Origin of the sequence: Winogradskyella pelagia (genome assembly GCF_017581965.1) — a bacterium.
In the GTDB taxonomy this organism is placed as follows: domain Bacteria; phylum Bacteroidota; class Bacteroidia; order Flavobacteriales; family Flavobacteriaceae; genus Winogradskyella; species Winogradskyella pelagia.
Map to the genome: position 1 here is coordinate 115344 of NZ_JAGEVF010000001.1, position 230686 is coordinate 346029.

The following is a 230686-nucleotide window of genomic DNA, read 5'->3' on the forward strand; positions in this document are numbered from 1 at the left end:
GTTAATGATTGGAATTCGGTTCCTGTTTTAAGAAAGAAGGATTTACAGCAACCACTAGAAAATAGATTATCAGAAGGTTTTACAAAGAACAACATTTATATAAATAAGACCTCTGGTAGCTCTGGACATCCTTTTGTTTTCGCAAAAGATAAATGGTGCCACGCTTTGACATGGGCTGAGATAATGAATCGTTTTTCTTGGTATGGCATTGATTTTAATACGTCTACCCAAGCACGTTTTTATGGAATTCCTCTCGATAAAAAAGGATATTACAAAGAACGATTCAAGGATTTTTTAAGTAACCGTTATCGTTTCTCAATTTTTGATCTTACGGATAAGACTTTAAGCGGTGCATTAAATAAATTCAAATCTACGCCTTTTGACTACATTAATGGTTACACCAGTGCAATCGTTCAATTTGCAAAGTTTCTTAAATCTAAAGATTTGATTTTAAAATCTATTTGCCCTAGTTTGTCCGTTTGTATTGTAACTGCAGAGATGCTTTTTAAAGACGATAAAGATTTATTAGAACACCATCTAGGAGTCCCGGTAATAAATGAATATGGTGCTTCTGAATTGGGTTTGATTGCTTTTCAAAATCTAAATAATGAGTGGCAATTAAATACCGAAACCTTATATGTTGAGGTTTTGGATGATAATGATTCAGCTATTACTAATGGTAGTGCGGGACGACTAGTGGTAACGTCTTTGTACAACAAGGCGCATCCTTTTATTCGTTATGATTTAGGAGATGTTGGACAAATTTCCACTAAAAGTTCCAATATCACTCCTAAGCTTGAAAGCCTAATTGGCCGCACCAATGATATAGCCCTATTGCCTAGTGGAAAAAAGGCAGCAGGACTAACCTTTTATTATATTACAAAAAGCGTTATTGAGGATGATGGCAACGTCTCTGAATTTATTATTGAGCAGCATAGACCGAATTCCCTTAAGGTGGTTTATTGCTCAAAATTTGCGCTGACGGAAGCCAAAAAGAAATTAATAGCTCAGGAAATGGAGACCTATCTAGAACCAGGTCTCACTGTTAATTTTAATAGAGTAAAACAAATAGTAAGGTCTAAATCGGGTAAGTTGAAGCAGTTTAATAGGTTATTTTAACTATGATTGATAAGAAAAAAGAAAGCCTCATGATTATAACAAATTACTATCCTCCGGAGATAGGAGCTGCTTCTAATAGAATTTTTCATTTGGCTGAAGGTTTAAGTTCAGATTATACAGTTAAAGTTGTTACACCTTTACCAAATTATCCTACTGGCAGAATATTTAAAGACTATAGAAATAAGTTTACTTCCAAATCTATCGAGAACGGTATTCAAATACATAGATTGTGGATTTTTGCTTCAGTTTCAAAAAATAAAATATCGCGGTTATTAGCAATGCTTTCCTACAGTTTTAGTTTGATATTATACTTTTTAAGGCAACGCACACCTAATAAGGTGATAATCCAATCCCCTCCTCTAATCGTTGCTTTTATAAGTATCTTTCTACTTAAATCTAAGAAAAGAAAAATAATTCTTAACGTAAGTGATTTATGGCCACGCGCTGGCCTAGAATTAGGTGCACTAAAAAAAAATTGGTTTTATTCCGTTCTAAGGCAGATGGAAAGGTTCAATTATTTAAATTCTAATATCATATTAGGGCAAAGCAATGAAATCTTAAAACATGTTAGTGAAATAAATCCAAAGGCCAAAACTCATCTTTATAGAAACTATCCTATTATTGAATTAAAAGAAATTCCAACTATAGAAAAATCTAATAAATCCTTAACTATAGTATATGCTGGTCTTTTAGGTGTGGCACAAGGCATTCTTAAATTATGCCAAAACTTAGACTTTACAGATATTGAGTTACATATTTATGGCTCTGGTGCTGAAGAAAAAGAGATTTTGGACTTTATGCAAAAGCATCCCACTTTACCTATTTTCATGCATGGTAAATTAGATAGAAACCAACTTCATAACGAACTAATGAATTACGATTTGGCTATAGTTCCGCTAATAAAACGTATATACGGTTCTGTACCATCAAAAATTTTTGAGTTTTCAAAATTAGGCTTGCCCTTGCTGTACTTCGGTGGGGGTGAAGGTGAAAAAATTATCCACAATTATAAATTAGGTTGGGTAGCTGATGTCGGAAATTACGAAAACTTAAACTCTATTATTGAAACAATTAAATCTAATGGTTTAGAGATACAGCAAAAAAAAGACATACAGGTTAGGGCTAATAAGGCATTTAGTTTTGAGGGGCAATTATTAGACCTAAAGAAGACTATTTAGTAGGCTTTATCCTCTCCCTTAACTGCATTCATAAAGGTTTGAAAAATGATTTTAAGGTCCAGCAAAAGTGACCAATTTTCAATATAAAAAATATCATATTTAACTCTTCCAATAATATCCTTATCACTTTCAACTTCGCCACGATAACCGCTTATTTGTGCGAGACCTGTAATTCCAGGTTTTACAAAATGGCGCACCATAAATTTATCTATTCGTTTTGCATACATATTTGTATGACTTACCATATGAGGCCTAGGACCAACAACCGACATATCACCAAAAAGAACATTGAAAAACTGTGGTAATTCATCAATGCTTGTTTTTCTAATAAACCTTCCTACTTTAGTAACACGCTGATCATCTCTAGTCGCCTGATAGAGATGTGCATTTTTATTTGGTGTCATTGATCTAAACTTATAACAATCAAATTCTTTATAATTAAACCCGTTACGAGATTGTTTAAAGAACACAGGGCCTTTAGACTCAAGCTTAATAAGAATAGCAATGATTGGTGTAAGCCAAGACAGAATAAAGACTATTACTAGTCCAGAGAAGAAAATATCAAAGCTTCTTTTAACTATAGTATTAACAGAATCTTCGAGAGGTATTGTTCTAAGGGTTAGGATGGGGATATAATCGTAATAGTCGTATCTCAATTTTTTGGAGTAAATCTCCTTACTGTCTGGGATAAACTTTACAATTTTAAGATTGTTGTCTGCAAAGTCTACAACTTCGGCAATTTGAGAATTGGATAATTCAGAAATAGAACAGTAAATCTCATCAATTCCTTTTTCAAGAACGTATTCAAAACACCTTGTAAGGTTAAAGTCGTCCTGTTTAAAATTAAATGTTTTTTTATGAAGATAACCATATTCTGGGTTTTTATTAAAAAATTGCTCTAGAGCTACAGTCTTTTTGTTGTAACCAAAGATGACCGTATTCCTGTAATTTCCGCCAAATGACGCGCGATAATTTTGAAGCAGGTAATATACAGTAAATTTTGCTGCAGATATTAAAATTACACTTAGAAGTACGTATTGGATAACGGGCTTGGGATAAATCTTTAATTCGTAATAAATCCCAAAAAAAGCAAATACAATAATTAAGAAAAAAACAGATTGCTTTATTATTAGCGCTAGGATATTTACTGGTCTAGTATAACGATATACTTGATAAAAATTAGAGTATACTGAAAGTAGTACCCAACTAAGAGATATATAAAGAATAAACGCTATTGGATCTTTGTCCATAAGAAGAAACAGTATAGCAACACCATTAATTATACTTAAATCTATGAAATAAGAAATGGGTCTTAAATAGCCTGAATATCTTCCGTGTTTGAATAAGCTCAAATCTTTTTAAACTTGATTAGAATTAAAGTAAAATAGTCTTGGTTTAAAGTTTTGTTGCAAAAGTCAAATTAACAAACCTGCTGTAAAATACAATCTTTTTTTTTATTAAGAATGAACAGTTAAAATCTAAGTATTTTTGAACCTATCATAGCTATCAGTTACAAAATTTAAAATTTCCTTTTCAAATCGCTTTTTTGAAAAACGTTCCGCATTTGTTCTAATGTCTTGTGGGTCTAATTCCAGCTTTTCAAATTGGCCAATTGCATCAATTAAAGACTCAATATTTTGTTGCTTAAATAAAACTCCTGTTTTTTTGTCAATTACCGTTTCCTCAAGACCTCCCTTTCCAAGGCCAATAACAGGTGTGCCAGAAGCTTGTGCTTCAACAGGTATAATTCCAAAATCCTCTTCAGCCGCAAAAACAAAAGCTCTAGCCTTAGCCAAATAGCTTTTTAGCTCTTCTTCGGTTAAAAACCCAACGAGTTCAATATTAGTTTTGGCCATAGCTTTTATGTTTTTATATTCCGGCCCGTCCCCAGCAACTACTAGTTTTTTTTCTGGCAAATTATTGAAAGCCTTTACAATAAGCTCAATTTTCTTATATGGCACCAATCTTGATGCGGTAAAGTAATAATTATCCTTTGTTTCTTCTACCCTAAACATGTCTACATCAACTGGAGGATATATTACATGAGCCTCTCGATTGTACACTTTTTTAATACGGCCCTTTATGTAATTAGAATTAGCGACAAAAGCATCAACTCGGTTTGAATTTATGACATCCCAAAGCCTTATTTTATGAAGAACTCTCTTCGCGTAAATACCCTTAATTCTATTAAATCTAGAATCTCTAAGGTATTGGTGATATAAATCCCAAGCATAGCGCATGGGGGAATGACAATAACAAATATGTAGCTGGTTTTGATTGGTCAAAACCCCTTTACTAATTGACGCTGAAGAACTTAATACTAAATCATAACTACTTAAATCAAATTGCTCTATTGCATACGGGAACAATTGCAAAAACTTTCTGTGATTTGATTTGGCTGTTGGTAAGCTCTGGATAAAACTAGTATTAACAGATTCTCCTTTGAGAATATAGTCCCTGTCTGTCTCCGATAAGAAATCTACCAAGGCAAAGTGGTCAAAATCATCCCAAACATTGTTCAGGGAGTGTATAACCTTTTCCGCTCCACCATTAACATAATACCAATCATGAACTAGTGCTTTTTTCATAAATCAACTTTGACAAAAACCGATACGAGACAATAGCAATAAATATTCCTACAATAGGATAAATACCCGCCCCTTTCATATAATTAAATATTGGTAAAAATAAATTAAATATTGCGAGATAAATAAGTAATGGAGCATAAATAGTGTTGACTTTTGAATTGTTATAAATATGCCTCTGAAATGAACCTAATAGAAAAAAAACTAGAGTGGCGAACCACCTAAAATCTATATAAAAACTTCCAAAAGTAGTAAGATAAACTATTTTTCTTGGTGATGGGTTGGTATATTCAATTCCCTTGGCAAGTCCCATTCTTTGTGCAAATTTAAAAAAAGGATTAAACACATACATTCCATAGGATACGGGTAATTCGGACTTATTGTATATATGATTAAACTCAAAAAAACCGTGATTTATGTATTGCCCTGTTTGAAGGGTTATAAAAGTTACGGCCCTCATAAAAGAATTAGAGTCTTCATTCTGTATATAGGCTATTGTTTTATCCTTTGGTCTTAGTAAATCATTATATCTACCTTCAAGAACATGCTTATATACGTTTTGATTTTCTGCTCGTGGAGATTCTCTTCCAATCAAAACAAAATATGAAATAGCCATTAGAGTCAATGCTGCAGCAAAAAACAAACCTAAACTCTTAACACCAACTTTAACCCTTCTGGAAACCAACACCGAAATAATAATAATTAAAGTAAGGTCAAAAAATGGTTTTCTCGTGCCAAATAATATAGCTTCTGGCACTACGAACCCTAAAAGTAAGATAGCGCAAATAAGATAAATTCTCAGAGTGTTTCTTTCATGGAGCGTTAATACAAATGGGAAAAAATAAAGCGACTTTAAAACAGCAGCCATTAAAAGCAGTACATTACTATTGGTGTTATTAATAAAACTCAGTCGTCTATTTTCAATAGGTGTATTGAAAAAGGACAGTTCACGGACATAAAATAAATCAATCCAACGTAGGACAAAACTAATGGTTATAACCATTATTAAATACTTTATAAATAAAGGGTTGTTTATTCTAATTTCATTTTTTTCTATCCTATTTGGTATAGCAATAAATCCAAAAACCATTGCTATATAACAGAGACAAATAAAACCCACGGTATATATGTTCACGTCTTCAACTACTTCTACTGGGATAAGACTAAAAGATAGCAGCCATAGCAAAATACCTAGAACTAGACTTCCATAGAATAAACGATATGTCAAAACATGTCGCATCCTTAAAAAACAATAAAATAATAAGCGCTTTCGATTAAAAAAACCAAGGCTAACGAAAGGGATGACTTTGAGAATTTAATATCTTTTTTTCTTAGGGTATAGTATTGGATTTGGGCCGCAAAAAAAATGCAAGTAAAATGGGCATAAACAAGATTTGCGAAACTTATATAGTTTGAAAAGAATAGGAGCGGTAGAGTAAAGCATACAATTAATACCAAAAAAAGGCCATTATTCTTTCTGGCTAAATTCTCGCGGTCTATTACATTCGAGTTTAATGCAGTTGCAATCCACATTACCATCTGACACGACAAGAGAAAATATACCCCTTTATAGGTATTATAGGTGTCCTTAAAAAATTGGGAGAGCGTATCCACAATAAAAGGGGCAACAAAATAAATTAAAAGAGATAATATTGAAATCCCAACAAAAAACAAATGAAAGTATTTATCCAACACCTTAGGTTGTGATGTATATATTTTCTTAAAAAAGGCAATATTTATAACTTGATGAATCATCACCACGATAGCAGCAAGTCTAAAATAAAAAGCATAAATCCCAACTTCATTGAATGTAAAAAAATACTCTACAATTATCCTACCCGACGTTGTTATAAGAAAAATAAGAAAAGTAGACAGTAATATATGAATACTAAACCTTAGAATCTTCCGATACGCACTAATAAAGCCTTTATTATTAGAGTTTAAAAACCTGACTACTGCTAAAAACACATAAGTTAAAGCATAGCAAATTATAAAGTAATTGATTGTTTCAATGTTTTCTGGCATATAGCCCATCCAAAAACTAGCAATAAAGCCAAATAGAACCAAATATATCCCAGAATCTAAAACAACAGCTAAACTCGATTTTTCATGGGACTTTAACTGGGTGGAATAGAACATTTGATTTGATATAATATAGGACACATTAAAGGACATATAGAGCACCATATCCAATCCCCAAAACCAATAGGCCAACTGATTTACTATAAATGGTATCGTCAAAACAATAGGGTGAAACAAAAATCCTGCCTGCACACTTTTGTCTTCTTTTTTAATGATAAAATATGGGTACGCCCCAGGAACACCAAGATTAAGAAGTGTATTAATCAACATTCCCAATCCGGCCAATGCATACTCCAAAATTCCATAATCTGTTGTATTAAGTACATCTGCTAAAAGTAACGGTACAAAATAAACGGCTGCTTTTGCAACAACAAAAACAGCCCCAAACCAAATATGCCTTTTAACCGTCCGAATAATCACAATTATTCAATCTTGGATTTATTGGTTTTCCATAATTTCAACAATTACACCATTTGACTCTTCCTCTAATATACTGATTTTAGCATTGTCGTTTTTCACAATCATTTTTTCAATTATAACAGGTCTCTGTTTATCTCCAGCATCAAAATGAGCGGTATATTTACCTTTAGAATTTTCCTCATTTATTGTTATAGATTCAATAAAAGTATTATAACATTTATTAATCCAGAGAGCCTTAAATTCTTTTTCTTCTCCAATCTTAGCATCTTGCATAGGGTCCATCCCATCAGAAGAACCCATACCAAACTTATCAATTAAAACTTTACCAATTACATGGTCGCTTCCTGTTAAATAAATACCGTGTCTGTCTGAAGACTTTATATGAATCTCACCAATATCTACATTAATTGGATTGTTATTCCAGCCATCCACGGCGAGAGCAGCATGAGTATACTTATCCTTGGCTGTATCAGAGCCCAAATCATCTACCTCCAAATACCCAATTTTAATGTCCTTACTGCCATAGTAAATCTGACAGCCTCTAGGTCTTGACTTTCGAAGGTTTAAAGTATTTGCTCTTATAAGAATTGAATCAATAGCGATATCTTCACTAGCCGTAATGCTTACTTTATCGTTAGAAATCAATGTTCCCTTGAGATTAATATTTTTAGATTCTGAAAGACTGTCTTTATTTTTTATTATCTGAATCAAGTCAAATTCAGAATTATTAAATCGAAGATTTAAATTCTTTCTTGAATCAATGATAAGATTCATTTTATAGTAACCTGAAGGTATTTGCATTTCAATCCCTTGATTCTCTGCTAAATCCATAATAGTTTCTAGTCTTGTATCTCCAGTGTGTGGATGTTTTAATCTAGCCGTTTCGGCCGTAACCCCATAACGTCTTGCATCTCCAACAGGATAATTGTCGTCCAAAACATAAGCAGAGTCGTCAAAAACTTCTTCGATTTCTTTAGGGGTCTCCTGTTTTGCAGATTTATCGTCTTTACAGGCCGTTACAATAAGAGCTAACAATAAAATAAATCTAATATTTTTCATAGTTTGTATTTTTGTGATTTAAAAAAAGTGGTATAACAAAAGTAAAAATAATAACGCCATGTTGTCTAAATAGATAAGACTCAAGTCCACATGCTATTGCAAAAAACAAAACAGTTATTAATCCAAGTTGATTAGATGTAAAGGCGCTTTTTATAAGAAGTGCCATTAAAACCAAAAATACGAGACCGCCTAGTATGCCAGATTTTAAAAATTCTGACAGGTATTGGTTGTGGTTGTTGTATTGGTTAAGCATACCTGCCTTAAAATTAATAATCTCGTATTGTTTGTTTAAAACATCTTGTCTGTCACCAATTCCCACTCCAAAGGGTAAAGCAGCGGCAATCTCCTTTGAAGCTAGATAATTGATTAAAAGCCGGTGCTCTAACGTGTTTTTGGTAACTGTAAACCTGTTCTTTGTAATAATGGTGTTTAAATCAAAGTCTAACGTGTTCCCAAAGGTTTGTATTCTCTGGTGAACAACAGGAATTTGAAATGCCAAGATGCCTAATAATATACCTAGCAATGCCGTTGCAAGCATTTTTTTTAAGTTATCTCGTTTCTTTATAATTAAAAACAGCCATAAAGCTATTAACAGTAAAACAGAGAGTTTATTTCCTAATATAACAATAATTCCAAGGGTTGATAACAAGATGATTGCATTTAAAAGGATGTTATTCTTAAGGGAAATCTCTCTTGAGCTTACAATTAACGGAATTAGTAAAATAAAAATCAAATAGAATTGACTTACTCCTAATTTTTCTTCTAAGGTAAAATGAACAAATGTGCTTACAACTCGATTATCTATAAAAATATGAATAAATAGAAGGGCTAAAAACAAAATGGGAATAGTAAACTTTAAATACAGAAGTAATTTTTGAAACAGATTATTATTTTTAGGCTCTGCATAAATTACCAATGGCAGAAAAAGCAAAGGTAGCAAAACCTCAACACGTCTTAATCCTTCTGTGGTATTGGTTGAATACAACAAACTAAATACTTGTATAAGGAATAACAGTATAAAGCCAAGAACTATTTTATTAGCATAAAGTGTTTTGAATTTGGTTTTTAAATTGCTAGGGAGGTCAAACAAGAAGAGAGCAAGAAGCAAATAAGCTACAATATTGGAAACTGCATAGGACACAACAAATGATACAAGCATAAGGTAGCAGAGGATATAAAAAACATATTGTTTTTTAGTTACCATGTTCCAATTCATTTTTAACGAGCACATTGGTAAGAACATTGTCATATATCGGCATATCCTTTGCAAGACTGTTAAATTCAATATTTTCTATAATGCACGGTTCCGGATAAAAGCCCAAATCAAATCTTGCACTATAGGTTCTAGAGCGGTCATTGGCATAAATCTGCAAGGTATCTATGGTGCAGTCATTGCATTTATTAAACCACGCTCCTACAAAATCGCGCTCTGAGCCTAGCTCGGCATCCTCCAAACCAAACATGTTTTTATTTGTGCCCAATCCAAAGTTTTCAATCTTAATTCTCTTTATGCTATGGTTTTTTCCTGTAAGATACAATGCGGTCCTATCGGTATTTTTAATTAAAAGATTATCTATTGTAATACCTTCAGGATTATTATTCCAACCATGAACCTGAAATGCTGCTGCACTATACTTAAAAAAATCGTCTTCTGTTCCTCCTGTTTGTTCAATTTCTAATGTTCTTATTTCAATGTTTTTAGTGCCTAGGTAAATGCTCATCCCTCTGTTCTTTTTTTTATAAAGGCTTTTAGCTTTATTAGATTTTATGAGTAATGTATCAAACTTTATATCGTTTGAATTACGCATAAAAACCTTATCAAGAACTGTCAATTTTCCTTCAAAAACTAGCCTTTGGGATTTTTCATTGTCCTTATCAATAATTTGAAATGTTCCTGCTATAATAGCATCATCAAAAACTAATTTAACATCACTTAGCCCTTGAAGCAATAGATTGAGATAATAGGTGCCCTTAACAAACTTTAATGGGATTCCGTGGTCTGCTAACTCCATTAAAGATAAGAGATCCTTATCAGCATAATAATTGTCAGGATATATACCATAGCGTCGCACATCGCCTTTAGGAAAGCTGTCATTTAAAACATATGCCTTATCGTCAAAAGCATTGTTGAGTATTGGAGCTTCTAGCAAAATAATGGAATCATTGTTTTTACAGGTTAAAAACAATAAGAACAAAATAATGGTTGTAATCCTAAATCTCATCTTTTCTAACTACCAATTTATTGGGCCAATATCTAATTAAAATTACGGTTAAAATAATCGCCGTTAAGAAATACAAATTCCCACCCATGGCAAAGTTAACAAAGAAAGACGCCAGTACTACGACACCTAAAAAGGCATAAACCAAGATGTTAACTTCAGAACCCTGTTTGGCTTTTAAATAAGTTCTTTGGGTAAATCTTCCTAACAAAAAGCTGAACACGAAACCAAAAACTCCAAAATCGATAAAAAACGGTCCCCAAAACGTCGTATAAACTGCTGGTTTATAAGAAACCTCGTTCAAATCTGCAAATGAGGGAATATTAATGCCAATAATTTTTAAGAATTTAAAATAGGTATAGAACTCAAACATGCCATAATAATATCCCCAAGATTTATCCAGGTGACTGATAAGTCTAATATATTCAGCCACACTGTGGGCAAAATAATGCTTAAGGCTATAGGCACTCATCAATTTATTCTTTTCTAAAGTGTTTTTTGAATTTCTAACATTATACTTAAAATCACTATCCATTTTAGAATCGTGATAGAACTCCCAGATTCTTATTGTGTCATAATAATTAAACGCAGCAAGTCTATTATTCACTACTTTCTGACTAAAAATAATGAAGCCAATGAGTAAAACAACTGTCGGTATCCAAACTTTCTTTTTAAGTAGGATACTAGGTAATTTAAAAAGATGGTGTGAGTATATCTTAATGCTAGTATGCGATTTAAAAAAGCTAATGCCAGAGGCCAAAAATGTTATTAAAAGCATTACACCAACAAAAACAATGAGAAGCCTACTCTCCGTTAAAATGGAATCTGCGATAGGAAATAAACCAAATAGAGCCACAAGAACAAAAAAAGCCTTATTCATGTTCTTATACCATAATATTGCCAACATAAGTGCGATGGTTGCAAAAGGGTAGGTTACTGCAGAAAACACCCCCAACAGGCCAGAACCACCTTCTTGTGCCAACAATTCCATCCGCGTTTTTACAAGGTTGTCAGCAAAATATATACCCTGAATTATGAGTCGTTGATATATTCTAACCAAAACTCCAGAAACCCCAACAGCAAAAAGTAAGACAACCAACAGCTGTTTTTTCTGGTTGGAGATGTATTGTGGTCTAACCTTAACAGATTTAATAGATTTTAATCCCAGGACAAATAAGATATTGAAGACTACAAGCGTAAATACTGCAAACCATACCGAATCGCCTAAATTGATATAGGTTGCCGGTATTGTAAGAAATGCTAGAAGCCATATTACAAATGAAATTAACAATAGATTTATTGGTTTTACTAATGCCATCTCAATGTGTTAAGGGGTTTTTAAAAAGAAACTTTAAGAGTTTAAATCTCTTGGTGATTTCGATTAAGACCAACGGGGCAATCAAGCCTACAGATAGACCAAAAACAAGGTGTATCCCTAAGTTGGAGACTCCAAAAAACTTATCTAACACTATTCTTGTACCAGAGGCAAATAAAATATGTGCTAAATAGATTTCTAGTGAGTATTTACCCAAATAGGAAAAGCTCTTAAGCGTTAACAAAACAACTATAAATATAACAGCTAAAACACCGAGAATCGCTGGAATAATCTGGTTGTCATAATTAAGTCTTTGATTGTTTATATTGAATAAAACCACCGCACTAAAGGCGAAAAGTGAAACTACCATAAGAGCTAAGGACCATTTTATAGTTAGCTTTTGTAACATTTGTTTACCGTGTAGAGCGTATAAAATACCTAATTGAAAGAACAAAAAATTATAGCCGAACTTTTGAGCTACATACCAAAAATCTATATCATAAACTCGAAGGAAGATACCAACAATAATTAATGAAGCAAGAAGGTAATTATGCCATTTTGGTTGTACATAGTGATATAGAAACGCTGAAATTGAAAATATTAGGAGTAAAACATACAGGAACCACATTTGGCCTTTTGGTAGCACAAAGACATCCAAAATATCAGCAATATTAGTGTTGCCATTGGTATACCGATCTAAACTTAGTTGTACAATAAATTGTATAACAGACCATAGCATATAGAGATAAAACAAAAGAGAGAACTTATCCTTAAGAAACACTCTTAACCCTCTCTTCTGTAAACTCTTCAGGAAGAAAATACCCGAAAGAAAAAAGAACAAAGGCATATGGAAGGTGTAAATGATATAATCCGTATTGATAAATATGGCCCCATTAAAAAGTTCTGCATTGTTTAAGCCTCTAATAACATGACCAAGAACTACAAGAATAATTCCCAATCCTTTGGCACGATCTATCCATTCTATTTTTCTTGTATTTGCCATATATGACCTTTGTCCTACTTTTGAGGCTTCTCGTAGACCTCCTCTACCAAATCGTGTCCTTCAATGCGGTTTAATTTTGATTTTACAGTGTCAAGATTATTGTCAATGTAGCGCAAAGGTTGGTTTACATGCATACCTGGCTCGGTCAAGTCCTTAGAAACCACACTGCCCGCACCCAGATGTATGGCATTGCCAATGGTTACACCAGGATTAAAAATACAGCCAGAACCTATATAAACATTATCGCCTATTTTAATGTCGCCATCTATACGCGCTCGGCTTATACCTGTATCTGCGTGATAGTAGCCATGAGTCCAGAGTTGTGAATTGATGCCTGCTAAAATTGAATTATTGCCAAAATAAACACCTTTAGTCAAATCAATAAAATGATTAGAAACTATAAAGGTATTCTTTCCGAGATATAATGAAGCATCCCCGACTGAAACTCTATTATCTCCCCTTCTGAACTTATTGTTATTTGATATACCAGATTTAATTCCAAGAAAAATGTCGAATGGCCCTTTAAAATAATTTAGATTTTTAATGAAGGCATTTTCTTCTAACACAATTTTTTTGTTTTTTATGAAATTAAAAAAACCTATCCTACTCTTTGGTTTAAGAATAATCTCTTCAGCTAAAAGAATATTAATGCCCAGTTTGGAACTATAAGAAATTTTATGCCCTATTAGATTTAATAAGATTTTTCTTAAAATCCCTAATGGAACTAAACCTAATAATAGTGTTAATATTTTATTCATTAGTTTAAATTGCCTGAAAAATTAGTGACATTTGGGCCTGATAACAGTTGAAAATCTTCTCCAGAATTATTTGTAATCCTCACCTCGATATTCTTAGGACTACTGATATAAACATTGGTAGAAAATACAATAGTAGAATACCCGGCTGTTGTCGAGGTATAAAATTGTGAATTTAGTGGAATGAAAGCCCCACTTTCTTCATAACCAAAGTCTATTTTAATAGTCTTTCCTATAGATAAATTATTAATTCCTAAAGTTAAATTAAATGAATAGTAACCAATTGATGTTGTCAAATAGTGGTCGTTAATTAAATCAAATGAATTATTGGTGTCAAAAATAACGTTAGTCCAATTTAGCTTTATTCGATTACTCCCATTTGGAACTACTAAATCAGTACCTGACATATCTCGGTTATCAACAATAAAGAATGGAGAATTATTATTATCTATTAGTGTCGAACCGTTATGAATTACTAAATTATTACCATTTGAAAAACCCGGTTTGATTTGATAAAAATTCGAATTATTAACTCCGTTTAAGACGTTATTCGTGTCTAGGGTGTTTTCTCTAAAAACGGAGTAAGCGATATAGTTATTTAATTCAATCACATTTTGATAATTAGATAAAACGTGAGACGAATAACGGAAAAAGTTATTGTTAATTCTTATTCCCGAAACAAAACCATTATCGTTATAAAAACCTCCAATTTTACAACTGCTTTTTATGCTTTGATTATTAACAAATCTATTATAACTGATTTCAGAATTTGTTGAGGGTTTTATCCAAATATGATGATTGTTGTTGCCGTCAAACTCAACGTTATTAATTGTAAAACCGTTCGAATTTACTCCTCTTCTATTAAGAATTATACCTGCTGATGTATTAGTCCCATCGAATCCACAACCTGTAATTAAGCCGCCCTCTACTTTAGCCAAATGGCCCTCAAAATAAATTCCACCTTTTTGACATGCATAAATTTTTAGATTATTTGAATTAAAATTGAATCCTACGCCATTCTCGCCTTTAATCCCGTAACCTTTACACCTGTCTATTTCAACATTACTTAAAATTGTAGATGTTGAGGCATAATAATCTGGATTTCCATAAATTTCATTCACATTGATATCTACATAACCACCCGGAACGTTTGAATTATGAGTGACATAATTTCCAAAATTGGCTAGATAATTAACTTCAAAAGGGTAATTTATTGAGTCGGGAGATAGCAAAGGTATGTATATGCCATTTTCTGAGAAAAGGTTATTTTCAAAACCAGCGACACCAAAATTATTAAAACTAAAGGCTTTGCATCCAAACATTAATACACCTCCTTTTGGTGGTTCTGACAGCACATTACAATTAGCATTGATTCCATTTTCGCCTGGTAAACTTGGGCTATAAATTGAGAAGTCACTAAAAAATCCATTTGTTTGAAATTTATTAACCACGATGTCGTTATTCTCATTCGTTACTCCTAATAAAAGAAATGCATAATCACTCGTTCGATTAATAAAAATTGTACTATTTAACCCATCGCCTTGTATTTTTAAACCTGGTGGATTCAATATATTTGAACTGTTCGTATTTGAAACCATGTTCATTTTTGGTCTAAAAACAATGGGGCAATCCAAGTAGTAAGTGCCTGCATCTATAACCAAAGTCGCTCCATCCAATTCATCTACCGCCTGCTGAAGACTTTCAGATATTTCTGAGTTGGGCTGTATCGAATATTCTTGATTAAAAAAAACAAACTTTTCATATTGCGAATCATCTTCTAATGGATAGCCTTCAATAAAATTATATTCTTTTACACAGCTAGTGAAAATTATTGCAACCGCAATAGCAGATGGTATTTTTACTTTCATATCATATATTATTTGGTATTTAATAGTTGATTTACTCTTCTATAAAATCTGCTGGTTTTTTCATCATATGCATTGTTTTTTATGGTACTATGAACATCATTTATGTCAATTTTTTGAAGTCTTAAATCATTGTAATAGAATAAAAATTTCTCTTCTAAAATCATATCTATAATATACTTTGGTCTTGATATTTCTAAATCCTCATTCTTATACCTCACAGTACTATAAACAATATTAGGTGTGGCAAAAGGCATGATTGTTTCCATTTTCTCCTGTTTAGAACTGTTCACTACTACTTGATTATCTGAACCCTGACAAAAAGATAATATTTTAACATACATCTCTTTGGAATAAAAGCTCTTTAGGTGGGCAGTCTTTCTTTGTAAATAATCCGAGATGTAGTCCATGTAAGAATCAGTCATTTTATCATCAAGCACTCTAGAGTACTTAAATTCGTCAAAAAGTGCAATTAATTTTTGAGTGTCAGACTTTGGAAGTATGAATTTCCTTTTAGTCTTAATATTTAGAAGGAATAGTCCAATTATAGACCTAAACGAATTGGGTCTATATAAAATAAGCCTTCTAAAATAGCTCATCAATGAGTTTTCTGATGGGCCAAATGACAATATACTGTCTGAACTCTGGCCATTTATGATAATATAATCTTTACCATACTTCTCTCTAACCATACTTGTTCCAATGTAATGTAGTATTGAAAAATGCCTGTCAAATAATTGCTTATTGACAATCTCATCAATTTTATTTTGAGGTACTTCCCCTAAATCAATTTGTAATTCTTCAAGTGGAATTTTCAGAGATTGAGAAATAGCTCTAACGCGAGCAACATCTTTTGCTCCAATTTTACTAATTGGATTGAGTTTAAAATAAATTGCTTTATAAGGTATATTATATTTAATAATGTAATTGAGTAATAAGCAAGAATCCTTTCCTCCACTGAAGAACAATAGAACAGGTCTGTTTTTTTCTTTTATACATTTAAATGTATCATCTAAATCTTCCTCAACGGCTGTTTTGTGATTAATAATTGAGGGGGTTCGTTCTAAATCATTAAAGTAAGAAAGCTCAGTAATACTGTTGTCTTTAATTTCTAAAATACTTGCAGGACTTAACTTTTTAATTTCATTAATAAAAGTAGATTGACCTGTTGTATAGCGGTGTTTTTGCCAGTAGATATATTCATTTTCATTTTTGGAAATATTTCGTTCTAATTTTTCCAAAATAAAATTGTAGTCATCGCTGACAAGGATTTTACCTTCTATTTTCGACCAATAAACCCTGTAGCCACCAAGAATATCGCTAGTAAGAGTAATGGAGTTTTGAGCAATGTCAATTCTAACCCAGTAGCCTTTTAATGAATTTGCAAAACTTGAGAGACTTGTCTTATCAGCACATTCAATATTAATAACACTCCCGAAAAGAAAAAAATCCTTATCTGCGTGATATGGCTCTTCACTAATTTTTATTTCAACAATAGTTTTTCCGACCTTTAAAGATTTAGAATACATCAATATTTTTACCTATAAATTACTGTTCAAACATACCCAACTTTTCTAAAAAAGTAGCGGTAACATAAAGATTATTATTGTAATTATTTTTGATTTTTATTTCACCGTTGTCCATGACAACCACATTAAACTTGTCAGATTTATAAAGTGAATTTAAAGTCTTTTCCGAAATCGAGGCTTTTGCAGTAAATACGTGTACACGGTCGGATTTAAAAACAACTATAGCCTTCGGATTATTAACTGCACGATAAAATAATATACAGCCAACTTGTCCTGGATCATTTGAAGATAGAACCAAGGTACCGGTATTAATCTTCATCCTGTTCTCCGCAGTTAGGTTAGGAACCCTCACGGTCCGGCTATTATTCTCACGGTTTAAATCAAATTTTAAAACAAAGTTTTTATGTATTCCGTTAACAGATTTATTTAAATGCAAATCATTGGCCTCATGAATTTTATACTCAGAAATGCACTCTAGTCCACTTAATTTTAGATAGCTGCCCTCGTTGTTATAAATGGTTTCATTTGCTCTATTAATCTCCCTTATATAGAAATACTCATCTCCCAACAATTTATAATTTCCTGAATTATCAAAAAAACAGTTGTTATTAATTTTGGAATATACACCCCACTTTGATAGCCTAATTACTGATGCATTGGGCTCTATTTTAGACTCACCTTTTGTTCTAAAAAAACTAATACTGTTGTTATTTACAGACGTATTTATAGCGAATTCCTTCGTAGACTGATTTCTGCCTTTTGAAACATAATGGATCGTCTCATCACCACCAATATGCAATAATCCCTTCTCCGAAAATTTAAAATTTTTAATCCATTGATCGGTTTGTTGGATTGCACAATTTTGAATAATTGCACCTACTGATGATTTCAACGTTACCGCACTGGGATAATTACCATCTAATTCAGTGGTCTCTATAATAATACCCTTTGACCTGTAAGGTTCAAAGAACCCATCGTGGTTGTCTTGGTTCGCATTGTAAAACCCTCCTAATGGGTTGTATGTTGTTGTGTCTGCCTCTGGATTTCGTTCAATAGCCTTGCCATTAAAAGAAATAGCGCTCATTTTAGAGTGAAAATAAGAAGAGTTCCAAACAACCCCAGCTCTTAAATTATTTATTACTCTAGAGCTTTGAAGCGTAAATATTGGAGAAATATTATTTATTTTACTAAAAATGCCTACGGCATTATCTCTTATAAAGCAATACTTTACCTCGGTATAAAACGAAGCTGTTAAGTCAGGATTAAGGTTGGGATTACCGTCAAACAAAATACCTGCATTTTTAAAAAACCGTATTTCAACGTCTTCAATATCATTGTTTTTGCAGGCATAAAAAACAAAACCATTATTTGCGCCTTCACTCTTTAATTTGTGTTGTCCGTTAAGGCCAAAACCCTTTAAGATATTTCCAAAAATGGGTTTATGGCCATCACTACCATTTTTTCCACTAACCTCTAAAAAATTTATACCTGCCTTCATTATTCTAAATTCTGTGGATGTCATCCCCTTTCCTATAAGTTTAACACCATGAAAATTAGTTGAATTATCAGCTCTTTCTTTGCGTAATGTGTGCTCTATTCTGTAAATCCCCTCCGACAATTTTATCTCCCCATTGGAACAATTAATTGCCATTTGTATGGCATAAGCATCATCATCCTCAACATCGCTTAGTAGGGTCTCTATTGCTGAAGCACCAAACCATTCTGGATAAACCATGTCATTATTCAACAATCCTGAAATTCGGGATATTTTTTCATTATAGTCTGAATCGTCGTTAAATGATGAAAAATCAAAAATTTTGTGTCGCCCTGCCTCTAGTGTGGCGTTGCTGAATATAAGACTACCATTATTGGATTTATCAAACTCCAACAAGGCACCATTAAAAAATTTTAGGGTCTTATCGCTTGGTACAACAAGATTTGGGGTCTTGATTTTAATCTTTGATTTTATGGTAATTGTTTTTACTGCATAATTATTTAAAGCCGTTTTGAAATCTGTCTCAGTTGAACCTGCATTCAATACAACCTCTACCTCTTGAGCTTCCGCTAAAAAAGTGAAGGCAGTAAAAAGTAGTAAACAAATGTGCTTCCTCATAATAATGACCAAATGATAGTATTAATTAACTATTTAAATTTACTGTTTATTTAATACTTTATGAAAGGCCTCATACATAAAGTCTATATTTGATTTCGAAATACAGTTTAAATCCGAAAATGGGTCGGAAATAATTCCTTTGTAACTAGAACTATTAAGTTTATTAATAAAAGTGGCTTGTTCCGTTTTGGTTAATTTAGGGAATGTTCCATTCTTTACCCTCACTATAAGCTCATTAAGATCAGGCTCTAAATTCTTTAAGTAGTAGCAATTTTCTGCTGTATTGTTAATCGTATTAACGAGTGTACCAATAGGCTTGTTGCTTAAAATACACTCTATGGCTATGGTACCTGTTACGGTTACAACTAAATGCGCATGGGGCAAAACGTCGTCCATTAAAACGCTATGGTGAAGCGCCTCTATATTATCATTCTCTTGTACTACACGGATGAGATCGGTTGATAATTCATATTTAGATTTTGGATTGGGCTTAACAAATAGAACAGCATTTTCTGGTAATGCTCTAGCCAATTTGTATACAAGTTTTGTTTGGTCCCGGTAAGCCCTACCCCAAACGTCAATGTTGGCTTCAGGTTGCATTTGCAAGGGGTAAAGCACCTTAAAACACTCATCGGATGGTACGTTTAATTTCGCAATTGCATCCCAGGTACTAATATTTTTTACCCTTTGTTTTTCAATGGCACGTTTAATAAATGGGCTTGGTGTATTGAAGGATTCTCCTGAAACATGAGCATATACCTTTTTAATCTTATCCTTGAGTAATTTTGATTTTGAAGCTGGTTGAGGCTTCATATAATCAGGCAGTGCAGCCCTGTTGACTATTTGATCTACAACATCTTCAGCCTCCTCAAGGGGCAGCTGCTCTCCACTTCCTTTATAGGGGTTTAGCGTATCATATTCATAAAATGAAAAGCGTCCCACAGGATACCTACAGGATGAAGGGTTAAGATAGCGTATGCTTCTTTTTTTACATTGTGCAATGGTAAGTAATTCATGAAATGCTGTTGACTCACCGAAAACTATATCGGGTTTTACCTGGTCTAAAATAGTACCTATTTCATTATAGTAATAATAGAAGTAAGACTTGTCTTTCTGCCCAAAGTGATTGTGCTGCCTATCACTGTAGATAACATCTTCTACCTCAGGGATCATGTTGTCTACTTCTATATTCCTCTTGGGGTAATTTATAATATGAAATTTACCACCACTCTTTGGTGTAAAGAGTTTGTTTTGAATAATCCAATTAATATCGTAGCCATCTGCTTTCAATCTCTCTACGATGGGGTCGAAAAAAAACGTTTTATATCTGTTTTCTATAAAAACTAGGGTCATTTTATCAACTTTCTATCATTTCCAAAGCCAAGGGTTGGCCTCTTTCAATATTCTTAACAAAACGCTTACCTAGAAGTGTTTTATAATGCTTAGGGTGCAACCCATAACCAGGCCTAATGGACCTAATATTATCCTCAGTTACAATGTCTCCTGATTTAACATTCTTAACAACAAATAATGACCTTGCGAATTTCCTATTCTTCTCTACCTTCTTGGACACTTCATATGAAACAGTTCCTAGAAGCTTCTCCGTATCTCGGACCTTGCCCACCATTTCCTTGAATTCATCAAAATCAAGAGAAAAATCAGCATCAGGTCCACCAATTGATTTATCCAAAATAAAATGCTTTTCAATGATTTTAGCACCAAGTGTTGTGGCAACCACTGGAGCCAAAAAACCATAAGTATGATCACTAAAGCCAACCTCAACATTAAACCGTGATTTAATATCTGGTATGGTGTTTAAATTAGCAAGCTCAAGAGGAGCAGGATAAGACGATGTGCACTTTAGCAAAGCAATATCATTATTTCCTGCAGCGCGGCAGGTCTCTACTGCAAGTTCAATATCTTTTTGTTCTGCTATCCCAGTAGAAATTATAATAGGCTTGCCTTTTTGGGCTGTATACTCGATAAGTGGTATATCCTGTATTTCGAATGATGCAATTTTATAGGCCGGAGGATTAAATTGTTCTAAAAAATCAACTGCAGTCTTATCAAAAGGCGAAGAAAAACACAATAAGCCTTCTTCTTGTGCAACACGGAATAAAGTTTCGTGCCACTCCCATGGCGTATATGCTTCACCATATAGCTGATACAAGCTTTTGCCATCCCATAAAGTACCTTCTTCTATTCTAAAAAATTCATTATCACAATCGATTGTAAGTGTGTCTGGCGTATAAGTTTGAAGTTTGATGGCGTCAGCACCTGTTTTTTTTGCGGCCTTAATGGTTTCAATCGCAACATTGATGTCACCGTTGTGGTTTGCTGACAATTCTGCAATTATAAAACACGGATGGTTGTCCCCAATTGGCCTATTCCCTATATTCATTTCCTAAAATATTTCCTATTTCAAATGTAATATTTTCTGTGCGGATAACATCTAAGGTTATATACGCATCAGGTGTTTTCACTGTTATAACTGGTGTTGTTGCAACTACCTCTCCGTTGTTAACCCCGACCTGTTCTATTGATTTAACTATACCTACCTTGTCAATAACTACTTTTTGTCCATTCATAAACGTAAATGCGCCAGGGTAAGGAAATGCCTGTGCTCTTACCCAATTCCTAATAGCTTCGCTATTCCAACTCCAATCTATTTCCCCATCCTCTGGTGTTCTTTTACCAAAATATGAGGCCAATCCTTCGTCTTGTGGGGTAAATTTAACACCATCTTCAGACACCTCTTGTAAAATACTCAAGATTAATGGATAATAGGATTGTTTATATTTTTTAAGGATGTCTGCACCTGTTTCTTCATCACCTATTGGAATTCTAACTTGTTTTATAACATCTCCTGTATCACATCCAGAATCTATTCTATGAGCTGTTATTCCAGCTTCCTTCTCCCCGTTAATAATTGACCATACATGAGGGGTGCGGCCTCTATATTTTGGGAGTAGCGAACCATGGAGATTAAAGGTTAATTGCTCGGCGTGGTTAATAATATCTTCTTCAATAAGAAAAATATAGTTTATAGAGATAATAACATCTGCAACAAATTGCTTTATGAAATTATACCCTTTTCCTCCCCTAGGATTACCTGCATAAACAGGAATATTGTTTTGTTCAGAAAACCTAATGATTCCCTTAGAATTTCTGTCGGTTAAAACAAACTGAACTGTGTAGGTTTTAGTGAGCTGCCCTAATGTAATTAGCCCTAAATCTCCACTACAAAGAATACCAAGGTTTAACATAATTCCTTAACTAAGTCTTTAATTCGGTTAGTAATATTAGAGTCAAATAATCTTGACTGCGATAAGATAAATTCACTATAATCCTTCATTTCTAAAAGTGCTGTAATGCTCTTCTTTAGCTCCTGGTCTGTCCGTAATTTTAAATCCCCTACTCCACAAATTGCTCCTTCATTTAGGAATCCATTATATATATTTTCTTGATTGTCTACATAATATCCGCTGAGTATCGGCATTTTAACACAGCAGAGCTCGTAGAGAATGGTACTTGCTGGAGCAATTCCAAAATCGCATTGTTTCATAACACTGAGTAAACTGCTTTCGGAAAGATTAGAGTACGACGAAATTCTGTTTTCATTTTCTTTAATTAAATCTTTCAAGGATTCATGCTTATAAGCTCCTCCCAAAACTATGTGAATTCTTTCTATTTGATTTAATTCTAATAAAAGTTGTGCAAACCTTTGTGTAAAATTAAAAGGGTCTGAGCCACCAAAACATAGAAAGACCTCTTTTATAGGCCTTATAGCACGTATCTTTTTTGCTGCCTCAATAAATTTGGGGCGCAGCATTGCGTATTCTGTCCCAAGAGCAAACTTGGTATATGGCTCTGAAAAATAGTCTTGAGATTTAAGTCCTGGAGAATGATTTATAACGATGTCTGCAAACATCCTTTCTTTCCCAAGATCGTCAATGTAAACTAAACTGAATCCCTTAGATTTAACTTCTTTTTGGTAGTTTGTATTAAACTGATAGCCATCTGCAATGAGGATGTGGTTTTTAGACTCAAATCTAGAGGATAACCATCTTATCTCTTCTTCTGTTGAAAACTCTAAAGGTATAGTCGCCAAAGGATATTGCTCAGGAATTACAGAACTTGTAGAATCAGCTTTTGTGAGAAAAATGAATTTGTATTTGCTTTTAAGCATTTCTACAAGACTAAATAGTCGAAACAAATGGCCTAACCCAATTTGAACGTTTCCATCTGCTCTAAAAAGTATTGTCTTGTCTATCATCCATCATCAATTTATATTTGATTTCGGCCATTGTCCAATCCGAATGTGTATCAATGTCCTGCGCCTCTAGTTCGTCAACTATAATACAACCTGTATTTGGCACCCAAAGTTTTTTGTGCTTTAAAAGCGCTTGTGTTTTAATCCAATAAAACTGTCCAGCATCATGATATGTAGGTTCTAAATCCTGAGATCTAGAATTAATGTGGTCCGGCTCTAGAAGTCTCATACGGTAAGATTTTTCCAAGCGTACAGCCCGCTGTATTGGAAAACTGTATTCTAAAACAGGAAAAACTGCTTCAAAATTATTTTTGAGCATTAAACTTAGTCCTTGATTTAATTTCTCTGGTGTCACGAATGGCGCTGTAGGATAAATGCAACAAATAGAATCAAAAGACCCTCCTTGCTGCTTTACGTTTTCGATTACTTCTAATAAGACATCGACAGTCGTTGCGAAATCATCTGAATTTTTTGAACTCCTTAAAAACGGTACTTCAGCACCTAATCTCTTGGATAGTTCGGCAATTTCCTCATCGTCTGTTGACACAATGACCCTGTCAAAGAGCTGACAGTTCCTTGCTGTATTTATTGGATATGAAATAATCGGTTTTTCTAAAAAGTTCTTGATGTTCTTTCTCGGAATTCTTTTGCTTCCTCCTCTAGCTGGTATTATCGCAAGATTACGCATATGTAAACTCTAAAACCTTTGAAATCACAAATTCTTGTTCCTCTGCGGTTAGGGTAGGATACATTGGCAAGCTGATACATTTAGAATAATAAGTTTCAGAGTTTTTTAAATCTGCATCGCTATATCCAATAGTTTTGTAATAAGGAAGTGTATGGACTGGGATGTAATGTATCTGAGCAAAAATATTCTGATTTCTCAAATGGTTATAGAGCTCTTTTCTGTCCTCAACCTCAACAACGAACAAATGGTGTGCATTATACATGCCCTCTGGCAAACTTTGAAATTTTAATTTTCCTTCAAAAGACGCCTTATAACGTTGGGCTATTTCATTTCTTTTAATAACCCCATGACTATTTTTCCTTAATTGCGTAATGCCCAATGCACTTTGAATATCAGTTAGTCTATAATTATAACCCAGTTCTTGCATTTCATAATACCATCCGCCATGATTTTCGGCCATATTATCCTTTGTAATTCCATGGGTTCTCAGTTTAGAGAGTGACTTGTATAAGGTTTGGGAATTGGTTGTCACCATTCCACCTTCGCCGCAGGCAATGTGTTTAACTGGATGAAATGAAAAAACACTCATATCTGAATAAACGGCATTACCACTATTTTGTTTTACCCCTTTTGAGTCCGTAAAATAAGCTCCAGGAGCATGGCAAGCATCTTCAATAATCCAAAGGTTGTGCTCATTTGCAAGTTCTCTGAACTTCTCGAGATTTACCGGTAGGCCAGCAAAATCAACAGGAATTATACCCTTGAAAAACCCTTTCGGCATACTTTCTATTAAAGCCTTTGTGCTCTCTAAAGAGAGAGTATACGTATCCCTATCTATGTCGGCAAACCATACTTCTCCTCCACAAAATCTAACGCAATTTGCAGAAGCAGCAAAAGTTATTGGAGAAGTTATAACACGCTCGCCTTTCTTTAAATTTAATGCCATTACGGCCAAGTGGAGTCCTGCAGTAGCGTTTGAAACAGCTACCGCATATCTGCTCCCAATGTAGTCGGCAAATGCTTTCTCAAATTCTTCAACTTTTGGACCTTGGGTCAAGAAATCTGCTTTGAGCGTATTTACTACGGCATCAATATCTTCTTGATCTATAGCTTGCCTGCCATAAGGAATAATAGTTTTTCCCATAGTAGTTATACTTCAAAAGTGGAATCGACATGCTCCTTTATTAATGTCCTTAGCGAATCAACGGTCTCCCAATCGTCATTTTCTCCTGAATTATAACTGAACCCGGAAGATACTTTTTTAGCATCAAATTCTTTTATAAAGTCCTCTAAATTCCATTGGTGCGTTGCTGGAAGTATAGTATAATATTTTCCCAAGTCATATGTATAAAATGAGTCAGAAGCGGTAATCATTTCTTCGTGCACTTTTTCTCCTGGTCTTATTCCAACTACCGGTTTATCACAATTAGGTCCAATGGCCTCTGCAACATCAGTAATCTTATAGGATGGAATTTTTGGAACAAACAGTTCTCCACCCCAGGCATGCTCTAGGGCATGCATAACCATATCTACACCACCTTGCAAAGAAATATTAAATCTCGTCATATTAGGGTCTGTTATGGGTAAACGATTATCTTCTCTTTTCCTTTTAATAAAAAAAGGAATAACCGATCCGTTTGAGCCCATGACGTTTCCGTAACGCACAACAGAGAAACGAATAGGGTTTGTCCCTTTGATATTATTTGCTGCAATGAATAATTTATCTGAAGTTAGTTTTGTAGCACCGTAAAGATTAATTGGCGCACAGGCTTTATCCGTAGACAATGCCACGACACGCTGAACATTAGTCCTTAGACAGGCATCAACAACATTCTCCGCGCCATTTATATTGGTCTTTATACATTCATCAGGGTTGTATTCCGCAATATGAACGTGTTTCATTGCAGCGGCATGGATGACATAATCTACGTGTTGGAATGCTCTAATTAAACGGTCCCTATCCCTTACGTCCCCAATGAAAAATCGCAACTGAGGATACTTATTGGAAGGGAATTCCTGGGCCATTTGAAACTGTTTCTGCTCATCTCTTGAGAAAATAATCAGCTTTTTTATTTCAGAGTGGTGTTTTAAAACATATTTGGTAAGGGCCTTGCCTAAGGACCCAGTCCCTCCAGTAATAAGAATTGTTTTATCTTTTAGTGTAAACATTAGTAGTAATTTAAAAAGCAAAAATAACATTATACATCATAAAATTAAGCCATTTATTTTTTAATAAAATTCAAATAGTTTAGGCTCAATTTTATCAGTACTGTTATTCATCATAATTTTTAATAAATCTATACACTTTGGAGGTGTAGAAAATAATTGCCATAAGTATAAGTGCTGCAACAGGGAAAAGAAGTGTTTGGCGACTTAATAATCTTACCTCCAATCTTCCTACTTCCTCAAATCCAGATAAGATATCATAGTAATCACTTTCTTCAATTAAAGTTTCTTCAATCGCTCTCAATTTTTCTCTTACATTTACCTCTTCTCGAAATAAATCGAACTCTCTAGTTTCGGTTTTTTCTTGAACAATAGGGAATATGCTCTTAGAACTGATAGTGCCACCAGAATTCTTGGATTCAAATACTTTGATTTCTAAATAGGTTCTTTGAAGACTGTCTATTCGCTCAAGCTGCTTCTTGTATGTTGCCTTTTTAATTAGGAGAGAGGAATCTCTTATTCTTTTAAGTTTTTTTGAATATTCATTCTCAAAAGTTTTCACAAAACCTCTTTCCAAAAACTGAAATATTCCATTTTCAACAGCTTTAGCCTCAATAGAAAAAACACTTCCCGAGAGTATATCCCTGTTTTCTATGAAGTCCTCATAACTAATGTCATTAGCCAAAGTGCTATCAATAGATTTTCTATAGTCATTATATTCCTTAAGCAAATCGTTTTGTGTTTCTGGACCTATCTTGATGGAAAAACCTCTTAATTGATTGGCCTGAATGGTGTCAATTTCAAAAATATCTGCCAACTCGTTTATATTATTTGAATTAATAAGTGCGTTAAAATAATTCACGTTGTTGGCCAATTGATATTTTGAATCGAAGTAAGGCCTAACCAACATATCCGAAATGTATTGCTTTTCTTTGAACTTGTCAGCTACAAAACCCAATATCGTAGCTAACATAATAACTATACCTACTAGTTTAATATTATTTATAACGGGTTTTAAGCTATAAATTATGGTTTTGAATAGCGCCTTAAAAACACTTACAATAAACCCAAATACCTTCTCAAATAAACGGCCGATAGCATTAAACAATTGACCCAAGTCTACTTCTTCAGTTTGAGTTTTTTCTGGTAAATTATCACTCATATCTTATGAATTAAATATTTGTTCTAAGATTTTTTTAGTTATTACATATGTCGGTTTAACACCAGCAGTACCAAGACCTCCAGAAGCTAAAGTGCTTCCGGTTTCTAATGGGTTGTCACTGGCATAGTACGCATATCTTACTTTCACATCTTCATTGATGCTCCCTCTAACTTTAGAGGCAGCCTGTATGGCTTTTTGATAATGGGCGCCTTCCATCTCTAGTCCAATGACATTCCATGTCGATTTTTTAAAGAACTTTAATATTTCTTTATTTTGGAGTGAAGTGCCTAAAACCGTTACCATAGTACCTTCATATACATCAACGCCGCAATCTACTAAATCGTTTTTATTTAGTTCGTTTTTAAAGGGATAATTATCTGCAGTTCCTTCAAATATATGTGCCGATGGTATCATAACATCTCCCTTTCCACCCTGAAGAATCCCCGCCTTACCCATTATAGAAATAGATTTGACATCTAAATGTACATTGGAGCCATTAACCTTAACTGGTTTTAGCAATTCGTCCATGGTTTCATAGGCTTGCTCTCCAAAGGCATAGTCCATAACAATAATCACAGGCGCCTCTTTCTTAGGCTGTTCTTTATGATTAAAATAGGTCTTTGTAAAATCTATTTTTTGGGTATCAAAAATCTGAACATCTATATTAGTGCCCGAAGTGTCCCTTACATATATCATTCCGTTTGAGTAAGCGAGTTTTTCCACTTTATTTCGCAGAAGCTTATTTTCTGTATTGCTTAAGGCCTCATAAACCTCAAAAACACGCTTGGCATTTTTAGCGGGTGTGATGGCGGTTTTGGCAAAAAGTGAATTCATAACGCTATGCATATTGGCGCTTATAATATGCACTGGGCGCTCTAACAAATCGTTTTTGTGCAGTACAGCCTTTATTTCGTCAGACCATATTTCTCCATGGATATGATGACCTAACCTCTCCCTTAAAACAGGGCTGAAGGTTACCGCTCTTTTATTATTATCCATAGCCTCCTCAATAGCGAGTTTTCCAATCCAATAAATAATGTGCAGTAATCGCTCTGGTTGGTCTTCTGTTGCAAATTTTGAATAGGCTTCTGTTAATTCATTAAATGTTCTGCCCAAGATATTAGCCGTGTGGGTTATGGCGACTTCTCTTTCTTTTTGTGTAAGCTTTTTTATAGTGTTTACAGCTATTTTCAGCTTTTCCCAATCTCTTATGGTTTTACCCTCATCATTTATTAAAACACGCTTGCGAATTTTATGGGACTCTACAAATAGAAAAGTGAGATGGGTAAGAATATCATAGATTTCAGAACGGCCTCTGGTAATCTCAATATTCATCTGTTCGCTATCAATACGATAGCAATTACGTCGACGTTTTGGGGGGATTATGGGTTTAAAATGTGAATTGGCATAGCCTTCATCACTTGTTAAATTAATAAACCTGCACTCTTCTATACCTTGTGGTAATCGGTCAATTACATATTGCAACCCCTCGAGCTCGGCTTTTTCTTCCCCAATCGAACCGTAAATTTCAGGCCGTAATAGCAATAGGGCTTCAATTAGAGTTTCACCCGAAACACCCATAGGCTTGTAAAAACCTCGATTGAAAAGGTGGCGCATTGTAATATACATGCGCTCAATAGCATTAGAACTCTCTTGCGCCCTTGTTCTACCTTGTCTCTTCTTTATAGTGCTCATCTTTAAATAACCTGTAAATATAGCCTTATTTTGTTAACTCCAATTGGTACATTTTATCTGCTATTTTTCGGTCATTAGAAAGCCTCGGAATCTTATTTTGACCCCCTAATTTTCCGATGGATTTCATATAATCTTGGAACCCGTTTTTTTTCACCTTTGTTAATTTTAGAGGCTGCAATATTTTACCTTCAATCAAATCAAAATAATAGCTGTTTTGCTCTTGTAAAGCCTTGTCTAAGATCTGAACAAATTTAGATTCCTCCTCAGGCTCTTTTTCAAACTCAATAAACCATTCGTGATAAGGCAGGCCTTCAACTGGATTGATTTGAGGTGCAACCGTAAATTCGTTTATGGAGGCAGAACTTTCTGCAACTGCATTTTGCACGGCCTGCTCAACTTCTTTTCCTATAACGTGTTCACCAAAGGCTGATATAAAATGCTTTATTCTGCCACTAACAATAACGCGATAAGGATGGAGCGAAGTAAACTCAACAGTATCTCCGATATTATAGGCCCAAAGCCCAGCTGTTGAAGAAATAATAATAACATAATTAACCCCAAGTTCAACATCGCCTATGGTTAATCTTTGAGGGCTATCATCAAAAAACTTATCTGCCTCTATAAACTCATAAAAAATACCCGAATTGAGCTGCAACAGCATTCCTTGTTCCTCCTGTTTATCTTGAAAGGCAAAAAAGCCTTCACTTGCAGGATATAGTTCTATACTATCTACTCTACGCCCAATTAAGCTTTCAAATTTTGCTCGATAGGGCTCGTAATTTACACCTCCGAAAATAAACAGATTAAACCCTTTAAAAATGTCACCGACCTTCTTTCCTGTTTTTAAGGTTAACTTTTCAAAATACATCTGTACCCATGACGGAATACCAGATATAACGGTCATGTCTTCATCTATTGTTTCTTGTACGATAGCATCAACCTTGGTTTCCCAATCTTCAATACAATTGGTCTTGTAGGTAGGCATTCTATTTTTTTGAAGGTATTTTGGCACATAATGCGCCACAATACCTGAAAGTCTACCAAGCCGAATTCCGTTTTTCTCTTCTAAAACTGGGCTACCTTGTAAAAAAATCATTTTCCCATTAACAAAATCAGCATTGCCAGTTTCGTGGATGTACATTAAAATAGCATTTCTCGCTGCATTTATGTGAGTTGGCATACTCTCTTTGGTAATAGGGATATATTTTGCACCAGAAGTTGTGCCTGAAGTCTTAGCAAAATACAGGGGCTTACCAATCCAAAGGACATCGCTTTCCCCGTTTACGGTACGCTCAACATAAGGCTTTAATTCCTCATAATCTCGTATCGGTACATTTTGCCTGAATTCCTCATAGGTTGTTATGTTCTTGAAATCGTGATCAACACCAAAAGCCGTATTCTTGGCTTTTGAGATAAGCTGTTTAAAAACCCTTTGTTGTGTTTCTGTTGGCTTGGAGGCCCATTTGTTTAGTTTAAACGCAACATACTTTGCAAATAGCTTTGAAAGTTGAGATTTTAATGAGGTCATTACTGAAATTCAATAAAATTAGTTGGGTTAACGGGGTAGCCTTTGTTCCAAAGTTCAAAATGAAGATGTGGACCAGTGCTTAATTCACCTGTATTGCCAGACATTGCAATGACTTCCCCAGACTTAACCAAATCACCTTGGGCCTTAGTTATTGAGTTATTGTGCTTGTACACTGAAATCAGCTCTTGACTGTGCTCAATAATGATAACGTAGCCCGTTTCAATAGTCCACTCTGCAAAAATTACCGTACCGTCTGCAGTAGACTTTACTGGTGTATTTTCAGGTACAACCACATCAACAGCAAAGTGCTTTTCTTCTAGATTGTAGCCCTCTGATATAGTACCATTAACCGGAGGAAATAGCACAAAATTAGATGGGTCTATGCTAGATTCAAAGACATTGAATTTGTCTTCTTTTTCTACTTTAGCCCTGAGCAACGAATCCTCTCTGTTCTTATTTATGTTTAAAAGCACCTCCTCATTGGCTGCTTCCTCAATTAAGGAGTCCCTGTTAATTTCTAAAGTCTCTACTTCTCCTGTAAGCACTTTTCTTATTGAAGCAAAATATCTTTTATTTATTTCAAGTTCGTTAACTAACGAATCTGTTTTGTAATTAAGCAGCGAAGCTCTTTTTTTCAATGACGCAGACGAATAGCCTGGTATATATTCTTTAAGCGGTGTAAAGGCAATAAGCAAAATCGTAAAAAAAACAAGGAAAATTGCTGAAATGGACGTAAGAACAAAAACATTTAGTCGCGTTAGCTTAATAGCAAAACGCTCTTCAAAAGTATCTTCGTTTAGTATAACCAAGCGATACTTGTGGAGTAATTTTTTAGCTATTTTTTTTTCTTTTTTTTTCTTTTGCTCCATTAAAACAAAATTAGTTAAAATAGTGGTAAAGGTGACTTATAAGCTTTATAAGATCTTTAAATAACGTAAATATTAAAGGATAATTATTAACTTTGTGCCATTAAACTAAAGATTATGATTTCAAGTAGTATCTTATTAGGGACACCAGGTGTATGGCAAATTGTGCTGATTGTAGTGATAGTCCTATTACTGTTTGGTGGAAAGAAGATTCCAGAATTAATGCGAGGCCTAGGTAGCGGATTAAAAGAGTTTAAGGACGCTAGTAAAGAGGAGTCGCCCGATAAAGACAAAGAATAATATTTTCTGAAACTAAAAGCCAACTCAATGAGTTGGCTTTTTTTATTTAATTTTTATAGATTTTATAATTGATTCTAGCTCAAAAATATACTCTCGCTTTTTAAGTGAGGGCGCATAAACATAGCCATCAGCAATGAGATATCTTTGATTCACCTCATCCTTTATAGCATAAGTTATAAATGGCCCAGCCATGTATTGTCCTTTAACCTCCCAAACACCCCTTACCTCATAGGCCTCTTTATTATCAATGATGGTTTTATATAATGAAGGCGCATAGGCGTCTTCAACAGTCATATAAATATCATCTTCTCCTGGTATCTGGGTTTTTGTGATTTCGTCTCGCACTTGAGTAATCGCCACTATTGTGCTGTCATTTTCGGTAATAGCTTCTAACGGTACTTCATAGAACATAAGGTCCATGGTTTTAGTATTACTTAAACTTTTCCTTATCCAAAAAAAGTCATTAGTTGCCTTACCTATTTTATATGCTGAAGGTATGTTTACAGAAAAGCTTAAAGCATCTTCCATTTGTTTATCGTCCAATAAGGACAAGTTGATGCGCCTTTGCTTTTCTTTGACTTCTTCTTTTATAAAGGCATCGACAATTTTCCTTCTATTATCGGTTAGTTGAGTAATGATTTCGGCATTCGTTTTTCCACCTACAACAATGACGGTTTGTGGTTTGGCAAAAGCTTCATTAACCACTTTAGTGGTTGGTTCTAATTCCCCTTTTTCAATCTTTAATATAATTCGGCTTCTCCTAGCAAAACCATCAAAAACCTGAGGCGGAATTTGTCGCATTGCAAAAATTGGTTCGTCTTGCGGCAAGCCTTCTAGAGGTGCTGCAAAATTTTTTCTAACAGCCTCACCTACGGCTCCGTCCCAGAGTTGATTATCTACAACTACAGAAATATTATTAAGGTTTCCGTTAGAAGCAGGCAAATAAATAGTTTTATCCTTTTTTTTGTCTGAACAGCTTAAAATAAAAATACTGATTACTAGTGCCAAAAACACTCTCATAAATTCTGTTTTTTGTTGGTTATTTATTTAGACACAATTAGTGTCGTCCCTATTTTAAGTTTATTACCACTAATATCGTTCCAATCTTTAATATTTTGAACGGAAACTCCAGAAAATTTTTGAGCGATGCTCCAAAGAGAATCGCCTTCCTTTACCTTGTAAGTTGTTTTTCCCTTAGTATTTTTAGTTGTTTCTTTAGGCTTTGGTTTAGTTGCGGGTGAAGGATTCCTAGGGTAAATTGTTAACCGCTGGCCAATTCTTAAATTATTACTTCGAAGGCCATTCCACCGTTTTATTTGACTTACCCTAACCCCATACTTTCTTGCAATTTTACCTAAATAATCACCACTTTTAACCCGATATCTTATTTTTGAATCTACCTTAAGAAGTTCAGGTAGTGGTTTCTCACGTTTATTGAAATCTTCTTTGGCATAGGCATAAATCTCTTTTTCATTACTTGTAAAAATCCCTATGGCTTCACGAGGTAATCTCAATGCATATGTTTTACCCTCAATCTTAGGGATAATATCTAGTTTATATGAAGGATTTAAAAATTGGAGCTCTTCTATATCCACGCCTGTAGTCTCTGAAACTTGATCTAAACTTATCATTTCTTTAACGTGAATTGTGTCTGTCTGCATATATTGAAATGATGGTCGCTCTGGTTTAAATCCGTGTTCCTCAGCATATTCAAATATGTACATCGTTGCCAAAAAAGCAGGTAGATAACCCGCCGTTTCTCGTGGTAAAAACGGTCTTATATTCCAGTAATTCTTATAACCACCCGAACGCCTTATTGCTTTGTTTACATTGCCAGGCCCAGAATTATATGCCGCTAAGGCTAAATCCCAATCACCAAAAATTTCGTACAGTTTAGAAAGGTATTGCGCTGCGGCTGTTGTGGATTCTATAGGATCACTTCGTTCATCAACATAACTGCTAACATCCAAATTATACATTCTACCCGTAGTAAACATGAATTGCCACAGTCCTGTAGCACCAACTCTAGACCGAGCTCTTGGTTTTAGGGCCGACTCAACAATAGCTAAATACTTGATTTCTAAAGGAATATTGTAGTTGTCTAACTCTTGCTCAAACATTGGAAAATAGAAATGACTAAGCCCCATTAAACGCTCTAAAGAAGACCGTCGCTGTTTTAGGTATCTCTTAATAACACTCTCTAAAGATGGATTATATTCAATATTAAATGGTGTTCTGGCGTTGAGTCTTTCCAGCCTCGCCTTGAGCGTATCTGTTGAAAGCTCCGGATAATCCATGGGCTCATAAGTAAGCTCAGAAACTGATTTATAGATGGTGTCATATAGCGAATTGCTGTAGAGCTCATCAAGCCACTTTTTGTCTAATTTTACTGCTTCAGGATTGTCTTCTAGATTTTTTATGTCAATTGAATCTAATTCTGCAAGAATGGGTTCTTTTAGGGTTAGTATTTTCCCGTCTACTATAGAATCTCCAACCTTGATAGGGCCGTTGCTTTTAACAACGATGGTGTCTTGTTTTTTCTGGGCAAAACCTAGAAGCGCAAACACGCTCAAAAGTATTATCAGGTTTCTTTTAAACCTCATTTTCTAAATATTTAATGAAATACCACAACGGCTTTACTTCGCTTTAAGTGCGTTATTACTCTTTTTAACTCAGAATTGCAGCTATTCCTGGCAATGTTTTACCTTCAAGACTTTCTAGCATGGCACCTCCACCAGTACTTACATAACTTACTTTTTTCTCAAAACCAAATTGCTTAACCGCGGCAACAGAATCTCCTCCTCCTACAAGCGAAAATGCACCGTTTGCTGTTGACTCAGCAATGGAGTCGCCTAATGCTATTGTTCCCTTTGCGAATTTTTCTAATTCAAAAACTCCTAAGGGTCCGTTCCATAATATGGTTTTACAGGCTTGAACCACGACATCAAAATTTTCTAAAGATTTTGGACCTGCGTCTAAACCTTGCCAACCCTCTGGTATTTTACTCACATCAACTATTTGCGTGTCTGCATCATTACTAAAAGCGTTGGCAGCGACGACATCTACAGGCAAGTGCACCTGTACATTTTTAGCTTTGGCCTGCTTTAAAATATCGTGTGCCAATTCCATTTTATCATCTTCACAAATCGAGTCACCTATTTGACCGCCTTGAGCCTTTATAAATGTAAAGGTCATGCCTCCACCTATAATAAGATGATTCACTTTATCTAAAATATTTTCAATAACTGTAATTTTTGAAGAAACTTTAGCCCCGCCTAAGATTGCTAAAACCGGTTTTTCTCCGTCCTCCATTACTTTTTTAATACTCTCTATTTCCTTAGCTAATAAGTACCCAAAGCATTTTGTTTCTTTAAAGTACTGAGCTACTATTGTTGTTGAGGCATGTGCCCTATGTGCGGTACCGAATGCGTCATTAACATAGATATCGCCCAATTTTGATAGTTGTTTTGAAAAACTTTCATCCCCCTTTTTTTCTTCATCGTGAAATCGCAAATTTTCAAGTAGTAAAATTTCACCCGGTTGCAAGTTGTTGGCCATAGACTCTGCTTCTTCACCTACACAATCGCCAGAAAATTTAACCTCTACACCGAGAATATCTTCAATTTTAGGCACAATATGCCTTAGCGAAAATTCGTCTTGAATACCTTTAGGCCTACCCAAATGCGACATAAGCACACAGCTTCCGCCATCTTCTAAAACCTTTATAATGGTTGGTTTCGCTGAAATAATTCTAGTATCATCTGTTACCTCAAAATTATCATTAAGTGGCACATTAAAATCTACACGAATTAAGGCGCGTTTATTTTCAAAGTTAAAGTCGTCTATAGTCTTCATTTTACATATTTTGTTGAACAAATATAAAGATTAGAAAGCATAAAAAAATTACATAGTTTTGCTTTATGTTATTTTCCGAAATTCTAGGCCAACAACATATTAAAAGTCATCTCACCACAAGCGTAGATAATGGCAGAATTGCGCATGCGCAATTATTTGTGGGGCCTGAAGGCTCTGGCACTCTTCCCATGGCATTAGCATATGCGCAATATATACTGTGCGGAAATAAAAACGGTGAAAATACAAGTGGTTTAGACACTTGCAATATAAAATTTAACTCCTTTTCCCATCCAGACCTTCATTTTGCTTTTCCAGTTACCATTAGTGGTAAAGTAAAAAGTAAGCCTATTTCTAATTATTATTTAGAAGAATGGCGACAACTCTTAGAACAGCAGCCTTATGGTAATTTATTTGACTGGTATAAACTTTTAGGTGTTGACAACAAACAAGGGCAAATTGGCGTAGACGAAGCCGCAGAAATCGTTAAATCTCTGTCTCTTAAGTCTTATGAGGGTGGTTATAAAGTAATGATTATTTGGATGGCCGAAAAAATGAATACCCAATGTGCTAATAAGCTTTTAAAACTCATTGAAGAACCTCCGCAGAAAACCATTTTCATTTTAATTGCCGAGAATGAGGAGCAAATAATCAATACCATCAAATCTAGATGTCAAATCCTAAATTTCCCACCTCTACCGGAAGAGGCTATTTCAGATGGTTTGGTGAAACAATATCATCTAGAACATGGTGTTGCCAAAAAAATTGCACATCAAGCCAACGGCAATTACAATAAAGCTTGCGATTTAGTATATCAAGATAGTGAAGATATTCAATTTGAAAAGTGGTTTGTCATATGGGTGCGCTCTGCCTTTAAAGCCAAAGGAAACAAAGCTGCTATACACGATTTGATTAGCTGGTCAGAAGAAATCGCAAAAACAGGGAGGGAAACCCAAAAAAAGTTTCTAAGCTTTTGTTTAAACTACTTTAGGCAAGCACTTCTATTGAATTACAAGGCTAACGAATTAGTTTATGTTGAACCCAAAACCAATAATTTTGAGCTCTCAAAATTTGCTCCATTTGTTCACGACACTAACATTATGGACATATCAAAAGAATTAGAGACAGCTATATACCATATAGAACGAAATGGCAACTCTAAGATTATTCTTACAGATTTATCCATTAAACTTACACGATTACTGCACAAAAAAAGCGAGTCGGACGTTTAGTTAAATCTAAACTTGACTTCAGTTATTATTCTTTTTCAGTTTCTGCTTTGCCATTAAGTTGTTCTAAAACAGCCTCGGTTATATCATTTGCTTCAGCACCATACATTACGCTACCGGCTTCATTGGCTCCAAAAATAAACGTATATCCATTAGATTTACCATAGTCTTTAACAAAGGCCTTAACCTCTTTAACAATAGTATCAAGGTTTTGCTGCCCTTCTTTCTGCAATTCTTTTTCTTCATTACTCAACTGAAAATCTTGCATTTGTTTTTTTTGGACTAAGGCTTGATATTCTTCCTCAGCTTTACTTTGATTCATTTTAGTGGCTCTTGATTGCCACAACTGGGCCTCTACCTGAATAGCTTGTTGAAGACTGTCTGCTTTTTTGTTAAATCCATCGATTTTTGCCTGAAATTTAAGTTCGAAATTTTTTTTCTTGTAATATTCATTAACAACTTTGCCATTATCTATAAATGCAATCTTTTCTTGTTGCTGGCAAGATGAAACCATTAAAAAAATACTAAGTGCAAAAATTAATCTATTCATTTTTTTTAATCTAAAATTCAATTGCAAATGTAAACAAGTATAGTTGTGTGGTACAAAAATTTTATGGTATTGACAAAATCTATTAAAAATTGAATAATCAATAAATCAACTCTATATATTTCGAATCGATTTTAAGCGTTTTTAAGCGCGTTTTATAAATCTACAGCACATGCTTTGGTTGCGTTTTCATACCGCCCTAAAAAAGTACTTAAATTAAGAATTAGTCTTTTTAAAGATATAAATTATAGAAGAATATTCTTTAGTTCTTCTAGACTTAAGATTTGACATGAAACCAATCCATAATGCTTTTATTGGATTCATCCTTCCGGTTTTATATTTTTCCGAAAGCAAACTCACATAAAACGCATCGAAGAGCATTGGTTGTTCTTTCTGTAATTTAAAACCATATGGCTTAAATATTTCTTTAATTGAAGATCTCGAAAAATGCCAAAGATGCCTTGGAACGTCATAAGCGGCCCAAAAATCTTTATAATGTTTAGCGTCATAACTATTAAAATTAGGCACCGCAATAATTAAATGACCATTTAGCGACAGGGCATTTTTAAAAATCTGCAAATGCTTTTGAAGATCTGGCAGATGTTCCAAAACGTGCCATAAGGTAATAGCATCAAACGAGCCAGATTCAAGGCTGGATAAATAGTTAACATCATACACGGTATTTTCAACCTTACTAGCGGCTATACTCTTAGCTTTTTCATTGGGTTCAACACCAGATACTATCCATCCATTTTTATGTGCAAATGCTATAAAGTCTCCTGTACCGCACCCGATATCTAAAAGCCTTTTACTTTTGGACGAAAGACTATTAAGCAATCTGAGCTTTCGTTTTAATGCAATTTTTCGAACGATGTGATATACAAATTCAAAAATATTGCGCTTGTGACTAGTATGAGAAATATAATCTTCACTTTTGTAATAATCAGCTAGTGATTGCTCTTTTGGTTGTGGCGATGTTATTAACATATCCAACTCATTATGACGCAATAAATCGAACTCCTCTCCTGATACAGAATGATCTTTAACCTTTAAAAAGATAGTGTCCTTTGTCATAAAAAGGGCTGTGAATAATTTGATTTGCGGGGTATACCAAAATTGTTCCACGTGGAACGTAATACTAATTATCGTCCTAAATAAACAAGTAAAACAGATATATCATTAGGTGATACGCCACTTATCCTTGATGCTTGCGAAATAGTTACAGGCTGTATTTCTGCTAATTTTTGCCTAGCCTCCATACTCATTGATTTGAGTTTTGAGTAATCAAAGTTCAAGGGTATTTTCACGTTCTCCAAACGATTTAATTTATCGGCATTATTCTTTTCTTTTTCAATATATCCCGCATATTTCACTTGAATTTCCGTCTGTTCTATAATCTCAGAATCTAAATTGTTTTGGTCCATATAAGACGCAACAGACTTAATTTTTTTCATATCCCTAATGGTAATGTTTGGTCTAGCATAAAGCTTAAACATCTTATCCTGTTGCTTTACGGGTGCAGATTTTTTTGACTCTAAAATTGGATTTACTTCTTCCGGAGTAACGCTCGTGTCTTTAAAGAATTCTACAAAAGCACGTGCTCTCGATTCTTTCTCCTCCATGCGCCTTAGTCGTTCTTTTGAGGCTATGCCAAGTTCATATCCTTTTGGGGTTAGTCTAAAATCAGCATTATCTTGCCTTAATAAAGTCCTATATTCTGCCCTTGACGTAAACATCCTGTACGGCTCTTCTGTTCCCTTTGTAATTAAATCATCAATCAACACACCTATGTAGGCCTCGTCTCGTTTAAGCATAAACGGTTCTTTTTCTGCGATCTTAAGGCTCGCATTTATCCCAGCCATCAGCCCCTGGGATGCTGCCTCTTCATATCCAGTTGTGCCATTTATCTGACCTGCAAAATAAAGACCTTGTACTAGTTTTGTTTCAAGCGTATGTTTTAATTGAGTAGGAGGAAAATAGTCGTATTCTATAGCATAACCAGGTCTAAAGAACTTAACTTGTTCAAAACCTCTTACCGAACGAAGTGCTTTGTACTGGACATCCTCTGGAAGTGATGTGCTAAAACCATTTACATATACCTCAACGGTATTCCAACCTTCTGGTTCAACAAATAACTGGTGCCTGTCTTTATCTGCAAAACGATTTATTTTATCCTCTATCGACGGGCAATACCGCGGACCTACGCTTTTTATCCTTCCGTTAAACATAGGTGAGCGATCAAAACCTTCTCGCAATAGCTCATGGACCTCTAGACTTGTATAGGTCATATGACAAGACCTTTGTTCCTCTAACGGTTTAGTTATATCTAGATATGAAAATTTTTCGGGCTGAGCGTCTCCAGGCTGTTCGATCATTTTTGAATAATCCAACGACCTACCGTCTACTCTAGGCGGCGTGCCTGTTTTCATTCTTCCAGCATCAAAGCCCAACTCAATAAGTTGCTCAGTAATACCAGTCGCGGCTCTTTCACCTGCTCTACCTCCTCCAAAATTCTTATCTCCAATATGAATGAGCCCATTTAGAAAAGTCCCATTGGTTAAAACAACCGACTTGGCTTTAACATCAATTCCCAAGGACGTCCTTACGCCAGCCACCTGATTTTTTTCAATCAAAAGACCTGAGACCATTTCTTGATAGAAATCAAGATTTTTAGTTTTCTCCAACATTAAGCGCCATTCCTCAGCAAAACGCATACGATCACTTTGAACCCTTGGACTCCACATTGCCGGTCCTTTAGACTTATTTAGCATTTTAAATTGAATAGCAGAATTGTCAGACACAATTCCGCTATACCCTCCTAACGCATCAATCTCTCTAATTATCTGACCCTTTGCAATTCCACCCATCGCTGGGTTACACGACATTTGAGCAATGTTTTGTAAATTCATAGTTATAAGCAGTGTCTTGCTACCCATATTCGCGGCAGCTGCGGCGGCTTCACTTCCGGCGTGGCCCCCTCCTACTACTATTACGTCATACACATCACTAAACATTATTATACCTTTTTTGTTCCACGTGGAACACTATCAAAATATATTCTTTATTCACCTTTCCTATAAGGCGTGCAAAGATAACACCTAACTCCCTAAAGAAGCAAACCTTGACAAATAGAAATCTTCCTTGCCTCTCATTATAGTCGCTTCTACAGTTGATTTATCCTTATAGCCACACAGATGCAATAATCCATGCACCATCACTCGAGCCATTTCTTCTTTAACGGAACATCTGTATGTGCCTGCGTTTTCAGTTACTCTTTCTACTGAAATATAAATATCACCATGTAACTTTTTTCCTACAGAATAATCGAAAGTTATAATATCTGTATATGTATCGTGATTAAGATATTCAATATTTATTTTGTGAAGATACTCATCGGTGCAAAAGACATAACTCAATTCTCCCTTTTCCCGATTCTCATTTAGTATAACATCATTCAGCCAATTAGACCATTCCGCCTCATCTACTAGATGAAATTCCATTTCGTAATTAAAACTAATCATTACTTCTCTTAAAATACTCCTGAATTTTCTTTTTCACATGATTCTGTAGGGGCAGCGGTTGACGATTTAAAATTTCTGTAGTATTAAAATATTTACGCGCATTCGACAATTTTGAGTTTTCCATTTGATCGAATTCCTTCGTAGTGGTCTCAGATTGTCTCTTAGAATCCTCACCCTGTAAGAATGTCGCGTTCTCAAGCTTAAGTAACTGATGCTGCACATCCATCATTTTTTGCAACGTTTGGTTGGTGAAACCGTAGTTTAGCAGGTCAGATTCAATATCTTCCATTTGCTTAATTAATTCACCAGCTGATTGTAACTTACCTTCCTTGGCTAATTTATCTTCCAAGGCCTGACGTAACTGCTGTTGTTTTTGATAAATCTTAAATAACTGAGCGTTTTGTTCTTCCTCACCACCTTCTCCATAGCCCTCATTTTCCATAGAGTCTTTACCGGCTTCTTGTCCCTCAACACCATTATTGCCAGACTTACCACTTTTCGCATTTTTACCCTTACCATCTGAAGATTTGCTGTTTCCCTCGTTCCCTGATTGACCGCTCTCACTACCTTGCCCTTCTTGACCTTTTTTACCGTCCTTACCACTTTCACCCTCTTTACCCTTTTCTCCCTTTTCTCCTTCTTGGCCATCTTTGCTTTTTTCACCTTCTTTACCCTCCTCACCTTTTTTCGCGCCTTCTTCAGCTTCTTTTCTAATTTCTTCTTGGGACTTAATAATATCTGGTAATTGCATACTTCCCTCCCCTTGACCCGGAGACGGATTCATTGACATTTCCATATTATCTAAAACATCGCTTAAAAAGCTAGCAAGTTCGTTACTAGCGGTTATGGCATATTGCTGTGCTGCTACACCTTGATATAAGCGGTTTTCAGCTAATAAATCTAAAGACTTGTCTATATTAAAATAAACATCTGTTATCTGTGAATTTACGCGTTCTGACAGTTTTGGTTGTCGCATAGAAAGTGCAAACAAACTATCATCGATATGCTCAAAATGCTCTCTTAAATTGCTTTGCTCAATGATATATTTGCCATATTTATTATTGTCTATATCGATAGACTCAAATGTGTCCATTAAATCTTCTTGATCAAATGAATACAGTAGCAGATTTTCTAAAATTTGACGAAGCATTTCTATATCTTCTCCCATTTGATCGCCCCCTCCACCGCCGCCAGACATCATTTGAGCTAACATTTCACTCATCTTTTTCATCTTCTTAGCGGCCTGTTTTTGTTTCTTCTTGGCTTTTTGTTGCTGCGCTTTCGATTCTTCGGAATCTTGTTTTTCTGTATTTGATTCTTGCTCTTCTAGCGCTTCCTTGGCTTCGTTCTGATCAAACTTTATTTCGTCTTCCAAGAATTCATCTCTCTGCACGTCCATAGGCTTCTGAAGGCGTCTATCTTCTTGCTTAAGTTCGTCTATGCTTTTTTGAATCTTCTCAAACTTCCTGTTCAACTCGTCTTGAGCTTTACTTGTGTTTTCTTTTTCCTTTTGAGACAGTGCCTCTTGTTCTTTTGACAATTGATCAAGCTCGTTAGAAATCTTTTCGGCTTTCTTCATTACATAAAATCGCTTGGTGAGCTCCAAAAGCTGTTTCATGCTACGTTGCTTATTCTTATTTTGTTTGGCTAATTCCTCTAATTTCTGGGCAAACTCTTCTTTATCAATTTTATCTTTGTACTCCTCGAGCTCCTTAAGCAACTCTTCGTCCTTCTTTAACTGTTCTTCATTCTCTTTAAGACGTTCCTTTAAATCTTCTTTAAATTGGTCTTTCTCCTCTTTGTCTTTTTGAAATTCATCAAGATTGTCTTGGAGCTTTTTATTAAAGTTTTTCATAAGCTGCTCTTGCTGTTTCTGCCGCTTCATAAACTCCTCAAAACGTTTTTTATCATTAAAATTTAGCTGATCTTTTTCCTTTTGGGTCTTTGAAAATTCTTCGAGCTTCTTGTCTTGCTCCTTTAATTTATCAAAAGTCTCGCTGATATCATTAATGGTTTTGTTCTGCTCTTGAAGTTGTTTTTGTTCTTGTTCTTTTTGTGTTCGTTTTCTATAATTGAATACGGTGCTTTTTGATCGCTTAAAGTTATGAAGAGCATCGTTATCAAACACTTCAAAATGCAATTGATAACTCTTTCCCTCGACTATATCTTGATTGTTGGGAAATACACTTACAAAGTCACTAAAATTTGATTTTCCAATTTCTATAGGTATATAGGTTTTCTTTTCTTCATTATCTGTTGGATAGTATACCAATTGCAATTTGCTTAAGCCATAATCATCACTAATCTGACCATAGAAATAAAGGCTTTCATCATCAAGACTGTCCTTTTTCATCTTAATGTTAAGCTCTGGATAAGCATCCTTTACAACGGCAATACTGTAGGCGAGATTTTCATAATCTTCTAGGTTTTTATTGCTCGTAGTTAAACTGTAGTTGAAATTAGAAAACAGTTGTCTTGAAGCCTCAAAAGCGCCTTTGCCCTTTGTAACAAAATCTAAGGTATCTATAGCATAAATAGTAACCCTATCCGTTGCTTTTGTCTTGGCTTTCCAGACTACTCGAGTGCCCTCTGGAACTGTTGCAGAGCCAGAACTTTTAACCACCTCATCCTGCTTTTTGGTATAAACTGGATAATCTAAAAACATTTCGAAATTTACAATATTCGGTGTGTTCATAACCTCCAATTCGTAGGTCCTGGACCTCACTTCATTTGCTGTCAACACAAATTCCGTTGTATTCTTAGGCACCTGAAACTCATACTGAAACCTACCTCCTCCGAGTGCTTGAAGAAAATATGTTTGATTATTATACTCTATTTGGACGGTTTCTGGAACGAGACTACCAACAGTTGTGACCTTCAGAAGATAATCTTTGCCCTCTATGGCATTTAAAGATTCATTATTAACAAAAAACTGAAATGGAGCGGGTGGTTCGTACGCCGTTTGATAATTTACCACGCGCTCATAGCTATCACTAAACCACTCAATTTTTCCCGATACCCAAGAAAATAGCAGTATAGCCAATGGTATAGCCGCATATTTCAAATACTTTATATTGGACTTAAAGCTAATGGCCGAAGAAAAAGGTACTGGGCTGAGCTCTCTAGATTTCTGCTCTATACTTGCAAGCAAGAGCTCTGATTGTTTTGGGCTTTGACTTAACTGTAAAATATTTAAAAGCTTATCACTCACCTCTGGAAAATGACGCCCTATTAACCCTGAAGCTTTTTTGTAATCAATACCTTTTCTCAACTTAAACAAATGGAGCAAAGGCGAGAGAATAAATCTTATAAATAATGCAATCTCTACGAAAACAATGCACCAAAAGAGAATTGTTCTTGCTGTTGGACTTAGCCAAAGCACATACTCAACAAATAAAGTCAACAAAAAATAAAGCAGGCCAATTGCAAAAAATAAAATGGTGCCTTTAAGTAGTCCATTGGCATAATATTTTTTAATGAACTGCTCTAATTTGTTTATTATGTGTTTGTAGTCTCCCATACCTTATTACAACTGACTAATCTACAATTTTATTTTTATTGCCAATTGCTTAAATTTGGTAAGATTCTGTTAATTCGATAGTTGAGTTTGTTAATATTCAACCTAACGCCAATGAAAGACTTTAAATACTTAGCGGCATTTTCAATACCATTAATGGCTTTAATTGGGCTTTACCTCAAGGGGCATTGGGTTTGGGCAACACCAATCTACACCTTTGTATGCATTCCGGTTTTAGAGGTGCTTTTCCCGATTGATAACACCAACTTAGAACAAGATGAAGTTGAAAGTAAATTAAAACGAAAGGTTTTTGACTGGTTGCTCTATCTCAACTTGCCAATAGTGTACGGTATTTTAATGTATGGCCTTTACAGCGTTGGAAATCATAATCTTAGAATTTATGAATTAATTGGGTTAATCTTCTCTACGGGAATTGTTTTAGGTGTGAACGGCATTAATGTTGGACACGAGCTTGGGCACAGGCAAAACACAAATGAACGGTTTATTGGCAAGGCATTGCTCCTACCCTCGTTTTATATGCATTTTTATATAGAACACAATCACGGTCATCATTTACATGCGGCTACGCCTGAAGACCCTGCTACGGCTAGGTTTAATCAAAGTGTATATTCATTTTGGTTTACTTCTACAACTCGGCAGTATTTTAATGCTTGGCGCATTCAGAAGACACTGTTAAAAAGAAATAATCATCGTTTCGTTTCCATCAACAATGATATGCTTTGGTATTCGGTTTTACATATTTGTTATGCTTTCGTGGTATTTGTAATCTTTGGCAAGACCGCTCTTCTATTTGCCATCTTAGCCGGTATCTCTGGTTTTGTGCTTTTAGAAACGGTTAACTATATCGAACATTATGGCTTGTTACGTCATAAGACAAAGTCTGGTCGCTATGAGCGTGTTAAGGAAATGCACTCTTGGAACTCTAACCATGTTATCGGGCGCATAGTGCTTTACGAATTAACTAGGCACAGCGATCATCATTTCAAATCCTCTAAAAAATATCAAATATTAGACTGCCACGATCAAAGTCCTCAAATGCCTTTTGGTTATCCTACCTCAATGGTACTTTCTCTAATTCCACCTTTGTGGTTTAGAATTATGAATAAGCGCGTACCCAAGGCAATGATATTATCTTAAACGCCCTTTTCTTTGTTCTGTGTATTAAGCAAGCTATCTTTGCGGTCTAAATTATAATCCATGTCAAAACATGTGCGTGTGCGCTTTGCGCCAAGCCCAACCGGCCCATTACATATTGGCGGAGTAAGAACTGCGCTTTTCAACTATTTATTTGCAAAAAAACATGGTGGCGATTTTGTGCTCCGAATTGAAGACACAGACCAAAATAGGTACATTGAAGGCGCTGAGGACTATATTATTGAATCATTGAATTGGTGCGGAATCCCGTTTGATGAAGGTCCTGCAAAAAATGATAAGTTTGGACCGTACAGACAAAGTGAGCGCCAAGAACTTTACAAAACATACGCTGATAAACTCATTGAAGACGGCAAAGCTTATTTTGCTTTTGATACACCAGACCAACTAGATGCGCACAGAAAACAACATGAAGCTGAAGGTAAAACCTTTATTTACAATTGGCACAATAGGGAAAAAGGTAGATTAATAAACTCATTGGTTTTATCTAAGGAAGAAACCGATGCTAAAATTGCCGCAGGAGACCATTTTGTGGTCCGTTTCAAATCTCCAAAAGACCAAACTGTTTCTTTAACAGATATTGTAAGGGGCGAGATTAAAATAGACACCAATACTTTAGATGATAAAATTCTGTTTAAAAGCGATGGCATGCCAACCTATCACTTGGCCAATATAGTAGATGATCATTTAATGGAAATATCTCACGTTATAAGAGGTGAAGAATGGCTGCCTTCTTTGGCGTTACACAAACTTTTATACGATGCTTTGGATTGGAAAGCGCCAGAGTTTGCCCACTTACCGCTTATTTTAAACCCGACTGGAAAAGGAAAATTAAGCAAGCGCCACGCATCAAAACTTGGTATTCCGGTTTTTCCGTTAGAGTGGGTCAATCCAGAAACAAAGGAAGTTTCCTTAGGTTTTAGAGAAGAAGGATATTTTCCCGAGGCTGTTATTAACTTTTTAGCGTTTCTTGGCTGGAATCCAGGGACCGAACAAGAGCTTTATAATATAGAACAGCTTATCAAAGATTTCGATCTAGACAAAGTTCAAAAGGGTGGTGCGCGTTTTGACCCGGACAAAACCAAATGGTTTAATCATCATTACATGCAGCAGCAATTAGATATAGAATTAGCTCATACCTTTAAAAGTCTTAGGCCGGAGCTGAAAGACATTGACATTAACTATGTTGCTTTAATTATTGGTTTAATAAAGGAACGTGCAACTTTTGTTAGCGAATTTTGGGATTTAAGCCATTACTTCTTTATTGCACCAGATAACTACGAAGAGAAAGCTTCTAAAAAGGCCATTAAGCCAGACACAATTGAGTATATGCAAAAGGCTATAGAACTTATAGCTGCCACACGCGAATTCACGGTAGAAAACCTACAAGCAAAAATTAAGGACTGGATTACAGAACACAATATTGGCTTTGGTAAGGTAATGATGCCGTTACGACTAGCTTTGGTTGGAGCTTTACGGGGTCCAGACGTATTTGAGATTATGTTTATGATTGGTAAAAATGAAACCTTAAAACGTATCGAATCCTTTATTGGAAAGCTACCATCTTAACTTTAGCGCGAAAATAGGTTGAAGAAATTAGTTATCTAAAATATTAAGAGCGCTGTCAAGGTCAGCATAGATTGATTACCCTTGAATTTACTAGTATTACTGCCTACATTGAGATTTTTATCATTAAGCCTAGCCAAAATATTGGTAAATCCGTAAATGTACTGTCCTCGCAATGAGAATCTTCCCAATCCTGCTGACAGACCAACAGCACCATTGATATTAAATCTTGAAATATCTGTTATATCCTCAGCTAATAAGTTGTTAAACCCTGAGATGACGTAAGCCTCCTTCTCTTGGTCTTTAAGTTCTAACTCACCGTTGTACTGTACCATTGGCCCAGCATCTAGGGTTAGATTATTTCCTATTAATTTGGCGTGAAACAAAAAGGAGGCCTGTACAGTTAGCAATTTATATTCTACAAATTCATCTAAAGTAGAGGCTAATGGTCTTGCGCTAATGTCTATATTGTTTTCAGACATTTGAATGTTATAGCTTACATTGTACCATTTATGAGGTATATTCACCCAGGCCGTTAAGCCACCTAAATATCCTGTATTCGATTTTGTTTTAAAATTATCTGTGAGAAGGTCAAATTGAGTTACGCCGCCTTGAATTCCAATACCGTTTCTAATGGTATAGCGCTTGTGTTGCGAAAACCCGAGTGTAACATAACATAGGGTGATGACTACTAATATAGTGTGTTTAATGTTTTTCATCTCAATTTAGGGCTGATTACAACAAACCTAATAAAAAGAATTAATATTACTTACATTTATAAACGTATTCAAATAGCATAAATTTTTAACTATGGACAATTTTTTACTGATTCCAATTATCTTTATAGGACTTGTTGTTCTAATTTCTTCATTCTTTATTGTTAAACAACAAACTGCTGCAATAATTGAGCGTTTTGGTCGATTTCAAAGCATTCGTCAGTCTGGTTTACAAATGAAAATCCCCTTGGTAGACCGTATTGCGGGTCGGTTGAGTTTAAAGATTCAACAATTAGACGTTCTTATTGAGACCAAAACCCTTGACGACGTTTTTGTTAAAATAAAAGTATCTGTGCAGTTTGTTGTCTTAAGGGCTCAAGTTTATGATGCGTTCTATAAATTAGAAAATCCGCACGACCAGATTACGTCTTTCGTTTTCGATGTTGTTAGGGCCGAGGTTCCTAAAATGAAATTAGATGATGTCTTTGTTAAAAAAGACGATATCGCTATTGCGGTAAAGCGGGAATTACAAGAGTATATGTCTGAGTATGGATATGATATTATTAAAACCCTAGTAACGGACATTGATCCAGATTCTCAAGTAAAGGCTGCTATGAACAGAATTAATGCCTCAGAACGCGAAAAAATCGCGGCGCAGTTTGAAGGTGATGCTGCCCGAATCCTTATCGTTGAAAAAGCTAAGGCAGAAGCAGAAAGTAAGCGTCTCCAAGGTCAGGGCATAGCAGACCAACGTCGTGAGATTGCTAGAGGTTTGGAAGAGTCAGTTGAGGTCTTAAATAAAGTAGGAATTAATTCTCAAGAGGCATCTGCTCTAATTGTTGTGACCCAACATTACGATACTTTACAGTCCATAGGCGGAGAAACCAATAGCAACTTAATCTTGTTACCTAATTCTCCTCAAGCTGGTAGCAATATGCTCAATGATATGGTAGCTAGCTTTACAGCAAGCAACCAGATTGGCGAAGCCATGAAAAATGCTAAAACTAAAAAGGGCTAGTAAATATAAAGGCGGCTCAAATTTAGCCGCCTTGTTTCAAATAATTTAAACTTACAAGCCACACAAAATTGCACCCATAACAGTAGTTGTTAGAATCCAATATCCTGAATTTACCAAAATATATTGTGCGCTTTTACGCTCAAATAAAGCTACGGTACCAATTATAGGAAGCGCACCAAGTACGCCAAAAATACCACCATGTAAGGCGCCATGTTTAAAGGTCCTATAGGCATTTCCATAATCGCCCATAAACGCCTCAAAGGAGGGTTTGGCTAATTCTGGCTCCACCCCTATCATACCAAAAGCACCAAATTGATGATTTGTAAATTGCATTAGCAATACTGCTAATAGTGCTGAAAATACAAGGGCAAGACCAAAAATAATTCCGATTTTACCTGTTTTCATTTTCTCTTCCGTCATACCAGAAGCACGCATCCAAACATTGCCAAAGCCTATGTTAGGATTATACCAAACAGCTCCAATTACTAGAGCCGCGACCGCAGCAATTGGGATTGCTATAGGATTAATAGGTAATTCCATGGTTATATTGATTTTAGTTAGTGTTAGAAAGGTACAAAAAAACCTCTAAGTGTTAACCTTGAGGTGTATTCAATAGTTATCCGTTAATTTTAAATGGTTTTAGCTTCTGCTACTAACAGTTCGTTTTTATCCTCAAGTGCTTTTTGAATAAACGCCTCTATGTTTTTGTTACGCTCTAAACCATTTTTAAGCAACTCTCTAAGCGTAATAAGAACGGCGATACGTGTACCCGCTTTTTTTACCGCAGTGCCGAATAAAGGCTCTATTTCTTCATATGAGACATTCTGAGCGAGATTTGAAATCTCTGATTTAACTTTCGCCTGCTTTTCTTCAGGTAGGTTAGTATACTTTTTACCCAATTGTTGAATAATACTTATGGCAGAGCGTTTTTGTTGAGGCTTATTTTGCCTAATATTTTGACCCTGTTTATTTTGATTTGATTTTTGGGTCGTATTTTTTGATTGCTTTACCCAGCTATCACGCAATCCTACGGTTTTATTAAATACCAATGCACCAGATTTTGAATCTTTATCAACTATAAAATATCCTATGCGCTGAAACTGAAAGCGTTCACCTGGTTTAGCCGTCGCTAATCCTGGCTCCAAATACCCAGTCTTAATTGTAAGAGAGTTTGGGTTTAAAAACTCCATAAAGTCCTTACCCTTGTCAGAATCGGGAGCTTCATGCATAAATAAACGGTCGTATTCGCGAATTTCAGCCGAAATAGCGTGCCTCACGGAAACCCAATGCAAGGTACCCTTAACCTTTTTATCTGTATTGGTGTCGTAAGTACAGTGTATTTCCTGTACAACACCATTCTCATCCTTGACGACATCATTAGCCTTGATGATATAGGCATTTTTTAAACGCACCTCCCCTTCTAGCTGTAATCTAAAGAACTTACTGCCTGCTGCTTCCTTAAAATCTTCACGCTCAATAAACAGCTCATTTGAAAAAGGTACTTTCCTATGGCCTGCACTTTCGTCCTCTTGGTTATTCTCAGCCTCTAACCACTCTTCTTTATCTTCAGGATAATTAGTTATAATAACTTTTACAGGGTCTAATACAGCCATAACCCTATTTGCTTTTTTATTTAAATCTTCGCGGATACAAAACTCCAATAAGGACACATCGATAACATTCTCACGCTTGGCAACGCCCACTTTTTCTATAAATTTCCTTATGGATGTTGGTGTATAACCTCGTCGTCTTAAGCCAGATATTGTTGGCATACGCGGATCGTCCCATCCATTTACAATCCCCTCTTCAACTAAGCGCAATAATTTGCGCTTGCTCATTATAGTATAGCTTAAATTTAACCGTGCAAACTCTCGTTGTTTTGGCGGTAATGGCAAATAGTCTTTACTGTAGTGATAAACATTGTCTCTAAACCAATTATATAGTTTTCTGTGTGGTTTAAATTCTAAAGAGCACAAAGAGTGGGATATTTGCTCAATATAATCGCTCTCACCATGCGTCCAATCGTACATCGGATAAATACACCAATCATTACCTGTTCTATGGTGATGCGCATACATAATGCGATACATAATAGGATCTCGCATTAGCATATTAGGATCTTCCATATCAATTTTTGCACGTAATACATGCTCGCCAGCATGGAATTCACCCGCCTTCATTCTACGAAATAAATCCAAGTTCTCTTCAACAGGTCGATTTCTGTAAGGACTATTTTTTCCTGGCTCTTTAGGTGTTCCCTTCTGCTCTGCTATTGCTTCAGATGTTTGGCTGTCAACATAAGCCTTTCCGTCTTTAATAAGCATTACGGCCCAATCATAAAGCTTTTGAAAATAATCAGAAGAGTAGAGCTCATCTTCCCAATGATAGCCCAACCATTTAATATCGCGCTTTATAGCATCTACATATTCTTGTTCTTCTTTTGAGGGGTTGGTGTCATCGAAACGCAAATTCACCGGAGCACCATACTTCTCCCCTAGACCAAAACTTATTCCAATGGCCTTCATATGGCCAATATGTAGATAACCATTAGGTTCTGGCGGAAAGCGAAAACGCAACTTTTCTTTTGGCATTCCATTGGCCAAATCCTCTTCAATTATATGCTCAATAAAATTGAGTGATTTTATTTCTTCTGACATTGATTACAATTAAATAAACCTCGTTACTGATGTAAGGCCTGAAAGTGACACAAAATTAAGGAAAATGTAACGTTTATAAACTATTCCAGACCTATAGAATAGATAAATCAAAAACTTAAATATAATGAACTATAGATGTCCTAAGTGTAATAATACAACATATGAAATAGACCAAATGCAAGCCACGGGCGGAACTTTCACCAAATTGTTTAACATTCAGAATAAAAAATTTACTTCTGTAACTTGTAAAAAGTGCACTTACACCGAGTTCTTTAAGTCTAGCACAAGCACTATTGGTAATATATTTGACTTTTTTACAAATTAGTTCTTAAGCATCAATCGCTTTTGCGATTTAATTTATTTTCCTTTTTAATCGCTTAAAAAATGCGCTTATAGGTTTATTTTTGCACCATGGGAATTATAAAAGTAGAAAACATCCGTATTTATGCTCATCACGGCTGCTTAAAAGAAGAAACCCTTATCGGTAGCGATTACAGGGTAGATCTTAAGGTCAAAGTTGATTTGACAAAATCTGCAGAAACAGACACCTTAGGTGACACTGTGGATTATGTGTTTCTAAATAAAGTGGTGCGACAAGAAATGGCGAAACCATCAAAACTACTTGAAACTGTTGCACAACGTATATTGACTCGTATTTTCAAGGAAGATAAAATGGTTGAAAAAGCTACAATTGCCGTTAGTAAACTCAACCCACCGATTGGTGGTGATGTAGAAATGGTTACCATCGAAATGACACAAAAGCGAAAATAGGCCCCTTAATGGTGTAAAACTTTAAATATTTATATATTTGCTCACGCTAAATAAGGCGTCTTGGCCGAGTGGCTAGGCAAAGGTCTGCAAAACCTTGTACAGCGGTTCGAATCCGCTAGACGCCTCAAAAAATCCTCAACTACTGTTGGGGATTTTTAATTTATTGGATTAACCTTGTCTATTTGTTCTTTACTTTTTTCATAAAGCTCTGGAAACAAGCCTTGTGATAAAAGTAAAACACCAAACCCAAGTATAACTAAAGCAATAACCTTTTTAGTCTTAAATACACGTCTTGGTGTTAATTTACTTTTAAGTCTTTTGGCGGCGGCTATTTTTATAAGGTCAGTGATGAAATAAGTCACTAACATTGTGCAGATAAAAACGAGGGTGCCGTTTTCTGAAGTGGTCAACGAAGTGCCAATAACAATAAAACCAAGCCAACCTAGCAATACGCCTATATTGATAAAGTTTAGCAGAAAACCCTTTACAAATAATTTGCCGTAATCTTTTTTGGGCAAAGTGATGCGCTGATGCTCCCTAACTATAGACCGAAACGATTTAGAGGTCTGAATGAAGGAGATAATGCCATATACCACCAACAAGACTCCTCCAAAAATCAAAAAATTAGGATCATCTTTAATCTTTTCTATTAATTTATTGGTGCTGTAAAACGCTAAAAGAATGAAGATTATATCGGCAAGGATAACACCAAGGTCAAAAATAATAGCACTTTTAAAGCCTTTGGTAGCTCCTGTCTCTAATAAAACAAAAAACACAGGACCAATTGTAAAGGCCAATATGATACCGAAGGGAATAGCCGTTAAAATATCATCTAACATGGAAGACTAGTGTTTCCACAAAAATAAAAAATATGAAAGGATTTTACATGCGCTTTATGCGACCGCCGAATACTCGACTTTCATCAATCTTTTGAGGATTTCCATAAATATATACGTCACCTCCTGCCCTAATTCTGATAACAGCTAATTCTGAAGCGTTTATATAGGCCTCTCCTGCGGCATTAATACTAACCTCAGTTTTTTCAGTAACCATGTCTTTGGCATTATATATACCACCAGTATAAATAGAAATATCTTGATTTTTTGAGATGCCTGAGGTGTTTATTATACCACCTGTAACAGCTCTTAGATTTGCATATTTAGTATTTAGTTGAGCGGTTATCTCTCCACCTTCTTGGACCTTAAGGTCTATTTCAAATTGGTCTATAACGTCCGCAACTTCAATTTTAGCACCTTCATTTGCATCTATAACATCGACGGAGGTATAGTGAAGCACAACTACTGTATCGCTACCGGTATAGATTTCCTCGAGATTCATTCTAATTTTAAGTTTCCCATTTTTATTCAACACCTCAACTTCATTTCGGTTATTACCTGTTATTACAACTTTATTAACATCAGATTTAATCATCTTAACTTTAATTAAGTCATAAACTTTTACGGTATTAAATTCGCCCACCGTTTTTTCGAAAGTGTCCTGGGCTGAAGCAAACCCGATAATTAAAAGTGTAAATGAAAGTAATATGGATTTCATAACGTTTTGTTTTGTTAGAATGATGTCAATTTTTTTAAATTGTTACAGTTTGTCTACTTTACTCGGTACATTTTTTTACTAAATAACCACTTCAAATAAATTTCTTTCTCCGACTGTTTGACAATTATTGAACGCCTAGGAGACAAAACAACAGCAACAACAGCAGATATCGCTCCTAAAACACCAGAGCTTTCAATAGTTAAAAAACGGCCCACAATTAACCTGCACGTGGCAAAAATTACAAAAAATATTAGAAACGATATTAGAATGGCTTTTGTGTTTGCTGACATAATTTAGAGTGCTACTTTTACTGCGGTACCAGTGACAGATACCATGGCATAATTACCTGTTGTTAGTTCAATTTCTACCTTAATTCCAACTACTGCGTTGGCATTAAGCTGTTTGGCATTTTCCCTAAGGCGTTGAAAAGCTTGTTCTTTGGTAGAATCTACACTATTTTGAATTCTTTTAATGTATTTAGACACGCTAAATCCCATAGCCATGACTTCATCATGTACAGCTACACCAGTTACAATACCCAAATAATCAACGATATTGTAGCCCTCAATGGAATTTGTGGTTGTTAGTATCATAGTGATTTATGTTTTAAATAGGCTTCCCATAATTGATGTGGATTGTGTACAGATAATTCAATACTGCCGCAGGAACCACAGATATTTGCTTGGAGCTGCCCTTTTTCAAATTTATTAAAGAAAATATTATCCGTTGTTTTTATATGAATGGATAAATCTCTCATTTGATTCATGTGCCCATAGTCTACAATTCTTACTTCTGGGATTATCTTATTTGAACCACATTTGTGGCAAGAATTAGTATCCATAATTATTAACTTTTAAATGTTAGAAGCTCAGAACACAATTTTGTTACACCGTTATGTCCATTTATGCTTCAGGCTTACCAACCATATAAAAATCAAGATGTTTTTTCACTAAATCTGTATTCTTAACCTTAACTATAACCTCATCGCCGAGCTGGTACATGGTCTTGGCCTTTCTGCCAATCATGGCGTAATGGTCTTGATCAAACTCGTAATGGTCGTCCTTCATATCTCTCACACTTACCATACCTTCACACTTATTGGCTACTATTTCTACGTAAATTCCCCAATCTGTAACACCAGAAATAACACCTAAAAAATCGTCATCTTGATGATCTTGCATAAAGCGAATCTGCATGTATTTAATAGAGTCGCGCTCAGCTTTTGTTGCTAGATATTCCATATTACTGGAATGCTTGCAGCGTTCCTCATAAAGCTCCTCATTTGCCGACTTACCACCATCGAGATAATGCTGTAAAAGACGATGTGCCATTACATCTGGATAACGCCGTATAGGAGAGGTAAAATGACTGTAATACTCAAAGGCCAAACCGTAATGTCCAATATTATGTGTGGTATATTCTGCCTTAGACATGGTGCGTATAGTAAGGGTGTCTACTAAATTTTGTTCTTTTTTACCTACAACATCAGACAGCAATTTATTTAAAGAAGATGCCACACTATTGCGATCTTTAAAATTTAATTTGTGTCCAAATCGACCTACCACCGTTTGCAACTGTGCTAATTTAGACTCGTCTGGCTCATCGTGTACACGATACACGAAGGTTTTTTTTGGTTTTTGTTTCCCAATAAACTCTGACACCTTTCTATTAGCCAATAACATAAACTCTTCAATAAGTTTGTTGGCATCCTTGCTGGTTTTAAAGAAAACACCTACTGGATTGGCGTCGCTGTCTAAATCGAATTTAACCTCTACCTTATCAAATGAAATAGCACCTTCTCGCATGCGTTTGGAGCGCATTTTTTTTGCCAATCGATCCAATATCACAACAGCTTCTGCTATTTCTGGTTTGGTATTGTATTGTTTCTCTGTTAGGGAAACTTCTTTTGGTATAGAGGTGTTTAATTGAGAAGCTTGCACTGCACCTAGTGTTGCTTTAGGATTATTTTCTATGATGGCCTGGGCCTCTTCATAGGCGAAGCGCGCATCCGAGTAAGTTACCGTTCTACCGAACCATTCGTTTTTAATCTCACATTTATCGTTCATTTGAAACACCGCAGAAAAGGTATACTTTTCTTCACGTGGTCGTAAGGAACAAGCACCGTTAGAAAGTCGCTCTGGTAACATAGGCACCACACGATCCACTAAATAAATAGAAGTAGCCCGCTCATAGGCTTCCTCATCTAAAACTGTGTCTGGTTTTACGTAATGAGATACGTCTGCGATATGTATACCTATTTCGTAAATCCCATTTCTTAAAACGGTAAACGATAAGGCGTCATCAAAATCCTTAGCATCCTTAGGGTCTATGGTAAAGGTTAAATCCTTACGCATATCTCGACGTTTAGCAATTTCTTCTGGTTTTATTGAAATATCTATGTTATTAGCATAAGTTTCTACCTCTTGAGGAAACTCCAATGGTAAGCCATATTCAGCCATAATAGAGTTAATCTCAGTCCCATGTTCTCCTGGTTTACCAAGTACTTTAATAACTTTTCCGTTTGGTGAATCTGACTTTTCTGGCCAATCTTCCAATGATACTAATACTTTGTCACCATCCTCTGCTTTATTAGTTTTGTTCATAGGTACAAAAATATCGGTGTACATTTTGGTATTATCGGCTACGACAAAGGCAAAATTCTTTTTTGAGTGAATCTGTATGGTCCCAACATACTCGGATTTGGCGCGTTTAATAACCCTAGTGATTTCACCTTCTTGTTTACCACGATGCTTTCTGCGGTATGCATAAAACTCTACTTCGTCTCCGTCTAAAGCTTTGTTAATGTTATTAGAGGCAACAAAGATATCGTCTTCAAAATCGTCAGAAATGATATAGCCGTTACCCCTGGCACTCATATCTAATATACCAGTAAAATATTCTGTGTTTACAACAGCTTTAAATTTACCACGCTCTACCTCCTCAATGTCGCCCTTTGCCTTTAATTGGTGGAGTTTTTTAATTATTTGATTGCGACTACTAGCATCGTCAAATCCAAGCTTAGAGGCAATTTGTTTATAGTTAAAGGCTTTATTTCGTTCTTTTTTTAGAATACCAAGTATAGTATTGGTAAGGTTGGAAATCTTATTTTTTCTAGACTTCCTTTTTTTCTTTCTTGTCATTTAATTTGTAATCATATTCACTTCCCAAAGGTGTTAGGAATTCTTCTTTTAAAACTTAATACAAATAGTGAAGTGCATATTAAGTTATTACAAAGCTAAGGTATTAATATTTAATTAAGTTGAGTGAAGGTCAAATAAACAGAAAGCCAATTTTGAACTTATCAACACATATATACATATTATCATTTTTCTTTTAAAATATTAAAAAATAAATAATTATGATTATAGGGTGTTAATAGGTAGTATAACTTTATGCAGTTTTATTTTGGAATTTTGTAGTTGACATTTTGTTATTAACTAATGAACATAAAAAGTATAGTCAACTTATTTAAAATGAGAATAGTCTTAATTATTATAAACAACTGTTGATAACAGTAAAACACATAATTTATGAATATAATTTTAACTTTTAATGGTTAATTACTCAACTTTTAGGTTTAATAAGTTACTAGAAATTATAGCTTAAATTATTTGGTCAGTCTATTACAATACTGCTTTGTAAATTTTATTCAATTATCAAATATTTTTTTGTGATTACTTGTAAACAGTTATGAACATGTAATACCTAATATTATTAACCACGATGTATTAATTTGTAACTTTGTCTTTTAAACTATTAAAATGCATTATGACTATATCAATTGGTAACGACCATGCAGGTCCAGATTATAAAAAAGCAATTGTTGAACACCTTGAATCTAAAGGGATAACAGTGCAAAACTACGGTACAGATTCTCTTGACAGCGTAGATTATCCAGATTTTGTACATCCTGTAGCTAAAGATGTTAACGATGCTAAAGTAGATTTCGGAATTTTAATCTGTGGAAGTGCCAACGGTGTTGCCATGACGGCTAATAAATACCAAAATGTAAGAGCTGGTGTATGTTGGATGAATGAGATTACAGAATTAACACGTCAGCACAACAACGCAAATATTATTTGCATACCTGCGCGCTACACCTCGCTACCTCAAGCTATCAAAATGGTAGACACATTTTTAAACACAGCTTTTGAAGGTGGACGTCATCAAAACCGCGTTAATAAAATACCAATGTCTTGCTAAACTTCGCATAGCATGGGACACGCGCACGAACATCATCATGACCATCAAAATCTTAGTGGGCGTAATCTCTTAATTTCTATTGTACTTAATATTCTTATCACCGTAGCTCAAGTTATTGGTGGTATTTGGTCTGGGAGTTTAGCCCTACTTAGTGATGCACTCCATAATTTTAGTGATGTTTTATCTTTAGTTATTAGTTACATTGCCAATGTATTAGTTAAGCGAAAAGCCTCTCTAAAACGCACATTTGGTTATAAACGTGCTGAAATTTTAGCAGCTTTTATCAATGCCAGTACATTAGTTATTGTTGCTATTCTTTTAATTATTGAAGCTGTTGAGCGTTTTCAAAATCCACAAGAAATAAAATCGAATCTTGTCATCTGGTTATCTGTTATTGCCATTCTTGGAAATGGTTTTAGTGTGTTGTTATTAAAAGGAAACGCCAGTGATAATATGAATATGAAAAGTGCCTATCTCCACTTGCTTACAGATATGATGGCAAGTGTTGCTGTATTAATAGGTGGTTTACTTATGAAATATTATCAGATTTGGTGGATAGATAGTGTACTCACTTTTGCTATAGCGGTGTATTTAATTATTATGGGTTGGGATTTATTAAAGAATTCTACCAAAGTGTTGCTGTTGTTTACACCTCAATCGGTACCAATTAAATCTATTGTTTCTGATATTCAGAATATTGAATTGGTAAAAAATGTGCACCATGTGCATGTTTGGCAACTCAATGAAGATGAGATTCATTTAGAAGCACATATAGATTTTACTGAAGATATTCAATTATCTACATTTGATACTATTTTAAACACTATTGAAGCTATTGTGAAGGAGAAATATCATATCAACCATATAAACATTCAACCAGAATTTGGTAAATGCGATGCCAAGGATGTGATTGTCCAAGATTAATAAATAAAGCATATGCTAAACATAGTAACAAAATCTTTTAATGAGCTGAATACTGATGAGCTTTATAAATTATTACAATTACGTAGTGAAGTATTTGTGGTTGAGCAAGACTGCGTCTATCAAGATATTGATGATAAAGACCAAAGAGCGCTTCATATCCTAGGATTTAAGGATGGAAGTTTAGTAGCATATACACGCGTGTTTAAACCTGGTGATTATTTTAATGAAGCCAGTATTGGTAGGGTAGTGGTGGAGGAGAACGAACGCAATCATTCCTATGGTTATGCTATTATGAAAGCTTCAATTGAAGCCATAAAGAACAAATTTAAAACTTTAGATATTAGGATTTCAGCGCAAACTTATTTGACTAAGTTTTATAATAATCTAGGTTTTTATAAAGTAGGAGAGGAGTACCTAGAAGATGGTATTCCGCATATAAATATGCTTTTGCATTAATTAGCAGATTTATCAATTCTAGTCACTAAAATTTCTACGCGCCGATCGAGTTCTGGCGCCCCACCAAGCGGGAATTTTCTGCGTTGACCGACATATCTCATACGTATACGTTTAACTCCTTTCTTAGCTAGATAATCATAGACATATTTAGCCCTGGCAACGGATAAATTACGGATTTTGGTTTTGCGATCAATAGCATCTCGTGTGCCGTGTGTGCAACACACGTGGCCTTCAATGGTAAAATGAACATCTGGTCTTTGGGCAAGAATTTTAGCAATTTTATCTAGTACCTTCTCCGAGTCTTTGGTTAAATAACTATAACCAGTCCTAAAGTATATATTTTCAAGTTGTATCTTATCACCTTCTTTTAGCTCCCCTTTAAGTAAATCCTCGGTACTTTCTTTTTCTGGTAACTTTTCTTTCTTTCTTGGTGGATCGTAGGGTTGAACTATTATTTCTACTTTTCTATTAAGTCCTCTAATCTTGTAAACATCTTGATCGGCCACTATATTTAAAAGAATTTCACCTTTACCATCAACGTTGGTTATTAAGGTTTCATCAAATTCGTTATTAGAGAAAACTTCTTTAATAGCATCCGCGCGCTGTTGCGAAAGGACCATGTTGTAGCTATCACTACCGCGATCATCACAAAAACCGTAAATAGATATTTTTTTTACATCTAAATTTTCAATTTCCGAAAGAAATAACAAGAGTCTGCTGTGTTCGGTTTCGGGAATATCAAACTCATCGGTGAGAAAATACACCTGATGCTTCATTTCTTTTTGTGCGAGCACAAATTGAAAACTAAATAGTAAAAAAACGATTAGGGACTTCATGTTTTTCTATGTTTTCTTAATATTAAATATAAGCAATTATAGGCGTTATCTCAAAATACTAGCGTATTGTGTAGGATTATTCAGCACACTTAAAGCTTTAATAATATCTGGATTTTTAATGGTGTAATATTTATATAGTCCCTCACTGTAGAAGTAGCGTTTTATAATTTCATCAGTGAGCAAAGACTCCAATTGCGATTTGTTTTCGTCGATAGCATTTGATTTATAAGACTGAATTGCAGCTGTTAAGTTATGGTAATCAGAGTTAATCACATTATCCAGTTCTTCTTCTTCGGCAACAGCCATGGCATTATTTAATGCTTTTTCGGTTTTAGTCTCAAAATTAAAACCAGAGGATTTTAAGAAGGTTTTAAACGATTTGTAATCTTTGTCGGAAAATTCAAAATTTTCAAATTCAGTTACCATATTTTTATAATAATACTCTGTAGCAAAGTTAAAAATTAGATTCTCGCCGACAATCGCTTTGCTAATGGTTGTTAGCTTTGAGTTTTCAATTTCAATATCTGGTTCAACACCGCCTCCATCAAACACCTCACGGCCATTTTTGGTTTTAAAGACGTTATAATTTTCTTTTTTTACGCGAGTTGCTTTTCCATTTTCATCCCTATTCCAATAATCTAGTGCTTGTATACAGCGTCCAGACGGTGTATAATACCTAGAAATTGTAATCTTCATCTGTGTGCCGTAGGTGAGTGGTTTAGGACGTTGAACTAATCCTTTACCAAAACTTCTAGACCCTACGATTACGGCTCTGTCCATATCTTGTAGTGCACCGGAAACGATTTCACTAGCTGAAGCACTTCTTCCGTCAATAAGTACCACTAAGGGAATCTCAGTATCAACGGGTTCTTTTCTGGTGTAATATGTTTTATTGTATTTTTTAACTTTAGATTTTGTTGTTACCACCAATTCATTTTTAGGGACAAAGATGTTGGTAACATTAACGGCCTCTGAAAGTAAGCCTCCAGGATTACCCCGTAAATCCAATATCATCTGCGTAGCGCCCTGGTTTTTTAAAGCTCTCATTGCTCTAATAGTCTCGGAGGATGCTTTTGCATTAAATTTTCTCAGAACTACATAACCCGTTTTATCATCAATCATAGAATAGTGTGGTACGGCTTTAATATCTAAGGATTCTCTAATAATATTTACTGTCTTAACCTCTCCTTGTCGTTTATAGGTTACACTTACCTCTGTCCCGGCTGCACCCTGTAATAGGTTTGCCGCATCATCTTTAAAATCAGCCACAGTGACATTGCCCACTTTAATAATTTCATCGCCGGCTTTTAAACCCGCCTTGTCAGCAGCGTAATCCTTATAGGGTTCAACAATTACAAGTCTATCTTTTAAAGTAAGTACTCTTGCTCCAATACCTGTATAGTCGCCAGCATTGTTAATTCGAGAAGCTTCAACATCCTGTTCGTTGTAAAATTGCGTATATGGATCTAAATCAGACAGCATACTTTTAATTGCTGTATCCATTAAATCTCCAGGATTGGTATCGTCAACATAATTCATGTTGAGCTCTTTGAACATGGTAGTGAAAATTTCAATCTGCTTGGCAATTTCAAAGAAGTCGTTTTTAAATGCCGTTGTGCTATAAAAGATGACTAGCGCAACAACGGGAATGACTAGTTTTTTATGGGGTTTTAGTTTCATTTTGAGCTGTTTTTTTTGCAAATTTTTCAAGAAGTACCGTCATAGCATTATGTAATGCTTCAAAAGTTGTGCCTTCTTTGCTAATGTATAAAATCATAAACGCATAAGATGTTGAACTATTGTTAAAGTATATCGGCTTACTAAGTCTAAAGGCTTCTCGCGTCAAACGTTTTATACGGTTCCTAGCTACAGCGGTTTTGTGTAGGCGCTTACTCACTGAAAAACCTACTTTAATCCTAGCATCATCATCATTTTTTAAATACACTAGGCGTAATGGAAAAGCTGTAACAGATTTACCCTCATTAAACAACCTATCGATAGTAGTTTTACTTTTTAGTTTGTTTGATTTGCCTAGTTTATATCTCATACACTGCGCGAGTAAGAACGGTAAATGTAATACATATCGCAGCAATTCAAAGCAGGGTTGTAATAACGGCCATGATAAAAATCATATTTTTAAGCTCTTTATTAAAGTAACTTACCAAGAATTTTCTATTAAAAACACACAGTAAATATGGGACATTTAGAAGTTAAATATCTTAAAAGCCCCAAAGAAAAGGCGCTTTATATACATCATCTTATTAAAGATTTAGAGGCTCTTGATTTGATGCTAAAGCGCGATATGATAGAGAAAAACCCAATAAGAATTGGTGCAGAACAAGAGTTTTGCCTTGTCACTGAAAGGTTTTTCCCTAATAATAATAGCGTTGAGGTGTTATCTGAAATAAATGATGAGCATTTTACTACAGAAATAGGAAAATATAATCTAGAGATTAATTCTGATCCTCTTTTGCTAGAAGACGACTGCTTTTCTAAACTATTTAATCAACTTAATTCTTTAATAAAAAAAGCTGAAGAAGCTGCCAATAAAAATAATTCAAAAGTTATATTAACAGGGATATTGCCCACTTTAAGACTCAAACACATTAAAGAGGATTACATGACTGATAAGCCCAGGTATCATGTATTGAACGATTCGCTTAAGTCTTCTCGTAGAGAGAATTTCCATATCCACATAAAAGGTGTTGATGAGTTAAACCTAGTTCACGACAGTGTTATGTTAGAGGCGTGTAATACCAGTTTTCAAACACATTTGCAGATTAACCCAGAGGAATTTGTAGCAAAATATAATTGGGCACAAGCTATAGCGGGCCCTGTTTTGGCGAGTTGTGCAAACTCACCGGTCCTATTTGGGCGTGAACTTTGGGCCGAAAGCAGGATAGCGCTTTTCACCCAAAGTATAGATACACGCACCAATTCATTTATACATAATGAAAAACAATCTCGAGTAAGTTTTGGGGCACATTGGGAGGAGGGAACGGTCACAGACATTTTTAAGGACCATATTTCTAGATTTAGAAGTTTGTTAAGTACTGGTGATTATGAGGACAGTATTGAAAAAGTAGAGCGCGGAGACATTCCTAAACTTAAATCTTTACAAATGCATAATGGTACGGTTTACAAATGGAACCGTGTTTGTTATGGAGTGGGAGGTGGAAAACCTCATTTAAGGATTGAATGCCGTTACATTCCGGCTGGTCCAACGCTAAAAGACGAAATTGCCAATATGGTTTTTTGGGTCGGTTTAATGCTTGGCCAACCAGATGATTTAAAATCTATCCAAAATAAGATGGATTTTAGAGACATCAAGCACAACTTCTTTAAGGCTGCAAGAAACGGAATAGAAGCGCAATTTATTTGGAGGAATACCCTAGTCACGGCAAAAGAATTACTACTCAATGAGTTTTTACCTATGGCAAGACAGGGTCTTAAAAATAGAGGTATAAGCGATAAAGATATTGAAGAGTATTTAGGCATTATAGAAAAGCGGATTCAATCACATACAGGCTCACAGTGGATTGTTAGTAACTTTAGAAATCTACAAAAAACAAAAACCAATTTTGAAGCTTTACAAAACTTAACAGCTTATATGTATAAACATCAATTTGGTCCGGAAACAATTGACTCCTGGCCAGTTTTTGATCCAAATGCTAATTTAAAGATTGATGAGTCAAGAATTGTTAAGCACAATATGAATACCAATATTCTTTTGGTCGATCAAAACGATAGCCTGGAGCTGGTAACTAACATTATGAAATGGAAGAATATCCATCATTTACCTGTAATTAATAGAAAGAAACAATTAACAGGCTTATTAACTTGGACCGATGTTATTAAATTAAGTGATAAAAAGCTTGACCTTAGAGTTAAAGATGTAATGACAAACAATTTAATTACCATTTCACAAGAGGCACCGTTAGAAGAGGCCAAAGAGGTTATGAAGAAAAATAAAATTAATTGTTTACCTGTTGTAAAAGGTTCGGAATTATTAGGTATTTTAACCACAAGCGATTTATAAACTTTATGCAAACGAGCCTCAATAAAGATAAGACTCAAACCGAGTCGCCAGAGCGTATTTTTCATCACATTGTTGGTAAATCTCCAGGTTCCACCCTTGTATTTTTTGCTGGAATTCACGGGAATGAATATGCAGGAGTAAAAGCCCTAAATACTGTCTTATCAAATATAGATTCAGAACAAATCAAAGGGGAGGTATATGGTATTTATGGCAATATAAAAGCATTGAAGGAAAAGCGACGATTTCTAGATTCTGATTTAAACAGGATGTGGACTACAGAACAGTTGGCAGTTTTAAAACAAAAGCCTGAATTTAACCAAGAGCAATTAGAGCAATTAGAATTAAATGCATTCATTATCAAGCTTTTATCTACCAATTCGAGACCTATCTATTTTATTGATCTTCATACCACATCCAGCAAGACATTACCCTTTATTACCATAAATGATGCGCTAATCAATAGAAAGTTTTCAAAATGCTTTCCGGTTCCGGTGGTTTTGGGGATAGAGGAGTATTTAGAAGGTCCACTATTGAGCTATTTAAATAAGAGAGGATTCGTTTCTTTAGGTTTTGAGTCCGGTCAGCACACAGACCCAGAGGCGGTTACCAATTGCGAGGCTTTTGTTCATTTGGTATTAAATTGCTCAGGTGTCTTAAAAGAACCCGTTCATAAAAGTCTTAAAGTTTATGAAGATTATTTAAAGCAGTCTTCAGAAGAGGTCAATTCTACCTTTGAGGTTATTTATAAACACCATATTCAACCCAAGGAGCGTTTTGTTATGGAAAAGGGTTTTATAAGCTTTCAAAATATAGAAAAGGGCACGTTGCTTGCCCATTCTAATGCAAAACCCCTCTATTCTAATTATAACGCCAAGTTGTTTATGCCACTGTATCAAAAAACAGGCAATGATGGTTTTTTCATAATTAGACCAATTCCTCCAGTTTTTTTGAAATTATCAGAGTTTTTAAGAAAGATAGGGGCCGACTCCTTATTGACTTGGCTTCCTGGTATAAATTGGCAGGATAAAAACCTAGGTATTTTAAAGGCCAACTTAAGAGTAACACGTTTTATGGCAAAGTCTATTTTTCACTTGTTTGGCTACAGAAATAAACAAATAGATGAAACCCATATGCTATTATATAACAGGGAGCGTGTTGCTAAAAAGCATTTATACTCCAAAGAACCATGGTATTAAAGAAAAGCCGCAACATATTGTTGCGGCTTTTAATCAAATAATTACAAAAACTTATTTTACATTAAAGGTATTATTCTCTCTGTTAATATCCGCCATCATTTGTGATGCATCAATTTCAATAGATTTAACCGCTTTTGAAGCCTCAAAAGTGTAGGTTGGCATTGCCCAAGCCCAATCGTCTACAACTGTTGCTGAGGTTGGTTTTTCGCCCCTCATCATTTGTAGCGGGATGTAAAACTCCTCTTTTGTTCCGTCTATATAGGTCACAGATAAATCAATAGGCATTGGCATTAAACCGATACGCTCTAAAATTATGGTTTTATTCTCAACGGACTTTACACCGTAATCTATGGTGTTGGTTGTCTGTGCAAAATCAATATAATACCAATCTAGCTCAAAATCGGTGATGCGCTCTGCGGAGCGAATAATGTCATGAGGTTTTGGATGTTTAAAAGAGAAATCATCAAAATATTTTTTGATGGTTTTCTTTAAATTTTCGTCTCCAATGACATAGCCCAGCTGTGCTAAAAAGACAGATCCTTTGCTGTAGGCAGAAATTCCATATGACTGGTTATAGGTATATCTATCTGCATGTGTTGTTAGAGGCTGTTCATAGCCAGAATTTGCTAAGGCAATATAACTTCTATATGACCGTGCAACAGGGTTCTTCTGTTTATTTTCTCTAAGAGAGTTAGTTGCAAATGAAGAGATATAACTTGTAAAGCCTTCATCCATCCACTCGTGTTTAGCTTCATTGGTGGCTAATAAAAACTGAAACCATGTATGGGCCATTTCATGGGATGTTACCCCAAGTAAACTATTATAACTACGCTCACCTGTTATTAAGGTACACATGGCGTATTCCATACCGCCATCTCCTCCTTGAATTACGGAATACTGCTCATAAGGATATCGTCCCACGTTCTCACTAAAGTAGGTCATAAGCTTAGCTGTATCCGGTTGAAGCGTCTTCCAATTGTCTAGATACTCTTGTTTCATGGTTTTTTTGTAGTAGAAATGTAAAGTAGGTCCGTTAGGCATCTCAAAGGTATCATGAATAAAATCAGGATCCGCCGCCCAGGTAAAGTCGTGTACTTTTGGAGCTACAAAGTGTAAAGTTTTTTTACCTTTCTTTACCTTTGATTCACTTTGTAAATATCCTGTACCACCAACAACATAATCTTCATCAATTGTAAGCTTTATATCAAAATCTCCCCAAACACCATGGAACTCTCTCGCTATGTAAGGGTCCGCGTGCCACCCTTCAAAATCATATTCAGCCAATTTAGGGTACCATTGTGTCATTGAAAGCGCAACTCCTTCAGCATTATTTCTCCCAGATCTACGAATTTGAACAGGCACTTGTGCGTCGAAATCCATATTAAATGTAGCCTTTCCTCCTGGCTTTATGGGTTCTGCTAATACCACCTCAAGCACTGTTCCAACGGTTTCAAACTTAACTGGCGTTCCATTTTGGACTAGAGAATTCACTTTTATATAGCCAATTTCATCAGGTTTTAGTTTGCTGATTTTATCAGCAATCTTATCACTTGGGTCAGCTATGGTAAGCGAGCGCACATCCATTTCGCTTCCTGGTTGAAACGCGTTGAAATATAAATGATAATAAACGCGATTGAGTATTTCTGGTGAATTATTGGTGTAAACGAGTGTTTGCTTTCCCTTATATTGGAAGTTTTCAACATTCATGTCAATTTCCATTTTATACTCTACATGTTGTTGCCAATAACCATTATCAACTTGAGCCAAAGCATTGCTTGCACAAAAAATTGCGATAAAAAGGCTAAGTACGTTTTTCATAATTATTTAATCTTTGAGGCTAATATTAGAGCATTGTAGGCATTTGCTATTTTTCCTGTCTTAGAAAGCTCAGCGAATGGCTTTACATTAGAGGCGTCACCACCCACAACAACTTTAGTATTTAAAGCAAGGCCAGAATCTAAAATCACTTGTTTTACTTGAGCCGCACTTAATTTAGGGTAGTAAGAACGAACCAGTGCTGCAACTCCGGCTACTCCCGGCGCGGCCATTGAGGTACCACCTTTAAAGTCGTACTCATTCTCTGGAGTTGTAGAATATACAGAAGAACCAGGAGCAAAAATATCTACGTTTCTTTTTCCATAGTTAGAAAAGCCAGAAACCATTTTTGAGCCGTAATCATTAGTTAAAGAGCCCACACGTATATAAGTTTCTGAAACCTCAACGAAATTAACGTTATCGTCTGGGAAATTAGGTTCAACATCGACGTTATTACTATCGTTACCCGCAGCGTGAATAATTACAACGTCATTATCTGAAGCATACTTTATAGCATCCCTTACCCAGTCAGCATGGGGAGAAAAAGACTTTCCAAAACTGCCATTAATGACTTTGGCACCATTGTCAACTGCATACCTAATAGCTAGCGCAACGTCTTTATCATATTCATCACCATTAGGTACTGCTCGAATGGCCATTATCTCTACATTATTAGCAACACCATTAGCGCCAAGACCGTTGTTGCGTTCTGCCGCAATAATACCAGCGACATGTGTTCCATGAGACTCTGATTTTTTAACGTGTTTTACGTTGCCATTGCCATAACCTATATCGGATAAATTGTTGATATCATCACCTGTCTTACGACCTTTTAGGTCTTTATTTAGGTGTGCATTGAGGCGTTCATTGATTTGTTCTAAAGCTCCTTTCAACTGGTCATTAGCCTCTGCCATGGACGATCCATTGGCGCTTACGTTTTTAGCAATTTGAACGGCCTGCATAATGTTTTGATCTTGTGAGGTAATACCATTTACATCATCCGTGGTGTAAGTGTCCTTGCCTAAGTGTTTCTTTAACGTTTCATCTGCATTTTTTATAGCTTGTGCGATTTGCTCGTACTGTGTTTTCCGTCCTAGCCACGTTTCATATTCTGAATCATATAAAGCTTTTGCCTCTTGATACCTTGGGTTAGATGTGTCACCTGAAGCTAGCATACGCACATATTCCAATTGTTCGTCGTAAGCGTCACCAAGGAAATTCCAACCGTGGATATCATCAACGTACCCATTATTGTCGTCATCCTTACCATTATTTGGAATTTCATCTGAATTGGTCCAGATAACGTCATCTAAATCTTCATGGTCAATATCAATACCCGAATCGATTACAGCAACTATAACTTTTTTACCTTTTTTGTTTTTAATGATTTCCTCGTAAGCCCTATCCACAGCCATACCAGGAATAGTGTCTTTTTCTAAATCGAGATGACCCCAATTCTTTTTTTCAGCTTCTGTTAGTTCAGTGACCTTGAGAGGAGACGAATCAATATTTTCTACTGGAGTAGATAAAATGTCTGAGGACCCACAGCCTAAAGCCAAGGCTCCAGCAATTAGCAATGTAATAAACGGTTTATAGGATAATTTCATATGGTTTAATTTTAGTTTTTAAAAAATATCGTCACAGGTATAGGTATCTTTTAAACGAACCCCTTTTTCTGTATGTTCTACGGTTATTATTTGGTTATGTGCATCATGTTCTAAAAACAGATAGTAATTGTGATCTGCAGCTATATTTAGAAATTTTTCTTTTTCGTCTAAGGTTAATAGTGGCCTGGTATCATATCCCATTACAAAAGGTAACGGTAAATGACCAGCTGTGGGCAACAAATCTGCCATAAAACAAATTGTTTTGTCCTTATATTGAATCATCGGTACCATCTGTTTGTCTGTGTGGCCATTAGCAAAGAAAACATCAAATCCTAGCTCTGAGTTTTTTAACGTGTCATCTTCAGGTAGGTCAATAAACTTTAATCGTCCACTTTCACGCATTGGTAAAATGTTCTCTTTTAAAAACGATGCTTTTTCTCTTCTATTTGGTTGTGTGGCCCATTTCCAATGATCTGCATTGCTCCAAAAATGAGCATTTTTAAAAGCTGGTTCTAAAATAGTTCGGTCCTTATTCCATTGAATGCTTCCTCCACAATGATCAAAATGGAGATGAGTCATAAAAACATCTGTGATATCAGTCCTGTGAAAACCATATTTTTCCAGTGATTTGTCAATGGTATTGTCTCCCCAAAGGTAGTAATAGCCAAAAAACTTATCGCTTTGCTTATCTCCCATGCCAGTATCGATTAAAATTAATCGATTACCATTTTCAATTAGCAAACAACGTGCCGCAATATCTATCATATTGTTGGTGTCGGCCGGGTTTGTGCGTTGCCATAAAGATTTAGGAACAACGCCAAACATAGCGCCACCATCTAGCTTAAAGTTACCTGATTCAATAGGGTATAATTTCATAATCCCGCAATTTACCAAAATAGCATTGAAATTCTAAAAGCCTTTAGTTTTTATTGTGATTTTTTGAGTTGTAAAAAAAAACCTATTTTCGGGAGATTAATAAAAAATTGCACTAATGGTTGAGTTAGCGGGAATTATTATTTTGGGAATACTGGCCCAATGGGTGGCATGGAAATTTAAAATCCCTGCAATCTTGCCCTTAATCTTAATAGGCCTATTAGTTGGACCTATTGCTGCAGAATTTATCAATGAAGACGGTTCTAAGTGGATTGAGCCTATTTGGAATGGAAAAAAGGGTTTATTTCCTGGCGAAGGGTTGTTTTATTTTGTCTCCTTGGCCATAAGTATTATTTTATTTGAGGGAGGACTTACATTAAAACGAAGTGAAATAAGAAATGTTGGTCCTGTTATAAGCAAACTTATAACTCTTGGCGCCGCAGTTACCTTTTTTGGCGCCGCGATTCTAGCGCATTACTTATTTCTTTTAAGTTGGGATTTGTGTTTTTTATTCTCGGGATTAATTATTGTAACAGGCCCAACAGTAATAACTCCAATTTTGAGAAATATTCCTTTAAAACGAGACGTCTCTGCTGTTCTAAAATGGGAAGGAATATTAATAGATCCAATTGGAGCTTTGGTTGCCGTATTGGTATTTGAGTTTATTTCAGTTGGAGGAGAAGTGGGTTTTACTAGAACTGCTTTAATTGAGTTTGGTAAAATCGTACTCTTTGGTACTACATTTGGCTTTACGTTTGCCCACGCCTTGGTTTTTGCCATTAATAAAAAATTTATTCCACACTATTTGCTAAACGTTGTCTCACTATCGGTAGTGCTATTGGTTTTTATAGAGTCTGAGATTTTTGCTCATGAGTCAGGGCTGTTAGCCGTTGTGGTAATGGGTATGGTGATAGGGAATAGTAAATTAGAAAATATTAAGGAACTGCTCTATTTTAAGGAGTCGCTAAGCGTTCTGTTAATTTCCATTTTATTTATTCTTCTTGCGGCAAATATCAATTATCAAGATATGTTATTGCTATATCGCTGGGAAACATTGGCCTTGTTTCTTGTGGTAGTCTTTATAATTAGACCATTAGCCGTTTTTTTAAGCGCTACACAGTCTAAATTAAGAACAAACGAAAAGTTGTTTATTTCATGGGTTGGACCAAGGGGAATTGTAGCTGCTGGTATAGCATCGCTTTTTGGCAGTAAACTTCAAACCGCAGGGGTCGTTGGTGCAGAGTATATAACACCTTTGGTTTTTATGATTGTTTTGGGGACAGTACTTCTCAATGCAACCACAGCACGTATTTTTGCGAAACTTTCGGGAGTATTTTTAACCAAATCCGAAGGTATTCTAATTGTGGGAGCTTCTAAAGTGTCTAGGTTGATTGCACAATATTTATCCGATAACGGTAGACATGTCGTTCTTGTAGACAGCAATCAAAATAATATACAAGAGGCTCAAAAAATTGGGATTGAAGCTTACACGGAAAATATCTACTCAGACACACTTCAAGATAATGTAGAATTTAGCGATATAGGCTATCTCTTAGCCTTAACAGGCAACGCTGATATTAATAGATATGCTGTTGAAAAGTTTGGAGCTCAGTTTGGAGAAAATGGCTCTTTTAGGCTGGCTTCTAAGGCTGAACTTGAACAAAGGGATATTTCACCAGAAGACGGTGTTTTTACGCTTTCTGATGATTTTAATAATCTTATTGAGGTTACGGACAATTTTCCAAACATTCGCGAGGCACCTATAAAGGATATAGATAGTTATAATATACTATTGGATAAGTTTAAGTCTAATAAAGAACAAATTCCTTTGTTTGTAAAAACAAGCAAGGGCGAATTACATATTATTCCATCAATAGATGATAAGTTGGAAAAGGAAATTGACGCAAAAAGCAAATTGGTTTACTTGGGTAAATCAGTGGATTAATCGTTAAGTTTAAGTACCGCCATAAATGCTTGCTGTGGAATTTCTACATTACCAACTTGGCGCATTCGTTTTTTCCCTTTTTTCTGTTTCTCTAGGAGCTTGCGCTTACGCGAAATATCTCCTCCATAACATTTAGCGGTCACATCCTTACGTAGTGCTTTAATCGTTTCTCTAGCAATTATTTTAGCACCAATAGCTGCTTGGACCGGGATGTCAAATTGTTGTCTCGGGATTAACTGTCTTAGTTTTTCGGTCATTTTTTTACCGATAGAATAAGCATTGTCCGCATGGATTAATGCCGAAAGGGCATCTACCGTTTGCGAATTGAGTAAAATATCAACCCTAACCAATTTAGAAGCGCGCATACCTATCGGTGAATAATCAAAAGACGCATAGCCTTTTGATACTGTCTTTAATCTATCATAAAAATCGAACACAATTTCTGCTAAAGGCATATCAAAACTAAGCTCAACTCGCTCAGTTGTTAAGTAAGTCTGATTTGTTATTTTACCTCGTTTTTCAATACATAAGCTCATAACAGGACCAACAAAATCAGATTTTGTAATAATACTTGCTTTTATAAAAGGCTCTTCAACACGATTTAATGTTGAAGGTTCTGGCAAATCAGAAGGATTGTTTACAATAATGATATCATCTGGGTGCTTATTGGTAAATGCATGGTAGCTAACGTTTGGTACAGTGGTAATCACTGTCATGTCAAACTCGCGTTCTAACCGTTCTTGTATGATTTCTAAGTGTAACATCCCTAAAAAACCACATCGAAAACCAAATCCTAAAGCAGCAGAGCTTTCTGGTTCAAACACCAACGATGCATCGTTGAGTTGTAGTTTTTCCATGGAAGCACGAAGCTCTTCGTAATCTTCGGTATCTACTGGGTATATCCCAGCAAAAACCATGGGTTTTACATCTTCAAAACCGGCTATGGCATTTGTTGTTGGATTTTTGGCATCGGTTATGGTGTCACCAACTTTTACCTCACGAGCGTCTTTAATGCCCGTAATTAAGTAGCCCACATCACCTGCTTTTATTTCGTTTTTCTTAACCTGAGTAAGCTTTAAGGTACCAACCTCGTCCGCATAATATGTATTGTTTGTTGCTATAAATTTTATGTGCTGCCCTTTTTTTATGGAGCCATTTATAACCCTGAAATAGGTTTCAACACCTCGAAACGGATTGTAAACTGAATCAAAAATTAAAGCTTGTAAAGATTCATCAACATTCCCCTTTGGGGCAGGTACCCGTTCAATAATCGCCTTTAAAATGTTATCTACACCAAAGCCTGTTTTTCCACTTGCATGGATGACCTCTTCTGGGTCACAGCCTAAAAGGTCAACAATATCGTCTGTGACTTCTTCTGGATTGGCACTCGGTAAATCGACCTTATTTAATACTGGAATGATTTCTAAGTCATTCTCTAATGCTAAATATAAATTAGAAATGGTTTGTGCTTGTATGCTTTGTGCAGCATCTACAATAAGTAAAGCGCCTTCACAAGCGGCAATAGAACGAGACACTTCATAGGAAAAATCAACATGACCAGGTGTGTCTATTAAGTTTAAAACGTAGTCCTCTCCCTCATAGGTATACTCCATTTGAATAGCATGCGATTTTATGGTTATACCACGTTCTCTCTCCAAATCCATATTATCCAAAAGCTGATCTTGTTTTTCTCTGTCGGTTACAGAGCCTGTAAAATCCAACAATCGATCTGCCAAGGTACTTTTACCGTGATCGATATGGGCTATTATGCAAAAATTGCGAATGTTCTTCATTATCTTTTTCTAAAGCAATACTTGAGACTGCAAATATAAATTATTTATCGCGCTAGAGGTAGTGAACAAACTAATTTAACCTCGGTAATTACGGTAAAACCGTAACACCAAGTAAAAAACAATTTTTATATTGCAATCTAAACCTAACTAATGAAAGTTCTCATTCGCATTGCGTTGTGCGTTTTATTTTTTTTAACTTCCTTTTTAGTAAACGCTCAAGAATTATCAATTACGGGCAAAGTGGTAGACGCAAATGGTAATTCTATTGAATTTGCTAATGTGGTTTTGTTCGAGTCCAATTCTGAAATATTTTTAAAAGGAACATCAACCGATGAAAAAGGAATTTTTTCATTGGAAAACCTTTCTCAAAACACCTATACTTTAAAGATTAGTTATATTGGTTTTCAATCTTTTGAACAGATTATCGTTTTAAATGGGAACCTTGATCTAAAAACAATTGAACTAGAGCAAGGTGCCGAAAGTCTTGATCAGGTAGATATTATTGCAACAAAACCAACAATTACAAGGAAACCGGACCGCTTGGTGTTTAATATAGAAAATACAGCGCTTACCCAAGGCTCTACGCTAGGGGTTTTGAAAAATACACCTGGTGTTATTGTTAGTGAAGGAGGGATTGCTATTAAAAGTGCTCAAGCTGCGGTTTATATAAACAATAAGCGCGTACAGCTTTCTACAGAAGAACTCATACAGCTATTAGATAGCGCACCTGCTAATTCCATAAAATCTGTTGAGGTTATAACAAACCCTCCTGCTAGTTATGATGCGGATAGTGGCTCTGTTATTAATATTGTAATGAGCAGAAATTTAATTGCAGGATACAGAGGTAGTGTTTTTTCAGCATTTACCCAAGGGGTCTTTCCAAGATACAACTTTAATACTAGCCACTTTTTTAAAAATGAATCTATCAACTTCAATGTTAACTATAACTATAACAATCAGAAAATAAATCAAATCAATGACGAACAAATAGACTATTTAGATTCATCTCTTCAGATTGACGAGGTGTGGACCTCAAACATCAATAGAAACACTTGGTCTGAAACTCACAACCTTAATTTAAATTTTGACTATTTTATAACTGACAGCAGCACTCTTAGTTTAACAAGTACAGGTCTTTACATGCCATACTTTAAGTACAGAATTAATAATAATACAAATATTAACGACGCTTCGGGTTTATTTCAGTCAAGATTTACAGCCAATAATCTTTCTAGAGACGATAAATACAATATTGGAACAGATTTAAGTTATACAAGTACTTTTGAAAATGGTTCTGATTTACTGATCAATGCACATTATACAACCTATAATTATCAGAGAGATCAAGATGTTTTAAGTAATTTTTTTGATGGCAACAACAGCTTTGTAAATAGTTCAATCTTTAACACCTTAGCCAACCAAGAAACAGACATCTTTACGGCTAAGTTGGACTATAACCTCCCTTTAAGCGAGACTTCGTCCATGGCCACTGGCTTAAAATTTGCCAATGTTTTAACGGACAGCGACATAACAAAAACAGACTTTATAAATGGCCAGCCTGTAATTGATATTAACAATTCTGATGCGTTCAAATATGACGAAAAAGTTTTTGCCGCATACGTAGATTATAGCCAATCTTGGGAAAAGTGGGATTTAAATATTGGGCTGCGTGTTGAGCAAACCAACATAGAAGGGGAATCGGTTAGTTTGTCGCAAACCAATACTCAAGACTATTTTAATTGGTTTCCTACGGTAAGCCTATCGCATCAAATCTCAGATGAGGTTAGGATTTATGGTAACTATAAAAGAAGTATTGAAAGGCCTAATTTTAGAAACTTGAATCCATTTACTTTTTTTATAAATCAAAACAATGTCGCTGTTGGTAACCCTAATCTCAGACCAACCTATATAGACCATATTACTTTAGGGACCAACTTCTTAGAGTACTTTACTGTTGAGGCGTATTATATGACCTATGATGGAAATATTTTGGAGTTGCCTCTCCAAAACAACACTACGAATGTTTTAGCATACACACCTGCTAATCTTGATAACATGGTTGATTTTGGTTTCGATTTTATAGTTGATTACATGATTACAAGTCGCTGGTATTTTTATGGGGTCACTTCGTTTTATAATATAACGCAAGAAGACGTTTTGCCGCAGGGTCCTGTAAGTTTAGATAGGTGGTCTAACCTTACCATCCTACAAAATAATCTCAGGTTATTGAAAGACAATAGCCTGTTGGTTGGTTTTAACCTTACCTATACTAATACTTATCTTCAAAACCTGGCGTTGATTGATACAAGATGGATAACCGGTTTGACCATTTCAAAGTCAATTTTTAATAAGAAAGGGACCATTTCGTTAGCCGTTGAGGATTTATTTAACGAACAAGATTTTCTTCAACGTAATAGATACTTAGACCAATCAAGCACTGTATTTAGTGATTATGACAACAGATTTATAAAAGTAGGCTTCCGCTATAATTTTGGCAACACCAAGCTAAGTACTAATGAGCGCGGCTCGTCAGCAGAAGAGCGCGATAGGATTAAGGATCTAAACTAATCCTGCCATTCGGCTATGAAGAGGTTTGTATCTCTTGTTCCGCCGTTATTTCTATTAGAAGAAAATGCCAGAAACTTTCCATTATTTGAAAAGACAGGGAAGGCATCAAAAGTTTCTCCATGTGTGATGCGTTCAAGGTTTTTTCCATCAATATCTATCATGTAAAGATTAAATGGAAAACCACGCTCCGCTTCAAAGTTTGAAGAAAACAGAATTTTTTCACCAGAAGGATGAAAGAACGGGCTCCAATTGGCATTACCTAATTCTGTTAGCTGCCGCAAATCGCTACCATCAGCATTACAGATATAAAGTTCCATTTCTGTTGGCTCTACTAGTCCTTCTGCTAAAAGATCTTTATACTCTTTAATTTCTTGTTCAGTTCTAGGCCTAGAGGACCTAAAAATAATTTTAGAACCATCAGGTGAAAAGAATGCCCCTCCATCATAACCCAACTCATTGGTTATTTGCTTTACATCACTGCCATCTAGATTCATGGTGTAGAGCTCTAAGTCTCCACTTCTTGTTGAGGTAAAGACAATTTTATCGCCTTTAGGGGATACTGTAGGCTCCGCATCATATCCAATCTCATTGGTCAACTGCTTTACAATATTACCCTCTAAGTCAGCCACAAAAATGTCGTAACTATCATAAATAGGCCAAATATATTTCCCATTCTTTCTTAAAGGTGTTTCGGGACAGTTTTCATCGCCCAAATGTGTAGAAGCATAAATAATGTGCTTATTGTCTGGTAAAAAATAAGAGCATGTTGTGCGTCCCCTTCCTGTGCTTACCATTGGCGGGGCAATACTATCGGTAAACGTGTCTTCAAAGTTCATTAAAAACATCTGGTCGCAACCTACATTCCATTTAACATTGTTAGACTGAAACACTAATTGCTTGTCATCAAAACTCCAGTAAGCTTCGGCGTTATCACCACCAAAGGTGACTTGCCTAATGGATTTAAAATGTTTTTCTTCAGGGTATATTAACGGATTCGTTTGGCTTGTAACCTCACCACTATCAACCTCTGGCGTTATCTTCTTTGATTTTTCTTCTTCGCTCTTACAAGAAACTAATGCTGCGCACAATAAAAAAATACCGAATAATCTATTCATAGCAATCAATTATACAATTATAATAAATGACTTTTAATACCTAATTTTGCGCAAAAATAAGATATAGACATGAAATGCACACTTATTTGTGACGCTTTGTAATGTTAACCTTAAATTAAAGAATTTAACCTTTCGATTAAGAAAACTTTTTATATCATGAAAAAGACCTTTATTATCTTCGTTTTATTCATTTTAACAGCCTGTAAAACAGAACCTAAAGTTGCAGAGAATAAAATAAAACAGGATGTTGCTTTCCTTGCCGATGACAAATTAGAAGGCAGACAAACAGGTACCAAGGGAGAAGCACTTGCTGCAGATTACCTTATAGATCGCTTTAAAGAAATTGGACTCACCGAAAAAGGAACCGAGAAGTATTTGCAACCATTTTCATTTAAACCAAAAACAGACCCTCATAAAGAGGTTGAGTTTACTAAGAATTTAGATAGCACTATCACCGGAAATAATATTATTGGCTTCATAGATAACAACGCGGAAACTACTGTAGTTATTGGTGCTCATTATGATCATTTAGGTTACGGTGGTGAAGGCTCGTTATATAGAGGAGATGAAAAGGCTATTCACAATGGTGCAGACGATAATGCAAGCGGTGTTGCTTTAATGCTCAACTTGGCTAGTAGATTAAAAGTAAAAAATGATTTATCCCAAGCAAAAGATAAAAACAACTATATGTTTCTAGCGTTTTCTGGCGAGGAAATGGGTTTACTAGGTTCTAACTATTTTTCTAAGAACCCAACAATTGACGTATCTTCTATCAACTACATGATAAATATGGATATGGTAGGACGGATGAAGGCGGATAGCACCTTGGCAGTATATGGCACAGGAACGTCACCAATTTTTAAACAGACACTTAAAGCCCATAACGAAAAATTTAAGCTTATTGAAAATGAAAGTGGTGTTGGACCAAGCGACCACACGTCCTTCTACCTTATTGATATTCCTGTACTTCATTTCTTTACAGGCCAACACGAGGACTATCACAAGCCAGGAGATGATTCTGAAAAGCTTAACTATGATGGAATGAATTTAATTTCGGATTACATTTTTGATATTATTTCCGACCTTGATGATAATGGTGAGTTGGCATTTAGAACTACAAAAAATGAGAGCGAAGAAACACCTCGATTTAAAGTTGGATTAGGTGTAGTGCCAGATTATTTGTATGATGGAGAGGGTATGCGTATAGACGGAACCAGAGAAGAAACACCAGCGTATAGCGCAGGTCTAAAAAAAGGTGATATTGTAATTAAATTAGGAGATAGCACCATCACGGATATGATGAGTTATATGCGCGCACTATCTGTATTTGAAAAAGGAGACGAAACCAACATTTCAGTAAAACGAGAAGGACAAACGATTAATACAACAGTGAAGTTTTAACACTTGCCCCTAATTTCATAGTGACTTTTTAATTTAATTGTACATTAGAGCCTTAAATCAATAGTAAAAAATGAAAAGAGTAGTTGCTTTATTTAGCCTATTTGCCTTATTAACCGCCTTTACGTGCGAGAATGAACCTTTGGATGATGACATAATAATCGATAATGGAGGTGAAATTAATACAGATATTCTTGGTGTATGGAATCTTGTCGAGTTTGATGTAGAAACAAGTACAACCACTAACTTTAACGGAACGGAAGTTTCATCAGATGTGCAAATATTTAGTACTTCTGCCGACTATACTGTAAATTTCACAGAGTCCACTTTCACTACAAACGGAGGCTACTCTTATAGCTCACTAGTAATTGTTAATGGAATGGAAATTCCTAACGATCCAGTGACATTGACAAATGTTTCTGGTAATGGAACATATGGGGTCAGCGGAAACGAGATGACTGTAAATGGACAGTTTTTTGAGTTTAGCTTAGATGGTGTTGATTCTTCGGTGTTTGGTGAAGATCAAACCCTTCAATTTCAGATTTCTGAGGACGGGCAAACTTTGACCTTTCTTCAAAACGAAACTCAAATAGCTAGCGACCCAACAACAGGGGCCGAGACAACAAGTGTAATAGAGGGCTTTTCAGTATGGACTCGAGACTTTATAGATGACACTTGTACTGCAGAAGCGGCGACAAATGCAGCTGCTGAGGCCTTCAATGAAGATAGTACAAACGAAGATTTGTGTAACGCCTACAGACAAGCATTATTAGACCAAATTGAGGAATGTGGAGACGATGGAAGTCTCCAGGCTATTTTAAATGACCTTTCGGATTGTGCTGCTGTTACATCAAGTGGAGAACTGAGGGTTAGGGCTGGTACATTAACCATAGAATTTGTTCAGCAAACAGTAAGTTTTGATGGCGGCATAATTACGGTTGAAGGAATTAGCGCTCAAGGTGGTTATGAAATTTATTTCCAAGTCGCAGAAGGTGACACAGGCACCGATGTTTTCCAAAATTTTGTATTAACACTAAATGGAACTGAGTTCTTTCCGTCAACCCAGGGTTTTGAAGATTTCACATCTGACACTACAATAAGTAGCGGTAATATTTTGCAAGCTACATTTTTTGGAATCGTTGAAAGCGAAGAAGGGGCAGACCTTAGTCTAACCCAGGGTCTAGCCGATTTAACATATTAGGTTAACCGAGAAAATTAAATCGCTGCTTTTGATGTTTCTTGAAAAAGAACAAATATTTTCTAAGATCCATCTCTTAATATCGGTTGTAATTGTTGCACCTGCAGCAATTATCTACGGGTTTTCTCCAGACTTGTTTTTAGATTTACAAATTAACACAATCGATGAGATTAATATATTAAAGGCCATAACAGGTCTATACTTGGCATTTTCCTCAATTTGGTTATTGGCACTCTTTAAGAACTCATTAATTCAAGTAGCTCAATCTTCTAATATGGTTTTTATGTTGGGTCTAGGCCTTGGTAGAGTGTTAAGTTTTATTCTCGACGGCGTACCCTCTTATGCACTAATATATGGTGCAATAGGCGAATTGCTGTTAGGGTTTTACGGCATTTGGCTGTTGTTTTCGTACAACACCAAAAAACCGATACCTTAAAAATGAGTAGATTTGCATCAAAAACAGGTACTTGGTTAAAATAGGTCACATAGAACTCCCAGATTTCCCTTTGCTTTTAGCTCCTATGGAAGATGTAAGCGACCCTCCATTTCGCGCTCTGTGCAAAGAGCAAGGAGCAGATGTGGTATACACCGAATTTGTTTCTAGCGAGGGCTTAATTAGAAATGCGGCAAAAAGTGTAATGAAGCTAGATATCTATGAAAAGGAGCGTCCTGTTGGTATTCAGATTTTTGGTGCCAATATGGAAAGTATGCTTCAGACCATTGATATAGTGGAAAAATCTAATCCCGATATTATAGACATTAATTTTGGTTGCCCGGTAAAAAAAGTCGTATCAAAAGGTGCCGGTGCTGGAATTCTAAAGGACATCTGTCTCATGGAGGAGCTTACGGCAGAAATGGTTAAACGCACCAATTTACCTGTTACCGTTAAAACCAGATTGGGCTGGGACCACGATTCTATAAAAATTGTAGAGGTCGCAGAACGATTGCAAGACGTAGGGATTAAGGCCATTTCCATTCACGGAAGAACAAGGGCCCAGATGTATAAGGGCAATGCCGATTGGAAACCCATCGCTGCGGTAAAAAACAATCCTAGAATGCATATCCCGGTTTTTGGGAATGGTGATATTAATACACCAGAACGTGCTGTAGAGATGAGAGATTCTTATGGTTTAGATGGGGCAATGATTGGGCGCGCTTCAATAGGTAATCCGTGGTTTTTTAAACAGGTAAAACACTATTTTAAAACAGGAGAACATTTGGCGCCAATAACTATTGAAGAGCGTGTTGAAGCAGCCAGACGACACCTCCAAATGTCCATAGATTGGAAAGGTGAAAAATTAGGGGTTTTTGAAACAAGGAGGCACTATACAAATTACTTTAAGGGCATTCCAGACTTCAAACCTTATCGAATGAAAATGGTAACAAGTGACCATTCTAAAGATGTATTTGACGCTTTTGATGAGGTGCTTGAAAAATTCTCGAATTATCAGTTTACGCACTAAGGTTTAATCAGGCTTTTTGTAATGCGCATCGTTGCAATGCGCGAAGCTGCTAGACCTAGCCCAACTATCGTTACAATAACAATAACAACATTCATAAACTTTAGTTCAACAGGATAAGGTAATTGAGGTGTTAACATTACCAAATCAAAAGACTTTTGCATCAATACCACCACCACCCCTAAAGTAACTCCAAAGAGCCCACTAAAAATAGTCATAAGACTACCCTGAAGGAAGAAAATAGATTTTATTGAACCCAATTCAGCTCCTAAATTAAAGAGCGTATTTAACGACTTCTTTCGATCAAGAATCATCATAATAATAGCACCTATGATGTTAAAAAGCGCAATGATTATAACAAGCGTAAATATTAAATAAATAGCTAGGTTTTCAGTATTTAACATTTTGTACAGTGAATCATTGAGTTGCGCTCTGTTTTTTATAACAAATCTATCCACAAATTTTTTATTTATTGCATCGCGGACAACTCCTTCATTAACAGAATTATTTAATTTGATATCTATACTTGAGATTTGATTTTCCTTATAACTCAACAGTGATTTCGCTAAATTTATATCAGCGAAAATATATTTGTAGTTTAGCTCTTCATTAACATCAAAAAGCCCCACATTTGAAACGTAGACAACATTGTAAGCACTTTTAAGTGATGAGATTTGACCTCTTCCTGGCTTAGGTACATAAAGTGAAAGTGGTTTTAAGTAATCAAAAACACCAAAAGAAAGGTTATTAGAAATACCCCAGCCAGAAACCACTTGGTTGCTATTGGGTTTTAACCATTGGCCCTGTTTAATCATCGAATCCACAGAAGTTACTTTCAAAAAATTTTTATCAACCCCCTTTAGTGTAGCCAGAAGATTCTTAGTATCCGATTTAATGATAACGCGTTCTTCAACAATTTTGCTGAATGCACTAACACCAGCTATGCTTGACAGTTGCATAGCGTCGGCTTCAGTCCAAAAAAAGGATTTGCCTTGGGCAGCAGTGAGATTTAAATCGGGATCAAATACGGAAGTAAATTGGAGACTAAATGTTTTTAAGCCCGCGAAAACAGAAAGTACTATGAACAAGGCTGCTGAAGCTATAGTTACACCTCCCGAAGCTATTAGGCTCATGATATTAATAGCATTATTACTGCTTTTGCTAAAGAGGTAGCGTTTTGCTATATATAAAGGAAAATTCACTTATGATTTTTTTCGCTTTCCTAAAAGATTTGGGTCCTCAATAGGATTGTCTCCTCCCTTCAGTGAGCGCTCTATTTTATCAATATAATCTAGGGAGTCATCAATAAAAAATTCGAGATTAGGCATTCGTCTGAGCTGGTGTCTAGTACGCTGAGCTAACTCGTGTCTAATTAATGGTTTATTGGATTTAATACCTTTTAGCAGTGCTTCCGCTTCTTTATTTGGAAAAATACTGAGGTAAACTTTTGCTATAGACAAGTCTGCCGTAACGTTTACTTTAGTTACAGAAATAATAACCCCTTTAAGGCCTCCCTCCGAAGCAGCACGTTGCAGTACATCTACTAAATCTTCTTGAAGTAATCCCGCTATTTTCTTTTGTCTATTGCTTTCCATAGGGCAAAAATATACCATATTTAATGATAAGTGCTGTTAATAGAACAAAAATCATATTCTGCATTTTTAATAATTGCGATATTTGGTGACTAAAATCGATATAACATGAAAAAAATAGAACATATAGGTATTGCGGTTAAAGATATTGAGGTATCTAATGCATTATTTAAATTGCTTTTTGGAAAAGAGCATTATAAAATTGAAGACGTAGAAAGCGAAGGTGTTAAAACATCGTTTTTTAAATGCGGGCCAAATAAAATAGAATTATTACAGGCCACAAAAGACGACAGTCCAATAGCAAAGTTTATAGAAAAAAAAGGAGAGGGCATTCATCATATTGCTTTTGCCGTTGACGATATTGAAAGCGAAATAGAGCGCTTAAAAGCTGAAGGTTTTCAAATGATTAATAATATTCCTAAAAAAGGCGCAGACAATAAGATTATTGCATTTTTACACCCTAAGGCAACTAATGGAGTTTTGGTAGAGCTATGCCAAGATATTAGAGATTAATTTCTTGTAGAGTATTAAAATATATAGTAATATTGCACACTCTTTTAAAATAAAGAGAGCTTACAACATTCAAATTGGTCCTATAACTCAGTTGGTTAGAGTATCTGACTCATAATCAGAAAGTCCCTGGTTCGAGCCCAGGTGGGACCACGAAAAAACCTTAGTGTAGCTAAGGTTTTTTTATTTAAAAAAGGCAAGGGTCACTAAATAAAAAATAAATATTGCACGCTTCCTATTTAGAACTAAACAGTAATTATAAATTAATATTATATTTGTCGTATACGATAAAAGAGCTGTGTGCACTACTTCCCTAACACGAGCACATTTTAACGTTTTGTCGATAATATTTACCGTTCAAAGACGTTTTTTAATAGAATTGATTTTGTTGGCTAGGATTTTTTTTTACTTTTACCACACCTTAATTAATATAATGCCTAATAAAAATATGTTTGCCTCAATCTTATTTTTTTGCCTAGGCCTTGTTTCTTTGGCTCAGGGAGGCACACCTCCGCCGCCTACACCACCACCACCTCCTGGTTTACCTATTGATAATGGCGTTACTGCTGTGTTTGTTCTAGCATTATTATATGGAGGCTATAAGGCGTATCAACGAACAAGACAGAAGGCCTAAAGCCTTAACTCGTTCAAGCGCTTCACGTATTTACCAATAACATCAAATTCTAAATTAACGGAATCTCCTACGGATAAATTTTTAAATGTAGTATGGTTGTAGGTATAAGGGATAATTGCAACCGAAAATTCATGTAACTTAGAATTTACAACCGTTAAACTTACACCATTAACAGTAATTGACCCCTTCTCAATAGTGACGTTGTTCAAAGCGGCATCATAGCTAAAACTAAAAATCCAGCTACCATCTTTTTCGTCAACAGCAGTACATATAGCAGTTTGGTCAATATGACCCTGAACAATATGGCCGTCTAATCGGTCCCCTAGTTTCATGGCACGTTCAATATTGATTTTGTCACCAATATTTAAGAATCCCAGATTGGTTTTTTCTAAAGTTTCCGCAATGGCAGTTACAGTATAAAATTCATCCTTAATATCCACTACAGTCAGACAGACACCGTTATGAGCAACGCTCTGGTCTATTTTTAACTCGTCTGTGATAACAGTCTTTACAGTTATATCAAGATTACTTCCTGATTTATTCAAACTTTCAACAGTACCTATTTCTTCAATAATGCCAGTAAACATAAGTTGATATTTAATTAGTTAAATTTGTGTGCGCAAAGTTAATTACTGATTTAATCCTATAGGTTAATTTTAGCAAAAAAATAGCATATAACAGGCACATGAAGAAGACAGAGAAAACTATAGTAGGTATATCTATTGGCGATATCAATGGCATAGGTCCAGAAATAATATTAAAAACCTATGAAGATGCTAGGATGTTAGAGCTTAATACGCCAATAATTTTTGCGTCTGCAAAACTCATGCAATTTTTAAAAAAGCATTTTAATAGCTCTATTAATTTTTTTAGTATAGATAATCCAGAAAAGGTTGTTCATGGTAAAGTGAATGTTGTTAATGTTTGGAAAGAAACCATCAAAATTGAATTTGGTAAAGAAGACAAAAAAATCGGTGAGTATGCCATAAAATCACTTGAAGCCGCTACAGAAGCACTAAAAAAGGGCTCTATAGACCTACTGGTCACGGCTCCAATCAATAAGCACAACATTCAATCAGATAAGTTTAATTTCCCCGGACATACAGATTACTTGGCTAAGGCTTTAAATGGCGAAAGCTTAATGTTTATGGTAACGGAAGGTTTAAGAGTCGGCCTATTAACAGACCACGTACCCCTTAAAGAGGCCTCTCAGCATATAACTGAAGACCTTATTATAAGTAAAATAAACACAATAATAACCTCATTAAAGCGTGACTTTGGTATCGTAAAACCTAAGGTTGCCGTGTTAGGAATCAATCCCCATGCTGGCGATAGTGGAGTCATAGGGGAAGAGGATGACATCATTTTAAAGCCGACACTGCAAAGAATAAGAGATAATGGTCACTTGGTTTATGGACCTTATTCTGCAGACAGTTTTTTTGGATCTAACGCCTATAAAAATTTTGATGCGATTGTAGCTTCATACCATGATCAAGGGCTTATCCCATTTAAAACCCTCTCTTTTGGAAACGGTGTTAATTACACGGCTGGGTTAAGCAAAGTAAGGACATCTCCAGACCACGGAACAGCTTATGAGATAGCAGGTAAAGGCACAGCAGATGAAAGCTCATTTAAACAAGCCATTTATACGGGGATATCAATTCATAGAAACAGAATAAGGTTTGATGAGTACAGTAGAAACCCATTGAAAAAGGCCTCTAATTAGATGTAAACAAATTTTGTTAATATCTCATCAGTAAATAAGTAAAAATTTATATATTTGCACGCTCAAAATGTGTGTGAGAATGAAGGCATTAAAAGAATACAACATCCCATTTGTGGGATTGAAAACAGGAGATCATCATTTTGAGTACCATATAGGTAATACGTTCTTTCAGAATTTTGATTATGAGGATTTAAATGAGGCAAATGTTGAAATTGCACTTAAATTAGAGAAAAAACCAACGCTATTGGAATTGTATTTCGAGGCGTCAGGAACAGTAAATATAAATTGCGACCTCTCTAATGAGCCTTTCAACCAAGCCATAAAGGATGATTATAAACTTGTGGTTAAGTTTGGAGAAGATTACAACGACGACAATGACGATATTTTAATTATTCCCCATGGCGAGTACCAAATTAATGTGGCACAGTACATTTACGAGCTAATTGTATTGGCCATTCCAATAAAACGTGTACACCCTGGCATTGAAGACGGAACATTACAATCTGACATAGTCAATAAACTTAAAGAATTAAGTCCGGAAACGGAAAAAAAGAAGAAATCTCAAGAACAAATTGACCCAAGATGGGATAATTTAAAAAAACTATTAACGGATAAATAACATTTAAAATGGCACATCCAAAGCGCAAAATATCAAAAACTAGAAGAGACAAAAGAAGAACGCATTATAAAGCGTCTGTTCCTCAAATTGCCACATGTCCAACAACAGGTGAGCCACACTTATATCATAGAGCACATTGGCATGAAGGTAAATTATATTACAGAGGCCAAATTCTAATTGATAACTCGTCCCAAGAAGAAAACGCAGCATAACTATTATGCGCGCATACAATAAAACGCTCCCATCGGAGCGTTTTTTTATTTTTATTTTCTCAATAAGCTAAAAACTACGTAATTTGCGGCATTATTTAGCAAAAATCAAAGAAAAACGGGCAAAAACGAACGGTTTTTGTCAATTTTATCTAATTTGCAATTAATCTAAGAGCTAATAATGAGTAACATCAAAGCGGCCATTACAGCTGTAGGAGGCTACGTTCCAGACTATATTCTTACCAATCAAATTCTGGAAAAAATGGTAGACACTAACGACGAGTGGATTACTACCAGAACTGGGATAAAAGAGAGACGCATTTTAAAAGAAGAAGGTAAAGGGTCGTCTTTTCTTGCTATTAAAGCTGCAGAGCAACTGATTAAAAAGTCGAACTTAGATCCAAAGGAAATAGATTTGGTCATTGTAGCTACCGCTACTCCAGATATGAAGGCAGCTTCGACAGCAGCATACACAGCCACACAAATAGGTGCAGTAAACGCTTTTTCATTTGATTTGGAAGCGGCGTGCTCCAGTTTTTTGTTTGGTATGTCTACTGCGGCAGCATACATCGAATCTGGACGTTATAAAAAAATTCTTCTCATAGGAGCGGATAAGAATTCCTCATTCATTGATTATAAAGATAGAGCGACCTGCATCATTTTTGGAGATGGAGCGGGAGCTGTTCTATTTGAACCAAACGATGAAGGTTTTGGGCTTCAAGATGAATATCTTAGAAGCAATGGAGAAGGAAGAGAATTTTTGCAAGCTACATTTGGAGGGTCCTCTTATCCCATAACTGCAGATACATTCCATGAAGGAAAGCACTATGTATTTCAAGATGGGAAGACCGTTTTTAAAAATGCCGTATTTAATATGGCTGATGTTGCCGAAAAGATTTTGGAGCGTAATCAATTAAGCCAGGAAGATATATCGTGGTTGGTTGCCCACCAAGCCAATAAAAGAATAATAGATGCAACCGCAAGTAGAATTAAACTAGATGATTCAAAAGTAATGATGAACATCCAGAAGTATGGAAATACGACTTCTGCGACACTTCCTTTGCTTTTGCATGATTATGAATCGCAACTCAAAAAGGGGGACAACTTAATTTTTGCTGCTTTTGGAGGTGGATTTACTTGGGGCTCTATTTATTTAAAATGGGCCTATAACTCATAACACAACACTAACTAACAAATAATACATTATGGATTTAAAGGAAATTCAGAATTTAATAAAGTTTGTTGCTAAGTCAGGAGCAAGCGAAGTTAAATTAGAAATGGATGATGTTAAAATTACGATTAAAACAGGTTCAGATTCTGAAACTACAATCGTACAACAACTACCCGTTCAGGCAGCAGCACCTGTTGTGCAGCAACAAGCTCCTCCAGTCGCGGCACCAGCACCAGCTGCACCAGAAGCTTCTGCGCCGGCCGCCGCAAGTGATGATGCTAAATATATTACCATTAAATCTCCTATTATTGGAACATTTTACCGTAAACCTTCTCCCGATAAACCTGTATTTGTGGAAGTCGGTTCTAGTATAAAAGAGGGTGATGTACTTTGTGTTATAGAGGCTATGAAATTATTCAACGAAATAGAGTCTGAAGTTACCGGTAAAATTGTTAAAGTGCTGGTAGATGATTCTTCTCCAGTAGAATTTGACCAACCACTGTTTTTGGTTGACCCATCATAACAATTGAAAATTCCAATCTACAAATCCCAAAACCCAATTGTTGGAATTTGGTGCTTGGAAATTGAATTTTTAAATTAAAAGTTATGTTCAAAAAAATATTGATAGCCAATAGAGGTGAAATAGCACTGCGTGTTATTAGAACCTGCAAAGAAATGGGAGTTAAAACAGTAGCAGTATATTCAACCGCTGATGCTGATAGCCTTCACGTAAAATTTGCTGACGAGGCCGTCTGTATTGGCCCACCGTCTAGTAGTGAGTCTTATTTAAAAATATCTAATATTATTGCTGCGGCAGAGATAACCAATGCCGATGCAATACATCCAGGCTATGGATTTCTGTCCGAAAACGCCAAGTTTTCTAAAATATGCGAAGAGCACGGAATTAAGTTTATCGGTGCCTCAGAAGAAATGATATCCAAAATGGGTGACAAAGCAACCGCTAAGGCTACCATGAAAGCAGCAGGTGTGCCTTGTGTACCAGGAAGTGATGGTATCATAGAAGATTTTAAAGCTTGCGAAAAGATTGCTAAGGACATAGGTTACCCTGTAATGCTTAAAGCTACCGCAGGTGGTGGTGGTAAAGGGATGAGAGCTGTGTGGAAATCCGAAGACTTAAAGGCAGCTTGGGACTCTGCAAGACAAGAATCTAAGGCGGCTTTCGGAAATGACGGTATGTACATGGAGAAACTAATTGAAGAACCAAGACATATTGAAATTCAAGTTGTAGGCGATTCTCGCGGAAAAGCTTGCCATTTGTCCGAAAGAGATTGCTCAATACAAAGGCGTCATCAAAAATTAACAGAAGAGGTGCCATCTCCATTTATGACTGATAAGTTAAGGGATAAAATGGGTAAGGCTGCGGTTAAAGCGGCGGAATACATAAAATACGAAGGAGCCGGGACGGTGGAGTTTCTTGTTGATAAACATCGAAATTTCTATTTTATGGAGATGAATACCAGAATACAAGTGGAGCATCCCATTACCGAACAAGTTATAGATTTTGACTTGATTAGAGAGCAAATTCTTGTTGCTGCAGGAGTGCCAATATCAGGAAAAAATTATACGCCTAATCTACATTCTATAGAATGTAGAATCAATGCAGAAGACCCTTATAATGATTTTAGACCTTCACCTGGTAAAATAACAACTTTACATGCGCCAGGAGGTCATGGCGTGAGATTAGATACTCATGTTTATGCTGGTTATAGTATACCACCCAATTATGACTCCATGATTGCCAAGTTGATAACCACAGCTCAAACTAGGGAAGAAGCGATTAATAAAATGAAGCGCGCACTAGATGAGTTCGTAATTGAAGGTATTAAAACTACTATACCATTCCATCGACAACTGATGGAACATCCAGATTATTTGGCCGGTAACTATACCACCAAGTTTATGGAGGATTTCGAAATTAAGAAAGAAGAGGACGAATAATTAGAACCCAAGCTAACAGCTTGGGTTTTTTGTTTAGCACCTTTACACGACAAGGCTTTTGCTGCTTAATCTCAGAAATTCGCAATTAACACCAATTCCCTAAGGATAAGACCACTGGTTTGTTAAAAAATGTTAACTTTGACATTCTTGGTTTGTCAAGATTTGAAAAAAAATTAAACAATAAAACATGAAAAACTTTACTTTAAAATTATTTTTTTCTGCAGTATTGATTTCTGTTTCGATTAATTCGTTCGCTCAAGAACGTACTTGTGGAATGGAGCAATATATGGAAGAAATGTTACAAGATCCCGTGTATGCAAAACAGTACGAAGAGAGTCAAAAGAAATTTAAACAACGTCTGGAGGAATATTTGTCTAATCAAGATTTGAGAGCTAGTCAAAACACCATAGAAATTCCTGTTGCAGTACACTTCCCTGATGCCAACGAGGCCGATAGAGCCTGTTTAGAGGTATTAGCACAGAATCAAATAGACATTTTAAATGCAGATTATACAGCTACAAATTCAGATATTGCTACGTGGAATAGTTCTGTAAGATTTCTGTTTCCAGGTACAAATGCTGGCGTAGCCGATATCTCATTTTGTATTGCTACGTCTAATCACCCAAGTGGATTAGATCCAGAACTAATAGAAGGAAATCCTGCAATTACTATAGGATATAATTTTGGTGGTGGAAATAACAGAGATAGCAATTGGGCGGGTTACCTAAACTTTGTTGTCCGTAATATTAATGGTGGTATCTTAGGTTTTTCTCCTCTTGGTGGAAGTGTTGCCTTAGGAGATGCTGTTACCATGAACCTTTTTGCATTCGGCTCTAATCAAGTGCCTAGCTGTCCCGGATCGGGAGTGGTTCCAGGAGCACCATATAATCTTGGGAGAACAACAACACACGAATTAGGTCACTTTTTTAATTTAAGACATACGTTTAATGGAGACGGCAACGGATCTTGTGGTTCTGGCGGTGATGGTATTGCAGATACTCCAGAAGTAGCAAATAGCACGTATAACTGTCCTTCACCAAGCGGTACCGCTTCTTGTGTTTCTGGACAGCCTGCTTTAACCATGAATTATATGGACTATGTTAACGATGCCTGCATGTATATGTTTAGTGCAGGGCAAATTAACGTGGCTGAAGCTTGGATAAACAGTAATTTAGTTTCTGCCTTTAAACCAAATGTTTGCCAACCTGCTGCGCCTGGATTTATCATATTAGCTAACGATACAGAATTATTTACCTGCCCAGACACAGATACAGAAGCGGTTTTCAATTTCTCATATACCGCCGTTGCTGGATTTAACGAAAATACAGTGTTTAGTGCTTCAGGCTTACCATCTGGAGCTTCTGTTAGCTTTAGCCCAACTTCTCTGAACTCAGATGGTAATTTTACAATGACTGTAGGTAATTTAGATACCGCAGCTCAAGGCAACTTTACCATTACGGTTACGGGTACTGCTCCGTCAGTATCAGAATCAATAGATGTGGAATTGACAAATGAATGTACTCAAGTCATTTGCGATAATACGGATTCCGACCCAAATCTTAATTTACCGATACCAGATCCTTCAGGTGGGTTTGCAGGTGTAGTATCAGATGTTTTGACGATTTCCGAGTCTTCAATTATAGAGAGTATGACATTGTCTGTTGATGTAAGCCATACTTGGATTAGTGATTTACAAATTTTTATATTTCCACCAACAGCAACAACATTCCCAGATGATGCCATATTACTCTGGGAAAATGAATGCTCTGTAAGCGCGGGATCTGGGTATGATAATTTCTCAATAACTTTTGATGATACAGGAGCACCATTTCCTGGAACCAATGGTTGTAGTGATAATTTTACAGGCACGTACGCACCGCGTCAACCGCTAAGTTCTTTATCGGGAATTGATGCACAGGGAGATTGGGAAATAATTGTATTTGATTTCTTTAATGGAGATACAGGGACGTTAAATAACTGGTCTATGGAAATTTGTACGCGTCAACCATTAAGCACATCAGAATTTGAAATAAATAACTTGTCTATTTTCCCAAACCCTAATAATGGAGAATTCAGCATTGGTTTTGATTCTAATTCTGGAGAAGATATTTCCGTTGAAATCTTTGATATAAGAGGTAGAGTAATTTATTCTCAGCGTTACAATTCTGTGAGTAGATTTGAGGAGGTTATTAATTTAAACAAGGCACAATCTGGTGTTTATTTGTTAAATATCTCAGACGGTCCTCAAAAAGTCACCAAGAAAATAATTGTTGAATAAATCAACCACATATTGATTAAAAGCTCCTATTTTTAGGAGCTTTTTTTATGCTATGAATTTATCATATTGGGAAATAAAGACCTGGTTGTCTCAACTTGACTTCACTATAATTGGAAGTGGAATTGTTGGTCTGAACACTGCTTTGCATTTAAAAAAAAGATTCCCTAAATCTAAGATCTTAGTATTGGAAAAAGGGATGCTACCACAAGGAGCAAGCACAAAAAATGCAGGATTTGCTTGTTTTGGTAGTTTGAGCGAAATTATTTCAGATTTACAAACTCATTCTGAGGAGGATGTCTTTAAACTTATTCAAAATAGAATTAGAGGCCTAAATCTGCTCCGTGATACTTTGGGAGATAACATAATTGATTATAACGGCTTTGGAGGTTACGAGTTATTCTTAGAGAATGATATTGAGCTATTTGAGCGCTGTTTAGCTCACCAATCAAAGGTGAACGCTTTATTAAAGCCTTTATTTAAGGCTGACATTTTTTCAATGCAGACTAATGACTTAGGCTTTAAGGGGATACAACCAAAGCTTTGCTTTAATAAATATGAAGGTCAGCTAGACACAGGAAAAATGATGGAAGCTCTGCTTCAAAAGGCCTATAAATTAGATATTAAAGTATTAAACAATTGCCATGTCCAGACCTTTAGTGAGAATAGCCGCTCGGTAGAAGTTGTTACTGAGGATTTTAATTTTTCAACAGAGCAATTATTAATTGCAACTAATGGTTTTGCTTCACAATTAATATCTCAACCTATTAAGCCTGCAAGAGCCCAGGTTTTGATAACAAAACCTATAAAGGACCTTCATATAAAAGGCACATTTCATTTAGATCAAGGCTACTATTATTTTAGAAATATCGATGATAGAATCTTATTTGGTGGTGGGCGTAACTTAGATTTTGAAACAGAGGAGACTACTGAGTTTGGATTAACAGAACGGATTCAGAATCAACTAAAAGAGTTGCTAAATAAGGTTATTTTACCAAATACAGATTTTGAAGTTGACCACAGCTGGTCTGGTATTATGGGTATTGGTAAGCAGAAAAAACCAATTGTAAAATCCCTAAGCGGTCGTGTTCATTGTGGTGTTAGGCTTGGCGGAATGGGAGTTGCCATTGGAAGTTTGGTCGGAAAAGAATTATCAGAATTGTTGTAATGTCACAGTCTATTAACTTAAAGCAAAGGCTAACCAATATCTGCCAGAAACAAATACAACTGAGATTAGAGCGTATAAAATCTAAAATTAGAGATTTACATGAGGCTTTAAATTCAGAAGCTAAAAGCTCCGCTGGTGATAAACACGAGACAGGTCGAGCAATGATCCAGTTGGAGCGGGAGAAATTAGGATTTCAGCTTGCCGAAATCGAACAGATAATAAAAACTGTTCAGCGAATAGATACTTCAGAACTGCATACGAACGCGCGTTTGGGAAGTGTGGTCTTTACCACACAATTCAATTATTTTATCGCTGCGAGCTGTGGTGAAATAGATTTGGATAACACTAAATTTTATACCATATCTTCTGCTGCACCTCTGGCACAATTACTTTTATCTAAGAAACAAGGCGATGTTTTTGAGTTTAGGGGAAATGAAATCACAATACTTAAAATTGTGTAAAAAACAAGCTGTTTCTTTTCTAGTCTATGATATGTAGCGTAAATTCATGTTTCAAAATGCACTATGATAAAAACCTTTATTACATTTTTGGCTTTTTTTTACCTGACATGTGTATGTGGCCAAGATAAGTCTAGTGTCGAATTTATCATTAAAAATGTGGGAATCAATGTTGATGGGCATTTTAATAATTTTCAAATTAAGGCTGCTTTCAATTCTTCAAACACACTTACTTCAGTTAATGGCGAAATTGACGTGGCATCCCTAGAAACAGGTATTGAAAGTAGGGACGAGCATTTGCTTAAAGAGGATTATTTTAATTCTGAAGATTATCCAAAAATTAGTTTAAGAAGTTATAAAATCACCAAGAATTCCATCACAGATTATACGGTAAGGGCCAAGTTATCTATAAAAAAGACAACTAAGGAAATCACTATTCCTATAAGTGTTGAAACTTTAAACAAACAGTGGAAACTCCAATCGAATTTTGAAATTAACAGAAAGGACTTCGACGTAGGAGGAGGAAGTTTTGTTTTAGGCAAAACGGTTAAAGTCAAGGTTCTTCATTATCAGCCCATCGAATGAAAAAAATAGAATTTGATGTTGTGGTTGTTGGTGGTGGACTAGCTGGGTTGTGCAGTGCCATTCATTTAGCAAAGTCAAAATTCAAGGTGTTGCTTTTAGAAAAAAACACCTATCCAAAGCACAAGGTGTGTGGTGAATATATATCAAATGAGGTATTGCCATATGTGAAATGGTTGGGGTTTGATCCCTTTTCTTTTAGTGCTAAACGCATTAGTAACTTTGAATTAACAACCCATAATAACAAACATATTTCGGCACGATTACCGTTAGGAGGTTTCGGAATGAGCCGCTTTGAAATGGATTATCAACTTGCTCAAATAGCTTTGGATAATAATGTGACGTTTATTCACACCTCAGTAATTGACATCAAATTTGAGGAAGCATCAGACGAATTTAAAACAACAACTAAATCAGGAGATAATTACAGATCAAAAATCGTTATAGGAGCATATGGGAAGCGCTCTAATTTAGACGTAACTTTAAAACGTAAATTCATTAAAAACCGCGCACCGTACCTTGGTGTTAAGGCACATGTTTCGGGTAATTTTCCTGAGGATAAGGTAGCACTTCATAATTTTAAAGGCGGTTATTGTGGAGTGTCTAAGGTAGAAAACGATTATATTAACCTGTGCTATATCACAAATTTTAAATCATTTAAAAAGTTTAAGGACATAAAGTCATTTCAAGAACAAGTGCTCTTTAAAAATAAAGCGCTTAGAAGTATATTTACTGAAAGCATAATGGAATTTACAAAGCCATTAACTATCAGTCAGATTTCTTTTGATACCAAAACTCCTGTTGAAAATCATATTTTAATGTGCGGCGATACCGCAGGAATGATCCATCCCTTGTGCGGAAATGGTATGGGAATGGCAATAAGAAGTGCTCAATTAGCATCAGATTTGATTATTGAGTATCTTCAAGAAAAAATTGAAACTCGAGAGAAACTAGAGAAATTATATATCAAGTCTTGGAAGAAGAGCTTTAGTTGGCGCCTAAGAGCAGGTCACACTATAGCATATTTATTTCGTCAAGATTGGTTGGCACCGAAACTTTTGATTCTACTGAGGTGGTTTCCTTTTTTGGTTCCAAATATTATAAAAATGACACATGGCAAACCCATGATAGTACCTTTTAAATGAGCTTATTCATAGATACAACATATCGCAGCAAGGAGTCAGAGCTCATGGATGATTTTTCTATGGAAGGTGAGTTGTTACGCGATACTCTAGATAAATTGGGCACTATAAATAAGTGGCTTGGAGGTAATAGGGTAACCCTTAACGGCATTAAACAATTACTAAAAGAGCAACCTAAGGACAGAACATATACCATCATAGATCTGGGCTGTGGTCATGGAGATATATTAAGACTAGTAGCTGATTTTGGAAAAAACAACAATTATTCATTTCAATTGATAGGAATAGATGCCAATGAAGATGCAATTTCTTATGCAAGACTGCTGTCGCGAGATTATAACGAACTATCTTTTATGGGTTTGGATATTTTTTCAGAAGAGTTCAAAAATTTAAAGTTTGATATAGCGTTATCCACTTTATTTTTACATCACTTTAATGAAGGGGAGATTAGTATATTACTTCAGGGATTGTCTAAAACCGCTAAGTTAGGTGTTGTTGTAAATGATTTACAACGAAGTGAGATAGCCTATGGATTATTTAAATCTCTGGGATTGTTCATATCTAATCATATGATTGTTCAAGATGGATTAACCTCAATTTTAAGAGCGTTTAAAAGAAATGAATTAGAAGAAATGTCCAATCAATTAAACCTTAAATCCAAGATTCGCTGGAAATGGGCTTTTCGTTATCAGTGGCTTATTTTTAGATAAGAGTTTTTTTAGTTGATTTGACCATAAAAACAAATTGTACTCAGATGACATGCTGACATCATCAAGGTGTTTGTTATCATGAGAAATGAAAAATTCAATATAAATAATTAAGAAGCGTCCTGTCTTCACAGGAAATAAATATGGCGGTAAGAATCACATCAGTTGCAAAACAACTACCAAAATACACTAGGGAAACCAAAGATATTCTTCCTTTTGTTGAGCTTTGGCTGCAAGGACAGGAAGAACGCTTTAAGCGCAAAGTCTTAAAGATTTTTGAGAATGCAGCTGTAGACAGACGCTATGCGATTATGGATGCTGAGGAGGTTTTTAATAACACATCCTTTGAAGAAAAGAATAATACCTACAGCAGGGAATCTATTAAGTTGGCAGAAAAGAGTTTAATGAAAGCGTTGAATAAAGCCCAATTAAGCCCTAAGGACATCGATTATATCATTACAGTGAGCTGCACAGGTATCATGATACCGTCTTTAGACGCTTATCTCATTAATAGCCTAAAAATGAAACAAGACATTGTGAGATTACCAGTTACTGAAATGGGATGTGCGGCAGGTGTATCGGGCATCCTTTATGCTAAGAATTTTCTTAAGGCCAATCCAAATAAACGTGCAGCAGTGATTGCTGTGGAGTCTCCAACTTCTACTTTTCAGCTAAATGACTATTCTATGGTTAACATTGTAAGTGCTGCGATTTTTGGTGACGGCTGCGCTAGTGTAATTTTATCTTCCTATGAAGAAGAGAATGGCCCAGAAATAATAGATGAAGCAATGTATCATTTTTATAACGCCGAACATATGATGGGCTTTAATCTTAGAAATACAGGCTTACAAATGGTTTTAGATCAATCTGTACCGCAGACTATTGCAGACCATTTTCCAAAAATCATCCATCCGTTTTTAGACAAGAACGGTTTAACGATTGAAGACATAAATCATTTGGTATTTCATCCGGGTGGAAAAAAAATAGTTCAAACGGTAGAAGATTTATTCGGAGCCTTAGGAAAAAATATAGACGATACTAAGGAAGTTTTGCGTTTATATGGTAATATGAGTAGCGCCACAGTTCTTTACGTTTTAGAACGTTTTATGGATAGAGATTTACCTAAAGGTGATAAAGGAATTATGTTGAGTTTCGGACCAGGATTTTCAGCACAACGTATTTTATTAGAGTGGTAACAACAATTATTCTGTCATGCTGAATTTATTTCAGCATCTCATAAATAAAAAAAAATGAAAGAATTTCAAGATAAAAATGAATGGGCTTTAATTCTTGGCGGTAGTTCTGGGTTGGGTTTAGCAACTGCCAAAAAACTTGCTAATCATGGCATGAATATCTGTATTATCCATCGTAACTCAAAAATGCAGGAGCCGGACGTTAATGCTGAATTTGAAACCATAAAGAATAAGAATATTCAGTTTAAGTCATTTAATAGCGATGCCTTTAAGCCAGAAAAAAGGGATACTATTATAGAGGATTTAAAAGCTATTTTAGGTTTAAATCACAAGATTAAAGTATTAGTGCATAGTGTTGCGAAAGGAAATTTAAAACCTATGGTTTCTAATGAAAATCCAGTGCTCAAAAATGACGATTTTGCTCTAACTATCAATGCTATGGCCATTAGTTTGTACGATTGGAGTAAGGCCTTATTTGAAGCGCAATTATTTGCAAAAGACACACGTATTGTAAGTTTTACGAGTGAAGGGAACACTAAGGCCTGGCAAAATTATGCAGCTGTTTCAGCAGCAAAAGTAGCTTTAGAAGCTATTACAAGAAATATAGCTTTAGAGTTCGCCCAGTTTGGAATAAAAGCCAATTGTATTCAGGCAGGAGTAACAGATACCGCTTCTTTGCGAATGATACCAGGTAGCCATAAAATTATAGAACACAGCTTAAAAAGAAACCCAAATAAACGATTGACATTGCCTGAAGATGTGGCTAATGCCGTTTATTTATTAAGTAGAGATGAAGCCTCTTGGATTACCGGAACAGTTATTCCCGTAGATGGCGGTGAGCATTTATCGTAGCGAAAAAAACGGTAACTCCTCTGTGATTCTTGAGTAATAAAATTGTATAGAGAAGTGTTTCATCACATTAATAAGATTACTACTTCAGCAGTTATTAAAAAAATGAATAAAGAAGATATTATATCGCTTTTGCCCTATCAAGAACCATTTTTATTTGTAGATGGTATAGATACCATTTCAGAATCTGGTATTACGGGATATTATAACTTCAAAAAAGACGAATTATTCTATAGAGGGCACTTTAAAAACAATCCTGTAACACCCGGTGTTATTCTTACCGAATGCATGGCACAAATAGGGTTGGTTTGTTTGGGGATTTACCTTTTGAAAGACGAAATTAGAGAGAGTCAAAATCCACAAATAGCCCTAACCTCTCATCAGATGGATTTTTATTTACCAGTCTTACCTAATGAAAAGGTTACGATTGTTTCAAAAAAGGAAGTCTTTAGGTTTAACAAATTACGTTGTCACGTAAAAATGTTCAACAACAAGAACGAACTTGTATGCAAAGGTGTAATTTCAGGAATGTTTAAAGCATGAAAAAAAGAGTCGTCATAACAGGCTTAGGTGTGGTCGCACCAAACGGAGTTGGCTTATCTGCCTTTACCAAAGCGTTAAAGGAAGGGACTTCAGGAATTACCTTTCATAAAGCGTTAAAGGACCTTAATTTTTCTTGTCAGATAGGAGGAGTTCCAAAGATTTCAGAAGTGTTAAAAGCGCAGTATTTTACAGAGTTACAACTTAGGGGATTTAATAGTTCGGGTATTTTATACGGCTGTATTGCGGGAATTGATGCTTGGGAAGATGCAGGATTTCAAACCGACTCGGACAGCCCATTAGATTATGATACGGGCTTAATTTTTGGTACAGGCACCTCAGGCGTAGAGAAATTTAGGGAAGCTATTTACAAACTCGACGACGGTCAAGTACGAAGACTAGGAAGTACCGTTGTACTACAAACAATGGCCAGTGGTGTTAGTGCTTATTTGAGCGGTATGTTGGGCATAGGCAATCAAGTGACTACAAATTCCTCAGCATGTACTACGGGAACCGAAGCGCTTATTATGGGATTTGACCGTATCCAAAACGGCAAATCAAAACGTATGCTCGTTGGTAGTTGTAGTGATCATGGCCCATACCTTTGGGGAGGTTTCGATGCTATGCGAGTTATGACCTATAAGCACAATGATAGTCCAGAAGCAGGGTCAAGACCAATGAGTGCAACAGCATCTGGTTTTGTGCCAGGAAGTGGCGCCGGAGCATTGGTCTTAGAATCGTTAGAAAGTGCTTTAGAGCGAGGAGCAAAAATCTATGCGGAGGTCTTAGGTGGCGAAATTAACTCTGGCGGACAGCGACATGGTGGGACACTAACAGCTCCAAATGCAGAAGCTGTTCAAAGGTGTATTAAAAAAGCAATTGATAACTCAGGGATTGAGCCAAAAGAAATTGATGTTATTAATGGACACCTAACCGCGACATCAAAAGACGTTTTAGAAATAGAGAATTGGACTAAAGCCTTAGATAGAAAAGGCGAAGCGTTCCCTTATATTAATTCTACCAAATCCTTAATTGGGCATTGCCTAGCCGCCGCAGGCGCAATAGAATGTGTGGCTAGCATCATTCAGTTAAAAAGTCAATTTTTAGCTCCAAATATAAATTGCGAGGACCTTCATCCTGAGATTATAAATTTAATTCATGCAGAATGTATACCAACAAGGTCACAAGAAATAAACATTGACATAGTTGCTAAAGCCAGTTTTGGATTTGGAGATGTAAATGCCTGTGTTTTATTTAAACGTTTTAAAGCGTAACTTTGGTTTATAAAATGATGCTATGACTAAAGACGATTTAATTTCTAGATTAAAGACGATTGTTGCTCCATATGTTCAAGATGAAGAAGCTTTTAAATCACTAACAGAAGACACTGATTTTGTCAAGGATTTGAAGATTAACTCTGCTAATTTGGTAGATATCATACTGGATATTGAAGATGAATTTGATATCAGACTGGAGAATGAAGATATGGAACAAATGCTCGATGTAAAATCTGCAATGACCATTGTTACCGCCAAATTAAAAGAGTAATGGTTGGCAATGATATTATTGATATTGCTGAGGCCAAAATCTCATCTAATTATAAACGACCGCGCTTTTTAGAGACACTATTTTCTCTGAAAGAACAACAACATATTTATAACTCTAACAATCCGTTTCAAACGGTTTGGCGCTTGTGGAGTATGAAAGAGGCGGCTTACAAACTATACACCCAAGGTTCTCCAAGTCGATTTTATAATCCAAAAAAATTTGAATGTTTCATCGAAGCTACTTTTGGAATTGTGAAATTTCGAAATTTTAAGTGTTATGTAGCCACAGAAATCACGTTGGATTATATTATATCTGAAGCCAGGTTAAAACCATTGACATTAAATTCTGAAGTGGTGAAGTTTAATTCTAAACATCTTCAAAATCAAAGTGAGTTCTTAAAAAGTAAACTTATTAGATCAATTTCAAAAAAGTTTCATATTCCTGAAAGTGAATTAGCTTTTAAAAAGAACAATTACGGTATTCCAACTGTAGAATTCAATGAAATAAAAAAACATATTAGCTTGACGCATCACGGCAATTTTGGTGCTTTTGCAATTTCTTAGAATGAAAAGGCTCAAAACTATCATAGCGATTATTATCAAATTCAGAATAGCCATTATTTTGGTTTTGGTACTTGCCATGGGTTTTTCTGGATATCAAACCCTTAATAAGTTAAGCGTAGATAATTCTCTGGGTATTTGGTTTTTAGAAGACGACCCTAGCTACAAAGCCTATATTGATTATCAAGAGCAATTTGGTTCTGATGAGATTTTTGTTGGGATGTTTCCTATTGAGAACGCTTTAGACGAAGAAAATATACTTCAGCTAGAAAAGTTGCACACCGCTTTAGATTCGCTTTGGTACGTTAAAACAACCTTTAGTTTAGCGACGGCCAAGTATCCTATTTACGCTAATAACAAATTATACTTTGATGATTTGTATAATTCAAAACGAAGTGAAAAAGGATTAAAGAACTTATTTAAAAAACTACCCAACATTACGCAGCAATTGGTCACTGATGATTACAGGAATCTATTCTTTTACATACAGCTCAACCCTACACCAACCATAGAAGAGAAACGCGATATTATTGCGGGAGAGATTAGGACCGTCATTGAGAATTATTATATCGATTATTATTTAACAGGTGCACCAGTCCTCAATGAAGCGTATAGTAAAGGCATTTATAAAGAGAGTTTGGTATTTGGAATTTTAACCGTTCTAGTAATAACTATAATGCTTCTATTTCTATTACCAAGTAAACGATATTTAGTTGTCTCGTTGTTGTGTGTTGCACTACCAATTTCAGTATTATTTGGAATTATTACGTCTTTTGGTTTCGCACTGAACATGATTTCAATGTTAATACCGACTATACTCATGGTTTATTCTGTAAGTGATGCGGTACATATTATAAACATCTACCACAAAGAAGGTATTGACAACGAAAACCTTTCAAAATTAGATTTGATGACGCTAGCTGTTCGTAAAAGTATCACACCGTGTTTCTATACGACCTTAACCACTTTTGTCGGCTATTTTGCTTTGTATTTATCACCATTACCAGCATTTAAAAATATGGGTGTCTTTACCTGTATTGGTTTGGTTATGGCTTTTATTTTAGTCTATGTAATTACAATTATAGGGTTCAGTTTTATGGATTTGAAATTTAAATCGGCTAAACCTATTCTAAGCTTAAAACGTTACAGTCAGACCAAGACCATTAATTGGTTAAACCAATTTAGCTCTCAATATAAGACTAGTATTATAGTAATATCAACAGTAATACTATTATTTGGGTTGTATTCTATTTTTAAGGTAAAAATAGACACCAATTCTTTAGACTTGTTAGCGGAAGGTAAAGCGAAGCAAGAGTTGCGTTATGTTGAAAGTAAGCTAAATAGCAGTTCGCGTTTACAACTTAATATCACCTCTAAAAACGGAACGATGTTAGACCGTGACGCTGTCTACCGTTTGGAAAAACTTCAAACCGAATTAGACGTAAATAGTTTACTCTCAGCACCAGTTTCTGTAGTAAACATTAAGCAGTTTTTAGAAAAACGCTCTCCAGTTTTATTTCAGTCTAATATTTCAAAAGCTACTATTGATGCGACATTAACGGATATTGGAGATAATAGCAGTGAATTCTTCAAACTATATTCTAAAGACTATAAAACAGCAGGAATTACTCTTGGTGTTAAAGAGATAAAAACATCTGAATTAGAGCTTGTTTTAGCAGACATAAAAACAGCTTTTCAAAAGCATTTTGAACCTGATAAATACCAACTAAAGATTAACGGATTTTCAGTGGTGTTTTCTCAATTAAACAACTTTATTTTAGAAACACAATTCAAGTCCTTTTTTGCGGCATTTTTTGTTGCGTTTTTGTGCTTATGGTTTTTTATAAAGAGTATAAAAACAACACTCTTAGTTTTAATACCCAATATTTTACCATTAGCGATTCTGGCCATATTTATGAGTTTGTTAGATATCCCACTTGATGTTTCTACAGCTATGATTACGCCAATAATGTTGGGAATTGCTATGGATGACACTATTCATTTGGTTCATAAATACCGAAAAAGCAAACATGTTCAAGGGTCGCCCGAAGCACGTATGGATAAAGCCATGCATTATACAGGGAGCGCTTTGTTTTCGACAACAATTGCTTTGGTCGGAGGGTTTTTAATTATAGCGTCAAGTGCCGTGCCGTCCGTTAGAGATTTTGGCTTATTGTGCGCAGTTACAGTTGCCATTGCTTTGATTACAGATGTTTTTTATTTACCGGCTTTGTTGAAGAAGTTTGATAAGTAAAAGCGCTAGGATATTTTAAAAGACACAACCTCTCCGTTTTCTAAGTGCTCCTTGTGTTCAATGAAAATTAATTGAGAAGAGTAGTCTACTTCAAGCAGCCAAGATGCTCCATTAAAATATGAAGTTTTAACAACACCTTTTAAGTTAGATGTTTCTACTATTTTGAGTTGGTGCGCGTAATAAATTTCACCATTAATAACATTAAACTCTCCAAAAAACGAGGCTACGAAAGGAATCTTTGGGTTTTTGTATAGTTCGTTAGGACTTCCCCTAGAGATAATATTTTTATTGTAAAGGACAAGCATTTCATCCGCAAACCCAAGGACATCATCTTTATCATGGGTAGCTACAACACAGGTGATTTTTTCCTTTTTTAGGTAGTTAAATACATTACGCCTTAAAGACTGTTTTTTAAAATTATCAATATGGCTAAAAGGTTCGTCAAGCAAAAGCATTTCGGGCTTTTTTGCTAGGGCTCTAGCTAAAGCAACTCGCTGTTTTTGACCACCACTTAAGTATTTTACTTTTGTTTTAGCAAAGTCCTCTAATTCTACAACTTTAATAAGTTCGTCAATGCGTTTTTGACGATTTTTTAGATAGAACCTAGACAGAAATTTTCCGATATTATTCTCTACGCTAGTCACAGGCATTAAGTCAAATTCTTGAGTGACCTGCTTCATAAAATCGTATCCCACTACAAGGTTAAATTTAGGACCCAAAATTTCGGTGTCTTTCCATAAAATGTGGCCCTTATCTACATCGAATTCACCATAGATTAGTTTTAGAAGTGTACTTTTTCCAGAACCACTCTCCCCAATGACAGCCAGATTCTTACCTTGGGCAATACTAAAAGATATATCTTCTAGAACGGCGATCTTAGAATAACTAAATGAAATATTGTCGACCCGAAGCATGCCACAAAAATACCACAAAAAAACCGCTTGATTTAAATCAGGCGGCTTCCGAACAACTAGAGGTTCATTTTATTTTTTTATAAACTTCCGTTTAATACTTTTTCCGTTAGATTCAATTCTTAAGAAGTAGATTCCTTCTTGTAAATTAGAAACATTTAATACATCTGTCTCTAATTTTTGGTTGAGAACGCGTTTACCATTAAGGTCGAAAACAGTAGCTATTCTTCCAGTTAGTTGTGCCGAAGTTGTAATGGTAAGAACATCTTCAACTGGATTAGGGTAGATGACTGCATCAACTAACTCCTCGTCAAGTATTGAAAGCGTAGATCCTTCTATAACAGAAACCGTTGTATTGATACCTGGACCAGATATAACATCGACATTTCCAGACGGCCAGTAAATTGTGATATCTGTAATAGTTGTTTCTGTCCCTAAACCAAAGTGTGTGTTTAAACTGCTCATATACTCAAATCCCTCACCGCTTCTTACGTCCCTTATTTGAGTACCACTTGGCGTATTCAGCACTACTCTTGCTCCAATACCGTTAATGTTACTATCTGTTCCTATCGTGTTTATCTTAATCCAATTATTACTATTGGTGTTGTTAATGTAAAGGGTACCACTTCGGAAGACATCTAAAAAACCATCATTATTGGCATCTCCAATAGCTCCTGTTGGTGGCATATTATTTGGATAATTTGTAAATGTAAAATTACCATTGTTAAATAGCACATCGCCGTTAGACATAATATCTACGAAGCCATCATTGTCAAAGTCTGCTGGAGCATTTTCAATACCCAGTTGAGCATCAAGCACGCCAGAAGCCGCAGTGACGTCTGTAAATGTTCCGTCGCCATTATTTCTCATTAGCTTAGAATTACCGTTTGAGGTACTGCTAGCACCAACAAAGACATCCATATCACCATCATTATCAAAATCTGCCCAAGCAGAAGACCAGGTTTGTACATTGTCTCCCAGATTTGAGGAATTATTGTGGCCATCGCTAGGATAATTAGTATTGTACCATCCGTTACTATCGGCAACATTTACGAATACACCATTGCCATCATTACGCCATAGCTCATTGGTGCTAATAGTTGTGGAGCCACCTCGGCACTTGGCTATGAATAGATCCATATCTCGGTCATTATCAAAGTCAATCCAAACCGTGCCATAGTTTCCACCTCCAGGCGTTAAACCAAGACCATTAGGCACTACTCCCGGTGAGCGCCCTTGATAAAAGTTTAAATTACCAGAACCATCATTAATATAATAAACATTAGCCTCAACATCATGACAAACAAAAGCATCTAAATGCCCATCGTTATTTATATCAACAAAATTAGAACGTTGAGAAAACACATCTTCAGGACCAGATATCTCGGTATAACCCGTACCGTCGTTGTTAGCTTTCATGAAAGTTACTCCATTTGTGGCACCATAGACCAAATCATTATAACCGTTGGCATCGAAATCCCCTGCTGCTAAACTCCAAGTAGGAAGATAATCTGCCGGAGTTGTTGTAATGTTTACATTATTAAAGCCACCACCTGGCAATTGATAATTGACATTGATAGTGGTACTACCAACAGATACTACATCATCAAGAAAATCTCCATTAAGATCAACCAATGCTATATCATATTGCTGAGGTGCAGAGATGCTATTTGAGGTGAACGTTGTTGGATAGCCAGACAAATCTGTTCCCGTAGTGAACCCTCGGCTTTCCCAGTTACTAAAGCCATTTCCAACACAAACAGCTCTAACATAAAACACATAATCTGTTTCTTGGGTTAGCCCTGTCATTGAAAATGATGTAGAACTAACTTCTGTTCCCGAGCTTGGAGAACCATCTGTTGCTAATCTTACCGATACTTCCCACGTACTTTCAGAGCCTCCTGCATTCCAATTGGCAAGGGCACTATTAGAATTAACATTACTTATACCTAAATTGGCAACATTAGGACAGGCAGGGGGCATAATTGAATTAATTGTCGGAGAGGTAACACAAAAACCCCATCCCCAAGTGGTATTATCATTATAGAAAATGCGATACCTAAAGTTCTGAAGTTGATTGGATGAAAACCCAGAAATATTGAGTGATTCACTTATGAAATTACCTCCAGAAAAAGTACAAAAGTTGTTTTGGGCTCCAGAATTAGCCGCTAAGGAGGTTTGCCAGTTTTGCCAAGTACTTGAATCTGCATCCCAATATTGCACAAACAAATCTTGACCTCCTTGATAAATATTGTAATTGTAACTAAAACTTACAACTATTTCAGTTTCACTAGCACTAAAGGCATTAGTAAGATTTATAACAGGTGATTCAGCAGCAATAGTGTTGTCAGATGCACTACCAGGAGCGTCATCATTAAATGAAAATGAATTATCACTAGTTGGATCAGCATCTAAATAAGTCGCGTCGTATACTCCAGTTAAAATCCAATTCGTATTTGGCCAATTAGCAGGTTGGTTGAGTGTTTGTGCCAATACCATTCCGTTAATAGCGAGTGTTAAAATGATTAGTAATGTTTTTTTCATATCTAAAAGTTTAGTTGCATTCTGTATTTAAGGAATCTATCCATTCTTCTATTAAGCTTACACCCTCTGCATGCATTAATGTTCTTCCAAGCAAAGGCATACGCATTGAGGGCTCTGTTGAATTCACTCTAAAATGAAGTACTGAATTACGTGCATCTCCAGGTTCAATAATATGGCCCAAATCTTCTCCTAGGTCTGTGTCTGGATCAACACAAACTCCCATATTGGTAAAATTATCAGTGTCACTGAAATCTAACCGCAATGGCCTATATGCGCAATGTGTTTCTTCAGAATGACAATGGGCACAATTAACGTCTAAATAGGCTCTAACTCTCAGTTCTAGAGGTTGAGTCTCATCATTATAATCTGGAAGCGCAGAAACAGTTCCTGGTAATGTTGCATCGAGATAGCCAAATTCAATCCATTTATTGAGTTGGTTTTTTAATCCATCATTATAGCTATAATCACGGTTTAGATTTCTTGGCTTGGGACCTATAGGTTCGGCGATTTCCATTATTTTATGACAAGTAAAACACTTTGCACCTGATGGAATTCTATAATCAACAGTATTTGTAGAACCGTTTTCAAGCCATTCTATGTTTACTGTGCTGCCGTTGAGGTCAAAGAATGCTTCAGTTTGTTCATCGTTCCAAACGTAATTAGCAAATGTCCACCCCTCAGCCTTCTTTATCATTAAACGTGTTTCTATAATTTTAGTGTCATTATTCGGAAGGACATTTTCATAGTAAAAATTCTTTATTAATATGGCACCAATAGGAAATTCTAGGTGAACATTGTCATTAACATAATTAGCCTTAGAGTTATTCGGAAGCCAAACAAAGCGTTTCTTTTTTGCATAATCACTAAATAATTTAGAGTTTAATGAATAAGGAAGAACACCAAAACTTGGCTCAAGATTTTTCATATCACCTTCAAAGAAACGATACTCGGATAAGGTTTGATATGGCATAACCTCGAGATTAAACGCTACAGTATTCTCACTAGATATGTTGATAGATACTACCGCAGTACTGCAATTGTTATTTCCTCCACAAATGGTGTATTCAAACTGATCGGCTCCAATTTTGTTAGGATTAGCTGTATATCTTATAATATTATCGCTAGGATTATTTGGGCTATTGTTGGGGTCTAGTATTTCTAAAACCCCTAGGGATGGAGTGGTAACTGATAGATTCCCTTGCACAGGTATATTTATATCGTTTAAAAAAACAGATATTTCAATAGATGTGTTTTGAGCAAGTGTTACCGCATCTGCATTGGCTTCAACAATTAATGGAGAAATACTGTCATCTTGATTACACGAAACCAAAATGAGTAAAATAAAAAGGTATAGACCTCTTGAATAATTCTTAAGCATAAACTAACTTTCTTTCTCTTATATAACAGTTAAAGAAACTAAATCCCTAATCGTAAATAAGGAAAACGGCTAAATCTAAGACTTTTTTTTAAAACACTTAATAAGCAGCGGATTAAATGCTATTTAAGGAAGTTGTATTTTAATAAAAAGTACTAAATATCTACTCATCCAGAAACAAGGTTTAATAATCAGAAGAGGAATTATTAAAAAAAGAGCATATACCTTAACAGTTTTGGTGTCTTTTGCTGGGCTCGTTAGTTAATGGCTCAAGGTTTATAATTTTTTATCTAAAACCGTAGTTTATCATTAGCAAGCATCAAATTATTAACCTTTTAACTTTTCTTTGGTTTTGCTAGGTAACACGTCAAAGCCCATATTATAGAGCGTAAAGCCAAATATATCTGCATATTGCTCTAGGGTTTTGCTCACTGGAGTTCCTGCGCCGTGGCCAGCGTCTGTTTCAATTCTAATAAGAGTTGGATTCTCCCCAGTTTGTTTAGCTTGCAGCTCGGCAGCAAATTTAAAACTATGAGCTGGTACAACCCTATCGTCATGGTCTCCTGTTGTTACTAAGGTAGCCGGATATTCAGCACCATCTTTTACGTTATGCACAGGGGAATATCCTTTTAGATATTCAAACATCTCTTTACTATCTTCGGCAGTTCCATAATCATAAGCCCAACCGGCCCCAGCCGTAAAGGTGTGGTATCTTAACATATCCAAAACACCAACTGCAGGCAGAGCAACTTTCATTAAATCTGGTCGCTGTGTCATTGTAGCACCAACTAATAAACCGCCATTAGAGCCACCTCTAATCGCCAAATAATCTGATGAGGTGTATTTCTCTTTTATAAGGTATTCTGCTGCTGCAATAAAATCATCAAAAACATTCTGTTTTTTCATTTGTGTTCCAGCGTCGTGCCAAGCCTTACCATATTCGCCACCACCTCTTAAGTTGGGCACAGCATATACTCCACCTTGCTCCATCCAAACCGCATTGGCAATACTAAAGCTAGGCGTAAGACTAATATTAAATCCACCATAACCATAAAGGATTGTTGGATTTTTACCGTTGAGTTCTAGGTCTTTTTTATGAGTTATAATCATAGGCACCTTAGTGCCGTCCTTAGAGGTGTAAAACACTTGGTTACTTTCATAATCCTCAGGATTAAAATCTATGGCTGGTTTGCGGAAGAGTTCTGACTTACCACTTTTTATATCATATTTATAAATACTTCCTGGGGTTACATAATTGGTAAAAGAGTAATACAATTCTGTTTCCTCCTTTTTGGCTCCAAAACCTCCTGCGGAACCAACACCGGGCAGTTCAATTTCTCTAACTAGGCTGCCCTTATAGTCATATTGTAGTACCTTAGAAACCGCATCTACCATATATTCTGCAAAGAAATAGCCGCCTCCCGTTGACGGACTGAGTACGTTTTCAGTCTCTGGTATAAAATCCACCCAATTTTCGGGAGTTGGATTAGAAGCATCAACCGTTACAATTTTTTGGTTAGGTGCATTTAAATTCGTCATGATGAAGAGTTTTGACCCTTCATTTTCAATAATGTTAGAATCGCTATCTGTATGATTTAATATGGTAACAAATTCTGAATTAGGCTTTGTTAAATCTTTAATAAGTAGCTTATTACCAGAGGTTGAAACTCTTGGTGTAATAATAAGGTAACGGTTGTCTTCGGTTACGCCACCATATATGTAGCGATGCTTTTCTTCGGCAGTACCACCATAAATCAATTGGTCTTCGGATTGTTTTGTTCCAAGTTTGTGATAGTATACTTTATGCTGATCTGTTTTTGCTGATAATTCACTTCCTTTTGGTTTGTCATAGCTAGAATAGTAGAAGCCTTCATTTTTATACCAGGACATTCCACTGAATTTAATATCTACAAGCGTGTCTTCGATAATTTCTTTGGATTCTGCGTCCATAACCAGAATTTTACGCCAGTCGCTGCCACCCTCTGAAATGGAGTAGGCTAGTGTTTTTCCGTTTTTTGAAAAGCTTAGACCTCCTAGAGAAATGGTACCATCTTCCTTAAAGGTGTTAGGGTCTAAGAAGACTTCTGCTGTTGAAGGGTCTTCCTCTGTTTTGTAGCGGTAAATCACATATTGATTTTGAAGGCCATCATTTTTTCTGAAATACGTGTAGTCGCCTTCCTTAAAGGGTGCTCCAATTTTTTCATAATTCCACAACTTTGAGAGTCTGTCCTTTAATTCCTCACGATAAGGGATGTTGTCGAGGTATCCAAAGGTAACTTCATTCTGACTTTTAACCCATGCTTCTGTAGCTTCGCTTCTATCATCTTCTAGCCAACGGTAAGGGTCTTTAACTTCAACTCCAAAATAGGTGTCTAGAGTGTCTACCTTTGTAGTTTCAGGGTAAGTCACAGCAATGGATTTAGTTGCTTTTGTTTCATTTTTACAGGACACAAAAGTACAAAGTACGGCAATAAGCAAAAGTATTCTTCTCATGATATGGAATATTAAAAATAAACTTGTTTCACAAGATACTAACTTATCGCCATTTTTCTGAATTCTTTAAATAAAATGCATAGTACATGCTTTACCAATAACGGTGTTTCATCAAATTATTGAGTAAAAAAATAAACCGACTTATAAAAACTTACACTAAACCTTCTGAAACCAGATATTCAGCAATTTGAACCGTATTGGTGGCCGCACCTTTTCTTAAGTTATCACTTACAATCCAAAGATTTAAACTGTTTGGTTGCGAGGTATCTCTTCGTATTCTCCCCACAAAAACATCGTCTTTTCCATTGGCATACATTGGCATTGGATATAGGTTTACATCTAAATTATCTTGTACTACGACACCCTCTGTTTCACTAAGCAGCTTTCTTACGGCGCCTAAATCAAAGTCATTTTCAAACTCTACGTTTACGGCTTCGCTGTGGCCACCAGCTGTTGGAATCCTCACCGCAGTTGCAGTTACCGCAATAGTGCTATCTCCGAGTATTTTTTGGGTTTCGCGGACTAGTTTCATTTCCTCTTTAGTGTAGCCATTCTCTTCAAATACATCGCAATGCGGGATGGCGTTTTTATGAATAGGATAAGGGTAGGCCATTTCGGCTTTTTTGCCCAGTATTTCATTTTCTAATTGTTCAACGGCTTTTACGCCTGTACCAGAAACGGATTGATAAGTTGACACTACAATACGTTTTATTTTGTATGTTTTGTGTAGCGGTGCTAAGGCCATAACCATTTGTATGGTAGAGCAGTTTGGGTTGGCTATGATTTTGTCTGTCTTGTTGAGTTCTTGGGCATTGATTTCTGGAACCACCAATTTTTTATCTAGATCCATACGCCAGGCAGAAGAGTTATCAATAACCGTAGTGCCAACCTCTGCAAATTTTGGTGCCCATTCCAATGAGGTGCTTCCACCAGCAGAAAACAAAGCAATATCTGGGCGTTTTGAAATTGCTTCAGAAATGCTAATTACTTTATAATCGTTTCCTTTAAACATTATTGTTTTGCCAACAGAACGTTCAGAGGCTACCACCAAAAGTTCATCTATTGGAAAATTACGCTCTTCTAATACATTTAGCATTACATTGCCGACCAAGCCAGTCGCGCCAACCACAGCTACTTTCATTTGTGAGAGTTAAAGAATTATCGTGCAAAATTACACAAAAACACCATCGTCTTTACTTTAAATCAAATCCTTTTAACAACAAAAAGAGAGCTGTTAATTAATTAACGGCTGTAATAGCAGCTATATTTTTAATTAGCGTCAAGTAGTGTGTTGGCTATTAGTATGTACCTAACCAAAAGACGAGTGGCTCAGTATAATTACCAGTTCACGCATTGGCAGTTGATACAATAAAAGTTTTCACTTAGTTTTATGGTATGAAACCAATGAAAAAAAGATTAATAATTCTTGTAGCTATCACATGCTTTGCCTGCAAGGCACAGTCTATTATAGTTCCTAAAGGTAGTGGATTAGAGATACAAGAGCATCCAAATTATTACTTAAAGGATGTGAATAATGAATTTGGCAAGTTTGTTGGCGAATGGAAATTTGATAATGGAAATTCTGTAATCGTTTTAAAACTTAAAAAAGAAGAGCTTTATCAGACCAATAGCTCCGCCTATTATCAAGATTTACTAGTTGGAGAATATAAATATGTCCAAAATGGACTGGAAATTGTAAATACCCTGAATAATTTTGATAATGCCGATTTATCCGGATATGAACATGGTATCAGCGGAGGAATTTTTTCTCGACGACTTCCAAATTGGTGCACTGATAATAGTACAACCCAAGAAATAAAAGTTGAGCTATTTATTGAACATCCTAATAATGACTTAATCGAGGGAAACTTAATTTTGCGCCATATCATAGATAACGGTGTTGAAAAACTTGAGACCTGTATTTATCACGAGTCTAACTTATCGTATGATACTAACGCGCGCATCCCTATACCAGATGGCAACTATGTGTTTGTAAAGCAGGATTAAAAAGAGGCATTCTTTAGTTTTACCATTTTTATTAATAGGCATATTTTTATGGGCCATATTATAATGAAAGAAAAACCCAGGTCATTGCCTGGGTTTAAAATTGAACTTACATGTAGTGTAGCGGTGTCGCTATACGTTATTTCTTTAATAAGTCTCTTATTTCAGATAATAATTCCTCCTGTGTTGGACCCGCTGGTGCTTCTGGAGCTGGCTCTTCTTTCTTTTTCATATTGTTAACGCCTTTTACAACTAGAAACATCACAAAGGCTATAATGATAAAGTCAATTACATTGGTTAAGAATGTGCCATACTCTAACCAAACTTCGCCTATCATTTCCCCAGCGTCATTAGCCGTACCGTCTTTTAATTTGTACCGTAGTGCTTTAAAGTCACTATCGAAGATTAAACCAATTAAAGGCGAAACGATTCCCCCCGTGAATGCAGTAACTACTTCTTTAAAAGCAGCACCCATTACAAAACCCACTGCAATGTCAACAAGGTTGCCCTTCATTGCAAATTCTTTGAACTCTTTTAGCATAATTTAGTGTATTTAGTTAGTTGTATGACACTAAGTTAAACAAAAAAGTCACATTTCAAATTAAATAATTATTTTAAGAATTTACGCTTCACACGTTGTGATATTGCGGTAAGAATCTCGTAGGATATGGTGTTTGCAGATTCAGCAAGGGTAGAGGCCTTGTGAATACCATCAAAAATAATGACCTCATCACCTTCGGAGCACTCAATATTGGTCACGTCGACCATAATCATATCCATACATACATTGCCTATTATCGGAGCCTTTAAGCCTTTTATAAAAACAAATCCTTGCTTGTTACCATATTGGCGCGATATACCATCGGCATGACCAATGGGAATAGTAGCTGTTTTTTGATGGCCTTCGGCCATAAAGGCGCGATTGTAACCCACGGTTTCATTTGGCTTTATTTTGTGAATCTGTGAAATAACCGATTTTAAGCTTGCAACAGGGTTTAAATTTTGGTCTTCATTTGCCGAATTTCCGAATCCGTAAAGTCCAATACCACAGCGCACCATATCAAAGTGGGCTTCTGGGTAATGAATGACTCCAGAGGTATTGCACATATGTAACCATGGCTTGTAACCTATTAAGGATTCAAGATTTTTAGCTACAGCTCTAAAAGTGGAAATTTGATGTAAAGTGAATTCTTTTTCATTTAAGTCTTCGCTGGCGGCTAAATGAGAAAAAATAGACTTGGCTTTCACAGCCGCTGTTGCTTTTAATTTTTCAACGATATTATTGCAATCAGATGCTCTAAAACCCAAGCGATTTAAACCCGTATTGAATTTTAAATGTATTGGATAATCCTGTTGCTTACAATGAGAAGCGGTTGAAATAAATTCATCTAACACCTTAAAACTATAAATACTTGGCTCTAAACAGTGGTCAATTAGGGTTTTGAAGTTCGTGGGTTGTGGATGGAGTACAAGTATGGGTGTTTTAATTCCTGCCTCACGTAAGACAAAACCTTCACTTGTATAGGCAACGGCAAAATAATCTACACCAAGAGCTTCGAGATGTTTTGCAACAGCTACACTGTCGCTTCCATAGGCAAAAGCTTTTACCACCGCAAGGAAATTGGTATTAGACTCTAACTTGGATTTTAAATAACTATAGTTGTGAGTTAAAGCACTAAGATTAATTTCGAGGGTTGTTTCGGTGGTTTTAGGCATCAGGATTTTTGTCTTGGGAGTTAATTTCCTCTGCATCATTAACTTTCATTTGCCTTACCTTGTCTCTTAGCATACTTTTATAGTATGCCGCTCTGCTCAAAGGCTCGTATTCTTCAACTTCACCTAGCAGAACTAAATCATCACTTTTGCCTTTTCGGTAACTGTACTGGGCTAAGTTTCCCGTTCTGGTGCAAATGGCATGTACCTTAGTAACATATTCTGCTGTAGCCATTAAATAAGGCATTGGGCCAAAAGGGTTCCCTTTGAAGTCCATATCTAACCCAGCAACAATAACGCGTACGCCTTTGTTGGCTAAATCATTACAAACGCGTACTATTTCATCATCAAAAAATTGGGCTTCATCTATACCTACAACATCACATCCATCTGCTAAAATCGGAATATTTGCTGCAGCTGGTACAGGTGTGGAGCGTATTTCGTTATCATCATGAGACACCACCATTTCATCGTCATATCGCACATCGACAGCAGGTTTAAAAATTTCAACTTTTTGTCTAGCGAATTTTGCACGTTTTAGCCGACGAATTAATTCTTCAGTTTTACCAGAGAACATTGACCCACAAATCACTTCAATCCATCCAAATTGTTCTTTATGATTTACTGTATTTTCAAGAAACATTTCGTAAATTTAGCACTAAAACATAGCGTTTTTTCGTTATGATAAAGGTCAATCAAATTTATTAAAAATCAAAAGTAAACCGATGAAAAAGAAATTAGAATCAGAATTAATGAGCATTGCCCATGGGATTCTAAAACTGAAGGGTAGAGAAGATGTAGATAAAATGCATGAGGAGGTTTCTAAACTATATGAAAAACTTACCGTTCTAAAATTTGCCCACGAAAATTTTGAAGATAAAATGCCAACCATTGGCAATGATTCCTCATTTTTTGAAATGCTAGACACGGCTTTTAACAACAAAGTGAGTGACAACATTGAAGTAGGGAACAAAGTTTACGTTAATTTAGATGATATTGAAGATGACGATATCATGGAACCCGTAATGGAAAAAATTAAGGATATGGTGGCTCAAATGCCGCAAGAAACCCAGCAGGTTGACTTGATTTTAGAAAAAACACTACCGCAAGAAAAAACCAACACTGTTGAATTTGAACATATTAGTTCAGAATATGCTACTATACCAGAGTTTGAACCTAAGGAAGAAGCCGAAAGACGCGAGGCGGAACAAGAGAAAAAATCACTCAACGATAAATTAAAACCACATCAACTTCAAATAGGTCTTAACGATAAAATTGCCTTTATAAAACATTTGTTTGAAGGAAAAAACGAGGATTACGATAGGGTTATCTCACAAATTAATACAGCTCCTAGTTTAACAGATGCACAATCCCTAATTCATAATATGGTTAAACCAGATTATAACAACTGGGAAGGTAAAGAGGAATATGCAGACCGTTTTATGGAGTTAGTTGAAAATAAATTCAACTAACAAATTCTCGTAGCCTATATATCTTATATGGACATTACGTCTAAACTTTATATTGTACCAACACCAATAGGTAATCTAAAGGACATCACCTTTAGAGCAATAGAAGTATTAAAAGGAGCAGATTTAATTCTCGCCGAAGATACCCGAACTTCAGGTAAGCTACTGAAGCATTACGGTATAGCAACACCCATGCAAAGCCATCATATGCACAATGAGCATAAAACAGTAAAGGGCTTAGTAGAAAGATTAAAATCAGGCATATCAATTGCCCTTATTAGCGATGCAGGTACACCAGCAATCTCAGACCCAGGATTTTTATTGGTTAGAGCTTGCGTAGAAAATAACATTGAAGTCGATTGCCTACCTGGCGCTACGGCGTTTGTTCCTGCATTAGTCAATAGTGGTTTACCCAACGATAAATTTGTATTTGAAGGATTTTTACCTGTAAAGAAAGGACGGCAAACTAGGTTAATCCTATTGGCCGAGGAGACTAGAACTATGATTTTTTACGAAAGTCCGCATAAATTAATAAAGACCTTAGGACATTTCTGTGAGTACTTTGGTGAAGACAGATTAGTGTCGGTATCTAGAGAATTATCTAAACTCTATGAAGAAACTATTCGAGGAACAGCTAAATATGTATTGAAATATTACACCAGCAAACCACCAAAAGGTGAGATTGTTATTGTTGTAGCAGGCAAAGACTAAGAACTTATTTTTTGGAGAACGCAAAGACGGTTTTTTCTTTAATACTCGGACCCATCATGTTTGCCCACTTCAAAACCGTGTTTTCCTAAAAATTGATTACCACTTTTAATAGCGCCTTCTTCCATTGTAGTTCCCATAGAGTCATTCCAGCGATTTAAGTAACCAAACAGGGAGATAACTCCTAGCATTTCTACAATTTCACCTTCATCCCAATATTGGTATAAACGCTCTTTAATTTCTGCATTTACACCATTTGGTATTTGGCTTGCTGCCAGGCTAAAATCTAAAGCAGCGCGTTCAGCTTCAGAAAAAGCCGGATGCGTTCTGTAGTCCCAGATATTATCTAACTGTTCCTGTTCCGCTCCATAACGCTCTGCGGCCCTAATAGCGTGGGCTTGGCAATAGCGACAACCAGTAGAATTACTGCTTACCCATGCAATCATGCGCTTTAGAGCTGAGGTTACGCGACCTTCATTGGCCATAACAGCCTTATTGAGATTGATAAAGGCTTTGCTAATAGCTGGTCTGCGTTGCATAGTCAATACTGAATTTGGGCAAAAACCCAAGGTTTCATTAAAGAATTCTGCAAGTTCTTTTGTTTCTATATCATGCTCTGGTGACAAAGGTGTTACTAATGCCATAATTGTTATTTTTAATGGTATTTTTGAATCTACAATATAGGAGTTCTAACAAACAAATAGAAGTGTTATGGCCGATAAAATAACAACGCATTGGAAGGGTGATTTAACCTTTGAATCGAACAATCCAAGTGGCAATTTTGTAACAATGGACACCGCATTTGAAGGACGAGATAAAAGATTTGGTCTATCGCCCAAGGCCATGATGTTATCTTCTCTTGCGGGATGCTCAGCTTTAGATGTTATCTCAATTTTAGATAAGATGAATGTTGAGATAGATGATTTTAAAATTGATGTAACGGGAGAACTTACGGAAGAACACCCAAAATATTATCATGAGGTACTAGTAGAATACCATTTTTACGGATCTGATTTAAATAAGAAAAAGTGCGAACGCGCAGTAGAATTATCTGTAGAAAAGTACTGTGGGGTTATGGAAATGTTTAGGCAATTTGCTAATGTAAAAACTAAAGTACATTACCACATAGGGACTAAAAGATAGGTTTTTATTTGTTATGAGATGGACTTTAAAGCCAAAACCAGAAGCGTCTAAAGTAAAAGCTTTAAAAGAAGCCTTAAATGTTGATGAAATTGTCGCTACACTATTATTGCAACGCGGTATTGAAACCTATGAAGCCGCTAAAACCTTTTTTAGGCCCAGCTTAGACGATTTACACGACCCGTTTCTAATGAAGGATATGGCTCAAGCTGTAGACCGCATAGAATTGGCATTAAGAAATAACGAAAATATTCTAGTTTATGGAGATTATGATGTTGATGGAACCACAGCTGTTGCATTAATGTCTTCTTATCTCAGAACATTGAGCGATAGGATAGCTACCTACATTCCTGATCGTTATGATGAAGGTTATGGTATTTCCTGTAAAGGCATTGATTTTGCTCACGACAATGACTTCTCCCTGATTATTGCTTTAGACTGTGGTATTAAGGCCATAGATAAAATAAAATATGCCAAAGAAAAAGGTATTGATTTTATTATATGCGACCACCATAGGCCTGGTGATGTTATACCAAAGGCAGTTGCTATTTTAGACCCTAAACGTGAAGATTGTTCCTATCCGTTTAAAGAATTGTGCGGTTGTGGTGTTGGCTTTAAGTTGGTGACAGCGTTAGCTACAAAACGAGGTCAAGATTTAGAAGACCTAGTTCAGTATTTAGACTTGGTTGCTACAGCAATAGGTGCAGATATCGTACCAATAATTGACGAAAATAGAGCATTGGCCTATTTTGGTCTTCAAGTGATAAATACTAATCCGCGCCCAGGAATGAAAGCCATAATTGCAGAGGTTAAAAAGGAAGAGCTCAGCATCATAGATGTTGTTTTTATTATAGCTCCAAGAATTAATGCCGCTGGCCGTATGAAGCACGGTAACCATGCCGTAACGCTTTTAATCGAAACAGATTTTAACTTAGCGGCACAATATGCTTTAGATATTGATCAGTTTAATACAGACCGCCGTGAGGCTGATAAGCGTATTACAGAAGAGGCTTTAGTTCAGATTGAAAAAAATGGAGAACAAGAGGCTTTCACCACTATAGTTTACGATGAGAATTGGCATAAAGGTGTTATAGGTATCGTAGCATCGAGATTGACAGAAACCTACTATAGACCAACATTGGTCTTTACAAAGAGCGGCGATAAACTAGCCGCGTCAGCACGCTCGGTAAAAGGGTTTGACATCTACAATGCTTTGGAGGCCTGTTCAGACTGTATTGAACAGTTTGGAGGTCATAAATATGCAGCTGGACTAACCTTGTTACCAGAGAATTATTTAAAGTTTAAAGAGAAGTTTGAAACTGTCGTAAAGGAAACCATTGACCCTAAATTATTAACCCCAGAATTAAGGGTTGATTTAGAAATCGATTTAAATCAAATTGATACTAAGCTTTTTCGAATTATCCGTCAGTTTGCGCCCTTTGGGCCGGGCAATATGACACCTGTTTTTATGACTCAAAATGTTAAGGATACAGGTTGGGGCAAATGTGTTGGCGAGGACAAGACCCATTTGAGATTTACCGCAACACAGTCGTTCGATACTAAAATTGTTTGTATTGGTTTTGGACTAGGAGATAAAATGGATTTGATTGCCAACCAGAAACCATTCAGTGCAGTTTATACTATTGATGAAAATCATTGGAATGGCAATACAACACTTCAACTAAAAATAAAGGATATAAAACCCTAATTCAGTGACTAAAAATGATCCATATGCTGCGTTGCGCTTCAAAGAATTTAATATCTTTTTATTAGTGCGCTTTGCTTTGGTTTTTGGTTGGTCCATGCAATTTGTGGTTATTGAATGGCAAGTTTATGCAATGACTAATGACGAATTAAGTCTCGGTATTATAGGGCTTTGCGAATTTTTACCTGCATTTTTTTTAGCACCAATTGCAGGACATATTGTTGATAAAAAAGAAAAACGAAACTTATTCACGCTATGCATTGCGTTGTTTTCTTTAATCAGTTTTGGGCTGTATTGGTTAACGTCTAGTAGTCTAGAAGAAGCATGGGATACCAACACCATATTATATAGTATTTATGGGTTGGTGTTTTTTGGTGGTGTACTAAGGTCTTTTTTTGGCCCAACAATATTTTCTCTTATTGCACTTCTTGTACCGAAGAAAGCCTATCCAAATGCGGCAACATGGAGTAGCAGTACTTGGAAAGGCGCCAGTGTTTTTGGGGCCTTGTGTGGTGGCTTTCTAATTGCATGGATAAACGTGCACCACACTTTGGGTATTATTTTTCTGTTAGTAATGCTAGCGTTGATATTGGTTTTTCAGATTGGTAAAAAACCTATTTTAAATACAAAGACCAATGAATCTGTGAAGGAGAGTTTAAAGGTTGGTCTTCGGTTTGTATTTAATGATAAAGTTATCTTGGGCGCGCTTACCTTAGATATGATTGCAGTCTTATTTGGAGGAGCTGTTGCCATATTCGCCGTATTTGCAAAAGACATATTAGATGCTGGACCAAAAGGATTTGGTGTTTTGAATGCTGCACTTTCTTCTGGAAGTATCATTACAATGCTTGCCACTACTTATATTCCCATAACACGGAGTACTGGTAAAAAGTTACTGGTGTCCGTAGTTGGTTTTGGAGTTTGTATGATAATATTTGGGGCTTCAAGATTGATGTGGCTTAGTGTATTGGCATTGTTCTTTTCTGGTGTGTTCGATGGAATCTCCATGGTGATCAGACAGACCATCCTTCAATTAAAAACACCCGACGAAATGAGAGGACGAGTCGGTGCTGTTAACTCAATGTTTGTTGGGTCTTCTAACGAACTAGGTGCCTTAGAAAGTGGTATTGCTGCAAGATTATTTGGGGCGCCTTTGGCAGTTATTCTGGGTGGTACAGTAACATTACTTACGGTCGCTGTGATTGGGTTAAAAAACAAGCCTTTGAGACAGCTCGATTTACGACAGGATGTTGAAGAACACTATGAAGAAGGTAAGGAGGAGTCGTAACTTTTAAGCTCAAAACTGTTACCATCAAATTCTCCGTAGGTATAATAAGTAATCCAGTCGCCAAGATTAATATATTTTGAAGCGGTGCTCAATTCTATTTCTAATGGCAAATGCCTGTGACCAAAAACAAAATAATCACGATACTTTTCTTCTAACTTTCTCCTGCTATATTGAGCCAACCACTCGTTATCCTCTCCTAGGAAGGTAGCATCTTCATCGCCAGAAATCAATTTATTTTTTACGGATAAATATTGTGCTAATCGTACTCCGATATCAGGATGAAGCCATTTAAAAAGCCATTTAAAAAAAGGGTTTGTAAATACCTTTTTCATACGTTTATAGCCTTTATCGCCAGGTCCTAAACCGTCACCATGACCAATGTAGAATAATGCGTTGTTCAATTGAAATTCTTGGGGCTTATGAAATACAGGAATACCTAATTCTTCTTCAAAATAGCCATTCATCCACAAATCGTGATTACCAACAAAATAGAAAATTGAGATACCGTTATCACTTAGTTCTGCAAGCTTACCTAACGTTCGAGTAAACCCTTTAGGAACTACTTTGTTATACTCAAACCAAAAATCAAACAAATCACCCATTAAGAAAATTGCTGCAGCATCTTCTTTTACCTCATTGAGCCAATTTACAAATTTTCTCTCTCTAGGAAGAGATTGTTCCGTTGTGGGTGCACCTAGGTGATTGTCGGAAGCAAAATAGACTTTCTGGCCTTTTTCGATATGTATACGGTGAGTTTTACTCATTATCTGAAGCGTACCATTCTGCGAAACTTGTTGCCGTTTCCTGTAGCTTTAACGAATGTAATTTTATGTTTTTTGGTAATCGAAGTTTTATTTTTTCAGCAAAATCAATTACCATCATTTCGCTAGTTGGCTGGTAATCTACCAATAGTACATTGTGCCCTCGGTCTGCAAGTTCTTTTGCCAATTCTACATGAGGCGTATTTTTATTAAATACAGTGGCATGGTCAAATATATCTACAATTTCTTCTTTCACTATTTTTTTTAAATCTCCAAAATCTATAACCATCCCGTATTTAACGTTGCTTTTATCATCTATAGGTTTTCCTATGACAGTAACGTCTAAGCGATAGCTATGACCATGTACATTTTTACACTTACCGTCGTAACCGTATAAGGCATGTCCTGTTTCGAAAGAAAATTGTTTGGTTATACGAATTTTTCTCATTTAGGTCTTCTGTTTCGGTTAATGAAATAGATGACTATTAATGCAATAGCCAATACTAAGAAAAGATAATTTCCCATTTAATCCTTGTTAAGTTTATTTTTATTGTATCTGTAAATTAAGTAAGCAATGAGTACCAAAACTATAAAAGGTAGCAGAGTTCCAATAAAGACACCGATACCATAACTACCGTCGGGAGCTTCTTTTAGTTTCTGGTCAATATCTACTTCTTGTAATAAAGCGATGAGAAAAGTCATCAATCAACATTTTATTGACCAAATTTAAGTGTTTTGCGCAAGTGTGGAATACGTTTTCCGGAATTTTATAATTAAAGGTATGCCTCGAGCAATGATCCAAAGTGTAAATGCACAGAATATGCCGTAAAGTTTGTAGCCAAAATAATCTGTTATTAATACAACTGGTATAAAAACTAAAAGCGTTGAAAATAAAAGAACATTTCTTAAATACTGCATCTTGCCTAGGCCTTTAAAAACACCATCAAATATAAAGGCTAAAGCACATAGTGGTTGCATAGCAAGAACAATCCAAAATACCTTATAGAATTCCTTTAATACGGCTTTATCATTGGTAAATATATGTCCAATAGGAAAATAAAGTAAAGCACCTAAAACCGCTATAACCGTACCGACCATGATACCATATCTTATAAGCTTGGTACTAAGTGTTATGAGTGAAGAATAGGCCTTGGCTCCAAGAAGTTTTCCAGATAAAATATTTCCCGCACTGGCATAACCATCAATTAAAAATGCTCCTAGAAACCACAGATTAATAGCTATAGTATAGGCAGCAATATAAACTGGTCCGTACTTTGTGGCTAAGCTCGTGCCAAAATAAAGCGCAACATTTAAGGCAATGGTTCTGATAAAAAGATTGACAATCATTAATATAAAACGCTTTATTTCTGGATTAAAAGGAAAAGTAATAAGTAAAGGGATATTTGTTTTTTTTAATATATAATTAGCGGACAATAAAGCCATTAAAATTTGGGCGCCAACGCTGGCATATGCAGCACCTTTTATATGCATTGGAGCTATAACACCCTCAATACCATAAACTAAAATAACATCAAGCACAATATTTGCAGACGCACCAACAATAGCAATAATCATTGGAATAAAGGTGTTTTGTAAACCCCTAAATGTGCCAAATACAGCAATTGTGAAAAGGGTAAACGGAAATCCAAAAACCCGTATTTGGTAGTAGTCTACACTATAATTTAGTATAAGGTCGGAGGCATTGTATAACTGAAAAATTTGTGCCGCAAATGGATACGTCGTTAAAATAATAATTACACTTAAAGAGGTAATAATAAACATGGCTTGGGCAGGCAGGTTTTTTACAGCCTCTAAATTTTTAGCACCTAAGTACTGTGAGACAATAGAGGATATGGCGCTCCGTGTTTGGCCTAAAACCCAAATTAACATGGAAAGAAAAGTTGTCACTATGCCTACAGCCGCTAAGGATTCTGTAGCATTATTATCCATGTTGCCAATAATTGCAGCATCAGTTAAGGACAAGATAGGTTCAGAAACGCCAGAAATTAGTGCTGGAATAGCTAGCTTATTGATTTGTTTTAATGAAATGTCTGTGCTCAAAGGATTAGTTCATAACAATGAAATGGGTACTCACTTTGTCTAGGAAAGTAGATGTCACCCAATCTTTTATATCCGCGAAGTTCGTAAAATTTCTGATTTTTTTTGTTTTGAGAGAAGGTATCTAATCTAATAGAGATATAGTTATTTTCAATGGCATATTGTTCTGCAAAATCCATTAGTCTCTGGGCATGGCCCTTACCTTGAAAAGTTGGATGAACTGCCAGTCGATGAATGTAGATGTTATTTCTATTTGCAGTTAGCCATTGGATTGGACTATATTCTTTATCCATAAATGTAGAAATTACAAAACAACCAATTATTTTTTCATTACGCTCTAAGACGTAAAGTTCATCGCGGATTATGTCATTTTTAAAAGCAGAACTATTTGGATAAAAGTCATTCCATTGAAAGATGCCTTTTTTCATCATATGTCTGGCACAAGCTGTGGTCATTGCTATGATAGATTCTAAGTCTCCTTCTTCACCCTTACGTATCATTATTATATGTACTTTTGTTCTAAATTTTACCGCTATGAAAACAATCCTAGTTCCTGTTGGGTCTTCAAAAAATGCGAAGTCCCATTTACAATACGCCATTGACTTTGCTCGAGCTTTTGGAGCAAAGGTTTATGTGGTGCAAATATATAATGTCTATACCAAAGCAGGGACTATGATTAAGATAGACCATATTCTTCAAAGAGAGTCTATGGCTTTTTTGGAATCTCATATTGCCTCTATTGATAAAAAGGGTGTTGAAGTAATTGCCAAAACCTTTAAGGGCGATTTAATTGACACTATTGAGGGTGTTTGTAAAAGCCTAGAAGTGGACTTAATCATACTTGAACCAAGAACCAATTCCATCAAGGAGGAGGTTTACTTAGGAAAAACATCTGGCAAAATTGTAAAACGGACACAAATACCAGCCTTAATTGTACCTGAAGGGTATCAGTACAAACCCATTGTGAAAATTCTTTTAGCCCTAAAATCAGCAATTATTAAAAAGAATGATGTTTTACAACCGTTGATAGATATTAAGAATCAGTTTAAGGCAGTGCTCAACATACTTCTGGTTAAAACGCCTTATCATAAAAAAGAAGATTTTGAATTAAATAATCAATTAGAGGCTATGATTACCAATTCTACTATTGCAGAGAGGCCCACGACCTTCCAAGCAGTGCTAGAACATTACCAAAGTAATAATCCAGATTTATTATGCGTTGTTAGGCGAAAGCGAGGATTCTTCTCTAAGTTGTGGGAAAAAGATACCATATTAAAAAAGGACTTTCATGCTAACAAAATGCCAGTTCTAGTGCTTAGCGGACTTAAGTAATTTTTATGCCGAACCATACAATTAAAACAGTTGAACTTTTTGCTGGTGTTGGTGGCTTTAGAATCGGACTAGAAGGCTATCCCAGAAAAGAAAACAGCCCCTATAAAGTTGTTTGGAGCAATCAATGGGAACCTAGCACCAAACTTCAGCATGCAAATTTAGTTTACAATAACAAATGGCCCTCATCCAATCATTGCGGCGATGATATCGCTAGTGTTGTAGTTGAAGCTATCCCTGATCATGATTTACTTGTTGGTGGTTTTCCATGCCAAGATTACTCCGTGGCAACAACCTTAAAACGCAGCGGTGGGTTAATAGGTAAAAAAGGAGTGTTATGGTGGCAAATCTATCGAATTTTAGAAGGTAAGAAAGGAAGAAAACCAAAGTACCTATTATTAGAAAATGTAGATCGCTTATTGAAGTCTCCAGCTTCCCAGCGTGGGCGCGATTTTGCAATGATGCTCTCATCTTTGAATAGTCTAGGTTATGCTGTTGAGTGGAAGGTTATTAATGCTGCTGAGTATGGTATGCCACAAAGACGACGACGGATTTTTATAATAGGATATCATAAAAGCACGGTCTTATATAAGAAATTAAAGCGCCAAAAAGATAAGGCAGCGTGGTTGTTTCAAGATGGTATTTCAGCAAAAGCTTTTCCCGGTGTTAGCCAGAATAATTCTTGTTTTCAAGGTGAGGTACCGAACGATTTAGTTGAGGTCTCTGAGAATTTTAACAAAGGCCAGAAGTTATCGCCATTTCAAAACACTGGAGTAATGATTAACGGTACATACTGGACAGAAAAGTATACTGCAGAGTATGACGGAAATTTCAAAAGTTTAGGTGATATCTTAGTACCTGAAGAAGAGGTGTCAGAAGAGTTTTATTTGCAAGATGATACTCTAGATAAGTGGATGTATTTAAAAGGAGCTAAAAACGAGAAACGCTATAATAAAGCCAATGACTTTTGGTATAACTATAACGAGGGAAGTATGGTTTTCCCTGATGCGCTAGATAGGCCATCTCGCACAATTATCACAGGAGAAGGTGGCAAATCGGCATCTAGATTTAAGCATGTTGTTTTGGTCAATGGCCGTTTAAGGAGGCTTACACCAATTGAATTGGAGCGGTTAAATATGTTTCCAGATAACCATACCATGGTTGATGGAATTACTGATGCCAAGAGAGCATTTTTTATGGGGAATGCCCTTGTTGTTGGTGTAGTGCAACAATTAGGAGAGGTCCTAGCACAAGAGATTAAAGCTGATAAATAGTTTTACCAACATTTTCCTTAATGAGATAATCTAGTTTTAGAACCAAATTAATGGGCTGTTCGCTTTTATTGTTTTTTGAAAAAAACAAGACGCCCTCAGATTTATAATCTAATGCTTTAATAGGATGTCTTCCGTGTTTCCCGTGATTACGGATTTCTTTTTCCATACGGAATAAAGTGCTTTCCGTTAGACCTTTATCACTAAGTAAGTTCAGCAATTTATCTTTATAAATACCTGTAATTTTTAAGTGAGAAAGCTCTTTATCTGTTGAATTCTCTCTGAAATGAATATTGGTAATTAAAAAATAGATATCTGTTTTTTTTGATTTGTCGTAAAGCCAACCTTGATGCCAAATACCATTTTTTAAATACGAAAGTTCAAAAGCAAATGTTGGTAATGTTGTATTGAGATAGTCGAGCTGCGCTTTTTCATCTACAAAATATTCTTTTTCCGAGTTGCGCAGAATTAAATCTATCCCGATGTGCTGTTTTTTAATGTCGTAAACCCGTTCTGTACTGTAATTGGTAGCGTTAAATATTTTTGGATAAAGTTGATCCAAACACTTAGCCAGTTGCGCTTCGTTATTCAAATCGTTTTGAAAATTAGAATCTGGCATTTGTAATATCTTTTGTATTGGTGATTTAAATTTAGCTAATTTTGCATAATGTATTGATTTATGCTTTATTTGCATAGCTGAAAAGGGGATGTAGCTCAGTTGGCTAGAGCGCTTGACTGGCAGTCAAGAGGTCGTCGGTTCGAGCCCGATCTTCTCCACTGAATGCCCCAATAATTGGGGCATTTTTATTTTATGAAATCAATTATATTTTCAACAACAAGATTAAGCTCTTCAGATAACTCATCCTTATCCCATGGATGTTTAGTGTTAAAAACGTGGTCCGCCCCTTTAATTATCTCAAGTTTACTTTTGGGATTCCATTGGTGTAAGGCTATGGCCTCGTCGATCTTAACGGATGTATCGTTGTTACCATGAATAATAAGATGTGGTATGCTGATATTTTTTGTGGCGTTTTTAATATTTAATCGTTCTTTGTTGGCTAGATAATCCTCGTAGAACTGATAGTAGTGCGGCATTTCTTGTTTTGTCCTGCCATTAATGACATGTTTTACTCCACTTTTTTCCCACAATTCAATCTCTTCGGGATTACCAAATCTAGTTTCAAAATCACTAACTCCTGCCAATGTTATAACCTTCTTAATCCTAACGTCTTCTGCGGTTTTAAGAATAACAATTCCACCACCACGGCTGTGGCCAATTAAATTGATATTTGATGGATTAACGAAGCTATTGTTTCTAAAATGGTTCTGTGTCCAATCGAGGATATCGTTCAAATCATTGAGCTCTTTACTATAATTATTTTGTCCAAAAGCCTCAAGATCTGGGAAATCAATGGGATTTTCTGTTGTTCCACCGTTATGAGAAAAATTAAATTTAACCACACCCATCCCTAAATTTGCTAGGTATTGGCACATTAAATTCCAGGCGCCCCAATCTTTGAACCCCTTGTATCCGTGGCAAAAAATGACTATCGGTTGATTTTTAAATTCTTTTGAATAGAAAGTGTCTAGGACAATAGATCTATTTTTAGGTCTCTTTAAAATGATATTTCTTACTTCTTCCATCAGTCAGTTTCTTTTTCTATAAAATCAATCGCTGGATTGAATATTTCTAGTATCAGTTTATGAAGTTCATTTTCGAATGCTCTCAACGTTTCTTCTGTTATAGCCTCATCTCTTTTGTTTTTCTGATCTGGATTTATCTTTGTGAATTTTAGAAGGCCAGCGCTTAGGTTTTTAAACGAGTAAATTCCTGCTTCAACAGGAAGTGTGATTTTATTTTGTTTAAACATCATATAGGTGTAGCACAGTAATTGAAAGGGTTTACTGTATTTATTGTAATCAGTAGCGATTTCATTCCACACACCAATTACCACTTTATTTTTTTCAACTTTACCAGATTTATAGTCTATAATCCTAATTACACCATTAAATTCATCAACTCTATCAACTTTACCTTTGATTATAATAGGGATATCTAATCCTTCAATTTGTAATGAAGTACTTTCATCTGTTTCAATGGCAAGAATTTTAATGGTATTTCCCTTTTTAATGCTTTCTAATTCTATGTCTATAAAGTTTAATATAAAATGTTGTGCAATTTCGAATACAATGAGGTTCTTCCCTTTGGTAAAACCCCCTTCTTTGTAAGTGGCTTTAAATTCATTGGCAACTGCTTCTTGGACCTTTTCTTTAAAAGAAAGGAGCAATTCTTCCGTCAAAGTACAATTTTCATAGGGCTTATAAAATTGCTCTAAAGTATTATGAATAACTGTACCTAATGTATTTGCTGCAATACTTTCTTCAACATCTTCAAATTCTTTTATTTTAAGCAGTTTTTCGTAATAAAAATCTAAAGGATTTCTGATATAGCTTGTTAATGAAGATGGAGAAAATCCACCTTCAGCTAAAGCTTTAATCTCTTTAATAAGTTCAGGTGTCTTTTTTATAGTTTTGTTTAAAGCATCAATAACCGGAATTTGAGGTTGGGCAAGTACCTGCTCAATGGAATGTATGCCCTCCACTTCTAGCTGTGCTATAAACCTACTTTTTTCGCCGCCTTTTAATGCATCAGACTCAGTATTGTAGATGATATAAACCTCTTTTGCACGTTGTAGAAGCCTGTAAAAATGATAAGTGTATACAGCATCTTTTTCTTTAAAGGTTGGTAAAGCGTTCTCAATTTTTACATCATAAGGAATAAAGGAATTGTTGGTTTTACCAGCAGGTAGAATACCCTCATTAACAGAACTTATAATCACTGTTTCAAAATCTAAAGCCCTAGATTCTAACATTCCCATAATTTGTAAGCCTTCTAAGGGCTCACCTTGAAAATCCATGGTTTCCATATTCAATAGTTCTTTAAAAAGGGTGTAAAGACTAGAAATATTTTCGAGGTAGTTGTATTGGCTATGAAGGTCGTTAAGTCTATTAAATAAGTTATGGAAACAATATAGATATTCCATTTCCAATCGTTGCACCGATGGGTCTAATTGCTCTTTTATTTTGTAGATAAGCGCACTAATTCTCTCAATTGCGATTTGAGGATTATCATCCCAGGACCCAAAGATTAAATCAATACTATTTTCTTCATCAGGTATTATAGATTTGATTTTTTCGGTGTCTAAATATATGATGTTGTTTTGCTGAATATACTCAATAAGTTCATTGGCCTTATTAGAAGAATTTTGTTGAAACAGTCTATATACTGATGGCAGCACCAGAAGGTCTACGACATCCTTATAATAAAATGAGTTTGAAGACTGTTTATGTAAATTGAATAGGGAAATAAAAAGGTTTGCCAGTGGTACAAATTTTAAAGGTAGCCCCATGGTTACGTTAATAGAATTGATAGACTCCGGTAACGAATTTAGAAGTGGTAGCAACAGATTTTCTTCCCCTAAAACCACGGCCACATGTTCTAAAGAACGCTTTTTACTATGAATAGTCTCTAGGAGCTGACCGATATATTTTGCCTGACCGACGTTTTTAGGAACTCCAATGGCTTTTATAGATTTAGCCTCCCTATATGTATTTGAAGCCCATTTTAAAGGTCCGTTTTTAAAGTGCTTCCAGTTAGAAGTGTATTCTCTTATAAATAAACCTGCATCATGGTATTTATCGTTTAGAAAGGTAGAGTCAATATCCCAGTATATTTGGGCTAAGTCATTGTCAATTAATTCCTGTATGATTCTTTTTTCAGAAGTATTTAATGCATTAAAGCCTAGGAAAACGTGGTTGAGCTTGGGATGGTTAACCATATACAATTCTAAATTATTACAAGCTTCCCTGTAGAGTAGACCTTGATAGCCTTGATTGTTCTTCAATAGGTCTCTTGCAAAAGTTTTATAGAACTGTTTTAATTTGTTCCAAAATTTTAGATGTTGTTTAATTAATGGTGTTTGATTCTCTGCAAGCGACCAATGATTTAATTCTTTTATGGCCTTTAGATAATCAAAAATATTATTTTGATTTATAAGGTAGCGGTCAATTTCATTAAAGTCTTGCAATAAGACATTTGCCCATGTAAAGAAAGACTCAAAGGGTTCTTGCTCGTCTTGTGGTGTTAACTTAAGATAAGATTCATAAAGTTTAAAAATAAGTTCTGAATCTGGTAAAAGCTTTAGGTCAGATAGCTCCTCAACAAATTCTTCAATACTAATAATTGAAGGTGAAAATATCGGTCGTCGTAGTAATGTAGAAAGTTCATTTTTTAAAAATACACCAGCTCGTTTGCTAGGGAGAACAAATACGATAGTATCAAGACTAACATTTTTATCATTTAAATCTTGTAGTACCTGCTTAATAAAACTGTCCATACTATAAAAATAAAAAACGCTCCGAATTTCGGAGCGTTTTTCTAATTTATATAAGTGTCTATTTAATTACTTCTGTGGGTTTAATAGAACTACTTCAACACGTCTGTTGTTTTTTCTTCCGCTTCTAGTTTTATTATCTGCTATTGGCTTGGCTTCACCATATCCTTTAGCTTCTAAACGATCTGCTGCAATTCCATTTGCTATTAAATAGTCTCTTACAGAATTTGCTCTTCTTTCAGATAATAATTGATTTGTTCTTTCAGAACCAGTACTATCAGTGTGTCCGTCAATTGAGAATCTAGAGTTTGGATATTCTTTCAATATCGCAACAATGTTATCTACAACTTGCTCAGAATCACCTTTAATAGAGGCTTTACCTGTATCAAATAAGATGGTCTTAGCGTAGTCATTTAATGTTTTCATTACTGCAGGGCTAGGTGCAACTCTTGGACAACCGTCTAATTCAGCTAAACCAGCTTCGTTAGGACATTTGTCATCTTTATCAAGAATTCCATCACCATCAGTATCTGGCCAAGGACATCCGTTGTTGGCTGCAGGACCAGCTTCGTTAGGACAGTTATCATCGCCGTCAGCAACACCGTCACCATCAGCATCAGGACAACCCATTAGTTCTTTTAAGCCAGGAACAGTAGGACACTTGTCATCTTTATCCATTACACCATCACCGTCTGTATCAGGACATCCATTAAATTCAGCTAAACCAGCATCGTTAGGACAGTCATCTTTTGAATCTTGGATTCCATCGTTATCAGAATCAGGACATCCGTTGAAGATTTCTAAACCAGCCTCTTCTGGACATGCATCTTCATTGTCATATATACCATCACCATCTGTGTCAGTACCACCAAATTTAAATACTACACCAGCTGTATGTTGCCAGTGGATTGGTAAGTAATCTTCAAATGCATGCTTGTATGTTGTACGAAGGTCCAAACCAACTTTTTCTGAGAACCAAAATCTTAAGCCAGCAGAACCGTTCAAAGTTCCAGCTCCGATTCCGTCTACCCATGAGTAACCACCACCAACACCAAGTAATGGCTCAATAGTATTAGAGCTAATTAATTCTTGGAAACTGTAGGACACCATACCATCAACAGCGAAATATGGTAATGTTTGATTATTTAAAGGCTTAACAGTAGACTCTTTACCAGTTATAGGGTCAGAAATACTTCCTAATTTGTTGATTCTGTTAAAACTACCTGTTGCGGAAAACGTAAATCCTGCATCTAAATATTTCGATATTGTAGCCGAACTTATGATTGGAATGATATTCCAATGATCGTTGGCATTAAAGAATTCATCAAAAATAGGTCCAGATGGAGTAGGTTCTCCTGTTGGATAAAGATCAACAGCGTTAAGACCAAAGCTGAAAGCCCATGGATTGTTTTTATCTTGCGCATTTGTAGTGCTAATACCCAATAAAAGCACTGCAACTAATAGTACTCTGCTAAGATTTTTCATACTCTAATTAATTTTAATTTTAAGTGTTAATTGTTGGCAAAAGTAAATTGTTAAATGTTATTAACAAAGACAAATATATAAAAATATTGTTACAAAGCCCCAAAATACAAAGATTGTAGCAAAATTAAATGATTCCGAGGGTTTTGCCCACCTTTGTGAAGGCCGAAATGGCCTTATCTAATTGTTCTTTTGAATGAGCAGCTGAAAGCTGTACTCTTATCCGCGCTTTGTCTTTGGGAACAACAGGATAAAAGAAACCAATGACATAAATTCCTTCTTCTAGCAGCATATTGGCCATATTTTGGGAAAGTTTAGCGTCATATAGCATCACTGGGACAATTGCAGAATCGCCATCAATAATATCAAAACCTGCGTTTTTCAACCCGGTTTTGAAGTAAGCCGTATTTAATTCTAACTTATCCCTTAGGGAAGTGTCATTCTTTAGCATATCAAATACCTTTATTGAAGCACCTACAATTGTAGGTGCAAGAGAATTTGAAAATAAATAGGGCCTAGATCGCTGTCTTAAAATTTCAATAATTTCTTTTTTTGCCGTTGTGTAGCCTCCCATAGCACCCCCTAAAGCTTTACCAAGTGTTCCGGTAATAATATCAATTCGTCCTAACACACCTTTCTCTTCTAAAGTACCTATGCCTGTTTCACCGATAAACCCTGTAGCATGGCACTCATCAATCATGACCATGGCGTCATATTTCTCTGCTAAATCACAGATTTTATCTAGCGGAGCAACAAGACCGTCCATAGAAAATACACCGTCAGTGACAACTAGTTTATATCTTGCACCACTAGCATTGGCCGCTTGAAGTTGTTTTTCAAGATCAGCCATATCATTATTTTGATATCTATAACGTGCCGCTTTACAGAGCCTAACACCGTCTATAATAGAGGCATGGTTTAGGGAATCTGAAATAATGGCGTCTTCTTTTGTTAACAAGGGTTCAAACACACCACCATTAGCATCAAAAGCTGCAGCATATAAAATGGTGTCTTCTGTACCGTAAAAATCCGCTATTTTTTGTTCTAATTCCTTGTGAATATCTTGGGTGCCACATATAAAGCGCACAGAAGACATACCAAAGCCATGGCTGTCTAACGTGTCCTTTGCAGCTTTTATAACCTCTGGGTGTGCCGATAATCCTAGGTAATTATTAGCGCAGAAATTTAATACCTTCTGACCTGTGTTTAATGTTATTTCAGAACCTTGAGGCGATGTTATAATACGCTCCTCTTTAAATAATCCAGCCTCTTTAATGGCTTCAATTTCACTTTGCAAGTGGGTTTTAATATTTCCGTACATTTTATGGTTTTTATTTTACGACAAAGATAACATTCGACAACTAGACTTCAATTATTTCAATACTGTCATTTATGTAAATAATCATTTTTTTTATGACAATAAAATCCATCTGATTCAATACTTCATCATAGTAATTTATTTGTTCTTGGTGGTGCGATTTTTTAAAACCTGTTTTATAGTCTATAATAGTCACTTCATTTTTTGAGTTAAGGTTTATTCTATCGGGTCTTATCAATTTTCCAGACTCCAATAAAATATCGTGCTCGTTTAATACTCCATAGTCGTCCTCAAAATATTCCGTCAATTCAGGATGAAAAACAACTTTTTCAACTAATGGCCTTAGAAGTCTTGCACTATTCTCATTAATGTCGCCAGATATTTTTAGCTCATTAAAGGCAAAGTCTAAATCTCCCTTAGTATTAATTTTAGATAGAATAAGGTGTATAAGATTGCCGCGTTCTATAGCCTCTTGTTGACTTGAGTCCCACAATAACGATGCTTTTGTTACAATTTTTAGATTATTGCTTTCTTTTTGGTTAGAAATCAAATGGAGTATTTCTGAAGGTACACTTGGAGTTTTGGATTTTACCTGGTGCTGTTCCCCAAAGCTATAATTTTCTTCAGAATCTATCCATAAGTTCTTGGATATAAGATAAGAAATAAACAAGCCAGAAAATGTATTTGGATTGGTGTCTCCTTTAGACGTGAAATCCCTCTTAGAAATCACATAAAGTTCAGTCTCGGGTCTAGTCATTACAACATAAAGTAAGTTGATGTTGTCTAAAACGAGCTGTTGACGATGCTTTTCATAAAGATTGGGGCCAGGGGCTCTATAATTTTCTACGTCTTTATTAAAGTTAATAAGTAAATTGTCAAAGCCATTATAGAGTTGCTTATCTACAGGAAACCATAATTTAGGGCTCATTTCTCTATAAATATCTAAATCCGCGAAAGGGTAAATAACAATCGGAAATTCCAAGCCTTTAGATTTATGAATAGTCATTATTTGAACAGCGTTTATATCGCTCGAAACAACAACACTAAGCTTATCTTCTTTAGCTTCAAAATATCTTATGAAGCTAGCTATATCAGATTGTTTGGATTGTACAAAACCTAATACTTCATCTAGAAAAAACTGCAAATAGGCATCAGAAACTTTGTTAAGCTCAAAGAGCCCGATAAACTGTTCAACAAGCTCGTATAAAGACAGTTGTAATAAAGAGTTGGTTTTAATGTTTACATCTTGTGTACACAAGTCGCTTAAGAAAACATCTAAGTTTTCTGAGAGATGCCTTATATAAAACTCATGCTTGTCCTCAATGCCTTGTCGATGTGCTAAAAACTCAAGAGCTTCAATTTTTAATTGATTGGCAGAAGGCTTCAAAAGTAGCTTGAGCAAAGTCAATAAAAACTTCACCTTAGGCGAGTTCTTTAAAAGTAGTGTTTCTGAGGAGGTTATAGGGATTTTATTTTCGCTTAAATATTGCGCTATAACAACACCTTCTTTACGTTTTCTGGTAATAATACAAATGTCTTTGTAGTCATAACCTCTGCTGAGGCATTTGCTCACCGTTTCAAGGACTTCATAGACGTATTTTTCATCACGGCTATCTTCTTTTTTAATATCAAGAAACCTTAGCCCTACGTAACCTTTAGTTTTTAAGTATGCGTCTTGCCCTGCCTTATTATAGAGTTGCCCATGATTGTCATTGCTAAAAAAAGCATGTCCTAAATGTGTAAAAAAAGAATTATTAAAATCTACGATGTTTTCAGAGCTTCTGTAGTTGGTAGCCAAATTGAGGATTTTGGAGCCTGTATGAAATGGTTGGTTGTCGCCTTGGTAAAGTGAAATAAATTGTTCTGGATCACTTCCACGCCAACGATAAATAGACTGTTTGGCGTCTCCCACAATCATTGATGAGCCTTTGCCACTGCTCAAAGTATTGTCTAACAATGGAATTAAATTTTGCCATTGAAGTTGCGAGGTGTCCTGAAATTCGTCTACAAAATAATAGTTAAATCTTTCACCAATCCTTTCATAAATAAAAGGTGTTGGTTGGTTTCTTATTTCTTTACTTATAATAGTATTAAACTCAGAAATAAGCATTACGTTTTGATCAATTTTTAACTGGTTTAATTCATGTCCTATTAAATTGAGGACGGAATAAGGGGTTAGATTTTGAAGGGCTGACTTTAGAAATTTTACTTCATAAAGATTAGTTTTTGAAGAGGTAAAGGCGTTAGTAAGTTGTGGTTGAATTTCGTTTATAATAGAAGCAACAGCTTCAGAAACTCTTTTTGGATAAAGGGGATTGCCTTCAATCAGATTGTCTTGCCATTTAGCACCATAATTAATATTGGTTGAACCGCTTTCTAACTTTAAGAAATAGTTGGGTAGATATTTACTGGAGAAATCATCGTGATTAAGTCCGGATTCTTCAATTAAGCTTAACGCACTCGATGCAGTGGTTCTTAGTTTGGCCTCTGCGGCATCCAATTCTTTTTTAATGCGTCTTTTTAAGATTTTGAAATCACTTAATGTTTTGCCTTTAATCTTTTCTAATTCATATAAGTCGTTTTCTTTAAGCAAAACACCTGAAATGTTGTTTAAATCATAACTGATATCCCAACTTTTGTCCTCATTGGTTTTTTCAATAGCAAATTTAACTAGTGTATTTGTGAGTTCTTGGTCAATTCCGGCTTTACTTATTAGTTTATCTACAGCTTCATTTAATAAACGTTCTTGGTCTAGCTCTACTTCAAAATTTAAAGGCAGCCTCAAATCGTGGGCAAAGGTTCTTATAAGCCTATGAGTAAAAGCATCAATTGTTGTTACCTCAAACGCACCGTAATTATGAAGCAGATTTTTTAATATAATTTTAGACTGCGATTTAATTTGGTCTTCAGTTTTGGAGAGCTCAAGACAAATATCCTTTAGCATTGGATGTGGTTCATTGTCTTTTTCAATTGACGAGAAAGTCTTAAGCATTGAGACAATCCTATCTTTCATCTCGCCCACAGCCTTATTAGTGAAGGTAATTGCTAAGACATGTTTAAACTCTAAAGGATTGTTTGAGCCTAACAAAATTTTGAGATACGCTTTTGCGAGGGTATAGGTTTTACCGCTACCAGCAGAGGCATTGTATATTGTAAAAGGCGAGTCTAACAAAAGAAAATTTTTATACCAAAATAGGGAATCTTAATATTTTATTTAGATTTTGTTAATATCTATATTGTAATTTTGGTAAAACTGAAATGTTAACACTAAAAAATTAGAAATATGGCTTTTGAATTACCAAAATTAAATTATGCATATGACGCTTTAGAACCTCACATAGACGCAAGAACTATGGAAATTCACCACTCAAAGCATCATAATGGATATACAACAAAGTTAAATGCTGCAATTGAGGGAACCGATTTAGAGAATAAATCAATCGATGATATTCTTAACGGTTTAGACATGACCAATATGGCTGTTAGGAATAATGGAGGTGGATTTTATAATCACTCATTGTTTTGGACTGTAATGGACCCAAAAGACAGAGGATATTTATCTGGTGAGTTAAAGGACGCCATTGAGGGTAAATATGGTTCCAAAGAAGCATTTATCGAAGCGTTTAGTAAGGCCGCAGCCACTCAATTTGGTTCTGGATGGGCTTGGCTGTGCGTTCATAAAGGGGGAGCTGTGGAAGTTTGCTCAACACCAAATCAAGACAACCCCTTAATGCCTGGTGTAGGATGTGGAGGCACGCCTATTCTTGGTTTAGATGTTTGGGAACATGCATATTACTTAAATTACCAAAATAGAAGACCGGATTACATTGATGCCTTTTTCAAGGTTATTAATTGGAATGAGGTTGAAAGACGTTATGCAGAGGCCAAGTAGACTCTAAAGGTATTACCCAAAATAAAAAGCCCGAACTTAAATCTTCGGGCTTTCTTATGCATTAGAATTTTCTAGTCAGGTATTTAAAACACTCCTGATTTAAAATGAAACAAGGTGAACGAATGTTCACCTTGTTTGCCCCAAATCTACCATAAACTTAACCTACTTATGTTATGGTGAATCAAATATAAGTTGACACTTTTGCTCTAAGTTAATTTTTTGGACAAACGACCTATATATTAGTCTAAGCGTGGAATCTAATAGAAATGTTAATCAATAAAGGACTAAATGCAGTGTTATCTAAAGTTTCACTTTAACCATGTACAATAAAAAAAGGTGAACACTGTTCACCTTTTTTTGCCCCAAATCTACCATGAACTTAACCTACTTATGTTATGGTGATACCAATGTAATCGTATTTGTTAAAACCGACACATATAATAGATGAAATACAGTATTCTTCGATAAAAAACAGAATATATCGGACAAAATGCTGTTTTGTATTAATAAGCACGTTCTTTATTGCCTTCATAAAAATTGATAAAGGCCTTATTTACCACGCGATTGCCTCCATCAGTTGGGTAATCTCCCGTAAAATACCAATCTCCAAGATTTTTTGGACAAGCTAAATGCAAATTGGTAACACTTTGAAAAATTATTTCTACGTCTGCCTTAACACTATCATCACTTAGTAATTCTGAAATTTTATTTGATATCTGTTCATCCGTAAAGTCAGCATAGATTTCTTTAACATAATTAACCACTTCTTTGTCTTTAAGATTTACTTGTGTTAAACATTTTTTATACACATCTTCGACTAAATGATAGCGATTATTGTCTTTAAGTAACTCTAAGGCTGCCCTAAAGGCAATTAAACTCTCTAAATTGGCCATGTCAATGCCATAGCAATCAGGATATCGGATTTGAGGCGCAGACGATACCACAACAATTTTTTTAGGATTTAGCCTATCCATCATTTTAATGATGCTCCTTTTTAGAGTTGTACCTCGTACTATACTATCATCAATTATAACTAGGTTATCTGTGGGTTTAATAACACCATATGTGACATCATAAACGTGAGCAACAAGATCATCCCTACTACTATCCTCAGTAATGAAGGTTCTCAGTTTAACATCTTTTATTGCTATTTTTTCAATACGTGGTCGTTCAGACAATATGTCTTCAACTTTATCCGCAGATAATTCGCGTTTTCCATTTAGAATGGCTTGAGTTTTCTTATGATTCAAGTGTTCTTCAACCGTATCTATCATTCCATAAAATGATGTTTCCGCAGTATTTGGTATGTAAGAGAACACGGTGTTTTTTGTGTCATTGTCTATAGCCTTCAGTACTTTTGGCATCACCAATCTACCAAGTTCTTTACGCTCCTTGTAAATTTCAGAATCACTTCCTCGTGAGAAATAAATGCGTTCAAAGGAACAGGCCTTTCTTTCTAAAGGCTCAAGTATTTTTTTAATCTCAGTAGAACCAGATTTTTTGGTAATTATGGCATGTCCTGGGTCTAATTCTAGAACTTCTTCAAAAGGCACATTAAAAACGGTTTGTATTACTGGACGCTCTGATGCAACAACAACAACTTCATCATCCATATAATAGTAGGCAGGTCTAATTCCGGCAGGATCTCTTAAAACAAAAGAGTCACCATGACCTAATAAACCAGCCATAGCATAACCACCGTCCCAGTTTTTAGCAGCGCGCCTTAATATTTTATGAACCTTAAGTCTATCTGCAATCAAGGGTGAACACTCAATTTTTGAGTAGCCTTCCTTTTTTAAATCCTTATAAATTTTTGATACGGCATCATCTAAAAAATGACCTATTTTTTCCATTACTGTTATAGTATCCGCTTTTTCTTTTGGGTGCTGCCCTATATCTACCAGATTGTCAAATAGCTCGTTTACATTGGTCATGTTAAAGTTGCCGGCGACAATCAAGTTTCGGTGCATCCAATTATTTTGCCTTAAAAAAGGATGAACACTCTCAACGCTATTTTTACCAAACGTGCCATATCTAACATGTCCCAAAAGTACTTCACCTATGTAGGGAATGTTCTTTTTTTGTAATTCTACATTCTCTTGATAACTTGGATTTTCACTTAATTCCTTGTTAATACGCTCATTGATTTGAGAGAAAATATCTTGTATTGGTTGCTGAGCGATAGACCTAACACGGCTGATATAGCGCTCTCCAGGCTTGGTGTTGAGTTTAATACTGGCCAGACCTGCACCATCTTGTCCACGATTGTGCTGCTTTTCCATCATTAAATACATTTTATTTACACCGTAAAAAGCACTGCCGTATTTTTTCTTGTAATATTCAAGTGGTTTCAGAAGTCGAATAAGTGCTATACCGCACTCGTGTTTAATGGCATCACTCATAGTTTTGCTTTGTGCTTTTTAAATTACAAAAAAAAGCGCTTAAGATAGCGCGAGTTTGTTATGACAATTCTATTTCAAATTGAGTTAAATTTTTAAACTCCTCTAATCGTTTATAAATGTCTTTATCGTTTAAATCTTGCATACGTTCAGTTCCAAATTTTTCAACGCAGAAAGATGCTAGTGTAGAACCATAAATCACGGCAGTCTTCATGTTTTCAAAAGAATAGTCACCTGTCCTGGCTAAATATCCCGCAAATCCACCTGCAAAAGTGTCGCCGGCTCCTGTAGGGTCAAAAACCTCTTCTAAAGGCAATGCAGGAGCGAAGAACACATTGTCATTATGAAATAACAATGCACCGTGCTCGCCTTTTTTTATGACTACATACTTAGGGCCCATGTCGTGGATTTTCCTAGCCGCAACCACCAAAGAGTATTCGCCAGTTAACTGTCTTGCTTCTTCGTCATTAATTGTAATTACATCTATTTTGCCAATAATCTCTTTTAGTTCATCTAGGGCGCAGTCCATCCAAAAATTCATTGTATCTAAAATACTAAGTTCAGGCTTTTTTTCCATTTGGTTAAGCACACTCATTTGAACGGAAGGATGAAGATTTCCTAACATAACCACTTCTGCATTTCTGTATGAAGTAGGAACAGCTGGTTGAAAATTTGCTAAAACATTTAATTCTGTTACCAAGGTATCCCTAGAATTCATATCATTATGATACTTTCCACTCCAAAAAAATGTTTTTCCATCTTTTACAATTTCAATTCCCGAAATATCTATCTTTTTTTTAGATAGTAGGTCTAAATACTTTTGCGGAAAATCACCACCAACAATGGATACAATTGAAGAATTAATGTTAAAGTACGAGGCTGCTAAACCAATAAACGTTCCTGCCCCTCCTAGTATTTTGTCGGTTTTTCCAAAAGGCGTTTCAATAGCATCAAATGCTACTGTTCCGACAATTACTAATTTGCTCATTAAACCTGGTTTAAATTAAGGTGCAAATTTAAGTAAAATATATTCCTCTTAAAATTATTAAACTCTATTAATTGAATACTGCGAAAGAGTCATTTATTTTATCAATTCTAAGCATTTTATAGTCTAGAATATAGTTCTGATAAACTCTCCAAGGCGCTTTATCACCTTGATTAGGGAGTATATTACGAGCTCTGTGAATATAACCTGAATTTAAATTTAGTAACGGAGTAGGTTCTAGATTAATGCCTCTAGTTTTTGGGCAAAAAGATTGAAAACTGTTTTTATCCATATAATTTAAAACTCGTGTTATATATTCGCTTGTTAAATCACTTTTTAATGTCCAAGAGGCATTGGTATAGCCTACAAATAGAAATAAATTAGGTAAATCACTTAACATGCATCCCTTATAAACAAAAAGTTTTGAAATATCAACAGTCACATCATCGATTGATATGTTTACGCCACCAAGCGGTAAAATTCTTAAACCTGTAGCACTTACTATAATATCAGCTTCTAATTTTTTTCCAGATTCTAAAACAATTCCTGTTTCATTAAAGCGGTCTATTTTAGCTGTTTCAACAGAGGCTTTACCTTTTCTTATCGATTTAAATAAGTCTCCATCTGGTGCCAAACAAAATCGTTGTTCCCATGGATTGTAATTAGGAGTAAAATGTGGATGAACAGAAATATCTCCTAGTTCTTTTTGTGCTTTTTTTACAATGTATTTTTTCATGGTGGCTGGCCATTTCTTGCAGGCATTGAAAAAGGCCATATCTAAAAGCACATTTTTTATTCTTATTGCTTTATGCGCAATTTTTTTTGGTAAAATGAACTTAAAAAACTTTGCGACTTTATCCTTATTGGGAAGAGCACCTACATAAGTTGGTGATCTTTGTAGCATAGTCACGTGATGCACTTTTTCTGCAATTTTGGGTACAATAGTTACTGCGGTTGCACCACTACCAATAACCACTACTTTTTTATCATTTAATACTAATTCTTTGGGCCAATTTTGAGGGTGTATCAATTTACCTTTATAGTTAGATAGACCTTTGTAATCAGGCGTGTAACCTTTATCATAATTATAATAACCACTGCAATTAAAAATAAATTTGGAAGTGTAAGTATTCGTTTTATTGGTTTTTAGATTAACTGCTGTAACAGTCCATATGTTGTCATTAGTATTGAATGCATATGAAGTAGCTCTCTGATTATAAGAGATGTTATTAGTAACGTTATAATCGTTGGTAGCTTCTTTAAGATACGTTAGTATTGATGGAGCATCTGCAAACGATTTTGCATCATCCCAAGTTTTAAAAGAATATCCAAATGTATACATATCAGAATCTGATCTTATTCCGGGATATTTAAATAGATCCCAAGTACCTCCTAGAGATTCTCGAGATTCAAGTATGAGATATGACTTCTCAGGATTTTTACGAGTTAAGTGACATGCTGCACCTATGCCTGATAAACCAGCACCAATAATTATAATGTCGTAATAATTAGGCATCATTGCTATATTATTTTCTGCCAAAATCCGCTGGTATTTCACCCCAAGCTTTGGTTTCCCATTTTACAATAGTCGTACGATACGTGTTTTCTTTTAGCCATTTAATGGCGCGGTCCACAAGGTCAAAAACCGGTTTGTTTTCGGTATTACGCTCTAGTTTAGTGTTACACATTTTTTTACGCACCCAACTCATAGCTGTTTTAGAGTCGGTATAGATAATATGGTCGCTATTATGTTGTTTTAAATATGCTAAACCGTGTACAAGTGCTAAAAATTCACCAATGTTATTGGTGCCTTCCTCAAATGGTCCTTGTATAAACAGTTGTTTTTTTGTTTTGGTATCAACACCACGATATTCCATTTTCCCTGGATTACCACTGGAAGCAGCATCTACAGAGATTGAATTATAATTAGGCTCCCCTATTTTTTTTAATTGGGCTTCGGATAGTTCACTTTTAAAGGATTTGGATTTACCGATATAATCTTTATAGTTACCCTTAAGTGCTTTTTTAGCAGCTTGAAACGTAGCAAAGGATTTGTATTGCGCGCCTTCAAAGTTTTTGATTTGGGCTTGGCAGTTATCCCAAGAGTCAAAAACACCTGTGTGATGTCCTTTCCAAACGGTGTAATATTTTTTCTTTGATTTAGACATCTTAGTTTTTATTATTTCAAACAAATTAAAGAATCAAAATAAGCCATCACAATTTTATCATAACATTGTTTTAAGACTTTAAAATATCGTCAATCACTTCAGGAAAATGTTGCATTTCTAGTTTATGAATTTTTCCAGCAATATCTTCAGGAGTATCAGAAGCTAAAACCTCACATTTAGCTTGAAAAATAATAGCACCTTCGTCGTAATTTTCATTGACATAATGTATAGTAATACCAGATTCTTTCTCTCTATTTTCAACAACAGCCTTGTGCACATTTATACCATACATTCCTTTTCCACCATATTTAGGTAATAAAGCAGGATGAATATTAATAATCTTATTTGGGTAGGCGTTTAATATGATTTGAGGAATCTTCCATAAAAAGCCCGCTAAAACAATTAAATCTGGACTGCTGGCTTTTAAGATATTTAAAATGTCATTAGTCTTTGAAAAGGCGACTCTATTGAAAGATAGGGCACTTATTTCAAGCCTTTTGCATCGGTCTAGAACTTTGGCATGAGGATTGTTAGTCAAAACCTGAATAACGGATGCACTGTCACTGTTTTGAAAAAACTTTATCAGATTTTCAGCATTAGAACCAGAGCCGGAAGCAAAAATTACAATTCGTTTCATTTACAGTTATAAGAATTCGTATTCAAAACAAAAAAAAGAATAATAATTTACAATTAGACCAAAATCGAAAAAATACCATTTTGCTTTCTAAACAGAAAACGCTACATTTTAAGTGTAAAACTGTTTTTTAACGTAAAGTTTTATATTTTTGCGGTCTAATTAAAACTTAAAATTAAAAGATTATGTCAGACATTGCATCAAGAGTAAAAGCGATAATCGTAGACAAATTAGGTGTTGATGAAAATGAAGTAGTAGCAGAGGCTAGCTTCACCAACGACTTAGGAGCAGATTCTTTAGATACTGTAGAATTAATAATGGAATTTGAAAAAGAATTTGATATTCAAATCCCTGATGACCAAGCTGAAAATATTGCAACAGTTGGTCAAGCTATCTCCTATATAGAGGAGGCAAAATAACAATACAATCTTTATGGAATTAAAGCGAGTCGTAGTTACAGGATTAGGGGCGCTAACACCCATTGGCAATACTATAGAAGAGTATTGGGATGGTCTTGTTAAAGGCAAGAGTGGTGCTGCGCCAATTACGTATTTTGACTCGTCAAAATTTAAGACTCAATTCGCTTGTGAAATAAAGAACTTTAACGTTAACGACTTTATTGACAGAAAGTTAGCGCGTCAAATGGATAAGTTTTCTCAGTATGCCATGGTAGCTTCAGATGAAGCCATTACTGATTCAAAATTAAATCTAGATGCGATTAACAAATACAGAGTTGGAGTAATTTGGGGTGCTGGTATCGGCGGCTTAGAGACATTTCAAGAAGAAGTGTTAAACTTTGCTGCAGGTGATGGTACGCCTCGATTTAGCCCACGTTTCATTCCCAAGATGATTGCTGATATAGCACCCGGAAACATATCCATTAAATATGGTTTCATGGGTCCTAACTATACAACGGTTTCTGCTTGTGCATCTTCCGCAAATTCAATGATCGATGCTTTAAATACTATTCGTTTAGGCCATTGTGATGTTGTAATTACAGGAGGAAGTGAAGCTGCAGTAACTATAGCTGGTATGGGTGGGTTTAACGCTATGCATGCCATGAGTACAAGAAATGATAGTCCAGAAACAGCCTCGAGACCATTTGATGCCACAAGAGATGGTTTTGTTCTTGGTGAAGGTGCTGGTGCGATTGTTTTAGAAGAATATGAGCATGCAAAGGCAAGAGGAGCCAAAATCTACGCTGAGGTAGTTGGTGGTGGATTATCCTCTGATGCTTATCACATGACTGCACCACACCCTGATGGTAAAGGTGTTATTGCGGTAATGAAAAACTGTTTAGAAAATGCTGGTTTAAATTCTGAAGATGTAGATCATATTAACACTCACGGAACATCTACACCACTTGGTGATGTTGCCGAATTAAAAGCTATATCTGAAGTATTTGGCAGTCATGCTAAGAACATAAATATTAATTCTACGAAGTCTATGACTGGTCACTTGCTAGGTGCTGCTGGTGCTATTGAGGCGATTGCCTCAATCTTGGCTATTGAGCACGGTATTATACCACCAACAATTAACCACGAAACAGTTGACGAAAACATTGATCCAGAATTAAATCTTACGCTCAATAAAGCACAGAAACGTAATATTAAAGTAGCAATGAGTAATACATTTGGATTTGGCGGACATAACGCTTGTGTATTATTTAAACAACTAGACTAAATCCCGAATGAGTTTCATTCGTAACATATTTAAAAATTCCCGTTCAGAAGATGACGGGAATTTTTTTTTACATCTTGAAGTTATTTTAGGCTTTAAGCCTAAATCTAAAACCCTATATCAGAAAGCATTTACACATCGTTCTATGAATTTAAGGGATAATAAAGGTGATCCTATTAACTATGAACGTTTAGAATTTGTTGGCGATGCAATGTTAAGTGCCGTAATAGCTGCGTATCTTTATGAACAAGTACCACATGGAGATGAAGGATACTTAACCAAAATGAGATCTAAAGTAGTGAGTAGAGAACATCTCAATGAGCTTGGGAAAGAGCTTAAACTAATTGATATAGTAAAGAGCCGTATCCCTAAATCTAATTTTGGGAATAATATTCATGGTAATCTTTTTGAGTCTTTGGTTGGTGCCATTTATTTAGATAGGGGATATAAAACTTGTGAAAGGTTTATTTTTGATCGCGTTATTACGCCGCATGTAGATATTGAAACCTTAGAAGGTAAGGTTATTAGCTACAAAAGTTTACTGATTGAATGGTGCCAAAAAGAGAAGAATACTTTTGATTTCGAGGTGTACGAAGATACTGGAAAGGATGAGTTTAAACATTTTTCAGTCCGTCTAAGTATCAATGATAAAGTGGTTTCAAAAGCAAGAGCTACCTCTAAAAAGAAAGCCGAAGAAAAGGCATCAAAACGTGCCTTTTTTGCATTTCAGAAGGAAATTACAAAACACCTCTAAAGCACAGAAGCAGTTCTACTAAAACGTTTTCGTGATTTTTTACGGATAAGATTAACCAAAAGTTATTAATACAAAGTATATAAAACTCTATATTTACCTATTAATATTGTAGGCAAGTGGCAATGCATAAATTAGTTGTAGATGATTTTTATGACGATTCTTTTAAGCTCATAGCAGTTCATTGTAGGCTTGAGGATTATAGATTAGCCTACTTGCTAAATAAGCATTTGGATTTAAATTTAAAGCGCCAAAAAGATGATTTAGATTTTGAGTATTTTAAGTCTTCATATTCTATTTTTCAATGGGAAAACGTATCGCAATATGTAACTTGGCATTTGGTGACTAATGTCTGCAAAAAAGAAGAAGATAGTCTTTATAGTTCAGGAACGTTATTTGAAAATAGTCAAAGAGTATTAAAGACGTTTAATCTTATTCCAGAATACAAAAACGTAGACTATTTTATAAAAATTTCAAATGAGATAGATTCGGTAAATGACAAACTTATTTTAAACAAGTTGCACCAGATACCGCAAATAATAACAAGTTATTCAATAGACCCAGTAAAACTAAAGTCTAAGGATTATTTAATTTTTTGATTTAATGCAAACAAAGAAAACAAAGATAGTAGCTACACTAGGCCCATCAACTAGTAACAAAGAGGTGTTAAAAAAAATGCTTGATGAGGGTGCTAATGTATTTAGGATAAACTTTTCGCATGCTAATTACGATGATGTTAAGGAGCGGATTAAAATGATACGAGAGCTTAATGACGAGTTTGGCTTTAATGCTGCAATATTAGCTGATTTACAAGGGCCTAAATTGCGTGTAGGAATCATGAAGCAAGAGGTAATTGTTAGTGAAGGTGATGAAATTATCTTTGCAACAGGGAAGCGTTTTGAAGGTACTAAGGAGCGTGTATACATGACTTATGACAACTTCCCTCAAGATGCTAAACCCGGCGAGCGTATTTTATTAGATGATGGGAAACTTATTTTTGAAGTTGTTTCAACAGATGGCAAGGCTGAGGTAAAAGCAAGGGTTATTCAAGGAGGACCATTAAAATCTAAAAAAGGTGTAAACCTTCCAAATACTAATATCTCTCAGCCTGCATTGACGGAAAAAGATATTGAAGACGCCATTTTTGCAATAGGCCAAAAGGTAGATTGGATTGCCTTATCCTTTGTTCGCCACGCAGAGGATTTAATGCAATTAGAAACGCTTATAAGTGAACATGGTGATCACAAGATTCCTATTATAGCAAAAATTGAAAAGCCAGAAGCTGTAGAAAACATCGATAAAATTGTGGCTTATTGTGATGGACTAATGGTAGCACGTGGTGATTTAGGCGTGGAAGTTCCAGCTGAGGAAGTGCCATTAATTCAAAAGAAACTCGTTCTGCGTGCTAAGCGAGCAAGAATTCCGGTTATTATTGCCACCCAAATGATGGAGACCATGATAACAAGCCTTACTCCAACAAGAGCAGAGGTAAACGATGTAGCAAATTCTGTTATGGATGGTGCGGATGCTGTAATGCTCTCAGGAGAAACCTCGGTTGGTCAATATCCAGTGCAGGTGATTAGGCAAATGTCTAATATAATTAAAACGGTTGAGGACTCTCACCTTATAGCAGTGCCACAGTCGCCACCTCATATAAGAACCAAACGTTACATTACCAAATCTATATGTTACCATGCAGCGAATATGGCTAATGAGATTAATGCTAAAGCTATTTCAACCTTAACCAATAGTGGGTATACGGCTTTTCAGATATCTGCATGGCGCCCAAAAGCCCATATTTTAGTATTTACCTCTAATCGTCGCATCTTAACACAATTGAGCTTGCTCTGGGGTGTAGAGGCCTTTTTTTACGATAGATTTGTAAGTACTGACGAAACAATTGAAGACGTTAATTCAATTGCTTGTAAGAAAGGATATTTAGAAGTTGGAGACATGCTCATTAGTTTAGCAGCTATGCCAATACAAGCTAAAGGTATGGTAAATACACTCCGAGTTACTGAGATTGAGAGTTGTAGTTTTTAAAAATCAAACTTTAATTGAACGCTAACCGTTTGTTTGGTATCGTGTTTATCTAAGTTGGCCTTGTTTTTTGAGGTGTTGAGATTAGACAGTGAAATACCCAAAAGCCGAACGGAGTTTTTCAACTTCTCTTGGTATAATAAATCTTTGGCGGTATCTAATATAACGGATTTATCATTGATGAAATATGGAAGAGTTTTACTTCGAGTCTGTAAGGTAAAATCGCTGTATTTTATTTTTAAGGTTACCGTTTTGCCGGACATTCTACTGTTTTCTAATCGCCTTGCCACTTCTTGAGCAATTTGCTCTAGTTTTTCGAGCATAAATATTTCAGATGAAAGATTATTGCTAAAAGTACGTTCTGCAGCCAAGGACTTTCTAATTCTGTTTGGTTTAACCGGACTATTATGGATGCCACGAACTACGTGGTAATAGTATTTCCCAGATTTACCAAAATTTTCCTCTAAATAGTCCAAAGGTTTTGTTTTTAAATCTTTGCCTGTAAATATGCCCTTTTGATACATTTTCTCGGCAGTGACCTTACCAACACCGTAAAACTTTCTTATGTCTAGAGCTTCTAAAAATTCTAAGACATCCTCTGGGTTCACCGTTTTTTGTCCGTTTGGCTTATTGTAGTCACTAGCTACTTTTGCAACAAATTTATTAATGGAGATTCCTGCCGAAGCCGTTAAGCCAATTTCATAATGAATGCGCTCTCTAATTTTTTGAGCTATTAACGTAGCACTAGGAAATCCTATTTTATTCTCGGTGACATCGAGGTAAGCTTCATCAAGAGATAATGGCTCAACTAAATCTGTATAGTCAAAAAAAATAGCGCGTATGCGCTTTGAGATGTCTTTATACCGCTCAAACCGATGCTGAACAAAAATAAGCTCAGGACATAGTTTTTCGGCTAATCTGCCAGACATAGCACTCTTAACGCCAAATTTACGAGCTTCATAGCTCGCAGCACTAATAACACCACGTTTACCTCCACCACCTACAGCAATGGGTTTACCCTTTAATACCGGATTGTCCATTTGTTCAACTGAGGCATAAAAAGCATCCATATCTACATGGATAATTTTTCTAATAGGAACATCTAAGTCCATCTTTCAAATTTATAATATCTTTAGCAAAGAGAATGTAATTCATGGGAAAATCGGCTATTATTTTAGGAGCAACAGGACTAACAGGAGGCCAGCTATTAAACTACGTTTTAAGTGATAGTTATTATGAAAAGGTTTTGGTCTTTGGGCGACGACCCCTAGGGATCAATCATCCCAAATTAGAGGAGCATATCTTAGATCTATTTCAACTAAGAAATAAAGAAGAAATTTTTAAATCCGATGTGGTGTTTTGCTGCGTGGGCACTACTAAGGCAAAAACGCCTAATAAAGCAACATATAAGGACATTGATTATGGTATTCCTGTAGCAGCAGCAGAGCTTAGTAAAAAGAATAATATTCAATGCTTTGTGGTAATGTCGTCCTTAGGCGCTAATATGAATAGCCCCATATTTTATAATAGAATAAAAGGAGAAATGGAGCTTGCAGTATTAGCACAAGAAATACCACAGACCTATGTTTTACAACCTTCCTTGATTATGGGGAAGCGTAATGAATTTCGCTTAGGAGAGGCTTTGTTCAAAGGGCTTATGAATTTTATAAATCCCTTGTTAATAGGACAATTTAGACGGTATCAATCTATACAATCTACAACCTTAGCACTAGCCATGGCCGTTTTACCCAAAAGCAACAGATTATCTGGAATAATCCCATCAAACATAATTAAAGATATAGCAAATAATGGCAATTGAAATAGAGCGTAAGTTTTTAGTGTTAAATACTTCATTTAAGTATGAGGTAAGCCATCAATATAGAATCGTTCAGGGATTTTTAAATAGTCATAAAGAGAGAACTGTAAGGGTTAGAATATTGGAAAAAAAAGGTGTGTTAACTATTAAAGGGAAATCCTTTAAAGACGGTCTCGTACGTTTTGAATGGGAAAAAGAAATCCCTTTATTGGAAGCTGAGTCGCTGTTAGAATTATGTGAGCCTGGAATAGTTGAAAAGATTCGATACCAGATTACCCTTGGTGAATATATATTCGAGGTAGATGAATTTTTAGGAGAAAATGAGGGATTAATTATCGCAGAAATAGAACTCAATACAGAAAATGATATTTTTGAAAAGCCTAGCTGGTTGGGAAAAGAAGTGACTGGAAATGTTAAGTATTACAACTCCCAATTAGCTACTAAACCCTACAAACATTGGTAAATAAAAAAGCCTGCTATTGTAAATAACAGGCTATTATTAATTTATGGTTTCGGCAATTATTATGCCCCTGGTCCTCCACTGAGTATTATAAATTCTGACCTTCTATTTTCTTGGTGTTGTTCCTTTGTACATCCACCGGTGCAATCAATTTTAGGTTCAGATTCACCTTTACCTTCGGCAGTTATTCTAGATTCGTCTATACCCTTAGATATCACATATTGTACTGTGGATTTAGCACGCTTTTCAGATAACTGGGCATTATAACTTTCTGGGCCTCTAATATCTGTATGAGATGTCGCTTTAATAACTAAATCTGGATATTTGTTCATTATCTGAATGAGTTTATCTAACTCAAATGCCGCTTCAGCAGTAATATTATATTTATCGAACTCAAAGAAAATAGGATCTAATTCTATTTTGTCTGCAACAATTAGTTTTTCAATTGGATCAAGCGAAATTTGAACATTTTGTTCTTCCTCATTGGTGCCTTTTACCATTACCTTTTTGCTGTTATAGTCTTGCATTACTACTTCTAGTTCTGAATCCTCTTCACATTCTACAATAAACTCGGCGACACCATCGGCATTAGTCATTTTAGAAACAATTTTGTTTCCCTCTGAATCAAATAATGATACAGAAGCTCCACTAACAGGCTCACGTGTTTTATCATCTAATACGGTTGCCATGATAAGGACATCACAAAGTGGTTGTAATTTTTTAAATGCGAAGACATCATCACTTCCCTGACCACCATCACGATTAGAAGATACAAACCCTTCCTCAGCTTCTTCATCAATGGTAAAAGCAAAATCATCGCCATTACTGTTAATTGGGATACCTACATTTCTTATTGGGGCCATTTTACCGTCAATTTCCTTTGTGTAAAATACATCCATACCTCCGAGGCCTAGATGGCCATCTGAGGAAAAGTACAGAATGTTCTTACTGCTAATAAAAGGGAACATTTCTTGTCCTTCAGTATTTACTTTTTGACCTAAATTAACAGGCTCTCCAATACTACCGTTGGAGTTAATAGAAGCCTTATAAATATCGTAGTTGCCATAACCTCCTGGCATATTAGAAGCGAAATATAAAGTACTACCGTCTGCACTTACAGATGGATTTTTTACAGAATAATTTTCGCTGTTAATTGAAAGTGGCTCAACGGTATCCCAGTCCGAACCAAGTTTAGTAGCTTTGAATAAATATAGTTGACTAAAGCGAGTTTTACTCAAAGAATCCTTTTGAAAGTCTTTTTCGAAATAACTTTCTCTAGAGAAATACATAGTTTGACCGTCTGGAGAAAATGAGACTAAACCTTCATGGTATTTAGTATTAATTTTATCATTCATCAGTTCCGCCTCTTGATATGAACCATCAGAATTTTTATTTAATCTGTAAATATCTAAGAAGGGCTGAGCATTCCAACCATAGGTTTTTCTATTGTCATTTCTTCCTGATGCAATGTAAAGTTTTCCATCATTCGTTGTGCCACCAAAATCTGATTGTTCAGAATTGAAACTGGCATTCTGTACGTTAAATTTCTTTCCTTGTTCTAATATTTTAGGAAGGTAATTAGGATTTTTTCTAAACGCCGTTGCACGATCGTCTGATGGACGCATGGATGCAAACTTATCCATTTGCGTGTTTGATTCTTTGTACTTACCATTGGCTTTAAGCATTTGGGAATACTTATAAATTAATTCTGGATCGTCAGAAGTTTCTAAGGCTTTGGCATACCAGCGTTCAGCCTCAACAGTATTAAAAATATTGTAATAGCTCTCGGCTAATTGCGCGTATACATAAGGCGTAGCTTTGCCGTTTTCTACAAGTTTATTATAACTTTCAGCGGCTTTTACAAACTCAAAACGAGAGAATTGTTTGTCTGCCTTTTTGGTATTGGAATCTTGAGCAGTTAAGCTTAAACTACTCATCAGTGCGATAAATAATAGTGTTTTAAAGTTTTTCATAATGGATTAGCTTAACTGATTAAAAGTATCTTGGTGAACGTGAAACGCGTTTTGGGAAATTAAGGTCAAACAGCAGCATCACTTCATGAGATGCTGGCGCAAAAGCCTTAATATCTGAGGAAACCGCATCGTAGGCATAACCTACCCTAACAGATTCTGAAAGTGAAAAATTCACTAAACCAGAAAAAGAATCGTCTAATCTGTAAGAGGCACCTATTTCAAATTTCTTAAAAAAGCGTGCATTTAAGTTAACATCAAAAGATGTTGGAGCATCAAATGAGGATTTCACCATAAATGAAGGTTTAAGCTCTGTATTAGGAGATAAATCGAATACATACCCACCCGTAACAAAATAATGTTGGGTTTCAGATCCAATCTTATTTCCGTTTGCGTCTAAATGAACAGAAGCAAGCATATTTGGCACAGAGACAGCTAGATAATACTTGTTTGTATAGTAAAAGAATCCAGCGCCAATATTTGGAGTTGTTTCGTTAATATTTTGGAAAAAAGGATCATCAGGGTCGATGAGGTCAATACTGGCTAATCCGATATCATGAAAGGTTGCGCCAGCTTTTACACCAAATGCTAAGCGATGTTCTCCTCCCAATTTGAGGGTATAAGACACATCAACATAGGTATTGGTTTCTCTTACCGGTCCTAATTGGTCTGCAATAACAGATAATCCTAGTCCCAAATTGTTACCAATTGGTGAATGACCAAAGAATGTTCCTGTCTCTGGAGCACCATCAATTTGCGACCATTGATTCCTATATAATAGACCAAAGGATAAACCTTCCCTGGAACCAGCATAAGCCGGATTTATAATGTTCATATTGTACATGTACTGGGTGAACTGTGGGTCTTGTTGCCCATGAACTTGCAGTGCTAAAAGCAAAACCGCTATAATAGAAAGTTTTTTCATTTTAGTAAGTTGATTCTGTTAGTTGATTATCTATTAATATATATCCATCCGGTACGTGTCTTTGTACCTCCTTCGTAAATCATGGTGTAGAAATATGTTCCTACTGGTAATTCTTCACCATCATCGGTTTGTCCAACCCATTCGTCTCTGTAATTATCTTTAGAATAGACAAGTGTACCGTTTCTATTAAAAATTTGAAGGGTCCTTACATTAAAATATCTTAAATCGAATGTGTCATTTTGCCCAATGGAAACTCCCGGAGAAATCCCTTGAGGAATAACACAGTTCTCAAATTCTGTTACCGCTGGTGCAGTTAGAGTGTAAGAACATCCTGTGGTATTTAAAGTAATAATGGCTGAATAATCACCTTCTTCAAATACTTCAATTGACAAGTCCGTTTCACCTGGAATCGTAGCATTATCTATAAGCCACTCAATAGTAACTTCTGATGCGGTGAAATCATTAGGTAAAATTGTCAATACAACTCCAGAGTCGGCCTCAGGGCATAATAAGAATTCATTAGTCTCTGTATCAAAGTAGAATACGTCTGTGTTTATGGTAGCCGTAACTTCATCTAATACTACTAGGTTAAAGGAATTAACCACGTAACAGTTTGGTAATAGAATATCCTCTACTCTAACATAAATGGTTGTACTACCAGAAGAATATAATCCTGGCAAGGCATCAACATTATTCTCTGCGTCTTCTTGAGAGCTGTGGTATGTTACGTTATAACTAGCAGGGTCTTGTCCGTCTAAAACAATAGTTGTATGCGCATCTAGGTCAAAATCGGCAATATCATTTAACATACCATCATTATCGTCACACTCCTCAATGTCTTGGCTCAAGGCTGTCTGAGACGGTGCGTTAATTATTAAGCTAAATGAGGTTGTATTATAACATCCTGTAGTATTGTTTTCTAACCTTACAAAAATTACTTCACCGTTAGCACCTGTATATGGAGATGAAAGGGCACTTGTTCCAGTGTCTGCATCTGCTAAGGTGTTGTGATATGTTAGAGTTACTTCTGTTGGATCTGCACCATTCAAAATAACGGTATCATTATCTGTAAGCATAAATTCTGCCGTAGTATTGGCTGAACAGGTTTCAAGGTCTATAGGTACACCTATGGCCGGTGTAGCTAAAACGACTAATTCTACTTCAGAAATTTCTCTACAGCCCAGGAATCCATCATTAGCCGCATTACTATCTTCAATTCTAATAATTAGTGTTTCTCCAGAAGTATTATAAGGTGAACTTACCGGGTTTATAGCTTGATTTGCGTCTGATAAGTTGGTATAGAAACTTATTGTAAATTCCGGACCGAAACCTAATGATGCAGAAATAGCATCTAGATCAAAGTCTTCAAAACCATCGGCCTCAGGGCCATCACATACTTCTTCAGTAAATGGATCTACATTTCCTGGGTCATCATAGAAGTTAAGTTCTGCTAAAGCTGAGAAGTAAACTTCACTTTGATCGCAAATACCTCCGAGAACCTGCACTTGATAAGTACCGGATTCAGAAGCTACATATGTAGGATCCGTTGCACCAGGTATTACAAAGCCGTCTTGATACCATACGTATTGATCAACATCATAAAAAGTAGTGGCTTCTAAGGTAACACTATCAAAACCACAATAGTTTAAAATTTCGTCAGGTGTGCCTAAATCTGGTTCATCGTCATCAATTGGAGCACCTTCAATTTCAAGTACAACATCACAAACCACATCGCAATTGGTACCGTCTACAGGACCAGAATCTTGAGTAAAGGTATATGTTCCTGGTTGTTGTGAGAAGTTAGTAATTAAAATGACATATGTTGAATTAGCAGGTACATTATTTAAATTGATAGTCTCAGAGGCTGTTGGTGAGAAACTACAATCCACAATATTTGGCGTAATTAATTCCACACAACCGCTTTGTTGATCAACAAATGGCCCCCAAACAATAAAGTCAATATCAAGAGGTGCACCCGTATTACTAACTTGGTCTAAACTAAATTGGTAATCTCCAGGGTCATCAAATAAAATAGTATTCCACTGAGGATCTGGCTGAGACCCTAGACAATCATAATCTAGGTAAGGAGGCGCTACCTGATCGCCAACTACACTTGGATAGTCTATGTTAGGATCAGCACAAATTGGCAAAGCATCCAAACAAAATGTTGGTTCACCTAAAGTACTGATGCAAAGATCAAAGGTTGAAGTTTCATCTACAGAACCCGCAGAGAAAACTCTTATATAATATGTATTACCTATTGTGAGTCCTGGAGTTAAACTAAAGTCGTCAGGAGAACAATAAATCTCGGTAAGATTATCACATGTACCTTCATATAAGGCATGATCTAAATTAAATGTACCTCCAGCAATATTTTCAATTTGAATAATTTGTTGTTCTCCCAATGCAACGAACTCAAACCAAACATCATCATCTGGGTCACCAGCACAACTTCCAGGAGGTACACCTGAAGGCGTAGCTGCCAAAATCGTTCCAGGCGTTGAAGTGGTACAAGACTCGTCTGCATTAACCACAGCAATGGCTGCATTACATGGATTATCATTAACAGGAGGGCATGCTAATAATTGTATGGCTTGGCTATTAATCACACAATTTCCATCTTGGTCATTGCTAATTGTAATAATAACATCTTGTAAGAATGGGAATGGCCCTACTTGGTATATCCCTGTTGCAGTAACATTATCTACAGTATCACCATTGATATTATTAGATATAGTAAGAGAGGTCGCATCTCCAAGATCTGTTACATTGACATCAACTAAGAATTGATCACCGTTAGCACAATCATCAATGACTGTATAAGTTGCTTGTGGATTTATACATGTTGCACAAGCTACAGTATAATTAATTCCATCAGATAGTGGAGCGCCGCTGCTAGCGCAGCTTACGGATCCATCGGAGTTAATATAAAAGGAAATTGTATCACCAGTAGACTGGAAAGTTAAACCACCAATATTACCGTTATTTCCATAATTATCGTCAGTTGGCGCAAATCCAGGGAACGGAGTGTCGTCAGAATCCAAAACAACGAGTTCATCCCAGTTGTTTTCAACAAAACCAGAATTAAAGGTTAAATTAAGAGGTGTACCATCTAAACTTGTAAAAGTTAAAATTTCTGGGTTGGCTGCACCACCATTATCATAACAATAATCAAGAGTGACAGGCCCTCCATTGGCACAATCCAAGAATGTTTCAGTACATATATCTTGAGTTAAAGATGGGCTAGATACTATACAATTACTATCGGTGGCATTGGCTACAGAAATTACAACATCAGTATTATTAGGGTAAGGCCCAAAGGTATAAACTCCAGTCCCTGAAACTGTTTGGTCATTTGCAGGGTCTACGTTGTCACTAATAATAACAGAAGATGCACTTCCTAAGTCGGTTAAATCTACATCAACTAAAAATTGTGGTCCATTGATACAGTCACTCACAACAACATAGTCTGCGACCGGATTAGTACATGTTGCACAATTTACCGTATAGTTAATTCCTCCAGCAAGAGCAGTGCTTCCACTACCACAGCTTACAGAGCCATCCGAGTTAATGTAAAAGGAAATAGTGTCGCCTGTTGATTGTAGGCTTATTCCACTAATATCTCCTGCATTTCCATAGTTATTGTCTGTAGGTGCAAACCCAGGGAATGGTGTACCATCTGAATCTAATACTACAAGTTCGTCCCATGTATTTTCTACATTACCAGAATTAAAGGTTAGATTTAATGATGTACCATCATTACTTGAAAACGTAAAAATAACAGGGTTGGTGGCGCCACCGTTCTCGTAACAATAATCTTGGGTTACTGGACCGCCACTTGCACAATCCAAAACAAAATCCGTTTGAATTGGTGTTGTGAAATTTATAGGTCCAGCCCAAAGACTATTTCCTGAGGTACAATTAGCCAGGACATAAATTTCATAATCTGTAGATGGCATAAGACCGGTTTCGGTAACTGTTGTTGTTGTAACTGAATTACCACTTGCAGGCTCTCCGGTTCCAGCTGGTTGAACTACATATTCCCATGACGTTTCACCATTATTCGCAGCCCAAGAAATGTCTGCAGAATTTGCTGTGAGATTGTCTGCGATTATGCTACTTGGAGCAATACAGAATGACCCACAAGTTTCTACGCGCATTAAATCAATGGACATATCTCCATTAAAATCACCAGTACCTGTATGGCTAAACTCTACATATATTATTTGTCCTAAATAGGTATCAAGGTTTATACCTACCGGCACCCAATCGGCTGCGTTTGAGGTTTGAAGTTCACCGATCCATGTAAATTCCGTTGTAAAAGGTCCAGTTGGAGAGGTTCCTACACCAACATTTAAAGTCCCCATATCTTCACCAAAGGCATGCATGTAGAATGAAAGTTCAGCACCGTCAGTTGCAGTTGTTAAATCTATGGCCGGACTTACGGCAGATGCTGTGGCTGTAGCACCTCCAGAAGCTTCATAATTCATATAATTTGCTCCACTAAAAGGATTATCAGGACCTGTATCTAAGGACCCAGAAGCACCTGGGATTTCCCAGAAGCCAGATTGATCTGTAGTTGTTAAATCTCCTGTCCAACCATCAAAAGCATCAAATTCAGCTGTATAAACAAATGATGAATCACCTGAGCTACAAGTCACCCCAACAGGCGCTGGAGGTGGAACATTTAGTGTTGTAAAAGTTATTGGCCCTACCCAAAGACTATTATCTCCAGGACCACATTCAGCCAGGTAGTATAGAAAATACTGTGTAGAAGGAGTTAAACCAGATAACGTTCCTGAGGGTGTCCCGTTAATTGTAGCTGCTCCTTCTTCTTCACCATTTCCAGGCGTAAAATCAGCACCACCATTCCACTCTAAAAGCCAAGTGGTTTCTGCATTGCCCGCTGTCCAATCAACGTCAGCGCTATCAGGTGTAATTCCTGAAACAACAAGATTAGAAGGTTCTGGACAGGTCGGCGTTTCAAAAATCGTAACCACGATGTTAGACCAATTCGCATCAGAGCCGCCAAAGGATTGGTTTAAAGTTAGTTCTAACAAACCGTCGGTTGTAGGGTCATAAAAACCAGTAAATTCACCGTCAAAGGTTAGTGTAGTATTTCCGCCCCCAGCTAAGGCTCCAGAAGAGGGAGGGTCTATAGTTACATTTCCAGCAGAAGTTGTAATAGTTAAATCAGCTTCGCTAGACCAGGCATTAAATCCATTGACCCAATCCACAGATATTGAGAATGCATTATAGGTCCCAGTACTTGACGCTGGGGCTGAAGAACCGTTGCCACTGTCATTGATACTTACTGTGGGAGGTGTTCCTGAGGGTACATTAATTGGCCCAGCTATAGGATTGAATACATGTTGTGCGCTTAACGACAAGAAACATCCAAAAATGAATAAAAACAAAGTAACTTTTTTCATTATTAATTGGTTTGTTAGAAATTATATATCCTTTACAATCAAAGCATTATAAAGGATTGATTTTTAAAATATCGGTTTGGGGGCGAAAATTGGATAAAAGCTTAATTTTATTAACCAAATCGAATATATAAAAAATGGCAATTAACAGTCTGTTAACATTGTTATAATAGATTAACGGCCGTAATAATCGACAAATGGTTGAAAAGAAACTTAGCCTTTTTTTAGGCTAAGATAGACAGGGAAGTGATCGCTATAACCTCCTTTGTAGCGCTTACCTACATAGGTTCTAAAAGGCTGTCCCTTATACTTGCCGTGATACTGCGTTAAGAACTTGTTATTGAATATATCAGCAGTTTTAAATGATATGGGAGAATCGGCTGAATTTAAAAAATTAGTAGAACATAATATTTGATCGAAAAGATTCCATTGAAAGTTGTGGTTAAGGCTACCTTTATCTCTAGACCATATGGTTTTAAATGGGTTAAATAGTTGACTTTCAGTTTCAATCAATCTTATACTATCATCATCTGGATTGTCGTTGAAATCGCCCATTACAATGATTTTTTCATCTGGATTGGTCAAATGAATATTCTCAATTATAGCATTTACTTTATGAGCAGCTGCCAGGCGTTTATGTTTAGTTTCTTCCTCACCTTCTCTGCGAGAGGACCAATGATTAACGAGGATGCTTATATTTTCATTCTCCAATTTACCTTGAACTAAGAGGATATCTCTTGTATAATCGCGTTGTCCAAGCTCATCTTCAAAATACACCGAAAAAGAATCAGAATTGTAAACTTTAAATATCTCACTTTTATAGAGCAAGGCTACATCAATACCGCGCTCATCAGAAGAGTCAAAATGTACAAAACTATATTCTTCATCTTTTAGTGTTTTGATATTGACTAAATCAGATAGAACAGTTTTGTTTTCAATTTCGGCTAAACCAACAATAATAGGTGCATATGAAGAACTATCATCACCAATTTCAGAAATAACGTTTCCTATTTTAATAAGTTTATTAGTATAACGTTTTTTGGTCCAGCGTTTTTTTGAAAACGGCAGAAAGTCGTCATCATTTGTTCTTGGGTCGTCAACCGTATCAAATAGGTTTTCAATATTGTAAAACGCTATGGTATAAGAATCTATGTTTTTGTCAGTCATACCTGTAAATATAGAATTTTACTACGGTATAAGAAATATCCATTTGTTTACCTTTGTGCTTTAGTTTATTATGATTGAAAAGAAAGATATTGCTCTAGAGACTGTTGTTTTAATAGGTATTATTACTAAAGACCAAGACGAAATGCGTTCTAAAGAGTATTTAGACGAATTGGAGTTTTTAACCTACACTGCAGGAGGTGAAGTTGTAAAACGCTTTACTCAAAAAATGGATATGCCAAACCCTAAAACCTTTATTGGGTCGGGTAAAATGCAAGAGGTGCAAGAATTTGTAAAAGAAAACGAGGTTGGGACTGTTATTTTTGATGATGAGTTGTCACCTGCCCAAGAACGCAATATCAGTAAAATCCTTAATTGTAAAATTCTAGATCGGACAAATCTTATTTTAGACATTTTTGCCCAACGCGCCCAGACAAGCTATGCACGTACACAGGTAGAATTAGCACAGTGCGAATATTTACTGCCGCGTCTCAAAGGAATGTGGACACACCTTGAACGCCAAAAAGGAGGAATTGGAATGCGAGGTCCTGGTGAAACAGAAATAGAAACAGACCGCCGAATTGTTAGAGATAAAATTGCTTTGTTAAAGGCAAAAATTAAGACCATTGATAAACAAATGGCCGTTCAGCGAGGTAACCGTGGTAAATTGGTGAGAGTGGCTCTCGTAGGTTATACAAATGTTGGAAAATCGACGCTAATGAACGTTATTAGTAAAAGCGAGGTTTTTGCAGAGAACAAGCTTTTTGCCACACTAGATACTACTGTGCGCAAGGTTGTTATTGGGAATCTACCCTTTCTCGTGAGCGATACGGTTGGATTTATAAGAAAACTACCTACGCAATTGGTAGAATCTTTTAAAAGTACCTTAGACGAGGTACGCGAGGCAGACTTATTGCTTCATGTTGTAGATATCTCTCATTCTAATTTTGAAGAGCATATTGAGTCGGTTAACCAAATATTGGATGAAATTGAAGCCAAGGATAAACCGACAATAATGGTATTTAATAAAATTGATTCCTATAAGTCGGAACCCATAGATGATGATACCGAAATAACTAAAGCAAATTATACTATCGAAGATTGGAAGAGAACTTGGATGTCTAAAGTAGGAGAGACAGCGTTATTTATTTCTGCCTTAAATAAAGATAATCTAGATGAGTTTAGAAAACGAGTTTATAAAGAAGTGAGAGAAATTCATGTAACCCGTTTTCCCTATAACAATTTTCTTTATCCAGATGTTGAAGATATTACATAAAAAAAAGAGGTCTAATTTAGACCTCTTTTTTATGATAATGCTATTTTAGAATTTATAGCTTAAACCAAACGTCCAAAAGGACTGTAGATCATTGTCAACATTGTCAAAGTTAGGTTCTGCACTAGGACCAGTAGGATCCCAGTTAGATTGGGCAAAGTTAACCGCTTCTTGTCTATTGTCTCTTAGACCAAAGTCGAAACCTAAACCAAAATTTTTCCATAAGGTGTATCCAAATGAATTGGTCCATGTCCAGTTAGAAAGGTTACTATCCTCATAACTTTGAAATACTGAGAGATTAGATTTTATGTTTAATTTACCAATAGTTTTGGTATAATCTGCAACAATCTTTGCACCAAGTGATGAATCAAAAACAGTATTACCGCTGGAGAAGACAAAGTTGTAATTTAAGGGGTGAATCACAACGGTTAAGTCTGCGTTCGGTGTCCATGTCATACCAACACCTAAATCAAGGTATCCAGGATCATTAAAATTGTCTATTATAGTAGTACGGTATTCTCCAAATACCGAGACTGCCCAAGAGTTGCTTACTCGGTAGCCATAAAGAGATGATAGGTTAAAAACATCTGTAGCTGCTCTAAAGCTATCATCATCATTTGGGTCATCTTTATCATCAAACTTAATCCAATTAAGATTTAGGGTTAGTGCGTTTTTCCAAAAATATTTGTCTTCAATTTTATTAGCAAAACCGTTGACTGTAAAACCAATACTACCAGCTTCATTATTTGGTGAACCTTGCGCATACCAATTGTTAAATTGAGATAAGCTTCCGCCTATAGTACCAAAGGCGCCAATGTGCCATCCTGGAAGAGCATCAATTTGAGCCTGAATTGCATCCACCTCTCCTTGAAATTTGTCTACTTCTGCTTGTTTTTCTGCTTTTTGAGCCTCAAGCTCCTCTTTAGTTTGAGCAAACCCTAACGAAAACACAAACATTATTAATGTTGATAAGAGTAATTTTTTCATCTTAATTAATTAGGTTTTAGTTAATTATAGTTAATAAATGTCAGCAAATATACAGTTTTGACAGTAAATACTTATAACCGTACGGCTTTAATCTTACTCTGTTAGACCAATAAATATTTCATTGGTCACAATTAAATTTGTTATTTCTTTTTATAAAGTGGCACAGAAGAACAGGCCTCTCCAAACATTATAGATTTAGCAATAGGTTTAAGCTTTTGGGTAAGCAGAACTAGGGCATTAGTGGGCACTGGCTTATGAGAGCAACCCTTTATTATTACAGGTAATTCACTATAATTAGTAACGTCTAGTTTATTTATAATCTCTGAATAAATTATAGATTCTAAATGTTCTAATGATCCAACTACTGTGAGTTTAGAATAATTTTGAAGTTCAACAGAAATGAGCATATATGCCCAATCCGGTACTATGGCTTCTGTTGAGCAGTGTAATGCTATATAGCAATTTTTATATTGAGACCAGTCGTGCTCTGCAACAGAAGCCCTGAAGCCTTTTTCTCTTAAAACCAATCCTTCATACAGCCAATCTTTAATATCAAAAAGAACACGTTGCCCATTGGGATAATAGTCTTCTAAATCTATGACCTTGAGTTTACTTTTAGCAACTCTGTTTATAATCTCTTCTGCCATTTTATTTTACTTTGTAACGTCTAAGACCGTAATTGGTTTCTTCTTGCTCAACGTAATCTAAACTAATTGAACTTCCATTTAATATTGGTTCTGCTAATTGTGATTTGTGAAGTTTCTCGTAAGTCAAAATATCTACTGCTATTCTATCATTAAGGGTTTCAAATAACCTTACATTTTTTATTTTTTCACTCCAGTTTTTAGCTAGGGTTCCTTCAAAAATTTTGGACTTGGAACCACTACCATATGCAATAAAACCAAAATTCGCACCATCCAAATTTTCACCTGTAGTTAAAGCATGTGATAATAGGCTTAAGAAGGACATAAAAATGGATGCGGTATACATGTTTCCTATTAATGAAGATGCCAATTCTCCTTGGCTAATTTTTTGTGTAACAAAGTCTTGGTATTTTTGAGATTTATACGCTTTTTTAAGCCAATCCTTGTTATTAGATTCCGTTTGACATCCGATTTCTTGTTCCAACGATTTCATGTCATTGGAGGCTTTTATCCAGTTGAGCCAATTGCTGAAAATGATTCGTCTACCGTGATAAGCATAAGGTAAATGAAACACTATTTTGGACCACGCATTTAAATAATCTGTGGCTTTTTGGCAATTAAAATGATCAAGGGCTTCTGTTATGCGGTCTTCATAGCAGGCATTGGAAAATTGCCCATCGAAAACGGGTTCTTCCTTAAATAATTCCACAACATCACTAGCTTCTGACCAAAAAGGTGAATTAGAAACTTCAAGGAATGCTGCTATCTTATCGTGGGAATCATCCAAACCAAGTTCTTTAAATACAGATTTTAATAAGTCTGCTTTTTTGAAAGTCCGTCGTGGTTTAAAAAAGTCGCCTTCGCTTTTTGAAGCGACGCCCCAAGTATCCTTTATCTCTATAATTGCCGGATTGTGGCTGACTAAAACGGCAACGGCCCCTGCTCCTTGTGTATATTCACCAGTAGAATTTAAATCGTACTTTGAGAAATCTGAAGCAATGACAACAGCTTTTCGTTCTGGGCTCTGTTTTACCCAATCTAAACTATTGTGCAAAGCATCAACACCACCTACACAGGCAAATGTCACATCGAGAATATCGCAATGTTTAAAACTGCGTCTACCAAAAGTGCTCTCTAATTGATTTTCTACAATTTCAACAGCATATGTTGCGGTGGGTTTAGAACCGTCGATTGCACTTTCGGTTCCAAGATATACGCGGCCGATTTCTGTTGGGTTAATATTGTTCTGTTCAATTAAATTAAGAAGTGCATTTGCAGCGAATGTTGCCGCATCTTCGCCCAAATTTGGAACTGCCATTTTCTTAAGGCCAAGTCCTTTTTCTAATTTTTCAGCAGGTATTCCCCTTTCGTTTGCCAAATCTGAGATTGGCACGTATAATTGAGGTACGTAAAACGCTATAGCATCAATTCCGACAGTGTTCATTAGCCATGAGGTTATAACATTCCTAATTCTAATTTTGCCTCTTCACTCATAAGGTCTTGAGACCAAGGAGGGTCAAAGGTTATTTCAACCTCTGCGTCTTTAACTTCGTTGATAGACTTTACTTTTTCTTCAACTTCCAAAGGAAGCGTTTCTGCTACAGGACAATTAGGAGACGTTAATGTCATTAAAATCTTTACTTCAGAGTCTTCATTAACAAAAACATCGTAGATTAAACCAAGCTCATAAATATCAACTGGGATTTCTGGGTCGAAAATGGTTTTGAGAACTCTTACGATTTTGTCACCAAGTACTGTAGTATCTATTGTTGTGTCATTCATTTTAGTTCAATTGTGTTTGGTATGCAATAGCATACATTTTTAATTGTTTTATCATACTCACCAAACCGTTAGCACGTGTGGGCGATAGATGTTCTTTTAGACCTATTTGGTCTATAAAATCAGTATCGGAATCAATAATAGCTTTTGGATTCTGGTTTGAAAAAACGCGTATTAAGATGGCAATAATGCCTTTGGTAATTATGGCATCACTGTCTGCTGTGAATTTTACTTTATTATCGTCCATTTCAGCATGGACCCAAACCTTGCTTTGGCAACCTTTTATGATATGGTCATCTGTTTTGAATTTATCTTCAATAAGCGGTAGGGTTTTACCCAAATCAATCATGTATTGGTAGCGCTCCTCCCAATCATCGAACATTGAAAATTCATCAATAATTTCGTTCTGCACTTCTTCTATTGTCATAATTGGCAATTTTTATTACAAAGTTACAAAATAGCTATTGTTTTATAAGGTTATCCCTAACGGATAGTACTTTAGCCACAAAGTTTAATATTTCTTTTGGAGGGTGACCATGATCAAAACTAGGCGTCATAAGTTCTTCATCACCCTTAATAATAGATAACGTTGCGTGCGGTGCACCGTCATAATGTCTCATGCTTGTTGGTGCTTCAAGGTTACGGAATTTGTCTTCGTCAACAGCTATGATGAACTCTAAAATGGCTTGCCAATCTTCTTTTTTAGTGGGATAGGTTCTTGTATTTTTAAAATTACGGTCTTCTGTGAGCATAGTTTCCTCCTCGGAAATATAAGTGTATTCGAAAACGCCTCGTGTTGATGACCTGTAGGCTACAGCAATTTTGTTGTATTGAGGAATGTTTGTTTCATCAGCGATAACCATATCCTTAGTTTCATTAATAGCTGCAATATCTTTATCTGAGGTAGTTACCATGGCTTCTTTGGATTTGCATGATCCCAAAATGGTAACAAAAACTATTAGGCCTGAAAGAAATCTCATTAAAAATTGTTTTACAACTCTAAGTTACACTTTTGATGCCAAACTATTAGGATAACATCAAAACGGCTTTTTTTAAAGACGAAATAAAGTAATCAATTTCCTCTCTTGTATTGTAGAACATAAACGAAGCCCTAATAGTGCCAGGGATTTGATAATAATCCATTATTGGTTGTGCACAGTGGTGTCCTGTTCTCACAGCAATTCCCATTTTGTCGAGTAATGTACCAATATCATAAGGGTGAATATTACCAACATTAAAAGAAATGACCGAGGTTTTCTTTTTAGCCGTTCCGTAGATTTTTACGCCTTCAATCTCCAATAAAAGTTTAGTGGCATAATCAAGCAGTTCGTTTTCATAATTAGCAATGGCATCAAAACCAATAGCATTCATGTAGTCCAATGCTGCACCAAAAGCTATACCTCCGCATACATTTGGTGTTCCTGCTTCAAACTTATGGGGTAAATCTGCATAGCTTGTTTTTTTAAATGTAACTTCTGCTATCATTTCACCACCACCTTGATACGGGGGTAATGTTTTTAGCCACTTTTCTTTACCGTACAACATTCCAATCCCGGTAGGGCCACATATTTTGTGCGCTGAACACACATAGAAATCAACGTCTAAATCTTGTACATCTGGCTTTATGTGAGGGCAAGATTGTGCACCATCTACTAAAACCGCTGCTCCTACCGTATGTGCTTTATTAATTATTTCTTTTATAGGATTAATAGTGCCAAGGGCATTAGAAATATGATTTACAAAAACCAGTTTTGTGTTTGGACCCAATAATTTGTCGTATTCGGACAAATCCAAGTCACCATTTTGGTTCATTGGGATAACATGCAATTTAGCACCAGTACGCTCGCAAAGCATTTGCCATGGGACAATATTACTATGATGCTCTAAGGCAGACACAATAAGTTCATCCTTTTCATTTAAAAGAGAAGTAAATCCATTGGCCACTAAATTGATGCCATGTGTAGTTCCTGAGGTGAAAATAATTTCGTGCGGCTGTGCCGCGTTAAAGTGCGTTTGAATCTTTTGTCTTGCCAATTCGTAGGCATCCGTTGCCTCTTGGCTGAGACTATGTACACCACGATGAATATTGGCATTATAATTACTATAGTAGTCTACAATAACATCTATAACCTGCTGAGGTGTTTGAGATGTGGCTGCGTTATCAAAATAGACTAAGGGCTTTCCATTGACTTCTCTACGAAGTATTGGAAAGTCTTTTCTAATAGACTCTACGTTAAAATCAATATTTTTTTCTGTGACGTTCATCTATAAGTCAAACCCTATATTAACACCTAGTTTTTTGGCTATAATTTTAGTAATCCTTGATTTTATTTCTGGTATTTTAACTGAGTCTAGTACGTTATTACTAAAAGCGAACATCAATAACGCTTTTGCTTCTTTTTCTGGTATACCTCTAGACCTGAGATAGAACATGGCGCTATCATCTAATTGGCCGATGGTACATCCGTGAGAACATTTAACATCGTCTGCAAAAATCTCTAATTGTGGTTTAGTATTTATGCTTGCTTTATCGCTAATAAGAATATTGTTATTGGCCTGAAAAGCATTTGTTTTTTGGGCTTCTTTTTCAACAACGACCTTTCCGTTAAAAACACCAGTAGCCTTATCATCGAATATGCCTTTATAATCTTGATGACTTTCGCAATTAGGCTCAATATGATGTACTAAAGTATTGTGATCTACATGTTGTTTATCTCCAATAATAGTAATACCCTTCATTGTTGAGTCTATACGCTCTCCATTTTGAAAGAAATTAAGGTTGTTTCTAGTAAGTTTCCCGCCAAATGAAAAGGTGTGTACCTTGGCAACGCTCTCTTGTTTTTGGTTAATAAAGGTGTTATCAATCAATGAAGCTGTTTGCCTATCGTTCTGGATTTTATAATAATCTACAATAGCACGTTTATTTGCGTAAATTTCTGTGACGCTATTATTAAGTACTGGATTTTCTGTTAAGCTTTGGTGGCGCTCGATAATCTGAACATGTGAATTTTCATCTACCACCACAAGGTTACGTGGTTGTAACATTAAAGCCGATTCGTTTCCTGTAGAAAAATGTAAGATTTGAATTGGTTTATCTACCACTTTATTTTTCGGAATATGTATATAAGCGCCTTCGGCAGAAAAAGCTGTGTTCAATGAAGACAGGCTGTCTTTACCAGCAATTTTATTGAAGTAGTTATCAATGACCAATCTGTACTTAGGTTTGCTTAGAGCCGCAGACATTAAACAGACATCAATACCCTCGTGAGTGGTTTGCGATAAGTGGGAAGAGTACTTTCCATCCACAAATATAATTTTATAAGAATCTATGTCGTGAATAAAATACTGCTTTACATCACCATATTCCAAGGCGTTTTCATGCTTTGGAAACACACTGTAATTAGGCTTTAAAATGGAATTAAGGGATGTATATTTCCAGGCTTCTAGTCGTTTTGTAGGGAAGCCTTTAGTCTCAAATGTTTTTATAGCTTCAGTTCTTATATCATGCACAGGAGAATCTATATCTATTAAATCCTCAAATGCCATGAAGGAAGATACTAATTTATCTTTAAGTTCCATAGTTGGATTGTCTTATGCGTTAACTTCTTCTTTAATCCAATCGTAGCCTTTAGCTTCCAATTCGTGAGCCAGTTCTTTGGACCCAGACTTAACGATGCGGCCGTTGTGCAAAACATGTACGTAATCTGGAACTATATAATCTAGCAAACGCTGGTAATGCGTAATAACAATGACTGCATTATCCTTTGATTTTAACTTATTGACACCGTTAGCGACAATTCGTAAGGCATCGATATCAAGCCCAGAATCAGTTTCATCTAAGATGGCTAATTTAGGTTCTAACATAGCCATTTGAAAAATCTCGTTTCGTTTTTTCTCACCACCAGAAAATCCTTCGTTGAGTGAACGAGATAGGAACTTACGGTCTATCTCTAAAAGTTCAGCTTTCTCACGAATCATTTTCAACATTTCATTTGCTGGCATGTCTTCTAACCCTTTAGCCTTTCGCGTTTCGTTTATGGCTGTTTTCATAAAATTGGTTACGCTAACACCTGGAATTTCAACAGGGTATTGAAAGGATAAGAATACGCCTTTGTGAGCTCTTTCGTCTGGTCCAAGTTCATCAATGTTCTCACCTTCGAGTAAAATCTCACCTTCATCTACATCATACTCCTCTTTGCCAGCAATAACGGAGGCTAAAGTACTTTTTCCTGAACCGTTTGGCCCCATGATGGCATGAACCTCTCCGGGTTTTACATGTAAATTAATGCCCCTTAATATGGCTTTGTCATCTACACTTGCGTGTAAGTCATTTATCTTTAACATAATACTAATTTCCTAGTTTAATAACGTCTTCTTTATTTTGGTCAGGCGCGTCCACCTTTAAAATTTCTTTTATTTCAACGCGATATTTCCAACCCTCTTCGTTAGCCTTTTTCTCGAATTTTCTAACCCTTACAGTCACAGGGACCATGTCCGTATCTTCGTTTTTAAAGGGTTTGACTTGCTTCTCTAAAAGATGCATATTTTCATCAATTACCACGCCGTAGATTTCGTTTTTAGTTTGTAAAACCGCTGCGTCGGCGTAGTACACAAATTCACCTTTCATGGTTGTAAATCCATCATCTTGATTGTAGGATTTATTCCTGTTCTCTTCTAAATCTACTTCTTTTTTGGTGTCATTTTTACAAGTCACAAACACCAAGCAAATCAAAATAATTTTACCGACTGTTTTCATACTACTTCGTTTATCCGACAGATCCTTCTAAGCTAATTTCTAAAAGTTTTTGGGCTTCAACAGCGAACTCCATTGGTAACTTGTTGAGTACCTCTTTGCTAAATCCATTTACAATAAGAGCTATAGCTTTCTCTGTATCAATACCACGTTGATTGCAGTAAAAGATTTGGTCTTCTCCAATTTTACTTGTAGTAGCTTCGTGCTCTATTTGAGCAGATTTGTTCTTTGCCTCTATGTAAGGGAAGGTGTGTGCACCACATTCATTACCCATTAACAAACTATCGCATTGTGAAAAGTTACGCGCATTATCGGCTCTAGGGCTTATTTGCACCAAACCACGATAAGAATTTTGAGATTTTCCGGCCGAGATTCCTTTAGAAATGATAGTAGACTTGGTGTTTTTACCAAGGTGTATCATTTTTGTACCAGTATCTGCTTGTTGAAAATTATTGGTAACTGCGATAGAGTAAAATTCGCCAACTGAATTGTCTCCTTTTAGAACACAAGATGGATATTTCCAAGTGATAGCACTACCCGTCTCTACTTGTGTCCAAGAAATTTTAGCGTTTTTTTCGCACAGCCCTCGTTTTGTAACAAAGTTGTAGACGCCACCTTTGCCTTCAGCATTTCCTGGATACCAATTTTGAACGGTAGAATATTTTATTTCAGCATCGTCTAATGCTATTAATTCAACTACTGCCGCATGCAATTGATTTTCATCTCTACTTGGTGCAGTACAACCCTCTAGATAACTCACGTAGCTACCTTCATCAGCAATGACTAGTGTTCTTTCAAATTGACCTGTACCGGCTTGATTTATTCTAAAGTAGGTAGATAATTCCATTGGGCATCTAACCCCTTTTGGGATGTAGCAAAATGAGCCATCACTAAAAACTGCCGAATTCAGAGCTGCATAAAAATTATCTTTTTGCGGTACTACAGTACCTATATACTTTTTAACCAATTCAGGATATTCTTGAATGGCTTCGGAGATACTCATAAAAATAATCCCCTTTTCCGCTAATGTTTTTTTAAAGGTAGTGGCCACTGAAACAGAATCTACAACTACATCCATAGCGACACCTGCCAGCTTTTTTTGTTCATCTAAAGAAATACCCAGCTTTTCAAAAGTAGCTAATAGCTCAGGATCAACTTCATCAATGCTGTCATATTTGGGCTTACTGTTAGGGGCAGAGTAATAAGAGATCTCCTGAAATTTTGGCTTTTCATAGGTTACGTTCGCCCACTCAGGCTCTTTCATTTGTTGCCAAGCTCTATAAGCCTCAAGTCGCCAATCGGTCATCCATTCAGGTTCATTTTTTTTCTTTGAAATGGCCCTAACAATATCTTCGTTTAATCCATTAGGAAATGTCTCAGACTCAATGTCTGTATAAAAACCATATTCATATTCTTTGGTTTTTAGTTCTTCCCTTAAATCGTCTTCAGTATATTTTGACATAGTTTTTTGCATGTTTAAAGAGAAAATGATTCACCACAACCACAAGTTCTGTTGGCGTTGGGATTGTTAAAAACAAAACCTGTTCCATTCAGCCCTCCAGAATATTCCAAGGTTGTGCCTATGAGGTACAGGAAACTTTTCTTATCTACAATAATTTTTATTCCGTTATCCTCAAAGACTTTGTCATCTTCAGCTTTTGATTTATCAAACTTTAGGTCGTAAGACAGCCCAGAACAGCCGCCACTTTTTACACCAACTCTTATAAAGTCAGAGGAAGGGCTAAAGCCATCGTCTGTCATAAGCTCTACAACTTTACGTTTAGCTTGTTCTGAAACCTTAATCATATTGCTTAACTAGATTAATTCTAAATTGTATGCAAATATACGATTAAACCTATATTTTGAGATGCTTGCTAACATTTTATTAGCAAATAGGCTTATAGGTATTGGTAATAATAAAAAACTTTGATTTACAGCAACTTAGAACTAGTAGGAGTACATGGATAGTTTTAATCGAAGATGAAATAATTGCCTTAAGGTGGTTTGAATGGCTTTATTAGTGATACCATTTTCGGTGAAATTACCGTTATCATCAGTGTTTAGGGGGCTTCCACACTCCTTGCAAGCAAGACTCACAGGATTATTTTGTCGTAGTCCTGATATCACGTAATTATGTCCAAATACAGTACACGGTAACGTATTTTTTATAGCAGGTTTCATTTTAAGTGTCTTTGGGATGTTCAAAATAACCAAAACCCACCAAAAAAAAGGCGAAGTGCTTATTTTTTCGATGAATAGCACTGGAATTGTCGTAATTGCTGATTAAGGTTAATTCTGAAAGTCTGGATTAGAAATGAAAGAAGGATCAGATAAGGTAAGCAAAAAGGCTCTTAAATCAGCCTTATCAGAATCCGAAAGCTGTACACCACCTTGGCTAACATTTTTCATTAAAGGGTCAATGGTAGACGAGTTTTGTAAGCCTTCGCTGTAGAAGTCAATAACTTCATCAAGGGTTTCAAAACGCCCATCATGCATGTAAGGCGGACTAAATTGTAAATTTCTTAGAGAAGGTGTTCTAAATTTTCCGTTGTCATTTGGGTCTCCGGTTACAGCTCCAAGCCCTAAATCACTAAAGGTTTCATCTAAGCCATTATTATGAAAATCATTATCTGTCCAAAGAGGGTTATTAGGATTGCCATGACAATGAAAACAATCACCTTTGTCTTCTCTTAAGAAAATATCGAGGCCGTTCAGTTCTTGCGGAGTTAATGAGGTTAGGCCCAAAGAATATCTATCAAATTTTGAGTTAGCTGAGATTAAGGTGCGTTCAAATTGCGCAATGGATTTTGTTGTGAGCTCAATTGAGATAGTACTCGTTTTAAAGGCTAATCTAAATAATTCGGGATATTCTGGGTGATTTTGTAATCGTTCTATGACTTCAGTCCAATCGCTATGTAATTCTAGAGGGTTTTCAACTGGTTCTATAGCTTGTGTTTCTAAACTTAAGGCCTTGCCATCCCAATTAAATCGCTCGTTATAATTCCATGCCAAATTAAATAGAGGCATTGAATTTCTTGGGCCACTCAGACCATCAATCCCAATACTCCTTTCTAGGTTGTCTGTAAAGGTGCTTTGAGGCATGTGACAACTGGCGCAAGCCATACTACCATCATCTGATAAAATAGGGTCGAAGAATAGCCTTTTTCCTAGGGCTACACCTTCTTCAGTTAAGGGATTGGTAGTTGGAATAATAGGGGCAATAATATTGTCGGCAAATATTTCAGGTATTTCTAATTGATAAGGCGTTGGCTCATAGCCTACCTCATCTTCAGAACAATTCCAAAGTACAAGGGTAAATGCAAATAAACAGAAAGCCCTTTTCATTGCACTTTTAGTTTTGGGTGATTTCGCCTAAACTGAAAACAGTTTCCACATTATCTTGCATCATCTTCTGAGCCTCATAATTAGGCATTAAGGGTGTGTCTAGGATATTTAAATCCCATCGATGGGGATTTTTGAAAAACTCCGAAATATTCATAATTACTTCCACTGATGTATTGTCGTTTACCTCAATAATTTCATAAAAATCTATGACCTTAAAATTTTGCTCGTAAACAGGTGGATTCTCACTAAACCTAGCGGTCCCATTATGAAAATTGTAATTGCTAGGTGTACTGTCAATGTTATATTGCCCATCCATTTGTAGAAAATGATAACCACCTCCCAATGGTGCTGGCCAGTTCCAAGATGCGCTATTTAAATCTAGGTATGCACCGTCAATATTATCGGCTTCATTAAATCCCCAAACAAATCTAAGTCTGTATCTGCCCGTTGGAATAGTATTATTGTCCGCTGAAAAATTATAGGTAGATGTCTGTGAAAGGTCGGTAAATTTATATCCGTTAAATAAAAAGGATGTTCCATCTTCGATATTAGTAAATTCAAACCGCGATATCAAGTAGCGGATTCTTGTAAAATCTAAGAGTTCACCATTCTCATTTGTTACATTTATCGTATTCAGATTATCATTGTCAATACTAACATCATCCCATGTGTGTGAAAAAACAAAGTTAACATTAGCACTTGACGGGCGGCTGTCATCGTCACTGCACGAATAGCTAATTGAAGCTATAATCATTAAGGTTATTAAAAGTCTTTTCATCAGTAATTAATTTTTACAATTAGCATGTCTGAGAAGCCCTTGTTTTCTTCTATGTCACCATCAATACTTGAGGTATCTCCCGTCGAAATTATCGTTCCGTTAGAAAGTTCTGTGATGGCATACGCAAAGTCGATATTTGAACCTCCAAAGGATTTTTCCCAAAGTAGCGTTCCATCGCTATTCGTTTCAAGAATCCAAGCGTCATTTTGGCCTTGGTTTTTGGATACATCTATGTCACTACTTCTAGAGCTTCCGGCGAGTAAAAGGTTGCCATTCTCACGGATTTTCAAAGAACGTCCTACATCAAAATTAGACCCACCTAATGTATTTTCCCAAATTAAATTACCTTCCGGAGAAATTTTAATAAGCCATAAATCTGCACCGCCTTTGTTATTAGAGACATCTAAATTATTACTGCGTGTATCTCCAACAACGATATAATTTCCGTCTGCTGAAGCGGCAATCGCCCTTGCCTCATCAATTTGGTCACCACCGAAGGATTTTTCCCAAATAAGCACACCTGTCGCTGAAAGTCGAATGACCCAAAAATCATAACTGCCTTTATTTGAAGAGATATCTGTATCATTACTGTCTGAGCCCCCAGCAATTATAAATCCGTTATCTTCTGTTTGCACCACACCTTCCGGTGTATCTGTAAAGTTACCACCAAAATATTGGCTCCATTCTATATCGCCAAGTCCGTTTAATTTAAGCACCCAATAGTCGCCTCCAGCATGTCGGTTTAAGAGTCTGGAGGTATTTCCTTCACCACCAGAGGCTGTGACATCTAAAATACCAGACAACAAAAAACCATTATCATTAGTCTCAATGACAGATATACCAGAATCTGCACCAGAATAGCCAAATGTTTTTTGCCACTGGATATCTCCGCTTGGACTGAGCTTAGCTAACCAGTAATCTTGTAGCCCCTCGTTTGAATTAACATCTCCATCACTGGAAAAACTCAATCCTAAAATAGCATAGCCACCATCTGAGGTTTGTATAATATCTCTACCTCTATCATCTTGAGACCCACCGTAGGTGCGTTGCCATTCCATTGTATCATCGACGTTGAATTTTATAAGCCAATAATCAAAACTACTATCTTGCTTATCCGTAATGTCACCATCATTACTCTGGGTATAGCCTAAAATGGCGTAACCTCCATCTTGTGTGGCAACAATCGCTCTTCCGCTATCATTGTTAGAACCACCTAATGTACTTATGGATTCAACCGTAGCGTCATCTTCTCCGTTACCGGATTCATCGTCATTACTGCAAGCTTGAGTTATAAGAAGCAGCGCGGCACAAAGATGACATAAAACAATTCTCCTATTCATTAGCCTTAATTTGAAGGTCTTACTACAAAAAGTCCTCCTTCGATATCGCTAACAATTATGTTCCCACTTTCAAAATAAGGGTAAATATTCCATGCACCGTTGAAGGATGTATTGTTATGAGGAGTAAAAGTATCAAAATACCCAGATTCTTGCATTACTCCTGATGAAATATTAGAAACATCTATAGCACGAAGTCCAGCAGAATAGTTAGCAATATAGAAGGTGTCGCCAACAACATATCCATTATGATCTATAGCTTCAGTTGGACCTAAATAATTCATATGAAATGAAGGGTTGTCTAAATCTGAAAAATCAAATACAATAGTTCTGGTGTTAAGACCAAAATTGATTTCGTCAACCTCATCTCCTAACAAGAAATATTGCATATCTTCAGTAAACCAGCCTTGATGGGTGTACCCAATATTAGAATAACTAATTGTTGATATTTGTTGAGGACTTATTTTATCCGTTACATCTACAATTACCACTTCATTTTCATTACTTCCAATAAGAATTTCCCTTCCGGAATAATCTGGATCTGGTCCCATATAAGTAACCACTTGGGCATCATGGGAGTAGGCATCATTAGCATATCCTCCTGCAGCCATTGGAGCTGTTGGGTTTTGAATATTTACAAAATGTGGCCCTCCATTAAATGTGTCCGATCCAACGGCATAGGCAAAACCACTGGTTTCGTTAATTACAATATTATGAGCTCTTCCAAAGCCAGTATATAAAGCATCTGCGGTAAATGTTACAGGTGGGTTGGTAACGTCTCTTAGTCGCGTCAAATCAAATACCTGCATACCGTGACCAGGAGCTTCGCTTACAATAAACGCATGATTGTTATAGGTTTTAATGTCTCTCCAAAGGCTGTTAACTGTTGCTGTAGGTAGGCGACCCAGATAAATCGGCTGTGTTGGGTCAGAGATATCAACAAATGCTGCACTTGTTGTTGTGCCTACTAACGCGTATTCTTTTCCTGTTATAGGGTCCGTCCAACCCCAAGAGTCGTTACCTTCAGCTCCAGGACCTCCAAGTACTCCAACTGGGACGTGTGATTTTAAATCAAAATTGTCACAAGGGAAATCGCCAGCGAGACCATTTGAGCAAGGATAATCCGCCGTAAAAGGGCTCAAGTCACAGGCATCACCTATACCATCATTATCTGTATCTGCTTGATTAGCATTAGCGTTATTAATACAATTATCACAAACATCACCAAGACCATCACCATCCGTATCTTCTTGGTTGGGATTTGGAATATTTTGGCAATTATCCAGTGAATCTTCAATTCCATCGTTGTCAATATCCTCAATGAGTTCACAGATGTCACCTAGACCATCACCATTCGTATCTTCTTGGTTAGGATTTGGTGTATTTGGACAATTATCCTCTTCATTTAAGACACCATCACCATCAATATCTTCATCACACATATCGCCAATGCCATCATTGTCAATATCAGATTGATTAGGATTAGAAGTTTCCGGACAATTATCATCAACATTGGCTATAGTATCTCCATCAATGTCCGTATTACCAATAGCAACAACTTCATCATCACAAGTGAAAGTAACGCTTGATATAAACAGGATAAGACTGAAAGATTTGAAATTTTTCAGGGTAAACAATTTCATAAAATTTTTTTAGCAATTTACTTCAAAAAATACATTTGTATGTTAATAACGTTAAAATAAGCTCAGTCTTATCTCTTAAATTGGAAAAAGCATAATATTTTTGCAGTATGTTAGAAGATAAAAATCCACAAAGGACCCCTTTAAGTGAATTAGGAGAATTTAAATTAATTAATCATCTCACCCAGCATTTTAAGTTGGAGCAAGACTCTTCTATTAAGGGTGTAGGCGATGATGCTGCAGTTTTACGGTTTAAAGATACTAATGTGGTTGTATCAACCGATATGCTTGTGGAGGGAGTTCATTTCGATTTAAGTTATATGCCTCTAAAGCATTTAGGTTACAAAGCTATTGTAGTAAATCTCTCTGATATTTACGCAATGAATGCCAAGGCAACACAAGTTACTGTATCAATAGCGGTTTCCAATAGGTTTCCGGTAGAAGCTTTGGAAGAGCTCTATGATGGTATTTCAACAGCTGCTAAATTGTATAATGTTGATGTTGTAGGAGGTGACACTACATCTTCAACGTCTGGCTTAATAATTTCCGTTACCGCAATAGGAACTGTCGATAATGAAAAGGTCGTATTACGTTCTGGAGCTCAACCCAATGATTTACTTGTGGTTACAGGCGATATTGGTGGGGCTTATATGGGTTTGCAGGTCCTCGAACGTGAGAAGGAGGTGTTTAAGGTCAATCCTGGTAATCAGCCCGACTTGTCTATGTACACTTACATCATTGAACGCCAACTTAAACCAGAAGCGCGCAAGGATGTTATTGAGTTGTTGGAACAACTTGAGGTCAAACCCACCTGTATGATAGATATTAGTGATGGATTGTCTTCTGAAATCATCCATTTGTGTAAACAAAGTGAAGTAGGTATTGACCTTTATGAGAACAAAATACCTTTAGATACGCAAGTTATTTCTACTTGTGAAGAATTTAATATCGATAGTACGACTATTGCTTTAAATGGAGGAGAAGATTACGAACTTTTAATGACAATTGCTCAACGAGATTTTGATAAAATAAAGGGTAATCCAAACTTAACGGTTATTGGCTATGTGACCGAGAAAGAAAAAGGAATGCACTTAGTGACACGAGCAGATGAGCGCATACCAATAATTGCCAAGGGCTGGAACGCTCTTAAAAATCAGCCATAAATAACTTTTGACCTCTTTCTAAACGCTTGGTGTGTACTCTGTTGAGTACATTGTTTATTTCTTTAAATTTTGGAGTTAGTGGAATAAACCTTCCATTGCCATCAATAGTCATTTCAGATTTGCAGTGCTTGCACTTGTATTCCTTGACGTGGTATGTTACTACTTTAGACACCTTATATTCGTGACCAAAAAGGGAACAGTAAACATTTTTCATTTTTTCTTATCTTCTTAGTAGGATTCGTAGATTAATTAGCGAATTAAAGATAAGAAATTGAGTTATTCACAGGTTATTAACAATCAACAGATCGATGAATGGAGTGATTTTTGCTTTAAACGCATTATTCTGTTGTTATAAACGCGTTCTAAAGCGGAATTGATATCTTGATATTTAGGAGTAAGTTCAATTAACCTTCCATTGCTATCCGTTGTTAATTGTTTTTTACAACATTTACAAGTGTATTCTTTTACGTGTTTTGTAACTTTTTTTGTGATCTCATAATTATGACCAAAAAAATCACAATATAATTTAGTAGGCGTCATGGTAGATTTGGTTTATAATGTTATTGTTTTGATTTGGGAAGCTAAATGTAGAAATTTTTAAAGATTAAAACGTTTAAGTGGTTTAATTTTCGATAAAACGATTTAAAAAGTAAGATAATTCTGATTTATTTTCTATATGACTCATGTGCCCTTCTGAAAATTCTATTAACTCAATAGGCGAATTGTCTGTTTTTTTTCTTAATAATTCCAAATTTATGAGTTCGTCCTTTTTACCAGCAATAACAACTTTTCTGTTTGGTATTTTTTTAAGAATGTTATGCCTGTTAGGTCGTAGTCTCATGCCTTCCATGGCAGCAGTATATGCGCAAATAGAGGTTTGTAAGGCTTTATTTAAAGAATTCTTATATTCTTCACTATAAGTTTTTTTGCTTTCTGGGGCAAACAAATTGGTAAATGACAACCGTAAGAGCTTTTCGTAAGATTCTTTACTCTCTTTTGCTTGCAGATTAGCTTTGGCACGTAATTCTTTTCGTTCTTTAAAATCGGCTATAAATGTGCTGTTCAGCAAAACTAAATCTGAAATGAGCTGAGGATATAATTCTGCAAGAGCTAATGCAACATATCCTCCCATAGAATGTCCAACTACCTTTATGGTTTTAATACTTAAAGATTGCAACACGGCATAAACAACTTCAGCCATAGTTTCCATACTATGGACTTCATCAATACAATCTGTCTCGCCGTGACCTAAAAGGTCTATTCGTATAACCTTGCATTTTTGAGACAACCCTTTAATAAAGCAATCCCACATGGAAAGTTCTTCCATAAAACCATGCAGCAGCAACAAGGCTGGCCCATTTCCATCTACTTCAAAATGTACTTTAGAAGAATTGTAATCGATAAACATAGATTTAAAGATACATAAACGAGTTCTTTTTTAAATAAAAGGATTCTAACATTTGCTATATTTGAAAGCAATTCAATTAATTGACCACATGAATTTAAATACCCTTTTTCGTAGTTGTTTTCTTCTTTTGTTCGTTTTTTCTAATGCGCAAATTCCTGAACCAGAGCTAGATCAACTTGTCAAAGAAACCTTAACCACCTTTGATGTGCCAGGTATTTCTGTTGGTGTTTTAAAAGACGGTAAGGTAATTTATTCTAAGGGTCACGGGATACGCTCTATGATTACTAAAGAGCCTATGGAAAGCAAAACACTTGTTGGAGTCGCTTCCAATAGCAAAGGATTCACTTGTTTCGCTCTTGCCATGATGGTTGATGCCGGTAAATTGAGTTGGGATGATAAGGTGCGCAAGTATATCCCAGAATTTCAGCTTAAAGATCCTTGGGTAACTTCAGAATTTACTATTAGAGATTTGGTGACACATCGCAGTGGTATGCCATTGGGAGCTGGTGATTTAATGTTCTTCCCAGAAGGTAGTGACTTTTCCGTCCAAAACATTATAGACAACCTAAAGTATCTCCAACCTGAAAGTTCGTTTAGAAGTACATTTAGATACAATAACAATTTCTATATCGTTGCAGGAGAAGTTCTAAAACGTGTCAGTGGACTATCTTGGGAAGAGTTCATTGAAACTAAAATTATGAAGCCTGTCGGTATGATTAACAGTAAGGCGTCTTACAATCGTGTTACTAACCGCTCAAATATTATTGATGCACACACCAGAACCGAAGGAAAAGTTGTGCCTATTCCTCACGACTGGAGTGCTACAGCCAACGCGGCAGGTGGTATAGTTAGCAATGTGCCAGACATGTTGACTTGGGCACAGTTTTTAATCAACGAAGCTGTTACAACATCTGGAGAGCGTTTGTTAAGCAAAGCGCAATTTCATGAGCTTTGGCAACTACAAACACCATTGCCTGTGCGCCCAGGAGATTGGTATGGCTCACATTTTAGAGGTTACGGACTAGGATGGTTTGTAACAGATGTTAAAGGCGGTTACAAACAAGTTTATCACACAGGAGGACTTTTAGGCACGGTGACTCAATTTACAATGATACCCGAATTGAATTTGGCTATTGTTGTTCTCACCAATCAAATGAATGGTTCAGCATTCAATACCATAACAAATACTATTAAGGATAGTTATTTAGGTTATGAGAATAGAAATTGGCTCGGGATGTTTGGGTCTCGAAATGCAGAATATCTCAAATACAATGATAGCATTAAACAATCCGTTTATAATCAGGTTAAACTCATGGGCAAAAAGATTAATGTACCGAAACCAGAGCAAATTGTTGGAATATATACGGACGATTGGTTTGGTGACATTGAGATTTCATATAATGGAACCAAATATAGCATAGCGTCTAAGCGCTCCTCTCGTTTAGATGGTGAATTATTACCTTATAAAGCGACAACGTATGTAGCAAAATGGAATGACCGTAGTTATGATGCTGATGTATTTGTGAAATTTACTTTTGACGAAGAAGGCATAGCACAATCTGCCACAATGTCTTATATCGCCCCAATTACAGATTTTAGTTTTGATTTTCATGATTTACATCTTGTAAAAACAAAATAATGACGGATACCAAGCGAATTTTCCTTTTCGGATTTGCACTGTTTGCAGGTTTTTTTGGTGCAGGAAACCTCATCTTACCTCCATTGTTAGGTTACAATTCTGGACCAGATTGGTGGCTTGTAGCTATGGGGTTTTTAATAACAACAACTCTTATCCCGCTTTTATCCTTATTTGGTCATGCTAAATTACAAGGGACTATGCTCGAATTTGGGAATAAAGTATCACCCTCATTTAGTTTGGTGTATTGCATAATAATGTACATCATTATAGTAGCGTTACCAGCGCCGAGAACTGCTGCTGTAACTCACGAAATGGCTATAGCTCCTAACTTTGGCACTGAACCTATATGGACGAGTCTGATTTATTTTTCCTTGGTCTTTTTGTTTGTAATAAACCGTTCTAAAGCCTTAAATATTCTTGGTAAATATCTCACACCTTTAATTGTAATTATGGTGTTGTTAATTATTGGGATAGGTATAATGTCTGCTGAAACTGCAATGAGGGCTCCAAGTTTTAAAACCCCCTTTGTTGATGGGCTACTTGAAGGTTATCAAACCTACGATGCCTTAGCAGGAATGGTAATGGGTGGTGTTATAATTATATCTTTAAACAAAAGCGATAAGTATTCTTTTGCTGAGAAAAAGCGAATTATTGCTAAATCGGGCTTCATTGCCATGCTTGGCTTGTTTATAATATATACAGGACTGATAGCTATCGGTGCTTTTTATAATGGTGCTTTTCCAACAGACATAAGCCGCACAGATTTATTGCTTGGGCTTTCAACGCTGACCCTAGGCAGTATTGGAGCTACCTTTATAAGTGTTTTGGTGGCCCTCGCGTGTTTTACCACCGCTGTAGCAATAACGGTCTCCATTGCCGACTTCTTTGAGGATTTATGCAATCATAATCATAAGGTATATATAATTACAGCTGTAATCTGTTGTCTAACAGGTATAATTGTTGGAAGCTTTGAAGTTGGTTTAATTATTGATTTGGCCATACCGGCTCTGATGTTTATTTATCCTATTTCCATAATTTTAATTTTACTAAATGTGCTGCCAGAGCAATGGGCAAACCCAATAGTTTTTAAATTAGTAGTACTATCTACATTTTTATTTAGTATTCCAGACTTTTTAAAGTTTTTTATTGACGAAGGTACCATTAAGCCTTTAAAAGATTTTATTCCTTTAGCTGAATACAGTTTGGGGTGGGTGCTGCCTGCACTATTAGTATTTATTCTAACAAATGCGTTCCTTTATTTTAGGAGTTCCTCAACGTAATTATTATTCTAAGTAGTCCATAATAAGTTGATATTGTTCAGGGAAAGATTGTAGCTCTTCTTTTTGTATTTCTTGTAAAATACTAGGGTTAGATGGATATTTTCCGTCTAAAGGGGCTACCATACGCATACCATCACTATATACATAAAAATTTCGCCATTGCCCTTTTTTAATCGAAGCTATTTCTTGTATATCAATGTAAATTGGAGGACTGGTTACTGTTAGTTTTTGAAGTATGCTTCCATCTTCTTTTAACAAGTATAGATTACAACCTCCAGAGCCGCAAAGCATAGGATCTATAACATATAAAAGATATTCTATCTCATAAGGGTCATTGTCTAAATCAGCCATGGCTTCCATAAACTTCAATTTTGCCATATCTTCATCAGTATAACCCATGCTATTTTTTAAATTAGAAAGTGTCATTAGGCGACTGCGGTCTGTAGTATTTAGATGGTTTTTGAGTAGCTGTTGCTGGTAACCTTTAAATATCTTGGAATAATTTAGTTCATCTACTTGTGGAAGGGTCGCCTCAACACCATTAGAATCGTTGTAACCAAGTTCTATTTCATTTCCTCTCAAAGTTAAGTTTAATTTTTCTTTGAAAATTTCGCCTTCGGCTAAAAATTTGCGCTCTATTTTTAATACACCGCTAGAATCTATAACACCTTTAAAGGAGCCTTGAGCCCCATCAGTACCATATGGCTTATAATAAAAAGTACCTTTAACATGGTTTGTGTCATTTACTTCAAACTCGATAAAATGGTAGTTGTATTTAGAACTATCTGAACTTGATTTTTCTTGGGAAGCGAAGTAGTAAGTGCCATCCAGTTCTACTGATTTTTTTTCTTTTTTAATCTCTTCTTGTTTTTTGGGTGTACCGTTTTCACATGAAACCAATACACCCACAAGTAACAAGAGCATTCCTTTATTTTTAATTAGCTTTTTTAGTCCTAAATGAGAATTCATAAGTTATGGTTTAATTGTATGAAGTTAAAAATATTACAATTAATTTATATGTAAAGTCTTAATAGCTGAAAACGCTTGATCTACCATATGGTTTTCAACTAGTACTGTAAATTCGTTCGTGGTAGAAATGACTTCGTACAGTGAAATACCTTCCCATGCTAAACGTTTAAAAATCTGGTAGTACAGACCAGATATTTTAGAATTATTTTCGGGTAATCGAATACTTATGGCTGATAGATCATTTTGAGAGCCTATGAGGACTTCAGCCTCGAAACTATGGAGCACTTTCTCAGCTTCTGTTTTAGAGACAACAATATTACTTTCATAAATTCCACGCGAAAATCCATAAAAGGCCTTCGGGTTAAAATCTTTGAGAACCCTTGCATGACTTTTAATTAGCGTATCGGAATTCTGAAAGGTGTAGTCCACCAAATTAGAGCGTACCGTAATATCGCCCAATTCTTTTAGTACCGATTGCATTTGTCTAGATTTTCTCAAGTGAGGCGGTGGGCTATAACGTCGCAGAGCCATCATTATAGCGCCAGTTTTTACAGGTTTGCGAAGCATATCGCTTACAGGTTGCTGCAGCTCTTCAGCGAGGGCAGAGAAGTTGATTATATTGCGGAACAGCGCTTCTTCTAAAAAAGGTTGACTGATTAGAAGTTCTTCAACGCAAGCAGCTATAGTTTTCATATGTTATATATTTAACAATTTGTGTAAAAATAAACTATTTTTTGAAGTTATTTTCATTTAGCAGCCTATCAGGTCTAATTTTACTGTCTTTAAAAAAAGCATGCTATGTTAGTATATAAATTTGGTGGGACATCTGTCGGTTCAGTTATTAATATGAATCATGTTAAGGATATTATCTCAGGACCTAATAAAAAAGTGGTGGTCTTGTCTGCCATGTCAGGCACTACAAATGCCTTAGTAGAGATATCAGAAATTATTGCGTCTGGCAATAATGCAGAAGCAACTCAATTAATAAACGGTCTAGAGGAGCAATACTTAACCACAGCTCGTGATTTATTGGACAGCAAAAATCTTTTAACGGAAGTAACGGACTATATAAACGTGGTTTTTATTGATCTGCATAATTCAATTGTTAACAGCCATACCGTATTCTTGCATAATCAGATTGTAGCCAAAGGCGAATTATTATCTACTTTTATGTTCAGTAAGCTTTTAGAGCAAGAGGGCATAAGCGTACAATTATTGCAAGCTATAGATTTTATGCGCACCAATGCCAATAACGAACCAGATGATTTTTACATAAAGCAAAATCTTAACCGTTTAATGACCCAGCTTCCAGAAGCAGACATATACATTACACAAGGATTTATTTGTTTGGACGACCAAGGTAGAATTAGCAACCTTAATCGTGGCGGTAGTGATTATACGGCAACTATCATTGGTGCTGCATTGCATGCAGATGAGGTTCAGATTTGGACAGATATTGACGGCTTTCATAATAATGACCCAAGGCACGTGAATGATACTTCAGCCTTATCTCATTTATCATATGACGAGGCCGCAGAATTAGCCTATTTTGGCGCTAAGATTTTACATCCACAGACCGTGCTTCCTGTTCGTGATTTGGACATACCTTTGCGTTTAAAAAATACTATGGCACCAGAAGCTCACGGTACGTTGATTACCAATCAAATTCATGGAGAAGGTATCAAGGCCATCGCTGCAAAAGATGGCATTACGGCCATAAAAATTAAATCCGTACGAATGTTACTGGCGCACGGTTTTTTAAAGAAGGTGTTTGAAGTATTTGAGCGTTACGAGACCTCAATAGACATGGTAACCACTTCTGAAATTGCCGTATCATTAACCATTGATGACACCACACATTTAAAACAGATTTGTACCGAATTACAACAGTTTGCAACAGTTGAAGTAGATGATTTTATGAGTATTGTGTGCTTAGTGGGGCATCAGATTATTTTTCATCCAGATACATCAGAACTATTTCAAATACTGCAAGATGTAAATGTGCGAATGATTGCTTATGGAGGAAGCAACAATAATATATCGCTTTTGGTTAATACCTCAGATAGGCTAGAAACCCTACAGAAGTTACAACGTTATGTTTTTGAAAATCAACCGAGCTTCTCAGAGTTTCATTTGAATTAGGAAATCATTCCAATAACTAAAAATCTAGCACAGAAAGTCTTATACCTGCTTTACATCAGATAATACAGACAGCCAAGATTCAATCTGACTAAACAGCGTAAAATTTTTAATGACTCTAAGTTGACCGTTAAAGCCCCAATTGTCGCGCTCTTTCGGTTTATTTAGCATCTGTTCAAGTTTAGAGGCTAATTGGCCGATATCAGTAGGGTCTTCGTTAATTCTTCCTGTTACAGAGTCTTCAACTTGAAATTTTAATCCAGCAGCACCAGATACTAAGACTGGTCGTTGTTTCCACATAGCCTCGGTGGCTGTGAGCCCAAAACCTTCTTGCAAGGAGTTTTGCACAACTATATTAGAAAAACGTTGTAATGCATTTACAATCAGAGCATTTTCCCTAGGGTTATCTAATGGTAGTAACAGAATAGCAATATCGTTTTGTAAGTCAGGGTCAATATTTTTGTACTGTTCAATTAATTCATTTAAAACTTCTTCACCTTCTGGGTCATCGGCAACAAATGCAGGGTCTGGACCACCTAAAATAAGACGTGTAACCTTGATACGCTGGTAATTTTCACTCGATCTATCTCCTGAATTTTCATTGTTTTGTTTCATGCTGATAAAAGCGTCCATAAGCTCTTTAAAACCTTTTAATCTGTCCCAGCGCGAAATTTCCGTGATTGTTGGTCGGTATATAATATCCAAAGGATTGGTTTGATTCACCTCACCAAAAGAACCATCGGGCAGAATGCGACGTACTTGGTGTTGAAACACATCGTGCAACAAAGGTTTTCTGCCACTAATAATACCAGATTGTAGCAAAATATTTAAGCATTTATCGGTATGTAGTATTCTGTTTTTATGGCTTAGAGGATCTATGGCAGGGGTGATGATACTGGTTTTGGATTTGATCATATCCGGAACATACGACGGGATACTAAAAACAAAATGGTCATAGGCTTCAAAATACTGAGACAAGAAAGACCAAACGCCTTTAGTTGTAGTGTTGTGCTCTTCTAAACCAATGTGACAACGCCATACTAGCTTTACGTTTCTTGTCTTGGCAATCATGCCAGCTAGAGGCATAGGTTGAGGATCGTGTATAACCACAAGGTCACCATCTTTTATAAAATTTAAAGCTGCATCGATATTTTGAGCATTCACCTTTTCAAAAATAGTGCGGTCGGCCTCATTAAAAACACCGTCACCACTGCCATGTATGGCATTATGAATCCGTTTGGTGAGTTTAAAAAACGCATTATCGGACGCTTCAATTACGAGCCACACTATGTTAACACCAAGTGACCTCATAATCCTAATTTGGCTTGGAAGCATTTCGGCAACGCCTCCACCTGTGGCCGTGGAATTTATCATCCAAATAGTACTGCCCTTAAGTGATTGGATTGAGGATTTGGTCTGTTCTAAAAATTGGTGTACTAAGTGATTAAGGCTACCATACGCTTTATAGTCTTCAATTTTGGCACCTTCAGGAATAGTTATGTTTTGCATCAATTACAGTTTAAATATCTTAAAGAAAAAGTTCTTGTAAGGCATTTAAATATAAGGATACTTTAGGTCTTTACGAAATACAATAAAGCAGGGATGGGCATAAGCCAATTAATATTCCTCTAAATAAAGAGGAAAGCATCTTCCTCCTCTTGATGCTTTTGTTTGGCAGGAGTTTTTGATTTAGAATTGGCAACTGTTGCTTGTTGTTGCCAGCGGTCAGCATGCTCTCGTAGGAGACGTTTTCTTAAAAATTGTAATGGTTTCATAGCAAGTGTTTAAGTCTTATAATAAAGATACGAGTAGTATAAGGCTTTTGGATGATAAAACCTTATGAAATCATCTATAAACTAGAGATTTAGCATCTATTTAACAGTTTGGCTATAATTTGGTAATCTTCTTTTTTTTTAGGTGGCCGAACTCGGCTATATTTAGATTTTAATCTTTAAAGGAAATCCGCTCTCTAATCCCACCACTTTCTCTATGAATGATGACATTTTTTAGAGCTTACGATGTAATGGTAAAACCATTAAATTCTTAAAGTATGAAATCATTACACTGGCTATTTTCTCTAATTCTATTTACTTCACTAGGTTGCACTACGGACGAGGCTAATTACAACGACGTTTCAGTCTCCATAACCACATCTGGCCTAAACGACAACAAACTAGCGTTGAATAATACGGCGACCTTTACAGCAGAAGTATCGGGTATCGACGCTACCAGTAGTCTTACTTTCCGTTGGTCGCTCTCCACAGATCGCGGAGAATTGTCTGATGGTACCAATGTCCTGCCTAATCCATCTATTGCTGAAAGCACCATTTATTGTGTTGGAAAGACAGCCGGAGAAGAACAGATTAGAGTAGAGGTGTTTGACGCCAACGCGATTCTGCTCGCCACAGAAACATTAGACTTTGAAATAGTGCCTTCTGATATCAATCAAGAATTTCCTCGTGGATGCTTTGACCAACCCAAGATTATCTACCAGCGTAATGGGACTTTTGGGCGTGTTTGCAATTTCGATGGTACAGGAGACGAATATCTCAATGTATCTGGTGGATCAAGTATTGGCATTTCACCCGATGGAGAATGGATAGCGTGGAACCCGTATGAGGATGCCAGCGACCCACCTGTAGGATTTAATATGCACCTCCGAAATTGTCTTACGGGTGAGATTATCAGGTTACCCTCCGATATCGTTGGATTAGAATATTCTGCTTATGACATTTTTCCAGAGTTTTCTCGAGATAGTAAGACCTTATACTTTATCAGGGAGAATCCAGGTCAGCCAGTAGTTCCTAATGCTGGCGGTTTTTCTGACCTTGCTGCTTATGACATCGAATCGGGACAAGTTAGTTATTTAACGTCACTGTACCAGTCCGAAGAAAGTGTGGAGAATTTCACAATTTCCCCTGTCACTGGAGACATTGCTTTTATAATCGAGAGTTATGAGGATCTTCCTGACGGTAGTTATATCATAAATACCAAACTCTCTGTTATGCAACCCGAGACCGGATTAATTACGAATACCATAAACTTACCTCCAGGGAGGTATAATGACGGTATGGACTGGTCACCTGATGGAAACGATATTATCTTGGGTGCAAGTACTAATGATTTGGGAAGAGGGATTTTCAGAATCAATCTGACTAGTGGGTCTCAACCACTTCTGGTATTGCCTGACACAGATCCTAATAATGCTACCAACTATGCCTACTGCTATTATTACGCTGCTGGGTCGCGTATCGTTTTTGGAGACTATAATGATAATAATGAGCTCAAACTTTATAGTGTAGATTTCAACGGCAATGATCTGCATCAGATAGGAGAAGAGTTAAGTGGTGCTTTATTCTTGCAAGGGGTCCTTGAATAATAAGTCAGAAAGGGTACGCCAAAGTTGTGTACCCTTTTTCTATATGTTTTGTATGGTAGAACCAACTGTTGATTATAATTTGCTATAACAATAGTGATTAGGGTCTTATCTAAGTCCTAAAATCAAGATATCATAACACCGCAGAATCCCAGCATTACTCATCATCACGATAACAAATCCGCTCCCTAATCCCACCACTTGCGCGGTGAATAATGACATCTGCCTTTTTACGTTTGGCGATGGTCTTGGCCCTGCGTATAGCGGTGCTTTGTTTGCGATGGTTGGAAGTAATTCTCTTATTGCCCTCGCGCCGTACCGCCCAGCCATCTTCATAAGGCACAACGTGTTGATGCCAGGTTCTTTTGGTTGCGGTACTATGGCCAAGCGCTTGGAGTATAGCCTCAATGAGCTGCTTAATAGCTGTAACCCAGGACGATTTTGAATTAGACTTAACCATGCATCAACGCCTCAATCTCCTCCACTTCAATAGGAATATTTCGCATTAAATTAAAAGGTTCACCGCTGTCTTGAATAACCACATCATCTTCTAAACGAATACCAAAACCTTCGTCCGGAATATAAATGCCAGGCTCTACCGTAAATACCATATTCGCTTGCATAGGTTCATGCAATAAGCCATAATCGTGCGTATCTAAACCAATATGGTGACTGGTACCATGCATAAAGTACTTTTTGTAGGCTGGCCAATCCGGATTTTCATTTTTAACATCGGCTTTGTCCAGTAGCCCTAGGCCTAATAGTTCAGAGGTCATTAGCTTACCAACTTCTACATGATATTCGGCCCAATCGGTTCCTGGCACAAGGAGTTTTGTTGCCTCATCCTTTACACGGTTAACTGCGTTATAGACCTCTTTTTGGCGTTTGGTGAATTTTCCAGAAACGGGAATAGTACGACTCATATCACTAGAGTAATTGGCATACTCTGCGCCAACATCCAATAGAATTAAATCACCTGCTTTACATTGTTTATTGTTTTCAATGTAATGAAGCACATTGGCATTATTACCACTTGCAATAATGGGTGTGTAAGCGAATCCTTTAGAACGGTTATTGAGAAACTCGTGCATAAATTCGGCCTCAATATTATACTCCCAAACCTCTGGTTTTACAAAGTTTAAAATGCGCCTAAAACCTTTTTCCGTAATGTCGCAGGCCTTTTGCATAAGTTTTAATTCAATAGGGTCTTTCACAGAACGAAGACGCTGCAGTATAGGATTGCTTTTAGCGACATTATGCGCTGGATATTTCTCCTTAAGCCATTTTACAAAGCGGGCTTCTCTTGTTTCTGTCTCTACGTTGGCCCTGTAATGTTCATTGGTGTTAAGATAAACCGTATTCGCCTGTGTCATCAACTCAAAAAGGATTTTTTCCAAATCTTGTAACCAATACACTGTTTTTACGCCAGAGGTTTCAAACGCTTTTTCTTTGGTTAACTTTTCACCCTCCCAGACAGCGATGTGCTCATTGGTTTCCTTAAGGAATAGTATTTCACGATGTTTTTCCTTAGGGCAATCTGGAAAGACAACAAGGACACTTTCCTCCTGGTCTACACCACTTAGGTAAAAAATATCTCTATGTTGAGCAAAGGCTAAGGTGCTGTCTGCACTTACGGGATAAATATCGTTGGAATTAAATATGGCTAGACTATTGGGCTTCATTTGTGCCGCAAAGTTCTTTCTGTTCTTTATAAATAAGTCTTTGTTTATAGGGTGATATTTCATCTTGAAAACATTAAATGGTTTTGCCTGTGAGAACAGGAATTGTAAAATAGAAGCCTAAAGGTACGGTCTTTCGCCCAAACTTTAAAAAGAGGTTTGATGCTTTTACCTTAAATGCGTAATTTCATGCCACTAAAAAATTCCGACCAATATGTTACGACAAAATTTACTTGCCATTGGCATTGTATTGACTGCTTTTTTTGCCTTTTCACAACAACCGGCAACCACATCAGATGTTATTAGGCAAAGCCTAGAGCATAAAGCTGAAATGACTACTAATTCCTTGGTGAAGCAAGTGCCATTTGAAAATATTGGACCAACTGTAATGAGCGGTCGTGTGGTAGACTTGGATGTTAATCCTGAAATGCCTTCAGAATTTTATGTCGCCTATGCTTCTGGAGGCGTCTGGCATACCGTGAATAATGGTACAACCTTTACGCCAATTATGGATAATTCGCCTACCCAAAATGTTGGTGATATTGCGATGCATTGGCCAACCCGAACCTTGTATGTAGGGACAGGAGAGAATAATGCCTCGCGATCGTCTTACGCAGGAATCGGAATTTTAAAAACAATCGATAACGGACAAAGTTGGGCTAATGTTGGCCTATTAGATTCGCATCATATCGGACGAATTTTAGTTCATCCAGAAAATCCAGATGTTGTGGTCGTTGGTGTTACAGGGCATTTATATTCAGCCAACAAAGAACGTGGTATATATAAAACAACAGATGGGGGCGCAACGTGGCAGCAGACCTTATTTATAGATGACACCACTGGGATTATTGACCTTAGGCATAGTCCAGAAAATTATGACCTTATGTTTGCCACCTCATGGACCAAGGATCGTAAGGCTTGGAACTTTACTGGAAACGGAAATAACTCCGCAATTTACAAGAGTACCGATGCTGGTGAAACCTGGACTAAAGTATCCACAGAAAAAAGCGGTTTTCCAACTGGAGAAGGCGTAGGTAGGATTGGTGTTGCTATTTTTAATGACAATACAATTTATGCCATACACGATAGTCAATTTAGAAGACCAGATGAGGAAAATAAGGACGAGCAACGAGGATTAGTAAAGGAAGATTTTAAAAGTATGACATCCTCTGAATTTCTTGCCTTGGATGACAAAAAATTGAACACATTTTTAAAGACCAATGGATTTCAAGAAAAATATAGAGCTCAAAACGTAAAGCAGATGGTGCGATCTGGAAATGTAAAACCAATTGATTTGGCAAAATACCTTGAAGATGCCAATTCATTATTGTTTGATACACCTGTTGTGGGTGCTGAGGTATACAAAAGTACAGATGGAGGTAAAAGCTGGTCTAAAACCCATGACGGCTATTTAGATGGCTTGTATTACAGCTATGGATATTACTTTGGGCATATTCATGTTTCTCCTGCCAATTTAAATCATATTTATATATATGGTGTTCCTATTTTGAAATCAAAGGATGGTGGAAAATCATTCAAATCTATTAGTGCTAATAATGTGCACTCCGATCACCATGCCTTGTGGATTAATCCTAAAAATCCAAATCATATTATAAATGGTAATGATGGCGGAGTGAACATTACTTATGACGATGGCGAACATTGGATTAAGAATAACTCACCCTCTGTGGGTCAGTTTTATGCCATAAATGTTGACAACGAAAAACCATATAATGTTTATGGAGGCCTACAAGATAACGGCGTATGGAAAGGTGCGCATAATGCTAGGGAGGATAAAAGATGGCAGCAAACTGGGCAATACCCATGGAAAAGTATCATGGGCGGTGACGGAATGCAGGTGCAAATTGATACTAGGAATTCTGATATTGTCTACACAGGTTTTCAATTTGGAAACTACTTCAGATTAAATCTAGGTACTGGTGACCGTAAATTTATTCAGCCCAAGCATACGTTAGGAGAAAACCCATATCGATTTAATTGGCAAACACCTGTGTTATTATCGCCTCACAATCAAGATATCGTCTATTTTGGTGCAAATAAATTGATGCGTTCCATGAACCAAGGTAATGATTGGGAGGCCATCAGTGAAGACCTTACTAATGGAGGAAAGAGAGGAAATGTAGCTTATGGGACGTTAACATCAATTAGTGAGAGCCCATTTCAATTTGGACTAATTTATACAGGTAGCGATGATGGTCTGGTGTACCGTACTACTAATGCAGGAGGTACGTGGACTAAACTATCAAATAATCTGCCAAAGGATTTATGGGTGAGTCGGGTTGTAGCCTCAAAACATAAAAAAGAGCGTGTTTATGTTACACTTAATGGTTACAGATGGGATGACTTTGGTGTTTATGCTTACAGGAGTGAAGACTACGGAAACACATGGATTGACATCAGTGGAAATATTCCAGATGCTCCGGTAAATGTTATAGCAGAAGATCCTGAGAACGAAAATGTACTTTATCTAGGTACGGATAATGGTGCCTACGTCTCCTTTAATGGCGGCGATTCTTGGGAGATTTTCAGCAAAGGATTACCCAATGTAGCTATTCACGATATGGTTGTTCAGCCAAAAGCAAAACACCTTTTGCTAGGAACACATGGGCGAAGCATTTATAAGGCTAATATTGCACCATTGCAACAAATGGATGATGAACTAAAAGAAAATCCCATTACTTTTTTTGAAATAGAACCCATAAGATATTCGCGTCGATGGGGCAATGCTTGGAGCCAATTTTCAGAGGCTTATGAGCCACAAACTGAAATTAAGTTTTACAGTTCTAGTTCTGGGGAAAGAAGCATGACAGTTATGTCTCAATCTGGGATAGAAGTTAATCAAATAAAAGTTCCTGTGGAGAAAGGCTTTAATTTTGTAACCTATAATTTGGAACTAACAGAAAAAGGGCGCAAAGAATTAATGAAAGCTGACAAGGATTTAGATATTACCAAAGCAAGTAATGGAAAGTATTATTTACCAAAAGGCAAATACATACTAGAAATGGAAGATGCAAGAACTGAACTTGAAATAAAGTAGCTTAAGATTAAGATTTGACTTTTAATTAAAATCATTCTAAATAAATAATTATGATTAACGTCAGTTGCTAAAACGTGGCGTGTGCAGTATTTTTGTGAGACTAACACAAAGATTAGATCTACAATGAGTGGAATTTTTAAATCTTCCGTAGGTAGAAAGTTTGCAATGGCACTTTCTGCTTTTTTTCTTATGATTTTTTTGGTAATGCATGTTTCAATAAACTTCACTTCAGTTTTTAGTGAAGAGTTATTTAATAACATGTCACATTTTATGGGTACAAACCCTCTCGTTCAAGGCCTAATGCAGCCTATTTTAATAGTCGGTGTGGTGTTCCATTTTGTAATGGGATTTGTTTTAGAGGCAAAAAACAAAGCTTCAAGAGACGTTGGCTATGCTAAAAATGTAGCCAAAGATAATTCTACATGGATGAGTAGGAACATGTTGTTAACAGGAGCTGTAGTATTAGCATTTTTAGTACTTCATTTCTATGATTTTTGGATTCATGAAATGACCATTAAATATGTTCAAGGCGATATGAGCGGCTTAGTTGATGCTAATAATGCTGAATCTGGATTCCGCTATTATGATGAACTTCGAGAAAAGTTTGTGAGTCCGGTTCGCGTTTTAATTTATGTGGTTTCATTTGTTTTGTTGTCACTCCATTTATTACATGGCTTTAATTCGGCGTTTCAGTCAGTAGGAGCCAACAATAAATATGTAAAAAGTTTAAAAGGATTTAGTAAAGTGTATTCTATAGGGATTCCTGCGTTATTTATTTTCATCGCTGTTTACCATCACTTTACACATTAAAAAAAGAAGACTATGTCAATATTAGATTCTAAAATACCAGAAGGCCCTTTAGCGGACAAATGGACAAAACATAAAAATGATATCAACTTAGTTAATCCAGCAAATAAGCGATTAATTGATGTGATTATTGTTGGTACTGGTTTAGCTGGAGGTTCTGCCGCAGCAACCTTGGCTGAATTAGGATATAACGTAAAGGCGTTTTGTTTTCAAGACTCACCAAGACGTGCTCATTCTATTGCAGCACAAGGTGGTATTAATGCCGCTAAAAATTACCAAGGTGATGGTGATTCTACTTACAGATTGTTTTACGATACTGTAAAAGGCGGAGATTACCGTTCGCGTGAGGCCAACGTATATCGTTTAGCCGAAGTTTCAACAAATATCATTGACCAATGTGTAGCACAAGGCGTTCCTTTTGCAAGAGAGTATGGAGGCTTATTAGATAACCGTTCTTTTGGTGGTGTATTAGTGTCACGAACCTTTTATGCAAAAGGCCAAACAGGACAGCAATTATTACTTGGGGCCTACGCAGCAATGAATCGACAGATTGGTCGTGGTAAAATTAAAATGTACACACGACACGAAATGTTAGACGTGGTTGTAGTCGATGGCAAAGCAAGAGGTATTATAGCTCGTGATTTAGTAACTGGAGAGATTGAAAGACACTCGGCTCACGCTGTTGTTTTAGGAACTGGTGGTTACGGAAATGCCTTTTACCTGTCTACGTATGCCATGGGAAGTAATGTAACAGCAGCTTGGAAAGCACATAAACGCGGTGCCTTCTTTGCAAATCCATGTTACACACAAATTCATCCAACCTGTATTCCTGTTTCTGGCGACCATCAATCGAAGCTAACATTGATGTCTGAGTCATTAAGAAACGATGGACGTATTTGGGTTCCAAAACATAAAAAAGATGTTGAAGCCATCAGAAATGGTAGTCTAAAACCAACTGATTTGGCAGAGGAAGACAGAGATTATTACTTAGAGCGTCGTTATCCTGCGTTCGGTAACTTGGTACCACGTGACGTAGCATCAAGAGCAGCAAAAGAACGCTGTGATGCAGGTTATGGTGTTAACCAAACAGGTGAAGCGGTATATTTAGATTTTGCTTCAGCAATTGAGCGTTATGGTAAAGAGCAAGCGTATGTTAAGGGATTAAATGTTGAAGATAAAGCACTAATCACAAAACTCGGAAAAGAAGTGGTTGAGAATAAATATGGAAATCTCTTCCAGATGTATGAAAAAATTGTTGACCAGAATCCATACGAAACCCCAATGATGATTTATCCTGCGGTGCATTACACTATGGGTGGACTTTGGGTCGATTATAACCTAATGACAACCGTTCCTGGTTTGTATGCCATTGGTGAGGCTAATTTTTCTGACCATGGTGCTAACCGTCTTGGTGCTTCGGCATTAATGCAAGGTCTCGCTGATGGATATTTTGTGCTTCCATACACTATTGGAGATTATTTAGCGCATGATATTAGAACAGGAGAAATCCCCACCGATAGCAAAGAATTTGATGCTGCAGAAGAAAAAGTACGTGCCGAAATAGATAAGTTAGTTAATAACCAAGGCACTAAGTCTGTAGATTATTTCCATAAGAAATTAGGAAAAATCATGTGGAACAAATGTGGTATGGCGCGTAATGAAAAAGAATTAAAAGAAGCTATTTCTGAAATTGCTGCACTCCGTGAAGAATTCTATAAGGATGTTTTTGTTCCAGGTGAAGAAAATGAATACAATGAAGAGCTAGCCAAAGCCGGCCGTGTTGCTGATTTCTTAGAGCTGGGCGAATTATTTGCCAAAGATGCCTTGGAGCGTAACGAGTCTGCAGGAGGACACTTTAGAGAAGAATACCAGACTGAAAGTGGGGAAGCTTTAAGAGTAAAAGACTATCAATATGTTTCGGCATGGGAGTACAAAGGTCAGCCTAGTGAGGCCGTACACCATAAAGAACCATTAGAATATGAAAATATAGAAGTGAAAGAGAGAAGTTATAAATAAAATTGCTATGATGAATTTAACGTTAAAGATATGGCGTCAAAAAAACGCCAATGAAAAAGGAAAAATAGTGGACTATCCTGTATCTGGAATATCACCAGATATGTCTTTTCTTGAAATGTTGGATGTGTTAAACCAAGAATTGATAGAAAAAGGTAAAGAGCCAGTAGCATTTGATCACGATTGTAGAGAAGGTATATGTGGCACATGTTCATTATATATAAATGGACGTGCACATGGTCCGGCAACTAAAATTACGGCTTGTCAACTGCATATGAGAAGCTTTAAAGATGGAGATACTATTTATATTGAACCATGGAGAGCAAAAGCATTTCCTGTAGTAAAAGATTTGATTGTTGATAGAAGTTCTTTTGACAGAATACAACAAGCAGGTGGGTTTATTTCAGTGAATACATCTGGAAATACTCAAGATGCCAACGCTATTCCGATTGAAAAGGAACATGCAGACAAAGCTTTTGACGCAGCTACCTGTATCGGTTGTGGTGCGTGTGTAGCAAGTTGTAAAAACTCCTCGGCAATGTTATTTGTTTCAGCGAAAGTATCTCAATTTGCTTTGTTACCACAAGGTCAAGTCGAAGCTACGGATCGTGTAATGAATATGGTGAAACAAATGGATGAAGAAGGGTTTGGAAACTGTACTAATACTGGAGCGTGCGAAGTGGAATGCCCTAAAGGTATCTCCCTAGAGAATATAGCACGCATGAACCGCGAATATTTAACAGCAAGTTTAAAAGGTTAAGTTTCACATAGGTTTAATCTAACTTAAAAATAACCTAAAGTAATCCCAAGGTAAATTAATATCTTGGGATTCTTATTTTATAAAATCCATGGAAGATTCAATACAGTTTTATAATGACCAACTGAATAAGCATAAAGTTGAGGCCAAGAGACTGTTTAAAAAGTTAGGCCTTATGAGCCTGCTGCGATTGTCTGTATTTGTATTGACAGTCATTGGAATCTATATACTATTTCCAAAATGGCAACTCGCCCTTTTAACTGCAATTATTGGGATATCTGTTTTTTTAATATTACTATCACAGTATACAGATATAAAATCTCAGCGAGCACTCCACAGGCGACTAATTAAGATTAACGACAATGAAATAAGAATTGCCTCTGGGGATTTTCTAGGTCAACCTGAAGGTAAGGAGTATTTGCATGCAGAACACGCCTTTAGCATAGATATTGATATGTTTGGCCGTGGGTCATTTTTTCAGTTTATTAATAGAACGACCATTAAGGAAGGACAGGACACTTTGGTGAATTGTTTGTTGTCAAATACTGTTAAGGCTATTGAAAGTAGGCAAGAGGCGATAAAGGAACTCTCAACAACGCCAGAATGGATTCAGTTGTATTCGGGAATTTCCCAAGGTGTTACCGTAGAACATTCAGCACATTCAATTATAACATGGCTAAAAGGCTATAAGCCATTTCTTAAACGGTTTCATTATTGTGGAAGTATAGGGTTTAGCCTATTGTCTCTTGCTACCCTAGCACTGACTATTTTTGGTTTGTTCCCCATTGATATATTAGTTTACCTCATCATCATTGGATTAGGAATCACAGGCTTATATCTAAAGCACATAAATATCATAGCGCAACAAACAGAAAAAGCCAAGGATACGTTTAGACAGTACGCACTTCTTTTAGAACAAATCGAAGAAAAGGTATTTAGTTCCGAGATGTTGATTGACCAACAACGTAAAATAGAATGTGATGGTAAGAAAGCATCAACCATTTTTAAACAGTTTTCCAAGGCCTTAGATGCATTAGATAATCGCAATAATTTAATTTCCGCAATTTTTGGAAATGGTTACTTGCTTTGGGACATTAGGCAAACCTATCACATAGAAAAATGGATTATGGCCTATTCAGAAAAAGTAGCGGACTGGTTTGAGGTCGTGACTTTCTTCGATGCCTATAACAGTTTAGGAAATTTTGCTTTTAATCACCCAGAATATATATATCCAAATATCTCTAGTGCAGACCTCACTTTAGACTCAAAGGGTTTAGGGCATCCATTATTAGCCAAGGATAAGCGAATTACAAGTGATGTAAAAATATTAAAAGGCCAATTTTTTATTGTTACCGGAGCAAACATGGCTGGGAAAAGTACTTTTCTAAGAACTGTTGCCCTCCACATAGTAATGGCAAATGCCGGCCTGCCAGTTTGCGCTAAAACAAGTAATTATGCACCAATTAAACTCATTACAAGTATGCGAACCACAGATTCGTTAACTGACGACAGTTCGTATTTCTTTTCAGAGTTAACCCGATTAAAGTTTATAGTTGAAACCTTATCCACAGATTCTAATTATTTTGTGATTCTTGATGAAATTTTAAAAGGAACTAACAGCACCGATAAAGCAATAGGTTCTAGAAAGTTTGTGGAAAAATTGGTGGCATTAAAGGCTACAGGAATTATTGCCACCCACGATCTAAGCCTTACTGAAATCGAGTCTGAATTAAAATCTGTAAAGAATTACTTCTTTGATGCACAAATTAAAAACGATGAGCTATTTTTTGACTACAGATTAAAAGAAGGGGTTTGTAAAAACATGAATGCAAGTTTCTTATTAAAGAAAATGAATATCGTTTAAATAAAATACCCTTTCTGGTTTTCCAGAAAGGGTATTATTTTTATAACGAAAAACGTTTAGTTATGCCTGAAAAGGTTCTATAGAAACGTAAGACCGATTGTCTTTTTTCTTAGAAAACTTCACAACACCATCAACTTTAGCATGTAAAGTATGATCTTTTCCTTGGTATACATTTTCACCTGGGTGGTGTGTATTACCTCTTTGTCTAACCAGAATATTTCCTGCGATGGCAGCTTGTCCACCAAAGATTTTAACACCTAAGCGTTTCGATTCTGATTCTCTACCGTTCTTCGAACTTCCGACTCCTTTTTTATGTGCCATTTTATTTCGAGTTTAAAGGATTATTAACTTAATGCAGCAATTAAATCGGCTTTCTTCATTGAAGAATAACCAGTAATGCCTTTTGCTTTTGCCATCTCTTTTAATTCAGCAACCGTTTGTTTGCTTAAATCTTGAGAAGCTTCTTTAGTCTCAACTGATTTGGTTTCTGCCTTGGGAGTTGATTTAGACTCAACTTTGGCAGCTGGTTTTTCAGCTTTAGCTTTTTTAGCAGGTTTAGCACCTGAAGCTAAAATGCTATCAATTTGGATTTCTGTTATGGCTTGTCTGTGACCATTTTTAACACGGTATCCTTTACGTCTTTTCTTTTTAAAGACAATTACCTTGTCACCTTTAAGGTGCTTTAAGACTTTAGCACTTACCTGTGCACCGTCTATAGCCGGGGCGCCAACAGTTACTTTGTTACCGTCACCGATTAGAAGGACATTATCAAAAGATACTTTTTTTCCCTCGTCTTCAGCTAAACGATTAACAAAAACTTTTTGGTCTTTCTCAACTTTGAATTGATGCCCTGCTATCTCTACAATTGCGTACATAGCGTATCGTTTTTATTAATTTTTCTAAAATTAGATACTTTCAGTTTTCTGAAAGCGGATGCAAATATACTTCTAAATTCCTAATCTGCAAATCCTTTTAGGGCAGAGATTGCAATAATAATGGGAACTTATTGAAATACTCTTTCTGTTTTTAGGTATATTTTTTCAAAAATGAGTTGTCATTCCTTATTTTTGTGAGGATTATTGTAACAAGACAGGGCGTCTTGAGACAAACATTTAACAAATACAAACTTAATATACTGAATAATGAAAAAACAAATTTATTCTCTTTCACTTTTGCTATTAGTAACGTTGTTTACTAATGCTCAAAATGTGGAGTTTGAGGAGTATGATTTAGACAATGGGTTGCATGTTATCTTGCATCAAGACAATACAGCACCTGTTGTTATTACGTCTGTGTTCTATCACGTTGGTTCTAAAGATGAACAACCGGATAGAACTGGTTTTGCACACTTTTTTGAGCATCTCTTATTTGAAGGAACTGAAAATATAGAACGCGGAAAATGGTTTGAAATAGTGACATCTCATGGTGGTACTAATAACGCTACCACAGATTTTGATCGCACCTATTACTACGAAATTTTTCCATCTAACAATGTAGAATTGGGGTTATGGTTAGAATCTGAGCGTTTGTTACATCCTGTCATCAATCAAATCGGTGTAGATACCCAAAATGAAGTGGTTAAAGAAGAGAAACGCCTTAGAGTAGATAACCAACCCTATGGTAATCTTTTGGCTGAAGTTCAAAAGTTGCTATTTAAAAAGCATCCTTATAAAGGAACGGTAATTGGTGAAATGGAGCATCTAGATGCAGCGACTTTAGACGAGTTCCAAGCCTTTAATAAAAAGTTTTATGTACCAAACAATGGTACGTTGGTGGTCGCGGGTGATATTGATAAACCAGCAGTTAAGAAAATGATTCAAGACTATTTTGGTCCTATTCCAAGAGGAGCAGAAATAGAAAGGAATTTTCCTAAAGAAGACCCAATTACACAGGAGATAAGAGGCAAAGCATATGATGCCAACATTCAAATCCCTGCTGTAGTTGCAGCCTATAGAATTCCTGGAATGACAGATAGAGACTCTTACGTTCTTAGTATGATTTCTTCATACTTAAGTGGAGGAAAAAGTTCAGTACTATACAAGAAAATTGTAGACGAACAAAAACAAGCGCTTGCGGTACAGGCTGTAAATTTAAGTCTTGAAGACTATGGAGCATATATTCTATTTGGTATTCCATTGGGTGATGTTGCTCTTGACACCTTAATTACTGAAATGGATGAGGAGATTGTAAAAATTCAAAATGAACTGATTTCTGAACGTGATTTCCAAAAAATTCAGAACCAGTTTGAAAATAATTTTGTGAGCTCAAATTCGAGTGTAGAAGGTATTGCCGGGTCATTAGCCACCTACTATAATTACTATGGAGACACTAATTTAATCAATACAGAGATTGATATTTATCGTTCTATCACAAGAGAGGAAATGCAAAAGGTGGCCAAAAAATATTTAAATCCCAACCAACGCGTGATACTTGAATATTTACCAAAGAATGATGATCAATAACACCAAAACAACGAAACATATTATGAAAACAAAAATAACTTCACTTATTGTTCTATTAGTAATGGCAATTGGTGTTAATGCACAAGTGGATCGTTCTAAGATGCCAGAACCTGGGCCTTCACCTAAGATTGTCTTAGAAGAACCTACCGAATTTGAATTGAAAAACGGTATCAAGGTATTAGTGGTTGTTAACCGTAAATTACCAAGAGTATCCTATTCTCTAACTATAGATAACAAGCCAATACCAGAAGGAGATAAGGCCGGTGTGTCTGGCATATTAGCTGCAATGCTTGGGAATGGCACTACGAGCATTCCTAAAGATGAGTTTAATGACGAGATAGATTTTTTAGGAGCTAATTTAAATTTTGGGTCTAGCAGTGCTTTTGCTAGTGGACTTTCTAAATACAGCGATCGTATACTAGAGCTTATGGCAGATGCTGCCATCAACCCATTGTTGACTGAAGAGGAGTTTAATAAAGAAAAGGAAAGAGCAATTGAGAATATTAAGTCAAGTGAAAAGAGCGTAGATGTTGCTGCGAGCAGAGTGGGTAGTGCTTTATCTTTTGGTGCAAACCATCCTTATGGTGAATTTGAAACCGAAGAAACTTTAAATAATATTCAGTTTGCTGATGTTTTGGCATATTATGACGAATATTTTAATCCAAATAACGCCTATCTGGTTGTTGTTGGTGACGTAAAATTATTAGATATTGAGAGAAAGGTGAAAACCTATTTTGAGAACTGGGAGTCATCTATAGATGTGGGAATGACGTTGGCAGAGGTAATGCCTAATGCTCAATATACTCAAATCAATTTTGTGGATATGCCTAATGCGGTTCAATCGAATATTTCGTTGATGAATAATGTAGACATAAAAATGAACGATGAAGACTATCATTCAGTTTTAATTGCTAACAGGATATTGGGTGGCGGTTTCAATAGTTATTTAAATATGAATCTTCGTGAGGAGCATGGCTATACTTATGGTGCACGTTCTAATGTAAGTATGAATAGATGGGGAGCTTCTCGGTTCACAGCTGGAGCAGCAGTTAGAAATGCTGTTACGGATAGTGCCGTAGTAGAGACCCTCAAGGAAATAAAGAGGATTAAGACAGAACCGGTAGAAAGCAAGACTTTAAACGACGTAAAGGCAAGTTATGTTGGAGATTTTGTTCGTAGGTTAGAAAGTCCGCAAACCGTAGCGCGTTATGCTTTAAACATTGAGTTAAACAACTTGCCAGACGATTTTTATACGACTTATTTAGAAAAAATTAATTCAGTTTCTAAAGAAGATGTTCAGCGTGTAGCAAACAAATATTTTAAAACCGAAAACGCTAGGATTGTAGTTGTTGGTAAAGGCAGTGAAGTATTAGAAAATCTTGAGAAAACGGGCCTCCCAATTATGTACTACGATAAGTATGCGAATAAAACAGAGAAGCCTTCTTACGATTCTGAAATGCCAGATGGTGTAGATGCAAATTCTGTTATATCGGCATATTTAGAGGCCGTTGGTGGCAAGGCAAAAATTGATAATCTTAATTCTATTCTTGTGTCATATGAGGCTTCTGCAATGGGATCTACAATAGTAAGTGAGGAGAGACGTCTAGATGGAAAAACAGCACAGAGTTTATCCATGAATGGGAATCCAATGATGGCTGTTGTATTAACTAAGGATAAGGCAACCATGAATAAAAATCCGTTGCCAGAAAATATGGCTAACGACATGCGTATAATGGCTGGATTATTCCCAGAGCTTAATATGTTGAATTCAGATAAAGTTAAATTGGCAGGAGTAGAAGAGGTTGAAGGCGAAAAAGCCTATAAGGTTGAAGTTCCGGGAGATGTTATTTCTTTAGCTTACTATTATAGTATTGAAACAGGTTTAAAGATTAAAGAAGTGCAAACAACTTCAATGCAGGGACAAACTCAAAACCAAGAGACATTTCTAAAAGATTATCAAGCCTATGAGGGAATTAAATTCCCAAATGTAAGATCAGGGAGTCAAATGGGTCAAGTCATTGAGTTTAAAATAAAAGAAGTTAAAATCAACGAAGGTGTTTCTGAAGCAGATTTTGATTAATTAACAAAAGGATATCCTAAAAAGCCGAAGCAATTGCTTCGGCTTTTTTTATGGTTTATATTTATTAGAGACGTAAACCCCTAGAAGAATAAATACAGCACCTATCAATTGAATAAAACTCAATTTTTCACCATCCAACCATCCCCAAATCAACGCGACGATAGGCATAAAATAGGTTACTGAAGAAGCAAATATGGGTGTTGAGATTTGTACTAGCTTATTAAAGAAAACCTTTGCTAGTGCTGTGCCAAAAATAGAAAGAATAGTCACATAACCTAAAGAGGCATAAAAATTTGGACCGTCCAAGGTCTTAGATTCAAAAAACCCTGAAAGAACTAAAATTATAATTCCTGGGATAATAATTATTACATAATTTCCAGTAGCTATGGCAAGCGGGCGTACATCTTGTAAATGCCGCTTTATTATATTTACATTGGTCGCATACATTAGTGTAGATACAATCACAAAACCAGCATAAATATAATTTTGATCGGGATTAATATCAGCTCCACTAAGTATTAACAAAGCCGTACCAATAAAACCAATAATAACTCCAATAACTTGTTTTGTGGTAGTGGCAACTTTAAAAAAGGCTAGTCCTAAAAGAATAGTGTTCAAAGGAACTAAAGAGTTTAGTATGGACGCTACAGCACTGTCTATCTCTGTTTCTGCAATAGCAAAGAAGAAAGCCGGTATTAGAGAAGCTATAAAACCAGAAAAAGCTATCCATTTCCATTTTGCTTTCGGAATTTCCTTTATAGTGAAGAACCCAAATGAAATCAATAATAGTCCTGTGAGTACTGTACGAAGTGCACCTAGTTGAAAGGCAGAAAGTCCAAGAAGTGATTTTTTAATAAGTATAAATGAGCTTCCCCAAATAATGGACAATGCTATAAGATAAACCCACTTCAGGTTAAGACTTTTCATGTAAATTCTTGTAAAAAGAATCACAAAAATCGTTAATTACTTCGCAAGAATGCCTAATCTTTATTAGATTTAGCTCAAATTTAAGAGTTATAAGTCATGAAAACTGTAAAAACTATTTGTTTAGTTGCATTGTTTACAATGGCTTTTACATCTTGTAAGAATGATGTGAAGCCTGAGGTTAAGACAGTTGCGATGGACCAATCAAAAGAGGTTGCCTCTAACGAGTTAGACCCTAATGCTAATTACACCAAAGTTGAATTTGGTATAGAGGGTATGACCTGTAAAATGGGCTGCGCCAATACTATTGAAAAGAAAATGGCGAAAATGGAAGGTGTTAAATCAGCAAAAGTAGATTTTGATAAGCAACTTGCCATGGTTGAATATGATGATGCCAAAGTAACGCCTCAATCTTTAGAGGAAGCTGTTGCGAAAGTTGGAGATGTTTACAAGGTAAAAGACATGAAAGTGGTTGAGGAGTTCGGAGCAAAAAAAGAACCTTGCCAACCAGACTGCGATAAAGCATGCTGTGCTAAAAAAACAGAAGCTGAAAAAATGGCATGTGCAAAGGACTGCAAAAAGGCCTGTTGTGCAGACAAAAAAGAAAATATGTCAGAATAATAGATAATTAATCTTATATCGAAAACGTCATTTCTATGGAAATGGCGTTTTTTTTATCTCAATTGATAAAGAAAGTAACCTAACAAAAAACATCCAAAAGGCAATGCCCAAAGTAATCCTATTGCATGGGGTTTGCCTTGCCGTTTACTCTTTAGAATATTTCGCTTTTTGCCAGAATAGTACAACCAGTTTTTAAAGATAATTCCTATTATCATCAAACCATATAAGATGAAGAATTTGGTGTTAGACATAACTGGAAGTTTCATTTGTTGTGCAAATACCAAGGCAAAAAGAGAAAACAACCAAAGTATTGAACTATGCAGTAAATTAATATATATAGCTGCAAGAGTTATACTTCTTTTACCGTACGCCTTTTGATAATAATTATAGATTGTTATGTAAAAAGTATCTAGCACCAAGAAAACTCAATTAAAAAGCCACATCTGATAAAACGAGATGTGGCCTGTATAAATTTTATTTTAAAATTTTAATTACCAGTAACAACAACGTTATCTAAATGATATCTAGTAGTTGCACTAGGATCAGAACCTTCGTATAAAAATCCTATCACGGCAGTGCCTTCTACACAAGAAATATTAACCGGACCGACGTTTTCAAAATTACCAAATGTACTTGATGGACCAACTGGGATAGTAACATCTAAGATAGACCAAGTAGCCGTTGTTGGATCACCTGCATAATCTGTAGAAATATACACGCTAAGATTTGTACCATTGTCAAAATTAGCCTGAATGTCAAAAGATAATTCTTCGCCAGTGGTATTATCCATATCAATAGGAGGCGTTACAAGCCATACGTTAGCTTCGTCATTATCAGAGTTAAAGGCAGAGATTTGAGAATAGAAATTTCCGCTGAAACTACTGATAAACCAGTCTGTATCCGTACCGCTTACATTAATATTATCCCAACCTTCAGAAGGATAAGTTCCAAAAGCTTCAAAATCCTCCTCATAGATTGGAGCACCTCCACCAGAAGGATCTGTACACTCTAAGAAATCTGGATCGCAACGCTCTTGGCTATCAAAGTTTATATCCTCTGGAGAACTTATTACAATATTAAATACCTCGCCAAAAAAGTCTTTGGATAAAATAGCCGTCATGTTACCTCTACCAGAAGGTAAAGTTAATCCTTTAAAATCTGCAAATGTACTTGTACTAAATACCACAGCTGAAGAGGTCGTGCAGCTTTCTAATTGGCGCTCACCATCAAATTCATCAAAACTCTCACCAGCATATGTCAACGGGTTAGGCCCAGTTGCTTGATTTCGGTTAAACTGTACATCTTGTAATTCAATAAGTAAGTTTGTCTTATCACTAGAAAAATCTGAGAATTCCATAGGCATCGGAATCATAGTTGTAAATTCTGCAGAACGTCTTATAACAATATCTTCTACGGCAGAAGGTATTTTACCAATACGATTTCCATCCAATATTCCTAAAGAAAGAACACCATTTGAAATACCAGCATAAAGGCCATTAAGTCTTACGTATATTTTACGTCCTACTTCGTATCTACCAAACAACGGATTGACATCAATTAAGAGTCTGATACCCACCGTTGGGTCTTCAGGATTATCTTGAAGGATAATTTCTTCGAAATAATTACCTGCCTCATCAGAGGAAATTACGTAACCCTCCATATATTGTACTATTCCGGCATCATCGAAATTGAAGAAAACAAAATCTTCGTCATTGTCATAATCTATGCCTCCACCATGTATTTGACCAAGAGCTCCAGCTACAGCAGAAATTTGAATGACTTCTCCATCCAAAATAGGTTCTACAATATCTGTGTTAGGAGTCTCAAAATCGTCGTCTTCCACACAGCTGTTTAAAACTACCAATCCGAGTATTAGTAGTAGAAATTTGTTAAATTTTAAAGTTTTCATAATTGCTTTTTTATATGTTTTGCTGGATGATGGGCATCCATTTGCTTGTATTGTGTTTGTATTATTATTCTCTTTCATAGCTTAAAATCTTACGTATACATTAAGGTAGTAAGTTGTACCATTACCAAAGAAATAGCGAGGGCCAAATATTGGACCGCTTGCTCTTGACTTGTCTTCTTGTAACCTTCGGTAATTGGCTAATCGCGATTGCTCAAAACCACCTGTTCTATATTCTTCATTAAAAACGTTATTTATTGTGGCGAAGAATCCAACGAAATAATCATTGATTTTCCAAGATTTACCACCTATTATATTAACTAGCATGTAGCTATCAAATTGTTCTTGCTTTAGCAAGTCTTTTGCAACGTCAGGATCATAATCGTTAAAGGTGTTGCCATCGTAATCTGAAGTAAAATTAGCAGATCTTGCTAAGTTACTTACATCTATATAAGCATTAGAAAAGAAGTTACTAGTAACTCCAAAATTCCAGTAATCTGGATCTCTATATTCAAATCCAATTTGATAGGCTCGCTCCGGGCCACCTGCCACATGAAGGTTCTTTAGATTGGTTGTTCCGTCTCCAAAGGTTACTTCTCTGTCAACACCTTGTCTATTTAAAAAATCTACACTAGTGAGATATAAGTTAGGATTATTTTGGAATGTATATTGCCCAATCGATGCAGCTCCTTTTAATTTTATAGTCGGTGTTACCTGTGCTTCAATACCCAATTCAACACCTACATGTCTACGCTCAATATTGGTCATTATTTCTTGAACGAAGGCATCTCCGCTATCAATACCTAAACCAGCGATATCTTCAGTAAAGTAAAATCCAACATCACTACCATCCTGAAATCCAGAATAAAAACCTGTAATTCTAGCTTTAACCGTTGGTGATCTAAAAATATAACTCACATCTACGGACTGTATTTTCTCACTTTCTAATCCAATGACCGTAGCGTTGGTTTGCCTAGCGTTACTAAAAGCTGTTCTTAAAAAAGGTGCTTTTGTAAAATAGCTGCCATTGACATCAATTAAATGTTTACCTGTGATTTTATAGGTCAAACCACCTTTTACCCCAAAATTGGTAAAGTTAAGTTTGTCACTTTCACCAAAGGAACCATCATTACCTCCTCCTGCGAAGAAACCATTTTCATAGAGACCAGTTCGTTGGTAGTTGGTTTGTGAAACATTAGCACCTACATAAAAATCTATCTTATTGTATTTAAATTGTGCCTGAGCAAAGGCGGAAGCAACATTAGCTTCCATTTCATAGTTGTATTTGTAGCGCTCACCCTCTCTTGCAATTCGATTAGGATTTCTTAAATCACTTTGCGCCAATGTTGAGGCTGCAATTTCATCTATACCACCTTCTTCCTCATCTGCAAAGAAGTCAACATCTAAATAGCCTGTGCCGCCCATAAGGTCCTCTACTCGAGCAAAGTTTTCACTTTTTAACATTCTATAATTTACCGCAGCGTTTAATCTAATATTTTCAGCTAGTTCAGCGTCTAATATTGAGTTGAATGTTAATTGTTGGTCCTTTATTACATCAGCTTGTACAGCATATAATGAATTCCCCCCAACATTACTTGGTCTTTGATTGGCTTCATAAAAGCTAAGCCAAGGCATTTGGCCATCATTTAAAAACCGTTGTTGAGATAAGTAAGCATTTTGGAAATCAGCAGCAGTTGGATTTGGATCTTGTAAATAGAAACTAGGTAAGTTTTGATAGTAGGTAGGATCTGGATTACGAGCACCTCCTAAGAATGCACTGTCCCCATTTTCATCTACATACAAACGTGTTCCACCATTATCTATTCTTGTATTGGCTATTTCACCGAACTGATAGGCAACATTGGTGTTCAATTTCACTTTAGAAGAAATATCCCAGAAATGGTTAAGCATTAATATAGGCTCATTAATTTGTCGCATTCTAGAGTTTCTTTGCTCACCGTTTAACAAGCCCCAGAACGGATTGTATTCGCGTCCTTTAAGATTATAGACCTCCTCGGTTATTGCTGTAGATCGCCCCCTTCTGTTTTTAGCATATATCCCAGTGAAGTTGATACTATGCTTATCATTAATTTGTTTTTCAACGGCTACAAAAAATGAATTTGCATCGTAAAGTGTTCCATCGATAAAGCCTTGTTCACCATAACGGCGAGAACCTAAAACTGTGTATGACCAGCCGCCTTCGAGTAATCCAGAGCTGTAACTAGCCATTACTCTTCCTTGGTAGCTTCTGTTTGCAGATGCGTAGGAGATACGCCCTCCTCTTCTGTATTTTGAGGCACGCATAACAATATTGTTAGTACCTGCTAAATCGCCAAAATTATAGTCATTTGGCGCAAGACCCATTGAAAACTCCTGGTTTCTTTGAACATCATTTAATCCGCCCCAGTTACCCCATTGAGGTCTACCGTTGAATTGTTTATTCATTTCAACACCGTTAATAAGGACCTTACCATTGGCATTGTCTAAACCACGAGGTCTAAAGAATGTGGCGCTAAAATCAAAGGCCGCAGCATTTAAGAAAACATCTCTAGATGCCTGAAGCAGACCAGAGATATTATCCGTTAAACCATCGTCTTCACTATTTAAATTGTCGTCAGAAATTGAAATAATGAATAGATCTTTTTTGTCGCTCGAATCAAAATCGAGAGTCATACCAGTAATGTCTACCGTTTGCCCTTCATTAACAATGATAGGATAACGCTTTACGACATAACCTACTTTTTCTACCTTTAAAACCTGATCTCCCAAAGGAACATTTTGCGTAAAACTAAATTCACCTTTGGCATTGGTCTTCGCTGTTTGTCCGGTTTCTTCGATAGAAATCGTTACATCAGGAATAGGTTCTCCTGTTGTTCCATCTAGAACGCTTCCTTTAATAATGGTTTGTTGTGCAAAACCACTTAGGCAGAAGGCAATTCCAAATAGAAAAAATAAAAAACTTTTTTTCATGCCCATTTTAAATATTGATTGTTACTGTAGGTTAAATAATGGTTATTTGAGGCGCACAAATGTACATTATTTATGATAATTACATACTTTTGGCAAGCAATTTGATTCGATATAACGATAAGTTAATATGCGGCATTGCCGTAGCGATAGCTAATTTTTATTAAGATAAATTTAACAATAGATTTGCACAATTGTAAATGCACAAAAATTGATTTATGAAGATATTAAAATCACTTGTTGTTTTAAGTATTCTTTTTTGTTTTTTGACCTCTAACGCCCAAGACGAAAAAAAGTTTAAAATTCACACACTGGCGTTTTATAACTTAGAAAATTTGTTTGATACTATTGATGACCCACTAAAGCGCGATGAAGCTAGCCCGATTATGGAAATGAAAGCAAACCGAGCTGATGTGTACAGGCAAAAAGTAAAGAACATGGCAAGAGTCATATCTAATATCGGAACGGATATGGCAAAAAATTCCCCTGCAATAATAGGAGTTTGCGAAATTGAAAATAGGGACGTATTAGAAGACATTGTTAACGATCCTTTATTGTTGCCTAAGGATTACGGTATAATTCATTTTGAAGGGCCGGACCGAAGAAGTATAGATGTAGCACTTTTATATCAGAAATCTTTGTTTAGACCTATTGATTCTAGTTCACATGAGTTAAAGATATATGATGATTTAACTCGAAGACGCGTATATACTAGAGACCAACTTTTAGTCAGTGGAGAATTAGATGGTGACCTTATTCATATCATAGTCAATCACTGGCCTTCTAGAAGTGGCGGTGAGGCAAGAAGCCGATCTAAACGAGTTGGTGCAGCCAAGTTAAACAAGCGTCTTATCGACTCTTTGCAATCCATAGATCCTTATGCTAAAATATTTACCATGGGCGATCTTAATGACGACCCAACAAATGACAGTGTTAAGGAGGTTCTAAAAGCTAAGAAGGAAAAAGAAGAAGTACCTTTAAAAGGAATATATAATCCTTATGAAAAAATGTTTACCGATAAAGGCTATGGAACAACAGCCTATAGAGATGCTTGGAGCTTATTTGACCAAATAATGGTAACTCAACCTTTATTAGAAGAGGACTATTCCTCTTATAGGTTTTGGAAAGCTGGTATTTATAATAAGGCCTATTTGTCAAATAAAAGAGGCAGATGGCGCGGTTATCCTTTTAGAAGTTTTGCTGATGGAGGCTTTACAAACGGATTTAGTGATCACTTTCCGGTTTACGTCTATCTTATTAAACAAGCTGAATAGATTAATAAAAAAAGACCTTGAGGAAATCAAGGCCTTTTTTTATTAAAACCATAAACCCCAAGGAATTTTGGCTAATACTAATATCAGTGCTAACGTATAAAAAATGGCGAGCATTTTAAATTTGGGTTTAGATACTAGTTTCTTTTTATGTTTTGAGTAGCCCATTGTGACCAAAACTACAGCAATAATCATAGTTGTTGGGTGCTCTACAATAAGATTTCTTAATGCGGAATTCTTCATTACCTCTCCCATACCACCAACTTGCTCAATAGTAGAAAAGTAATCCTTGGTAAAAAACAGGATTATACCAATAAGAAGCTGAATATGCATTGTTATTAAAGTAAATAAAGAGATTCTGAAATCTCTGGCTTCAAACTCTTTGTTGCCAAAAAATTTAAAAAGGGCATTTAGGGTTGCTAATACCAAAACAACTAACACCAGATAAGCCCAATAAGAGTGTATAAATTGAAGTGTGTCCATATGTTATATAATTAGAAATGCAAAAATACGGATTTGATTCAAATGCTAATTCAGTACGAAGCAATAATCCTTAATAGAATTTAAGGCAAGGAATCAAAGTTATACTCTCGCTCAACTTTACAAACACGTACCTTATACCAACTATACCACAAATCCTTGCCTTTATTTTGAGCAGTAAGATGGCTAGAGTTTGCTTTCCATTTTGCAATTACTTCTAGACTTTTCCAATAACTGACTGTAATTCCCAAGTCATTTCTAGCACTATCTATGCCCAAAAAGCCTTCTTGGGTTTTGGCAAGAGTTTCCATTTGTTTTGCCATAGCGCTGTAGCCTTCGTTAGATTTCAGTTTTGAAGTAAATATCACAGCGTAGTAGGATTTAGCAGTATTCATAATCAACAACCCATAGGAATTTTAAATTCTATTATTTTTTCGGAAACTTTATCATTCTGGTCAGTGATAAGCACTTTCAGAAATATACCATTTATAGAAATACCCACAGGATAATCATTTAAGGTTTTTATTCCCTTTACATAATTACTCCAATCCTTACCACACTTATTTTCCACCTCTTCTTTTAGAGCTCGTATATCTATATCTATAAACTGTTGCCTTCCGCCCTGGTTATAGCTTAGCGTTTTAAATTTAGTTTTTGTAATGGCTTCTATGGGTTTCCATTGTGAGTGGTAATGCTTCCATTCTGTAAGATCACAATGTGGTCCTTCATTCATTATAGTGATGCTACTCTCAAAGCGCTGAAATACACTTATCCTTTTGTAGTCTTTATTGTTTACGATCAAGATTTTTCCTTCTGGCGAATCTCCTAAAGTAACACCAATTTTAATGGTGTCGGTATAGTGAAATGTATGAATTTTAAATTCTTCAGTAGTTTTAAGATTTTTCAACTTCATGCTTAGTCCTATATATCTGAATTCAATAGGATTGACTATTCTGTCTTTAGACAGAAAACCGTTGAAAACATAACCGGTAATAGAAGGCGACTGAATTTTCACCCAGTTTCCATCGATTTGTTCACCTTCATCAATAAGTGTAAGATTAATATTTGTTCTTTCCGTGATTTCAATAGCATCTCCATAATCTAGTTTGCCAACTTTTCGTGCCTTGGGATTGGGCCGCTCTCTAACGGTTAAGCCATTATCGGCTGTTACATAAGCTTGTTTTTGTGCAAGGGATATGCTAGAACTTGTTAACAGCATTACCGCAAATAAGGATTTGATGATTTTCATAATTTTTAATATAAAATTTAGCGGTATTATAAAGTGTCTAGCGCATAGGGCAACTATTTTTTATTAAGCAATTACTTACAATAGATGTACGGACTACTTTCTGGATATAGATTTTTACCCAGAGTTAAAGTCTTCTTAAATCTCATTAGCTTTCTTTCTAGGACAGACGTAATTCAACTCGTAAATCCTATTATTTTGGGACATTCTTAGTAACTTCGTAGCATAATTTAATAATTCATAAAAACTAATTATCAATGCAAGTAGTTGCTAAAGATTTCGGAATACAAGAAGCGTTACAAGATTTAGGTGTTGGCGCAGTCAATGAAGGGACTTCTACAGGTTCTCAGAAATTTTCAAATGGAGAACTTATTGAAAGTTATTCTCCAGTAGATGGCCAATTAATAGGAAAAGTAAAATCTACGACAAAAGCTGATTATGAAATAGTGATGACTGTCGCAACAACAGCATTTAAAACGTGGCGTGTAATGCCTGCTCCTCAGCGAGGCGAAATTGTTCGTCAATTTGGGGAAAAGCTACGTGAGAAAAAAGAGGCTTTAGGTAAGCTGGTATCTTACGAAATGGGTAAATCTTACCAAGAAGGCCTTGGAGAGGTCCAAGAGATGATAGACATCTGTGATTTTGCTGTGGGACTATCACGTCAATTACATGGTTTAACAATGCACTCCGAGCGTCCTGGACATCGCATGTATGAGCAGTACCATCCACTAGGAGCCGTTGGTATTATTTCTGCCTTTAATTTTCCTGTTGCTGTTTGGGCATGGAACACAGCTTTGGCCTGGGTATGTGGTGATGTTTGTATTTGGAAACCTTCTGAGAAAGCGCCATTATGTGGTGTAGCATGCCAGAATATAGCGGCTGAGGTTTTTGCCGAAAATAATTTACCAGAAGGTATTTCTTGCTTAATTAATGGGGATTATTGTGTTGGGGAATTTATGACAAAGGATAGTAGAGTTCCCTTGGTTTCTGCAACAGGATCAACAAGAATGGGTAAAATAGTGGCCCAAGAAGTAGCTGGGAGATTAGGTAAAACCTTATTAGAATTGGGAGGAAACAACGCTATTATTGTTACACCAGATGCTGATATAAAAATGACAGTCATTGGAGCTGTTTTTGGCGCCGTTGGTACAGCTGGCCAGCGTTGTACAAGTACACGTCGACTAATTATTCATGAGTCTATTTACGATAAGGTAAAAAACGCCATCGTTGATGCTTACAAACAATTGAAAATAGGTAACCCTTTAGATGAAAATAATCATGTTGGTCCATTAATTGATACAGATGCTGTTGCGATGTATAAAAATGCACTTGAGCAAGTTGTTGAAGAAGGTGGAAAACTCATTATTGAAGGCGGAGTATTATCTGGAGCAGGATACGAAAGCGGTTGCTATGTTAAGCCTGCAATAGCTGAAGCGAGTAATGGCTTTAAAATTGTACAGCACGAGACCTTCGCACCTGTACTTTATCTGCTAAAATATTCAGGAGAAGTAACAGATGCAATCGAAATTCAAAATAACGTTGCACAGGGATTATCCTCAGCTATAATGACTAATAATCTTAGGGAGGCTGAGGCATTTTTATCTCATGCCGGAAGTGATTGTGGTATTGCTAATGTTAATATAGGGACTTCGGGTGCTGAAATTGGAGGTGCCTTTGGTGGTGAAAAAGAAACTGGCGGTGGTCGCGAATCGGGTTCTGATGCTTGGAAAATTTATATGAGGCGACAAACCAATACCATTAATTATACGACTGAACTACCACTAGCTCAAGGTATAAAATTTGATTTGTAATTCAATCAGAAAATAGATGTTTGCAAAAACCGTTTCACTATTGAAACGGTTTTTTGTGTTAAAAATGGAACTGTTTTTGGTAGTGTAGTTTAAACCCTTAGCTTAAATTAAGGTCTAAAGAATATGGAGTCTAAAGATATACAGCATTTATATTGGAGAGCAGCCTTTGGTATTAGTCCGCGTCTTTTAGATGAACATAGAGGAATGGATAGGGCGCAAGTAGTTCATGATTTATTTGCTAATGCTTCTGATATTAGCCCTTTGTCAATTGACACATCAGAATTGGATCATTATCAACCGTCTGATTTTGTAAATAATAAACAAAAGCGGAATGAGTTCATACAGAAAAGCATGCAATATATTCTTAAACTCAACACCAGTTGGATTGAACGACTCATGGATTCGCCAGGTTCACTGCGTGAGCGCATGACCTTATTTTGGGCAAACCACTTTGTGTGTAAGGACCGCAATATTTATCACGTTCAAAACTATAACAATACACTTAGGGCGCATGCTCTTGGAAATTTTGGAGACTTTGTAAGAGCCATATCTAAGGAGGCCGCAATGCTAAAATATCTTAACAGCAATCAAAACCGAAAGCAAAAACCCAATGAGAATTTTGCCAGGGAATTATTGGAGCTTTTTACCTTAGGGGAGGGTAATTATACAGAAAAGGATATTAAGGAATGCGCGAGAGCCTTTACGGGATATAGTCACAATTTTCAAGGAGAGTTTATCTTAAGACCTGCTCGTCATGATAATGGTTATAAGTTTTTTTTAGGAAGTACGGGACGTTATGATGGAGATGATATCATTGATATTATTCTACAACAAAAACAATGTGCCAGATTCGTTTGTGTAAAAATCTACACCTATTTTGTTAACTCTAAAATCAATCAAAGCCACGTGGATGCAATGACTGAAGTTTTTTATAAAGATTACAATATTGAAAAACTAATGCATTTTGTGTTTACGTCAGACTGGTTTTACGAAACTCAGAATATTGGCAGTAAGATTAAATCGCCAATAGCTCTACTAGTTGGAATGGCACAAACCGTACCGTTAAAATTTGAAGAACCGAAAGATCTTTTAAAAATTCAAAGAATTTTAGGGCAAACCTTATTAGATCCACCAAATGTTGCAGGTTGGAAAGGCGATAAAGCGTGGATTGATGCCAATACCATTATGGTACGCCTAAAATTACCTTCCTTATTGCTCAATAATGCTATAATTTCTTTGAAGGAACAAGGTGATTTCAATGATAGTTTTAGAGAACAGTTTTATAAGCGCGTAAAGAACAAATTGCCTTTTAAGACAGTGCCTTATTGGGAGTCTTTTATGTCTAGCTATAATGCCGTAAAAACAGAGAATTTATCTGAGTTACTAATTCAAGGTGCTATAAATGAAGGAACAATAGATTATTTGCAGACATTGAGTAAAAAATCTAAACGAGATTATTGTATACAATTAATGTCCTTGCCCGAGTACCAAATGTGTTAAGCCATGGAAAGACGACAATTTTTAAAAAATTCAGCATTGGCAAGTAGCCTGATTATGGTGCCACAATTTATAAAGGCTTTGGAATCTGTCTCACCAGAACGTCTTGGCTATAAACGCCTGGTAATTGTACAACTTGCTGGTGGTAATGACGGGCTTAACACTATTATTCCCTACAATAATGATATTTATTATAACTTAAGACCAAGATTGGCAGTTAAGAAAGACATTATTAAAATAGATGACCAATTAGGTTTTCATCCAAGTTTAAAACCATTGAAACCATTGTTTGATAATGGCGAATTAGCTATTATCAATAACGTAGGGTATCCTAATCCGGTAAGGTCACATTTTAGATCTATGGATATTTGGCAGACTGGGAGTAGCTCGAGTGAATATCTTCAAAGTGGATGGCTGGGAAGGTATTTAGATAAGTATGGAAATAAACCTTATAATGCCATTGAGACAGACGAACATTTGAGTCTTGCCATGAAGGGTGAACATTTTAATGGTATTGCCACTACTGATTACAGAGTTTTATATAGAACTGCAAAGGATCCATACTTTAAAAAGGTCCTAAACCATTACACAGACCATCATCTCAATGAGCACAATCTAGGATATTTGTACCAGACTATGATTGAAGCTAAGTCTTCAGCAAATTATATCTATCAAAATACTAAGGTTAAATTATCGCAAGAAACTTACCCTCAAAATATACTTGCAAGGCAATTACGAACTGTGGCTAATTTTATCAACTCAGGATTGGACACAAAAGTATTTTACACTTCTTTTGGCGGATTTGATACCCACGCCAATCAGCAAAATCAGCAAGGACGCTTATTATCCCAATATTCAGAAAGTATTGCGGCTTTTGTTAAAGATTTAAAACGTAACGGAACTTTTAATGATACCTTGATTTTAACTTTTTCAGAATTTGGAAGACGTGTTAGGCAAAACGCTGCAAATGGTACTGATCACGGAACTGCAAATAATGTTTTTGTAATAGGCCAGAAATTAAAAAAAGCAGGATTGTATAATCCGTTGGTTAGTTTAACAGATTTAGATAATAATGGTGATTTAAAGTACGAGATAGATTTTAGAGCTATTTATGCTACGATTATTTCTAAATGGATGGGTGTTTCAACAGCAGGAATAATTAAATCAGAACACAGACCCTTAAGCTTTTTATAATACAAAAAACCTTGCTCCAGCAAGCTCTACAGCTCTCCTGTGAAACAAGGTTATATAATTGATTAATAGCCTTACAAAAGTGCACATTTTAATTCGTTAAGTTGAAATTTTATGATGAATAGCAAAAAAAAATGTATAAAATGCAATATGTTTAATTTCTGTCCGATGATATGCAGAAAATTAAGGTTAAATAACATGAAGACCAGTGTGTTAGCTATACTTTACTTTACGCAGAATTCTCATAGTATCCTTATATGATTTATATATAGTGTTGTTATATTTTTTTAAATAAGGCTTCGCATATTCTAGTTTGGGGAGTGCTTCATCAAAACCATTTAAATAACAGATGAGGTAGCTAGCGGCTAAATTTTGTAGATCTGAATTTTCATGAGGCGCAAGACGAATATTCTTTTTAAGTTTTTCGAGTAAGGAATTATTGGTATTATAAATATGATGAAGCAATTTTCTGTCAAATTGAGGCGGATCAAATATTAATTTGGCATCTATGGAATAATTGGCGTTATCCTCAAAGGTTATAACGGTTTCTTCAAGTTTAAAATATCTAAAGGACTGTTGAAGACCTAACCTCACGTACTCCACTATTTTAAATGACCTGTCGTTAAAGCTAATTGCTACTTCGTCTAGCGCAGAATAAAACAAGCGTACCTGTTCGTTTATAAGCTCTATGTCAACACGCGAAAAGAAGGTTTCTTCCTTAACTTGTTTTTTACTTCCAGACCAACAAAGCACAAAATATTCTTTAAATACATGATATTGAGGACTGTAATCTTTGCGTTTGTTCATAAAATCGAAAACACCATCTAACGTCAATTCTATATTATTCTTTGCATGGTTTTCAATAGCTGAAACTAGTCTTGAATTAACATCCTTAATAGCCAAATCAAAGACCTTTGGCATACTAATGCTCCCCTCTCTAAAAAAGACTGCCCCACCGTAGTATTTCCATATGTTTTTTTTAAGAGATGTAATTTCGTTAATAGGTCTAATGGTAACAAGTCCTACAACCTTATCATCTGATAAATGGGGAAATGGAATATTTTCATATTGTACTATTGGAGGATTGGTAAGGTAGGCATTAATGAGATTTTGAATTTTGCTATCATCAAAAAAATCTACACCAATAATTTTATTATCCTCATCTTGTACACCAATGACAATGTAAGAGTTGTTCTTTGGATTGCTGTTAGAGAGTGCGCAAACATGCTTTAAAAATTTGGCTTTGCCTTCCTTATAGGTGATATCTATTTTACGTTTTTTGTCGTAGAAACTGTTCTCATCATTGTGAGCCAATAGGTTTTTTATGAGAAGCCGTTTATTGATCAAATCAAAGGGTGTTAAGTCTTTTTAACAGTAACAGAATTAGCTTGTGCCGTCGGAAAAACCAAAACGTCTGCAAGATTTACGTGGGCAGGTCTAGACACAGTAAAATAGATAATATCAGCAATATCTTCTGCTTGCAAAGCTTTGTAGCCCGAGTAAACGGAGTCGGCTTGCTTTCCACCTTTAAACCTTACTTTTGAGAATTCCGTTTCAACTAGTCCAGGATTAATAGCACTTACTTTTATTCCATATGGATTTAAATCGATTCGCATGCCTTCTGTTATCGCTAAAACTGCATGTTTGCTTGCGCAATACACATTCCCTTTAGGGTACACTTCCTTGCCAGCAGAAGAACCGATGTTTATAATGTGTCCAGATTTACGCTCAGTCATTCCAGGAATAATAGCCTTACTTACATATAGGAGGCCTTTTACATTAATATCCATCATAGCGTCCCAATCGTCTAGACTTCCAGTCTCAATAGGGTCAAGGCCATGAGCATTCCCAGCATTATTTATTAAGATATCGACGTTTCTGAACTCTTTTGGTAAAGAAGCAATAGCTTCTAATACTTTTTCTCTATCTCTAACATCAAAGTTAAGTGTATATACATCTGTGTCCCGCGATAGAGCTTTTTCTAAACTCTCTAAAAGTTGTTGACGACGTCCACATAACACTAATTTAATGCCGTGTTTAGAAAATTCGTGCGCGGTGGCGCGCCCAATACCACTTGTTGCTCCTGTTATTAAAGCTATCTTATTCATAGAATTTTATTTTATGGGACTTTGTGGCCTTGACAAGCAACCAAAATGAGGAACCAATCTTCTAGTTCTAAGTCTATTTTTGAAGCGTCTATGGCCTGTTTTAATCTTTTAGTATTTGTTGTTCCAACTACGGGAAGAATCCCAGCGGGATGCTTCATAATCCAAGCCAATAATAACTGGTCTTCCGTAGCATTATACTTCTCTAATAATGCACCTAGTTGTTTATGAATTCGTCTACTTTTTTCATTATCATCTTTAAAAACCGTACCAAGAGGCGACCAAGCCATTGGTTTGATACCATTAGTTTTCATGTAGTCTAATGTACCATTGAGCATGGCAGAATGCTGAGTTAAAGAGAACTCTATTTGGTTAACATCAACATCCATGCGTAGACCAATTAATTCCATTTGAGAGGGTGTAAAATTAGATACGCCAAAAGATTTTATTTTCCCTTGTTTTTTTAAAATGGTAATAGCTTCAGCTATATCCTCTGGGTTCATTAAAGGACTCGGTCTGTGTAGCAAAAGCAAATCGATATATTCAGTATTAAGATGCTTCAACGATTCTTCTGCAGACCAAATAATATAGTCTTTGTTGTAGTCATAATGCTTAACTTTATTGTTGCGATTCTCACTTAAATATTGAATGCCACATTTTGAAATCAACTGAATATCTTCCCGTTTAATACCAGTTCGGAGAAAGGCCTTGCCAAATTCGCTTTCTGTGGTATAGCCACCATAAATATCGGCATGATCAAACGTAGTGATATTGTTTTGGGCACATTGTTCTATAAGCTCACACATTGCTTTAGTGGAGAGGGACTTGCCCCATTGGCCCCAAGTCATAGTTCCAGCGATTACCTGAGAATATCTCACAAAAGAAAATTTTATTGGTTAATAGCTATTTTTTATAAAAATAGGCAAAATCATAAGTAAAAAAGTATCATTATATAACAATTATAATAGAACCAACAGACCTTTAGTCTTATTTTTACACATAACTATTGAGAGGTTTTTTCACTAAAGTGAAAAAAATCTAATTATACAATTTAGCCGTATATTAGGAAGAATACAATAAAAGATATTATTATGAAATTATACAAACTAGTCCTGAGCTTAACTATTGTAGTCCTTATATCTGCTTGCGATGATTCAAACAATTCTGCTTTAAATACTCCTATTGAGGAGGGAGCAAGTCTATCAATAAAACTCGTAGATAATCCAGGAGATTATGAAAACGTTTTTGTTGAAGTTATTGATGTATTGATTAAATATGAAAGTGATAGTGCAGATGATAACAATGGTTGGTTGTCTATAGGAATTATTGAACCAGGTATTTATGACTTGTTAGAACTTACTGGCGGAGTTAATTTGCCTCTAGTCGAGAACGAAATCATTGAAACAGGAATTATTCAACAAATCCGATTGGTTTTGGGTGATTCCAATTCAATTGTTTTGTCAGGAGAATCTGAAGCTAGACCACTAACAACACCTAGCGCACAACAATCTGGTCTTAAGGTCATGGTAAATGAGCCAATCCTACCAGGATTTGATTACAATTTTATTCTTGACTTTGATGTGGATGAATCTATTGTTGTAGCAGGAAATTCCGGAAATATAATTTTGAAACCAGTTTTAAGGGCCAACTTAGAAATAAATTCTGGGAATATTGAAGGTGTAATTTTACCAGTTGGTCTAGCAGCTGAAATTGAGGCCGCCAATGAAAATACTTCTGCTACAACATTTACTAATGATCAAGGGAACTTTCAGATTGCTGGTTTATCAGAAGGTGTTTACACTCTTACGATAACTCCAGATGTAAATTCTACATTTGAGCCAATTGTTATTGATAATGTGACAGTAACTGCTGGAGATACAACAATCCTTGAGACCATTTTGTTCGAATAGCCCGAATTTAAAGATGTTAAGAGGATATTTGTATTAAAAAAAAGTACACTTTTTTTAACCAATCATTAACAGCAACTCCCGAAATAATTTAACACTTTGCATCTTCAATAATTATAGTACAAAATAAACTGCTATAAAACGTTATTATAATGGAAGATACAAGCACAATTGACATAAAGGCCATTAATGAAAAGATTGAAAAGGAAAGTGCCTTTATAGACCTATTAATTTTTGAAATGAATAAGGTAATCGTAGGCCAGAAACATATGGTAGAGCGTTTACTTATAGGGCTTTTAGGTCAAGGCCATATTTTGCTAGAAGGTGTTCCGGGATTGGCTAAGACACTAGCTATTAATTCTTTGTCTAAGGCTATTGATGCAAGTTTCAGCAGAATACAGTTTACTCCAGACCTTTTGCCTGCAGATGTTGTAGGGACACTAATTTACAATATGAAAGAGAATGATTTCTCTATTAAGAAAGGACCAATCTTCGCAAATTTTGTTCTTGCTGACGAGATTAATCGTGCTCCTGCTAAAGTGCAATCAGCACTTTTAGAAGCAATGCAAGAAAAGCAGGTTACTATTGGCGATGAAACCTTTATTTTGGAAAAACCTTTTTTGGTAATGGCAACCCAAAATCCTGTTGAACAAGAAGGTACATATCCACTACCCGAAGCACAAGTCGATAGATTTATGCTCAAAACAGTTATAGACTATCCTAAAATAGACGAAGAACAATTAATTGTAAGAGCAAATTTAAAAGGAAGTTACGACAAGATTAATCCCATAATTTCTACAAAACAGATATTGAGCGCACAAGAAGCTGTACGTGACGTTTATATGGATGAAAAAATTGAAAAATATATTCTTGATATCGTTTTTGCAACACGTTACCCTGAAAATTATAGGTTAGGAGACTTAAAACCTTTAATATCTTTTGGTGCATCTCCAAGGGGAAGTATAAATTTGGCAACAGCAGCTAAGTGTTATGCTTTTATCAAAAGACGTGGTTATGTGATACCCGAGGATGTCCGCGCCGTTGTGCACGATGTATTGCGACACAGAATTGGAATAACCTATGAAGCAGAAGCAGAGAATGTAACTTCAGAAGATATCATTAACAAAATTGTAAATGAAATCGAAGTGCCATAAATGAGTTTACAGTATATCGGTAATCAGAGCATACAAAACAAAACCTTACAGATTACCCGTTACTTATAATCGAAGATTGCGAAACTGGAAACTGAAAAATGGATACTAAGGAACTTCTTAAAAAAGTACGTAAAATAGAGATTAAGACAAGGCGTTTGTCTGATCATATTTTTGGAGGTGAGTACCATTCTACCTTCAAAGGGCGTGGTATGACATTTTCTGAAGTACGACAGTATCAGTTTGGTGATGATGTTAGAAATATCGACTGGAATGTCACGGCGCGCTACAATGAACCTTTTGTAAAGGTTTTTGAAGAAGAACGCGAGTTAACGATGATGTTAATGGCTGATGTTTCTGGGAGTAAATTTTTTGGTACAAAAAACCAATTCAAAGACGAAATTGTAACTGAAATTGCAGCAACACTAGCTTTTTCAGCAACACAGAATAATGATAAAATCGGACTGATTTTATTTTCCGATGAAATAGAGCTTTATATCCCGCCTAAAAAGGGACGCTCACATGTGCTAAGAATCATTCGGGAGCTATTAGAATTTAAGCCTAAAAGTAAAAACACCAATATTGCAGAAGCCTTGAGATTTTTGTCCAGTGTGATGAAGAAAAAAGCTATTGTTTTTGTATTGTCAGATTTCATTGCAGATGACTACAAGAATACTCTCAAAATAGCAGCAGGAAGACATGATATAACTGGTATAAGGATTTACGATAGGCACGAAGAAAGTATTCCAAACATTGGCATGGTGCAAATGGAAGACGAAGAAACAGGTCAATCGATGTTAGTAAATACGGCCTCAAAAAAAGTGAGGTTAAACTATGGTAAATTCTATACAGAAAAGGTTCGCTATTTTAATGATAGTTTTACAAAGTCTGGCTCTGGCTCTATTAGTTGTAGAGTAGATGAGAGCTACGTAAAAAAATTATTGGGATATTTTAAAAGACGTTAATAAGGAGTTACAGATAATATGATAAGTATGTTTTCTAACATTACTATTGCTAAAATCCAAAACAAAAACATCACCTTTGTTTTGGGCTGTCTATTGTTCCTTATTTCATTATCGCTACAGGGCCAGGTTCGGTCAGAAGTAGACACCACTACTATACGCATTGGTGAACAAATTAAATTTAAAATTGAGGTAGAAGCAGATTCTTCGGCACTAGTTATTTTTCCGGAGGGACAAACCTTTTTACCCTTAGAGGCCGTAGAAGCTACCGAAGTAGATTCATTACGAAAAGAGTCTAACATTATTTTTAGTAGAATTTATAAATTGACTCAGTTTGATTCTGGATACTACACTATACCCACTCAAAAGATTTTAGTAGGTGACAACACACTTTTTACGGATTCTCTAAGGATAAGGGTAAATGCTATTGAAGTAGATACCACTAAACAAAAGCTTTACGATATAAAACCAATTATAGAGGTAGACAAATCAAGCGGAAATTGGTGGAAGTGGTTATTACTAATTTTTCTCGTACTCGGAATTATTGCCTTTATCATTTATTGGTTTATTTGGCGTAAAAAGCCCTTAACCGAAGAGGAAGAAATAGCATCGCTGCCTCCTTATGATAGAGCAAAATTAGCTATTGATAAATTGGACGAGAAAGGCTTTTTAAGGTCTCTAAAGCTAAAGGATTATTATTCAGAGTTGACCTTTATTATAAGAAAATATCTAGACGAAAAAGTTTACGATCATGCTTTAGAGAGTACGACCGATGAGTTAATAACACGATTGCAATTACTGAAAGACGGTAATCAATTTCCGTTTACAAAGGAAACTATTTCAAATATTGGCTCAATTTTAAAACGTGCAGATTTAGTGAAGTTCGCTAAATCGGCACCAGACATAGCATTAGCCGAAATGGATAAGGCTACAATTGCAAAGGAAATCGAACATATTAAGGACTGCCTTCCAGAGCCAACTGAAGAAGAAAAATTACTGGATTTAGCTTATAAGCAAGAACAGGAACGGAAAAAGAAAAGAAGAAAGATTACCCTTTCTGTAATAATGGCCTTGAGTTTAATACTATTAACCTACGTAGGTTTTGGAGTTAAATATGGATTTGGATATGTAAATGATACCATTATTGGTAACGAAAGTAAATCTTTATTAGAAGGCGAATGGGTAAAGAGTGCTTATGGGTTTCCTCCTATTTGGATAGAAACTCCAGAAGTGCTGAAGCGTATGGATTCATCTGAAGCGGCTCAGCTTAATGAAAACATGAAAACAACTATGTTTTTTTATGGTAGCTTTAAAGATAATCTCTACATACGCACAGGAACCTCGCAAGTCTTAAAAACTCAGGCAGAAACTGCTGATAAGCAAAAAGCTATCAATATGTCAGCTATAGTAGAAGCCAATCTGAAAAAATGGGAAGCATTAGGAGTTAGGAATATTCTAACCAAAACAGAGAAATATACTACACCCAATGGTGCAGAAGGTCTAAAAACGTATGGTACTGCAGAATTTCCAACAGAAAGCTCGGAGATTTTTAAATCAGGGGAATACGCCATTTATAGTTTTACAACGGAGAATGTAGTGCAACAGATAGCCTTAGTTTGGCCCACAGATGATGAGTATGCAAACGATATTATTCAACGCGTCGTAGATTCTATAGAATTGATACCAGATGAACTTGCAAAAGAAGAGGATGACTAATGTTTGAGAATATAGAGTTTTTAAATAAAGAATTGTTCTGGTTGTTTTTAGTTTTACCAATAGCCATTATCTGGTATGTATTTAAGCATCAAAGACAAACCGCAGAGTTAAAAGTGTCTAGTATTAGAGGTTTTAAAGCCTCTTCAGCGACATGGTCAACGCTAAGACATGCATTGTTTATGTTGCGATTACTGGCTTTGGCATTGTTAATTACCGCTATCGCAAGGCCTAGGACGGTAGACGTATCCACTCGGACCAAAACCACGAGAGGAATTGATATTGTTATGGCCATAGATGTCTCTGCCAGTATGCTAGCTAAAGACTTAAGGCCTAATCGTTTAGAGGCCCTTAAAGAAGTGGCCGCAGATTTTATTAATGGTAGGCCTAATGATAGAATTGGTCTTGTAGAATATGCAGGTGAAGCTTATACCAAAACACCTATAACATCAGATAAGACTCTTGTTTTAAGGTCCTTAAGGGATATAAGGTATAACACCATCATAGAAGGTGGTACCGCAATAGGCATGGGATTGGCTACTTCGGTAAATCGCTTGAAAGATAGTAGGGCTAAGAGTAAAGTAATTATATTATTAACCGATGGTGTAAATAACTCAGGATTTATAGATCCAAAAATCGCTAGTGAATTAGCGGTAGAATATGGTATAAAAACCTATACCATTGGTTTAGGGACAAACGGAATGGCTTTATCTCCAGTATCCATTAATCCCGATGGTACCTTTAGATACGGCCGTCAACAAGTTGAAATTGATGAAGACTTGCTCAAGGAAATTGCCGAAGCAACAGGAGGTCGCTATTTTAGGGCAACTAATAATCAAAAATTGGCTGAGATTTACAACGAAATCAATAAGCTAGAAAAAACGGAAATAGAAGAGAGGAAGTACTATAATTACGAAGAAAAATACAGACCATTGGTTTTATTAGCAGGTCTATTATTGCTAATTGAAACCTTATTAAGACATACAATATTTAGAAGCTTTGTTTAGAATAGATGAAAAAATATGGTTTTGGACATTATTGCTTATTCCAGCAGTAATCCTGCTCTTTTTGTGGTTGCAATTATGGAGACGAGCTGCCCAAAAGAAATTTGCAGAACGACGACTTTTAGAAAAATTAAGCCCTAATCAATCTCTATTTAAAAGCGTGTTAAAAATCTTAGTATTATGCGCTGGTTTTGGCTGCTTATCACTAGCCTTGGTAAACCCTAAAATTGGAACAAAACTAGAAACGGTAAGAAGTCAAGGTGTAGATATAGTATTTGCAGTAGATGTATCTAAAAGTATGCTTGCAGAAGACATTGCACCTAACAGACTAGAAAAATCCAAACAACTTGTAACCCAGATTATAAATAGTTTAGCTAGCGATCGTGTTGGTATCATAGCATATGCAGGTAAGGCATTTCCACAACTGCCAATTACTACCGATTATGCGTCGGCCAAGATGTTTCTTCAAAATATGAATACAGACATGCTTTCTTCTCAGGGTACGGCTATAAGAGAAGCTATACAATTGGCAAAAACATATTACGATGATGAGGAGCAGACCAATAGAATTTTAATCATAATTTCTGATGGAGAAGACCACGAAGGTGAAACAGTTGATATAGCAGAGGAAGCCAATGAAGAAGGTATTAGGATTTTAACCATAGGCGTTGGTGATGTAAAGGGAGGCCCAATTCCAATTAAAAGAAATGGTGTTGTTTTAAATTATAAAAAGGATTCTAACGGAGAAACCGTAATCACCAGACTAGATGAGAATACACTTCGCGAAATTGCTCAAGAAACCGACGGTGAATATATTAATGGAAGAAATACTAGCGAGGTAGTTGATACTATAAAAGAAATTTTGGAGAAAATGGACAAGAAAGAATTTGAGTCAAAGCAAATCGCAGACTATAAAGATCAATTTCAGTGGTTTTTAGGATTCGCTTTAGTATTTTTCTTTATAGATATATTTTTATTAGAGCGTAAAACAGAGTGGCTCCGAAAGCTCAATTTATTTAACGAAGCATCTATTTAAACTAAGCATTAGGAGTTATTTAGAAATTCTTTAACTCTATAATTAAATGGCTTTGCTAACTTTAGATAAAGAAAAGAACAAAGTAAAATGAAACAAATTGTATTTCTTGTTGTAACACTTTTAGGATTTTTGAGTAGTGCTCAGAATTCTACCACTGAGGATGCAAAGACATTAAAAAAGGCTGAAGCATTAGTCTATAAGGGCAACGAACTTCTTCAAGAAGAAAATTTTACAGAAGCAGAAATGGAGTACAGAAAAGCTATTTCTAAAGCTCCAGACAAAGCTACCGGGTCTTATAATTTAGCCCACGGTTTATATAAAAAAGGAAATGTTGAGGAGGCACTTTTTAGAGGAGAAGAAGCTGCTAAAAATGCAAAGACAAAAGAAGAAAAGCACAGAGCCTATCACAATATTGGAAATTTCTTAATGGAAAATAAAAATTGTAAACAAGCTCTCGAAGCGTACAAAAATGCATTGCGGAATAATCCTAATGACGAGGAGACGCGATATAATTATGCTTTAGCCAAGGAGTGCGCTAATCAGCAAGAAGATGGTGGAGGTGAGGATAACAAAGAGGACGAAAACAAAGAAGAAGAACAAGATAAAAAAGACCAAGAAAAAAAAGAAGACGAGAATAAGGAAAACCAAGACAAGAACGACCAAGGCGATAAAGATCAAAAAAAGGGTGATGAAGAAGAAGATGAAAACGGAAAGCCCAAGGAGGACAAACAAGATAATGGGCAGGGAGAAGACGATAAGAAGAAAGACCAACAAAAACCTAAACCAAAGCCTGGACAAATGTCTCCGCAACAGATTAAAAATATCTTAGAAGCCATGCAAAACCAAGAGCAAAAAGTGCAGGCCAAAATGAATGCTGAAAAACAAAAAGGAGCGAAGGTAAAAACAGAAAAGGATTGGTAAAAATCGATTTGAATTTTGATAATAGCCAGAGAAATCCTAAAGAACCTATGAGTATTAGAAGATTTATCACATTTATCATTATTGCGATAGCAAGCATGAGTTTGTCTGCCCAAGTAAAATTTGAGGCTAAGGTGAGTAAATCCAAGCTTGGGGTAAACGAAAGGCTTCGTATAGACTTTGAGATGAATAAAGATGGAGACAATTTTATACCTCCAAATTTCGAAGGGTTTGATGTTGTTGGTGGGCCAAGTACTTCTGTTAGTAATTCGTGGTTTAACGGTAAGCGTTCATACAAGAAAACGTATACCTATTTTCTGTCACCACAAAAACGTGGCACTTTTACCATCAAACAGGCTAAGATTGAAATTGAAGGAGAAATTTATAAAACATTTCCGGTTACCATTACGGTTACGGCCGCTGTAGATAAACCTAATAGTCCTCCAGATGCCTCAGATATTGCGGCTGAAAAAATCCATTTAGTTGCTGAGGTCTCAAAAACAAACCCATATTTAAACGAAGCGATAACTGTTGTTTATAAGCTTTATGTGTCTCCAGAGACAGGTGTTAGCAATTGGCGAGAAAAAGATAATCCGAGGTACAACGATTTTTGGAGTCAGAATATTGAGATAAAGGGGTTAAACATTCAAAACGGAAAGTATAAGGGAGAAGATTACAGATACGTTGTACTCAGAAAAACGGTGTTATATCCTCAAAAATCCGGAAAGTTAAGTATAGAACCTCTCGTATTAGACATCACTGTTGAAGTCCCTACAAATAGAACAGATATTTTTGGTAGAGCTTTAATGACAAAAGTACCACAAACGGTAACTGCAGGCAGTAGGACAATTAATGTAAAGCCACTGCCAGAACAAGGAAAACCTGCAGACTTTAAGGGTGCGGTTGGAGACTTTACTTTGAGCGTAACAACTTCTAAAACAGAGTTAAATGCTACAGAATCTTTACAGGCTAAAGTCGAAGTTAGCGGTAAAGGAAATCTTAAATTATTTGAACTTCCCAAATTAACCACACCAAGTTCTTTAGAGGTATATGAGCCAGAGCATGAAGAGAGCGTAAGAACTAACCTCAACGGAATGCAAGGTAGTATATCAGATACCTATACTATAGTACCACAGTATAAAGGTAAATATCCTGTTCCATCAGTATCCTTTTCTTATTTCGATTTAAATTCAGAACGTTACAAAAGACTATCTTCTGACGAAATTGTTATAGATGTTTTAGAGGGCCCAACAGCTTCTTTAAATTCAACTATTGAAGAAACTAGCCCAAGTGTAAAACAATCTGTTAGAACCTCTGGAAATACCTTCGCTTTTATTAAAACCTCAACTACTTTTGAGGGGATGTCCACTATTGCATTTTTTAAGTCCAATTTATTTTGGTCGCTTTTGCTTTTACCCTTTATGTGTATACCAATTGCAATTTTCTTAAGAAGGAGAAAGGAAAAATTAGACAATGACATAATAGGTAACCGAATTAGAAAGGCTGATAGGTTGGCAAGAAAATACCTTAGTAAGGCCAAAAAAGACTTAGGCAACAAAGAAGCGTTTTACATAGCTTTAGAAAAAGCACTACATAATTACCTTAAGGCCAAATTAAATATTGAAACTAGTGACTTTAATAAGGAAAAAATAAGAAGTTTATTGTTGGATAAGAATGTTGAAGAACTGCCTATAGCTGATTTCATTTCTATTTTAGAAAACTGCGAATTAGCACGATATACACCATTTACTCAAGTCACCATGCAAAATGACTATGATAAGGCAGCAAAGACCATTTCATTAATAGATAAACAATTGAGATAGATGCAGAAATACGTAGTAATATTTTGGTGTTTATTAACTACAATAGTGGTTGGGCAGAACAATCAACAACGCTTTGATGAAGCTAATGCGCTGTATAATGATGCAAAATATGCTGAAGCCATAGATAAGTACCAATCCATTTTAGATTCTGGAGTGCAATCATCCGAGTTGTATTTTAATCTTGGGAATGCTCATTACAAACTAAATAATATTGCACCTAGCATCTTTTATTTTGAAAAAGCATTACTTCTCAATCCAAACGATAAGGAAATTAAAAATAACCTCGCTTTTGCTCAAAATATGACAATCGATGCAATTGATAAGGTCCCAGAGGTTGGTTTTTCGAGAATAATTAAGAATATAGTTAACCTTTATTCAGCAGACACTTGGTCTAAAATTGCTATCACAGGTGTGTTTATGTTTGTTATTATCTTTTTACTCTATCGTTTTGCTAGGGCTACAACTAAAAAACGAATTGCCTTTGTAATCAGCGTAGTTGGATTATTTCTTTCCTTTTTTTCAATAATTATGGCGTTTCAGAAAGACGACTTGGATAAAAAGGATAACCCTGCAATTGTATTTGCGCAAGAAAGTCGTGTAAAATCGGACCCGAATAAAACCAGCGAGGAGCTCTTTAGATTGCATGAAGGTACCAAAGTTCAAGTATTGGAATCTTATGAAGACTGGTACAAGATTGAACTTTCAGATAAAACCCTAGGTTGGATTCCTTCTCAGGACATAAAAACTTTAAAGTAAATTCTATTTCATTGTTGCTTATTGATATCAGACTCAAAAAAAGTCTGTATATTTTATGCGTCTAAGCATTAACCTATGAAAAATTTCTTTAGCAACATTAGGGGTGACGCCTTTGGTGGGCTCACTGCTGGTATCGTGGCGCTTCCACTAGCACTAGCCTTTGGGGTGTCATCTGGGCTTGGTCCAAGTGCTGGACTTTATGGAGCTATTTTTATCAGTTTTTTTGCTGCATTGTTCGGAGGAACAAATACTCAAATATCAGGTCCAACTGCACCAATGACAGCTGTAAGCATGATTGTTGTTGCCGGAATAGTAGCTGCCAATGAAGGTGATGTTGAAAAAGCCTTGCCCTCGATTTTATTGGTGTTTTTACTTACCGGTTTAATCCAAGTAGCATTGGGTGTTCTAAAGCTTGGTGAATACATTAGATATATTCCTTATCCTGTTGTTTCTGGATTTATGACCGCAATTGGATTAATCATTATTATAACACAAATTTTACCAGCTTTGGGGTATTATCCCAAAGAAGATTTAGGTTTTGTGGAACGATTTAAACCGCAGGCAGAAGAAGTTATTTTAGAAAATATTCTTAAGGAGGAGGCTGGTGAGGGAATTTTAGTTATAGAAGATTTTCAGGAGACTATTGATAGAGCCGACGAAATAACAGCAGAAATCATTCTTAAGGAGTCACAATCTTTAGCTGCAAAAAGTGCGTCTGGGACTATCGG

The 230686-nt window shown here is 36.0% G+C and carries 204 protein-coding genes and 3 tRNA genes (2 of these 207 only partly in view); 89 read left to right on the forward strand and 118 right to left on the reverse strand.

All coding sequences use genetic code 11. The features are described from left to right. Both J4050_RS00555 and J4050_RS00560 read left to right on the forward strand, forming a co-directional pair. A protein-coding gene (locus J4050_RS00555; RefSeq protein ID WP_208151991.1) for a phenylacetate--CoA ligase family protein crosses the window boundary here: on the forward strand, positions 1 to 1119 show its 3' portion. Its footprint begins 189 nt before the window's first position; the window shows 1119 of its 1308 coding nt (coding positions 190-1308); the start codon falls outside the window, past its left edge; its stop codon occupies positions 1117 to 1119. A gap of 2 nt (positions 1120 to 1121) precedes the next feature. Then, on the forward strand, positions 1122 to 2297 hold the full coding sequence (locus J4050_RS00560; RefSeq protein ID WP_208151992.1) for a glycosyltransferase family 4 protein: 1176 nt from the start codon (positions 1122 to 1124) through the stop codon (positions 2295 to 2297). Here J4050_RS00560 and J4050_RS00565 read toward each other — a convergent pair. The 24 genes from J4050_RS00565 to J4050_RS00680 all read right to left on the reverse strand — a co-directional run bounded on the left by J4050_RS00565 (position 2294) and on the right by J4050_RS00680 (position 31623). Beyond that, positions 2294 to 3649: an undecaprenyl-phosphate glucose phosphotransferase gene (locus J4050_RS00565; RefSeq protein WP_243878509.1), complete on the reverse strand. Its 1356-nt coding sequence runs from the start codon at positions 3647 to 3649 to the stop codon at positions 2294 to 2296. The genes J4050_RS00560 and J4050_RS00565 overlap by 4 nt on opposite strands. A 126-nt stretch (positions 3650 to 3775) precedes the next feature. After that, the gene (locus tag J4050_RS00570; RefSeq protein WP_208151993.1) at positions 3776 to 4885 is read right to left on the reverse strand and encodes a glycosyltransferase; all 1110 of its coding nucleotides are present in this window, start codon (positions 4883 to 4885) and stop codon (positions 3776 to 3778) included. After that, entirely contained in the window at positions 4863 to 6122 is a 1260-nt protein-coding gene (locus tag J4050_RS00575; protein WP_208151994.1) for a hypothetical protein, read from the reverse strand. The genes J4050_RS00570 and J4050_RS00575 overlap by 23 nt, the downstream gene beginning before the upstream one ends. A gap of 2 nt (positions 6123 to 6124) precedes the next feature. Then, positions 6125 to 7384, reverse strand: coding sequence for an oligosaccharide flippase family protein (locus J4050_RS00580; protein WP_208151995.1), 1260 nt, complete (start codon positions 7382 to 7384; stop codon positions 6125 to 6127). Positions 7385 to 7402: 18 nt separating this feature from the next. Next, complete coding sequence (locus tag J4050_RS00585; RefSeq protein ID WP_208151996.1) at positions 7403 to 8443, reverse strand: hypothetical protein; 1041 nt, start codon at positions 8441 to 8443, stop codon at positions 7403 to 7405. Next, positions 8430 to 9602, reverse strand: a complete 1173-nt coding sequence (locus J4050_RS00590) for an O-antigen ligase family protein (RefSeq protein ID WP_208151997.1) — start codon at positions 9600 to 9602, stop codon at positions 8430 to 8432. Before J4050_RS00590 ends, J4050_RS00585 begins: the two co-directional genes overlap by 14 nt. A 34-nt stretch (positions 9603 to 9636) precedes the next feature. Next, positions 9637 to 10665: a hypothetical protein gene (locus tag J4050_RS00595; RefSeq protein ID WP_208151998.1), complete on the reverse strand. Its 1029-nt coding sequence runs from the start codon at positions 10663 to 10665 to the stop codon at positions 9637 to 9639. Further along, positions 10655 to 11980 carry a hypothetical protein gene (locus tag J4050_RS00600; protein ID WP_208151999.1) on the reverse strand — a complete coding sequence of 442 codons (1326 nt, stop codon included), beginning with the start codon at positions 11978 to 11980 and terminating at the stop codon, positions 10655 to 10657. Before J4050_RS00600 ends, J4050_RS00595 begins: the two co-directional genes overlap by 11 nt. Before the next feature lies 1 nt (position 11981). After that, positions 11982 to 12980, reverse strand: coding sequence for an acyltransferase family protein (locus J4050_RS00605; protein WP_208152000.1), 999 nt, complete (start codon positions 12978 to 12980; stop codon positions 11982 to 11984). Between the two features lie 14 nt (positions 12981 to 12994). Beyond that, complete coding sequence (locus tag J4050_RS00610) at positions 12995 to 13738, reverse strand: acyltransferase (RefSeq protein WP_208152001.1); 744 nt, start codon at positions 13736 to 13738, stop codon at positions 12995 to 12997. Next, on the reverse strand, positions 13738 to 15603 hold the full coding sequence (locus J4050_RS00615; protein WP_208152002.1) for a hypothetical protein: 1866 nt from the start codon (positions 15601 to 15603) through the stop codon (positions 13738 to 13740). The genes J4050_RS00610 and J4050_RS00615 overlap by 1 nt, the downstream gene beginning before the upstream one ends. 8 nt (positions 15604 to 15611) lie before the next feature. Further along, complete coding sequence (locus J4050_RS00620; protein WP_208152003.1) at positions 15612 to 17129, reverse strand: tRNA lysidine(34) synthetase; 1518 nt, start codon at positions 17127 to 17129, stop codon at positions 15612 to 15614. A 19-nt stretch (positions 17130 to 17148) separates the two neighbouring features. Next, positions 17149 to 19242, reverse strand: coding sequence for a hypothetical protein (locus J4050_RS00625; RefSeq protein WP_208152004.1), 2094 nt, complete (start codon positions 19240 to 19242; stop codon positions 17149 to 17151). 39 nt (positions 19243 to 19281) lie between these two features. Next, a complete protein-coding gene (locus J4050_RS00630; RefSeq protein ID WP_208152005.1) occupies positions 19282 to 20595 on the reverse strand; it encodes a hypothetical protein in 1314 nt (437 codons plus the stop codon). Positions 20596 to 20599: 4 nt separating this feature from the next. Beyond that, entirely contained in the window at positions 20600 to 21643 is a 1044-nt protein-coding gene (pseI, locus tag J4050_RS00635; RefSeq protein WP_208152006.1) for a pseudaminic acid synthase, read from the reverse strand. Next, positions 21627 to 22508, reverse strand: coding sequence for a methionyl-tRNA formyltransferase (locus tag J4050_RS00640; RefSeq protein WP_208152007.1), 882 nt, complete (start codon positions 22506 to 22508; stop codon positions 21627 to 21629). Before J4050_RS00640 ends, pseI begins: the two co-directional genes overlap by 17 nt. Continuing rightward, on the reverse strand, positions 22502 to 23518 hold the full coding sequence (gene pseG / locus J4050_RS00645; protein ID WP_208152008.1) for a UDP-2,4-diacetamido-2,4,6-trideoxy-beta-L-altropyranose hydrolase: 1017 nt from the start codon (positions 23516 to 23518) through the stop codon (positions 22502 to 22504). The genes J4050_RS00640 and pseG overlap by 7 nt, the downstream gene beginning before the upstream one ends. After that, entirely contained in the window at positions 23493 to 24203 is a 711-nt protein-coding gene (gene pseF / locus J4050_RS00650; RefSeq protein ID WP_208152009.1) for a pseudaminic acid cytidylyltransferase, read from the reverse strand. Before pseF ends, pseG begins: the two co-directional genes overlap by 26 nt. After that, the gene (gene pseC, locus J4050_RS00655) at positions 24196 to 25347 is read right to left on the reverse strand and encodes a UDP-4-amino-4,6-dideoxy-N-acetyl-beta-L-altrosamine transaminase (RefSeq protein WP_208152010.1); all 1152 of its coding nucleotides are present in this window, start codon (positions 25345 to 25347) and stop codon (positions 24196 to 24198) included. Before pseC ends, pseF begins: the two co-directional genes overlap by 8 nt. Before the next feature lie 5 nt (positions 25348 to 25352). Further along, positions 25353 to 26372: a UDP-N-acetylglucosamine 4,6-dehydratase (inverting) gene (gene pseB, locus J4050_RS00660; protein WP_208152011.1), complete on the reverse strand. Its 1020-nt coding sequence runs from the start codon at positions 26370 to 26372 to the stop codon at positions 25353 to 25355. 103 nt (positions 26373 to 26475) lie between these two features. Then, a complete protein-coding gene (locus tag J4050_RS00665) occupies positions 26476 to 27531 on the reverse strand; it encodes a hypothetical protein (protein ID WP_208152012.1) in 1056 nt (351 codons plus the stop codon). A 3-nt stretch (positions 27532 to 27534) separates the two neighbouring features. Then, entirely contained in the window at positions 27535 to 29226 is a 1692-nt protein-coding gene (locus J4050_RS00670; protein WP_208152013.1) for a DUF6909 family protein, read from the reverse strand. Positions 29227 to 29251: 25 nt separating this feature from the next. Next, positions 29252 to 30754, reverse strand: a complete 1503-nt coding sequence (locus J4050_RS00675) for a GH3 auxin-responsive promoter family protein (protein ID WP_208152014.1) — start codon at positions 30752 to 30754, stop codon at positions 29252 to 29254. Further along, on the reverse strand, positions 30754 to 31623 hold the full coding sequence (locus J4050_RS00680; RefSeq protein WP_208152015.1) for a M23 family metallopeptidase: 870 nt from the start codon (positions 31621 to 31623) through the stop codon (positions 30754 to 30756). The genes J4050_RS00675 and J4050_RS00680 overlap by 1 nt, the downstream gene beginning before the upstream one ends. A 114-nt stretch (positions 31624 to 31737) precedes the next feature. Here J4050_RS00680 and tatA point away from each other — a divergent pair, with 114 nt between their 5' ends. Next, positions 31738 to 31920: a twin-arginine translocase TatA/TatE family subunit gene (tatA, locus tag J4050_RS00685; RefSeq protein WP_208152016.1), complete on the forward strand. Its 183-nt coding sequence runs from the start codon at positions 31738 to 31740 to the stop codon at positions 31918 to 31920. 42 nt (positions 31921 to 31962) lie between these two features. Here the strand turns inward: tatA and J4050_RS00690 are convergent, their stop codons facing one another. From J4050_RS00690 to J4050_RS00700, 3 genes are all read right to left on the reverse strand, one after another. Beyond that, positions 31963 to 32940: a DUF4837 family protein gene (locus J4050_RS00690; protein WP_208152017.1), complete on the reverse strand. Its 978-nt coding sequence runs from the start codon at positions 32938 to 32940 to the stop codon at positions 31963 to 31965. Positions 32941 to 32963: 23 nt separating this feature from the next. Next, on the reverse strand, positions 32964 to 34523 hold the full coding sequence (locus tag J4050_RS00695) for a lytic transglycosylase domain-containing protein (RefSeq protein WP_208152018.1): 1560 nt from the start codon (positions 34521 to 34523) through the stop codon (positions 32964 to 32966). Positions 34524 to 34587: 64 nt separating this feature from the next. Continuing rightward, positions 34588 to 35775, reverse strand: a complete 1188-nt coding sequence (locus J4050_RS00700) for a phosphoglycerate kinase (protein WP_208152019.1) — start codon at positions 35773 to 35775, stop codon at positions 34588 to 34590. Positions 35776 to 35840: 65 nt separating this feature from the next. Between J4050_RS00700 and J4050_RS00705 the strand changes: the two genes are divergently transcribed. Beyond that, complete coding sequence (locus J4050_RS00705; RefSeq protein WP_208152020.1) at positions 35841 to 37004, forward strand: DNA polymerase III subunit; 1164 nt, start codon at positions 35841 to 35843, stop codon at positions 37002 to 37004. A 25-nt stretch (positions 37005 to 37029) separates the two neighbouring features. Here J4050_RS00705 and J4050_RS00710 read toward each other — a convergent pair whose 3' ends face one another. From J4050_RS00710 to J4050_RS00730, 5 genes are all read right to left on the reverse strand, one after another. Further along, positions 37030 to 37551: an OmpH/Skp family outer membrane protein gene (locus J4050_RS00710; RefSeq protein WP_208152021.1), complete on the reverse strand. Its 522-nt coding sequence runs from the start codon at positions 37549 to 37551 to the stop codon at positions 37030 to 37032. A gap of 213 nt (positions 37552 to 37764) precedes the next feature. Beyond that, positions 37765 to 38622, reverse strand: coding sequence for a class I SAM-dependent methyltransferase (locus J4050_RS00715; protein WP_208152022.1), 858 nt, complete (start codon positions 38620 to 38622; stop codon positions 37765 to 37767). Between the two features lie 68 nt (positions 38623 to 38690). Beyond that, complete coding sequence (gene mnmG, locus J4050_RS00720) at positions 38691 to 40562, reverse strand: tRNA uridine-5-carboxymethylaminomethyl(34) synthesis enzyme MnmG (protein ID WP_208152023.1); 1872 nt, start codon at positions 40560 to 40562, stop codon at positions 38691 to 38693. A gap of 84 nt (positions 40563 to 40646) precedes the next feature. Continuing rightward, positions 40647 to 41069 (reverse strand): rRNA maturation RNase YbeY, encoded by a 423-nt coding sequence (ybeY, locus tag J4050_RS00725; RefSeq protein WP_208152024.1) that lies wholly within the window; start codon positions 41067 to 41069, stop codon positions 40647 to 40649. Beyond that, the gene (locus J4050_RS00730; RefSeq protein ID WP_208152025.1) at positions 41062 to 44589 is read right to left on the reverse strand and encodes a coiled-coil domain-containing protein; all 3528 of its coding nucleotides are present in this window, start codon (positions 44587 to 44589) and stop codon (positions 41062 to 41064) included. The genes ybeY and J4050_RS00730 overlap by 8 nt, the downstream gene beginning before the upstream one ends. Positions 44590 to 44700: 111 nt before the next feature. Here J4050_RS00730 and J4050_RS00735 point away from each other — a divergent pair, with 111 nt between their 5' ends. Further along, positions 44701 to 45744: an alkane 1-monooxygenase gene (locus J4050_RS00735; RefSeq protein WP_208152026.1), complete on the forward strand. Its 1044-nt coding sequence runs from the start codon at positions 44701 to 44703 to the stop codon at positions 45742 to 45744. A gap of 60 nt (positions 45745 to 45804) precedes the next feature. Beyond that, the gene (gltX, locus tag J4050_RS00740; protein ID WP_208152027.1) at positions 45805 to 47328 is read left to right on the forward strand and encodes a glutamate--tRNA ligase; all 1524 of its coding nucleotides are present in this window, start codon (positions 45805 to 45807) and stop codon (positions 47326 to 47328) included. A 35-nt stretch (positions 47329 to 47363) separates the two neighbouring features. Here the strand turns inward: gltX and J4050_RS00745 are convergent, their stop codons facing one another. Then, positions 47364 to 48044, reverse strand: coding sequence for a hypothetical protein (locus J4050_RS00745; RefSeq protein WP_208152028.1), 681 nt, complete (start codon positions 48042 to 48044; stop codon positions 47364 to 47366). A gap of 91 nt (positions 48045 to 48135) precedes the next feature. Here J4050_RS00745 and J4050_RS00750 point away from each other — a divergent pair, with 91 nt between their 5' ends. Next, on the forward strand, positions 48136 to 49059 hold the full coding sequence (locus J4050_RS00750; protein ID WP_208152029.1) for an SPFH domain-containing protein: 924 nt from the start codon (positions 48136 to 48138) through the stop codon (positions 49057 to 49059). A 51-nt stretch (positions 49060 to 49110) separates the two neighbouring features. On the opposite strand, the gene J4050_RS00755 is transcribed toward J4050_RS00750, so the two are convergent. Beyond that, positions 49111 to 49599 carry a DUF1761 domain-containing protein gene (locus J4050_RS00755; protein WP_208152030.1) on the reverse strand — a complete coding sequence of 163 codons (489 nt, stop codon included), beginning with the start codon at positions 49597 to 49599 and terminating at the stop codon, positions 49111 to 49113. 89 nt (positions 49600 to 49688) lie between these two features. Further along, the gene (locus J4050_RS00760) at positions 49689 to 51716 is read right to left on the reverse strand and encodes a glutamine--tRNA ligase/YqeY domain fusion protein (protein ID WP_208152031.1); all 2028 of its coding nucleotides are present in this window, start codon (positions 51714 to 51716) and stop codon (positions 49689 to 49691) included. 124 nt (positions 51717 to 51840) lie between these two features. On the opposite strand from J4050_RS00760, the gene J4050_RS00765 reads away from it, so the two are divergent. From J4050_RS00765 to J4050_RS00775, 3 genes are all read left to right on the forward strand, one after another. After that, positions 51841 to 52041 (forward strand): zinc ribbon domain-containing protein, encoded by a 201-nt coding sequence (locus J4050_RS00765; protein WP_208152032.1) that lies wholly within the window; start codon positions 51841 to 51843, stop codon positions 52039 to 52041. 86 nt (positions 52042 to 52127) lie between these two features. Further along, on the forward strand, positions 52128 to 52487 hold the full coding sequence (gene folB / locus J4050_RS00770; RefSeq protein WP_208152033.1) for a dihydroneopterin aldolase: 360 nt from the start codon (positions 52128 to 52130) through the stop codon (positions 52485 to 52487). Between the two features lie 54 nt (positions 52488 to 52541). Beyond that, a tRNA-Cys gene (locus tag J4050_RS00775) sits at positions 52542 to 52612 on the forward strand. 30 nt (positions 52613 to 52642) lie between these two features. Here the strand turns inward: J4050_RS00775 and J4050_RS00780 are convergent. Together J4050_RS00780 and J4050_RS00785 are read right to left on the reverse strand one after the other, a co-directional pair. Beyond that, positions 52643 to 53326 (reverse strand): LysE family translocator, encoded by a 684-nt coding sequence (locus J4050_RS00780; protein ID WP_208152034.1) that lies wholly within the window; start codon positions 53324 to 53326, stop codon positions 52643 to 52645. 43 nt (positions 53327 to 53369) lie between these two features. Beyond that, positions 53370 to 54041 (reverse strand): head GIN domain-containing protein, encoded by a 672-nt coding sequence (locus tag J4050_RS00785; protein WP_208152035.1) that lies wholly within the window; start codon positions 54039 to 54041, stop codon positions 53370 to 53372. A 117-nt stretch (positions 54042 to 54158) separates the two neighbouring features. Here J4050_RS00785 and J4050_RS00790 point away from each other — a divergent pair, with 117 nt between their 5' ends. Continuing rightward, complete coding sequence (locus J4050_RS00790) at positions 54159 to 54338, forward strand: hypothetical protein (RefSeq protein WP_208152036.1); 180 nt, start codon at positions 54159 to 54161, stop codon at positions 54336 to 54338. Here the strand turns inward: J4050_RS00790 and J4050_RS00795 are convergent. The 3 genes from J4050_RS00795 to J4050_RS00805 form a co-directional block, all read right to left on the reverse strand. After that, positions 54335 to 54634 (reverse strand): YbjQ family protein, encoded by a 300-nt coding sequence (locus J4050_RS00795; protein WP_208152037.1) that lies wholly within the window; start codon positions 54632 to 54634, stop codon positions 54335 to 54337. The two genes, J4050_RS00790 and J4050_RS00795, sit on opposite strands and share 4 nt — an antisense overlap. Continuing rightward, positions 54631 to 54882, reverse strand: a complete 252-nt coding sequence (locus J4050_RS00800; RefSeq protein ID WP_208152038.1) for a hypothetical protein — start codon at positions 54880 to 54882, stop codon at positions 54631 to 54633. Before J4050_RS00800 ends, J4050_RS00795 begins: the two co-directional genes overlap by 4 nt. A 61-nt stretch (positions 54883 to 54943) precedes the next feature. Then, entirely contained in the window at positions 54944 to 57181 is a 2238-nt protein-coding gene (locus J4050_RS00805) for a ribonuclease R family protein (protein WP_208152039.1), read from the reverse strand. A gap of 628 nt (positions 57182 to 57809) precedes the next feature. Here J4050_RS00805 and rpiB point away from each other — a divergent pair. The 3 genes from rpiB to J4050_RS00820 are packed head-to-tail and all read left to right on the forward strand — an operon-like array spanning position 57810 to position 59624. After that, positions 57810 to 58244: a ribose 5-phosphate isomerase B gene (gene rpiB / locus J4050_RS00810; protein ID WP_208152040.1), complete on the forward strand. Its 435-nt coding sequence runs from the start codon at positions 57810 to 57812 to the stop codon at positions 58242 to 58244. Positions 58245 to 58256: 12 nt separating this feature from the next. Next, positions 58257 to 59168, forward strand: a complete 912-nt coding sequence (locus tag J4050_RS00815; protein WP_208152041.1) for a cation diffusion facilitator family transporter — start codon at positions 58257 to 58259, stop codon at positions 59166 to 59168. Positions 59169 to 59180: 12 nt separating this feature from the next. Beyond that, the gene (locus J4050_RS00820) at positions 59181 to 59624 is read left to right on the forward strand and encodes a GNAT family N-acetyltransferase (protein WP_208152042.1); all 444 of its coding nucleotides are present in this window, start codon (positions 59181 to 59183) and stop codon (positions 59622 to 59624) included. Here J4050_RS00820 and J4050_RS00825 read toward each other — a convergent pair. The 3 genes from J4050_RS00825 to rnpA are packed head-to-tail and all read right to left on the reverse strand — an operon-like array spanning position 59621 to position 62507. Further along, the gene (locus tag J4050_RS00825; protein WP_208152043.1) at positions 59621 to 60460 is read right to left on the reverse strand and encodes an OmpA family protein; all 840 of its coding nucleotides are present in this window, start codon (positions 60458 to 60460) and stop codon (positions 59621 to 59623) included. The two genes, J4050_RS00820 and J4050_RS00825, sit on opposite strands and share 4 nt — an antisense overlap. A 45-nt stretch (positions 60461 to 60505) precedes the next feature. Then, on the reverse strand, positions 60506 to 62140 hold the full coding sequence (locus J4050_RS00830) for a S41 family peptidase (RefSeq protein ID WP_208152044.1): 1635 nt from the start codon (positions 62138 to 62140) through the stop codon (positions 60506 to 60508). Continuing rightward, entirely contained in the window at positions 62121 to 62507 is a 387-nt protein-coding gene (rnpA, locus tag J4050_RS00835) for a ribonuclease P protein component (RefSeq protein WP_208152045.1), read from the reverse strand. The genes J4050_RS00830 and rnpA overlap by 20 nt, the downstream gene beginning before the upstream one ends. Positions 62508 to 62654: 147 nt before the next feature. Between rnpA and J4050_RS00840 the strand changes: the two genes are divergently transcribed. Together J4050_RS00840 and J4050_RS00845 are read left to right on the forward strand one after the other, a co-directional pair. Next, entirely contained in the window at positions 62655 to 64499 is a 1845-nt protein-coding gene (locus J4050_RS00840) for a glutamate-cysteine ligase family protein (RefSeq protein ID WP_208152046.1), read from the forward strand. A 5-nt stretch (positions 64500 to 64504) separates the two neighbouring features. After that, on the forward strand, positions 64505 to 65695 hold the full coding sequence (locus tag J4050_RS00845) for a succinylglutamate desuccinylase/aspartoacylase family protein (RefSeq protein ID WP_208152047.1): 1191 nt from the start codon (positions 64505 to 64507) through the stop codon (positions 65693 to 65695). 51 nt (positions 65696 to 65746) lie between these two features. On the opposite strand, the gene J4050_RS00850 is transcribed toward J4050_RS00845, so the two are convergent. Genes J4050_RS00850 through J4050_RS00860 form a run of 3 tightly spaced genes read right to left on the reverse strand, consistent with a single transcriptional unit; the run spans position 65747 to position 69993 of the window. Next, positions 65747 to 67513, reverse strand: coding sequence for a M1 family metallopeptidase (locus J4050_RS00850; RefSeq protein ID WP_208152048.1), 1767 nt, complete (start codon positions 67511 to 67513; stop codon positions 65747 to 65749). 2 nt (positions 67514 to 67515) lie between these two features. Next, entirely contained in the window at positions 67516 to 69117 is a 1602-nt protein-coding gene (locus J4050_RS00855; RefSeq protein ID WP_208152049.1) for a S8 family peptidase, read from the reverse strand. 18 nt (positions 69118 to 69135) lie between these two features. After that, a complete protein-coding gene (locus J4050_RS00860; protein ID WP_208152050.1) occupies positions 69136 to 69993 on the reverse strand; it encodes an MBL fold metallo-hydrolase in 858 nt (285 codons plus the stop codon). A gap of 115 nt (positions 69994 to 70108) precedes the next feature. Between J4050_RS00860 and J4050_RS00865 the strand changes: the two genes are divergently transcribed. Then, entirely contained in the window at positions 70109 to 71935 is a 1827-nt protein-coding gene (locus J4050_RS00865) for a cation:proton antiporter (protein ID WP_208152051.1), read from the forward strand. Here the strand turns inward: J4050_RS00865 and lepA are convergent. Next, positions 71932 to 73728, reverse strand: a complete 1797-nt coding sequence (gene lepA / locus J4050_RS00870; protein WP_208152052.1) for a translation elongation factor 4 — start codon at positions 73726 to 73728, stop codon at positions 71932 to 71934. The two genes, J4050_RS00865 and lepA, sit on opposite strands and share 4 nt — an antisense overlap. A 150-nt stretch (positions 73729 to 73878) precedes the next feature. On the opposite strand from lepA, the gene J4050_RS00875 reads away from it, so the two are divergent. Next, positions 73879 to 76296 (forward strand): TonB-dependent receptor domain-containing protein, encoded by a 2418-nt coding sequence (locus tag J4050_RS00875; RefSeq protein ID WP_208152053.1) that lies wholly within the window; start codon positions 73879 to 73881, stop codon positions 76294 to 76296. Here J4050_RS00875 and J4050_RS00880 read toward each other — a convergent pair. Then, complete coding sequence (locus J4050_RS00880) at positions 76293 to 77411, reverse strand: TolB family protein (protein ID WP_208152054.1); 1119 nt, start codon at positions 77409 to 77411, stop codon at positions 76293 to 76295. The genes J4050_RS00875 and J4050_RS00880 overlap by 4 nt on opposite strands. A gap of 156 nt (positions 77412 to 77567) precedes the next feature. Here J4050_RS00880 and J4050_RS00885 point away from each other — a divergent pair, with 156 nt between their 5' ends. From J4050_RS00885 to dusB, 4 genes are all read left to right on the forward strand, one after another. After that, entirely contained in the window at positions 77568 to 78812 is a 1245-nt protein-coding gene (locus tag J4050_RS00885) for a M28 family peptidase (RefSeq protein ID WP_208152055.1), read from the forward strand. A gap of 70 nt (positions 78813 to 78882) precedes the next feature. Then, complete coding sequence (locus J4050_RS00890) at positions 78883 to 80010, forward strand: hypothetical protein (protein ID WP_208152056.1); 1128 nt, start codon at positions 78883 to 78885, stop codon at positions 80008 to 80010. 31 nt (positions 80011 to 80041) lie between these two features. Next, positions 80042 to 80443, forward strand: a complete 402-nt coding sequence (locus J4050_RS00895) for a DUF4345 domain-containing protein (RefSeq protein WP_208152339.1) — start codon at positions 80042 to 80044, stop codon at positions 80441 to 80443. Between the two features lie 31 nt (positions 80444 to 80474). Further along, complete coding sequence (dusB, locus tag J4050_RS00900; protein WP_208152057.1) at positions 80475 to 81470, forward strand: tRNA dihydrouridine synthase DusB; 996 nt, start codon at positions 80475 to 80477, stop codon at positions 81468 to 81470. Here the strand turns inward: dusB and J4050_RS00905 are convergent. Both J4050_RS00905 and rbfA read right to left on the reverse strand, forming a co-directional pair. Further along, on the reverse strand, positions 81467 to 82669 hold the full coding sequence (locus J4050_RS00905; RefSeq protein WP_208152058.1) for an FtsX-like permease family protein: 1203 nt from the start codon (positions 82667 to 82669) through the stop codon (positions 81467 to 81469). The genes dusB and J4050_RS00905 overlap by 4 nt on opposite strands. Next, positions 82670 to 83062, reverse strand: a complete 393-nt coding sequence (gene rbfA, locus J4050_RS00910) for a 30S ribosome-binding factor RbfA (RefSeq protein WP_208152059.1) — start codon at positions 83060 to 83062, stop codon at positions 82670 to 82672. Positions 83063 to 83167: 105 nt separating this feature from the next. Here rbfA and mce point away from each other — a divergent pair, with 105 nt between their 5' ends. The 3 genes from mce (at position 83168) to J4050_RS00925 (ending at position 84203) form a co-directional block, all read left to right on the forward strand. Continuing rightward, complete coding sequence (gene mce / locus J4050_RS00915) at positions 83168 to 83572, forward strand: methylmalonyl-CoA epimerase (protein ID WP_208152060.1); 405 nt, start codon at positions 83168 to 83170, stop codon at positions 83570 to 83572. Between the two features lie 76 nt (positions 83573 to 83648). Next, positions 83649 to 83722: transfer RNA gene (locus J4050_RS00920), tRNA-Ile, on the forward strand. A 280-nt stretch (positions 83723 to 84002) separates the two neighbouring features. Continuing rightward, the gene (locus tag J4050_RS00925; protein WP_243878510.1) at positions 84003 to 84203 is read left to right on the forward strand and encodes a hypothetical protein; all 201 of its coding nucleotides are present in this window, start codon (positions 84003 to 84005) and stop codon (positions 84201 to 84203) included. On the opposite strand, the gene J4050_RS00930 is transcribed toward J4050_RS00925, so the two are convergent. Then, positions 84200 to 84790 carry a riboflavin synthase gene (locus J4050_RS00930; protein WP_208152061.1) on the reverse strand — a complete coding sequence of 197 codons (591 nt, stop codon included), beginning with the start codon at positions 84788 to 84790 and terminating at the stop codon, positions 84200 to 84202. The two genes, J4050_RS00925 and J4050_RS00930, sit on opposite strands and share 4 nt — an antisense overlap. Before the next feature lie 98 nt (positions 84791 to 84888). On the opposite strand from J4050_RS00930, the gene pdxA reads away from it, so the two are divergent. The 19 genes from pdxA (at position 84889) to J4050_RS01025 (ending at position 103163) form a co-directional block, all read left to right on the forward strand. After that, positions 84889 to 85929 (forward strand): 4-hydroxythreonine-4-phosphate dehydrogenase PdxA, encoded by a 1041-nt coding sequence (pdxA, locus tag J4050_RS00935; RefSeq protein ID WP_208152062.1) that lies wholly within the window; start codon positions 84889 to 84891, stop codon positions 85927 to 85929. 79 nt (positions 85930 to 86008) lie between these two features. Then, on the forward strand, positions 86009 to 86548 hold the full coding sequence (locus tag J4050_RS00940) for a YceD family protein (RefSeq protein ID WP_208152063.1): 540 nt from the start codon (positions 86009 to 86011) through the stop codon (positions 86546 to 86548). An 8-nt stretch (positions 86549 to 86556) separates the two neighbouring features. Further along, complete coding sequence (gene rpmF, locus J4050_RS00945; protein ID WP_208152064.1) at positions 86557 to 86760, forward strand: 50S ribosomal protein L32; 204 nt, start codon at positions 86557 to 86559, stop codon at positions 86758 to 86760. Between the two features lie 178 nt (positions 86761 to 86938). Further along, positions 86939 to 87934: a beta-ketoacyl-ACP synthase III gene (locus tag J4050_RS00950; protein ID WP_208152065.1), complete on the forward strand. Its 996-nt coding sequence runs from the start codon at positions 86939 to 86941 to the stop codon at positions 87932 to 87934. A gap of 28 nt (positions 87935 to 87962) precedes the next feature. Beyond that, entirely contained in the window at positions 87963 to 88451 is a 489-nt protein-coding gene (accB, locus tag J4050_RS00955) for an acetyl-CoA carboxylase biotin carboxyl carrier protein (RefSeq protein ID WP_208152066.1), read from the forward strand. Positions 88452 to 88534: 83 nt separating this feature from the next. Beyond that, positions 88535 to 89887, forward strand: a complete 1353-nt coding sequence (gene accC / locus J4050_RS00960; RefSeq protein ID WP_208152067.1) for an acetyl-CoA carboxylase biotin carboxylase subunit — start codon at positions 88535 to 88537, stop codon at positions 89885 to 89887. 187 nt (positions 89888 to 90074) lie between these two features. After that, the gene (locus tag J4050_RS00965; protein ID WP_208152068.1) at positions 90075 to 92165 is read left to right on the forward strand and encodes a zinc-dependent metalloprotease; all 2091 of its coding nucleotides are present in this window, start codon (positions 90075 to 90077) and stop codon (positions 92163 to 92165) included. A gap of 52 nt (positions 92166 to 92217) precedes the next feature. After that, positions 92218 to 93330 (forward strand): NAD(P)/FAD-dependent oxidoreductase, encoded by a 1113-nt coding sequence (locus tag J4050_RS00970; RefSeq protein ID WP_208152069.1) that lies wholly within the window; start codon positions 92218 to 92220, stop codon positions 93328 to 93330. Next, the gene (locus tag J4050_RS00975; protein ID WP_243878511.1) at positions 93330 to 93791 is read left to right on the forward strand and encodes a GreA/GreB family elongation factor; all 462 of its coding nucleotides are present in this window, start codon (positions 93330 to 93332) and stop codon (positions 93789 to 93791) included. Before J4050_RS00970 ends, J4050_RS00975 begins: the two co-directional genes overlap by 1 nt. Positions 93792 to 93854: 63 nt before the next feature. Next, complete coding sequence (locus J4050_RS00980; protein ID WP_208152070.1) at positions 93855 to 94373, forward strand: YceI family protein; 519 nt, start codon at positions 93855 to 93857, stop codon at positions 94371 to 94373. Continuing rightward, entirely contained in the window at positions 94370 to 95515 is a 1146-nt protein-coding gene (locus tag J4050_RS00985) for an NAD(P)/FAD-dependent oxidoreductase (RefSeq protein WP_208152071.1), read from the forward strand. Before J4050_RS00980 ends, J4050_RS00985 begins: the two co-directional genes overlap by 4 nt. Continuing rightward, on the forward strand, positions 95512 to 96222 hold the full coding sequence (locus tag J4050_RS00990) for a methyltransferase domain-containing protein (RefSeq protein ID WP_208152072.1): 711 nt from the start codon (positions 95512 to 95514) through the stop codon (positions 96220 to 96222). Before J4050_RS00985 ends, J4050_RS00990 begins: the two co-directional genes overlap by 4 nt. A 140-nt stretch (positions 96223 to 96362) precedes the next feature. Further along, positions 96363 to 97415, forward strand: coding sequence for a type III polyketide synthase (locus tag J4050_RS00995; protein WP_208152073.1), 1053 nt, complete (start codon positions 96363 to 96365; stop codon positions 97413 to 97415). A 54-nt stretch (positions 97416 to 97469) separates the two neighbouring features. After that, positions 97470 to 98264: an enoyl-ACP reductase FabI gene (locus J4050_RS01000; RefSeq protein WP_208152074.1), complete on the forward strand. Its 795-nt coding sequence runs from the start codon at positions 97470 to 97472 to the stop codon at positions 98262 to 98264. A 102-nt stretch (positions 98265 to 98366) separates the two neighbouring features. After that, positions 98367 to 98804 carry a 3-hydroxyacyl-ACP dehydratase FabZ family protein gene (locus J4050_RS01005; protein WP_208152075.1) on the forward strand — a complete coding sequence of 146 codons (438 nt, stop codon included), beginning with the start codon at positions 98367 to 98369 and terminating at the stop codon, positions 98802 to 98804. Next, positions 98801 to 100075, forward strand: a complete 1275-nt coding sequence (locus tag J4050_RS01010; RefSeq protein WP_208152076.1) for a beta-ketoacyl-[acyl-carrier-protein] synthase family protein — start codon at positions 98801 to 98803, stop codon at positions 100073 to 100075. Before J4050_RS01005 ends, J4050_RS01010 begins: the two co-directional genes overlap by 4 nt. A gap of 22 nt (positions 100076 to 100097) precedes the next feature. After that, a complete protein-coding gene (locus tag J4050_RS01015) occupies positions 100098 to 100349 on the forward strand; it encodes an acyl carrier protein (RefSeq protein WP_208152077.1) in 252 nt (83 codons plus the stop codon). Continuing rightward, positions 100349 to 100912 (forward strand): 4'-phosphopantetheinyl transferase family protein, encoded by a 564-nt coding sequence (locus J4050_RS01020; protein ID WP_208152078.1) that lies wholly within the window; start codon positions 100349 to 100351, stop codon positions 100910 to 100912. The genes J4050_RS01015 and J4050_RS01020 overlap by 1 nt, the downstream gene beginning before the upstream one ends. A gap of 1 nt (position 100913) precedes the next feature. After that, the gene (locus tag J4050_RS01025; protein WP_208152079.1) at positions 100914 to 103163 is read left to right on the forward strand and encodes an efflux RND transporter permease subunit; all 2250 of its coding nucleotides are present in this window, start codon (positions 100914 to 100916) and stop codon (positions 103161 to 103163) included. A gap of 5 nt (positions 103164 to 103168) precedes the next feature. Here the strand turns inward: J4050_RS01025 and J4050_RS01030 are convergent, their stop codons facing one another. From J4050_RS01030 to J4050_RS01050, 5 genes are all read right to left on the reverse strand, one after another. Beyond that, the gene (locus J4050_RS01030; RefSeq protein WP_208152080.1) at positions 103169 to 104077 is read right to left on the reverse strand and encodes an ABC transporter ATP-binding protein; all 909 of its coding nucleotides are present in this window, start codon (positions 104075 to 104077) and stop codon (positions 103169 to 103171) included. Between the two features lie 69 nt (positions 104078 to 104146). Then, complete coding sequence (locus J4050_RS01035) at positions 104147 to 106618, reverse strand: FG-GAP-like repeat-containing protein (protein ID WP_208152081.1); 2472 nt, start codon at positions 106616 to 106618, stop codon at positions 104147 to 104149. A gap of 10 nt (positions 106619 to 106628) precedes the next feature. Further along, complete coding sequence (locus tag J4050_RS01040) at positions 106629 to 107996, reverse strand: SO2930 family diheme c-type cytochrome (protein ID WP_208152082.1); 1368 nt, start codon at positions 107994 to 107996, stop codon at positions 106629 to 106631. Positions 107997 to 108320: 324 nt separating this feature from the next. Continuing rightward, a complete protein-coding gene (locus J4050_RS01045) occupies positions 108321 to 110486 on the reverse strand; it encodes a prolyl oligopeptidase family serine peptidase (protein WP_208152083.1) in 2166 nt (721 codons plus the stop codon). A 151-nt stretch (positions 110487 to 110637) separates the two neighbouring features. Further along, a complete protein-coding gene (locus J4050_RS01050; RefSeq protein WP_208152084.1) occupies positions 110638 to 111627 on the reverse strand; it encodes an aspartate-semialdehyde dehydrogenase in 990 nt (329 codons plus the stop codon). 263 nt (positions 111628 to 111890) lie between these two features. Here J4050_RS01050 and J4050_RS01055 point away from each other — a divergent pair, with 263 nt between their 5' ends. Further along, complete coding sequence (locus J4050_RS01055) at positions 111891 to 112493, forward strand: DUF6705 family protein (RefSeq protein ID WP_208152085.1); 603 nt, start codon at positions 111891 to 111893, stop codon at positions 112491 to 112493. Positions 112494 to 112629: 136 nt separating this feature from the next. Here J4050_RS01055 and mscL read toward each other — a convergent pair whose 3' ends face one another. From mscL to J4050_RS01070, 3 genes are all read right to left on the reverse strand, one after another. Beyond that, the gene (gene mscL, locus J4050_RS01060) at positions 112630 to 113031 is read right to left on the reverse strand and encodes a large-conductance mechanosensitive channel protein MscL (RefSeq protein ID WP_208152086.1); all 402 of its coding nucleotides are present in this window, start codon (positions 113029 to 113031) and stop codon (positions 112630 to 112632) included. A gap of 68 nt (positions 113032 to 113099) precedes the next feature. After that, entirely contained in the window at positions 113100 to 114206 is a 1107-nt protein-coding gene (alr, locus tag J4050_RS01065) for an alanine racemase (protein WP_208152087.1), read from the reverse strand. Continuing rightward, positions 114199 to 114846, reverse strand: coding sequence for a thymidine kinase (locus tag J4050_RS01070; protein ID WP_208152088.1), 648 nt, complete (start codon positions 114844 to 114846; stop codon positions 114199 to 114201). Before J4050_RS01070 ends, alr begins: the two co-directional genes overlap by 8 nt. Before the next feature lie 82 nt (positions 114847 to 114928). Here J4050_RS01070 and J4050_RS01075 point away from each other — a divergent pair, with 82 nt between their 5' ends. Both J4050_RS01075 and rsmI read left to right on the forward strand, forming a co-directional pair. Next, positions 114929 to 115675, forward strand: coding sequence for a DUF8457 domain-containing protein (locus tag J4050_RS01075; protein WP_208152089.1), 747 nt, complete (start codon positions 114929 to 114931; stop codon positions 115673 to 115675). Positions 115676 to 115702: 27 nt separating this feature from the next. Continuing rightward, positions 115703 to 116383, forward strand: coding sequence for a 16S rRNA (cytidine(1402)-2'-O)-methyltransferase (gene rsmI, locus J4050_RS01080; protein ID WP_208152090.1), 681 nt, complete (start codon positions 115703 to 115705; stop codon positions 116381 to 116383). A gap of 38 nt (positions 116384 to 116421) precedes the next feature. Here rsmI and J4050_RS01085 read toward each other — a convergent pair whose 3' ends face one another. Beyond that, complete coding sequence (locus J4050_RS01085; protein ID WP_208152091.1) at positions 116422 to 117024, reverse strand: carboxymuconolactone decarboxylase family protein; 603 nt, start codon at positions 117022 to 117024, stop codon at positions 116422 to 116424. A gap of 67 nt (positions 117025 to 117091) precedes the next feature. Here J4050_RS01085 and J4050_RS01090 point away from each other — a divergent pair, with 67 nt between their 5' ends. The 3 genes from J4050_RS01090 to J4050_RS01100 are packed head-to-tail and all read left to right on the forward strand — an operon-like array spanning position 117092 to position 120513. Then, positions 117092 to 117523 carry an OsmC family protein gene (locus J4050_RS01090; protein WP_208152092.1) on the forward strand — a complete coding sequence of 144 codons (432 nt, stop codon included), beginning with the start codon at positions 117092 to 117094 and terminating at the stop codon, positions 117521 to 117523. Positions 117524 to 117536: 13 nt separating this feature from the next. Beyond that, positions 117537 to 119228, forward strand: coding sequence for a single-stranded-DNA-specific exonuclease RecJ (gene recJ / locus J4050_RS01095; protein ID WP_208152093.1), 1692 nt, complete (start codon positions 117537 to 117539; stop codon positions 119226 to 119228). A 4-nt stretch (positions 119229 to 119232) separates the two neighbouring features. Next, complete coding sequence (locus J4050_RS01100) at positions 119233 to 120513, forward strand: MFS transporter (RefSeq protein WP_208152094.1); 1281 nt, start codon at positions 119233 to 119235, stop codon at positions 120511 to 120513. Here J4050_RS01100 and J4050_RS01105 read toward each other — a convergent pair. From J4050_RS01105 to J4050_RS01125, 5 genes are all read right to left on the reverse strand, one after another. Beyond that, entirely contained in the window at positions 120486 to 121259 is a 774-nt protein-coding gene (locus J4050_RS01105; protein WP_208152342.1) for a metallophosphoesterase, read from the reverse strand. The genes J4050_RS01100 and J4050_RS01105 overlap by 28 nt on opposite strands. A gap of 10 nt (positions 121260 to 121269) precedes the next feature. Then, on the reverse strand, positions 121270 to 121722 hold the full coding sequence (locus J4050_RS01110) for a 6-pyruvoyl trahydropterin synthase family protein (protein ID WP_208152095.1): 453 nt from the start codon (positions 121720 to 121722) through the stop codon (positions 121270 to 121272). A 77-nt stretch (positions 121723 to 121799) separates the two neighbouring features. Next, positions 121800 to 121976, reverse strand: a complete 177-nt coding sequence (locus J4050_RS01115) for a hypothetical protein (RefSeq protein WP_208152096.1) — start codon at positions 121974 to 121976, stop codon at positions 121800 to 121802. 24 nt (positions 121977 to 122000) lie between these two features. Beyond that, positions 122001 to 123335: an MATE family efflux transporter gene (locus tag J4050_RS01120; protein ID WP_208152097.1), complete on the reverse strand. Its 1335-nt coding sequence runs from the start codon at positions 123333 to 123335 to the stop codon at positions 122001 to 122003. Next, the gene (locus J4050_RS01125) at positions 123332 to 123832 is read right to left on the reverse strand and encodes a GNAT family N-acetyltransferase (RefSeq protein ID WP_208152098.1); all 501 of its coding nucleotides are present in this window, start codon (positions 123830 to 123832) and stop codon (positions 123332 to 123334) included. Before J4050_RS01125 ends, J4050_RS01120 begins: the two co-directional genes overlap by 4 nt. 34 nt (positions 123833 to 123866) lie before the next feature. Here J4050_RS01125 and J4050_RS01130 point away from each other — a divergent pair, with 34 nt between their 5' ends. Beyond that, positions 123867 to 124664, forward strand: a complete 798-nt coding sequence (locus tag J4050_RS01130) for a universal stress protein (protein WP_208152099.1) — start codon at positions 123867 to 123869, stop codon at positions 124662 to 124664. Positions 124665 to 124669: 5 nt separating this feature from the next. Further along, the gene (gene dcm, locus J4050_RS01135; protein ID WP_208152100.1) at positions 124670 to 125935 is read left to right on the forward strand and encodes a DNA (cytosine-5-)-methyltransferase; all 1266 of its coding nucleotides are present in this window, start codon (positions 124670 to 124672) and stop codon (positions 125933 to 125935) included. Here dcm and J4050_RS01140 read toward each other — a convergent pair. Next, the gene (locus J4050_RS01140; protein ID WP_208152101.1) at positions 125919 to 126551 is read right to left on the reverse strand and encodes a hypothetical protein; all 633 of its coding nucleotides are present in this window, start codon (positions 126549 to 126551) and stop codon (positions 125919 to 125921) included. The two genes, dcm and J4050_RS01140, sit on opposite strands and share 17 nt — an antisense overlap. An 84-nt stretch (positions 126552 to 126635) precedes the next feature. On the opposite strand from J4050_RS01140, the gene J4050_RS01145 reads away from it, so the two are divergent. Then, a tRNA-Ala gene (locus J4050_RS01145) sits at positions 126636 to 126709 on the forward strand. Positions 126710 to 126736: 27 nt separating this feature from the next. Here J4050_RS01145 and J4050_RS01150 read toward each other — a convergent pair. The 5 genes from J4050_RS01150 to J4050_RS01170 all read right to left on the reverse strand — a co-directional run bounded on the left by J4050_RS01150 (position 126737) and on the right by J4050_RS01170 (position 136298). Continuing rightward, entirely contained in the window at positions 126737 to 127576 is an 840-nt protein-coding gene (locus J4050_RS01150; protein ID WP_208152102.1) for an alpha/beta hydrolase family protein, read from the reverse strand. Then, a complete protein-coding gene (locus J4050_RS01155) occupies positions 127576 to 130329 on the reverse strand; it encodes a PD-(D/E)XK nuclease family protein (protein WP_208152103.1) in 2754 nt (917 codons plus the stop codon). Before J4050_RS01155 ends, J4050_RS01150 begins: the two co-directional genes overlap by 1 nt. A gap of 66 nt (positions 130330 to 130395) precedes the next feature. After that, positions 130396 to 131811 (reverse strand): OmpA family protein, encoded by a 1416-nt coding sequence (locus tag J4050_RS01160; RefSeq protein ID WP_208152104.1) that lies wholly within the window; start codon positions 131809 to 131811, stop codon positions 130396 to 130398. A gap of 124 nt (positions 131812 to 131935) precedes the next feature. Continuing rightward, positions 131936 to 133129: a glycine C-acetyltransferase gene (gene kbl / locus J4050_RS01165; RefSeq protein ID WP_208152105.1), complete on the reverse strand. Its 1194-nt coding sequence runs from the start codon at positions 133127 to 133129 to the stop codon at positions 131936 to 131938. A gap of 40 nt (positions 133130 to 133169) precedes the next feature. After that, positions 133170 to 136298: a UvrD-helicase domain-containing protein gene (locus J4050_RS01170; RefSeq protein WP_208152106.1), complete on the reverse strand. Its 3129-nt coding sequence runs from the start codon at positions 136296 to 136298 to the stop codon at positions 133170 to 133172. A 111-nt stretch (positions 136299 to 136409) separates the two neighbouring features. Here J4050_RS01170 and J4050_RS01175 point away from each other — a divergent pair, with 111 nt between their 5' ends. Next, on the forward strand, positions 136410 to 137018 hold the full coding sequence (locus tag J4050_RS01175) for a superoxide dismutase (RefSeq protein ID WP_208152107.1): 609 nt from the start codon (positions 136410 to 136412) through the stop codon (positions 137016 to 137018). Between the two features lie 503 nt (positions 137019 to 137521). On the opposite strand, the gene J4050_RS01180 is transcribed toward J4050_RS01175, so the two are convergent. The 5 genes from J4050_RS01180 to purN form a co-directional block, all read right to left on the reverse strand. Further along, positions 137522 to 139420 carry an amidophosphoribosyltransferase gene (locus tag J4050_RS01180; protein WP_208152108.1) on the reverse strand — a complete coding sequence of 633 codons (1899 nt, stop codon included), beginning with the start codon at positions 139418 to 139420 and terminating at the stop codon, positions 137522 to 137524. Positions 139421 to 139478: 58 nt separating this feature from the next. Continuing rightward, positions 139479 to 140405: a PfkB family carbohydrate kinase gene (locus J4050_RS01185; protein ID WP_208152109.1), complete on the reverse strand. Its 927-nt coding sequence runs from the start codon at positions 140403 to 140405 to the stop codon at positions 139479 to 139481. 67 nt (positions 140406 to 140472) lie between these two features. Beyond that, positions 140473 to 141942: a flavin-containing monooxygenase gene (locus tag J4050_RS01190; RefSeq protein ID WP_243878513.1), complete on the reverse strand. Its 1470-nt coding sequence runs from the start codon at positions 141940 to 141942 to the stop codon at positions 140473 to 140475. Further along, a complete protein-coding gene (locus tag J4050_RS01195) occupies positions 141929 to 142570 on the reverse strand; it encodes a ribonuclease H1 domain-containing protein (RefSeq protein ID WP_208152110.1) in 642 nt (213 codons plus the stop codon). The genes J4050_RS01190 and J4050_RS01195 overlap by 14 nt, the downstream gene beginning before the upstream one ends. Positions 142571 to 142640: 70 nt before the next feature. Beyond that, on the reverse strand, positions 142641 to 143207 hold the full coding sequence (purN, locus tag J4050_RS01200; protein WP_208152111.1) for a phosphoribosylglycinamide formyltransferase: 567 nt from the start codon (positions 143205 to 143207) through the stop codon (positions 142641 to 142643). A gap of 182 nt (positions 143208 to 143389) precedes the next feature. Here purN and J4050_RS01205 point away from each other — a divergent pair, with 182 nt between their 5' ends. From J4050_RS01205 to pyk, 5 genes are all read left to right on the forward strand, one after another. Beyond that, positions 143390 to 143623 carry an acyl carrier protein gene (locus tag J4050_RS01205; protein ID WP_009778413.1) on the forward strand — a complete coding sequence of 78 codons (234 nt, stop codon included), beginning with the start codon at positions 143390 to 143392 and terminating at the stop codon, positions 143621 to 143623. A 13-nt stretch (positions 143624 to 143636) separates the two neighbouring features. Beyond that, positions 143637 to 144887: a beta-ketoacyl-ACP synthase II gene (gene fabF, locus J4050_RS01210; protein WP_208152112.1), complete on the forward strand. Its 1251-nt coding sequence runs from the start codon at positions 143637 to 143639 to the stop codon at positions 144885 to 144887. A gap of 7 nt (positions 144888 to 144894) precedes the next feature. Next, a complete protein-coding gene (gene rnc, locus J4050_RS01215; RefSeq protein WP_208152113.1) occupies positions 144895 to 145638 on the forward strand; it encodes a ribonuclease III in 744 nt (247 codons plus the stop codon). 122 nt (positions 145639 to 145760) lie between these two features. Then, on the forward strand, positions 145761 to 146234 hold the full coding sequence (locus J4050_RS01220; protein WP_243878514.1) for an IPExxxVDY family protein: 474 nt from the start codon (positions 145761 to 145763) through the stop codon (positions 146232 to 146234). Positions 146235 to 146238: 4 nt separating this feature from the next. Continuing rightward, positions 146239 to 147678: a pyruvate kinase gene (gene pyk, locus J4050_RS01225; protein WP_208152115.1), complete on the forward strand. Its 1440-nt coding sequence runs from the start codon at positions 146239 to 146241 to the stop codon at positions 147676 to 147678. Here pyk and dinB read toward each other — a convergent pair. After that, positions 147675 to 148787, reverse strand: coding sequence for a DNA polymerase IV (gene dinB, locus J4050_RS01230; RefSeq protein WP_208152116.1), 1113 nt, complete (start codon positions 148785 to 148787; stop codon positions 147675 to 147677). The genes pyk and dinB overlap by 4 nt on opposite strands. A 41-nt stretch (positions 148788 to 148828) precedes the next feature. Here dinB and J4050_RS01235 point away from each other — a divergent pair, with 41 nt between their 5' ends. Further along, positions 148829 to 149494: an NAD-dependent epimerase/dehydratase family protein gene (locus J4050_RS01235; RefSeq protein WP_208152117.1), complete on the forward strand. Its 666-nt coding sequence runs from the start codon at positions 148829 to 148831 to the stop codon at positions 149492 to 149494. Next, positions 149484 to 149954 carry a CYTH domain-containing protein gene (locus J4050_RS01240; protein ID WP_208152118.1) on the forward strand — a complete coding sequence of 157 codons (471 nt, stop codon included), beginning with the start codon at positions 149484 to 149486 and terminating at the stop codon, positions 149952 to 149954. The genes J4050_RS01235 and J4050_RS01240 overlap by 11 nt, the downstream gene beginning before the upstream one ends. A gap of 59 nt (positions 149955 to 150013) precedes the next feature. Here the strand turns inward: J4050_RS01240 and J4050_RS01245 are convergent, their stop codons facing one another. The 4 genes from J4050_RS01245 to J4050_RS01260 form a co-directional block, all read right to left on the reverse strand. Then, positions 150014 to 151924, reverse strand: coding sequence for an OmpA family protein (locus J4050_RS01245; RefSeq protein WP_208152119.1), 1911 nt, complete (start codon positions 151922 to 151924; stop codon positions 150014 to 150016). Between the two features lie 19 nt (positions 151925 to 151943). Next, complete coding sequence (locus J4050_RS01250; RefSeq protein WP_208152120.1) at positions 151944 to 152846, reverse strand: PorP/SprF family type IX secretion system membrane protein; 903 nt, start codon at positions 152844 to 152846, stop codon at positions 151944 to 151946. A 26-nt stretch (positions 152847 to 152872) separates the two neighbouring features. Continuing rightward, positions 152873 to 158278: an FIDD domain-containing protein gene (locus tag J4050_RS01255; protein ID WP_208152121.1), complete on the reverse strand. Its 5406-nt coding sequence runs from the start codon at positions 158276 to 158278 to the stop codon at positions 152873 to 152875. 210 nt (positions 158279 to 158488) lie between these two features. Next, the gene (locus tag J4050_RS01260; protein WP_208152122.1) at positions 158489 to 159442 is read right to left on the reverse strand and encodes an endonuclease/exonuclease/phosphatase family protein; all 954 of its coding nucleotides are present in this window, start codon (positions 159440 to 159442) and stop codon (positions 158489 to 158491) included. A 70-nt stretch (positions 159443 to 159512) separates the two neighbouring features. Here J4050_RS01260 and hflX point away from each other — a divergent pair, with 70 nt between their 5' ends. Beyond that, positions 159513 to 160715 (forward strand): GTPase HflX, encoded by a 1203-nt coding sequence (gene hflX, locus J4050_RS01265; protein WP_208152123.1) that lies wholly within the window; start codon positions 159513 to 159515, stop codon positions 160713 to 160715. Between the two features lie 45 nt (positions 160716 to 160760). On the opposite strand, the gene J4050_RS01270 is transcribed toward hflX, so the two are convergent. The 17 genes from J4050_RS01270 to J4050_RS01350 all read right to left on the reverse strand — a co-directional run bounded on the left by J4050_RS01270 (position 160761) and on the right by J4050_RS01350 (position 175978). Continuing rightward, complete coding sequence (locus tag J4050_RS01270; protein ID WP_208152124.1) at positions 160761 to 161699, reverse strand: DUF3078 domain-containing protein; 939 nt, start codon at positions 161697 to 161699, stop codon at positions 160761 to 160763. Positions 161700 to 161839: 140 nt separating this feature from the next. Continuing rightward, positions 161840 to 162346 carry a DUF2480 family protein gene (locus J4050_RS01275; protein WP_208152125.1) on the reverse strand — a complete coding sequence of 169 codons (507 nt, stop codon included), beginning with the start codon at positions 162344 to 162346 and terminating at the stop codon, positions 161840 to 161842. A gap of 1 nt (position 162347) precedes the next feature. Further along, complete coding sequence (locus J4050_RS01280) at positions 162348 to 163787, reverse strand: hydroxymethylglutaryl-CoA synthase family protein (RefSeq protein WP_208152126.1); 1440 nt, start codon at positions 163785 to 163787, stop codon at positions 162348 to 162350. Between the two features lie 11 nt (positions 163788 to 163798). Then, entirely contained in the window at positions 163799 to 164125 is a 327-nt protein-coding gene (locus J4050_RS01285) for a DUF59 domain-containing protein (protein ID WP_208152127.1), read from the reverse strand. A 1-nt stretch (position 164126) separates the two neighbouring features. Continuing rightward, entirely contained in the window at positions 164127 to 164549 is a 423-nt protein-coding gene (locus J4050_RS01290) for a SufE family protein (protein ID WP_208152128.1), read from the reverse strand. A 34-nt stretch (positions 164550 to 164583) separates the two neighbouring features. Further along, on the reverse strand, positions 164584 to 165102 hold the full coding sequence (locus tag J4050_RS01295) for a hypothetical protein (protein ID WP_208152129.1): 519 nt from the start codon (positions 165100 to 165102) through the stop codon (positions 164584 to 164586). 46 nt (positions 165103 to 165148) lie between these two features. Then, entirely contained in the window at positions 165149 to 166387 is a 1239-nt protein-coding gene (locus J4050_RS01300; protein WP_208152130.1) for an aminotransferase class V-fold PLP-dependent enzyme, read from the reverse strand. Beyond that, entirely contained in the window at positions 166388 to 167701 is a 1314-nt protein-coding gene (gene sufD / locus J4050_RS01305) for a Fe-S cluster assembly protein SufD (protein WP_208152131.1), read from the reverse strand. It abuts the gene before it with no gap. Between the two features lie 12 nt (positions 167702 to 167713). Then, entirely contained in the window at positions 167714 to 168466 is a 753-nt protein-coding gene (gene sufC, locus J4050_RS01310; RefSeq protein WP_208152132.1) for a Fe-S cluster assembly ATPase SufC, read from the reverse strand. A 4-nt stretch (positions 168467 to 168470) separates the two neighbouring features. Then, positions 168471 to 168878, reverse strand: coding sequence for a hypothetical protein (locus tag J4050_RS01315; protein ID WP_208152133.1), 408 nt, complete (start codon positions 168876 to 168878; stop codon positions 168471 to 168473). A 10-nt stretch (positions 168879 to 168888) separates the two neighbouring features. Continuing rightward, on the reverse strand, positions 168889 to 170337 hold the full coding sequence (gene sufB, locus J4050_RS01320; RefSeq protein WP_208152134.1) for a Fe-S cluster assembly protein SufB: 1449 nt from the start codon (positions 170335 to 170337) through the stop codon (positions 168889 to 168891). 14 nt (positions 170338 to 170351) lie between these two features. Further along, positions 170352 to 170681, reverse strand: coding sequence for a HesB/IscA family protein (locus J4050_RS01325; RefSeq protein ID WP_208152135.1), 330 nt, complete (start codon positions 170679 to 170681; stop codon positions 170352 to 170354). Between the two features lie 141 nt (positions 170682 to 170822). Further along, positions 170823 to 171056: a DUF1660 family phage protein gene (locus tag J4050_RS01330; protein ID WP_208152136.1), complete on the reverse strand. Its 234-nt coding sequence runs from the start codon at positions 171054 to 171056 to the stop codon at positions 170823 to 170825. A 108-nt stretch (positions 171057 to 171164) separates the two neighbouring features. After that, positions 171165 to 172220: a cytochrome-c peroxidase gene (locus J4050_RS01335; protein ID WP_208152137.1), complete on the reverse strand. Its 1056-nt coding sequence runs from the start codon at positions 172218 to 172220 to the stop codon at positions 171165 to 171167. A gap of 7 nt (positions 172221 to 172227) precedes the next feature. After that, positions 172228 to 172998: an MbnP family protein gene (locus J4050_RS01340; RefSeq protein ID WP_208152138.1), complete on the reverse strand. Its 771-nt coding sequence runs from the start codon at positions 172996 to 172998 to the stop codon at positions 172228 to 172230. Beyond that, positions 172998 to 174338, reverse strand: coding sequence for a hypothetical protein (locus tag J4050_RS01345; protein WP_208152139.1), 1341 nt, complete (start codon positions 174336 to 174338; stop codon positions 172998 to 173000). Before J4050_RS01345 ends, J4050_RS01340 begins: the two co-directional genes overlap by 1 nt. 5 nt (positions 174339 to 174343) lie before the next feature. Next, positions 174344 to 175978, reverse strand: a complete 1635-nt coding sequence (locus J4050_RS01350; RefSeq protein ID WP_208152140.1) for a choice-of-anchor B family protein — start codon at positions 175976 to 175978, stop codon at positions 174344 to 174346. Positions 175979 to 176085: 107 nt separating this feature from the next. On the opposite strand from J4050_RS01350, the gene thiL reads away from it, so the two are divergent. Next, a complete protein-coding gene (gene thiL, locus J4050_RS01355) occupies positions 176086 to 177138 on the forward strand; it encodes a thiamine-phosphate kinase (RefSeq protein ID WP_208152141.1) in 1053 nt (350 codons plus the stop codon). Here the strand turns inward: thiL and J4050_RS01360 are convergent. The 3 genes from J4050_RS01360 to J4050_RS01365 all read right to left on the reverse strand — a co-directional run bounded on the left by J4050_RS01360 (position 177122) and on the right by J4050_RS01365 (position 178546). Continuing rightward, on the reverse strand, positions 177122 to 177352 hold the full coding sequence (locus J4050_RS01360) for a DUF1660 family phage protein (RefSeq protein ID WP_208152142.1): 231 nt from the start codon (positions 177350 to 177352) through the stop codon (positions 177122 to 177124). The two genes, thiL and J4050_RS01360, sit on opposite strands and share 17 nt — an antisense overlap. A gap of 83 nt (positions 177353 to 177435) precedes the next feature. Next, positions 177436 to 177678, reverse strand: coding sequence for a DUF1660 family phage protein (locus J4050_RS15410; RefSeq protein ID WP_243878515.1), 243 nt, complete (start codon positions 177676 to 177678; stop codon positions 177436 to 177438). 82 nt (positions 177679 to 177760) lie between these two features. Beyond that, positions 177761 to 178546, reverse strand: a complete 786-nt coding sequence (locus tag J4050_RS01365) for an alpha/beta fold hydrolase (protein WP_208152143.1) — start codon at positions 178544 to 178546, stop codon at positions 177761 to 177763. 61 nt (positions 178547 to 178607) lie between these two features. Between J4050_RS01365 and J4050_RS01370 the strand changes: the two genes are divergently transcribed. Then, positions 178608 to 180185 (forward strand): serine hydrolase, encoded by a 1578-nt coding sequence (locus tag J4050_RS01370; protein WP_243878516.1) that lies wholly within the window; start codon positions 178608 to 178610, stop codon positions 180183 to 180185. Next, positions 180185 to 181465 carry a branched-chain amino acid transport system II carrier protein gene (brnQ, locus tag J4050_RS01375; protein ID WP_208152144.1) on the forward strand — a complete coding sequence of 427 codons (1281 nt, stop codon included), beginning with the start codon at positions 180185 to 180187 and terminating at the stop codon, positions 181463 to 181465. The genes J4050_RS01370 and brnQ overlap by 1 nt, the downstream gene beginning before the upstream one ends. A gap of 3 nt (positions 181466 to 181468) precedes the next feature. Here brnQ and J4050_RS01380 read toward each other — a convergent pair whose 3' ends face one another. Both J4050_RS01380 and J4050_RS01385 read right to left on the reverse strand, forming a co-directional pair. Beyond that, the gene (locus J4050_RS01380) at positions 181469 to 182434 is read right to left on the reverse strand and encodes a hypothetical protein (RefSeq protein WP_208152145.1); all 966 of its coding nucleotides are present in this window, start codon (positions 182432 to 182434) and stop codon (positions 181469 to 181471) included. Between the two features lie 39 nt (positions 182435 to 182473). After that, complete coding sequence (locus J4050_RS01385) at positions 182474 to 183127, reverse strand: hypothetical protein (RefSeq protein WP_208152146.1); 654 nt, start codon at positions 183125 to 183127, stop codon at positions 182474 to 182476. Positions 183128 to 183232: 105 nt separating this feature from the next. Here J4050_RS01385 and J4050_RS01390 point away from each other — a divergent pair, with 105 nt between their 5' ends. Next, positions 183233 to 184576: an aspartate kinase gene (locus J4050_RS01390; RefSeq protein WP_208152147.1), complete on the forward strand. Its 1344-nt coding sequence runs from the start codon at positions 183233 to 183235 to the stop codon at positions 184574 to 184576. Between the two features lie 39 nt (positions 184577 to 184615). On the opposite strand, the gene J4050_RS01395 is transcribed toward J4050_RS01390, so the two are convergent. After that, a complete protein-coding gene (locus J4050_RS01395; protein WP_208152148.1) occupies positions 184616 to 186082 on the reverse strand; it encodes a glycosyltransferase in 1467 nt (488 codons plus the stop codon). Between the two features lie 119 nt (positions 186083 to 186201). Next, positions 186202 to 186348, reverse strand: coding sequence for a hypothetical protein (locus tag J4050_RS01400; protein WP_208152149.1), 147 nt, complete (start codon positions 186346 to 186348; stop codon positions 186202 to 186204). Positions 186349 to 186623: 275 nt separating this feature from the next. On the opposite strand from J4050_RS01400, the gene J4050_RS01405 reads away from it, so the two are divergent. Beyond that, the gene (locus J4050_RS01405; protein ID WP_208152150.1) at positions 186624 to 187952 is read left to right on the forward strand and encodes a TolB family protein; all 1329 of its coding nucleotides are present in this window, start codon (positions 186624 to 186626) and stop codon (positions 187950 to 187952) included. 154 nt (positions 187953 to 188106) lie between these two features. On the opposite strand, the gene J4050_RS01410 is transcribed toward J4050_RS01405, so the two are convergent. Next, positions 188107 to 188409, reverse strand: coding sequence for a DUF2188 domain-containing protein (locus J4050_RS01410; RefSeq protein WP_208152151.1), 303 nt, complete (start codon positions 188407 to 188409; stop codon positions 188107 to 188109). Further along, positions 188402 to 189694 (reverse strand): aminopeptidase P family protein, encoded by a 1293-nt coding sequence (locus tag J4050_RS01415; protein WP_208152152.1) that lies wholly within the window; start codon positions 189692 to 189694, stop codon positions 188402 to 188404. The genes J4050_RS01410 and J4050_RS01415 overlap by 8 nt, the downstream gene beginning before the upstream one ends. 148 nt (positions 189695 to 189842) lie before the next feature. Between J4050_RS01415 and J4050_RS01420 the strand changes: the two genes are divergently transcribed. From J4050_RS01420 to J4050_RS01440, 5 genes are all read left to right on the forward strand, one after another. Next, positions 189843 to 192686 carry a VPS10 domain-containing protein gene (locus tag J4050_RS01420; RefSeq protein WP_208152153.1) on the forward strand — a complete coding sequence of 948 codons (2844 nt, stop codon included), beginning with the start codon at positions 189843 to 189845 and terminating at the stop codon, positions 192684 to 192686. Positions 192687 to 192809: 123 nt separating this feature from the next. After that, a complete protein-coding gene (locus tag J4050_RS01425) occupies positions 192810 to 193496 on the forward strand; it encodes a succinate dehydrogenase cytochrome b subunit (RefSeq protein WP_208152154.1) in 687 nt (228 codons plus the stop codon). 12 nt (positions 193497 to 193508) lie between these two features. Further along, positions 193509 to 195509 carry a fumarate reductase/succinate dehydrogenase flavoprotein subunit gene (locus tag J4050_RS01430; RefSeq protein ID WP_208152155.1) on the forward strand — a complete coding sequence of 667 codons (2001 nt, stop codon included), beginning with the start codon at positions 193509 to 193511 and terminating at the stop codon, positions 195507 to 195509. Positions 195510 to 195519: 10 nt separating this feature from the next. Continuing rightward, a complete protein-coding gene (locus tag J4050_RS01435; protein WP_208152345.1) occupies positions 195520 to 196266 on the forward strand; it encodes a succinate dehydrogenase/fumarate reductase iron-sulfur subunit in 747 nt (248 codons plus the stop codon). Between the two features lie 88 nt (positions 196267 to 196354). Then, on the forward strand, positions 196355 to 198127 hold the full coding sequence (locus J4050_RS01440; protein WP_208152156.1) for a MutS-related protein: 1773 nt from the start codon (positions 196355 to 196357) through the stop codon (positions 198125 to 198127). Positions 198128 to 198187: 60 nt separating this feature from the next. Here J4050_RS01440 and rpmA read toward each other — a convergent pair whose 3' ends face one another. Together rpmA and rplU are read right to left on the reverse strand one after the other, a co-directional pair. Then, a complete protein-coding gene (rpmA, locus tag J4050_RS01445) occupies positions 198188 to 198448 on the reverse strand; it encodes a 50S ribosomal protein L27 (protein ID WP_208152157.1) in 261 nt (86 codons plus the stop codon). Between the two features lie 23 nt (positions 198449 to 198471). After that, positions 198472 to 199002 carry a 50S ribosomal protein L21 gene (gene rplU, locus J4050_RS01450; protein ID WP_208152158.1) on the reverse strand — a complete coding sequence of 177 codons (531 nt, stop codon included), beginning with the start codon at positions 199000 to 199002 and terminating at the stop codon, positions 198472 to 198474. Positions 199003 to 199269: 267 nt separating this feature from the next. Here rplU and J4050_RS01455 point away from each other — a divergent pair, with 267 nt between their 5' ends. Both J4050_RS01455 and J4050_RS01460 read left to right on the forward strand, forming a co-directional pair. Further along, positions 199270 to 200589: a M16 family metallopeptidase gene (locus J4050_RS01455; RefSeq protein ID WP_208152159.1), complete on the forward strand. Its 1320-nt coding sequence runs from the start codon at positions 199270 to 199272 to the stop codon at positions 200587 to 200589. A 22-nt stretch (positions 200590 to 200611) separates the two neighbouring features. After that, entirely contained in the window at positions 200612 to 202669 is a 2058-nt protein-coding gene (locus tag J4050_RS01460) for a M16 family metallopeptidase (protein ID WP_208152160.1), read from the forward strand. A 48-nt stretch (positions 202670 to 202717) separates the two neighbouring features. On the opposite strand, the gene J4050_RS01465 is transcribed toward J4050_RS01460, so the two are convergent. Then, entirely contained in the window at positions 202718 to 203596 is an 879-nt protein-coding gene (locus J4050_RS01465; RefSeq protein ID WP_208152161.1) for a DMT family transporter, read from the reverse strand. A 96-nt stretch (positions 203597 to 203692) separates the two neighbouring features. Here J4050_RS01465 and J4050_RS01470 point away from each other — a divergent pair, with 96 nt between their 5' ends. Further along, entirely contained in the window at positions 203693 to 204214 is a 522-nt protein-coding gene (locus J4050_RS01470) for a heavy-metal-associated domain-containing protein (protein ID WP_208152162.1), read from the forward strand. A gap of 487 nt (positions 204215 to 204701) precedes the next feature. On the opposite strand, the gene J4050_RS01475 is transcribed toward J4050_RS01470, so the two are convergent. Beyond that, positions 204702 to 206123: a DUF5689 domain-containing protein gene (locus J4050_RS01475; RefSeq protein ID WP_208152163.1), complete on the reverse strand. Its 1422-nt coding sequence runs from the start codon at positions 206121 to 206123 to the stop codon at positions 204702 to 204704. 81 nt (positions 206124 to 206204) lie between these two features. Beyond that, the gene (locus J4050_RS01480) at positions 206205 to 209090 is read right to left on the reverse strand and encodes a TonB-dependent receptor (protein ID WP_208152164.1); all 2886 of its coding nucleotides are present in this window, start codon (positions 209088 to 209090) and stop codon (positions 206205 to 206207) included. 215 nt (positions 209091 to 209305) lie between these two features. Here J4050_RS01480 and J4050_RS01485 point away from each other — a divergent pair, with 215 nt between their 5' ends. Then, a complete protein-coding gene (locus J4050_RS01485) occupies positions 209306 to 210361 on the forward strand; it encodes an endonuclease/exonuclease/phosphatase family protein (RefSeq protein WP_208152165.1) in 1056 nt (351 codons plus the stop codon). Between the two features lie 42 nt (positions 210362 to 210403). On the opposite strand, the gene J4050_RS01490 is transcribed toward J4050_RS01485, so the two are convergent. The 3 genes from J4050_RS01490 to J4050_RS01500 all read right to left on the reverse strand — a co-directional run bounded on the left by J4050_RS01490 (position 210404) and on the right by J4050_RS01500 (position 212087). Further along, positions 210404 to 210841: a hypothetical protein gene (locus J4050_RS01490; RefSeq protein ID WP_208152166.1), complete on the reverse strand. Its 438-nt coding sequence runs from the start codon at positions 210839 to 210841 to the stop codon at positions 210404 to 210406. Positions 210842 to 210921: 80 nt separating this feature from the next. Next, positions 210922 to 211233 carry an antibiotic biosynthesis monooxygenase family protein gene (locus J4050_RS01495; RefSeq protein WP_208152167.1) on the reverse strand — a complete coding sequence of 104 codons (312 nt, stop codon included), beginning with the start codon at positions 211231 to 211233 and terminating at the stop codon, positions 210922 to 210924. 2 nt (positions 211234 to 211235) lie between these two features. Next, complete coding sequence (locus tag J4050_RS01500) at positions 211236 to 212087, reverse strand: SH3 domain-containing protein (RefSeq protein WP_208152168.1); 852 nt, start codon at positions 212085 to 212087, stop codon at positions 211236 to 211238. A 254-nt stretch (positions 212088 to 212341) separates the two neighbouring features. Here J4050_RS01500 and amaB point away from each other — a divergent pair, with 254 nt between their 5' ends. The 3 genes from amaB to J4050_RS01515 all read left to right on the forward strand — a co-directional run bounded on the left by amaB (position 212342) and on the right by J4050_RS01515 (position 216586). Next, positions 212342 to 213895, forward strand: a complete 1554-nt coding sequence (gene amaB / locus J4050_RS01505) for an L-piperidine-6-carboxylate dehydrogenase (RefSeq protein ID WP_208152169.1) — start codon at positions 212342 to 212344, stop codon at positions 213893 to 213895. A gap of 123 nt (positions 213896 to 214018) precedes the next feature. Beyond that, positions 214019 to 215395, forward strand: coding sequence for a DUF1800 domain-containing protein (locus tag J4050_RS01510; protein WP_208152170.1), 1377 nt, complete (start codon positions 214019 to 214021; stop codon positions 215393 to 215395). Positions 215396 to 215398: 3 nt separating this feature from the next. Further along, the gene (locus tag J4050_RS01515; RefSeq protein ID WP_208152171.1) at positions 215399 to 216586 is read left to right on the forward strand and encodes a DUF1501 domain-containing protein; all 1188 of its coding nucleotides are present in this window, start codon (positions 215399 to 215401) and stop codon (positions 216584 to 216586) included. A 210-nt stretch (positions 216587 to 216796) separates the two neighbouring features. Here J4050_RS01515 and J4050_RS01520 read toward each other — a convergent pair whose 3' ends face one another. Genes J4050_RS01520 through J4050_RS01530 form a run of 3 tightly spaced genes read right to left on the reverse strand, consistent with a single transcriptional unit; the run spans position 216797 to position 219566 of the window. Then, positions 216797 to 217930: an ATP-binding protein gene (locus tag J4050_RS01520; RefSeq protein WP_208152172.1), complete on the reverse strand. Its 1134-nt coding sequence runs from the start codon at positions 217928 to 217930 to the stop codon at positions 216797 to 216799. Positions 217931 to 217941: 11 nt separating this feature from the next. Then, a complete protein-coding gene (locus tag J4050_RS01525; RefSeq protein ID WP_208152173.1) occupies positions 217942 to 218691 on the reverse strand; it encodes an SDR family NAD(P)-dependent oxidoreductase in 750 nt (249 codons plus the stop codon). A gap of 11 nt (positions 218692 to 218702) precedes the next feature. Beyond that, positions 218703 to 219566 carry an aldo/keto reductase gene (locus tag J4050_RS01530; RefSeq protein WP_347879097.1) on the reverse strand — a complete coding sequence of 288 codons (864 nt, stop codon included), beginning with the start codon at positions 219564 to 219566 and terminating at the stop codon, positions 218703 to 218705. Positions 219567 to 219779: 213 nt separating this feature from the next. Between J4050_RS01530 and J4050_RS01535 the strand changes: the two genes are divergently transcribed. The 10 genes from J4050_RS01535 to J4050_RS01580 all read left to right on the forward strand — a co-directional run. Then, positions 219780 to 220598: a DUF4382 domain-containing protein gene (locus J4050_RS01535; protein WP_208152174.1), complete on the forward strand. Its 819-nt coding sequence runs from the start codon at positions 219780 to 219782 to the stop codon at positions 220596 to 220598. A gap of 149 nt (positions 220599 to 220747) precedes the next feature. Beyond that, positions 220748 to 221749 (forward strand): AAA family ATPase, encoded by a 1002-nt coding sequence (locus J4050_RS01540; RefSeq protein ID WP_208152175.1) that lies wholly within the window; start codon positions 220748 to 220750, stop codon positions 221747 to 221749. A 98-nt stretch (positions 221750 to 221847) separates the two neighbouring features. Beyond that, positions 221848 to 222711, forward strand: coding sequence for a DUF58 domain-containing protein (locus J4050_RS01545; RefSeq protein WP_208152176.1), 864 nt, complete (start codon positions 221848 to 221850; stop codon positions 222709 to 222711). A gap of 18 nt (positions 222712 to 222729) precedes the next feature. Then, a complete protein-coding gene (locus J4050_RS01550; protein ID WP_438874709.1) occupies positions 222730 to 224424 on the forward strand; it encodes a hypothetical protein in 1695 nt (564 codons plus the stop codon). Beyond that, positions 224424 to 225428: a vWA domain-containing protein gene (locus J4050_RS01555; RefSeq protein WP_208152177.1), complete on the forward strand. Its 1005-nt coding sequence runs from the start codon at positions 224424 to 224426 to the stop codon at positions 225426 to 225428. Before J4050_RS01550 ends, J4050_RS01555 begins: the two co-directional genes overlap by 1 nt. Further along, entirely contained in the window at positions 225421 to 226461 is a 1041-nt protein-coding gene (locus J4050_RS01560) for a vWA domain-containing protein (RefSeq protein ID WP_208152178.1), read from the forward strand. The genes J4050_RS01555 and J4050_RS01560 overlap by 8 nt, the downstream gene beginning before the upstream one ends. An 87-nt stretch (positions 226462 to 226548) precedes the next feature. Further along, positions 226549 to 227382, forward strand: a complete 834-nt coding sequence (locus J4050_RS01565; RefSeq protein WP_208152179.1) for a tetratricopeptide repeat protein — start codon at positions 226549 to 226551, stop codon at positions 227380 to 227382. 47 nt (positions 227383 to 227429) lie between these two features. After that, positions 227430 to 229202 carry a BatD family protein gene (locus tag J4050_RS01570; protein WP_208152348.1) on the forward strand — a complete coding sequence of 591 codons (1773 nt, stop codon included), beginning with the start codon at positions 227430 to 227432 and terminating at the stop codon, positions 229200 to 229202. Beyond that, on the forward strand, positions 229203 to 229958 hold the full coding sequence (locus tag J4050_RS01575; protein WP_208152180.1) for a tetratricopeptide repeat protein: 756 nt from the start codon (positions 229203 to 229205) through the stop codon (positions 229956 to 229958). It abuts the gene before it with no gap. A 75-nt stretch (positions 229959 to 230033) separates the two neighbouring features. Further along, positions 230034 to 230686, forward strand: the 5' end (the start) of a protein-coding gene (locus tag J4050_RS01580) for a SulP family inorganic anion transporter (protein ID WP_208152181.1). 1210 nt of this gene lie beyond the right edge of the window; only the first 653 of its 1863 coding nucleotides appear in the window; the start codon lies at positions 230034 to 230036; its stop codon lies off the right edge, out of view.

Bases quoted from the DNA above. Each gene is read 5' to 3' on its own strand.
- J4050_RS00560 (WP_208151992.1), top strand. From the start codon at position 1,122: ATGATTGATAAGAAAAAAGAAAGCCTCATGATTATAACAAATTACTAT.
- J4050_RS00570 (WP_208151993.1), bottom strand. From the start codon at position 4,885: ATGAAAAAAGCACTAGTTCATGATTGGTATTATGTTAATGGTGGAGCG.
- J4050_RS00575 (WP_208151994.1), bottom strand. From the start codon at position 6,122: ATGCGACATGTTTTGACATATCGTTTATTCTATGGAAGTCTAGTTCTA.
- J4050_RS00585 (WP_208151996.1), bottom strand. From the start codon at position 8,443: ATGAAAAATATTAGATTTATTTTATTGTTAGCTCTTATTGTAACGGCC.
- J4050_RS00590 (WP_208151997.1), bottom strand. From the start codon at position 9,602: ATGCTTGTATCATTTGTTGTGTCCTATGCAGTTTCCAATATTGTAGCT.
- J4050_RS00595 (WP_208151998.1), bottom strand. From the start codon at position 10,665: ATGAGATTTAGGATTACAACCATTATTTTGTTCTTATTGTTTTTAACC.
- J4050_RS00600 (WP_208151999.1), bottom strand. From the start codon at position 11,980: ATGGCATTAGTAAAACCAATAAATCTATTGTTAATTTCATTTGTAATA.
- J4050_RS00605 (WP_208152000.1), bottom strand. From the start codon at position 12,980: ATGGCAAATACAAGAAAAATAGAATGGATAGATCGTGCCAAAGGATTG.
- J4050_RS00610 (WP_208152001.1), bottom strand. From the start codon at position 13,738: ATGAATAAAATATTAACACTATTATTAGGTTTAGTTCCATTAGGGATT.
- J4050_RS00615 (WP_208152002.1), bottom strand. From the start codon at position 15,603: ATGAAAGTAAAAATACCATCTGCTATTGCGGTTGCAATAATTTTCACT.
- J4050_RS00620 (WP_208152003.1), bottom strand. From the start codon at position 17,129: ATGTATTCTAAATCTTTAAAGGTCGGAAAAACTATTGTTGAAATAAAA.
- J4050_RS00625 (WP_208152004.1), bottom strand. From the start codon at position 19,242: ATGAGGAAGCACATTTGTTTACTACTTTTTACTGCCTTCACTTTTTTA.
- J4050_RS00630 (WP_208152005.1), bottom strand. From the start codon at position 20,595: ATGACCCTAGTTTTTATAGAAAACAGATATAAAACGTTTTTTTTCGAC.
- pseI (WP_208152006.1), bottom strand. From the start codon at position 21,643: ATGAATATAGGGAATAGGCCAATTGGGGACAACCATCCGTGTTTTATA.
- J4050_RS00640 (WP_208152007.1), bottom strand. From the start codon at position 22,508: ATGTTAAACCTTGGTATTCTTTGTAGTGGAGATTTAGGGCTAATTACA.
- pseG (WP_208152008.1), bottom strand. From the start codon at position 23,518: ATGATAGACAAGACAATACTTTTTAGAGCAGATGGAAACGTTCAAATT.
- pseF (WP_208152009.1), bottom strand. From the start codon at position 24,203: ATGCGTAATCTTGCGATAATACCAGCTAGAGGAGGAAGCAAAAGAATT.
- pseC (WP_208152010.1), bottom strand. From the start codon at position 25,347: ATGGGAAAAACTATTATTCCTTATGGCAGGCAAGCTATAGATCAAGAA.
- pseB (WP_208152011.1), bottom strand. From the start codon at position 26,372: ATGTTTACACTAAAAGATAAAACAATTCTTATTACTGGAGGGACTGGG.
- J4050_RS00665 (WP_208152012.1), bottom strand. From the start codon at position 27,531: ATGAGTGATAATTTACCAGAAAAAACTCAAACTGAAGAAGTAGACTTG.
- J4050_RS00670 (WP_208152013.1), bottom strand. From the start codon at position 29,226: ATGAGCACTATAAAGAAGAGACAAGGTAGAACAAGGGCGCAAGAGAGT.
- J4050_RS00675 (WP_208152014.1), bottom strand. From the start codon at position 30,754: ATGACCTCATTAAAATCTCAACTTTCAAAGCTATTTGCAAAGTATGTT.
- J4050_RS00680 (WP_208152015.1), bottom strand. From the start codon at position 31,623: ATGGAGCAAAAGAAAAAAAAAGAAAAAAAAATAGCTAAAAAATTACTC.
- tatA (WP_208152016.1), top strand. From the start codon at position 31,738: ATGATTTCAAGTAGTATCTTATTAGGGACACCAGGTGTATGGCAAATT.
- J4050_RS00690 (WP_208152017.1), bottom strand. From the start codon at position 32,940: ATGAGAGTGTTTTTGGCACTAGTAATCAGTATTTTTATTTTAAGCTGT.
- J4050_RS00695 (WP_208152018.1), bottom strand. From the start codon at position 34,523: ATGAGGTTTAAAAGAAACCTGATAATACTTTTGAGCGTGTTTGCGCTT.
- J4050_RS00700 (WP_208152019.1), bottom strand. From the start codon at position 35,775: ATGAAGACTATAGACGACTTTAACTTTGAAAATAAACGCGCCTTAATT.
- J4050_RS00705 (WP_208152020.1), top strand. From the start codon at position 35,841: ATGTTATTTTCCGAAATTCTAGGCCAACAACATATTAAAAGTCATCTC.
- J4050_RS00710 (WP_208152021.1), bottom strand. From the start codon at position 37,551: ATGAATAGATTAATTTTTGCACTTAGTATTTTTTTAATGGTTTCATCT.
- J4050_RS00715 (WP_208152022.1), bottom strand. From the start codon at position 38,622: ATGACAAAGGACACTATCTTTTTAAAGGTTAAAGATCATTCTGTATCA.
- mnmG (WP_208152023.1), bottom strand. From the start codon at position 40,562: ATGTTTAGTGATGTGTATGACGTAATAGTAGTAGGAGGGGGCCACGCC.
- ybeY (WP_208152024.1), bottom strand. From the start codon at position 41,069: ATGATTAGTTTTAATTACGAAATGGAATTTCATCTAGTAGATGAGGCG.
- J4050_RS00730 (WP_208152025.1), bottom strand. From the start codon at position 44,589: ATGGGAGACTACAAACACATAATAAACAAATTAGAGCAGTTCATTAAA.
- J4050_RS00735 (WP_208152026.1), top strand. From the start codon at position 44,701: ATGAAAGACTTTAAATACTTAGCGGCATTTTCAATACCATTAATGGCT.
- gltX (WP_208152027.1), top strand. From the start codon at position 45,805: ATGTCAAAACATGTGCGTGTGCGCTTTGCGCCAAGCCCAACCGGCCCA.
- J4050_RS00745 (WP_208152028.1), bottom strand. From the start codon at position 48,044: ATGAAAAACATTAAACACACTATATTAGTAGTCATCACCCTATGTTAT.
- J4050_RS00750 (WP_208152029.1), top strand. From the start codon at position 48,136: ATGGACAATTTTTTACTGATTCCAATTATCTTTATAGGACTTGTTGTT.
- J4050_RS00755 (WP_208152030.1), bottom strand. From the start codon at position 49,599: ATGGAATTACCTATTAATCCTATAGCAATCCCAATTGCTGCGGTCGCG.
- J4050_RS00760 (WP_208152031.1), bottom strand. From the start codon at position 51,716: ATGTCAGAAGAAATAAAATCACTCAATTTTATTGAGCATATAATTGAA.
- J4050_RS00765 (WP_208152032.1), top strand. From the start codon at position 51,841: ATGAACTATAGATGTCCTAAGTGTAATAATACAACATATGAAATAGAC.
- folB (WP_208152033.1), top strand. From the start codon at position 52,128: ATGGGAATTATAAAAGTAGAAAACATCCGTATTTATGCTCATCACGGC.
- J4050_RS00780 (WP_208152034.1), bottom strand. From the start codon at position 53,326: ATGTTAGATGATATTTTAACGGCTATTCCCTTCGGTATCATATTGGCC.
- J4050_RS00785 (WP_208152035.1), bottom strand. From the start codon at position 54,041: ATGAAATCCATATTACTTTCATTTACACTTTTAATTATCGGGTTTGCT.
- J4050_RS00795 (WP_208152037.1), bottom strand. From the start codon at position 54,634: ATGATACTAACAACCACAAATTCCATTGAGGGCTACAATATCGTTGAT.
- J4050_RS00800 (WP_208152038.1), bottom strand. From the start codon at position 54,882: ATGGATACTAATTCTTGCCACAAATGTGGTTCAAATAAGATAATCCCA.
- J4050_RS00805 (WP_208152039.1), bottom strand. From the start codon at position 57,181: ATGACAAGAAAGAAAAAAAGGAAGTCTAGAAAAAATAAGATTTCCAAC.
- rpiB (WP_208152040.1), top strand. From the start codon at position 57,810: ATGACTATATCAATTGGTAACGACCATGCAGGTCCAGATTATAAAAAA.
- J4050_RS00815 (WP_208152041.1), top strand. From the start codon at position 58,257: ATGGGACACGCGCACGAACATCATCATGACCATCAAAATCTTAGTGGG.
- J4050_RS00820 (WP_208152042.1), top strand. From the start codon at position 59,181: ATGCTAAACATAGTAACAAAATCTTTTAATGAGCTGAATACTGATGAG.
- J4050_RS00825 (WP_208152043.1), bottom strand. From the start codon at position 60,460: ATGAAGTCCCTAATCGTTTTTTTACTATTTAGTTTTCAATTTGTGCTC.
- J4050_RS00830 (WP_208152044.1), bottom strand. From the start codon at position 62,140: ATGAAACTAAAACCCCATAAAAAACTAGTCATTCCCGTTGTTGCGCTA.
- rnpA (WP_208152045.1), bottom strand. From the start codon at position 62,507: ATGAGATATAAACTAGGCAAATCAAACAAACTAAAAAGTAAAACTACT.
- J4050_RS00840 (WP_208152046.1), top strand. From the start codon at position 62,655: ATGGGACATTTAGAAGTTAAATATCTTAAAAGCCCCAAAGAAAAGGCG.
- J4050_RS00845 (WP_208152047.1), top strand. From the start codon at position 64,505: ATGCAAACGAGCCTCAATAAAGATAAGACTCAAACCGAGTCGCCAGAG.
- J4050_RS00850 (WP_208152048.1), bottom strand. From the start codon at position 67,513: ATGAAAAACGTACTTAGCCTTTTTATCGCAATTTTTTGTGCAAGCAAT.
- J4050_RS00855 (WP_208152049.1), bottom strand. From the start codon at position 69,117: ATGAAATTATCCTATAAACCGTTTATTACATTGCTAATTGCTGGAGCC.
- J4050_RS00860 (WP_208152050.1), bottom strand. From the start codon at position 69,993: ATGAAATTATACCCTATTGAATCAGGTAACTTTAAGCTAGATGGTGGC.
- J4050_RS00865 (WP_208152051.1), top strand. From the start codon at position 70,109: ATGGTTGAGTTAGCGGGAATTATTATTTTGGGAATACTGGCCCAATGG.
- lepA (WP_208152052.1), bottom strand. From the start codon at position 73,728: ATGAAGAACATTCGCAATTTTTGCATAATAGCCCATATCGATCACGGT.
- J4050_RS00875 (WP_208152053.1), top strand. From the start codon at position 73,879: ATGAAAGTTCTCATTCGCATTGCGTTGTGCGTTTTATTTTTTTTAACT.
- J4050_RS00880 (WP_208152054.1), bottom strand. From the start codon at position 77,411: ATGAATAGATTATTCGGTATTTTTTTATTGTGCGCAGCATTAGTTTCT.
- J4050_RS00885 (WP_208152055.1), top strand. From the start codon at position 77,568: ATGAAAAAGACCTTTATTATCTTCGTTTTATTCATTTTAACAGCCTGT.
- J4050_RS00890 (WP_208152056.1), top strand. From the start codon at position 78,883: ATGAAAAGAGTAGTTGCTTTATTTAGCCTATTTGCCTTATTAACCGCC.
- J4050_RS00895 (WP_208152339.1), top strand. From the start codon at position 80,042: ATGTTTCTTGAAAAAGAACAAATATTTTCTAAGATCCATCTCTTAATA.
- rbfA (WP_208152059.1), bottom strand. From the start codon at position 83,062: ATGGAAAGCAATAGACAAAAGAAAATAGCGGGATTACTTCAAGAAGAT.
- mce (WP_208152060.1), top strand. From the start codon at position 83,168: ATGAAAAAAATAGAACATATAGGTATTGCGGTTAAAGATATTGAGGTA.
- J4050_RS00925 (WP_243878510.1), top strand. From the start codon at position 84,003: ATGCCTAATAAAAATATGTTTGCCTCAATCTTATTTTTTTGCCTAGGC.
- J4050_RS00930 (WP_208152061.1), bottom strand. From the start codon at position 84,790: ATGTTTACTGGCATTATTGAAGAAATAGGTACTGTTGAAAGTTTGAAT.
- pdxA (WP_208152062.1), top strand. From the start codon at position 84,889: ATGAAGAAGACAGAGAAAACTATAGTAGGTATATCTATTGGCGATATC.
- J4050_RS00940 (WP_208152063.1), top strand. From the start codon at position 86,009: ATGAAGGCATTAAAAGAATACAACATCCCATTTGTGGGATTGAAAACA.
- rpmF (WP_208152064.1), top strand. From the start codon at position 86,557: ATGGCACATCCAAAGCGCAAAATATCAAAAACTAGAAGAGACAAAAGA.
- J4050_RS00950 (WP_208152065.1), top strand. From the start codon at position 86,939: ATGAGTAACATCAAAGCGGCCATTACAGCTGTAGGAGGCTACGTTCCA.
- accB (WP_208152066.1), top strand. From the start codon at position 87,963: ATGGATTTAAAGGAAATTCAGAATTTAATAAAGTTTGTTGCTAAGTCA.
- accC (WP_208152067.1), top strand. From the start codon at position 88,535: ATGTTCAAAAAAATATTGATAGCCAATAGAGGTGAAATAGCACTGCGT.
- J4050_RS00965 (WP_208152068.1), top strand. From the start codon at position 90,075: ATGAAAAACTTTACTTTAAAATTATTTTTTTCTGCAGTATTGATTTCT.
- J4050_RS00970 (WP_208152069.1), top strand. From the start codon at position 92,218: ATGAATTTATCATATTGGGAAATAAAGACCTGGTTGTCTCAACTTGAC.
- J4050_RS00975 (WP_243878511.1), top strand. From the start codon at position 93,330: ATGTCACAGTCTATTAACTTAAAGCAAAGGCTAACCAATATCTGCCAG.
- J4050_RS00980 (WP_208152070.1), top strand. From the start codon at position 93,855: ATGATAAAAACCTTTATTACATTTTTGGCTTTTTTTTACCTGACATGT.
- J4050_RS00985 (WP_208152071.1), top strand. From the start codon at position 94,370: ATGAAAAAAATAGAATTTGATGTTGTGGTTGTTGGTGGTGGACTAGCT.
- J4050_RS00990 (WP_208152072.1), top strand. From the start codon at position 95,512: ATGAGCTTATTCATAGATACAACATATCGCAGCAAGGAGTCAGAGCTC.
- J4050_RS00995 (WP_208152073.1), top strand. From the start codon at position 96,363: ATGGCGGTAAGAATCACATCAGTTGCAAAACAACTACCAAAATACACT.
- J4050_RS01000 (WP_208152074.1), top strand. From the start codon at position 97,470: ATGAAAGAATTTCAAGATAAAAATGAATGGGCTTTAATTCTTGGCGGT.
- J4050_RS01005 (WP_208152075.1), top strand. From the start codon at position 98,367: ATGAATAAAGAAGATATTATATCGCTTTTGCCCTATCAAGAACCATTT.
- J4050_RS01010 (WP_208152076.1), top strand. From the start codon at position 98,801: ATGAAAAAAAGAGTCGTCATAACAGGCTTAGGTGTGGTCGCACCAAAC.
- J4050_RS01015 (WP_208152077.1), top strand. From the start codon at position 100,098: ATGACTAAAGACGATTTAATTTCTAGATTAAAGACGATTGTTGCTCCA.
- J4050_RS01020 (WP_208152078.1), top strand. From the start codon at position 100,349: ATGGTTGGCAATGATATTATTGATATTGCTGAGGCCAAAATCTCATCT.
- J4050_RS01025 (WP_208152079.1), top strand. From the start codon at position 100,914: ATGAAAAGGCTCAAAACTATCATAGCGATTATTATCAAATTCAGAATA.
- J4050_RS01030 (WP_208152080.1), bottom strand. From the start codon at position 104,077: ATGCTTCGGGTCGACAATATTTCATTTAGTTATTCTAAGATCGCCGTT.
- J4050_RS01035 (WP_208152081.1), bottom strand. From the start codon at position 106,618: ATGAAAAAAACATTACTAATCATTTTAACACTCGCTATTAACGGAATG.
- J4050_RS01040 (WP_208152082.1), bottom strand. From the start codon at position 107,996: ATGCTTAAGAATTATTCAAGAGGTCTATACCTTTTTATTTTACTCATT.
- J4050_RS01045 (WP_208152083.1), bottom strand. From the start codon at position 110,486: ATGAGAAGAATACTTTTGCTTATTGCCGTACTTTGTACTTTTGTGTCC.
- J4050_RS01050 (WP_208152084.1), bottom strand. From the start codon at position 111,627: ATGAAAGTAGCTGTGGTTGGCGCGACTGGCTTGGTCGGCAATGTAATG.
- J4050_RS01055 (WP_208152085.1), top strand. From the start codon at position 111,891: ATGAAAAAAAGATTAATAATTCTTGTAGCTATCACATGCTTTGCCTGC.
- mscL (WP_208152086.1), bottom strand. From the start codon at position 113,031: ATGCTAAAAGAGTTCAAAGAATTTGCAATGAAGGGCAACCTTGTTGAC.
- alr (WP_208152087.1), bottom strand. From the start codon at position 114,206: ATGCCTAAAACCACCGAAACAACCCTCGAAATTAATCTTAGTGCTTTA.
- J4050_RS01070 (WP_208152088.1), bottom strand. From the start codon at position 114,846: ATGTTTCTTGAAAATACAGTAAATCATAAAGAACAATTTGGATGGATT.
- J4050_RS01075 (WP_208152089.1), top strand. From the start codon at position 114,929: ATGAAAAAGAAATTAGAATCAGAATTAATGAGCATTGCCCATGGGATT.
- rsmI (WP_208152090.1), top strand. From the start codon at position 115,703: ATGGACATTACGTCTAAACTTTATATTGTACCAACACCAATAGGTAAT.
- J4050_RS01085 (WP_208152091.1), bottom strand. From the start codon at position 117,024: ATGGCATTAGTAACACCTTTGTCACCAGAGCATGATATAGAAACAAAA.
- J4050_RS01090 (WP_208152092.1), top strand. From the start codon at position 117,092: ATGGCCGATAAAATAACAACGCATTGGAAGGGTGATTTAACCTTTGAA.
- recJ (WP_208152093.1), top strand. From the start codon at position 117,537: ATGAGATGGACTTTAAAGCCAAAACCAGAAGCGTCTAAAGTAAAAGCT.
- J4050_RS01110 (WP_208152095.1), bottom strand. From the start codon at position 121,722: ATGAGAAAAATTCGTATAACCAAACAATTTTCTTTCGAAACAGGACAT.
- J4050_RS01115 (WP_208152096.1), bottom strand. From the start codon at position 121,976: ATGACTTTTCTCATCGCTTTATTACAAGAAGTAGATATTGACCAGAAA.
- J4050_RS01125 (WP_208152098.1), bottom strand. From the start codon at position 123,832: ATGATACGTAAGGGTGAAGAAGGAGACTTAGAATCTATCATAGCAATG.
- J4050_RS01130 (WP_208152099.1), top strand. From the start codon at position 123,867: ATGAAAACAATCCTAGTTCCTGTTGGGTCTTCAAAAAATGCGAAGTCC.
- dcm (WP_208152100.1), top strand. From the start codon at position 124,670: ATGCCGAACCATACAATTAAAACAGTTGAACTTTTTGCTGGTGTTGGT.
- J4050_RS01140 (WP_208152101.1), bottom strand. From the start codon at position 126,551: ATGCCAGATTCTAATTTTCAAAACGATTTGAATAACGAAGCGCAACTG.
- J4050_RS01150 (WP_208152102.1), bottom strand. From the start codon at position 127,576: ATGGAAGAAGTAAGAAATATCATTTTAAAGAGACCTAAAAATAGATCT.
- J4050_RS01155 (WP_208152103.1), bottom strand. From the start codon at position 130,329: ATGGACAGTTTTATTAAGCAGGTACTACAAGATTTAAATGATAAAAAT.
- J4050_RS01160 (WP_208152104.1), bottom strand. From the start codon at position 131,811: ATGAAAAATCTTAGCAGAGTACTATTAGTTGCAGTGCTTTTATTGGGT.
- kbl (WP_208152105.1), bottom strand. From the start codon at position 133,129: ATGTACGGAAATATTAAAACCCACTTGCAAAGTGAAATTGAAGCCATT.
- J4050_RS01175 (WP_208152107.1), top strand. From the start codon at position 136,410: ATGGCTTTTGAATTACCAAAATTAAATTATGCATATGACGCTTTAGAA.
- J4050_RS01180 (WP_208152108.1), bottom strand. From the start codon at position 139,420: ATGAGTGATGCCATTAAACACGAGTGCGGTATAGCACTTATTCGACTT.
- J4050_RS01185 (WP_208152109.1), bottom strand. From the start codon at position 140,405: ATGAGCAAATTAGTAATTGTCGGAACAGTAGCATTTGATGCTATTGAA.
- J4050_RS01195 (WP_208152110.1), bottom strand. From the start codon at position 142,570: ATGTCTAAATCAAAGAAAAAATATTACACCGTTTGGAAAGGACATCAC.
- purN (WP_208152111.1), bottom strand. From the start codon at position 143,207: ATGAAACGAATTGTAATTTTTGCTTCCGGCTCTGGTTCTAATGCTGAA.
- J4050_RS01205 (WP_009778413.1), top strand. From the start codon at position 143,390: ATGTCAGACATTGCATCAAGAGTAAAAGCGATAATCGTAGACAAATTA.
- fabF (WP_208152112.1), top strand. From the start codon at position 143,637: ATGGAATTAAAGCGAGTCGTAGTTACAGGATTAGGGGCGCTAACACCC.
- rnc (WP_208152113.1), top strand. From the start codon at position 144,895: ATGAGTTTCATTCGTAACATATTTAAAAATTCCCGTTCAGAAGATGAC.
- J4050_RS01220 (WP_243878514.1), top strand. From the start codon at position 145,761: ATGCATAAATTAGTTGTAGATGATTTTTATGACGATTCTTTTAAGCTC.
- pyk (WP_208152115.1), top strand. From the start codon at position 146,239: ATGCAAACAAAGAAAACAAAGATAGTAGCTACACTAGGCCCATCAACT.
- dinB (WP_208152116.1), bottom strand. From the start codon at position 148,787: ATGGACTTAGATGTTCCTATTAGAAAAATTATCCATGTAGATATGGAT.
- J4050_RS01235 (WP_208152117.1), top strand. From the start codon at position 148,829: ATGGGAAAATCGGCTATTATTTTAGGAGCAACAGGACTAACAGGAGGC.
- J4050_RS01240 (WP_208152118.1), top strand. From the start codon at position 149,484: ATGGCAATTGAAATAGAGCGTAAGTTTTTAGTGTTAAATACTTCATTT.
- J4050_RS01245 (WP_208152119.1), bottom strand. From the start codon at position 151,924: ATGAAAAACTTTAAAACACTATTATTTATCGCACTGATGAGTAGTTTA.
- J4050_RS01250 (WP_208152120.1), bottom strand. From the start codon at position 152,846: ATGAAAAAACTTTCTATTATAGCGGTTTTGCTTTTAGCACTGCAAGTT.
- J4050_RS01255 (WP_208152121.1), bottom strand. From the start codon at position 158,278: ATGAAAAAAGTTACTTTGTTTTTATTCATTTTTGGATGTTTCTTGTCG.
- J4050_RS01260 (WP_208152122.1), bottom strand. From the start codon at position 159,442: ATGACTGACAAAAACATAGATTCTTATACCATAGCGTTTTACAATATT.
- hflX (WP_208152123.1), top strand. From the start codon at position 159,513: ATGATTGAAAAGAAAGATATTGCTCTAGAGACTGTTGTTTTAATAGGT.
- J4050_RS01270 (WP_208152124.1), bottom strand. From the start codon at position 161,699: ATGAAAAAATTACTCTTATCAACATTAATAATGTTTGTGTTTTCGTTA.
- J4050_RS01275 (WP_208152125.1), bottom strand. From the start codon at position 162,346: ATGGCAGAAGAGATTATAAACAGAGTTGCTAAAAGTAAACTCAAGGTC.
- J4050_RS01280 (WP_208152126.1), bottom strand. From the start codon at position 163,787: ATGAACACTGTCGGAATTGATGCTATAGCGTTTTACGTACCTCAATTA.
- J4050_RS01285 (WP_208152127.1), bottom strand. From the start codon at position 164,125: ATGAATGACACAACAATAGATACTACAGTACTTGGTGACAAAATCGTA.
- J4050_RS01290 (WP_208152128.1), bottom strand. From the start codon at position 164,549: ATGACAATAGAAGAAGTGCAGAACGAAATTATTGATGAATTTTCAATG.
- J4050_RS01295 (WP_208152129.1), bottom strand. From the start codon at position 165,102: ATGAGATTTCTTTCAGGCCTAATAGTTTTTGTTACCATTTTGGGATCA.
- J4050_RS01300 (WP_208152130.1), bottom strand. From the start codon at position 166,387: ATGAACGTCACAGAAAAAAATATTGATTTTAACGTAGAGTCTATTAGA.
- sufD (WP_208152131.1), bottom strand. From the start codon at position 167,701: ATGGAACTTAAAGATAAATTAGTATCTTCCTTCATGGCATTTGAGGAT.
- sufC (WP_208152132.1), bottom strand. From the start codon at position 168,466: ATGTTAAAGATAAATGACTTACACGCAAGTGTAGATGACAAAGCCATA.
- J4050_RS01315 (WP_208152133.1), bottom strand. From the start codon at position 168,878: ATGAAAACAGTCGGTAAAATTATTTTGATTTGCTTGGTGTTTGTGACT.
- sufB (WP_208152134.1), bottom strand. From the start codon at position 170,337: ATGTCAAAATATACTGAAGACGATTTAAGGGAAGAACTAAAAACCAAA.
- J4050_RS01325 (WP_208152135.1), bottom strand. From the start codon at position 170,681: ATGATTAAGGTTTCAGAACAAGCTAAACGTAAAGTTGTAGAGCTTATG.
- J4050_RS01330 (WP_208152136.1), bottom strand. From the start codon at position 171,056: ATGAAACCTGCTATAAAAAATACGTTACCGTGTACTGTATTTGGACAT.
- J4050_RS01335 (WP_208152137.1), bottom strand. From the start codon at position 172,220: ATGAAAAGGGCTTTCTGTTTATTTGCATTTACCCTTGTACTTTGGAAT.
- J4050_RS01340 (WP_208152138.1), bottom strand. From the start codon at position 172,998: ATGAAAAGACTTTTAATAACCTTAATGATTATAGCTTCAATTAGCTAT.
- J4050_RS01345 (WP_208152139.1), bottom strand. From the start codon at position 174,338: ATGAATAGGAGAATTGTTTTATGTCATCTTTGTGCCGCGCTGCTTCTT.
- J4050_RS01350 (WP_208152140.1), bottom strand. From the start codon at position 175,978: ATGAAATTGTTTACCCTGAAAAATTTCAAATCTTTCAGTCTTATCCTG.
- thiL (WP_208152141.1), top strand. From the start codon at position 176,086: ATGTTAGAAGATAAAAATCCACAAAGGACCCCTTTAAGTGAATTAGGA.
- J4050_RS01360 (WP_208152142.1), bottom strand. From the start codon at position 177,352: ATGAAAAATGTTTACTGTTCCCTTTTTGGTCACGAATATAAGGTGTCT.
- J4050_RS15410 (WP_243878515.1), bottom strand. From the start codon at position 177,678: ATGACGCCTACTAAATTATATTGTGATTTTTTTGGTCATAATTATGAG.
- J4050_RS01365 (WP_208152143.1), bottom strand. From the start codon at position 178,546: ATGTTTATCGATTACAATTCTTCTAAAGTACATTTTGAAGTAGATGGA.
- brnQ (WP_208152144.1), top strand. From the start codon at position 180,185: ATGACGGATACCAAGCGAATTTTCCTTTTCGGATTTGCACTGTTTGCA.
- J4050_RS01380 (WP_208152145.1), bottom strand. From the start codon at position 182,434: ATGAATTCTCATTTAGGACTAAAAAAGCTAATTAAAAATAAAGGAATG.
- J4050_RS01385 (WP_208152146.1), bottom strand. From the start codon at position 183,127: ATGAAAACTATAGCTGCTTGCGTTGAAGAACTTCTAATCAGTCAACCT.
- J4050_RS01390 (WP_208152147.1), top strand. From the start codon at position 183,233: ATGTTAGTATATAAATTTGGTGGGACATCTGTCGGTTCAGTTATTAAT.
- J4050_RS01395 (WP_208152148.1), bottom strand. From the start codon at position 186,082: ATGCAAAACATAACTATTCCTGAAGGTGCCAAAATTGAAGACTATAAA.
- J4050_RS01400 (WP_208152149.1), bottom strand. From the start codon at position 186,348: ATGAAACCATTACAATTTTTAAGAAAACGTCTCCTACGAGAGCATGCT.
- J4050_RS01405 (WP_208152150.1), top strand. From the start codon at position 186,624: ATGAAATCATTACACTGGCTATTTTCTCTAATTCTATTTACTTCACTA.
- J4050_RS01410 (WP_208152151.1), bottom strand. From the start codon at position 188,409: ATGGTTAAGTCTAATTCAAAATCGTCCTGGGTTACAGCTATTAAGCAG.
- J4050_RS01415 (WP_208152152.1), bottom strand. From the start codon at position 189,694: ATGAAATATCACCCTATAAACAAAGACTTATTTATAAAGAACAGAAAG.
- J4050_RS01420 (WP_208152153.1), top strand. From the start codon at position 189,843: ATGTTACGACAAAATTTACTTGCCATTGGCATTGTATTGACTGCTTTT.
- J4050_RS01425 (WP_208152154.1), top strand. From the start codon at position 192,810: ATGAGTGGAATTTTTAAATCTTCCGTAGGTAGAAAGTTTGCAATGGCA.
- J4050_RS01430 (WP_208152155.1), top strand. From the start codon at position 193,509: ATGTCAATATTAGATTCTAAAATACCAGAAGGCCCTTTAGCGGACAAA.
- J4050_RS01435 (WP_208152345.1), top strand. From the start codon at position 195,520: ATGAATTTAACGTTAAAGATATGGCGTCAAAAAAACGCCAATGAAAAA.
- J4050_RS01440 (WP_208152156.1), top strand. From the start codon at position 196,355: ATGGAAGATTCAATACAGTTTTATAATGACCAACTGAATAAGCATAAA.
- rpmA (WP_208152157.1), bottom strand. From the start codon at position 198,448: ATGGCACATAAAAAAGGAGTCGGAAGTTCGAAGAACGGTAGAGAATCA.
- rplU (WP_208152158.1), bottom strand. From the start codon at position 199,002: ATGTACGCAATTGTAGAGATAGCAGGGCATCAATTCAAAGTTGAGAAA.
- J4050_RS01455 (WP_208152159.1), top strand. From the start codon at position 199,270: ATGAAAAAACAAATTTATTCTCTTTCACTTTTGCTATTAGTAACGTTG.
- J4050_RS01460 (WP_208152160.1), top strand. From the start codon at position 200,612: ATGAAAACAAAAATAACTTCACTTATTGTTCTATTAGTAATGGCAATT.
- J4050_RS01465 (WP_208152161.1), bottom strand. From the start codon at position 203,596: ATGAAAAGTCTTAACCTGAAGTGGGTTTATCTTATAGCATTGTCCATT.
- J4050_RS01470 (WP_208152162.1), top strand. From the start codon at position 203,693: ATGAAAACTGTAAAAACTATTTGTTTAGTTGCATTGTTTACAATGGCT.
- J4050_RS01475 (WP_208152163.1), bottom strand. From the start codon at position 206,123: ATGAAAACTTTAAAATTTAACAAATTTCTACTACTAATACTCGGATTG.
- J4050_RS01480 (WP_208152164.1), bottom strand. From the start codon at position 209,090: ATGAAAAAAAGTTTTTTATTTTTTCTATTTGGAATTGCCTTCTGCCTA.
- J4050_RS01485 (WP_208152165.1), top strand. From the start codon at position 209,306: ATGAAGATATTAAAATCACTTGTTGTTTTAAGTATTCTTTTTTGTTTT.
- J4050_RS01490 (WP_208152166.1), bottom strand. From the start codon at position 210,841: ATGGACACACTTCAATTTATACACTCTTATTGGGCTTATCTGGTGTTA.
- J4050_RS01495 (WP_208152167.1), bottom strand. From the start codon at position 211,233: ATGAATACTGCTAAATCCTACTACGCTGTGATATTTACTTCAAAACTG.
- J4050_RS01500 (WP_208152168.1), bottom strand. From the start codon at position 212,087: ATGAAAATCATCAAATCCTTATTTGCGGTAATGCTGTTAACAAGTTCT.
- amaB (WP_208152169.1), top strand. From the start codon at position 212,342: ATGCAAGTAGTTGCTAAAGATTTCGGAATACAAGAAGCGTTACAAGAT.
- J4050_RS01510 (WP_208152170.1), top strand. From the start codon at position 214,019: ATGGAGTCTAAAGATATACAGCATTTATATTGGAGAGCAGCCTTTGGT.
- J4050_RS01515 (WP_208152171.1), top strand. From the start codon at position 215,399: ATGGAAAGACGACAATTTTTAAAAAATTCAGCATTGGCAAGTAGCCTG.
- J4050_RS01525 (WP_208152173.1), bottom strand. From the start codon at position 218,691: ATGAATAAGATAGCTTTAATAACAGGAGCAACAAGTGGTATTGGGCGC.
- J4050_RS01535 (WP_208152174.1), top strand. From the start codon at position 219,780: ATGAAATTATACAAACTAGTCCTGAGCTTAACTATTGTAGTCCTTATA.
- J4050_RS01540 (WP_208152175.1), top strand. From the start codon at position 220,748: ATGGAAGATACAAGCACAATTGACATAAAGGCCATTAATGAAAAGATT.
- J4050_RS01545 (WP_208152176.1), top strand. From the start codon at position 221,848: ATGGATACTAAGGAACTTCTTAAAAAAGTACGTAAAATAGAGATTAAG.
- J4050_RS01550 (WP_438874709.1), top strand. From the start codon at position 222,730: ATGATAAGTATGTTTTCTAACATTACTATTGCTAAAATCCAAAACAAA.
- J4050_RS01555 (WP_208152177.1), top strand. From the start codon at position 224,424: ATGTTTGAGAATATAGAGTTTTTAAATAAAGAATTGTTCTGGTTGTTT.
- J4050_RS01565 (WP_208152179.1), top strand. From the start codon at position 226,549: ATGAAACAAATTGTATTTCTTGTTGTAACACTTTTAGGATTTTTGAGT.
- J4050_RS01570 (WP_208152348.1), top strand. From the start codon at position 227,430: ATGAGTATTAGAAGATTTATCACATTTATCATTATTGCGATAGCAAGC.
- J4050_RS01575 (WP_208152180.1), top strand. From the start codon at position 229,203: ATGCAGAAATACGTAGTAATATTTTGGTGTTTATTAACTACAATAGTG.